The sequence below is a fragment of the Nitrospira sp. CMX1 genome, from assembly GCF_054902215.1.
Genome location: NZ_JBUBKD010000062.1, coordinates 1 through 192331 on the forward strand (window position 1 = coordinate 1; position 192331 = coordinate 192331).

General features: G+C 54.4%; 192 protein-coding genes and 4 tRNA genes. 98 read left to right on the forward strand and 98 right to left on the reverse strand.

From position 1 onward, the window contains the following. Window positions 1–150: 150 nt before the first annotated feature. The 3 genes from ACYX34_RS14625 to ACYX34_RS14635 all read right to left on the reverse strand — a co-directional run bounded on the left by ACYX34_RS14625 (window position 151) and on the right by ACYX34_RS14635 (window position 3408). Window positions 151–921, reverse strand: coding sequence for a peptidase (locus ACYX34_RS14625; protein WP_462077308.1), 771 nt, complete (start codon window positions 919–921; stop codon window positions 151–153). Further along, window positions 918–1904: an alpha-E domain-containing protein gene (locus ACYX34_RS14630; RefSeq protein ID WP_462077309.1), complete on the reverse strand. Its 987-nt coding sequence runs from the start codon at window positions 1902–1904 to the stop codon at window positions 918–920. Before ACYX34_RS14630 ends, ACYX34_RS14625 begins: the two co-directional genes overlap by 4 nt. 73 nt (window positions 1905–1977) lie before the next feature. Continuing rightward, window positions 1978–3408, reverse strand: coding sequence for a circularly permuted type 2 ATP-grasp protein (locus tag ACYX34_RS14635; protein ID WP_462077310.1), 1431 nt, complete (start codon window positions 3406–3408; stop codon window positions 1978–1980). 184 nt (window positions 3409–3592) lie between these two features. Here ACYX34_RS14635 and ACYX34_RS14640 point away from each other — a divergent pair, with 184 nt between their 5' ends. From ACYX34_RS14640 to ACYX34_RS14650, 3 genes are all read left to right on the forward strand, one after another. Then, window positions 3593–4603 carry an RluA family pseudouridine synthase gene (locus tag ACYX34_RS14640; protein WP_462077311.1) on the forward strand — a complete coding sequence of 337 codons (1011 nt, stop codon included), beginning with the start codon at window positions 3593–3595 and terminating at the stop codon, window positions 4601–4603. Beyond that, window positions 4597–5019: a hypothetical protein gene (locus ACYX34_RS14645; protein WP_462077312.1), complete on the forward strand. Its 423-nt coding sequence runs from the start codon at window positions 4597–4599 to the stop codon at window positions 5017–5019. Before ACYX34_RS14640 ends, ACYX34_RS14645 begins: the two co-directional genes overlap by 7 nt. 310 nt (window positions 5020–5329) lie before the next feature. Next, entirely contained in the window at window positions 5330–5761 is a 432-nt protein-coding gene (locus ACYX34_RS14650) for a GNAT family N-acetyltransferase (RefSeq protein WP_462077313.1), read from the forward strand. A gap of 260 nt (window positions 5762–6021) precedes the next feature. Here the strand turns inward: ACYX34_RS14650 and ACYX34_RS14655 are convergent, their stop codons facing one another. The 4 genes from ACYX34_RS14655 to ACYX34_RS14670 form a co-directional block, all read right to left on the reverse strand. Further along, complete coding sequence (locus tag ACYX34_RS14655; protein WP_462077314.1) at window positions 6022–6651, reverse strand: outer membrane beta-barrel protein; 630 nt, start codon at window positions 6649–6651, stop codon at window positions 6022–6024. Between the two features lie 169 nt (window positions 6652–6820). Beyond that, window positions 6821–7651, reverse strand: a complete 831-nt coding sequence (locus ACYX34_RS14660; protein ID WP_462077315.1) for a metal ABC transporter permease — start codon at window positions 7649–7651, stop codon at window positions 6821–6823. A gap of 15 nt (window positions 7652–7666) precedes the next feature. Then, window positions 7667–8485: a metal ABC transporter ATP-binding protein gene (locus ACYX34_RS14665; protein WP_462077316.1), complete on the reverse strand. Its 819-nt coding sequence runs from the start codon at window positions 8483–8485 to the stop codon at window positions 7667–7669. Between the two features lie 22 nt (window positions 8486–8507). Beyond that, window positions 8508–9416, reverse strand: a complete 909-nt coding sequence (locus tag ACYX34_RS14670) for a metal ABC transporter substrate-binding protein (protein ID WP_462077317.1) — start codon at window positions 9414–9416, stop codon at window positions 8508–8510. A gap of 296 nt (window positions 9417–9712) precedes the next feature. On the opposite strand from ACYX34_RS14670, the gene ACYX34_RS14675 reads away from it, so the two are divergent. Continuing rightward, window positions 9713–10903 (forward strand): anhydro-N-acetylmuramic acid kinase, encoded by a 1191-nt coding sequence (locus tag ACYX34_RS14675; protein ID WP_462077318.1) that lies wholly within the window; start codon window positions 9713–9715, stop codon window positions 10901–10903. A gap of 6 nt (window positions 10904–10909) precedes the next feature. Further along, window positions 10910–11419: a DUF2726 domain-containing protein gene (locus tag ACYX34_RS14680; RefSeq protein ID WP_462077319.1), complete on the forward strand. Its 510-nt coding sequence runs from the start codon at window positions 10910–10912 to the stop codon at window positions 11417–11419. A gap of 220 nt (window positions 11420–11639) precedes the next feature. Here ACYX34_RS14680 and ybgF read toward each other — a convergent pair whose 3' ends face one another. Together ybgF and ACYX34_RS14690 are read right to left on the reverse strand one after the other, a co-directional pair. Then, window positions 11640–12134 (reverse strand): tol-pal system protein YbgF, encoded by a 495-nt coding sequence (gene ybgF, locus ACYX34_RS14685; RefSeq protein WP_462077320.1) that lies wholly within the window; start codon window positions 12132–12134, stop codon window positions 11640–11642. Between the two features lie 410 nt (window positions 12135–12544). Then, window positions 12545–13468, reverse strand: a complete 924-nt coding sequence (locus ACYX34_RS14690) for a diguanylate cyclase domain-containing protein (protein ID WP_462077321.1) — start codon at window positions 13466–13468, stop codon at window positions 12545–12547. A 1634-nt stretch (window positions 13469–15102) separates the two neighbouring features. On the opposite strand from ACYX34_RS14690, the gene ACYX34_RS14695 reads away from it, so the two are divergent. Together ACYX34_RS14695 and ACYX34_RS14700 are read left to right on the forward strand one after the other, a co-directional pair. Then, window positions 15103–16320 carry a hypothetical protein gene (locus ACYX34_RS14695; protein ID WP_462077322.1) on the forward strand — a complete coding sequence of 406 codons (1218 nt, stop codon included), beginning with the start codon at window positions 15103–15105 and terminating at the stop codon, window positions 16318–16320. A gap of 15 nt (window positions 16321–16335) precedes the next feature. Further along, window positions 16336–16977 carry an OmpA family protein gene (locus tag ACYX34_RS14700; RefSeq protein WP_462077323.1) on the forward strand — a complete coding sequence of 214 codons (642 nt, stop codon included), beginning with the start codon at window positions 16336–16338 and terminating at the stop codon, window positions 16975–16977. A gap of 158 nt (window positions 16978–17135) precedes the next feature. Here the strand turns inward: ACYX34_RS14700 and rsmA are convergent, their stop codons facing one another. From rsmA to larC, 5 genes are read right to left on the reverse strand one after another with little or no spacing between them, the layout of a single operon-like run. Beyond that, on the reverse strand, window positions 17136–17969 hold the full coding sequence (rsmA, locus tag ACYX34_RS14705) for a 16S rRNA (adenine(1518)-N(6)/adenine(1519)-N(6))-dimethyltransferase RsmA (protein ID WP_462077324.1): 834 nt from the start codon (window positions 17967–17969) through the stop codon (window positions 17136–17138). A gap of 2 nt (window positions 17970–17971) precedes the next feature. Further along, window positions 17972–18289 carry a hypothetical protein gene (locus tag ACYX34_RS14710; protein ID WP_462077325.1) on the reverse strand — a complete coding sequence of 106 codons (318 nt, stop codon included), beginning with the start codon at window positions 18287–18289 and terminating at the stop codon, window positions 17972–17974. Then, window positions 18279–19346, reverse strand: coding sequence for a 4-hydroxythreonine-4-phosphate dehydrogenase PdxA (gene pdxA, locus ACYX34_RS14715; protein WP_462077326.1), 1068 nt, complete (start codon window positions 19344–19346; stop codon window positions 18279–18281). Before pdxA ends, ACYX34_RS14710 begins: the two co-directional genes overlap by 11 nt. Further along, window positions 19336–20337 carry a sodium:calcium antiporter gene (locus tag ACYX34_RS14720; protein ID WP_462077327.1) on the reverse strand — a complete coding sequence of 334 codons (1002 nt, stop codon included), beginning with the start codon at window positions 20335–20337 and terminating at the stop codon, window positions 19336–19338. Before ACYX34_RS14720 ends, pdxA begins: the two co-directional genes overlap by 11 nt. Further along, entirely contained in the window at window positions 20334–21539 is a 1206-nt protein-coding gene (gene larC, locus ACYX34_RS14725; RefSeq protein ID WP_462077328.1) for a nickel pincer cofactor biosynthesis protein LarC, read from the reverse strand. The genes ACYX34_RS14720 and larC overlap by 4 nt, the downstream gene beginning before the upstream one ends. A 203-nt stretch (window positions 21540–21742) precedes the next feature. Here larC and ACYX34_RS14730 point away from each other — a divergent pair, with 203 nt between their 5' ends. Beyond that, window positions 21743–22267 (forward strand): hypothetical protein, encoded by a 525-nt coding sequence (locus tag ACYX34_RS14730; RefSeq protein ID WP_462077329.1) that lies wholly within the window; start codon window positions 21743–21745, stop codon window positions 22265–22267. A gap of 19 nt (window positions 22268–22286) precedes the next feature. Here ACYX34_RS14730 and larB read toward each other — a convergent pair whose 3' ends face one another. Beyond that, window positions 22287–23048: a nickel pincer cofactor biosynthesis protein LarB gene (gene larB / locus ACYX34_RS14735; protein ID WP_462077330.1), complete on the reverse strand. Its 762-nt coding sequence runs from the start codon at window positions 23046–23048 to the stop codon at window positions 22287–22289. A 2-nt stretch (window positions 23049–23050) separates the two neighbouring features. Continuing rightward, on the reverse strand, window positions 23051–24067 hold the full coding sequence (locus ACYX34_RS14740) for an NAD(P)H-dependent glycerol-3-phosphate dehydrogenase (RefSeq protein WP_462077331.1): 1017 nt from the start codon (window positions 24065–24067) through the stop codon (window positions 23051–23053). 22 nt (window positions 24068–24089) lie between these two features. On the opposite strand from ACYX34_RS14740, the gene ACYX34_RS14745 reads away from it, so the two are divergent. After that, complete coding sequence (locus tag ACYX34_RS14745) at window positions 24090–25097, forward strand: outer membrane beta-barrel protein (RefSeq protein WP_462077332.1); 1008 nt, start codon at window positions 24090–24092, stop codon at window positions 25095–25097. Window positions 25098–25165: 68 nt separating this feature from the next. Further along, the gene (locus tag ACYX34_RS14750) at window positions 25166–25522 is read left to right on the forward strand and encodes a hypothetical protein (RefSeq protein ID WP_462077333.1); all 357 of its coding nucleotides are present in this window, start codon (window positions 25166–25168) and stop codon (window positions 25520–25522) included. 91 nt (window positions 25523–25613) lie between these two features. Here the strand turns inward: ACYX34_RS14750 and ACYX34_RS14755 are convergent, their stop codons facing one another. The 3 genes from ACYX34_RS14755 to truD form a co-directional block, all read right to left on the reverse strand. Next, window positions 25614–26414, reverse strand: a complete 801-nt coding sequence (locus ACYX34_RS14755) for a dimethylarginine dimethylaminohydrolase family protein (RefSeq protein WP_462077334.1) — start codon at window positions 26412–26414, stop codon at window positions 25614–25616. Next, window positions 26411–27655 (reverse strand): ornithine cyclodeaminase, nickel-pincer nucleotide-dependent, encoded by a 1245-nt coding sequence (locus ACYX34_RS14760; protein WP_462077335.1) that lies wholly within the window; start codon window positions 27653–27655, stop codon window positions 26411–26413. Before ACYX34_RS14760 ends, ACYX34_RS14755 begins: the two co-directional genes overlap by 4 nt. Before the next feature lie 71 nt (window positions 27656–27726). Next, a complete protein-coding gene (gene truD, locus ACYX34_RS14765) occupies window positions 27727–28773 on the reverse strand; it encodes a tRNA pseudouridine(13) synthase TruD (RefSeq protein ID WP_462077336.1) in 1047 nt (348 codons plus the stop codon). Between the two features lie 80 nt (window positions 28774–28853). Between truD and ACYX34_RS14770 the strand changes: the two genes are divergently transcribed. After that, complete coding sequence (locus ACYX34_RS14770; RefSeq protein ID WP_462077337.1) at window positions 28854–29687, forward strand: metallophosphoesterase; 834 nt, start codon at window positions 28854–28856, stop codon at window positions 29685–29687. A 1084-nt stretch (window positions 29688–30771) separates the two neighbouring features. Here the strand turns inward: ACYX34_RS14770 and ACYX34_RS14775 are convergent. After that, a complete protein-coding gene (locus ACYX34_RS14775) occupies window positions 30772–31413 on the reverse strand; it encodes a HEAT repeat domain-containing protein (protein ID WP_462077338.1) in 642 nt (213 codons plus the stop codon). Between the two features lie 185 nt (window positions 31414–31598). On the opposite strand from ACYX34_RS14775, the gene ACYX34_RS14780 reads away from it, so the two are divergent. Beyond that, entirely contained in the window at window positions 31599–33683 is a 2085-nt protein-coding gene (locus tag ACYX34_RS14780) for an AarF/UbiB family protein (RefSeq protein WP_462077339.1), read from the forward strand. Window positions 33684–33715: 32 nt separating this feature from the next. On the opposite strand, the gene ACYX34_RS14785 is transcribed toward ACYX34_RS14780, so the two are convergent. Beyond that, window positions 33716–33967 carry a hypothetical protein gene (locus ACYX34_RS14785; protein WP_462077340.1) on the reverse strand — a complete coding sequence of 84 codons (252 nt, stop codon included), beginning with the start codon at window positions 33965–33967 and terminating at the stop codon, window positions 33716–33718. Between ACYX34_RS14785 and ACYX34_RS14790 the strand changes: the two genes are divergently transcribed. After that, window positions 33966–37376 carry an ATP-binding protein gene (locus ACYX34_RS14790; RefSeq protein WP_462077341.1) on the forward strand — a complete coding sequence of 1137 codons (3411 nt, stop codon included), beginning with the start codon at window positions 33966–33968 and terminating at the stop codon, window positions 37374–37376. The genes ACYX34_RS14785 and ACYX34_RS14790 overlap by 2 nt on opposite strands. Window positions 37377–37385: 9 nt before the next feature. Then, on the forward strand, window positions 37386–38141 hold the full coding sequence (locus ACYX34_RS14795; RefSeq protein WP_462077342.1) for an MBL fold metallo-hydrolase: 756 nt from the start codon (window positions 37386–37388) through the stop codon (window positions 38139–38141). Window positions 38142–38270: 129 nt separating this feature from the next. On the opposite strand, the gene ACYX34_RS14800 is transcribed toward ACYX34_RS14795, so the two are convergent. The 4 genes from ACYX34_RS14800 to ACYX34_RS14815 all read right to left on the reverse strand — a co-directional run bounded on the left by ACYX34_RS14800 (window position 38271) and on the right by ACYX34_RS14815 (window position 42243). Continuing rightward, the gene (locus ACYX34_RS14800) at window positions 38271–39128 is read right to left on the reverse strand and encodes a SirB1 family protein (protein ID WP_462077343.1); all 858 of its coding nucleotides are present in this window, start codon (window positions 39126–39128) and stop codon (window positions 38271–38273) included. A gap of 104 nt (window positions 39129–39232) precedes the next feature. Continuing rightward, on the reverse strand, window positions 39233–40012 hold the full coding sequence (locus ACYX34_RS14805; RefSeq protein ID WP_462077344.1) for an ABC transporter permease: 780 nt from the start codon (window positions 40010–40012) through the stop codon (window positions 39233–39235). Window positions 40013–40225: 213 nt separating this feature from the next. Further along, window positions 40226–41200 (reverse strand): ATP-binding cassette domain-containing protein, encoded by a 975-nt coding sequence (locus ACYX34_RS14810; RefSeq protein ID WP_462077345.1) that lies wholly within the window; start codon window positions 41198–41200, stop codon window positions 40226–40228. A gap of 353 nt (window positions 41201–41553) precedes the next feature. Then, a complete protein-coding gene (locus ACYX34_RS14815; protein ID WP_462077346.1) occupies window positions 41554–42243 on the reverse strand; it encodes an LON peptidase substrate-binding domain-containing protein in 690 nt (229 codons plus the stop codon). 183 nt (window positions 42244–42426) lie between these two features. On the opposite strand from ACYX34_RS14815, the gene ACYX34_RS14820 reads away from it, so the two are divergent. Together ACYX34_RS14820 and ACYX34_RS14825 are read left to right on the forward strand one after the other, a co-directional pair. After that, window positions 42427–43554, forward strand: a complete 1128-nt coding sequence (locus ACYX34_RS14820) for a lipocalin-like domain-containing protein (RefSeq protein ID WP_462077347.1) — start codon at window positions 42427–42429, stop codon at window positions 43552–43554. Window positions 43555–43861: 307 nt separating this feature from the next. Further along, entirely contained in the window at window positions 43862–43996 is a 135-nt protein-coding gene (locus ACYX34_RS14825; RefSeq protein ID WP_462077348.1) for a hypothetical protein, read from the forward strand. Window positions 43997–44302: 306 nt separating this feature from the next. Here the strand turns inward: ACYX34_RS14825 and ACYX34_RS14830 are convergent, their stop codons facing one another. Together ACYX34_RS14830 and ACYX34_RS14835 are read right to left on the reverse strand one after the other, a co-directional pair. Continuing rightward, window positions 44303–44683 (reverse strand): hypothetical protein, encoded by a 381-nt coding sequence (locus tag ACYX34_RS14830; protein ID WP_462077349.1) that lies wholly within the window; start codon window positions 44681–44683, stop codon window positions 44303–44305. An 80-nt stretch (window positions 44684–44763) separates the two neighbouring features. Continuing rightward, complete coding sequence (locus ACYX34_RS14835; RefSeq protein WP_462077350.1) at window positions 44764–45258, reverse strand: hypothetical protein; 495 nt, start codon at window positions 45256–45258, stop codon at window positions 44764–44766. A gap of 85 nt (window positions 45259–45343) precedes the next feature. On the opposite strand from ACYX34_RS14835, the gene ACYX34_RS14840 reads away from it, so the two are divergent. Further along, window positions 45344–46384, forward strand: coding sequence for a WD40/YVTN/BNR-like repeat-containing protein (locus ACYX34_RS14840; protein WP_462077351.1), 1041 nt, complete (start codon window positions 45344–45346; stop codon window positions 46382–46384). Here the strand turns inward: ACYX34_RS14840 and ACYX34_RS14845 are convergent. Then, window positions 46378–46863, reverse strand: coding sequence for a hypothetical protein (locus tag ACYX34_RS14845; protein ID WP_462077352.1), 486 nt, complete (start codon window positions 46861–46863; stop codon window positions 46378–46380). The two genes, ACYX34_RS14840 and ACYX34_RS14845, sit on opposite strands and share 7 nt — an antisense overlap. Window positions 46864–46925: 62 nt before the next feature. Between ACYX34_RS14845 and ACYX34_RS14850 the strand changes: the two genes are divergently transcribed. Further along, window positions 46926–47270 (forward strand): hypothetical protein, encoded by a 345-nt coding sequence (locus tag ACYX34_RS14850; protein WP_462077353.1) that lies wholly within the window; start codon window positions 46926–46928, stop codon window positions 47268–47270. A gap of 16 nt (window positions 47271–47286) precedes the next feature. Here ACYX34_RS14850 and ACYX34_RS14855 read toward each other — a convergent pair whose 3' ends face one another. Beyond that, the gene (locus ACYX34_RS14855) at window positions 47287–47904 is read right to left on the reverse strand and encodes a hypothetical protein (protein WP_462077354.1); all 618 of its coding nucleotides are present in this window, start codon (window positions 47902–47904) and stop codon (window positions 47287–47289) included. A 283-nt stretch (window positions 47905–48187) separates the two neighbouring features. On the opposite strand from ACYX34_RS14855, the gene ACYX34_RS14860 reads away from it, so the two are divergent. Continuing rightward, on the forward strand, window positions 48188–48919 hold the full coding sequence (locus ACYX34_RS14860) for a class I SAM-dependent methyltransferase (RefSeq protein WP_462077355.1): 732 nt from the start codon (window positions 48188–48190) through the stop codon (window positions 48917–48919). 19 nt (window positions 48920–48938) lie between these two features. Here ACYX34_RS14860 and ACYX34_RS14865 read toward each other — a convergent pair whose 3' ends face one another. The 3 genes from ACYX34_RS14865 to ACYX34_RS14875 all read right to left on the reverse strand — a co-directional run bounded on the left by ACYX34_RS14865 (window position 48939) and on the right by ACYX34_RS14875 (window position 51789). Then, window positions 48939–49757 (reverse strand): hypothetical protein, encoded by an 819-nt coding sequence (locus ACYX34_RS14865; RefSeq protein ID WP_462077356.1) that lies wholly within the window; start codon window positions 49755–49757, stop codon window positions 48939–48941. 32 nt (window positions 49758–49789) lie between these two features. Further along, a complete protein-coding gene (locus tag ACYX34_RS14870; protein ID WP_462077357.1) occupies window positions 49790–50647 on the reverse strand; it encodes a hypothetical protein in 858 nt (285 codons plus the stop codon). A 197-nt stretch (window positions 50648–50844) separates the two neighbouring features. Further along, entirely contained in the window at window positions 50845–51789 is a 945-nt protein-coding gene (locus tag ACYX34_RS14875; protein WP_462077358.1) for a hypothetical protein, read from the reverse strand. 365 nt (window positions 51790–52154) lie between these two features. Here ACYX34_RS14875 and ACYX34_RS14880 point away from each other — a divergent pair, with 365 nt between their 5' ends. The 5 genes from ACYX34_RS14880 to panC all read left to right on the forward strand — a co-directional run bounded on the left by ACYX34_RS14880 (window position 52155) and on the right by panC (window position 57061). Then, window positions 52155–53222 (forward strand): calcium-binding protein, encoded by a 1068-nt coding sequence (locus tag ACYX34_RS14880; protein WP_462077359.1) that lies wholly within the window; start codon window positions 52155–52157, stop codon window positions 53220–53222. Between the two features lie 348 nt (window positions 53223–53570). Next, on the forward strand, window positions 53571–54254 hold the full coding sequence (locus ACYX34_RS14885; protein ID WP_462077360.1) for a type 1 glutamine amidotransferase: 684 nt from the start codon (window positions 53571–53573) through the stop codon (window positions 54252–54254). A 128-nt stretch (window positions 54255–54382) separates the two neighbouring features. Next, on the forward strand, window positions 54383–55558 hold the full coding sequence (locus ACYX34_RS14890; protein ID WP_462077361.1) for an LL-diaminopimelate aminotransferase: 1176 nt from the start codon (window positions 54383–54385) through the stop codon (window positions 55556–55558). A 94-nt stretch (window positions 55559–55652) separates the two neighbouring features. Further along, complete coding sequence (folK, locus tag ACYX34_RS14895; RefSeq protein WP_462077362.1) at window positions 55653–56204, forward strand: 2-amino-4-hydroxy-6-hydroxymethyldihydropteridine diphosphokinase; 552 nt, start codon at window positions 55653–55655, stop codon at window positions 56202–56204. Continuing rightward, window positions 56201–57061, forward strand: coding sequence for a pantoate--beta-alanine ligase (gene panC / locus ACYX34_RS14900; protein WP_462077363.1), 861 nt, complete (start codon window positions 56201–56203; stop codon window positions 57059–57061). Before folK ends, panC begins: the two co-directional genes overlap by 4 nt. 128 nt (window positions 57062–57189) lie before the next feature. Here the strand turns inward: panC and ACYX34_RS14905 are convergent, their stop codons facing one another. The 6 genes from ACYX34_RS14905 to ACYX34_RS14930 all read right to left on the reverse strand — a co-directional run bounded on the left by ACYX34_RS14905 (window position 57190) and on the right by ACYX34_RS14930 (window position 64694). Then, window positions 57190–57702: a PilZ domain-containing protein gene (locus ACYX34_RS14905; RefSeq protein WP_462077364.1), complete on the reverse strand. Its 513-nt coding sequence runs from the start codon at window positions 57700–57702 to the stop codon at window positions 57190–57192. Then, window positions 57699–58133, reverse strand: a complete 435-nt coding sequence (locus ACYX34_RS14910) for a pyrophosphohydrolase domain-containing protein (RefSeq protein ID WP_462077365.1) — start codon at window positions 58131–58133, stop codon at window positions 57699–57701. Before ACYX34_RS14910 ends, ACYX34_RS14905 begins: the two co-directional genes overlap by 4 nt. A gap of 9 nt (window positions 58134–58142) precedes the next feature. After that, complete coding sequence (locus tag ACYX34_RS14915; protein ID WP_462077366.1) at window positions 58143–59516, reverse strand: DNA recombination protein RmuC; 1374 nt, start codon at window positions 59514–59516, stop codon at window positions 58143–58145. 124 nt (window positions 59517–59640) lie between these two features. After that, window positions 59641–62280: a PEP/pyruvate-binding domain-containing protein gene (locus tag ACYX34_RS14920; RefSeq protein ID WP_462077367.1), complete on the reverse strand. Its 2640-nt coding sequence runs from the start codon at window positions 62278–62280 to the stop codon at window positions 59641–59643. A 15-nt stretch (window positions 62281–62295) separates the two neighbouring features. Continuing rightward, window positions 62296–63672: a glycerate kinase type-2 family protein gene (locus ACYX34_RS14925; protein ID WP_462077368.1), complete on the reverse strand. Its 1377-nt coding sequence runs from the start codon at window positions 63670–63672 to the stop codon at window positions 62296–62298. Beyond that, window positions 63645–64694: a lytic transglycosylase domain-containing protein gene (locus ACYX34_RS14930; protein ID WP_462077369.1), complete on the reverse strand. Its 1050-nt coding sequence runs from the start codon at window positions 64692–64694 to the stop codon at window positions 63645–63647. The genes ACYX34_RS14925 and ACYX34_RS14930 overlap by 28 nt, the downstream gene beginning before the upstream one ends. A 122-nt stretch (window positions 64695–64816) precedes the next feature. Between ACYX34_RS14930 and ACYX34_RS14935 the strand changes: the two genes are divergently transcribed. Further along, window positions 64817–65503 (forward strand): uracil-DNA glycosylase, encoded by a 687-nt coding sequence (locus tag ACYX34_RS14935; protein ID WP_462077370.1) that lies wholly within the window; start codon window positions 64817–64819, stop codon window positions 65501–65503. Window positions 65504–65578: 75 nt separating this feature from the next. On the opposite strand, the gene fsa is transcribed toward ACYX34_RS14935, so the two are convergent. Then, window positions 65579–66226: a fructose-6-phosphate aldolase gene (gene fsa / locus ACYX34_RS14940; RefSeq protein WP_462077371.1), complete on the reverse strand. Its 648-nt coding sequence runs from the start codon at window positions 66224–66226 to the stop codon at window positions 65579–65581. Between the two features lie 179 nt (window positions 66227–66405). On the opposite strand from fsa, the gene ACYX34_RS14945 reads away from it, so the two are divergent. Further along, entirely contained in the window at window positions 66406–66723 is a 318-nt protein-coding gene (locus tag ACYX34_RS14945) for a hypothetical protein (protein WP_462077372.1), read from the forward strand. Between the two features lie 553 nt (window positions 66724–67276). After that, window positions 67277–67429 carry a hypothetical protein gene (locus ACYX34_RS14950; RefSeq protein ID WP_462077373.1) on the forward strand — a complete coding sequence of 51 codons (153 nt, stop codon included), beginning with the start codon at window positions 67277–67279 and terminating at the stop codon, window positions 67427–67429. A gap of 339 nt (window positions 67430–67768) precedes the next feature. On the opposite strand, the gene dapB is transcribed toward ACYX34_RS14950, so the two are convergent. From dapB to ACYX34_RS14990, 8 genes are read right to left on the reverse strand one after another with little or no spacing between them, the layout of a single operon-like run. Next, entirely contained in the window at window positions 67769–68572 is an 804-nt protein-coding gene (gene dapB / locus ACYX34_RS14955; protein ID WP_462077374.1) for a 4-hydroxy-tetrahydrodipicolinate reductase, read from the reverse strand. Between the two features lie 19 nt (window positions 68573–68591). Next, window positions 68592–69470 carry a 4-hydroxy-tetrahydrodipicolinate synthase gene (dapA, locus tag ACYX34_RS14960; protein ID WP_462077375.1) on the reverse strand — a complete coding sequence of 293 codons (879 nt, stop codon included), beginning with the start codon at window positions 69468–69470 and terminating at the stop codon, window positions 68592–68594. 2 nt (window positions 69471–69472) lie between these two features. Beyond that, window positions 69473–70744, reverse strand: coding sequence for a diaminopimelate decarboxylase (gene lysA, locus ACYX34_RS14965; protein WP_462077376.1), 1272 nt, complete (start codon window positions 70742–70744; stop codon window positions 69473–69475). Window positions 70745–70784: 40 nt separating this feature from the next. Beyond that, window positions 70785–71012 (reverse strand): hypothetical protein, encoded by a 228-nt coding sequence (locus ACYX34_RS14970; protein WP_462077377.1) that lies wholly within the window; start codon window positions 71010–71012, stop codon window positions 70785–70787. Further along, a complete protein-coding gene (argH, locus tag ACYX34_RS14975; RefSeq protein WP_462077378.1) occupies window positions 71009–72421 on the reverse strand; it encodes an argininosuccinate lyase in 1413 nt (470 codons plus the stop codon). The genes ACYX34_RS14970 and argH overlap by 4 nt, the downstream gene beginning before the upstream one ends. Further along, window positions 72421–73635, reverse strand: coding sequence for an argininosuccinate synthase (locus ACYX34_RS14980; protein WP_462077379.1), 1215 nt, complete (start codon window positions 73633–73635; stop codon window positions 72421–72423). Before ACYX34_RS14980 ends, argH begins: the two co-directional genes overlap by 1 nt. Window positions 73636–73646: 11 nt before the next feature. Then, window positions 73647–74624: an ornithine carbamoyltransferase gene (gene argF / locus ACYX34_RS14985; RefSeq protein WP_462077380.1), complete on the reverse strand. Its 978-nt coding sequence runs from the start codon at window positions 74622–74624 to the stop codon at window positions 73647–73649. Beyond that, window positions 74624–75841: an acetylornithine transaminase gene (locus ACYX34_RS14990; RefSeq protein WP_462077381.1), complete on the reverse strand. Its 1218-nt coding sequence runs from the start codon at window positions 75839–75841 to the stop codon at window positions 74624–74626. Before ACYX34_RS14990 ends, argF begins: the two co-directional genes overlap by 1 nt. Window positions 75842–76015: 174 nt before the next feature. On the opposite strand from ACYX34_RS14990, the gene ACYX34_RS14995 reads away from it, so the two are divergent. Further along, window positions 76016–76669 carry a DUF2628 domain-containing protein gene (locus ACYX34_RS14995; protein ID WP_462077382.1) on the forward strand — a complete coding sequence of 218 codons (654 nt, stop codon included), beginning with the start codon at window positions 76016–76018 and terminating at the stop codon, window positions 76667–76669. Window positions 76670–76723: 54 nt separating this feature from the next. Next, window positions 76724–77329, forward strand: a complete 606-nt coding sequence (locus ACYX34_RS15000) for a 2,3-bisphosphoglycerate-dependent phosphoglycerate mutase (protein WP_462077383.1) — start codon at window positions 76724–76726, stop codon at window positions 77327–77329. A 71-nt stretch (window positions 77330–77400) separates the two neighbouring features. Here ACYX34_RS15000 and ACYX34_RS15005 read toward each other — a convergent pair whose 3' ends face one another. Both ACYX34_RS15005 and ACYX34_RS15010 read right to left on the reverse strand, forming a co-directional pair. Further along, the gene (locus tag ACYX34_RS15005; RefSeq protein WP_462077384.1) at window positions 77401–77883 is read right to left on the reverse strand and encodes a hypothetical protein; all 483 of its coding nucleotides are present in this window, start codon (window positions 77881–77883) and stop codon (window positions 77401–77403) included. Window positions 77884–78126: 243 nt separating this feature from the next. After that, the gene (locus ACYX34_RS15010) at window positions 78127–79527 is read right to left on the reverse strand and encodes an OmpA family protein (protein WP_462077385.1); all 1401 of its coding nucleotides are present in this window, start codon (window positions 79525–79527) and stop codon (window positions 78127–78129) included. A 752-nt stretch (window positions 79528–80279) separates the two neighbouring features. On the opposite strand from ACYX34_RS15010, the gene ACYX34_RS15015 reads away from it, so the two are divergent. Continuing rightward, window positions 80280–80522 (forward strand): hypothetical protein, encoded by a 243-nt coding sequence (locus ACYX34_RS15015; RefSeq protein WP_462077386.1) that lies wholly within the window; start codon window positions 80280–80282, stop codon window positions 80520–80522. A gap of 677 nt (window positions 80523–81199) precedes the next feature. On the opposite strand, the gene ACYX34_RS15020 is transcribed toward ACYX34_RS15015, so the two are convergent. Continuing rightward, on the reverse strand, window positions 81200–81487 hold the full coding sequence (locus tag ACYX34_RS15020; RefSeq protein WP_462077387.1) for a transposase: 288 nt from the start codon (window positions 81485–81487) through the stop codon (window positions 81200–81202). A gap of 199 nt (window positions 81488–81686) precedes the next feature. Between ACYX34_RS15020 and ACYX34_RS15025 the strand changes: the two genes are divergently transcribed. Beyond that, window positions 81687–81947 (forward strand): hypothetical protein, encoded by a 261-nt coding sequence (locus tag ACYX34_RS15025; protein ID WP_462077388.1) that lies wholly within the window; start codon window positions 81687–81689, stop codon window positions 81945–81947. A 16-nt stretch (window positions 81948–81963) separates the two neighbouring features. Here ACYX34_RS15025 and ACYX34_RS15030 read toward each other — a convergent pair whose 3' ends face one another. Continuing rightward, on the reverse strand, window positions 81964–82167 hold the full coding sequence (locus ACYX34_RS15030) for a hypothetical protein (RefSeq protein WP_462077389.1): 204 nt from the start codon (window positions 82165–82167) through the stop codon (window positions 81964–81966). Between the two features lie 421 nt (window positions 82168–82588). Between ACYX34_RS15030 and ACYX34_RS15035 the strand changes: the two genes are divergently transcribed. Both ACYX34_RS15035 and ACYX34_RS15040 read left to right on the forward strand, forming a co-directional pair. Further along, the gene (locus ACYX34_RS15035) at window positions 82589–83446 is read left to right on the forward strand and encodes a DUF2167 domain-containing protein (protein WP_462077390.1); all 858 of its coding nucleotides are present in this window, start codon (window positions 82589–82591) and stop codon (window positions 83444–83446) included. A 10-nt stretch (window positions 83447–83456) separates the two neighbouring features. Next, entirely contained in the window at window positions 83457–84161 is a 705-nt protein-coding gene (locus tag ACYX34_RS15040; RefSeq protein ID WP_462077391.1) for a site-2 protease family protein, read from the forward strand. Window positions 84162–84387: 226 nt separating this feature from the next. On the opposite strand, the gene ACYX34_RS15045 is transcribed toward ACYX34_RS15040, so the two are convergent. The 4 genes from ACYX34_RS15045 to ACYX34_RS15060 form a co-directional block, all read right to left on the reverse strand. Then, window positions 84388–84774: a hypothetical protein gene (locus ACYX34_RS15045; protein WP_462077392.1), complete on the reverse strand. Its 387-nt coding sequence runs from the start codon at window positions 84772–84774 to the stop codon at window positions 84388–84390. 203 nt (window positions 84775–84977) lie between these two features. After that, complete coding sequence (locus ACYX34_RS15050; protein ID WP_462077393.1) at window positions 84978–86000, reverse strand: D-alanine--D-alanine ligase family protein; 1023 nt, start codon at window positions 85998–86000, stop codon at window positions 84978–84980. Continuing rightward, a complete protein-coding gene (locus ACYX34_RS15055) occupies window positions 85997–87058 on the reverse strand; it encodes a putative zinc-binding metallopeptidase (protein ID WP_462077394.1) in 1062 nt (353 codons plus the stop codon). The genes ACYX34_RS15050 and ACYX34_RS15055 overlap by 4 nt, the downstream gene beginning before the upstream one ends. Before the next feature lie 149 nt (window positions 87059–87207). After that, window positions 87208–87705, reverse strand: coding sequence for an arsenate-mycothiol transferase ArsC (locus ACYX34_RS15060; RefSeq protein WP_462077395.1), 498 nt, complete (start codon window positions 87703–87705; stop codon window positions 87208–87210). Between the two features lie 70 nt (window positions 87706–87775). Here ACYX34_RS15060 and ttcA point away from each other — a divergent pair, with 70 nt between their 5' ends. After that, window positions 87776–88681: a tRNA 2-thiocytidine(32) synthetase TtcA gene (ttcA, locus tag ACYX34_RS15065; protein ID WP_462077396.1), complete on the forward strand. Its 906-nt coding sequence runs from the start codon at window positions 87776–87778 to the stop codon at window positions 88679–88681. 209 nt (window positions 88682–88890) lie between these two features. Here ttcA and ACYX34_RS15070 read toward each other — a convergent pair whose 3' ends face one another. Then, the gene (locus ACYX34_RS15070; RefSeq protein ID WP_462077397.1) at window positions 88891–89808 is read right to left on the reverse strand and encodes a MerR family transcriptional regulator; all 918 of its coding nucleotides are present in this window, start codon (window positions 89806–89808) and stop codon (window positions 88891–88893) included. A gap of 407 nt (window positions 89809–90215) precedes the next feature. Here ACYX34_RS15070 and ACYX34_RS15075 point away from each other — a divergent pair, with 407 nt between their 5' ends. From ACYX34_RS15075 to ACYX34_RS15140, 14 genes are all read left to right on the forward strand, one after another. Further along, the gene (locus tag ACYX34_RS15075; RefSeq protein WP_462077398.1) at window positions 90216–91181 is read left to right on the forward strand and encodes a formylglycine-generating enzyme family protein; all 966 of its coding nucleotides are present in this window, start codon (window positions 90216–90218) and stop codon (window positions 91179–91181) included. Between the two features lie 76 nt (window positions 91182–91257). Next, a complete protein-coding gene (locus ACYX34_RS15080) occupies window positions 91258–91626 on the forward strand; it encodes a hypothetical protein (RefSeq protein ID WP_462077399.1) in 369 nt (122 codons plus the stop codon). Beyond that, window positions 91623–92459 (forward strand): formylglycine-generating enzyme family protein, encoded by an 837-nt coding sequence (locus ACYX34_RS15085; protein ID WP_462077400.1) that lies wholly within the window; start codon window positions 91623–91625, stop codon window positions 92457–92459. Before ACYX34_RS15080 ends, ACYX34_RS15085 begins: the two co-directional genes overlap by 4 nt. Before the next feature lie 215 nt (window positions 92460–92674). Continuing rightward, window positions 92675–92803 (forward strand): hypothetical protein, encoded by a 129-nt coding sequence (locus tag ACYX34_RS15090; RefSeq protein WP_462077401.1) that lies wholly within the window; start codon window positions 92675–92677, stop codon window positions 92801–92803. Window positions 92804–93226: 423 nt separating this feature from the next. Beyond that, a complete protein-coding gene (locus ACYX34_RS15095) occupies window positions 93227–94153 on the forward strand; it encodes a TIGR01777 family oxidoreductase (RefSeq protein ID WP_462077402.1) in 927 nt (308 codons plus the stop codon). A gap of 18 nt (window positions 94154–94171) precedes the next feature. After that, window positions 94172–94621: a PDZ domain-containing protein gene (locus ACYX34_RS15100; protein ID WP_462077403.1), complete on the forward strand. Its 450-nt coding sequence runs from the start codon at window positions 94172–94174 to the stop codon at window positions 94619–94621. A 24-nt stretch (window positions 94622–94645) separates the two neighbouring features. Continuing rightward, window positions 94646–96091, forward strand: coding sequence for a cryptochrome/photolyase family protein (locus tag ACYX34_RS15105; protein WP_462077404.1), 1446 nt, complete (start codon window positions 94646–94648; stop codon window positions 96089–96091). Beyond that, complete coding sequence (locus ACYX34_RS15110) at window positions 96088–97041, forward strand: YbgA family protein (protein ID WP_462077405.1); 954 nt, start codon at window positions 96088–96090, stop codon at window positions 97039–97041. Before ACYX34_RS15105 ends, ACYX34_RS15110 begins: the two co-directional genes overlap by 4 nt. 12 nt (window positions 97042–97053) lie before the next feature. Then, window positions 97054–97428 (forward strand): hypothetical protein, encoded by a 375-nt coding sequence (locus ACYX34_RS15115; protein ID WP_462077406.1) that lies wholly within the window; start codon window positions 97054–97056, stop codon window positions 97426–97428. A gap of 52 nt (window positions 97429–97480) precedes the next feature. Beyond that, entirely contained in the window at window positions 97481–98218 is a 738-nt protein-coding gene (locus ACYX34_RS15120) for a hypothetical protein (RefSeq protein ID WP_462077407.1), read from the forward strand. Continuing rightward, a complete protein-coding gene (locus tag ACYX34_RS15125) occupies window positions 98209–98418 on the forward strand; it encodes a hypothetical protein (protein WP_462077408.1) in 210 nt (69 codons plus the stop codon). Before ACYX34_RS15120 ends, ACYX34_RS15125 begins: the two co-directional genes overlap by 10 nt. 84 nt (window positions 98419–98502) lie before the next feature. Next, a complete protein-coding gene (locus ACYX34_RS15130; RefSeq protein WP_462077409.1) occupies window positions 98503–99012 on the forward strand; it encodes a sirohydrochlorin chelatase in 510 nt (169 codons plus the stop codon). Window positions 99013–99098: 86 nt separating this feature from the next. Then, a complete protein-coding gene (locus ACYX34_RS15135) occupies window positions 99099–99539 on the forward strand; it encodes an FAD-dependent oxidoreductase (protein WP_462077410.1) in 441 nt (146 codons plus the stop codon). Further along, window positions 99454–100329, forward strand: a complete 876-nt coding sequence (locus ACYX34_RS15140; protein ID WP_462077411.1) for an FAD-dependent oxidoreductase — start codon at window positions 99454–99456, stop codon at window positions 100327–100329. The genes ACYX34_RS15135 and ACYX34_RS15140 overlap by 86 nt, the downstream gene beginning before the upstream one ends. A 108-nt stretch (window positions 100330–100437) precedes the next feature. On the opposite strand, the gene ACYX34_RS15145 is transcribed toward ACYX34_RS15140, so the two are convergent. Genes ACYX34_RS15145 through ACYX34_RS15155 form a run of 3 tightly spaced genes read right to left on the reverse strand, consistent with a single transcriptional unit; the run spans window position 100438 to window position 101937 of the window. After that, a complete protein-coding gene (locus tag ACYX34_RS15145) occupies window positions 100438–100842 on the reverse strand; it encodes a surface-adhesin E family protein (RefSeq protein WP_462077412.1) in 405 nt (134 codons plus the stop codon). A 1-nt stretch (window position 100843) separates the two neighbouring features. Continuing rightward, a complete protein-coding gene (locus tag ACYX34_RS15150; protein ID WP_462077413.1) occupies window positions 100844–101290 on the reverse strand; it encodes a surface-adhesin E family protein in 447 nt (148 codons plus the stop codon). A 26-nt stretch (window positions 101291–101316) separates the two neighbouring features. Further along, window positions 101317–101937, reverse strand: coding sequence for a glutathione peroxidase (locus ACYX34_RS15155; protein WP_462077414.1), 621 nt, complete (start codon window positions 101935–101937; stop codon window positions 101317–101319). Window positions 101938–102327: 390 nt separating this feature from the next. On the opposite strand from ACYX34_RS15155, the gene ACYX34_RS15160 reads away from it, so the two are divergent. From ACYX34_RS15160 to ACYX34_RS15170, 3 genes are all read left to right on the forward strand, one after another. After that, complete coding sequence (locus tag ACYX34_RS15160; RefSeq protein WP_462077415.1) at window positions 102328–102987, forward strand: hypothetical protein; 660 nt, start codon at window positions 102328–102330, stop codon at window positions 102985–102987. Window positions 102988–103031: 44 nt separating this feature from the next. Continuing rightward, the gene (gene amoC / locus ACYX34_RS15165) at window positions 103032–103847 is read left to right on the forward strand and encodes a bacterial ammonia monooxygenase, subunit AmoC (RefSeq protein WP_462077416.1); all 816 of its coding nucleotides are present in this window, start codon (window positions 103032–103034) and stop codon (window positions 103845–103847) included. A 171-nt stretch (window positions 103848–104018) separates the two neighbouring features. Next, a complete protein-coding gene (locus ACYX34_RS15170; RefSeq protein ID WP_462077417.1) occupies window positions 104019–104402 on the forward strand; it encodes a hypothetical protein in 384 nt (127 codons plus the stop codon). A gap of 82 nt (window positions 104403–104484) precedes the next feature. On the opposite strand, the gene ACYX34_RS15175 is transcribed toward ACYX34_RS15170, so the two are convergent. Together ACYX34_RS15175 and ACYX34_RS15180 are read right to left on the reverse strand one after the other, a co-directional pair. Then, window positions 104485–105885: a calcium-binding protein gene (locus ACYX34_RS15175; protein WP_462077418.1), complete on the reverse strand. Its 1401-nt coding sequence runs from the start codon at window positions 105883–105885 to the stop codon at window positions 104485–104487. 776 nt (window positions 105886–106661) lie between these two features. Then, window positions 106662–106976 carry an RNA recognition motif domain-containing protein gene (locus tag ACYX34_RS15180; RefSeq protein WP_462077419.1) on the reverse strand — a complete coding sequence of 105 codons (315 nt, stop codon included), beginning with the start codon at window positions 106974–106976 and terminating at the stop codon, window positions 106662–106664. 1035 nt (window positions 106977–108011) lie between these two features. On the opposite strand from ACYX34_RS15180, the gene ACYX34_RS15185 reads away from it, so the two are divergent. From ACYX34_RS15185 to ACYX34_RS15200, 4 genes are all read left to right on the forward strand, one after another. Beyond that, a complete protein-coding gene (locus ACYX34_RS15185; protein WP_462077420.1) occupies window positions 108012–108170 on the forward strand; it encodes a hypothetical protein in 159 nt (52 codons plus the stop codon). Window positions 108171–108620: 450 nt separating this feature from the next. Further along, window positions 108621–108866, forward strand: coding sequence for a DUF2188 domain-containing protein (locus ACYX34_RS15190; protein WP_462077421.1), 246 nt, complete (start codon window positions 108621–108623; stop codon window positions 108864–108866). Between the two features lie 34 nt (window positions 108867–108900). Beyond that, on the forward strand, window positions 108901–109524 hold the full coding sequence (locus ACYX34_RS15195) for a hypothetical protein (protein ID WP_462077422.1): 624 nt from the start codon (window positions 108901–108903) through the stop codon (window positions 109522–109524). Next, entirely contained in the window at window positions 109521–110279 is a 759-nt protein-coding gene (locus ACYX34_RS15200) for a hypothetical protein (RefSeq protein WP_462077423.1), read from the forward strand. Before ACYX34_RS15195 ends, ACYX34_RS15200 begins: the two co-directional genes overlap by 4 nt. A gap of 177 nt (window positions 110280–110456) precedes the next feature. Here ACYX34_RS15200 and ACYX34_RS15205 read toward each other — a convergent pair whose 3' ends face one another. After that, window positions 110457–110939, reverse strand: a complete 483-nt coding sequence (locus ACYX34_RS15205; RefSeq protein ID WP_462077424.1) for a hypothetical protein — start codon at window positions 110937–110939, stop codon at window positions 110457–110459. Between the two features lie 507 nt (window positions 110940–111446). On the opposite strand from ACYX34_RS15205, the gene ACYX34_RS15210 reads away from it, so the two are divergent. From ACYX34_RS15210 to ACYX34_RS15290, 17 genes are all read left to right on the forward strand, one after another. Continuing rightward, window positions 111447–111905: a hypothetical protein gene (locus tag ACYX34_RS15210; RefSeq protein WP_462077425.1), complete on the forward strand. Its 459-nt coding sequence runs from the start codon at window positions 111447–111449 to the stop codon at window positions 111903–111905. Next, window positions 111902–113395 carry a hypothetical protein gene (locus ACYX34_RS15215; protein WP_462077426.1) on the forward strand — a complete coding sequence of 498 codons (1494 nt, stop codon included), beginning with the start codon at window positions 111902–111904 and terminating at the stop codon, window positions 113393–113395. The genes ACYX34_RS15210 and ACYX34_RS15215 overlap by 4 nt, the downstream gene beginning before the upstream one ends. Before the next feature lie 67 nt (window positions 113396–113462). Next, complete coding sequence (locus ACYX34_RS15220) at window positions 113463–114203, forward strand: hypothetical protein (protein ID WP_462077427.1); 741 nt, start codon at window positions 113463–113465, stop codon at window positions 114201–114203. Between the two features lie 93 nt (window positions 114204–114296). Then, window positions 114297–114644: a hypothetical protein gene (locus ACYX34_RS15225; RefSeq protein ID WP_462077428.1), complete on the forward strand. Its 348-nt coding sequence runs from the start codon at window positions 114297–114299 to the stop codon at window positions 114642–114644. A gap of 193 nt (window positions 114645–114837) precedes the next feature. Then, window positions 114838–115371 (forward strand): PEGA domain-containing protein, encoded by a 534-nt coding sequence (locus ACYX34_RS15230; RefSeq protein WP_462077429.1) that lies wholly within the window; start codon window positions 114838–114840, stop codon window positions 115369–115371. A 178-nt stretch (window positions 115372–115549) separates the two neighbouring features. Further along, on the forward strand, window positions 115550–115867 hold the full coding sequence (locus ACYX34_RS15235) for a PilZ domain-containing protein (RefSeq protein WP_462077430.1): 318 nt from the start codon (window positions 115550–115552) through the stop codon (window positions 115865–115867). Beyond that, a complete protein-coding gene (locus ACYX34_RS15240) occupies window positions 115864–117333 on the forward strand; it encodes a TonB family protein (protein ID WP_462077431.1) in 1470 nt (489 codons plus the stop codon). The genes ACYX34_RS15235 and ACYX34_RS15240 overlap by 4 nt, the downstream gene beginning before the upstream one ends. Further along, window positions 117330–117746: a thermonuclease family protein gene (locus tag ACYX34_RS15245; RefSeq protein WP_462077432.1), complete on the forward strand. Its 417-nt coding sequence runs from the start codon at window positions 117330–117332 to the stop codon at window positions 117744–117746. Before ACYX34_RS15240 ends, ACYX34_RS15245 begins: the two co-directional genes overlap by 4 nt. Before the next feature lie 105 nt (window positions 117747–117851). After that, the gene (locus ACYX34_RS15250) at window positions 117852–118001 is read left to right on the forward strand and encodes a sunset domain-containing protein (protein ID WP_462077497.1); all 150 of its coding nucleotides are present in this window, start codon (window positions 117852–117854) and stop codon (window positions 117999–118001) included. Window positions 118002–118144: 143 nt separating this feature from the next. Then, complete coding sequence (locus ACYX34_RS15255; RefSeq protein ID WP_462077433.1) at window positions 118145–118903, forward strand: hypothetical protein; 759 nt, start codon at window positions 118145–118147, stop codon at window positions 118901–118903. Between the two features lie 71 nt (window positions 118904–118974). Continuing rightward, window positions 118975–119160, forward strand: coding sequence for a helix-turn-helix domain-containing protein (locus tag ACYX34_RS15260; RefSeq protein ID WP_462077434.1), 186 nt, complete (start codon window positions 118975–118977; stop codon window positions 119158–119160). Between the two features lie 14 nt (window positions 119161–119174). Next, a complete protein-coding gene (locus ACYX34_RS15265; RefSeq protein WP_462077435.1) occupies window positions 119175–120575 on the forward strand; it encodes a DnaB-like helicase N-terminal domain-containing protein in 1401 nt (466 codons plus the stop codon). A gap of 449 nt (window positions 120576–121024) precedes the next feature. Further along, window positions 121025–121663, forward strand: coding sequence for a hypothetical protein (locus ACYX34_RS15270; RefSeq protein ID WP_462077436.1), 639 nt, complete (start codon window positions 121025–121027; stop codon window positions 121661–121663). Window positions 121664–121897: 234 nt separating this feature from the next. Continuing rightward, window positions 121898–122095, forward strand: a complete 198-nt coding sequence (locus ACYX34_RS15275) for a hypothetical protein (protein WP_462077437.1) — start codon at window positions 121898–121900, stop codon at window positions 122093–122095. 33 nt (window positions 122096–122128) lie between these two features. Next, a complete protein-coding gene (locus tag ACYX34_RS15280) occupies window positions 122129–122323 on the forward strand; it encodes a helix-turn-helix transcriptional regulator (RefSeq protein WP_462077438.1) in 195 nt (64 codons plus the stop codon). Next, window positions 122320–122988, forward strand: coding sequence for a hypothetical protein (locus ACYX34_RS15285; protein WP_462077439.1), 669 nt, complete (start codon window positions 122320–122322; stop codon window positions 122986–122988). The genes ACYX34_RS15280 and ACYX34_RS15285 overlap by 4 nt, the downstream gene beginning before the upstream one ends. A gap of 13 nt (window positions 122989–123001) precedes the next feature. Then, window positions 123002–124672 (forward strand): recombinase family protein, encoded by a 1671-nt coding sequence (locus tag ACYX34_RS15290; protein ID WP_462077498.1) that lies wholly within the window; start codon window positions 123002–123004, stop codon window positions 124670–124672. On the opposite strand, the gene ACYX34_RS15295 is transcribed toward ACYX34_RS15290, so the two are convergent. Together ACYX34_RS15295 and rfbC are read right to left on the reverse strand one after the other, a co-directional pair. After that, a tRNA-Glu gene (locus tag ACYX34_RS15295) sits at window positions 124632–124709 on the reverse strand. The genes ACYX34_RS15290 and ACYX34_RS15295 overlap by 41 nt on opposite strands. A 148-nt stretch (window positions 124710–124857) precedes the next feature. Beyond that, window positions 124858–125421: a dTDP-4-dehydrorhamnose 3,5-epimerase gene (gene rfbC, locus ACYX34_RS15300; protein WP_462077440.1), complete on the reverse strand. Its 564-nt coding sequence runs from the start codon at window positions 125419–125421 to the stop codon at window positions 124858–124860. 525 nt (window positions 125422–125946) lie between these two features. Between rfbC and ACYX34_RS15305 the strand changes: the two genes are divergently transcribed. Further along, window positions 125947–126222: a ubiquitin family protein gene (locus tag ACYX34_RS15305; RefSeq protein ID WP_462077441.1), complete on the forward strand. Its 276-nt coding sequence runs from the start codon at window positions 125947–125949 to the stop codon at window positions 126220–126222. A gap of 136 nt (window positions 126223–126358) precedes the next feature. Here ACYX34_RS15305 and ACYX34_RS15310 read toward each other — a convergent pair whose 3' ends face one another. Continuing rightward, complete coding sequence (locus tag ACYX34_RS15310) at window positions 126359–126646, reverse strand: HU family DNA-binding protein (RefSeq protein WP_462077442.1); 288 nt, start codon at window positions 126644–126646, stop codon at window positions 126359–126361. A gap of 294 nt (window positions 126647–126940) precedes the next feature. Between ACYX34_RS15310 and ACYX34_RS15315 the strand changes: the two genes are divergently transcribed. From ACYX34_RS15315 to ACYX34_RS15335, 5 genes are all read left to right on the forward strand, one after another. Next, entirely contained in the window at window positions 126941–127501 is a 561-nt protein-coding gene (locus ACYX34_RS15315) for a hypothetical protein (RefSeq protein WP_462077443.1), read from the forward strand. Between the two features lie 13 nt (window positions 127502–127514). Then, a complete protein-coding gene (locus ACYX34_RS15320; RefSeq protein ID WP_462077444.1) occupies window positions 127515–128138 on the forward strand; it encodes a YkgJ family cysteine cluster protein in 624 nt (207 codons plus the stop codon). 47 nt (window positions 128139–128185) lie between these two features. Continuing rightward, window positions 128186–128262 (forward strand) — tRNA-Arg (locus ACYX34_RS15325). 41 nt (window positions 128263–128303) lie between these two features. After that, a tRNA-Lys gene (locus ACYX34_RS15330) sits at window positions 128304–128379 on the forward strand. A 188-nt stretch (window positions 128380–128567) separates the two neighbouring features. Continuing rightward, the gene (locus ACYX34_RS15335) at window positions 128568–130805 is read left to right on the forward strand and encodes a M1 family metallopeptidase (RefSeq protein WP_462077445.1); all 2238 of its coding nucleotides are present in this window, start codon (window positions 128568–128570) and stop codon (window positions 130803–130805) included. A 242-nt stretch (window positions 130806–131047) separates the two neighbouring features. On the opposite strand, the gene ACYX34_RS15340 is transcribed toward ACYX34_RS15335, so the two are convergent. After that, window positions 131048–132430 (reverse strand): cytochrome P450, encoded by a 1383-nt coding sequence (locus ACYX34_RS15340; RefSeq protein ID WP_462077446.1) that lies wholly within the window; start codon window positions 132428–132430, stop codon window positions 131048–131050. Between the two features lie 545 nt (window positions 132431–132975). Here ACYX34_RS15340 and ACYX34_RS15345 point away from each other — a divergent pair. Together ACYX34_RS15345 and ACYX34_RS15350 are read left to right on the forward strand one after the other, a co-directional pair. After that, window positions 132976–133473, forward strand: a complete 498-nt coding sequence (locus ACYX34_RS15345; protein ID WP_462077447.1) for a hypothetical protein — start codon at window positions 132976–132978, stop codon at window positions 133471–133473. A gap of 436 nt (window positions 133474–133909) precedes the next feature. After that, complete coding sequence (locus ACYX34_RS15350; protein ID WP_462077448.1) at window positions 133910–135250, forward strand: YihY/virulence factor BrkB family protein; 1341 nt, start codon at window positions 133910–133912, stop codon at window positions 135248–135250. A gap of 44 nt (window positions 135251–135294) precedes the next feature. Here the strand turns inward: ACYX34_RS15350 and ACYX34_RS15355 are convergent, their stop codons facing one another. From ACYX34_RS15355 to ACYX34_RS15365, 3 genes are all read right to left on the reverse strand, one after another. After that, window positions 135295–135774 carry a c-type cytochrome gene (locus tag ACYX34_RS15355; protein ID WP_462077449.1) on the reverse strand — a complete coding sequence of 160 codons (480 nt, stop codon included), beginning with the start codon at window positions 135772–135774 and terminating at the stop codon, window positions 135295–135297. A gap of 98 nt (window positions 135775–135872) precedes the next feature. After that, complete coding sequence (locus ACYX34_RS15360; RefSeq protein WP_462077450.1) at window positions 135873–136391, reverse strand: DUF1264 domain-containing protein; 519 nt, start codon at window positions 136389–136391, stop codon at window positions 135873–135875. 158 nt (window positions 136392–136549) lie between these two features. Next, a complete protein-coding gene (locus tag ACYX34_RS15365) occupies window positions 136550–137314 on the reverse strand; it encodes a PSP1 domain-containing protein (protein ID WP_462077451.1) in 765 nt (254 codons plus the stop codon). 185 nt (window positions 137315–137499) lie between these two features. Here ACYX34_RS15365 and ACYX34_RS15370 point away from each other — a divergent pair, with 185 nt between their 5' ends. Continuing rightward, on the forward strand, window positions 137500–137778 hold the full coding sequence (locus ACYX34_RS15370) for an ImmA/IrrE family metallo-endopeptidase (protein ID WP_462077452.1): 279 nt from the start codon (window positions 137500–137502) through the stop codon (window positions 137776–137778). 3 nt (window positions 137779–137781) lie between these two features. Here ACYX34_RS15370 and ACYX34_RS15375 read toward each other — a convergent pair whose 3' ends face one another. Both ACYX34_RS15375 and ACYX34_RS15380 read right to left on the reverse strand, forming a co-directional pair. Beyond that, a complete protein-coding gene (locus tag ACYX34_RS15375) occupies window positions 137782–138252 on the reverse strand; it encodes an EVE domain-containing protein (RefSeq protein ID WP_462077453.1) in 471 nt (156 codons plus the stop codon). Between the two features lie 137 nt (window positions 138253–138389). Continuing rightward, window positions 138390–138776, reverse strand: coding sequence for a hypothetical protein (locus ACYX34_RS15380; protein WP_462077454.1), 387 nt, complete (start codon window positions 138774–138776; stop codon window positions 138390–138392). A gap of 442 nt (window positions 138777–139218) precedes the next feature. On the opposite strand from ACYX34_RS15380, the gene ACYX34_RS15385 reads away from it, so the two are divergent. Beyond that, on the forward strand, window positions 139219–140061 hold the full coding sequence (locus ACYX34_RS15385) for a YkgJ family cysteine cluster protein (RefSeq protein WP_462077455.1): 843 nt from the start codon (window positions 139219–139221) through the stop codon (window positions 140059–140061). 41 nt (window positions 140062–140102) lie between these two features. Continuing rightward, window positions 140103–140723, forward strand: a complete 621-nt coding sequence (gene thrH, locus ACYX34_RS15390; protein ID WP_462077456.1) for a bifunctional phosphoserine phosphatase/homoserine phosphotransferase ThrH — start codon at window positions 140103–140105, stop codon at window positions 140721–140723. Window positions 140724–140860: 137 nt separating this feature from the next. On the opposite strand, the gene ACYX34_RS15395 is transcribed toward thrH, so the two are convergent. From ACYX34_RS15395 to rpmH, 15 genes are all read right to left on the reverse strand, one after another. Continuing rightward, a complete protein-coding gene (locus tag ACYX34_RS15395; protein WP_462077457.1) occupies window positions 140861–142555 on the reverse strand; it encodes an alginate export family protein in 1695 nt (564 codons plus the stop codon). Window positions 142556–142799: 244 nt separating this feature from the next. Next, window positions 142800–143099 carry a twin-arginine translocase TatA/TatE family subunit gene (tatA, locus tag ACYX34_RS15400; protein ID WP_462077458.1) on the reverse strand — a complete coding sequence of 100 codons (300 nt, stop codon included), beginning with the start codon at window positions 143097–143099 and terminating at the stop codon, window positions 142800–142802. A gap of 65 nt (window positions 143100–143164) precedes the next feature. Continuing rightward, a complete protein-coding gene (gene tatA, locus ACYX34_RS15405; protein ID WP_462077459.1) occupies window positions 143165–143479 on the reverse strand; it encodes a twin-arginine translocase TatA/TatE family subunit in 315 nt (104 codons plus the stop codon). Window positions 143480–143575: 96 nt separating this feature from the next. Then, the gene (gene mnmA / locus ACYX34_RS15410; RefSeq protein ID WP_462077460.1) at window positions 143576–144664 is read right to left on the reverse strand and encodes a tRNA 2-thiouridine(34) synthase MnmA; all 1089 of its coding nucleotides are present in this window, start codon (window positions 144662–144664) and stop codon (window positions 143576–143578) included. A 248-nt stretch (window positions 144665–144912) separates the two neighbouring features. Continuing rightward, window positions 144913–145356 (reverse strand): bactofilin family protein, encoded by a 444-nt coding sequence (locus ACYX34_RS15415; RefSeq protein WP_462077461.1) that lies wholly within the window; start codon window positions 145354–145356, stop codon window positions 144913–144915. Window positions 145357–145478: 122 nt separating this feature from the next. Further along, window positions 145479–145970 (reverse strand): bactofilin family protein, encoded by a 492-nt coding sequence (locus ACYX34_RS15420; RefSeq protein WP_462077462.1) that lies wholly within the window; start codon window positions 145968–145970, stop codon window positions 145479–145481. A 160-nt stretch (window positions 145971–146130) separates the two neighbouring features. Then, entirely contained in the window at window positions 146131–146979 is an 849-nt protein-coding gene (locus ACYX34_RS15425) for a ParB/RepB/Spo0J family partition protein (RefSeq protein ID WP_462077463.1), read from the reverse strand. Then, on the reverse strand, window positions 146957–147733 hold the full coding sequence (locus tag ACYX34_RS15430; RefSeq protein WP_462077464.1) for a ParA family protein: 777 nt from the start codon (window positions 147731–147733) through the stop codon (window positions 146957–146959). Before ACYX34_RS15430 ends, ACYX34_RS15425 begins: the two co-directional genes overlap by 23 nt. A gap of 54 nt (window positions 147734–147787) precedes the next feature. Continuing rightward, the gene (rsmG, locus tag ACYX34_RS15435; RefSeq protein ID WP_462077465.1) at window positions 147788–148438 is read right to left on the reverse strand and encodes a 16S rRNA (guanine(527)-N(7))-methyltransferase RsmG; all 651 of its coding nucleotides are present in this window, start codon (window positions 148436–148438) and stop codon (window positions 147788–147790) included. 47 nt (window positions 148439–148485) lie between these two features. Continuing rightward, entirely contained in the window at window positions 148486–150387 is a 1902-nt protein-coding gene (gene mnmG / locus ACYX34_RS15440) for a tRNA uridine-5-carboxymethylaminomethyl(34) synthesis enzyme MnmG (protein ID WP_462077466.1), read from the reverse strand. 9 nt (window positions 150388–150396) lie between these two features. Further along, entirely contained in the window at window positions 150397–151842 is a 1446-nt protein-coding gene (gene mnmE / locus ACYX34_RS15445) for a tRNA uridine-5-carboxymethylaminomethyl(34) synthesis GTPase MnmE (protein ID WP_462077467.1), read from the reverse strand. A gap of 50 nt (window positions 151843–151892) precedes the next feature. Then, complete coding sequence (gene yidC, locus ACYX34_RS15450; protein WP_462077468.1) at window positions 151893–153590, reverse strand: membrane protein insertase YidC; 1698 nt, start codon at window positions 153588–153590, stop codon at window positions 151893–151895. A gap of 40 nt (window positions 153591–153630) precedes the next feature. Next, window positions 153631–153852, reverse strand: a complete 222-nt coding sequence (gene yidD, locus ACYX34_RS15455; protein ID WP_462077469.1) for a membrane protein insertion efficiency factor YidD — start codon at window positions 153850–153852, stop codon at window positions 153631–153633. Continuing rightward, window positions 153842–154240, reverse strand: a complete 399-nt coding sequence (rnpA, locus tag ACYX34_RS15460) for a ribonuclease P protein component (RefSeq protein ID WP_462077470.1) — start codon at window positions 154238–154240, stop codon at window positions 153842–153844. The genes yidD and rnpA overlap by 11 nt, the downstream gene beginning before the upstream one ends. 112 nt (window positions 154241–154352) lie before the next feature. After that, the gene (gene rpmH, locus ACYX34_RS15465) at window positions 154353–154490 is read right to left on the reverse strand and encodes a 50S ribosomal protein L34 (RefSeq protein ID WP_080886085.1); all 138 of its coding nucleotides are present in this window, start codon (window positions 154488–154490) and stop codon (window positions 154353–154355) included. A 397-nt stretch (window positions 154491–154887) separates the two neighbouring features. On the opposite strand from rpmH, the gene ACYX34_RS15470 reads away from it, so the two are divergent. The 9 genes from ACYX34_RS15470 (at window position 154888) to ACYX34_RS15510 (ending at window position 165008) form a co-directional block, all read left to right on the forward strand. Continuing rightward, a complete protein-coding gene (locus ACYX34_RS15470) occupies window positions 154888–155499 on the forward strand; it encodes a hypothetical protein (protein WP_462077471.1) in 612 nt (203 codons plus the stop codon). Window positions 155500–155530: 31 nt separating this feature from the next. After that, on the forward strand, window positions 155531–156640 hold the full coding sequence (locus tag ACYX34_RS15475) for a L,D-transpeptidase family protein (protein ID WP_462077472.1): 1110 nt from the start codon (window positions 155531–155533) through the stop codon (window positions 156638–156640). Then, window positions 156621–157289: a L,D-transpeptidase family protein gene (locus ACYX34_RS15480; RefSeq protein WP_462077473.1), complete on the forward strand. Its 669-nt coding sequence runs from the start codon at window positions 156621–156623 to the stop codon at window positions 157287–157289. Before ACYX34_RS15475 ends, ACYX34_RS15480 begins: the two co-directional genes overlap by 20 nt. 27 nt (window positions 157290–157316) lie before the next feature. After that, on the forward strand, window positions 157317–157955 hold the full coding sequence (locus tag ACYX34_RS15485; RefSeq protein WP_462077474.1) for a hypothetical protein: 639 nt from the start codon (window positions 157317–157319) through the stop codon (window positions 157953–157955). Window positions 157956–158066: 111 nt separating this feature from the next. Continuing rightward, window positions 158067–159758 carry a glucose-6-phosphate isomerase gene (locus tag ACYX34_RS15490; RefSeq protein ID WP_462077475.1) on the forward strand — a complete coding sequence of 564 codons (1692 nt, stop codon included), beginning with the start codon at window positions 158067–158069 and terminating at the stop codon, window positions 159756–159758. A gap of 1 nt (window position 159759) precedes the next feature. Continuing rightward, complete coding sequence (gene pgl, locus ACYX34_RS15495) at window positions 159760–160536, forward strand: 6-phosphogluconolactonase (RefSeq protein ID WP_462077476.1); 777 nt, start codon at window positions 159760–159762, stop codon at window positions 160534–160536. Further along, the gene (gene glk, locus ACYX34_RS15500; protein WP_462077477.1) at window positions 160533–161594 is read left to right on the forward strand and encodes a glucokinase; all 1062 of its coding nucleotides are present in this window, start codon (window positions 160533–160535) and stop codon (window positions 161592–161594) included. Before pgl ends, glk begins: the two co-directional genes overlap by 4 nt. Then, a complete protein-coding gene (rpiA, locus tag ACYX34_RS15505) occupies window positions 161591–162286 on the forward strand; it encodes a ribose-5-phosphate isomerase RpiA (protein WP_462077478.1) in 696 nt (231 codons plus the stop codon). The genes glk and rpiA overlap by 4 nt, the downstream gene beginning before the upstream one ends. Window positions 162287–162425: 139 nt before the next feature. Continuing rightward, a complete protein-coding gene (locus ACYX34_RS15510) occupies window positions 162426–165008 on the forward strand; it encodes a M1 family metallopeptidase (RefSeq protein ID WP_462077479.1) in 2583 nt (860 codons plus the stop codon). Between the two features lie 86 nt (window positions 165009–165094). On the opposite strand, the gene ACYX34_RS15515 is transcribed toward ACYX34_RS15510, so the two are convergent. The 8 genes from ACYX34_RS15515 to ACYX34_RS15550 all read right to left on the reverse strand — a co-directional run bounded on the left by ACYX34_RS15515 (window position 165095) and on the right by ACYX34_RS15550 (window position 178998). Further along, window positions 165095–166447, reverse strand: a complete 1353-nt coding sequence (locus ACYX34_RS15515; RefSeq protein ID WP_462077480.1) for a TolC family protein — start codon at window positions 166445–166447, stop codon at window positions 165095–165097. A gap of 28 nt (window positions 166448–166475) precedes the next feature. Then, the gene (locus ACYX34_RS15520; protein WP_462077481.1) at window positions 166476–167834 is read right to left on the reverse strand and encodes an HlyD family type I secretion periplasmic adaptor subunit; all 1359 of its coding nucleotides are present in this window, start codon (window positions 167832–167834) and stop codon (window positions 166476–166478) included. After that, window positions 167827–169662, reverse strand: coding sequence for a type I secretion system permease/ATPase (locus ACYX34_RS15525; protein WP_462077482.1), 1836 nt, complete (start codon window positions 169660–169662; stop codon window positions 167827–167829). The genes ACYX34_RS15520 and ACYX34_RS15525 overlap by 8 nt, the downstream gene beginning before the upstream one ends. A gap of 865 nt (window positions 169663–170527) precedes the next feature. Next, window positions 170528–171508 (reverse strand): calcium-binding protein, encoded by a 981-nt coding sequence (locus ACYX34_RS15530; protein WP_462077483.1) that lies wholly within the window; start codon window positions 171506–171508, stop codon window positions 170528–170530. A gap of 648 nt (window positions 171509–172156) precedes the next feature. After that, entirely contained in the window at window positions 172157–173488 is a 1332-nt protein-coding gene (locus tag ACYX34_RS15535) for a calcium-binding protein (RefSeq protein ID WP_462077484.1), read from the reverse strand. Between the two features lie 614 nt (window positions 173489–174102). After that, window positions 174103–174630 carry a calcium-binding protein gene (locus ACYX34_RS15540; RefSeq protein ID WP_462077485.1) on the reverse strand — a complete coding sequence of 176 codons (528 nt, stop codon included), beginning with the start codon at window positions 174628–174630 and terminating at the stop codon, window positions 174103–174105. A gap of 925 nt (window positions 174631–175555) precedes the next feature. Continuing rightward, on the reverse strand, window positions 175556–178204 hold the full coding sequence (locus ACYX34_RS15545) for an ABC transporter permease (RefSeq protein WP_462077486.1): 2649 nt from the start codon (window positions 178202–178204) through the stop codon (window positions 175556–175558). Between the two features lie 17 nt (window positions 178205–178221). Then, on the reverse strand, window positions 178222–178998 hold the full coding sequence (locus ACYX34_RS15550; protein WP_462077487.1) for an ABC transporter ATP-binding protein: 777 nt from the start codon (window positions 178996–178998) through the stop codon (window positions 178222–178224). Between the two features lie 203 nt (window positions 178999–179201). On the opposite strand from ACYX34_RS15550, the gene ACYX34_RS15555 reads away from it, so the two are divergent. Next, a complete protein-coding gene (locus ACYX34_RS15555) occupies window positions 179202–179777 on the forward strand; it encodes an arylesterase (RefSeq protein ID WP_462077488.1) in 576 nt (191 codons plus the stop codon). A gap of 72 nt (window positions 179778–179849) precedes the next feature. Here the strand turns inward: ACYX34_RS15555 and ACYX34_RS15560 are convergent, their stop codons facing one another. The 3 genes from ACYX34_RS15560 to ACYX34_RS15570 all read right to left on the reverse strand — a co-directional run bounded on the left by ACYX34_RS15560 (window position 179850) and on the right by ACYX34_RS15570 (window position 182191). Then, a complete protein-coding gene (locus ACYX34_RS15560; protein WP_462077489.1) occupies window positions 179850–180032 on the reverse strand; it encodes a hypothetical protein in 183 nt (60 codons plus the stop codon). 119 nt (window positions 180033–180151) lie between these two features. Next, entirely contained in the window at window positions 180152–181054 is a 903-nt protein-coding gene (locus ACYX34_RS15565; RefSeq protein ID WP_462077490.1) for an SWIM zinc finger family protein, read from the reverse strand. A gap of 132 nt (window positions 181055–181186) precedes the next feature. Beyond that, window positions 181187–182191, reverse strand: a complete 1005-nt coding sequence (locus ACYX34_RS15570) for a ChaN family lipoprotein (RefSeq protein WP_462077491.1) — start codon at window positions 182189–182191, stop codon at window positions 181187–181189. 116 nt (window positions 182192–182307) lie between these two features. Here ACYX34_RS15570 and ACYX34_RS15575 point away from each other — a divergent pair, with 116 nt between their 5' ends. The 4 genes from ACYX34_RS15575 (at window position 182308) to ACYX34_RS15590 (ending at window position 188050) form a co-directional block, all read left to right on the forward strand. Continuing rightward, a complete protein-coding gene (locus ACYX34_RS15575; RefSeq protein WP_462077492.1) occupies window positions 182308–183612 on the forward strand; it encodes a hypothetical protein in 1305 nt (434 codons plus the stop codon). A gap of 140 nt (window positions 183613–183752) precedes the next feature. Then, a complete protein-coding gene (locus tag ACYX34_RS15580; protein ID WP_462077493.1) occupies window positions 183753–184694 on the forward strand; it encodes an AAA family ATPase in 942 nt (313 codons plus the stop codon). 43 nt (window positions 184695–184737) lie between these two features. After that, window positions 184738–185859, forward strand: coding sequence for a DUF58 domain-containing protein (locus ACYX34_RS15585; RefSeq protein ID WP_462077494.1), 1122 nt, complete (start codon window positions 184738–184740; stop codon window positions 185857–185859). Then, the gene (locus ACYX34_RS15590) at window positions 185849–188050 is read left to right on the forward strand and encodes a transglutaminase TgpA family protein (protein ID WP_462077495.1); all 2202 of its coding nucleotides are present in this window, start codon (window positions 185849–185851) and stop codon (window positions 188048–188050) included. Before ACYX34_RS15585 ends, ACYX34_RS15590 begins: the two co-directional genes overlap by 11 nt. 84 nt (window positions 188051–188134) lie before the next feature. On the opposite strand, the gene ACYX34_RS15595 is transcribed toward ACYX34_RS15590, so the two are convergent. After that, a tRNA-Gly gene (locus tag ACYX34_RS15595) sits at window positions 188135–188209 on the reverse strand. Window positions 188210–188761: 552 nt separating this feature from the next. On the opposite strand from ACYX34_RS15595, the gene ACYX34_RS15600 reads away from it, so the two are divergent. Continuing rightward, window positions 188762–192199 carry a molybdopterin-dependent oxidoreductase gene (locus ACYX34_RS15600; protein WP_462077496.1) on the forward strand — a complete coding sequence of 1146 codons (3438 nt, stop codon included), beginning with the start codon at window positions 188762–188764 and terminating at the stop codon, window positions 192197–192199. Window positions 192200–192331: the final 132 nt, after the last annotated feature.

Genomic DNA, 192331 nt, shown 5'->3' on the forward strand with positions numbered 1-192331 from the left:
CATAGTTAGCTGAAAGTGGCCATATGGTTTTCTTGGAACTGAAAAATCATTCTGTTTGCTTCCAAGAAGTACAGGTACGTAGCACGTCGCGTTGTCTCAGAAGCACGGAAAAATCAAGGAGGATCTTTTGGACCGGTCGAGGTCCTTCTCTCAGTCCGATGGAGAGGTCGGGGTTGAGGAGGATGCTCTCGATTCTTGAGGCAGCGAGTCGAGTAGGCGATCAATCCACTTCGATGGTAACTTCTCAACCGAGTCGTAAATGCGGGATTGCCACCAGATGGCAATCTCAGCGAGGTCTTCCTTCTGAAAACGGTGCTCGATGATGTCGAAGGTGTCGTGGCGATAGAGGACTACATCGAGCGGATATTCGACGCTCGTCGAGCTTGTGCGTGTGGCATCGAAGGCCAGGAAGCCCACCTTCATGGCGAGATCCATGCTGGAGTCATACCGTAAGACGCGATCGAGGAGCGGTTTTCCATAGCCTGTCTCCCCGATGATGCAATAGGGAGTTCCTTCACTCACTTCCACCCAATTCCCCTGTGGGTAGATGAGGTAGAGCTTATGCGCCTTGTCGTTTTCCAATTGCCCACCCACAAGGGCGTGAAGATTGAAAATCAGGCCTGCTTGATCCAGCGCGGTACGGTCTTCTTGTGCGACGCGGCGAATCTGTGCGGCAAGCACGTTGACGGCTTTGAATAACTTGTCGAAGGTCTGATCGCCTTCAGTGATCGCCTCGTCAAAATACGTGACGGCCTTGTCTCGAACGGACCGTAGCCCGGATGTCATTAAAAACATCGAGTGACGCCCATGCTGATGAATCGAAACTTTTCCCGCCGTGATGCATTCTGCGCCCGTGGTGACTCGTGTATCGGCGATCCCGACGAGCCCATCTTCCACCTTCATCCCTAAACAAAAGGTCATTGTGCCTCCGCTCCGACGACTGTGCTGTGAATGTGAATTGGACGAGGTGCGAAGAACGTCTCGTAAATGGCATCCCCGACGAAATTAATCTGCGCTTGAAAGCGATCCAAGAATTCGTGCAGTCCTCCGGTGAGGCAATCCTCAAGATCGCCGAAGTCCAACTCGGCGCGCAATCGGCCCAGCCGCTTTTCGGCCTGGTTCTGATAGGCTCCGTGCTCAGTCCCGGAGATCGCGTGAAGGGAGTCCTCACTCTTGATCAAGCAGTAGCGAATGGCTCGGGGGAAGGTGGAATCGAGGATCAGAAACGCCGTGACATCGTCCGGAGAGATACGACCGAACCGTTTATAATACATCTCCAGAGCGCTGGCAGATTTCAACAGCGCGGACCACTGAATAATATCGAATGGGGTGCCGACCTCGTCGACCGTCGGCAGTAGCATGAAATACTTTACGTCAAGAATACGTGAAGTCTTGTCCGCCCGTTCAAGTAAACGACCGAGGCGAGCAAAATGCCACCCCTCTCCATGGGACATGGTGGCATCGGTAATGCCCAAAAACAGGTGACTATTCGCCTTGACCTCGGTCAAAAAGGTGTGGAGACTTTGGCCGGACCAGCCGTTTGAAAGGGCGTCTCTGACCATGAGGTAAAATCGGTTGACTTGTTCCCACATGTCCGTAGAGATGACTTCTCGGACCGATCGGGCGTTTTCCCTGGCGGCCACGAGGCAAGATAGAATCGAATTGGAATTGGTGGTATCGGCTACGAGGAACTGGATCACGGTTTCTTTCGTGGGCTTCCCGTAGCGCTCGGAAAAACTCTCGTGATCTCCGGTCGTGAAGACCAACGGTTCCCACTGCTCCGTCGTGCCTCTAGGAAGATCGAGTGTCATGTTGAGGTTGACCTCGATGAAACGAGCGTAGTTTTCAGCCCGTTCAATGTAGCGATGTAACCAATAGATGGAACTGGCGACCCGGCTCAGCATGATTCGCCAGCTCCTGTGTGTTGAACAGCGCCGTGAGCGATGACAGGAGCTTGTCTGTTTCTTATGGCAGCCCTCATGACAACACCCACGTGTCTTTATTGCCTCCGCCTTGGGACGAATTTACCACGAGAGAGCCTTTCCGCAACGCCACGCGTGTCATGCCTCCCGGTAACACGGACACATCGCGACCATACAACACGTACGGACGGAGATCGACATGACGTCCCTCCAGATGACCATCCACTAAGGTGGGTACGCGTGAGAGGGCCAAGGTTGGTTGGGCGATGTAGTTCCGCGGGTCCGCCTCAATGCGACGAGCGCAGTCCTCCCGTTCCTGTTTGGACGCGTGAGGCCCAATCATCATTCCGTAGCCACCGGCTTCATTGGTCGCTTTCACGACCAGCTGATCCAAATGCTCCAAGACATAGGTTCGATCTCGTCGATCTGAACAGAGATATGTCGGCACATTGGGAAGTATCGGTTCTTCCGCGAGGTAATAATTGATGATCTTCGGGACATAGGCATAAATGGCTTTGTCGTCCGACACACCGGTGCCGGGAGAATTAGCGAGCGCGACCCGACCTCTCTTGTACGATTCCATGAGACCCGGAACCCCGAGCAAGGAATCGCGACGAAACGCCAGCGGATCCAAGTAGTCATCATTAATCCGCCGGTAGATAATGTCGACGCGTTGAGATCCCTTCGTGGTGCGCATGTGGACGAATCCATCCACCACCACGAGATCATTGGCTTCGACCAATTCCACCCCCATTTTTTGGGCAAGCAGCGAATGTTCGTAATAGGCAGAATTGAAGATGCCAGGGGTGAGAATCACGATGGTCGGATCGGGAAGATCAGAGAGGGAGCGAAGGGTTTCCAAGAGTTGGCTCGGATATCCATCAACCGGTCGTACTCGATAGGCTTCGAACAACTCAGGGAACGTCCGTTTCATGACTTGTCTTGCTTCCAACACATAGGCAACTCCGGACGGGCACCGGGTGTTGTCTTCCAGGACGTAGTAGTGGCCATCGTTAATTCGGACGAGATCGATTCCGGCAATGTGGCACCAGATGCCGCGCGGTGGGCGCAGGCCCATGCAAGGTTGCAAAAAGCTCTTGCTGGTATAAATCAGCTCGGTGGGAATGACCCCATCTTTAAGGATCTTCTGATCGTGGTAGACATCGTTGATAAATAAGTTCAACGCACGGAGGCGCTGGCAAAGCCCGGAGTTGATTTGGTTCCAATCCGATGCCGTGACGATCCGAGGTACGATGTCGAAAGGGAATATTTGTTCATGGCCGTTATCGCTTCCATAGATGCTGAACGTCATTCCCATGTTAAGGATGACACGCTCTGCCGCTTCTTGGCGCTTTTGTAGTTCTCCTTCCGGCAGGGACGCAAATTTTTTGAGCAAGAGAGTACTTCCGGGTCGTGGTTGTCCCTTCTCCTCGTACAGCTCGTCATAAAATCCATCAGGATCGTATTGCGAAAAGCGTATGCCCATGGGTCTGGCTCCAGGAGCCGCACCCTAACAAAACGACTCGCTGGCTTCAACTACTGTGTTGAACAGGATCATGAAGACTGAGAGGGAGACAAATTGCTTTTTGAGCCCCGCCTTGCGAGCAATGCCAGTCGCCTGCATCTGCCGATTGCATTTAACCGGAGGTCTTTAGTAGCGTGTTCTGCTCATGATCACGGAATTTGTCATTACCGCTGGTGAACAGCCAAAGCGGCTCGATATCTTTCTCGTCGGCCGAGAGCGAGACGCGTCCAGATCGGCGTTGCAGCGGTTGATTGAATTGGGTCGAATACGGGTCAATGACCAGCTTGTGAAGCCCAGCCACAAGATCAAACCCGGGGACAAGATCACCATGGATGTCCCGAAGCCGGAACCGCTCTCCATCAAGGGAGAAGCCATTCCGCTTGAGGTCCTCTTCGAGGATGACTCCCTGCTAGTCCTGAATAAGCCTCCCGGCATCGTGGTGCATCCAGCACCGGGAAACTGGAGCGGGACACTGGTGAATGCACTCTTGCATCACTTCCAAACTTCCGGTGGGACCATTTCAACAATCGGCGGGAAGGAACGCCCTGGACTGGTGCATCGTTTGGATAAGGAAACCTCCGGTGTCATGGTGATCACGAAGACCGATATTGCGCATCGGGCCCTTGCCGCCCAGTTCAAGCTCCATACCATTACCAGAGTCTATGAAGCGCTGGTCTGGGGAGTTCCCAAAAAAGGACGAGGAGTGATCGATCTTGCCATTGGGCGGGATAGTAAAGACCGAAAGAAGTTCTCATCAAGAACGACGAGTCCCAAGGAGTCTGTGACCGAATATGTGGTGACTCGGCGCTATGATAAAGTGGCCGCACACGTCTTGCTGTACCCCCAAACCGGGAGGACGCACCAACTGCGGGTGCATCTGACCTCATTGGGCCATCCCATTCTGGGCGATCGCACTTATGGTGGTAACAAGGTGATGGTTCTTGCGGACATCGAGGTCCCACGGGTGATGCTTCATGCCAGGACGTTAGGTTTTACCCATCCTTCGACAGGCACGGGAGAGGAATTTACGAGGCCGTTTCCGGCCGATATGGAGCGTGTGATTCACACACTCGAGCAACGGATTATGTCCAAGGATCGGACGTCGACGCCTTCTGGTGCGACAGATGTCAATGTAATCAACGAGGAACTATGCTGACAGCAGAGGTGATAGACGCGGTAGGTGGTCTCATTGCACACGTCAAAACCTATGCCATGACCCTTCCCTCCATCGTACATTTGAAGGCAATGCCGTCCGGCGTGAAACCCTCTGTGGAGGCAATCGACAACTATGAAGTGATTGTCTCTCGGGTACAACGCCAGAGTGCCGGTACTCCGTACAGGGGGCTCAATGAATCGTTGATCTGTTCATTGGAGGCTTTCGAACAGGGGAATTTGATCGGTACCGTCCAAGTGCTCCTGGCAGTGATCGACCAGCTCGAACGCATGCACCGAGATCAAGAGATTGACGTCAGACCAATGGATGAGAAGCGACTCACGGAGTATCGCGTAGCCCTACGAAAAGTTCTTCCTGGCAATCGGCCGGAATTGGCAGAGACAGGTGGAGGCTTGTAAGGCACAGTGTTGAGTCTTTGGTTTATTGAAGGGCCTCAACCGCACAATTCGAAACTTTCGCGTGAAGACTCAGGGATGCGGCTAGTGTCCCATCTTAGGCCCTAAGGCGTTGGGCCCTGTCGTCACAAGCTTGAATCGCGCGAGGTTTTCGCAATGAGGACATTTCGCCCGAACCGTTTCGGCATCGAGGATCTCGTATTCATCTGCTCGTAACCACATGAGTTGGAAACATTTAGGACAGCTACGGACTTGCGTTGACATTGGTTTCCTCGTACACTTCAGATCAATCCGAGGGATACTGTAGTATAAGATGCCTCCAACCCTCAAGCCTGCTGTCAGTTATTCTCATCATGAACTTCCTGAAGCGTCGCAGCTCCTAGGACTCTTTCGGCAGGCTCCATGGGCGAAGGACCGTTCTCTGGACGATGCCAAAGAAATGCTCCAACGAACCGATCTCACCATTTGCGCGTGGGACGGGGAGCGGCTGATTGGATTTGGGCGAGTTCTCACGGATTTTGTCTACCGGGCGACGATTTGGGATGTCATTGTCGACCGGGCCTATCAAGGCCAAGGTGTCGGAACGGAGATCGTCAAGCGAATTCTCCATCACCCACAACTACAACGGGTTGAACTGTTTTGGCTTTGTACCAGGCGTCCTGGTTTCTATGAACGACTCGGCTTCAGTTCCAAGGAACAGACGGGGATGGTCTGGAGTCGGAGCAAGCAAGCCCGCATGGAGTGATGTCGAGTATGCACATCCTCAATTTAGTGCTTTTCCTCTTCTCCGCCACAACCGCCGGGTGTTTTCCTGCCACTCATGACAAAAGGCCCATTGAGGCAAACGTGCCAAACCCTCAAGCGGGGGAATGATTATGAGACACGTTGCGACGATGGTGTTTTACCGCCAAACCCATATTGACAATCCGCCGGTATCCGTCAAATACCGGGTTGATAGCCTCGCCAAGCATGAGAGGTGTCGCCTTTCTAGGAGGCGGCATGCGACTAGAAGAACATCTTCCCGCCGAATAAGAAACCGAACGAAGAGGTGTTCCAGTCGTTGTTCCGGCCACCGGTTCCCGTTGTGTGCCCATCATTCCGCTTATAGGCCCACTCTATGTTGAGAGCAAACCGTTCGTTGAGCTGGTAATCAGTCCCCCATCCCAATCGCCAGGCGAAGGTATTACTCGGGCTGATGCGAACTGCGGTGTCTTCACCGAAGCTATTGACGTTCACGCCGAAACTCATATTGACGTAAGGGCTGAGCGGACCTGATCTGCCTGGGCGTATTTCGATCGTCGGGAGGACTGAGACCGTATCCTGGTGCCCAAGGTCCACGTCCGGCTGTTCCACGCTCACGCTATGGCGTTCCCACTCGAGCATCATGCCCACCAAAAACCAGGTATTGAGACTGTACATCGCTTGGAAGTTTACCAGCGGACCAATTGAGGTGGAGGTGCCTTCCGACAGCTGTTGGGTCAATGGCGTAAACCCGGCCCGAAACCCGAGTACCAACTTGCCAGGTTTAATCCCTCCAAACTCTTGCGCGAATCCTGTTGTTGACAGGGAGACCAGGGAGACAACCATAACGAGGAGTAGTCCCCCCACGGCGTTCTTGAATTGATACCAACACATACAACACCTCCGTTCCTCTAAAGGAAGGCCAAGGATCTGCTAATTCAAGCAGATTCTGCATGCTGCTACCGATCACCCTATGGACCCAGAACCAATATGAGGTTTCCGGGTCGATTCAGCGGGATCAGCACTTGCTTATGGCATTCCCTCGAGGAGATCAATCAGCTGGCTAATGAGAGTGAGCGGCTCCTGTACGCCTTGCCCGTTTTGGTGACAGGACGACGGCACTGAAAAAGATCACGGTTGCTAAGAGGACGATAGCAGGGCCTGAGGGAATGTCCCAGATGGCAGAAATCAAGACTCCTACGACCGAGGTGGTGATTCCAAAGAAGGCTGAATACAGCGTCAAAGTTGTCAGGCTATGTGTGAGTTGATAAGCGGTCGAAGCCGGAATCAGAATCATGGCAAAGACGAGAATGGCCCCAACGGTCTTGAGTGAGACGACGACGGTCAGTGCGACGAGGCTCAGTAATAAAAAAAACATTTGTCGCGCCGGGACTCCTGAAGCTTCGGCCATTTCTTGATCAAACGCAATGAAATAGAGTTCTTTGGCAAACAGGAGCAGGAGGCTCAACACCAGCACGCTCAAGGCACCGATGATACGAAGTTCTTCAGGTGTGACCGAAAGCACACTGCCGAACAGATAGCCGTACACTTCCGCATTGTACGTTTTCATCAGTCCGATAAAGAGGATGCCCAGTGCCATGGTCGTCGTATACAGAATGCCGATGGAGACATCTAGTTTCATTCGGCCGCGTTCTTCAACCCAACCCGTGATCCAGACTGTGGCCAGGCCGAACAGAATAGCCAGCAACAAGGGGGGCCATCCCACCAGGTAACCAAGAGCCACTCCTGCAAATGCTGCGTGGGAGGTTCCCGCACCGACGAAGGCGAGTCCCCGTAGGACAACAAACACGCCGATAACGGAGCAGAGTCCGCCGACCATCGCCGCAGCGAGGAGGGAGCGTTGCATGAAGTCATAGGCGAGGAGGTCAAGCATAGTGTGTCGTTATTATCAGTGGTGATGGTGGTAGTCTTCGACGATGACGAGATCTTTCTCTGTAATCACAAGCTCTTTCCCATAGACTTGGTGAAGGATTTCCGGCTTGAGGACATCGGCTGGAGGACCGGCGGCAAACAATCGAGTCTTGAGCAAGACCAATCGATCCACCCGCGAGCGGATCATATTAATATCATGAGTGATCAGCAGCACTGTCAGTTTGAGCTCGTCATGAAGATGCTGGACGAGTTCAATGACATTGTGTTGCATGGTGATGTCCAATCCGGTTGTGGGCTCATCAAGGATCAGGACTTTGGGTTGCTGTGCCAAGGCCCTCGCAATAAAGACCCGCTGTTGCTGTCCGCCGGAGAGATGTCCGAGCGCGGTATCCTTATGCGACTCCATACTAACCTGGGCGAGGGCTTCCATTGCGATGTGACGATCTTTCTTCCCTGGTCGCTTCAGTAGACCCAGCGCCCCATAGCGCCCCATCATGACCGTCTCAAGGACGGTCACGGGGAAGTTTCGATCAACGACCCCCTTTTGTGGGAGGTACCCGATCTGGGCCCGATGGTGGCAGCGGAGTTCACTGCAGGCACAATCAAAAATATGAAGGTGCCCCTCCACTGGCGGAAGCAATCCCAAGACGGCGCGACAGAGAGTCGTTTTGCCGGATCCGTTCGGACCGATCACGCCGACGAACTCCCCGTCGTAAATGGGCAGAGAGATATCCTTCAGCGCAATGAGTCCAGGAAAGCCAAAGGAGGCATGATCAAAGCGGATGATCGGATTGCGACCATTGGATTCGGAGTCCGTTGTTCCTTCCGGAGGCATGAATGGATATCCTGAACGGGTACTAGTTGGCTTCCAACGCGCCCGCTAATTGGAGCACATTATAACGAAGCATGTCGAGGTAACTCTCAGTTCCGGGCATTCCACCCGGCATCGTAGTCAACACCACCACACGGGCCTTGGTGTCTCGTGACAGCAGTTCCGGGAGGCGTTGGTTCAGCTGGATTTCAGAGGCGATCACTCGGATGTGCTGCTTCTTGATCTTCGCGATCAGATGCTGCAGGTGAAGGGCTGATGGTTCCGTGCCTGACTGGGTATGAATGGTGTCGATGATCTCCAGATTAAAGCGTTTGGCTAAGTAGGGCCAAGCTGGATGATGTGCAATGAAACGCCGATCCGGGAGGCGTTGAGTCCGATTCATCAGTTCCTGCCGGAGTCGCTCGAGGCGGTGTAAATACGCGTCCTGGTTAGCTCGGAAATCAGGTGCATGAACTGGATCCACGTCGATGAGGGCTTGAGTGATGTGGCGCAGCATGATGCCGACATTGACAGGATCCAGCCAAATATGTGGATTCCCACCAGACTCGGTCTCATGTGCGCCTGGATGCATCGCATCGTGAATATCCCCACCATCGTGAAGAAGCTCTACGCCTTGAGACGTCGTGATCACGCGCAACCCGACACTGCCGGCATTCTTCACCAGCGACGTCACCCAGACCTCAAGTCCAAGACCGACTTCGAACAGTAACCGGGCCTTGCGTACTGCGACCAGATCACTGGGTTTCGGGGAGTAGGTATGTTCATTCTCGTAGCCGCTCAACAACGACTTCACCTGTACGAATGGGCCCCCAACCTGCTCGGTCAGGTCTTGTAAGACGGGAATGGTGACGACAATAGGAATTGGGTCACGAGCTTCTGCTGGTGACGTGAAGAAAAGGGACCATACAACAAGAGCCAGGAGAGGAGTCCTCATACCGGTAAGGCGTTCGTAAGTGATGTGAAACATCGGCGGCGACCGTATCATCCAGGTTTTTGCGCTGTCAACGCTGTCCTGCGAGTGGAGTTCGCAGAGCATAGCCGTGTCGTTATGAAACAGCGACCTGATCGTACGGAAGGGAGCCGAGCATGCTGAGAACCAAACTCGCAGACTTTTGCAATCTTTTGATCGGCCCTGTCCATTCGCCTTCTTGACCATAGCCGTGAGTTCGACTAGCGTAGCGGACACACTCAGCTCATGAGACGTGGTATGGTCATAAAAGGATGGCGTCAATGAAGGTCGTTGGGCTTATGTCGGGAACGTCCGCTGATGGAGTCGACGCCGCATTGGTGTCGATTGTTCGGAAATCCACGCGACTTGAGATCGAGATGGAGGCGTTCTATTCCCTTCCCTATCCACGTTCGCTCCAACAGCGCCTGCTTTCGGCGTCAGTCTCCGGGACGGTGGCTGATGTGTGTCATTTGAATGCACTGTTGGGGGAATGGTTCGCTGATGCCGCGCTAGGAGTCATTCGGGCTGCTCAGTTAACGACAGAAGAAGTTGATCTTATTGGATCGCACGGTCAGACTGTGCATCACCTCCCGAATGGGATTAAGGATACGAGAGTCGGCGCGATCCGGTCCACTCTCCAAATTGCCGAACCGGCGGTGATCGCTGAGAGGACCGGTATTACGACGGTGGCCAATTTTCGACCCCGTGACATTGCCGCGGGAGGGCAAGGGGCACCGCTGACGCCGGGGATTCATCTCTTGCTCTTTCAGCATCCTCGCCGAGGGCGACTCATTATCAACCTTGGGGGGATCAGCAATGTGACCTACCTGCCGCGCGGAGCCGAAGGGGACGGGCTGATCGCGTTTGATACGGGTCCAGCCAATATGGTCTTGGATGGCATCATGTTCAGGAGCACGAATGGACGATTGACGATGGATCGCGACGGACGTCTTGCCGCGAAAGGACGGGTCGACTCAAGGTTGTTGGCCAAATTATTGGCGCATCCGTATCTCTCCCAGGCACCTCCCAAATCGACAGGGCGAGAAATGTTTGGAGAAACAATGCTGGCGGAGTTACTCGGCTGGCCACAGGCGCGTAAACTGTCGGTCGAGGATCTGTTGGCGACTTGTACACGATGGACCGCGGAAGCCGTTGGCACGGCACGGCGTTGGATCAAGGGTGGAATCGATGAAGTGATCGTTGGCGGCGGGGGAGTTAAAAACCGGGCGATTATGGAGCATCTGAACGATGTGTTTGCCCCCGCTCAGGTGAGCACCTTTGAGGCACATGGCTGGAATAGCAAGGCACTGGAGTCAGTGGCGTTCGCAATTTTGGCCTACCAAACCGTGATGGAACAGTGCGGAAATGTTCCGGCAGTAACGGGAGCCACGTCTCCCAGGCTGTTGGGGTGCATTGTTCCAAGTGGGCCAGGATGGTATGAGCGATTACACCCAGGTCGACGGAGAAAATAAACGGCGATGAAGCTTCTACTACTCGTGACAATCGTCATCGTGATCATGTTCAGTATTTGGCGGTATCGAACGCGTTCCCGCCGAAAAAAGAAAGACGTATCGCTACGCGCCGTGCCTTCCAACTTCACCTTGAATCCAACACCACTTTTGGCCGAAGACGAGGTTGCCCTCTATAATCTCCTGAGGATGGTTGTCCAGGAACGGTATCTTGTGTTTGCAAAGGTGCCGCTCGGCTCATTTCTCACGGTTGATGCCGGAGAAAAGGAACGAGTCCAAGTTCTCCGTCATCTTGCCCTGAAACGGGTCGACTTTGCATTGGTGCATCCAGGGTCCCGTCAGGTTGAACAGGTCGTGCAGATTGAATCTCAATCCACAGAACTTCATCAGCTGGAGACACAACAAATCATCGAGTCCTTACTCGATACAGCAGGGATCAAGCTGAGGAAACTTCAGGCCAAGAAGACGTATCCCCTGGCTCATTTGGCCACTCGTCTGGAACTTACTGCTGACGATTAGGTTTGGACAAACCCATTCCCATGAGCCGGTGGGACCTATGGCGAAGGTGTGGAGGTCTCATGGCTGGTGGTTAGTGCTTCGATCGCTTTGCGGGCAACCTCGATTTCTGCAGAACCGAACTCCTGATCGATCACTCGATCGAATCTCAGCCGAGCAGTCGCTCCACACCAGGTTCAATGAAGGTGCGGCCAAATGAGCCTGGTGTTCTGCTAGACGCGGGCTACGGTGAGACTGTAGAGGTCTCTTCGCTGGGTGTGATTGCCTCGATCGTTTTGCGCGCAACCTCGGCTTCGGCACTCTCGGGATATTGATCGATGACCCGATCGAACATGAGCCGAGCCTTTTCTTGGTCTCCAAGTTTGATGTACGTCTGGCCGAGTTTCAGAGTCGAGGCGGCCAACTTTGGACTCAACGGATAATTGGACACGACGTCATAGAATGATTGTAAGGCGTCTCGATATCGTCTCGTGCGAAACTGGCATTCTCCAATCCAATATTGTGCGTTGGCCGCCAGTGCAGATTGGCCGTGGATCTCAATGAACAGACGAAAGCCGGCCATCGCCGCTTCATAGTCGCGGTGTTTAAATTCCTCCATGATGCGATCATAGAGATGACGGGTCGTATCTTGACGCTGCGCAGGGGCGGCAAATGACTGGTCTGTGGAGAGGACAATAACGAGCAGCAGGAGGATTCCAATACCGTGTCTTGCAGACATATCAGGTCTCCATCGGTTCAACTGAAACGAGTGGATTGTAAGGCAATCGATGTGCCAAGCGGATGGAGAAATGGGAGAATGAAGTGCTGAAATAACAGGGGCTTACGTACGGGCACGGGACGCCAAAATCCGGATAGTGTCGGCAGCGTGTTATGCAGGACACAGAATTGTACGAGGTGGTACGCGTACGCAACATCTAACAAGTGGTAACGAATGCCAGGTCCAAAGAGGTCAATCTCAGTATGGGAGCACTATGCGGAGTGCTGTTCCATCGGTTCTTTTTCCGGGTCAGTTGGTCTCAATCTACCCACTCAATAAACCGTCGCCTCTCTCATCTCCTCCCGGTGAGCGTTGGCAAGTGGGCCATGGTGAACGTGTATGGTCGGGAGCACGTACGAGACGGTTCCCTCTCAATTCTGACGTGCCGAGGATGGTGAATCATTCGGGATGTGGAATTGAAAGGAGTTACCGCCTTGTTGTTTCGCCCGGTACATTGCGGCATCGGCATGTGTCAATAATTCATCGATGTCATGGTCGTCGGTCGGATAGATGGTGATCCCGATGCTGACACTGATCACGGCCTGGTGCTCTCCCAGCAAGAAGGGCTTCGAGAGAGAGGCGGTGATGCGTTGGGCTACCAACGAGATATCCTCTTCACACATCAATCCCTCGAGGATAATGGTAAACTCGTCTCCTCCCATGCGCGCAACAGTGTCCACTTCGCGCACACATTCATGAAGTCGTTCAGCCACAACTTTCAAAAGCTGGTCGCCGACGCTGTGGCCGAGGGTGTCGTTCACCGGCTTGAATCGATCGAGGTCCAGCAACATGAGCCCGAGCGGCTGCTGGAGGCGCTTACTTCGTGCCATGGCTTGCACGAGCCGGTCACGGAATAAGCTGCGGTTCACCAACCCGGTCAGCTGATCGTACTGGGCGAGGTAGGTGAGTCGTCCTTCTGCACGTTTCCGTTCAATCGCGTAATGGATTGAGCGGGCCAATAGTTCCGACGGACCCTCTCCCTTCACGAGATAGTCCTGCGCACCGTTTTGGACCGTTTGCAAGGCCAGCGTCTGATCATTGAGCCCGCTCAGGACGATGAGCGCAATGGTCGGATTAGCCGCGTGAATCTGTCGTACCGTTGAAAGTCCAAACCCATCCGGGAGCGAAAGGTCCAGGAGCACCGCATCAAATCGAGTCCGAGCGAGATAGCGGAAGGCATCACTCAGGCGTGTCACATGGGTGATCGTGAATTCTGCCAGGCTCCAGTCTGCAAGGATATCCTGCGTGAGGCGTGCATCGACATCATTGTCTTCAACCAAGAGGATCTTGATCATGCCTTGTTCGGTCCACCCCGCTCCTCATCGCCGAGAACCTCTTGAGCCCGCAGTATTCATGAACGCTCCTACCGCAACCGCCGACACGCTGCTGCGACAGGCCTGGTTGCAGGTTCACTGCAGCCAGGCGGGCAGGTTCGCCCCTCGCGACTTCGACATGCTGGTGCAAGTATGCCTTGGTCCCTCAGCGTTCCGTATGCCCGTTTCACGTCGCATCTTGGTGGTTTCATCACGAACCCCCCCCATGAATAATGCAGGTTCGTGGGCCTGTAACAAGTATAGCTTAAGGCGCTGATACAACAAGCAAATGGTGGAAGTGCTAGGCGGTCCTGACCAGCCATGAAGAATCACCGATCGGGTCCAGTCTCTGTGCTAGTGAGCAAAGGACTATTTTTGAGAACGAAAAGAAATCGAAGCTGGCAGGAGCGTGGGAATGAAAGCGGCCACACAACTCGAGTGGTGGTAGAGGCTAGAATTTATGGAGACACAGGATGAACGTGTAGGGTTGCCCAATCACGATCCGCGGAAAACGATGGACGGAGATTCTGGATAGGTCCCGATTGGCGGCTGTTCAGGTCCGACCGCCGCTTCACAGGCATATCCTGGTTGAAAAGGCCAGAGGAGTGACCGACCCACGAGGCTTCCGCGTATATGAACGTAGCGTAAGGTCACACCCATCCGAGTCGCTTCGTCCTTCACCTTTTCCGTACAATCCTGAGCTGAGTACCCACGGCGTGAAATCAGTAATGGAGATCCGGAACTACTCAGCACCGAAAACTCGTTGATGCATCCGCTTAGTCCGATGAGGAGACAGAGAAGACTACAGAAGTGAACAACCCTTGTTCGTGGGATCATCGTGAAACGATACCCCTCGTTTCTGAACGCTCTGCGAGAAATTGACTGACCGCTCATGCCTAACCATACCACGAACAGAGGGCATCAATCGACCAGATGGCCACATCAATCTTGATCCATCGTGACTCTTGTGATCGTACATGAATATCAGACCGGGACTACGTTGGGACGAGAAGTGATTGATCACATGCCGAAATATTAAGAATCCTCTGGTTTATGCGAGTGGTGACATTGATGGGAAAACACCGAGGGATAAATTCGAACGGCCATGGATGGTAGGGGAAGATAAGGTCGTTACGAACCGAACCGTACGACGGGTTAGACCGGCTTCTCTGCGATGTGCTCTCTATACTTCCAGAACAGCTGTGCTTCGTCCTCGTTCAGAACCAACGGCGTATTGTTCGCGGTTCCGGTCATAAACATCTTCACGGAAACTGTATCGTGCCAGGTTTGAACTTCACAATGAGAGACGAGGTCCAGGTTGATGGCTCAGTTCCCGATACGGACAAACTGCATAGTTCATCTCCAATCACCAAGAAAGACGGGATGATCATACATCAAGGGTCATCTGTCTGGAAATGACGGACCATTCTTTCCCTCGCTGTTCAGGTCGAAGTTCTATCCTGGAAGAATGTGCCGATCTCCCAGGCAGGAACTGCCGATCGCTTGGTATGGCCATGAGGAGAATACCCAGGAAACAATGCGTTCTTGCTGGCATGAAAGTTGACCTGGGTAACGGGATATTCCTATGTTCTCGGCTAGGATAGGGGCGTAGCAAGATGAATTCGATAGGAAGATGGACTACGGCGAACGACCTGTGGGAATTCCTCACACAGGATCTTGCAATCGTCGGCGGCCTGCACAGTCCCATGCTGAGTTGGATCGGCATGGCCGTGATTCTTGCCATGTGCGGCTGGCACGGCGCCGTGCTTCTTCTTGGGGCATGGCGGATTCGACAGACACTGTCTCGAGTTCAATCACAGGTATCGAGCCTCCTCCTTGCCCGACGACAAGGGTCGAAGGACTGGATCGTTATACCGACATTCGCGGCAAAAAGGCTGCGGCCAGATGAGGCGCAAGGGTCCCGACGAGATCTAGACGATCTCCAGGTTTTAGATCGGATCATGCGCACCGAATCGGCATTGTCTGCAGACTGGCTTTCCTACCGAAAGACCTTTGCCATTGAGCAGCCGGCCTGGTTTCTTGAGCCGACGGTGTCTGCACAGAAATCAGTTGCGGAATTCTTCTCCTTTGAAGCGTGCATGGCGGAGTACCTCAATGCCGGATTCTACCGGCAACTCCCGTCGCTTCTGACCGGGATGGGACTACTGTTCACCTTTCTCGCCATTCTCATCGGTCTGAGCAAGCTTCATGCAAACGGCTCGCAGATCGAAGGAATCCAAGGTCTCATTAACGGACTTTCCGGAAAGTTCATCACATCCATTGCCGGTTTGGCTGGTGCCAACGCGTTCACTCTTCTGGAAACGTCCCTGTGGCATCGTCTGGGCAGCCTACACCGGCGGTGTCTCTCCTTGATCGATGAGGTGTTTCCTCAAAAGATTGTCGATCAACAGGCGAAGTCTTCAGCGGGGCCGGCCGGGCATGGAGCAACGAGCGTGAGCCCCACTCAACACGAGAGCGATAAACGATTGGTGGAGGTGATGCACCACCGGCTTGGTACGGCAGTGGCCGCCTTAACCAAGGCGTCGGAATCGCTCACCGCACTGAGCACGACTCCGCGTGGTACGGCTATCGATGATCTTCCAGGAGAGATCGGCTATGAAGTTCAGCAAGCATTGAAACGGGTGGTTCAGCCGCTGATCGATGTGATCCAGGATCTGAACCTGACAATCAAAGGCCACGCACTTCCGCTGCAGCTGTCACAATCAGAAATGGAAACCATCTTTCAGGAACTGAAAGCCCAGGGAGCAACCGTGCACGGTACGCTGCCTGTCAAAACCGGCGGCCATGGGAATAGCGCAACGCATCCCGAGTAAAGTGAGAGGGGTCACGTGAGACATCGCAAATTTGCAATCGTACCGGAATCCTCTGCCGAGCCCTCGGCAGTCTCCAGTGGGGTGACCGATCTCATGACCTCGCTCGCCGTGATTTTTATTCTGCTGTTTGCCGCCTATGTGAGCCGTGTGCAGGAAAGTCAAGCGACTCATGATCAGAGTCCAGGATCTCCACAGGAGCAGCACCCAAAACTCGATCCTCCTCTTCTCACGCGTGAAGAACACAAACCAGGCGCTCTCACGGTCAGTGTGCCGGACGCCGCGCTCAACTTCGACTTTGGAGAAAGTCGGTTGCTCCCTTCGAGTGAGGTCTTTTTGTCCGAAATGATGCCGCAGTATGCAGCGATGGTCTGTGCACAAGGTGGCAAAGAGGTGGAAGCGTTTTTGATAGAAGGGTATACGGATGATCTTGGAGACGACCTTCGAAATTTACGATTGAGCCAGGAGCGCGCGTTTGCCGTGTTGGCCAAGAGTGTGGAGGTGGTTCGGAATAAGCTTCCCTGGGCATACGAATGCTTTCTACAGAAGGCTACGGCGAACGGACGCGGGAGGCAAAATCTTCTGAGGGATGGTGCCGGATACCTGGACCGAGAGCGAAGCCGGCGCGTCACTTTTAAGATCCATCTTCACCCTCAGTAAGAGTTGCGAACAATTTCACATAGAGTCAGACTTCAGAAAGGTCGAGATCTCCTACGCATCTGTAGGGTTTGTCGCCGGACTGTCGAGCCTTCGGCTTTTCCTCATTGCGGAGCTGGTGACTGCTCCCTATCGTTGAGAGTGACCTCGTCTCGGTACCGTCATTGCTGCGATGAGCTGTGGGCTCGTGGTGAGGCGTCGTCTTCCATCCAATGGGCTAACTCAAGAAACTGCTCAAGGGTCAGGGTTTCAGCACGAAGCGAGGGAGAGAGACGGAGTTTCGTCAATGCGGCTTCTACATGTCTCGAATCATAGCCTTCGTTCTTGAGCGAGTTGACGAGTGTCTTGCGTCGGTGAGCAAAGGCGCCCCGGACGAGCGCGGTGAACCGTTGCTCTTCCTCAGGTCGTCTGACTCTCGGTTCGCGCGTTTGCAGCAGCACTACGGCCGAGTCCACTTCCGGTCGAGGGCGGAAGCATTGTGGGGAGACTTTGAAGGCCTTTGAAATATGTGCGGAGTATTGAGCCATCACAGATAAGACACCGTATTCCGAGGTTCCGGCCTTTGCGGTCAACCGATCTGCGACTTCATTTTGCAGCATCAACACCATGCGGGAAAAGCGATGGCCGTGCGAAAGAAACCGGAAGAGAAGGGGGGTGGAAATATAATAGGGGAGGTTAGCGACGACGATGGTTCCGATCGGCAAATGCTCGATTGGACAGGTCAGGGCATCGCCGAGCACGAGGGTCACATGAGGAAGGTGGGCGGCTCGTTCGGAAAGGTATGTGTGAAGACGAGAGTCCACTTCAATCGCCGTCACGTGGCCCGCAGCTCGAGACAGGGCTTCCGTGAGGATGCCTCGGCCTGGGCCGATCTCCAGGACGGTGTCAGCGGGGGAGAGCTTCGCGAGTGCGACGATCTTGCGAACGATGTTAGGGTCGACAAGGAAATTCTGTCCCAGTCGTCTGATTGCCGCAGGAGGAGGTGCTGAGTCCACCCTCAACTCCCGGGTGAAAATGAACGAGAGAGTGTGTCGGCGAGGCGGACAAGCGGCGTACGGTAACTCTCGATGAGATCAGTAAACTCCTCGAGCAAATCGTTGGTGAAGGAAGGCCCCGGTTGAATATGGGCGAACGCGAGTCCCTCTTTCTGGCCGACCGTGGCGGTGAGGAGCGCGGCAGTGCGCAATTTCCATTTTTGGACTCGCTCCGTTCCAGCAACGGTATTCAGATCCTGACAGGTCTGTTGTGCAAGCGCGTCCAGTTCGGCAATCTGTTGCCGAATGGTGGCCAGTTGCGTGGAGCCATCAGGCGGCATGATTAGAGCGTCCCTTCTTGACGGGCCTCTGAGCAATTCGTGCAGCCAAGGTGACCGCTTCGATCAGACTCCCCGGATCGGCAATTCCTTTGCCGACAATGTCAAAGGCTGTTCCATGATCGACGGATGTGCGAATGATGGGCAAGCCGACGGTGAGATTCACGCAGGTGCCGAACGCCACCAACTTCAGCGGAATCAAGCCTTGATCATGGTACAACGCCACAATTCCGTCATATTGTCCCTTTGCCGCCTTCCCAAACAGCGTATCGGCGGGCAACGGGTCACTGGCCAGAATGCCCTGTGTTTGGGCAGTGCGAGTTGCCGGAAGAATGATCCGAGCTTCCTCATCTCCGAACAGACCATGCTCCCCGGCATGCGGATTGAGCGCGGCCACCCCAATCTTCGGTCGTTTGATCCCAAAGAGAGTGGTGAGTGCCAGGTGAGCCAAACGGATCGCCTTTTCAATCTTCGCTTGAGTGAGCAGTGACGGCAGGGCCTTGATTGCGACATGGGTCGTGACAAACATGATTCGCAATGGACCGCCCACGATCATCATGCCGGATTCTTTCGCCTGAGTCAGGTCGGCCAACAACTCGGTATGTCCGGGATATCGGCAGCCCGCCATGTTGATCGCTTCCTTATTAATCGGGGCCGTCACGATCCCATCGAGACAGCCCAATTGGGCGAGTTCCACGGCCTTCTCAATGAAACAGACCGACGCAGCGCCGGTTTCTGCCGCCGCGAGGCCTGGGGTATATCGGCCCAGTGGGGTACTCAGCGGGTCGAATACGGCTACAGTACCTAGGCGGGGGGCCGGTGTGTCATGGCCGACAACGGGAAGCACCGTCAGCTTGAGCCGCAGGGCCTTGATGGTACGAGCCATGACGGGAAGCGATCCGATCACCAACGGTCGGCAAATCTTGTGCAGTCGGCGATCCGACAGCGCTTTTGCGATCACTTCAGGGCCGATCCCCGCCGGGTCTCCCATCGTGATTCCGAGCAATGGGAGCGCTGACGAGGCCGAGGCCTTCCGCGTTGGACGGATCTTAGTTGGCATAGAGGTAGACGGTATAGCCGATATAGAACAGAGAGCCCGCCCCCAGCAACCACGGTCGCCAATGACCGCCAAGGAGAATCTGGAGGAGGCAGAGTCCGACGGCCTGGACCGCCAAAATCATGGTCGTCAATGCGGAGGGAGCGATCACCCACTCCGTGCCGATCAACCCAAGCGAGACGGGAAGCGTGCCTTGAAACACCATGGCGCCCGTCACATTGGCCACGGCGAGCTTGTCTTTCTTGCGATACAGCCATAGAAAGCTATTGGACATTTCCGGTAATTCGGTGGCCAACGGCGCGATGAGGAGCGTCAAAATCAGCGGTGACATGGAGAACAATCCCGCCATCGATTCCGCCGCCATCACGAACAAATGTGCGCCCAAAATCAAGCCGACCAACCCCAACAGCGCTTGAAATGCGATCATCGGGTGCGAGGGTGTTGCCGCGGTTTTATCGAAGATGAGCGGTTCCAGCTCGCCACTCTCGCTCTCTCCGGACGGTGCGAACTTCAGTTTCATGTAGTAAATGTAGAGACAGATCAATCCGCCCGCGGCAATCAGGTGGATGAGTCGTGATCGTTCAAAGGCGCAACCAAGCGCCACCAGGTAGCCGATCATAAAAAACGTCAGGTCCGTGAGCACGTCGCGGTAGTTCAGATGAAACTGCGCGGTGCGTTTGCCGGCTCGCGCGTACAGCACCACCAACAGAGCCAAGATCGGCAGCACCAACGTACTGAGCATAAACGGCGCCCCGAGGATGGCGCCCAATCCGACTTCGCTCTCCTCGGCGCTTTCACCGAAGAAAATGGCAATAATCGGAATCGAGGTTTCAGGAAGCGTAGTGCCGATGGCCGCGAAGATACTTCCGACCGCGCCTTCAGAAATCCCGAGCCGTTTGCCCAACCATTCGATCGCGTTGGTGAACAGGGCACACCCACCCAGTGTCACGACCACCGAGACGAGGAACAGGAGAACATAGTACAGGGTGCTCATGCGCGGCCTCGCAGTTTCTTATGGGCTGTCTGTCGATAGATTCGCAAGGCTTCCTCCATGACACTCTTGAGCGGACGACCAGATCGTCTCGCAATAGATTGGCAGTCGATATATTCCGGTGCCGCCTTGTCCCATCCGGCACCCAGATGGGCTACTTTCATGCGAACGGTTCCTCCCTGGATCGTGATAGGGACGATACGGCGTGGGAGGACCTGTCGAGTGACTTCCTGCAGCCGCACACCGAGCGTGGGTGTTTCCTGAAAGAGAATTTCGAGTACCGCGTTCGTCTGTTCTTTTGGGGTCAGACAGGTCAACAACACACCTGGCCGACTTTTTTTCATGACAACGGGAATCAGTGCGACGTCGACGGCGCCGAGGCCAAAGAGTTGCTCCATGACGTGCTCATAGATCTGAGGATTGAGGTCGTCGAGATTCGTCTCAATTTGCATGATGCGTTCGGTTTGATAGGCATCAGGTGTCGAGTCATCCTGTAAAAAGACGCGCAACACATTCGGCCAGTCCTCTGGATTGCGGTCTCCGGCGCCATGTCCGACCGCGAGACTACGCATGACCGGCAGGGGGCCGAATTCCGATGCCAATGTCCGCACCAGTGCCACGCCGGTTGGTGTGGCAAGCTCGTGCCGTGGACCATCGGAATAGACGGGAATACCTTTGGCCAATGCGGCCACGGCCGGTCCTGGCACAGGTAGGCGACCATGGGAAGTCTGAATCGAACCGGCTCCCACATTGATCGGGGAGGAGGTCGCACGGGTCACATTCAGGAGATAGCAGCCTAGGACGCCCCCCACCACATCGATGAATGAATCGACCACGCCCACTTCATGAAAATGCACATCTTTCGCAGGGACCTGATGGGCCAACCCTTCTGCGTCAGCCAATCGATCGAAGACGGAAAGGCTGCGTGTCTTGACCAAATCCGGGAGCGAGCTGGCAATAATAATACGTCGAATACGGGAAAGCGTCAGCGGTCGCTCGAACCCTCGTTGGATCTGGACGTCTACTTTTACCGCATGGAGTGCGCCACGGTGTACCGCTCGCTTCCGTAATGTATAGCCGGACAGCTTCAGGCGATTGAGGCCGTTGACGAGGTCTGCCCAGGGCAGGCCTGCGCTGACCAATGCGCCCAAGATCATGTCCCCGCTCACGCCAGAAAAACAGTCGAAGTGCAGATGTCGGCCCACGGCTCTCCTTGCTCGGAATGGAAAAAGACCGCACATCTTACCGGAGGTGTGGCTGAACGGCAATCATTGGTTCATTGTTGATGCTTCGTTGACAGCTTGGAGAGGCTATGTTATCCCCCATTAAAAGATGAGCCGCGTGCAGTGACCGTCAGTCACTGCGGATGCATCACCCATTTCATATGAAGGTAGGTGTTCTGTTGTTGATGAGATCGTGCCAGCAACGTGGTAAAAGACTGACACTTGGGCTTCTCTGTCTGTACGGCTTCCTGGTCGGTGTTCTGCCGAGCGAGAGTCTCGCCAAAGAAAAGCCGTCTCGTGCGCCCAGGCCTGAACCAGAGCTTAAGATCGTCAATCTGGATATTACCCCAATGCCGTATACGCAGGGCGATGGTCCGCTTCGGTTCTCAGTGACGGTTCAGCTTCCGAGAAATATCGATCGAGCCATGATCTTGGAAGTCACGTCCCTCATCAGTTCACCGTCGAAGACTTCACTTCGGTTTCTCACGCATCGGCAGCCTGTTCAGATCGTGTCGACGAAGAATGGGGAACAGGAGCGCCCCAAGGTGTTGGTTGAACTGGTATGGGATGGGCAGGATCACCGGAAGCAAGTGGCCGGGGCAGGCACCTACGCGTATGAAGTACGGACAAAATTGCTAGTCAACGGTGACAAAGGGCTTCGGACGATGATGGTCGCCTGGCCGAAACGGGGGATGATCGAAGTCAACTGATCTCTCCGAAGCGCTCACATCAAGGCTCAGGCTTCAGGCCCAGCAGGTTGATTCGATGTGCGAGGCAGGCGGCGCCGAACCCGTTGTCGATATTCATGACCCCCACACCGGACGCACAGGAATTCAGCATCGTCAATAAGGCAGCTACTCCGCCGAAACTGGCGCCATACCCTCGGCTCGTCGGGACCGCAATAACCGGACAATGAACGAGTCCCCCCACGACACTTGGCAAGACACCATCCATCCCGGCCGCCACGACGATAACCCGCGCATCAAATAAGCGATCCTTCTTCCCCAGCAGGCGATGAATCCCTGCGACTCCGACGTCGTACAGTCGTTCAACGCGACTCCCCATCACTTCTGCCGTGATACGAGCTTCTTCAGCTACGGGAACATCGGCCGTGCCAGCGGTCACCACCAGAATGTGGCCTTGGGCTTTCCGCCGTGTCGGGCGGATCGCGATGAGACGCGCGTCAGGATAGTATCGCGCCCGCCGATCGAGGCGGCGAATCGCCCGGGCGACCGTCGGTTCTGCACGGGTGGCAAGGAAGGGGCCTCCTTTTTTGATCAAGGCTCGAGCAATTGCCACGACTTGCTCCGTGGTTTTCCCCTCGCAGAGGATGACTTCAGGGAACCCTTGCCGCAACGACCGATGGTGGTCAAGCGACGCAAATCCAAGATCTTCATACGGAAGAGAGCGCAGACGCTGAAGCCCTTGTTCGACGGTCAGCTGGCCTCGGTGGACTTGTTGGAGTAATTGTTCAAGCCCTTCTGGATTCATGGTTATCCCTTTTCCAGTTTTGCATCCCGCTCCATGAGGTCACGCACCGCCTTTCGGCAGGCTTTGTTCTCATGGAGAACGGCGTTGATCTCCTGAATGATGGGCATCTCGACGTGGTGGCGGAGGGCCAAGGTGAACGCGGCACGAGCCGTTCGTATGCCCTCGGCGACGGCCTGCATCCCGTTGACGATGGTCTCAAGCCGCTCGCCTTTTCCGAGTCGGACGCCCACCGAATGATTCCGACTGAGAGCTCCGGTACAGGTCAACACCAAGTCACCGACACCGGAGAGTCCATAAAACGTGCGGGGGTCGGCTCCCATCGCGACACCGAGCCGGATCGTTTCCGCCAACCCACGGGTAATGAGGGCGGCACGGGCGTTGAGCCCAAGTTCCAGGCCATCGATCACGCCGGCGGCCAATGCCATCACATTCTTCAGCGCCCCTCCGAGTTGGACGCCCAGCAGATCGCTGTCGGCATACACGCGAAAGACGGGCGTCATCAGCGCACTCTGAAACCGCTGGACGAGCGGCGCGTTTTGGCCAGCCAGGCAAACGGCTGTGGGCTGACCCGCACTCAGCTCAGCGGCGAAGCTCGGACCAGAAAGCACCATCAGCCTATCGTGCATGGCGGCCGGTAACTCATCCTCCATGACTTGGGTCATCAATTTGGCCGTTTCTTCCTCAATGCCTTTGGTCGCGCAGATCAATGGAATGGGATCGGCTAAGAAAGGCCTCAGGTTTCGAAGCACGGATCGCGTGGCATGGGAAGGTACGGCGAAGACGAGTCCCTCACATGCGCTCGCGGCTTCTTCCAACGATGAAGTGGCGATCAAGCCGTGGGGGAGCAGGACGCCTTTAAGGAAAATCGGGTTTTCGTGAGAGGTATTGATGGCGCGAACGACGTCTTGCTCATAGGCCCAGAGACGAACATTCAACCCCTTCTCGGCCAGATGTTTGGCTAGGGCTGTACCCCAGGCTCCTGCACCGATCACACACATCGTGCTGATAGAAACAGTCATAAGCGATCAATCTGCTGTCCACATGATCACCAACACACTCAAGGGAGCAGATTATAGGAACGGCTTCAAGAACCTGTCAATGAATGGAGCAGGTCCTCCCAATGCTCTCCGGCGTGTAATGGAGTATTGGAATCAATATCTTGTGACATGGCACGGAACCTGCTCAAAAGCCCGTTGTGGATTTGAAAAACATGCTGCTGCGAATGAATCAGGTTATGGAATGGGCAATCGCGACGAGCCCAACGGATGGCAAAAAATGTTGATGAAACAGCTGCTTGAGAGAGGAAGTGGTTCAGGAATCAGGCTGCGAACCGCGTGGCTTGCAGTTTTTCTATTCTCGCTGAACGTCTCCGGCACCTATGCAGAAATGTACATCGGTGGACAAGTTGGAACCACGCTCTTCGGCGACAACAACAAGCTTACGAGAGTTGATCTTACCGATCTTGGTGGCCCTCCTGGATCGATCCTCACTCCTCGAGGGTCGATGTCAGGTCGAGATTTGGCCAGCTCTCCTGTGTGGGGCGGGAAGATCGGCTACTACTTTCCACGCGTGAGCTGGTTCGGGGTGGAACTGGAGGCCTACTACACCACCCCGCATATTGAGCAGGGACCGACAAGGGTCAGTATTCTTCCCGGAACCGCCGTCGTTGGGGGGACTGTTGCAAGTGGGAGCGTCACGAACATATTTCCGGGCGACCACTTTCGGGTGATCACTATTGCGCCGTTCAATCTCATGTTTCGCTACAACAAGGCACGATTTCAACCCTATGTCGGGGTTGGTCCCGGGATATTCTTATCCCGGATCAATACGACAGAGGTCACGTTTGCAGGAACACAGAGTTCAACGACTGTAGGTCTGAATGCAAAGGTCGGCGCCGAATACTTCTTTACGAAACACATCTCGGGATATGGAGAAGTGCGGTACAACTACACGAGGTTCAGTTTTGATGCAAACGACGCCGGAGCGTTTGGCTTTAAGGCGACCTATAATCCGACAATCTTCTCATTTGGGGTGAGCTATCACTTCTAGGTGCTCAGCGGGCTAGTATCTCGGGGGCATTCCCATGTATGTAGGTGGCATACCGGGAATGTCTTTCCATGCAAACCTGTCCCACCTGTCGTCGATCGCAACCAGAAATTAATCGGTTCTGTATCCAGTGCGGGTACCGGTTTGATGGGACTGCGGAACGTACGTCTCAGTTCGAATCTCGCACGCCCCCTCCTGAGCAACTCAACCTCTCCATTCTCTACGCCATGGTAGTGGCGTTAGTTTTGGCGCTGCTGTTCCCGCCATGGGAAACGCCATCCGGTCAAACACCTGAATTTCTCGGCATGCATTTCATCCTCTCTCCTCCCACACCCGAAGCCGTTGTGAGCCGTATGCTCCTGACGATCGAGCTGGTCACGATTGCGATTGCCGGGATGTATGGCGCGTTTCTGTTCCGGAAGAAATAACAACATTAAGCACGCGTTCTGCAATCAGCCAACAGCGTTCGGTATCCAATCGACTCGGTCTGAGCGGACCGCTGAACGCTGTTTAGCTGGATCAGTCCAGCGCCAGCGTGAGGCACTTGGCAGCGCCCCCGGACTTTATGAATTCATCAAGCAGAACCGGATGGGTGACATACCCTCGGCTGTGCAACCAGACCTGGGTGGTCGGACATCCCGCAGGGAGGACGACGTGATTCCCGACACAGACGGCATTGCAGGCAAAGGTGATCGCTTCCTCATCCGGAACCGCGAAACGGAGTTCGTCCGGAATACGTTCAGCGATCACTTGCCGACCATACCTATCGAATGCGGTTGGGTAGTAGAGGAGCTCGCCGCCGCTCAACGGACAGAAGCAGGTATCGAGATGGTAGAAACGACTGTCGACGAGCTCGAGAGGAATGATTTCTCGATGGAACCGCTCGCTGAGGATCGGGTAGACCCCGATATCCGATCGCTGCCGGTAGCCGCCGAACCAGGTGTCGGAAAATCCTAAGAGATCGCCGGCGCCTTCAAAGTGGAGACCTGCCTCAATCCTCACCACTTCGTAGCCCTGTTTGCGAAACCACTGTTCAACATGAGTCTCCTCTCCCTGGCGTTCAGGGTACCGAAAGCGACTCACGACCGCCGTTCGTCCGACCACCAAACCGGCATTCGCCGTAAACACGAGATCCGGTAATCCGGGAACGGGAGACAGTCGTTCGAGCACGACACCCAAATCTTTTTCAAAAATCCCCATCAAGATCTGCCACTGTGCGACGGCTCGTGCATGGTCGACTCGGTTGCTGAGTCGCATCCACGGATTAATCTCATACTCGATACCAAAAAAATCAGGTGGGCAGACCAAGAGTCGGCTCATGGCCGTCTCCCTAACGTGCCGGCGAGTTCCGACAGAAACGAGGCAGCATCCATAACCAGGCCGACCGCCTGAAAGCTTCCTCGGTCGGCGAGCTTCGTCGGGACTGATGGGTTCAGGTCAACGCATAGGGTAGGAACAGTTGCCGGGAGAAGATTGCCGGTTGCGATTGAGTGCAGCGTCGAGGCAACCAGCAGAGCCAGGCTGATGCCAGGAATCAAGGCACGCATTGCGTTCTGAGCTTGAATGGAGTCCGTAATCACTCCGGGCAGGGGACCATCGTCGCGAATCGTGCCGGCCATAACCACCGGCACTGCCTGCCGGATACAAGCTGCCATAATGCCATGTTTCACCACCCCGGAACGTACTGCGGTTTCAATGCTGCCGATGGCCCGAATGCGGTTGATGGTTCTTAAATGGTGCTCATGGCCATGAGGCACGGCGCGCCCTGCCATGAGCCCGTACCCAAGCGAGGTGCCATAGAGATCTGCTTCCATGTCATGCACGGCCAAGGCGTTGCCGCAAAACAATACATGAACATAACCCTGTTCGATCAGCCAAGTCAGGGATTCTCGCCCTCCGGCATGGATGATAGCAGGCCCGCCGGCCAATAGGACCTTGGCATCCGCCTGTCCCTGCCGATGCTGATCCCGCAAGTGGCGCATTCGCGCAGCAATGTCAGAGATGACGTGGCCGTGTGGTCGCTCTGCTGACACCTGCGATTCCATGAAGCCGAACACGTCTCGTTCCTGTGGGCGCTGGAGCGGAATCACGCGGACGCCCTCACGACCTACCACGATCTGATCTCCCCGACGAACGTCTCCCATCGGAATAGCTTGGGCCGCGGAGTCTTCCTTGTTGACCACGATCGCAAGATCCATCTCGATCCGATCAACATCAAGCCAGCGACCAGCCAATCGGATCTGCGTAGGCAAATGGGTGGTGGCATAAAAGGTATCGGGGAGGATCCCATCGGCAGGCGCTGATTCAGTCCAACAGTCTGTCTCACGCTCGATTGAGGCGCCATGGGGTTGAATGGCGTGGAGGATCTCGTCTAAGAGCGTTTTGGAGGCGGTTCTGATCACAATGCGGGTACTGGATGATTGTTCCCGCGTTTTTCCGATACAGACGTCCTCAAGATCGAAGGTCCCACCCATCATCACGATAAGGTCCAGGACCTTCGCCAGCATGAGCGAGTCGATGATGTGTCCCTGTAGGACGACGGTCTCGTAATAATGACTCATAACCTCGCGTGCTGCAGCTGCCCGTATTGTAACACTCGGTAGGGGAAGAGAAAGGAAATGAGAATTGACGGCTATCGGGTGGTCGGAGATGGTTTCATCAATTCTCGTAACACACTTGTCGCATAGGCGCCTGGAGGTAAACTGAAGGTGATGATGAGATTCGCTCCGTCCAGAACCCACTCCAGTTCGGTCAGTGGGATGCGAAGCGAGCGGCGCTCGCCTCGGAATCCACAGGCCTTGGCGGCAGTGATGAGGGCTTCCTTGGTTGTGCCAGCTTCGGTGATGACAGCTTCTTCGATCGCACCAGGCTCACTGCCGGCCCAAGACACGCGCGAGCCAAAGAGAATTCCGGTCGGGCTGATCTCAAATCGATCTGCGCGCGGTTGTTCTTTCTCCGCGTCGTCGACCTGAAAGCAGGCGCCGTTGTCGGATTTCATGGCCCAATCGCCGATGAAGACTCTGTCGATCTGTTCGATCCGGCGGGCGAGGATCCGATTGAACAGAAAAGACTGATAGGTATTGAGATACCAGATACGTTGGTTGCGATTCATTTTTTCACGTCGTCGGGCGTCGTGGAGCAATGCGACCCCGAGTTGGTAATTGTTGCCGTCTTTCCCTTGACGTTGAGGACCGAAATAGTTGGGGACCCCACGTCTGGTCAGCCGCTCGAGAATCACGGGGACGGTTTCCTTGGCGTGGCCGGCAACCTCGCGAATGGTCAGACGGAAACGATTGCCGGCATGATGCCCGGTGCGGAGCCGATTGCGATGGCGCCCGAGGATGGTCACAGTCAGGATGGTGTCATCAATGGAGAGGCGAGCGATCTGTTCCTGGGAAATGCCTTGCAAGGAGATCATCTGCGTCGTGACGGCTCGTGCATCCTTGAGTCCGGCGACACCGATGGCTTGAGCCTTGACTCCCAATGTTGAAGAAAGGCGCCGGACAAGGTCGGGCGTGGACAGTCCTCGTTTCGTGATCGTGACGTAGAGATGTTCGCCTTCTCCGCAGGGCAGATAGAGCGGTCGCTCCTCGACCTGAAAGTCTTCCGGCACGGAACGGATTCGTCCACCGATTCCAGGAAGGTCGCTCGTCAGAAAGGGCTCGTTCAGTCGTTCCATCGGTCCTTCGTTCGATTTAGCGTCAACTGCCCCATGCTATACTTTTCCTATCCGATGGGGAAAGGAGTAAGGGACACAGAATGACTACGCGACGCACGTCGTCATGGCCCGATCTCGTGCGAGCGTCCATCGGCCATGCCCTAGGTCATCCCCTCTACCGGCTGTTTAGCCTTGCGCCGGACTGGGAATTCGGCCTCTCTGACTATGAAGTGACCCGACATACCCAGCTGCATGGGTTGCTCGCCGGTCGCCGTGCCGTCCATCTTACCGATCTGCATCTCGACCGATATTGTTCGCGCCATGATCGTCTCATCCAAATCGTTGGTGATCTCCAGCCGGACTGGATTGTGATCACGGGCGACCTGCTCAATGTACCAGAAGGGCTGCCGCATCTGTTCCGATTTCTTGGCCGCCTTCGCGCCATCGCGCCGATGTATATGACACTGGGCAATCACGATCATTACAGCGGCGTGCCGGTGGCAGAGTATGCCGAACTGGCCGATCGGCACAAGATCGCATTGTTGGTGAACCAACATGCTGTGGTCTCAGTGAAAGGGGGAGAGCTGGTGATCGTCGGTGTCGATGATCCCTCGCTCCACCGGGCTGATCTGCGATGTCTTCCGCCTCGCGCGGACCATCGCGTTACGCTGCTTCTGGCCCATGCGCCCAATATCCTCGATCAGGTGGAACTGCACCACGCCATCGATTTAATCTTGTGCGGGCACAGTCACGGCGGGCAATGGAGAGTGCCAGGGGTTCCGACCTTCTGGCTTCCGCCTGGATGTAATGGCCGGATAGCGGGTTGGCATCGGTCAGGTGTGCACCGACTGTACGTCAACCGTGGAGTGGGATGGTCCTTCCTTCCTTTTCGATGGAACTGCCGGCCTGAGATTGCCGTGATTGACTGGGTGTAGGATAGTGGGTGGGACGTAGCCAGATAGCACGCCGAATGATCCCCTCCCTTCGATTTGACAGACCCCTGGATTAGGCGTGGGTTGATGTAAGCGGAGGAACAGATGACCGTAAAGATGCGATGGTGATCCACAGAAAACGGACCAGCGATAAGCCTGATACTCGGGCCGTTTTGATTGAAGCCCGTGCGTAAAGCCTCATGGCTATTCAGGTCGAAGGATTGGCTTTAGTCAGGGGGCTGGCATAGTCGCGGTGGCATTGGCCAGCGCGACTATGCAGTGATTCGGGCTAGATTTAGGATGACTGCCTCACCACTTATTAATAACCAGGCGACTGTCCTTGCCGCTTGTCTCCAGACGGGTCGTCATTCGTGTGAGCCGCGTCAGATTGCGGCTTGGTGGCGCGCTTGTTTGCAGGGGACTGCCCTTGTCGCTTTCCCACTGATGCTGCGCCATGTGTTTTTGTATTTCCAGACGGGGAGGTTGACATAGACTTATTAGAAGGTGATTGACCTTGCCTTTTACCCGCCGAAGGCGCGACACGTTCCCCCGTACTCTCCTCTAGCGAGGTCTCAGCATTTGCCACTCCGATGATGCCGCACCAGGGGAAAAGGGTCAGCGTGCCAATCAACAGTCCTCGAACGACAGATGTATGTTGGTGGATCATTGTTGACCTCCTGTTTGTTTGAAACGTCGCACGCGAATGTTTTTCGAAGAAATCGTTGAGCCAAAGACCGCGTTTATCTAAGTCAGAGGCTCCAATTGTAATTCGGGGTTTTGAGGAACAACCAGTTGACTCTCCAATGTTTCGACAGCCGGTCGACCAGAGATCAGAATTCCTCACACCCGCACTACACGAGATAATGTTATATGCTTGATAGCACTTACTGAGGTCCTAGGCAGTGTAGCGGGATGCTAGCATGATGATGTGCGGTGTTTCAAGAATTGCTCCGTAGTGAGGAAAATGATGATGAACGTTGCAGGGTTGGCGGTCAATTCAGAACAGGAATGTTCTCACGGGCGCACATGCTGTCACGATCATGTAAATCTAAGTATCTCACAGCTCTGCCGTTGGCCAGTTTTGTTTTCATTTCTGCATTCGTTCCAAGGCTTCCCTGGCTCGGCTTCTGACGGTTTGATCCCAATCATGCTCCATCACGGCCTTTAATCGTTCACGTGCCTCAGTGGCACGAAGTCGCCCGAGTCCCAACGCGGCGCAGGCACGCACGTAGGCATGGTCATCTTCCAGAGCCTTCACCAGCAGGGGCGCCACTGACAGATCTTGCAACGCACCGAGATGGCTGGCTGCCATGCCGCGGATGCGATGTTGTTTGTCGCCCAATGCTCGTTGGAGTGTTGTCGCCAACAGTTCTTTCAGAGCCGGGATCAGGGATTCGAGCCCATCGATTTGGTACTCGTTGTTTTCCAACAGTGCAAAAACCAGATCCAGCCGTTTCTCTTGGGCCGTTTCTCGATAAAACAACGTCAACAGCCTGGTTCGCTCTTGCGATCGCATCCGGCGGCGGAAAAGTATTCTGATCGGAATGAACAAGAGAAGCGCACAGATCAGACCGATGATGGTCATCGGCACCGCCTGATCGACGATATAGTCCTGAGCCTCGATCGAAAGCCGTTTCCAGATCCACACTCCTGCGATAGCAAGACCTAGGAGAACAACCAGCCAGGCGGGGTTCACCTGGCCCTCTTCATGACGCGTCGGCATTGTCATGGGTGAGGGATCATACGGGTGTGATCAACTGATCGTCAACGAATCGACGTTGTGCACTGACTTCCAGTCTTTCACAGTCAAGAAGCGCCAACTCAGAGGTGCAGCATCAGCGCCATAATTGACAGGCTCTTGCGGCCATGGTCATACTCGGCCATTGATCGTCGTCGGTGAGGTTCATAACGATTATGGACAACCATCCGCAGAACAGCACGATACGACGAGTCATGGTCGGGACCGATCGCTCGCAAACGGCAGATCAAGCTGTGCGGTGGGCCGCAGAGTTTGCGAACCGCTACGGCGCTGAGTTATTCGTCGTGCAGATCATCCTGCCGCAACACCCATCCACTACTGAATTCGGTGCAGCGGAGCATACCCGTGTTGCTGCCGCGAACCATGAACTGACAGACATAGTACATCGGCTTGCCGGAGAGCGCGGACATGCCTGTGTGGTCATGGATGATGATCCTGCGCTGGCCATCGTTCGCGCGGCAGAGCGGGAGGCCATCGATGTCTTGGTGGTCGGGAACTCCGGCATGGTCGGCAGGAAGGAGTTCTTGCTCGGTAACGTTCCGAACCGCATCAGCCACAATTCCCGCTGTACTGTGATCATCGTGAATACCCAACCACTAGCCGATGAGCAGACAGCCAGCACTGCGCATGTTGCTCCTTCTCAAGTCGAAACGCCGGTCTCTGAGCCTCATGTGGGAGCTCGAGCCCTAAAAATCGCTACCGTGATGGCGAAGCACGGGGTTCAAGAACTCTTTGGCCAACCCGTTCAATCGGACATCTCGACACGTCGTCGGCAAGCTCAACGTCTGCGCGCTGCACTGGAGGAGCTAGGCCCCACGTTTTCAAAGCTTGGACAAGTGTTATCGACTCGTCCCGATCTCCTTCCACCTGAGTATATTGAAGAGCTAGCCATGTTGCAGAGCCACGTTCCTCCCATGTCCGAGAGAGAAGTGGTTCAGGTGGCCGAGCAAGAACTAAAGGTGCCGTGGGAAGACGTGTTTGAGTCGATCGATCCCAACCCACTCGCGGCTGGGACGATCGCCCAGGTCCATCGGGCCACGTTGGAAACCGGCGACCGGGTAGTCGTGAAGGTTCAGCGGCCCACGGCACGAACGGAGATTGAACAGGATCTGGCTCTCCTCGAGGTTTTTGCTCAAAAGGTCGGCAAGCGGCCTGCGCTCAACCAAGTGGTGGATATGGAGGCCGTATTCAAACACCTGTCTACGTCGCTCCATCGTGAACTCGACTTTCGTCAGGAAATAGAGAACATCGACAGGATGCGGATGGTGCTCGCAGACTATGATCGATTAGGGGTTCCCTCCGTGCATCAAGAGCTGTCGACTACCCGATTATTGGTCATGGAAGAGATTCAGGGTGCCCCGATTGCTCAGGCAACGGACGGTCCAGCGCGTATCGAAGCCGCGCGTCAACTATTGGAAAGTTTCTACAAACAAATCATGGTCGACGGTTTCTTCCATGCCGATCCTCACCCCGGCAACCTCATGTGGTGGAAGGACCGTGTCTACCTTCTGGATTTCGGCATGGTCGGGGCTGTCGATGCCAATGTGCGCGAGCACCTCTTGTTACTGCTGATGGCATTGTGGAAAGAAGACACGGTATTCCTGAGCGATATCACTCTAATGATGACGGGGTCCCTCGATCGGAGCGATCTGAACGTCCAGCAGTTTCAAAGTGAAATAGGCGACATGATCGCGAAATATCGTAAGGCGGCCCTGGCGGACATGCAGATCGGACCGCTTCTCCAGGAAATGAGTGCGATCGGGTTTCGACATGGCGTGCCGCTGCCCGCCTCTCTCACGCTTGCATCCAAGGCGCTTGCGCAGGTTCAACTCGCAACGGCCCGATTAGATCCGACACTCGATCCGTATGATGTGGCGGGTAAGTTCTTGATGCGGTTGATGCTGAAGCGAGTGGGTGCCGCCCTGGATCCAAAAACGCTGGTGTATCAGTCCCAGAAGTTGAAGGTACGAGTCGAGCGGGTCATCGAAGCCATTGAACATCTGATCGGTGCCCGTCCCGGTCAGAAGCTGGTCGTTAATTTTAAGGCCAATTCACTCGAGGACATGATTCGCCTGACGGGACGGCGCCTTGCCTTAGGTCTGACCGCTGCTGCGAGCATCCTCGCCAGCGGGCTTACGGCTACCTCAACAACGGTTGCGGATTGGGTGTCGGTCTCGTTCGGAATCGTGGCGGGTCTGCTGGTTGTCGGATTAATTCTCGATCTGATGCGCGGGCGCTAAACTCGAGTCGTTCGCCAAGCTGTTTGTGCGAATCAAGGTTTCACTCTGCTGTTCTTGAGCGAACGCAGGATCACTTTCTCCAGCGTATAGGCGATGATCGACATTCCTAAGGAGAGGAACCAATACTCCATTTGTCGAGTAAAAGATTGATGACGGGGTTTGGCATGATCGTTTGTCACATAGGCATTATCAATGAGAGCATCGCTGTCTGCAATAGGGATGTCGTTCCTACCATGCGACTCACCGATCCGTGCATACACTCCGATGCAGACCGAGTTGACCATGAATGATTCAGTATCGGCATGGCTTGAAAACCTTGGGCTTGAACGTTACCGAGAGGTGTTTGAGCAGAATGCCATTACGTGGGATGTTCTGCCTGAACTGAATGATGCCGACTTGATATCGTTGGGCGTCTTACTGGGTCATCGGAAAAAGCTCCTGCGCGCCATTGCGCAGTTGTCGCAAAGCAGTGGGCCTGATCGAGCGAATCCCGCGACCATTCCCGCGTCTACGGTACTAACCCCACCCGCCTTCGGTCGAGATCAAGCAGAGCGACGGCAGTTGACCGTCATGTTTTGTGATCTTGTCGGATCGACCAGGCTGGCTCGCCGGTTAGACCCCGAAGATGTTCAAGAGATTATCCGGCGGTTCTTGGAAGCCTGTAGCCGAGCGGTGGGGCGGTTCAACGGGTATGTCGCAAAATATATGGGTGACGGACTGTTGGTGTATTTCGGCTATCCGCATGCGCACGAGCACGATGCGGAACGAGCAGTCCATGCTGGTCTCGCCATATTAGATTTGGTGATGACTCCTTCCCGAGAGGAGCTGTCGTCTCAAGAATCTGAAATAGCAGTACGAATTGGAATAGCAACCGGGAAAGTTATCGTTGGAGAAATTATCGGAGAAGAAACGGCCAAAGAACGGTCTGTGTTCGGTGAAACTCCGAATCTGGCCTCGCGTCTTCAAGGGGTCGCCGCACCCAATCAGTTGGTTGTGGATTCAGCGACGAAGCGGCTTGTCGGCAATGAGTTCCAGTTCGTGGACCATGGAAGCGTGTCCCTCAAGGGGTTCGACGCGCCGATCCAGGTCTGGCGGGTTCTTGGTACGAAGATATCGACCAGTCGATTCGAATCCTACCGATCCGGACGAGTGGCTAATTTTATCGGCAGGGAACACGAATCGGCGCTGCTCGTGGGGCGCTGGCGCGAAGCAGTCGACGGGGAGGGACAGGTCGTGCTTTTGTGTGGAGAGGCCGGTATCGGCAAGTCTCGACTGTGCCGCAGTGTGTGCGACCAGCTTGTGGATGAGCCTCACCAGAAGATTGAATTGCAATGTTCACCGTATCATACGAATACCGCATTATATCCCGTGATCAATTGCCTCCGGCAGGCAGCGGCGCTGGCGAGCGCGGACGATCCTCTTACACAACGAAAGAAACTCAAGGCCTTTGCCGGTAGCGCGGACATCGGGGACCAAACCACGGTGTCCTTGCTGGCGGAGCTCCTTTCGATTCCTGGGGATGCTCAGCATGCACTCCTCACGATGTCGTCGGACAAACGAAAGAACATGACCCTTGAAGCACTCGTGAGGCAACTCCAGAGGTTGGCCGATCATCGTCCGGTACTCTTTATTGTGGAAGATGCTCATTGGCTGGATCCCACCACGATGGACCTTCTGACACGAATCATTGACCACATTCAGCGGATGCGGGTGTTATTGTTGATCACATTTCGACCCGACTTCAAGTCGGTATGGATCGAGTACGACCATGTCACCTGCCTGACTCTAAATAGGCTTCCACGCCGGCAAAGCGCCGAGCTTCTTGCATCGATGACCGGCGGAAGAGCGCTTCCACCGGAGGTCCAGCAGGCGATCCTCGCGAAAACCGATGGGGTGCCCCTTTATCTTGAGGAGCTGACAGAAAATCTTCTGGAATCCGGCGTGTTGACGGAGGGGAACAGTACCTTCAGCCTGAAGGAACCGTTGACGGAGTTGTCTATTCCGGATAGCTTGCAGGCTTTGCTCATGGAGAGGATCGACCGATTGGGAGCAGCCAAAGAGATCATCCAACTTGGGTCTGCAATCGGACGGGAGTTTAGTTATGAACTGCTGCGAGAGATCGTAGATATTACTGATGGTGAGTTGAAAAATATGCTTCACTCACTCGATGCATCAGGGCTCATATTTCAGGAGGGTGAGATCCCGGCTGCTACATTCACGTTCAAACATGCCCTCATTCAAGAGGCTGCCTATAGCACATTGCCGAAAAAATCACGGCTGGTGCTCCATACGCGTATCGCGAAAACACTGGAGAGTCGGTTCGCAGAACGCGTCAAAATGGAACCCGAGTTACTGGGGTATCACTATGAACAGGCTGGATTGGTAGGGCCTGCTGTTCATTATTGGCGACTTGCCGCACAACGAGATGCCGCACGATCGGCAAATATCGAAGGGCTTGGTCATTTCAATCGTGCCATCCATGTGCTCAACGACCTGCCGGAAGGCTCGGAACGTGATCAGTTGGAATTGGACCTTCTTATCGCACGTGGAGCGTCCTTATTACTGGTCAAAGGCTATGCCTCCGATGACATCGAACATAATTATCTCAGAGCAAAAAGCCTCTCGCAGGCGAGTTCAGACTCCGAGCAGTATTTCCTCTCCATGTGGGGTTTGTGGGTCTTCCATCTGGTCAGGGGGCCTCTCGCGAAAGCGAGAGTGTTGGCCGAAGATCTCTTATCCTGGGCAACTCACCGACAGAATCCGGATCTGTTGATTCGAGCGTATGAGAGTGTGGGATCGACCTATTCCTTTCTTGGTCGATTTGACGAAGCCAGGGCGCACTTGCAGGAGGCAAAGTCGCTCTATGATCCACACAGATATGGATCTCAAGTTTTCCCCTATGCACAAGATCCCGGCATTACTGCACGAATCATGTTGGCGAGAGTTTTATGGATTTTAGGAGAGCTTGATCAGGTTGAAACCCTGCTGACGGAGGCCATCGCTATGGCCAGAGAGTTAGAACATCCATTCACAATGGCCTTTACGTTAGCGACTGCTTCATGGGTGTATTCGATGCTCCGTGACACCCATCGAATACTCCGACTCACCGAAGAAGCCATTGAGTTATCCACGAAATATTCATTTGAGGTGCCGTTGGCATGGGCGATGTCCTTTCAAGGCTGGGCTCTGGCCGAACAGGGAAAGGAGGGAGGAATCGAACGACTCGTGGAAGGACTCTCTGCTGCGAAGAGGGCCACAGCGAGCCTCAACCACACCTGCGCCTTGGCGTTGCTTGCTGAGATCCATTTACGAAATCACCATATTGTCGACGGCTTGTTTGTTATCCAGCAAGCACAGGAACTGGCTGCTACTCAGGGAGAGGCGTGCTGGCAGGCTGAACTACTTCGTCTGAAAGGCGAGCTCTTGCTGGCGCAATCCGATCAGTCAACCTTTCTGGCAGAACAGTGTTATGCCGATGCTCTGGCGATCGCTCAAGCTCAGCACGCAATTATGTTTGAACTTCGAGTCGCAACGAGCATGGCGAGGCTCTTGAGAAAACTGAACAAACCGGATATTGCTAAACGCACATTGAGTGCTGCGCGTGCCAAGCTTGGTGGCCACAGTGCCAACCCTGACATGATTGAAGCGCAAGCCGTCCTTGACCAGCTTGCTGAAGACCTTGCAAACAAATAGCTCTGACTCATGCGCCTAACCATCCTCGGTTCTGGAACCAACGTGCATCCCACGCGTGCCGCGGCCGGTTATCTGGTGCGCACGGATCAATATATCCTGCTCGATTTCGGCCCTCGTACCCTGATGAACTTGATCAAAACCGGGGTGAACAGGCACAAGATCACGCACGTGTTGTTCTCTCATTTCCATGCGGATCATTTTTCAGACTTCATCACCTTCTTTTTCGACGCGGTGATCTATGCCAAGTATGGGGGAGGCCATCGTCCAGGGATGACCTTAATTGGTCCGAAGGGCACGATTCGACTGTTACAATCAATCATGAAGAGCTTCCCCAGCTTTTCTCCCGCTCCGTTCAAGGTGGTGTTCAAGGAGGTCTCCAGTAAGCCGTTCAACATTGGTGACGCCCGTGTTGTTCCCAAACCCATGGTTCATGTTCCGGATCTTTCAAGCGTCGGCTACCGGATCGAGTATAAAGGTAAAGCGGTCGTGTATTCGGGCGATACCCTGTATTGCGATGCGATCGTCTCCTTGTGTCGGGATGCCGATGCGGCCGTGCTCGATTGTTCGTTTCCTGCCAACCGTCCAGGTCCGGCCCATCTGCATGCTGGACAATGTGGGCAGATCGCGAAGGAGGCCGGTGTGGGCCAGCTCGTGCTCTCACATTTTTACCCGATTGCGGATCGCTATGATGTCAAAGCTCAGGCCGGTGAGGAGTACCAGGGCAAGATTTGGAAGGGAAAAGATTTGCTCACGATTCGGATTTAAAGTTGGGACTCAGAAATTACGTTCGTGGTGAGCTTGTCGAACCATCGAACGCAACTACTGGAAGTCACACGCCCTTCGACAGGCTCAGGGTGAACGGATTCTGATAAGAACTTTCGAGGTCCAGCACTGTTACAGCCCTTCTTCACGGGGTGCCCCGCCAAGAATTTCAATGAACTTGGTCAAGCGGGTCTCCTTGACGGAATCACCGGTCTTGGAGTAAATCGCCAAAAGGTTCTTGACCATGCGGGATAGGATCGCACGAACCTGACTTTTTTCAAGGTATTTCTCGTCAAACCCATAGCCGGCTTCGGTCAAAAACCGGGCACAGTTTTTTTCGGTCAGTAGGGCGCCTCCGTTGAAGCAGTCGATGAAGATCTTGTACCGGTCGGACTCGTACTTCACCAAAAAATGTCCCGGCATACCGATGCCGAAGAGCGGAAAGGCAAGCCGCTGTCCGATGAGGAGATACACCGCCGACAGACTGATCGGGATCCCGACTCGTCGATCCATGACGCAGTTGAGATAGCTGTTTTCAATCTCGTAATAATTCTTCGTGTTGCCTTTAAACCCTTGCTCGGTGAACAGGTAGCGGTTGAGAGCGTTGACGGCTTCTTCTCCCGAGGCTCGATGGCCGATACGCGCTCGAACCTCCGTAGCCATGGTGTCCAATTGGTCACGATAGCGAGCCACGTCCAAGGCCGGATAGGCGTAGCGCGCGATCAAGAACGCACCGGTTTCAAGGCTGATGGTTTCATCAGGCAGAGAGGCCAACTCCGTCAGTTCTTCTTCCAGCTTGCCGCCTCGGATTTCTTCGAGGACGGACGCAAGGCGGTCAGCCATTTCAGGCTGTTCTATTTCCGCTTCTTGGAGAAGGGGGACGGCTGACGGGCCGATATCGATCAGTCTTCCGCTGATGGTGCGGACGATGCGATCGTCTTCATCGGAGAGGAGGCGGATCAGGGCACGTATCTGACTTTCAGGAATCATCACTTCATACTCGTGGTCGGTTACAGGCCTGACAGGTGATACCACTACCGTCATCATCCAACGGAATTGGGTGTCAGTCAAGGGATCATGGCTTGGCAGGGGGATTATCCCATGGCGCGCCGGAACGCCTTGGCTCCGCCATACAGGCAGAGGGCATCGAACACGAGCATGACCAGGATCACCATGCCGACGTGCGGTAAGGCTTCGGTCCAGCCCGACAAGATCAACGGACGTACGGCATCGATCGCCCAAGTCATCGGGTTGAATTGTGCCAAAAAGCTCATCCACCCCGGCATGGCGTTGAGCGGCACGAGCGCAGAGCTGAGGAAAATCATCGGCAGCGACAGAAATCCCAGAACGGAAAAGAAATCCCCGTGGCTCTTGACGGAGAAAGCCATGGCCATGGAAATGGCGGTCAAGCCGACGCCGAACATCATGCCGATCAACAGAATGGTCGCTACGCCCAGGATTCCGGTGGCCGGATGGACGCCGAAGAGATACGACACGCCGAGAATGACGAGGACTTGCATCGACGTAATCGCCATGACGAAGATGAAGCGGCTCAGAATGACGGAGGTGCGATGGATCGGCGTGGACATCAACCGTTCAAGGAATCCGTTTTCCTTGTCGAATAACAGATCGACCCCGCCCGCTAGACCATTGTTTAGGACCGTCATGATGACGACACCGGCGGCGAGGAAGCTGATGTAGTTGGGCGCCTGCATGACCTGGGTGTCTGCGGCCCGCTGAAAGAGGTTCCCGAAGAAGATAAGCCAAAACAGCATCGGCTGCACCAGGGTGAACAGCATACTGAACTTTTCTCGACTGAGCCGACGGACCCATCGCATGGTCAATGCGCTGATTTCTTGCCAGTAGTGCTCCACGTGACTCCTTGCTAGCAGGATGCTGAAAAAGGCCGCCAGCGGCGTTCTCGCATCGCTCAGAGACTCAACGTACCGAAGCGTACGCCTCGCCCCTTCGCTCGCTGCGGCCTTGCCGGACAGCCTTTTTGAGCATCCTGGCGTTATGTTGGTATTCGCACCGTATTGAACATTTCAGCCATCTTCTTGGCATCAACCAAGTCTTTCTGCAACCTGCTATGACGCCGACTCGGTTTCGGGGATTGATTCGGTGATGGCTCGACCAGTATGAGCGATAAACACATCGTCCAAGCGAGGTCTGTTGTATTGAATGAATTCGATGCTGCAGCCCAATCGATTGGCCGTTTCGAGAATCGCGGGCAGCGCCTTCTCCGGCGACTCCACCCGGATGTCCAGACCCTTGGCCGTCGTCCGGACGGACTTGATCGCTGGACGGTCCTTCAACTCGGTTTCAAGCGATGGGATCCGATCCAGTTCTTTGAGAGTCAAGGAGACGATGTCGCCGCCAAGCGCGATCTTCAGCTCAGCCGGAGCCCCCAGGGTCTTGATCTTGCCCCCGTCGATAATCGCGAGTCGATCGCACAGTTGATCGGCCTCGTCTAAATAGTTCGTCGTCATGACGACCGTCATGCCACGGGCTTTGAGCATCCGGACATAGTCCCAGATGCGGAGACGGCTCTGGACGTCAAGGCCCAAGGTCGGCTCATCAAGGAAGAGAATTTTGGGATCCGGTAATAAGCCGCAGGCAATGTCGAGTTTGCGCTTCATCCCACCGGAATAGGTCTTCGCCGGCCGGTCCGCATGGGTTTCCAATTCGACTAACTTGAGCAGCTCACCGATGCGCTTCGTCGCTTCGTCCTTGGTCAAATGGTACAGGGCCCCGAGCAACTGAAGGTGCTCGCGGCCGGTGAGGAACCGGTCGATCGCCCGTTCTTGCGGCACGTAACCGATAAGCGTCCGGACCTTGTCGGCATCACGCACGGTGTCGTGCCCCATAATGGTAGCTGTCCCCGATGTGGGGTGCAGCAACGTGATCAGGGTGCGCAGAGTCGTGCTCTTGCCCGCGCCGTTCGGTCCCAGCAAGCCGAAAATTTCTCCAGCGTAGATCTGGAACGAGAGGTCATCGACAGCCTTATGGCTGTCATAGGTTTTACAGAGACGGTTCACGTCGATAGCGATCGTACGATCCATTAGTCCCAGCCTTTTATGCCATGATGCTCGTGCAACATAAATTGAACGAGATCGTTCAAGCGACGAGCGCGCTGATGGAGCTCCTCGGCTTCCAGTAGAAATTGTTTTTCCAACGGGGTGGAGGTTAAATAAGTTTTACAGAGACGGTTGACGTTGAGAGTCATCGTGCGATCCAATCAGTCCCAACCCGTTAGGCCTTGATGCTCGTGCAACATGAATTGAACGAGATCGTTCAAGCGACGAGCGCGCTGATGGAGCTCCTCGGCTTCCAGTAGAAATTGTTTTTCCAACGGGGTGGAGGTTAAATAAGTTTTACAGAGACGGTTGACGTTGAGAGTCATCGTGCGATCCAATCAGTCCCAACCCGTTAGGCCTTGATGCTCGTGCAACATGAATTGAACGAGATCGTTCAAGCGACGAGCGCGCTGGTGGAGCCCCTCGGCTTCCAGCAGGAATTGTTTTTCCAACGGGGTACAGTCCAAATAGGTTGATAGGGTGTTCACCAAGACTTCATCACTCACTTCTTCGCGGAAGAAGCCCTGCCACGCCGCACTATCTTCTCGCTGTTGCAGGTATCGTCCGAGCACGTCGATCAGCGCCTTTCGCACATCCTTGGTCAACCCCTCTTCGGTGCGCATGGGCGTCACCCGAATCGTGGCTTCGCGATAGGCTTTGTCGAAGTGTTCCTTGGTAATCTCGCATCGTTCAAGCCCCTGCAGCAAGATGTTGGAGCGACCATCCGGCAAGGGCTGTACGCTGACGACTCTCCCGATACAGAGTGCAGAATAGATGGCCGGGTTCCCATAGTAGTCCGGCTCCCATCCTTCCTTCAGGAGCGCCATGGCAATGCATTGGCCGCCTACCGTGACATCGGCTACCATTTGGCGATACCGTGGTTCAAAGATGTGGAGCGGGAGATAGGTTTTAGGGAAGAAGACCACATTCGGTAATGGAAACACGGGAAGCCGATCGGGAATAGGAAACGGTTCAATAACTTTGGACGAACCTCGCCCTGTCGGCCCCCGTTCATGATCAGTTTGCATGGGCCACGATAGCTGACGCTTGTGAAAATTGTCAACGCTGGTCCCAGGCTCTTGATTTTGAAGGAAATGCGAAACGCCGCTCTCAGACAGCCGATTGGTTCATGGGCGAGGCGCATGGTATAACCGAAGCGGTTGCGGTGTTCTCATCAGGGAAGGAGCTTGAATGTGGATCATGAGGGGAGGATGGGTGTGATCCAGTATTGGCGGATCGGACTGGTCGGTGCCTGGCTGGCCGCGACGGTCTCGCTCGCGCTCGCGGCAAGTACTGGATCTACCCCTTTCCAGCCGGCGATCGCCGGGTACCGGTACGCTTTTCCTAGAGACCACGGCTCACACCCGACTTATCGAACCGAATGGTGGTACTACACGGGCCATATCCACACCAAGGGAGGCCGGGCATTCGGTTTTGAATTAACGTTCTTTCGGCGAGGGATCCCGCCTGAGGATGTGACGACGCTCCCATCCAAATGGTCGGTGAAGGATCTGTATCTGGCCCATTTTGCTGTGACCGACATCACTGGAAAACGTTTTCATTTCTCGGAGAAGCTCAGTCGCGAGGGCCTTGGAAAGGCCGGTGCCGATGAGTCGAAACTCCAGGTCTGGATCGATGATTGGCGAGTCGAGGCCGCAACGGATCAGATCGGCGCGCACAGCTTGATAGCCCGTGACGACACCCATGCTCTTTCGCTCAGGCTGCAACCGGCCAAACCGTTGGTCACACATGGTGCGGCCGGCGTCAGTCGGAAGGGGAAAGACGTGGGGCAAGCCTCTCACTATTATTCGTTTACCAGACTTGAGACCAGCGGAACGCTGACGATCGACGGAGAATCCTTCGACGTCACCGGTCTCAGCTGGATGGACCATGAATTCGGGTCAGGCGACCTCGGGGCCGATCAAGTCGGCTGGGACTGGTTCAGTATTCAATTGGAAGACAATAGTGAGCTGATGTTGTATCGCATACGGTTGAAGGATGGATCGTCCGATCTGGCATCGAGCGGCACGATCGTCTTCTCTGATGGACGGAGTCGCCATTTGGACGTGAAGGACTTTGCGATCGAATCGATCGGAGCCTGGACCAGTACCGAGAGCAAAGCGATCTATCCCAACCGATGGAAGCTTACACTTCCGTCGCTCGACCTGATGCTGGATGTGGTCCCGTTACTCGCCGATCAGGAATTGCGCACCTCGCGCAGCAGTCGTGTGTCCTATTGGGAAGGGGCTGTGGCAGTGACTGGTAGCAAACAAGGCCGGCCCATAAATGGGCAAGGCTATGTCGAGCTGACCGGCTACGCCGAACGACTGAAGATGTAATGGTTGAGGCGTTCGGGCTTGGGTTCCAGCAGCGCTCAACGCGCTGAAGTATCGATTGGAACCATCTGTGGATTTGTGCCACCGGTAAAATCTCTTCGGGTCTTGCCCCAATTTTCTCCCACACACTCCTGCAATACAATTTTGTCCAATCAGGCAGGCAACTTACTCAACGGGTGAGCGCCAGCCTGGCGTACTCAATATATCCGCCAGTGCCGGTTCCTCCCGCTTGAGAAGTTTGCACAAATTTCCTCAACCATATAGATGAGGGCCAATGCCCTGGACAACCTTTTAACCACAGGAGGATGTCATGGATAAGGTCTGGTTATATGTCGGCGGGATTCTTGTCGGAACGGCGGTGTTGATCTATGCCGTGCTTACAACGGTGAGTAGTACGCATCCACCGGCCAGTGATCTCAGAGCAGCGTACGAGCAGTCGAAGTAGTGAGCCATCACCGGGCTTTCTGAACGCATGATGCCAGCGGGGTGCCTGCTCTCCGTGTTGTGCAGGACGTGTGAGTGGACCTCGAAGGGGTTGTGTGTGTAATTTCCACCCGAGAACCTGCCACGTGAGGAAGATTTCGCGTAACGCGTGGCAGGTTTCGATTATATAAAGTGGGAATCACTGTAGAATTCAAGTCGTGAAGGGCCGTTCCTCTGACGGATGTCGAAGTCTACCGGGCCGGCCTTTTAGAACCAATCCTCAAGCCTACTGGGTATTGAGTTCCCTAAATGTGGACTATTGGATCATCTAGTTGCCAACTATTTCTCCCGTTCCGTCCTGTTTTAGCCTGACGACAACTACGCCACCGCCATGCTTGCATTTATAGGTAGCAGTCAAGGTGTCCTCGCTTTGCTGTCTTGCGCAGGTTTCTTGAATGTTTGCGGTGTCGCCAGGTTGAAAACGAAACCAGACATGTACCGGGTCCTGGTCTACGCGATGCTCTTCGTAGATATTGTATGCAGTTCTCGGAACAATGTCTGGAACCCAGCCTTTCTCAATTAGCTCAGAGGACCGCAGTCCTTGGTATGTTTCAAAATGCGACTCTTGCTGTTCGGTCTTATCCAGGTACCAGACTGCTCCAGCGAGCAAAACAAGCGATATACTCAGAATGGCGAGAATACTTTGCATGTATCTACTGTCCATCTATCGTCTGAAAGAACCACAGCTCACTGGCTGCAGTCCATCGCCAGGACCACTAGAACGTCGAGTTAGTGAGTCTGGCGCTTCATTCGATAGAGAATGAGGACAGCTCCTAGGAAAATCATAGCTGCTACTGCCCAGCTAATGGTTTGGTACAGTGCGAAGGTTTCATGCAGCTTGGTATGGAAGAGCCATGCTTCATGAAGGCGGTGCATTTCTTCCGTTCGGTGTGAAAACATCTTCTTGGCGGCAGTGCCGTCTTCGGTATTTGGGAGGAGTTCTGCAATGAAGATATCGGTCTTTTCTCCCGAGGCTGGGCTTAGAGCAACCATGCCTGGAAGGAGAATTTTATGGAGTAGAAGATAGTTTTTTGCCGAGTATGTGAAGGACGCAAGGCAGAGCGCGAAGCAGCAGTGAGAAAGGATAATGGCGATCTTAATTCTTGGGAAGAGCATGAATGGCAATTCAAATCGGGTGGTGACAAGACTTGATTCATATCTTGCCAGGAATGCAGCTCTAGACAAGGACATTCTGAATTTCAATTTAACAACGTGACAACCCATCGAGACCAACGTAAGGGAGGTAGAGGGGAGATAACTTCATTGCCTTGACTCCCGTTCAACCCCTATGGTTAGGTCTTCGGCCACTATGTTGATTCTCCATCACATTCGGCTGTTTTTCTTCGGTCTTCTGCTCCTCGGGCTAGGTGCAACTGGCTGCCAGAAAGAGAGCGAATCAGTGGTGTCGATCGCGCTGCATCCGACGAATGCGAATATTCTCTACATCGCCACGAATGATGCGGTTTACAAATCGCGTGATGGGGGAGGGACCTGGGAAAAGTTCCCGAGTTTCAGCGCGCGGCGGGTGACGACGCTGGCCATCGATCCACTCCTGCCGGCGGCGATTTATGCCGGCACGATGGGGGATGCGGTCTACAAGAGTCCGGATGGAGGCCAACATTGGCTGCCGCATAATGTCGGACTGAAAGAACATGTCTCATTCATCAATCAGTTCGTGTTTCACCCAGCGATCAGTGAACAGATCTATGCGGCCACGACGGTCGGCGCTTTTTATTCAAAAGACGCGGGCCGTGAATGGGTCGAGCGGATGAACGGGATGAAGGAAGTCCATATTGTGACGTCGATCGCCATTAACCCTAAAGAGCCGGCGGTGCTCTATGGCGGGACGACCGGCGGGGTCTATCGGTCGGATGATGGGGCGATGACCTGGAAGAAAATCAATAACGGGTTGATCCCCGAGAGGGAGCTCATGGCGGCCATGGCCCTCGGGGTCAATGCCATCGAGATCGACCGGACAAATCCCGATGTCGTCTATGCCGGGACAACGAAGGGGCTCTTTCGTACAGCGACAAAGGGCGAGCAGTGGGAGCGTATCGGCCAATCCATCTCCGATCCCTTTATCAGCAGTCTAGTTATTCATCCGAAGGAAACAGCCCAGCTGTTGATCGGTGGCCCAGCGGGGGTTTGGAAAAGTTCGGATGGCGGCAAGACCTGGAAGGCCATGAACCAAGGGCTCGCGACGTTGAACATTCGTGCCCTGGCCATGGATCCCAAAAACACCCAAACCCTCTATGCCGGCACCAACGGCAGCGGCCTCTATCGTTCGACGGATGCCGGCGCGACGTGGACAGCGGTGCCGCTCACGGCCGCGCCGGGTACGGCTCAATAACCTGTCTTGGCCCCTGCGCTTCCATGCTGATAACGGCCGCTATAGGAGACCATGCGATCCGAGAGCGTCTTCCACTCGTCGGGTGTCATCAAATCTTTCATCTTGAACCGAAGGCTCAGCACCCGGGCTGAGCTCTGCGCCCGCTGAATGTTCGCCTCGTTCACGATTTTTGAAAATTCGTCCGGTGTCGCCGTATAGCTGGTATTCAAGGTGTAAAGCTGTCGGTGATAGGCCCGTTCCTGCTCACGGCTCTCTTTGAGCTCCTTGATGATCTCACCGACGTATGCATTCACACCCTTCGCCTTTTCGGGGTCCTGGACGGTCCGATTGATCAATCCCTCCATATCTTGTTGGCCCTTTTGCCAGTAGGCGTCGCTATTGCCCCCACCCATCATGCCATGGTGCTGGTGATGCGATGAGCACCCGACCAGGGCCATCATGACGAGTGCACCGAAGAAGCTGGATAGTATCCGGTTCATGCGATCCTCCCTTGCAGAGTTGTTCCGTACCCTTGTCCTACCGTATCATCTCTGAACCCAGTATGGCAGAAGCGCGACCCCCTGTGTCAGATCCGACTCAGGTGCTGAAGGAGGAATTCCGTCGGCACCTGGAGACGTTCTATGCCCGACTCAATCTGGCGCCGCCTTACGAGAGTGTGGAAAAAGCCGTTCGCACCTTAACGACCATCGTGCATGCGCTTCCCCAAGACGAACAGGTTAAGATTGTAGCCGATCCGGCGTTGCAATGGCAGCGCTTTCGAGAGGCGTTTGAGACGTCGGGGCTGGTGAAGAAACATCGGGGGATTATTGCCGGCCTAGTTCGTCATCGCACCGCCGTGAATCTGCCGGTGGAGTACGATCACCTCTTGGACTTGTTTCGCGGGTGATGGGGGAGAGCACTGCTCAGGACACGCCGGGCGGCGTCATGGCTGCGCGGAGTTCATCGTACACTTGCATGAGGCGGCTGTCCTCCAGGCGATAGGACAAGGTCACCGTCACGATTCCGAACAGCGCGACCATGCCGGCAAGTCCGACAATGCCAATGCCCAAAAACGCTCCCCCTAGCGTCGTGAACCCGCCTTCCAGGGCATATTGCGCCACAAAGGTCAGCGATCCCAACAAGACAACGGCAAACCAGATCACGGTGATGACTGCGGATGACCAGGGGATTCGCCTCACGCAGTGCGTTCTCAGCGATTGGTCATGAGGGGACAGGTGGATGAGGCCTTTCACAGGCCAAGCGGTCCGAAATTTTCGAGAGAAGAGGCGGTATTGCGGACGAATGGCGATCTGAGAGAGGTCCGGGTACCACCATGCCACTCCATGCGGCAGCATTAGGACTCCGTCAGGGCCGAAACGATCGCGGACGCCATCCAGGGTTGTGTCTGCCCACTCATCTGGGCGCGTCGCCACGCGGCAGCCGTACCGTACGGCATCCGGCGTGAGCCGGATAAAATAGACCCAATCTCCGACGAGTAGTCCGAGGAAGAGGGCACCGGCAAAAAGACCTGCAAGCAGCATGGCTGTAGCTATCACATAGGGAGGAGCGATGAATCAAGGCAGGTAAGACGGTCCTGGGTAAATGGTAAGCCAGCCAGTTTGTGCAAAAAACCTGCATCAGTTCGTGAAGAAGCATGTTGACTCACACGGAGGAGTTTGGCTACAGTACGCCGGGCAATGTTTCCGGCGGGCCTTGGACCACATGAGTTTCCCGCCTCAATGTTGATTTCCCCCGCGTCGCCATAACGGTTTCTTTCTCTGCAGGGGTGCAGAGACCGGATCGTGTGAATTTTGGGAGGCAAACATGGACCCCGAGAAGATTGAACGTGTGTACACCTCCTATGCGGGGTTTTACGATCGAGTGTTTGGAAAAGTATTTCACGAAGGCCGTGAATCGGCCATTCGAAATTTGAATGTTCAGCCGAATGAACGAATTCTCGAAGTCGGTGTCGGGACGGGATTAGCCCTTCCCATGTATCCTCGTCATTGCCGCATCGTTGGTATCGATGTGTCCGAAGGGATGTTAGCCAGGGCGAAGGAAAAGGCGGCGGCTCACAGTCTTGATCATGTCGAGCTGCACCGCATGGATGCCGGTGCCATGCAATTCAACGATGACAGCTTCGATACGGTCGTGGCGGCCTATGTCGTGACGGCAGTGCCGGACTATCGAACAGTGGTCAACGAGATGATTCGGGTCTGCCGTCCAGGTGGTCGCATTATCATGCTGAATCATTTCAGCAACGGCAACAAGGTCATTGCCGCCGTGGAAAAAGCGCTTTCTCCCATAACGAAGCACCTGGGCTGGCGTACGGACCTGTCGCTCAATACCGTCTTGGAAGGAACCTCGCTCCACATTGCTCGGAATCAACGGGTGAATCCTTTACGACTCTGGGCCTTGGTGGAATGCATCAACGGCAAGGGGCAGCAGGTGAACGGGAACGGCACCGCACACGCTCCCTCAGGCTATGCCAGAGAAAACGGAACCGCTGCCTATTCCAACGGGAACGGGCATTATTCTCCTGAACACGCGCACTGAACAGCGGGTGGTTGCTTTGTCACCGTTCACGCCGTGACCGGTGTTCCTGAACCAACCAACGCTCCCATTCTCTACCTGGGATAATCGTCGTGCCGACGAGGCAGTTGCCTGGAAAGCGTTGAGTGATCCGATCTGCCAGGACTTCAAGAATTCGGCTAAGCCTTTTGTCCTGAATGCCGAATACTCGCAGCAGCAGCCCAAACCCTTGTCCCTCCGGCGGACTATAGGCCATCGCATGGACCAGGTTGTTCTCATCCCCTGAGGAGTTGTCTGCCGGTCTCAGACTCCCTTCCCATTGCACGGCTGGATGAACCGCGATAGATCGTCCTGCATCGCACCACGTGCAGGGGAGGCCGGCCTGATTCAGCTCATCCAACAACCATTGAATCGTGGGACCGTCGGTGCTGAGACCTTGGAAGGTCCAACGGGCCAATTCTGCGGCTTGTTGTACTGTGATAACGGGCAAGGTCAGTTCTTCCAGGTGCGCCTCGTCGCAGACCACATACAGCTCGCCCTGCGGGTCAAACCAGAAGCGTAGCGTTCTCGCATTGAGTTCAGCCTGAATCACGCTGAGCGAGGAACAGTCGATCCCGTCCTGCTCAAAAACCGAGAAGTCCGTGACGCCGGTCATAGTCAGCTTGGCGACTCGAGTAAGACCACGAATCTCGTAGTGAATAGTCACGGCAATCGTGGTGCCGGCCGGGACTTCACGCACCGATTCTTCGTCGAAAAGGCGACGTTTCAAGATTTGGATCTCAGTCACATAGCCGGCGCGAAACCCGCCCGTATGGTCGATCAGCCATCGAAGGTCTTCTGCATGTTTGATGTTCCGGTTCACTGGGCAATTGTAGCCCAGGCCGGGACGTAGGGCTAGGTTGTCGGGCGTATCCAACAGGAGAGTATGGGGAAAGGAAGTCGTGGGCGTACGTTTGACCGTAACTGGCAGGATCCGTACTGGACCAGCCCGGCGTGACTACACCATGAAGCGGCAACGATGGCCTCGTCCCTTCCTTGGTTCACCATGAGGAACAACCCGTGTGGTTGGAGGTTGACCGCAACTTGCGAGAAGAGAACATCTGGTGCAAAGAGAGAAAGCGGCAGTCGCCAAGCCAAGACAGGATCCGGTGTCACGAAGGGGTACCAGGCCGTGATGATGCTTGCAGGGGAACGATAGCGGCGATAGTCTTGGATATGAAACTCCGTATTGGGAAGGCCCTTGATGTAGCCCTGTGCGTAGTCGTGACGACTATAGCCGTTGACATACATACGATGGCCTTCGACCTCGACGCCGATGAGCTTCGTTGGGCGAAAGAAGGTGTGGAAGACGGGGGCGTACCAAAAGTTACTCGACCCGATATCCTGTACGGTCCCACCGGTTGAATGGGGTAGCTTCAGCGCCGACCACCCTTGGTCGAGCAGATCAAGGTACTCATACTGTCGTAGGGCCGTCCCCTGGGTTGCGTATTGTTCAAATCGTACGCGGAATCGGCGTTGGAGCGAGGCAATCCGCTCATGCTGGACGCCGCTCAAATCTTGTAGTTCCTGCGCAGGCCGTTCCTCATAGAGTCCGCGTGACCAGGCTAATCGTTCACCAAGGTGATACCAGAAGGCGTGATAGCGAGAGCGGACTCTCTGCTGAAACGAGCAGCGCGGAAGGGTATTCGTTCCCTGGTGAGCCAGGGAATCATCAAGCATGGGGCGGTCGATGTCTGTTGCAGGCAATGCCATGACATATACTTGTCGGTCAATCGAGTTCAGGGCTAAAGGTGGAAATAGAGCGTGTCGGTTGCTCAATCAACAGCCCTGCAAGGTGCTGCTCGTAAGGTCTGAGTCATTTGCAGAGAACTAACAAATGGAATGGTCGGGTACTCGATCACCAAGGCAGGAACTGAGTCGATGAGCGTGGTGTAGATTAGTGGGTCTATTTAAGATTTCTCCGATATTGCCGCCGGAGACTGGCTCAACCCAATTACCAACCCATCCATTTGATCCGGAGAGAGGGTGACTCTCTTTTCCTCTATGAACGCCGCTGATTGTTTTTCACGAAGCTGCTGGGCGATCGATGGGAGGTCGGCACAGGCAAACTCGATCCCGAGGAGTCGGTTTCCCGCACCAGGATGAAATCGAAGCAGTGGGCCCGTACTAAATGAATGGACCGAGTCTGCGTTCAAGTCCGGCCGATCCAGCAGTCGTTTCCAGCCGGCGATATTGGTCGACACTTCAAGATCGATCCCTGCCACCCCGGTGATTCCATAGGGTCCATTCTGCTTGGCCTTCCGCCAGGTGGCCTTGACCTCTGCGAGCCGTTCCTGATGAGGATTGCTGTGGTTATCGCACATGAAAACCAGGGAACTCCCCAAGAGCAATGAAAATGTCTTGGAGCCGGCATCAGTCCCAGCCATCCAGGTTCGGAGGTTCGATAGTGCTCGGCCAATTCGAGTATTTCCTCCACCCGGCTGACCGAGCCAAAACGCGGCGTTCGGCTGCCCATCCAAAAGGTTGCGCAGGAAGGTGAGGGTGGGCTGCATCACTAGCGGTGATTCGTAGGTGAGTGTCAAGGACGGTGCGTGCAGCACCTTTCGAGACCTTAACCCTTCAACCATTTCCCAGGTTGGCTGCCATGGTGCGAAGCCGAGTCCATAGAGCCATGTTCCGGGAAGTCCAAACCCGGCGAACCGACCGATTTCGATTGTCATGTTGCCTGCGTAGAGTCCCCCAGAAACAAGCAAACCGCAGTCGGTGAGCGGCCAGGCGATCGGCAAGCCGAACTCATGACGAAAGCGAGCAAAAACCCGTTCCACATCCTGTGTCTGGATGAGGATGCGATCGATCCCACGAATCAGCGAGTCCGTTGGATTCTGTGTAGCCATATGGGCGGGCTACTCTACGGGAGAAGGAGTAGAAAAGGGAAGCCATACTGAGGGGGTGGGGCGTTCTGACAGGCAACGAATATGGGGATCTTCTCGTCACTTCAAGAAAGGTGGACTCGATATGAATCTTCTCTATCCCCAAGAAGGTCGTGCTGACGAAGCCCGTATGCAAACTCCTCACCATCTTGCATGCACTGCTCCAAGCGGAGCTCTGTGTCGGGTCGTGACAGCTAAACCTGCTTGATTTCTGAGATAGTTACTGCCCCTCCACTGTTTTCGTGCGGACATTTGCCTTGACGCTGAGATCCGCATCAGACTACACCAGTCGAAATAGGTTCTCGGGCAACCTCAAGGAGGAGGCGATTGTGGCGATCATTAACGGAACAGGTGGAAATGATGTGCTCAGGGGTACAAGTCTTGGTGACACCATTTATGGGTTAACGGGGGCCGACACCTTATACGGTGAAGCAGGGTCCGACTGGCTGGACGGCGGCGCTGGCAACGATACTTTGTATGGTGGGACCGAGAGTGATTGGTTGCTCGGTAGGGACGGAAATGACCGTCTGGACGGTGGCTCCGGGAACAACTATCTGTATGGTGGGGCTGGGGACGATACCCTGCTCAGTGGGGCCGGGGACGACTGGCTGCAAGGTGATGATGGGAATGACCACCTGACCGCTGGGAGCGGGAATGATTACATGAATAGTGGTGTTGGGAACGATCGCATGGACGGCGGATCTGGGGTTGACCTTCTGTATGGTGGAATTGGAGATGATACTCTCTATGGTGGGGCAGGGAACGATACCTTGCACGGTGAGGCCGGGAACAATACGCTCTACGGCGGCGACGGCGATGACTCAGTTGTTGGGGCTGATGGCCTTGAGCGGCTTATCGGAGGTAACGGCAACGATTACATGGTCGCTTGGGGAGGGAACGATATTCTGGACGGTGGGAGCGGGAACGACGGGCTGCTTGGCGGCTACGGCAACGACCGCATGTACGGTGGGGCGGGGAACGATACCTTTTTCGGTGATCCCGGGGACGATATCATGGACGGTGGGACTGGGAGCGACTGGTTCTCCGCGAGCGACGGCAACGATACCATCGTTTACAATTCAGTCAACGATAGCTCAGCTGGTTTGGGTGTAGACTTCATCGCTGTTTTTAATGGAGCAGGTGCCGGTATTGGAGACCGGATCGATCTGACCATGATTGATGCTAATGGCCTTGTTGCCGGCAACCAAGCCTTCATCTGGGGCGGCCCTTTTACGGCAGGACATCTTCGGTACCAGTATGTCGCTGGAGAACATGCCGGACACCTGAGGGGCAACATCGATGGGGATGCGGATGCGGAGATCGACATTCAGGTTGAACTAGCTGGCGTCCCATCGTCACTTTTTGTCGGCGGGGCGGGTAGCGATATCCTGTTGTAAGACCTACGACTCCGCGCCGGGCGTCCCAGTCCGGGGTCGTCTGGCTTCAGGTGATTGTGAATAGAAATAGGGCCAGAGTGAGATGTCCCGAAAAACAGACATGTGAATGATGCACTATTCTGCTGCCGCTCGAACTCTTCGGGACTTCGATAGCCCAGCGCTTGGCGTAACAGCCGACGTATTACCTGATAGAGTTGACCCTATTCCGAAGCAAGCTGGTGGACTACTGTCTCTCTCCTGTTGACCGTCTTCGCAACTGGTTGATGCTGAGTCTTCCGTGATCCTTCTTCCGCTGAGCCCCGTGCCGGATCTTGACGTGAGTCAGGTGGCTGTGCCACTAAAGGGCTTATGCGCGCGGTGTGTCTCCAACATGTTCCCTTCGAGGGACCAGGCGCTTTTGCAAAGGCTCTCGCTACTCGGGGGGTGAGTCTCGAATCCTACCTTGTTCCGAAAGAGGGTTTGCCGAGGGACGTGGGGGATTTGCTGATCGTCATGGGTGGGCCGATGTCGGTCAATGATCCTGATCCATGGATTGTGGAAGAGACCATCTTCATCAGATCTGCGCTCCAAGCGAATAAGCCGGTGATTGGTGTGTGTCTCGGGAGTCAATTCATGGCCAAAGCACTTGGCGCCACGGTGCGATCTGGCAAAGCGCTCGAAATCGGCATGACTCCAGTTCGGCTCACTGATACGGGAAACGCAGATCCTGTGTTTGGGGCATGCCCTGATACATTCGATGTCTTCGAATGGCATGGAGAGATCTTTGATTTGCCGAACGATTGCGTGCCATTGGTCGGTTCAGACATCGCTCCCTTGCAGGCGTTTCGCTATGGCAATTGGGCCTATGGTCTCCTCTTTCATTTGGAGATGGAGTCGAGCGGGATCGATTCTCTGTGCCGTGAGTGTGCGGCGGATGTGACGAAAGCGGGTCTCACCGCACAACAGGTCAAGACCACTGCCTTGCCACAGCTTCCGCAACTCCATCACCTGGCTGATCGGTTGATCGGCCATCTGCTGACTCGTACACGTTGATTGCGGCTGCGGCTCTGAAGTACTCTACACACCCCTACAGTGCGTTGTCAGTAATCAGGCTTTCAGCCTTCAGATCTGAGACAGTTGCTGTGGGCTGATCGCTATTCATGAAAGGAGCTTGATTGACCATGGGTGGTTTTCCGATCGAAGTCGCAACACGGATCAAGACATTACCGCCGTATTTATTCGCGGCCATCGATAAGATGAAGCAAGAGGCGATTGCCCGCGGGGTGAATATCATCAATCTCGGGATCGGTGATCCCGATTTGCCGACACCGATGCCGATCATCGAGAGTTTGGCGAAGGCCGCCAAGGATCCCAAGCACCATCAATATCCTTCGTATGAAGGCATGCTCTCGTTCAGAAAAGCGGTGGCCGATTGGTATAAGCGCCGCTTCAACGTCACGTTGGATCCCACCAATGAAGTCCTGACCCTGATCGGTTCGAAGGAAGGCATCGGTCACATTCATCTGGCCTTTGTCGATCCGGGCGATATCGTGCTGGTACCCAGCCCAGGGTATCCGGTCTATCCGGTCGGGACGAGCTTTTGCGGCGGCCAGTCGCACATCATGCCGCTGACCAAGGCCAACGGCTTCCTCCCTGATCTCACGGCAATCCCAAAAGACGTGGCGAAGAAGGCCAAGCTGATGTGGCTGAACTCGCCGAATAATCCAACCTCCGTCATCATGACAAAGGACTATTTCAAACGGGTGGTGGACTTTGCGCAGGAGCATCAGGTGATTGTGTGTCACGATGCGGCCTACTCGGAAATCTACTACGACGGCAAGCGCCCGGCGAGTTTTATGGAAGTGGAGGGCGCCAAGGACGTCGGCGTCGAGTTCCACTCTCTCTCGAAGACGTATAACATGACCGGCTGGCGCATCGGGTTTGTCGTTGGCAACAAGGATGTCCTGGCAGGCCTCGGCAAGGTGAAGAGCAACCTCGACTCAGGCTGTTTTGAGGCGGTTCAAGAGGCCGGTATTACAGCTCTGGGCTTGGATGATTCTGTCACCGACAGCATCCGAAGAATCTACCAGGAGCGCCGCGATACGCTCATTCCGGGGCTGAAGCAGCTGGGATTGGAGGTGGATGCGCCACCAGCCGCCTTCTACATCTGGGTGACGGTGCCGAAGGGGTACACCTCCACGTCCTTTACCGCTCATCTGCTCGAAAAGGCCGGAATCGTGACGACGCCGGGCAACGGCTTCGGTGCACCGGGTGAAGGCTATATCCGCATGACGGTCTGCACGACCAAAGAGCGGTTAACGGAAGCGGTCGAGCGGATCAAGAAGGTGGGATTCTGAACGGTAAACAGTGAAAGGTAAGGAGTGAACTGTGAGAGGGCAGAAATCTCGTGATCACTTTTCATCTTTCACTTCTCACTTGTAACGGGCTGTCATGGAGACTGTCTTCATCGGATTCGGGTCGAACGTCGGCGATCGGGTGGATTATTGCGATCGGGCCGTGACACTGCTCAGTCTTCTTCCACATTCACGACTTGCCGGTGTCTCTCTGCTGTATGAAACAGAGCCGGTTCGGGACCGGACGGATCCGGGGGAGGGCTGGTTTCTGAATGGGGTGGTGCAGCTGGAAACGGACATGAAGCCGCGCAGTCTTCTCACGACTCTTCAGGAGATCGAACGCGCTCTCGGAAGGGATGATGACGACCGGTCTGGTCCACGCACGATCGACCTCGACATCCTCTTCTACGGGGATCATGTGATGAAAGAGCCGGGGCTGACCATTCCCCATCCCCGCCTTCATCAACGCCGATTTGTCCTCATGCCGATGAATGAACTGGATCCGCTGTGGATTCATCCGATGCTCAAGCAATCAGTGGCACAGCTATTGACGGAAGTCTCGGATGAGTCACAGGTGCGTCTCCTGTTTCCTCAGCCGTCCACGAGATACGGCTCACGCCCGACCTGTCACGTCCCACCAGGCTCATGAAGATCATTCGCTCACCCGCAGCCATGACAGCCTGGAGCGAGGGACTGAGGCGTGAAGGCGTCACGATCGGGTTTGTCCCGACGATGGGTGCGCTGCATGAGGGGCATCGATCGCTGATTCGTGAAGCACGATTACTGTGCGATGCGCTGGTGGTGAGCATCTTCGTGAACCCGACCCAATTTGGCCCGCAGGAGGATTTGGCCAAGTATCCCCGTCCCATTTCACACGACCGAGTGATCTGTCGACAGGAAGGCGTCGATGTCTGCTTTGAGCCGACCGCGGAGGCCATGTACCCGGCGGGATTTCAAACAACGGTGACTGTTCCTGCGGTTGCGCGTCGATGGGAAGGTGAAGCCCGCCCACATCATTTTGCCGGGGTTGCGACCGTGGTGACCAAACTGTTTGGAATGGTCCGTCCACATCGCGCACTGTTTGGGCAGAAGGACTTTCAGCAATCCGTATTGGTTCAGCAGCTGGTGAAGGATCTGAATCTCGGTGTTGATATTGTGGTCCGTCCGACTGTTCGTGAGCGGGACGGGCTGGCCATGAGTTCGCGCAACATCTATCTCTCACCGGATGAACGAGCTCGCGCGGTGACGCTGTACAAGAGCCTGCAAGCCGGTGCTGAGGTGATCAAGGTAGGGGATACGGATGCAAAGGCCGTCCGCTCGGTGATGGATCAGGTTGTCACCCGAGAGTCGACCATCACGACCGACTATCTCGCCGTGTGTGACCCGCGCACGCTCGAGCCTGTATCTTTTGTGACCTCACGAGTGGTGCTGCTTGGTGCAATACGACTTGGTTCCGTTCGTTTGATCGATAACCTCCTGGTCAATGCTCCTCGCCGAGCTTCTTAGGCGATACATCACGTAGAAATTGATCGGTCTCCATCTGTGCTGAAAAGATCAGGGCGATGAGGGTTCCTGATGGACTCTTATTGGTTGATCGGACCGCCTGAAAAGTCTCTTCCTACTGGGAATCGCTGTTATGTGAAGAGATTTTGATGAAGGCTTTGTCCTACAAACAGGCTGAGGATCACCTGGCTGAGGCGGTTCTTGTCGTCCGTGACCATTTCCAGGAATCGAATGCCCATTGATTCCGGCCGGGATGAGCAGACCATGGCTGTTCCGATCTTGATCGGCTCTTCGTCGGAGGCAGGCTTGATGACGAGCTCAATAAACGTCCCTTGCGGGAGGTTCGTCGTGGTTTCAAGGGTGCAGCCACCCATGGATATATCCGTCACGCGATTGTCCATCCGGACCGCATTGTCCGCAAGGAGATTGGCACGAAGGGACACCGGTAGACGTTCATATTCACGACGATCGGTGGGGGGGGCAGCAACGGGAACCTGACTGCTGAAGACGCGAAAGCGTGTCGTGCATAGTTGGCACCGGAAGGGAAAGAATTTAAAGCGAGTGAGGACCTGCCCTATGGCGCCTTCGTCGTGGATGACTCGCACGAAGGGTGTTCCGCAACTCGGACAGTGTAGATCGTTCATGAACTCCGAGGAGCACCGGCGGCAGCTTCATGATCACATGGCTGCGTTGCCAAGGCGTGCCCCTGCTGTGCCTCCAGAATTGACACGATATCAGCGGGTGAGTAGGTGGGGGGCTTTACCCATTTCCCATCCGCCCGTTTGTACCCGCCGACTTTACTCATATTCGACCGATGGACTTCCTGGAAAATCGGCTCCATATCAATTCCGTACGAAACCGCGGTGCCGTAGGTCACGTAGAGCAGGTCCGCCATTTCCTTCGCAATAGCCGTCAGGTCTCCCGTCGCCAGGGCTTCTTTCAATTCGTCGAACTCTTCCTGAATCAGTCGGACTCGAAGGCGTTTCGTGTCCTCATTCACGTCCGTTGGAGCGGTCTGTACCAAAATCTCAAACTTGCTGTGAAATGCTTCCACCATGGTCTGTTCGCTGGTCATGCTGCTCCTTCATTCAAGCTCGAACGGTAAGGTTTTCCGCGGTACCACCTCCGTCGGTTCAAGGACCGGGATCTCGCGGTCGGAGGAGACACCCAATTCTTTGAATCGGCGTGCCGCCGGGAGAATACGCGTTTCCAAGGAACCGATGGCGCGATTGTATGCTGAGACGCTTTTCCCGAGTGATTGGCCGACATCGTTCATATGTCCGGCTAACACCGCCATTCGTTCGTACAACTCTTTCCCGAGGCGACCTGCTTCTTCAGCATGGGCGGTCATTCGTTCCTGGCGCCAACCGTACGCCACCGCACGGAGTAAGGCTATGAGCGTTGAGGGGGTGGCTAAGACGATCCCATTGGCAAAGCCTTCTTCAATAAGTCTAGGGTTCTGATCCAGCGCGGCACCGAGAAATTGCTCGCCGGGCAGGAAGAGCACGACGAATTCTGGCGCCCGGTCGAATTGTGTCCAATAGGCTTTCAGCGACAATTCATCCATGCGACTCTTGACCTGCGCGGCATGGCGACGTAAAGCGTCGGCCTGTTGTGCCTCATTCTGCGCCTCATGGGCATCAAGATAGGCGGAAAGAACGGTTTTTGCGTCGACGACGATTTGCCGTCCTCCGGGAAGCTGGACCACCATATCCGGACGGAGGCGTCCTTCGTCCCCGATAACGGAGAGTTGCTCCACAAAATCGCAGTGATCGACCATGCCGGCCAGTTCGGCCACGCGTTTCAAGGTGAGCTCGCCCCATTGGCCTCGTACTGCCGGAGCCCGCAAGGCCTTGACCAAGTTGCCTGTCTCTTGTTGCAACCGTTGCTGGGAATCGGCCAATGATTTCAGGTGTTGATCCAATCCGCCGTAGGCGGACTGACGAGACTGTTCCAGCAGTCGCAATTCTTCATTATAGCGGTGAAGAGAATCGTGAAGGGGCCGAACCAATGCATCGATGGCCTGCTGTCGTTGAGCGAGGTCGCCATCTGCTTTGATATGCAGGCTTTCGAACGACACGGTAGCGAGTTTCAAGAACGCTTCGTTGTTTTGCTTCAATGCTTCGCCGGACAGGGCTTGGAACGATCCGATGAGTTCATGGCGTGTATGATCGAGCAAGGCTTTCTGCTCCACGAGCTGCCGTGCTGCGTCTTCCATTCTGGTTTCGGCCGCGACCCTGGCTTGTTGAACTTCTGCCAATTCTTGACGGAGAGAGGCCATCACGGTTCGTTCTTGTTCCACTTGTTTTCGTAGCTCGTCCGCGGTTGCTTCGGCTCGTTGCGCGTGAGGTCGTAAACGACTCGTGACCCACAACCCTACCAACACACCGCCCAGGAACAGTCCGGTTACGAACCCCACCAGACTACTAGGAGCCATGCCCATGAGAAATTGATCCATGTCGGATGCACCACTATCAATAATACGTATCCGCTACATATAGCGTGACGAATTAATAATTCTGGGAAGGTTACGCAAGGTATTGAAAAAGGTCAAGGAGCAGACGGATCGGGATCAATTAGCCCTAGCCGTTCTTCAACGATGGAGATGGCTCGATACGAATGGTCCCGGATCCGGCATCGATGGTGACCGGCAGCCCATCAGATAGTCGTGTCATAGCCGCTTCCACATTCGCGATAGTCGGTAGTCCGTATTCTCGCGCAATGATGGCTCCATGAGAAAGGGTGCCGCCCATTTCTGCAATCAACCCTCCTGCAAGACCGAAGAGAGGAGCCAAGCCTGGGTCGATGACTGGTACCACCAAAATTTCTCCGGACCTCACCTTGCTCCAGTCTGCTGCCGATCTGATGCGACGAACCGGACCAGTCACGGTTCCAATGCTGATTGGCATGCCGGATAACACGCAGTTCCCGTCGAAGTGTTCTCGTGGCATGGCCTGCTGGTTGACAGCCGGCCAGTCGTAGATGGTGTCGGGTACTTGGATCATGGCCTGATGTTCTCGGTCAGTTCTCCGGGCAGCGATGACAGCTGTCCAGTCTTGTGTGGAACCTGTTACCAGGTCGGTCTGATCGGCGGTGGTTAAGAAAAAAATGTCGTCGGCTTGCTGAAGCAATCCTCGCTCGACAAGACGTTCTCCGAGCCGGATCAGGAGGGTTCGAACGGCTGCCGAGTAGTACATCAGATAGTGCCGGTTTGCTTCTCGCAGCGAAAAAAATCGGCACAACCGGCGATAACACCAGAGAAAGATGGCCCATCGGTCCAACCGCCAGCCCAACCGTCGCTTGATCTCGGCCAGCGCCGAAGATTGTCTGTTGGCCTGACGCAATCGAACAGTATCCTGCGGCTGGGTATTGGAGATCACTTGGGCGCGTAGAATCGAAAGAATTGCCGTGGGGTTATCGGCGAGACGTGGCGACATCACATCTGATTCGCCGACTGCGCGATGGCCATAATCTTCGAGATACTTGTCGAAGATGCGCAGAAACTCTGTGCCGGCGAGAGTGGTTCGGAATGTCGTCGGATTCCACGACACCGATGTGAGAACGGTACGGGCAGGCACCTCCCCTTTAGCGATGTCGGTGAGCTCAGCCAGCCGCAGAATTTGTTGTGCACTAATGACGGTCCCTTGTCCTTGAAGCGCGGCATTGAGTAGCACTCGCCAGTCAGGACCTAACCAGCCAGGCAGCAGCTTGCTGAAAATCTGAAGACACTGTCCGACTCCCCCGGCAATACCGAACGTGATTTCACGGCTCTCCAGCCATGGGCCGAGCTTATCGAGTTCCGACAGGAGTTTCTCGGGTGATAAGTTCAGCACAGACTCGCGTCGATAGGTAACAGCCAGCTCCTTCATGTCGGCAAAGGCACGTGGCCCCATTCGTTCGACCCGACGCATTTCCTTCAGCATCGACCAGGCGGCACGAAGAGACGTCAGCCCACCAAGTCGTTGGACCTGTGGCGGCGCTTGCAGCGGTTCCCCGCCCATCTGTTCTGCATTGAGCGAGGGGTCGCCACCGAGCTGGGCGACCAACACATGAAAGAGGGTGACGTTCAAGTAAGGACGTCCCTGCAGGATACGGACCGACGTGAGTCCATCGGGGATTCGGCAGCCGAGTCGGCGATAATGGGCCAGAATGTAGCGGTCCATAAAAAGCTCAAGGAATGAAAGACTCAATAGGCTGGGAAGCTCGGGGAGCGTTTCCTTAAAGTTTGTTCGTGACCACTCGCAGTCGTCGTTTGTGAGATCAGCAGATGGTTGGATGCTGGTGATGGGGCGAGCCTGTAGGATCCACAGCTGATTTGTGTCAAAGGCCCATTCGATATCGACGGGCTGTTCGAAGGCACGTTCGATATCCTTTGCTGTGTGAGCGAGCGACAAGAGCTGTCGATCGGTGAGTGAGGATCGGCTTTGCGCATCTCCTTCGATCGAAGCTCGGTGCAGGCCGGCATCTGAGACAAGCAAGCAGCTAGCCTTCTGCGCTAGGAGGCAGGTGCGGATCCGGACGGGTTTTTCCTCTTCTGCTGGTATCTCAACCACATATTGGTCTGGAGTAACAGTCCCGTCGACTAACGGAACGGCGAGTCCGGGGACGGCATTAATCATGACCTGCGAGCATTGCCTTGTGACAGGGTGAATGGAGTACGCCACGCCTGCCGCCTGCGCATCGATCAGGGGTTGAATGACAACAGCCATTCTTGGGGTTCCCCCTGGGCTTTGTCGGGTGAGGTAGCTGACAACCCGTACTTCCCAGGGTGACGCCCAGAGATCTTTGATTGCGCCCTCAACTTCGGTAAGCGTGAGGCCGAGGTGCGTGCGATAGAGGCCGGCAGAAGTCGCATGAGCGGTGTCCTCATCGGTGGCCGAAGAGCGGACAGCCCAGCGTGTTTCAGGAGGTAGCCCCAGCGTCTGTAGTGCGATCAGGCAGTCTGCAGTGAGTCGAGAAATCTCGAGTTGGTTAATTCGAGCACGACAGTCGGCCAATGCCGAAACTTGATCGGATTCCGACAATCCACTGATCCGGTTCCACTCCTCTTGGTCTCGGAAGCCTGACCCATGCAAGTGTTGAGTATAGGCCTCGGTTGTGACGCAGAGCCCCTGTGGTACAGGGAATTCAGCTTCAATCAACCGATGGAGGCCGAGAGCCTTTCCGCCCACGAGACTCAGATCAGTACATTGCGAGAGTGGGAGGATGAAGGGAGGCACCATACCTCCGCATCATATCTAGAGCTGGAGGAAGAGGTAAAGGTCGTTAACGTTGGTGCCTGTCGGGCCGGTGTGAATATGGCATCCGAGCTTCTTTAATGCTGGGTAGGTATTGTGCCGGTTTAATGCAGTGCGGAGGTCAACCTTAAGCCGTTTCGCCCGGGAGACGGTTTTTCCACTCACAAAAGCTCCGGCTGCATCGGTTGGTCCGTCGGTACCGTCGCTGCCTAGCGCGACAACCCATGCATTGGAGAGACAGGAGATTTCCAATGCGGCTGCCGTCGCAAATTCCTGGGCACGTCCCCCCTTCCCACGGCCTGTGACCGTCACCGTGGGTTCCCCCCCTGCCACCACGCAGTAGGGGCGTCTTACGCGACCACGCCCGGTTCTGACCGTGTTACTCAGTTTAACGAACTGCTTGGCTGCGACCAGCGCTTCTCCTGTAATGGGGGAAGCTACAAGTTCGGTGAAGAGGCCTGCTTGCTGTGCTGTACGTGCCACGGCTTCGAGCATGATGGTATTACTGCCGATTATATGGTGGTGCACTGATCGTCTACGAGACGAACCAGGCTTCAAGGTTTCAGGCACCTCTCTTTTCTGGCCCCTCTCCAAGTAACGACGGACCGCCGGCGGAACGGCAGCCCAGATTCTGTAATGTTGCAGTACAGCGATAGCGTCAGCAAATGTGGAAGGATCAGCAGCTGTGGGTCCAGAACCGATTGAGCCAAGATCATCGCCGATGACATCAGAAAGGACGAGGGTGATGATCTTCGCACGAGTGGAAGCGGCAAGTCTGCCGCCCTTAATCAACGAGAGATGTTTTCGGACAATATTGATTTCATTGATCGTGGCGCCACACCGAAGCAGAAGTTGCGTCGTGCGTTGTTTATCGGCCAGGGTTACTCCTAAGACGGGAGCTGGTAGCAGACTTGAGGCACCTCCGGACAAGAGAACGATCAGAAGATCGCTGGGTGACAGACTCTGTGTTAGGCGTAATAGACGTTGCGTTGCTCTAAGTCCCGCACGATTCGGAATTGGATGGCCGGCCTCAAGAACGGTCGTCCGTTTTGTGGCAAGTGAATGCCCGGTTTTGACAATCACAAGTCCATCGTCCAGTCTTTCTCCGAGCACAACCTCTACTGCCTGTGCCATCCTCGCTGATGCTTTACCTGCCCCCGCGACCACCACTCTTTCGGTGTGCGACAGGTCAAACGTTCGCCGCCCTACGCGTAGGGAAGCTCCTTTGAGGGAGACGGTCTTGAGCAGGGCCTGATAGGGATCAGCGGCCTCTAGTCCTGCCGTAAGAAGTCTGTGGAGGAGTGGTCGTACTGGCGAGGAAGGAAGGCGAAGCAACATGGAGATAAACGCTAGGGGGTAGCGTCCTGCTTGAAACATCGATTGGGACAGGTCTGGCGAGGAACTCGTATCTGATAGGATCCTCGAGGGAGCACATCCTTCTTAAATTCTGGGTTCAGCATTTTTAGCTCGAGTAGGTATGTACCGAACTCTTCCGCGACGGACGTCAGTGCTCGTTGAGACTCCTTCACATTTACGATGATGGTCTCTGTCTCCAATGGCATATAGAGATCTTTCTTGGTCAGTCCAAGATACTTTTCGGGTTGGGAGTAGATTTCCTTTGCGGCGATAATACGAGGGACGTATCGCATCGTCTCACGAGGGCCGTGCATCTTCCAATAGTCGGTGATCTTTTGGTCTTTGAGCAGCTTACGAATGCGTTCTTCACCCGCATTGTAAGAGGCCATTGCCAGGAACCAATCGTTGTCCTGAAAGTCTTTGAGATACTTGAGGTACTTCACTGCCGCCTCGGTCGACATTTCAAGATTGCGGCGTTCATCTCGAACGGCGTCACTCTTGAGTCGGTACCGGCGCCCAGTAGACGGAATGAATTGCCAGGGGCCTGAAGCCTTTGCTTTGGAGTATGCAGCAGAAATGCACTTGCTCTCAACCAGCAGCATATACTTGAGATCATCCGGCAATCCGGCATCTGCCAACTGCTTTTCGGCCGGCGGGAAGCATCGGCCGGTACGTTTGGCGAGAATGATACTCTCACCTTGATCCTCTAAAAACTGATAGAACTCATATTCGATCCGTTCTCTTACTTGCCAGTTATCTAGAGGGACCGAAACTCCGGCAAAGGTAATCTTGTCCGGTAGCTTGAAGGAGCTCAGAAAGAATCGTTCTCCCTCCCGCTTAATTTCCGGCAGAATGACGAGACGGTCTTCCGGTTCAGCTTGACTATCCAATAAATCGGTGGCAGGTAGGTCCTTCTCGCTTTCTATTTTTTGTCCGTTCATTCCCCCAGGATCTGTCGTGGCGAACGATAGGACAGATAGGGAAGTGAGGGGGAATATCACTCCGATCGTCAAAAACAAGGGCCGTACCCAATAGGTCATCATTCACAGACTCCTCTAATTCATAACGAGGTCAAATTGCAAATTAATAAGCAGTGAAGCTATCAGTATCCCGAATTGCCAGCAAGCAGAATGGACTTCTCATTCATGTTACACTGCAAGCCTTTATGCGAACTCTGACAGTTCTGAATAAGACTATCACCGATTGCACTGCCTGTCCTCGCTTAGTCGTGTATCGACAGGCGATTGCACGGGAGAAACGGAAACAATACCGGGATTGGGTCTACTGGGGCCGTCCAGTGCCGGGATTTGGAGACGACCACGCGCGCCTCTATGTTCTGGGCCTGGCGCCTGCGGCACATGGCGGAAATAGGACGGGACGTGTTTTTACCGGTGATCGGAGCGGAGATTGGTTGTATGAGGCGTTGTATCGCTATGGGTTCGCTAATCAAGCCGAATCGCAGTCCAGAGGAGATGGGCTCACTCTGCGCGACTGCTATATCGGGGCAACTGTACGGTGTGCGCCACCTGGAAATAAGCCCACACCAGATGAGTTCGAGTGCTGTCGTCAGTACTTGCATGCCGAAGTTCGTTTACTGAAGAAACATCGCGTCGTAATTGCGTTGGGAAAAATTGCATTCGATCACTATCTCAAGACCTGTCGCTCTCAGGGCCGCATGATTCCAGCCCCCGCTCCCAAGTTTGGACATGGAAGCACCTACCGGTTTCCCTGGGGGGTGACCCTGCTAGGTTCCTATCACCCCAGCCAGCAAAATACGTTTACGGGAAAATTGACCAGGCCGATGTTCCACGCAGTCTTTCAGAGGGCCAGGAAAGAAATCGACGGGCTCTGAAGTTGGTGTAACCCGTCAGGCTTGGCACCGCCCCTTACATCCATTTGGTTTTGTGTATCGCCCGTGCACTCTCCACTATTGTTGTCCCTTGGTTTTCCAATCGTCGAGGAATTTCTTGAGGCCGGCATCCGTGAGCGGGTGTTTAAAGAGGGCTTGGAATACACTGTAGGGCATCGTGCAGATGTGTCCTCCTGCCAAGGCTGCCTCCACGACGTGCTGTGGATGGCGGACGCTAGCCACGAGTACCAGCGTCTTGTAATCATAGTTCTTATAAATCGTCAGGATTTGCCGGATAAGCTCCATGCCGTTTGAGCTGATGTCGTCGAGTCGTCCGATGAAGGGTGACACGCACCAAGCGCCGGCTTTGGCCGCCAACATGGCCTGGGTTGGAGAAAAGCAGAGCGTGACGTTCACTTTGATGCCTTCGGCGGCTAACCGTTTTGTGGCTTTCAAACCCTCAGGAATTAAAGGGCACTTCACCACAATATTTTGATGAATTTTGGCCAACTCTTTGCCTTCCTTGACCATGGCGTCTGCTTCTACGCTCACGACTTCGGCGCTGATCGGTCCATCAACGATCTTACAAACCTCTTGCAGCATTTCACGAAAACTTCGGCCTTCCTTCACGACCAAGGACGGATTGGTTGTTACTCCGTCGAGCAGTCCAAAGCTGGCGGCTTCTTGAATTTCTTTCACGTTGGCAGTATCGAGGTAGATTTTCATGATTGTCCCTTTCGTCACGAGAAAACCGTGGACGGATATCAATTCTACTTACTTATCGGTCATTTTATGAGGAACTCAATCGCAGTGCAACTTAATCAGTTCAAAAGTTTGACAGAAGTTCTGCTGAACGTTAGAATTTTTTTCAATTCTTTTTCACCCCATCACGTACCGGAGAAACTGTGATACGACGATTAGCCTATCTGTTGTGTGCTTGTAGCTTCGTCACTGCCTGTGGGGGGAGCAATCCTTACCTGGAGGCGTCGCTTAAGCCGGCTGAGCTTCAAGGAAAGGATAAGGCCTGGTTCGAGAAAAACTGGGGGGCTCCGGCCGGGAAAGCGACTCGGTTTTTTGGGGGGGAAAATTGGACCTACTACAGTATTGCTGGAGGAAAATCAGGCCCGCTGTTTTTCAACTTTAAACCCAATGAATGTCAAATTACACTCAAGTTTGACAAAGATGAAAAGCTCTCTGACTACAGCTATTCGTCAGGTTGCTAAGCTGAACTCAACTGTAGATACCCTCACCGAATCTACGTATCGAGTTGCTTTGTCCCGCATTCAACTTGATGCCTAGGTAGGGTGCTCATTCCGAAACTTCCCCGCGCACTCTTTGCTGCAGAAACAATATTCACGCCCTCCGATCAATTCAATTAGGGCTATTCGTCTCGGGACGAATATGTGGCAGACCGGGTCCTGGATCATCTGGTCTTGTTCATCATCTGGTCTAGGCGAGGACGAATTCTGGCGACCAGTCTGAAGTGGAGTTTTGGAGCCACGGAACATTTGCCTGAGCAGATAGTAGAGAATGGTGAGGAGCAAACTGAGAAGGATTAGCCTATACATAGTGGTCAGCTAGTCACTGATCCACAATCTTATGAGGCCAATCGTTACCTGTCAAGATGATCACTGTCCAACGATTGTGTACTACAATTCGTGTTCTCAGTTCATACGGCCTATTTCTGAATAGGTCTTATCGGGGCCATTGCTTGTCGGCATCCAGTACTTCAGGAGGACTAGTTTTCCCTATCTCATGATGCTAAAGTGCGCACCCATGAAGACTTGTGATAAATGTCATGGGGCGATGCTTCCAGAACGGGCAGTGGATTTGGATGCCGGACTGGCGATCACCGTGTTTGCCTGCTTGAATTGTGGTCGTCGGAAGGCAGCGGATCAGGAACCTCGGCCGATCACGGCGCGACACTAATCCTTCCTGTCTGCTTCCAAACTACCACTCGCAATGGGCGAGCAGAGTGGGAGGGTATGGGTCCATCACCGTTCCTTCCAAGCTCCTGTCCATTGAGTCCACCCTTCTTGGGGTAAGCTCGCCGATATGTCATATGTCGGCGATAAGAAAACAACCCCAACCCCAAGAAACCATGGGGAACGTGTATCTTCTGAACTGACCAGGCACAGACTTCACTCTGTGTCCCTGATTCTGAGAAAACCTCTTCGCTCTTCAGCCTGATCTGGATTGTTCAATACGGCGAGGTGAGAAAAAATATTACGAAGCCTGCCGGCAGAAAGATGCCTCGGTCCTGAAGTGCTAGCGAAGACTCAAGACATCCATCATATCGTACAGGCCTGGCGGTTGGCGGACAACCCATCTTGCAGCACGGAGAGCTCCGCGAGCGAAGGTATCCCGACTACTCGCTCGGTGTGTCACCTCTATGCGTTCGCCCATGCCACCGAACAGGACAGTGTGGTCACCGACAATATCACCGGCGCGAATAGTTTGGATCCCGATTTCTCCTTTGGTTCGTTCGCCGATCAACCCTTTACGAGTATAGACACCCACTTGATTCAAGTCGCGACTGACGGAACGTGCGAGGACCTCGGCAATTTTGAGCGCTGTGCCGCTTGGGGCGTCTTTCTTCAGCCTGTGGTGAGCTTCGATCACTTCGATATCGTAGTCGTCTCCAAGGGTCTTCGCCATCTCACTGATGACTTTGTAAAGGAGGTTGATGCCAACGCTCATGTTCGGAGAAAACACACAGGGAATGTGCTGGGTAAGCGTTTTGAGTTCATCGAGCTGGCCGGTTGAGAATCCAGTTGTTCCAATGACCGCTGCGCGTCGAGAGTAAACGACCGTTCGTAGATGATCTAGAGTCGCCTCTGGAGAGGAAAAATCGACTACGACCTCCCCACGCTCCATCAAGGCTGAAAGATCGGCCGTAATTGGAATGCCAGCTCGTCCTGATCCAGCGAATTCACCCGCGTCCTCCCCCAATGCCGGGTGGCCATTCCCTTCTAGCGCTCCTACCAGCATCAACGCGGTAGAATCTCTGACCAGTGATACCAGTCTGCATCCCATGCGTCCGGCAGCCCCGGCTACGACGACTTTAATCATTTTCTCACCATCAGTATCCTTAGCGTGCGATTAACGAAGCCTCCTTGAGGACCTCGATCAGCTTCTCACGTGGGTCTTGTGCCATTGGGCAGAGCGGCAAGCGTAGTTCTGGGTCGATCTTACCCATCAAGCCCAATGCTTCCTTCACGGGAATTGGGTTCGTTTCAAAGAAGAGCGCGGCAAAGAGAGGAGAGAGCTTGAAATGAAGACGTCGAGCTTCTTCAATCTTCCCATCGGTAAACGCTTTGACAAGCCCAGCCATTTCAGCCGGCATGATGTTGGCGGTGACGGTAATGACACCTTTCCCGCCAACTGCCATCATTGGGAGAGTAAGAGCATCATCACCGGCCAGCACAGTCAGGCGGTCACCACACATCTGTACGAGATCTGAAGCTTGTTGGACGGAACCACTCCCTTCTTTGACTCCAACGATTGTCGGAAGGGTTGAGAGGCGGGCAATCGTAGCCGGGAGCATGTTCACTCCGGTACGACCAGGAATGTTGTATAGGACCAAGGGGAGATCAACTGCTTCGGCAACAGCCCGATAATGACGGTATAGACCCTCCTGTGTGGGCTTGTTGTAGTAAGGAGTGATCAGCAACGCTGCATCGGCCCCGGCCTGTTTCGCATGTTTGGTAAGGGCAATTGCTTCGTCAGTGCTGTTTGAGCCGGTGCCAGCCACCACTGGGACACGGCGACGGACGACTTCTACCGTCAGTTCAATCACTCGATTGTGTTCATCGTGAGAGAGCGTCGCTGATTCTCCGGTTGTTCCACATGGGACAATGCCGCTTGTCCCATGTGCAATTTGCCATTCAATCAGTTCGGACAGGGCTCGTTCATCCACCTTCCCTTTCCGAAATGGCGTCACAATCGCGACAAGAGATCCAGTAAACATGCTCACTCCGTTTCGTTCAAAAACGACGGGATTCTTTCCCCTTTGATAAGGTCGTCGTACGTTTCACGTTCACGAATGATGTAGAAATTGCCACCCTTCACGAGTACTTCAGGAACACGCGGTCGAGAGTTGTAGTTCGACGCCATCACAAAACCATAAGCCCCGGCACTCATGACCGCTAGCAGATCATCAGGTTGTATGTTCGGTAGCGAACGCTCCTTCGCCAGGAAATCCCCTGATTCACAGACAGGGCCGACGATATCCACCATCTGTTTCGGGCGATGGATTGCCGCTTCGGTCACAGGTCGAATCTCGTGGTATGCACCATACAGACTGGGGCGAATCAAATCATTCATGGCAGCGTCAACAATGACGAAGTGCTTTGTCTCACCGGCTTTCTCGTACAAGGCTTTGGTGATCAGGATGCCGGCATTGCCAACAATGACACGGCCTGGTTCCATGACTAGAGTCAGCCCTAAACCCTTGACGAGGGGCGAAATCGCATGAGCTAGGTCCTGAGGCAACGGCGGCTTCTCATCGGAATAGGTGATGCCGAGTCCACCGCCGATATTCAGATAACGGATATTGATGCCATGATTCTTCAGGGTGTCGATCAGTGCCACGACTTTCTTTAGGGAGTCGACGAACGGCGTCACATCCGTCAACTGTGAGCCGATGTGGGCATGAACTCCCACGACGTCGATGTGGCTTAGCGAGGAGGCCATTTTGTATTCTTCCAGCGCGCGATCAGCTGCGATGCCGAACTTGCTCTTTTTCATCCCCGTGGAAATATACGGATGTGTTTTGGGGTCCACATCCGGATTGATTCGCAACGCAATTCGAGCCTTCATGCCGACCGAAGCCGCAACATTGTTGATCGCGTGGATTTCGGCCGCAGACTCGACGTTGAACATGAGGATACCCGCCTTGAGCGCGTCCCGAATTTCATCCGGTGACTTACCGACACCGGCAAAGACGATCTTGGATGCCGGCACACCAGCCTTCAGGGCTCTAAACAGCTCACCGCCTGATACAATATCCACTCCGCTCCCTTCTCGCGTCATCAACCGAAGAATGGCGAGGTTGGAGTTGGCCTTCATGGCAAAGGCGATGACGTGCGGAATATCCTTGAACGCACTGTCATAAGCATGAAAATGGCGAATGAGGGTCTCATGGCTGTAGATATAACAAGGAGTGCCCAGTTCTTTCGCAATTCGGCTGACTGGTACTTGCTCGCAATACAGTTCGCCCTGTTGGTACTCAAAGCTATGCATCGTCTCGATCCTTGTTCAAAGTAGGTTTATCCAGCAAGCGTCATCGGGTCCCCACCGGCTGTGAAGGTGGAAGACCGATGTCGTGCCCCTCCAGGGACAAGTCAGGAACTGCCACATCTGCTGCATCACGTTCTGCCTGGAGTGCATGTTGGCTCTTTTGTTTTTCAATAGTAGGGGCGACTCCCACATATTCAGGTGGAACAGGAGAACCTACGACGCCACACGCAAGTAACAGACCGGCTGCGATCAGAATCACCAGGGCTCTCATGCGAGGTATTTCTCCAGCTCCTTGATCCGCCGATCCACTCGAGCGTGAGCGGTTCCACCGATTTGTCTTTTGTGATCGATGGCAGCCACGGCAGTCAACCGTGAAAACACATCTTGTGCGATGTGCTCGGAAAATTCTTGTAACGATTCGAGTGAAAGCTCGGTGACGTCACATCCTTGATCGAGGGCAGTTCGAACGATTCGCCCCGTAATGCCGTGCGCCTCACGAAACGGCACACCTTTCATGACCAAATAATCGGCCAGTTCGGTGGCCAGCAGTCCGCCTCCTTGTAATGCGTGCGAGAGCGTCTCGCGGTTGACCCGCACATGGCGCATCAGTTCGGTCATGACTTCAAGCGAGGAGTTCACCGTATCCAGAGCGTCAAACAGTGCCGGCTTGTCTTCCTGTAAGTCCCGATTGTAAGTAAGAGGGAGAGCTTTCATCAGGGTCAGCAGATTGAGCAAGTGTCCGTACACACGACCTGTTTTCCCTCGAACCAACTCAGGGATGTCCGGGTTCTTCTTCTGCGGCATCATGCTGCTTCCCGTGCAGAAGGCATCGGGTAAGTCGACGAATTGGAACTCTTGGGAGGCCCACAGAATCAGTTCTTCACTCAGTCGCGACAAGTGCATCATCACGATGGACAGGGTCGAGGCCACTTCAATCATGAAATCGCGATCGGACACTGCATCCATGCTGTTGTCGGTGACGGCAGGAAAATACAATAGGCCCGCTGTGTACTCGCGGTTGATGGGATAATTGGTACCGGCTAAAGCCCCCGATCCTAGCGGCATGACGTTGAGTCGACCCCTCGCGTCACACAGTCGACCCTTGTCCCGTTCGAGCATCTCGACATAGGCTAAGAGGTGATGAGCGAACAAGACGGGCTGTGCCCGTTGGAGGTGGGTATAGCCGGGCATCATCGCCGTACGGTTTTCAGCCGCCTTTGCAACCAGCACACGTTGTAATTCGATCACTCGTGCACGGAGCTTGTCTAACTGGGTGCGCAAATACAGCCGAATATCCAACGCGACCTGATCATTCCGGCTTCGGCCCGTGTGTAACTTCCCTCCCAAGGGGCCGATGATTTCCGTCAAGCGCCGCTCGATCGCCATATGAATATCTTCGTCTTGAGCGGTAAAGGCGAACTGCCCGCGATCCAACTCTCGTTTCACAGCGTCCAACCCGCGGATGATTTTTCGTGTTTCTGTTTCCGTCAGGATCTTTGCCTTCGCAAGGGTCTTACAGTGGGCGATGCTCCCGGCAATATCCTCGGCATAGAGCCGGCAGTCGACCATCACCGAACGCGTAAACGCTTCAACCAATCGATGGGTTTTCTCACGAAACCGGCCATCCCAGGCTTTCCCTGCGTGGTCAGCTGCCTTTGGATGGTGTTTGCGTTTGGCCATCAGGATGAGGCTTTCTTTCTTTGGGCGCGAATCTTGAGGCGCAATGCGTTCAATCGGATGAACCCTTCCGCGTCTTTCTGGTTATAGACCGCATCCTCCTCGAATGTGGCGATATCCAGTCGATAGAGTGATCGCTTCGACTTGCGCCCCGCCAAGGTGCAACTCCCCTTATAGAGCTTGACTCGCGCGATGCCGCTGACGTCTTTCTGAGCCTCATCGATCGCGGCTTGCAGCATTTCCCGCTCCGGGCTGAACCAATAGCCGTTGTAGATCAAGCCGGCAAACCGTGGGATCAAGCCGTCACGGAAGTGCAGGACCTCACGGTCCATCGTCAAAGACTCGATCCCTCGATGCGCGACATGGAGGATCGTGCCTCCAGGTGTTTCATAGACTCCCCGTGATTTCATCCCGACATACCGGTTTTCAACCAGATCAACCCGTCCGATCCCATGTGCGCCGCCCAATGTATTGAGATGGGCGAGGAGTGCCGAGGGTCGCATCTTCTTGCCATCGACGGCGACGGGGTTGCCTGCATGATATTCGATCTCGACCTCCTGCGGCTTATTCGGTGCTTTCTCCGGAGAGACGGTCAATTGGAATATTTCGTCCGGTGGCGATTCCCAGGGATCTTCGAGGATACCGCCCTCGTAGCTGATGTGGAACAGGTTGGGATCCGTGCTGTACGGTTTGGCCTTGGTCGCGGTCACGGGGATACCGTGCCGTTCGGCATACTCAATGAGTTCACGACGAGACCGCATGCCCCATTCCCGCCAGGGTGCGATGATCTTGAGTTGCGGGGCGAGGGCCATGTAGGTGAGCTCAAAACGCACCTGATCATTCCCTTTTCCTGTGGCTCCGTGTGACACCGCTTCGGCGCCTTCTTTCAACGCAATTTCGGCCTGCCGGCGGGCAATCAGAGGACGGGCAATCGAAGTGCCGAGTAAATAGCAGCCTTCGTACATCGCGTTCCCGCGTAACATTGGAAACACGTAGTCTTTGACGAACGTCTCCCGCAGGTCTTCGACATAGACCTTCTTTACACCCAGTGCCTGGGCCTTCTTCTTCACGGCGTTGAGGTCTTCGCCCTGCCCCAGATCGGCACAAAAGGCGATGATCTCGGCCTGGTAGGTTTCCTGGAGCCATTTGAGAATCACGGAGGTGTCCAGTCCGCCGGAATAGGCCAGGACAATTTTTTTGATGGGCTTTGGTTTCATACGGTGCAATCCTATCCTCTGCGTGTCTTGCGGCTGAGTAGTTGAGTCAAAATCGCTTTCTGCATGTGCAATCGATTTTCTGCTTGGTCGAGCACCACCGATTGTGGACCGTCCAGGACCTCGGTGGAGATTTCTTCCCCACGGTGCGCAGGAAGGCAATGCATGACGATGGCATCCGGCTTCGCCCGCTGCAGCAGTCGTTGGTTGAGCTGATACGGTGCCAGGACCCGTAACCGTCGGGTCTGCTCCCGTTCACGGCCCATACTGATCCACACATCGGTATAGACGACGTCGGCTTCCTTGACGGCCACCTGGGGATTCTCGACCACCTCGATGCTGGCGCCGGTACGGTGTCCTTCGATTCTGGCCTGATCGATCACACGCTGGTCCGGCTGGTAGCCGGATGGACATCCGATGACCACACGCATTCCCATCTTGGCTCCCGCTTCAACAAGTGAGTTAGCCACGTTGTTCCCGTCTCCAATGTAGGCCAAGCTGAGGCCCTTGAGTCGTCCTTTCAGTTCCTGAATGGTCAGCAGATCGGACAAGGCCTGACAGGGGTGACTGTGGTCGGTGAGCCCGTTAATAACCGGCATGGTGGCTTCAGTAGCCCACTCCTCGACGATCACATGGTCATAGGTACGGATGACGATGCCGTCGAGGTACCGGGATAGGACACGTGCGGTGTCCACAACCGTTTCGCCACGGGAGAGTTGGATATCACTCATCGGTAGCACCAGGGCGTGGCCGCCGAGCTGGTTCATCCCGGCCTCAAAAGACACTCGAGTCCTAGTCGATGGTTTTTGAAAGAGAAGCCCTAGCGTCTTGCCGCGAAGCAACCGATGAGGGACCCCTTGCTGCTGCTTCTTCTTGAGGGTACTTGCCAGTCGTAGGAGCGCAAGGACTTGCGTCCGTGGCATGGTGGCCACGTCAAGCAGATCCTTGGCGTAGCGCTCGGTACCGCGTGGATATCGGGTTCGTACGGCCATCAGTGGTGAGCGTCTTTTTCCGCCGCCTGGCGTCGAGTAAAGAGTGCCCCGAGGAGATCCATAAGTCGGTCGATCTCCGGCTGTGTAATGATCAAGGGCGGAACCATACGCAGCACCCGCTCGTTCGCGGCATTCAAGAGCACGCCGCGTGCGAGCGCATCGGTGACTACCGTCCTCGCATCGATTGTCAATTCCATTCCTTGCAACAGGCCAAGGCCTCGAACCTCTTGGACGATTCGATAGCGGCCCTTACAGTCGGCTAACCCTTTGGCTAGATACTCTCCCATACGTTTCGCGTTTTCCAGCACAGGTCCCTCGAGCAGTACGTGGCAGACCGCGAGGGCGGCGGCACAGGCCAGTGGATTCCCGCCGAATGTCGAGGCATGAGAGCCAGGGGTGAAGGCTGCCGCTACGGATTCTTTTGCGAGGCACGCGCCGATCGGGACGCCTCCGGCGAGGCCTTTGGCCAAGGTCATGATGTCGGGCTGGACTCCCAGTTGCTCATAGGCGAAGAGCGTCCCGGTTCGTCCCATGCCGGTTTGGATCTCATCAAAAATAAGAAGGATGTCGTTCTGGGTGCAGAGCTGTCGGAGGTTTTTCAAATACTCCCGATCGGCGACATGCACCCCACCTTCCGCCTGGATTGGTTCCAGCATGATGGCCGCAGTTTGCTCGGTGACAAGAGACTCAATCGTCGTGAAGTCATTGAATGGGGCATAGGCGAATCCGGGCATCAGCGGTTCAAAGCCTTTCTGAACCTTTTCTTGGCCGGTCGCCGTGACCATGGCGAGGGTCCGGCCATGGAACGAATTTTTCATCGTGATGATTTCGAAACGAGCCGCTCCATAGCGTTCATGTCCGTAGCGGCGTGCCAGCTTGATCGCCGCTTCATTCGCTTCGGCGCCGCTGTTACAAAAGAACACACGGTCTGCGAAGGAATGGTCCACCAGCAAGCGGGCCAGCTTCACCTGGGGCTCGGTGTAATAGAGATTCGAGGTATGGATGAGTTGGGCTGCCTGGCGTTGGATCGCCTGGACAAGATCCGGATGCCCATACCCTAAAATGTTCACGGCAATCCCAGCGACAAAATCCAGGTACTCACGCCCCTCCAGATCGTAGACCTTCGCCCCACGCCCCCGCACGATCGAGAGCGGTTGGCGGCTGTAGGTCTGCATCAGATACTTGGCTGCGTCGTCCTTCAATTCTTCAGTCGGCATATGACGTATCCCTTGATAAAGAAAAGAAAAGTAGCACAGGGTCAGTAGCAAGAGCAATAAGTGCGGAGGGAAGCAGAGGACCTCAAGAGAAGCAGGATCGGGGCGCATGCAGGAGGCTCATACTGGTTCAAATCATCCGCTCTTCCATTTCGGAGTATGGTAAGCTGCTTCGCCATGACGATGTGTGGTCAGTGTCAGCAGCAGAACCCCGACGATGCCAACTTCTGCCATCAATGTGGAGTGAAGTTGATGGAAGAAAAGGTGTCCGAGGAGACGGCCAGTGGGAGTACCACGGCCCGACCTATTCAGGACGAAGAGACAGTCTGGCGCCAGTTTATCGGACCCAATGCGGACTATTATTTGAGGGTCTTCAAGAAATTTTCAGCGAATGGGCAACCGCGGTTTGCCCTGTCATGGAACTGGCCGGCGTTTCTCTATATTTCATTTCTCTGGTTTCTGTACCGGAAGATGTACCTTCACGCGTTTGTCTATGCCGTTGGGCCGATGGTCTCAACCTATTTCACGGGCGATGTGTCCGCCGGTATAGTTTGGAGCGTTATGGCGGGGGCCACGGCCAACTATCTCTACTATTGGCATTGTTGGGAGCATATCGGGGAAATGAAGCGAACGAGTCGGATGGACCATGGCGCGCAAGACACCGCGTTGAAAGAGTCCGGCGGTGTGCAGCCCTATGTCATCTGGGTCGGTGTCGTCTTCTATCTCATTTTCCTGGCGACATTGGTCAAAATGGTCCAGGAAGGTCCGCCTGCTTTGGAGCAGCCGTCTGGTCATCCAGCGAAGGAAGCAGCTCCACAGCCGCAGGTGTAACCTTCCAGGATAGTGGGTACCCAGTGACTACCTTGATGTAAGAGAGGAATTACGATGGCTCGATTGGTTTTGCTTCGTCATGGAGAATCACAGTGGAACTTAGAAAATCGCTTTACCGGATGGGTGGATGTGCCGCTGTCCGCAAGGGGGATGGAGGAAGCGAAGCAGGCCGGTGAAAAGCTTCGGGGATTTACCTTTCACCGCGCCTTTACCTCGGTCCTCATGAGGGCGAACGAGACCTTGCGTATCGTGCTGGAAACGATCGGGCAGACAACAATCCCGATCGAGAAGGATAAAGCATTGAACGAACGGATGTACGGGGAGCTCCAGGGACTGAACAAAGCAGAAACGGCACAAAAGTACGGCGATGCACAGGTGAAGATCTGGCGGCGCAGTTATGATGTGAAGCCGCCTGGTGGAGAGAGTTTAAAAGACACGGCCGAGCGGGCGTTGCCCTATTACGAGCAGCGGATTAAGCCTCATCTCCTGAAAGGTGAAACCATCATTATTGCCGCGCACGGCAACAGTCTGCGTGCATTGGTTATGCAGTTGGAGCAGTTGTCGAAAGAAGCGGTGTTGGAACTCAATATTCCAACTGGAGTGCCGTTGCTCTATGAATTTGATGATCGCGGCAAGGTGCTGTCGCATCGGTATCTATGATTGAGTCATGGAAGTGCTGAGTGTTGCTCGGAACGTAACGCTCTCGAAGGGCTGCTCGAGGTGACAGGTTCTTATCCTATCTGATCCAGGAGCCGGCCGTATTCGGAAGCCGGTGCATAGTCGATCAGCAGTACCAGGAGTTTTTCGCGCTCGCCTGCTTCGATGAAGCCCAGGTCTTCCATGAGGCCTGCTGTCTCTGCGCAGATCCCCATGGGGTTGATCCCTTCCTGATCCACCAGTCGGGCATAGTGCTCACGCCGCTCACTCAACTCTGGTTGATACTCCCTCCAGGTGCCTGCGCCCAACTGTCCAGAAGGCCACCACTGGGTCTGGATGGAATCGAACAGGTCTTCTTTGATGAGGGCTCTGTACTTGGAGGGGATATGCGCGTCGATGGCAGCCAGCGCCCAATAGAGATTCAGGGAGAGAATCTCTCTGGCAATGTGAGGTACCTGGGACTCAGCGGCCCCGACCCCATATTCCTCAAGCTGTGAGAGGGTAATAGGGGGCGGCATTGTCTTGAATAGGGCTGTGGCGGCTTCCGCTGGTGTCATGGCTATCCTCGTGGTGCTGGGCAGCATACTGCACCACGTGTTTTCCCCTCAAGCGGGGGTCTGCCGAGCCAGTAAGGGCAATATGCCTGTCAGGGAAGCAGGAGACCTATGTTTGCGACAACTCCGTCGTATGAATCGGACACAGGCAGAATTTGAAGGACAAAGCAAGGAAGAATGTGTGAGCGAGGGAGAGCATTGCGCCTCCCGGCCCATAACGGGCCTGGAGGCGCGACAGTTAACAGCTCAGCGTGTGGCGATTTTTTGAATCATGGTTCCGTATGGAGCTGCCGTTTTGTTGCCATCTGGAGTCTGCCCATCCTTCTCACCGGCGGAAGCGATCGGCTGGCCCGATTGGGTCACAATAATCTCGACCCGCCGGTTCTTGGTCCGGCCTTCTTCTGTGTCGTTGGTCGCAACGGGACGGGAGTCAGCATAGCCGACGGCCTTGACTCGATCAGCCCCTAGCCCACCTTTGATCAACGCGCGACTCGCGTTTTCGGCGCGGGCCTGGGACAGCTCGGCGTTATCCTTAAACGGGCGCTTAGGATTGTATTTGACTGGGATGCTGTCGGTATGCCCGGCCACTTCGATGCTCTCAGGACGGAATTTCCGTAAGGCGACGCCGATTCGCTTGACCAGGGAGGCTCCTGCCGGTGTCATGGTCACTCGTCCTGCGCCGAACAGTTCTCCTGATGCCAATGCAAGTGTGAGCTTGTCACCGCGTTGCTCCATCACCACGGTGCCTCGTTTCAGCTCGTCCTTGAGTGCAGCCATCAACTTCTCATTGACCTTGGTGAGGTCAGGCGAGATACGTGCCACAGCCTGTTGAGGAAAGGCATTCTTCATGGAGGGAGTCAGCTTAACTGGCTTCGGCAAGCTCTTCCCCACACTCGCCAGCAGGCGCTTGGCCTGTACGAGCTGCGAGTCGCGGCTGGCGAGTTCCATTTTTAACTCTTGATCTTTGGCCACCAGCTGCAGGTCAAGGTCCGCGATACGTTGCATGGCAACATCAAGCTGATCATTGCTGATCGTAAATTGCCGCTCGATGTCGGCGACTTGCTGCTTGGACAACTCCAGACTGCTCTTGGTCCGGTTCAGCTCCTGCGACATCTGTTGGTGGTTGTCCCGCGCCGTGCAGATCCCCGAGAGTTCTTGCTCCTTCTGATTGAGCTGCGCTTCCAACGCTTCCGCACGGGTTTTTTCCGCGTTCAACTGATTGGCCGCCGCGGTGGTCTTCTCTCGCAAGAGGGTCAGTTCCCTTTCCTTGGCTGTGAGCTGTTGCAGCAGCAACTCAAGCCGTGCCTTTTCCTGCTCGATGTCCGCATCGGCCTTTTCCTTTTCTTTCTCTTGCGCGGCTTCGGCTTCCCCCGTTTGGCTCTGGGGTACGTCGATGGTGATCGACGTCATGGGGGTAATGGCCGAAACAAGCGGAGAGTCATCGGAGACAACCTGCTGAGCAGAGGCTTTCTGGTTGTCCTGCTGGCCGGAATGTGCATCCTCCGGCATCAGAAAGCTGACGAGCAAGGTCAGCCGAGAGGTCCGCTCCCCCTCCGATCGAACGTCACTTGCTTGGGCGGCAGCCAGGCTCGATTCATGTCCATTCGCCACGACGGCGAAGAGCAAGGCACAAGAGAGAAATTTCATCGTCCTTATCATGACCCACCTCACAAAATGATGAAAGTCGGCAATCCGACGAGACCTAGTTTCAAAATATGAACACCCGATGCATAGGGCATCCCTTTATCCTGTTCACACGGCCTCATGTCGACCACGAAACAGAAGCAAGCGATCCGGCCATAGCACGGGATCTGTGACTGAACACGCTCGTGAAATTTGGGTGGTACGAGAAAGTCCTACTATGTCCTATACGCCCTCTCGCGCCGGTTTGCAACTGGGGATGTTCAAGGCACCCTTCTTTTCTCTTCCTTACGGGAAATCGATAAGAAGGAAGGCGTGAGAGGAATGAAAAAGAGATGAAGTATCGAAAATTAATGGTACGTACGACAGGATGGCATACAATATCTAGGGGGAGAGTTGTTGGAGGTCGTCCGTTACCCAACCTCAGAACAGTCCTCTTCACTGAATCCGATCAGATTCACTGTATCCAAAAAGATTCGCCTTCATGGCTGGGGCTTCGGGTCAGCTGTCCAATCCTTAGGAATTTGCGCCATCCTTCTCGGATGTTTCTCGGCCCATTCTTTGCTAAGTAAATTTTCCCACACAAGGAAGCAGCTAAAGGCAAAACAAGCTGGTAGAGATGAATGGCTCTGGTCTATTACGCATGAGACGATTAGGATGGCAGAATGTATCGAACACCCGATGCTCAATTAAAGTGACACCAGTCTTCGCATTCTAATCAGGTATGTTAGTGGAGCACTCTAACGAGGGAGGGACTTATGATCATGACCAAAAGCCTACTCGGTCAGCAGATATTAGCGGCATTCATGCTTGTCCTCGTGCTCGGTGCTCTGTCGATGATCTGGCCCGCCATTATCGCCGTCTTTCTCGGTGTCATCCTGCTGCTCCAATCATTCACCGCTGAGCCGGAGGTGGTGCTGCTGTCCTGGGCCGAGGTCGATAATATGTCGGTCGTCGTCGCCTCACTTCGGCGTCCGGGTCTCCCGACGATTGTCGCGTGACGAGTTCGAGCGGCGTGTTTGTCGGTCGTGGGTATTCTACAGGGGAGGATGGGTTTCGAGGTGCGCATCAGCGCCGACGTGGAGTTTCGGCTCGTATGAGACGGTGGAGACTGGTGTGACGGATGCGCTTGTCCCGTGAGTCTCGCTCTTTCCGGGTGTCGCACGGTGTGAATGAATTAGTCATTCCAGGCACAATAACTCACCTTAAGGATCAATTGAAAGGCTGGCACAGGTTGAGCGTCGAATGATGTGCCATTACAAGACCTCACATCTCCTGGATAATATTATCGGCTTCTAGGAGCCTATCCGACATTGATGAAATTGGTTGATTTAAGAGGATCGATCATATTGGTCGGATCGAGATCGTAGCTCCTAAACCAAATACGTGAGCCAAGATTCACACACTTCCTAATCTTGGACAGGCTCCTAGACATCAACGTGAGAACCACCCTTTGATTACCGTAGCCCCATCGCGGAAATAAATAGGCTCATGGTTTATGGTCGTGCGGCTATAGAGCTTGGAGAGGCACAAAAGGCCTACGACCTTCTTTCCAGAGAATGCGAGCTGGTGGAGCATACGTTTAGATCGGAGTCGACCTATGCTGGGACTAGCATGATCGAGGAAAAGAAAAGGGGGTTGGGAATCTTTTTGTGCTGAGCCGTCAAGCGTGTTCAGCTCAGCCCGCGACTTGATGACTTTCTGCCTGACCTGAGTGCGTGCTAGAGCATTTTCTATGTAGCCATACATAATACCCTGCGGCGCCGACGTAATAGCGACATTCGTCTGGCGAGAAGGCATCGAGGAGTTTGCTGATTTCGTTCCGAAGGGCCTCGATGGTGCGGTGGGCGGATTTTTTGAGGAGGGCTTTCAGTTTGGAGAAGACCAACTCGATGGGGTTGAAGTCCGGCGAATACGGCGGAAGATAGGTAATCGTTACGCCCACGGCTTCGATGGCCGTTCGCACGTCGTCGTTTTGTGGCTACTGAGATTATCGGCGATGACAATGTCGCCCGGCTTCATGGTGGGACAAAGGAGCTGGCGAACATACACCAGGAATGCTTCCTTCTCCATGGGACCGTCGAGCCCCATGGGGGCGGTGAGCGCCTTCACGCGGAGTCCTGCGATTAGGTGGTGGGTTTCCAGTGACCGTTCGGGACGGCGGCATGGCAACGCTCGCCTTGGGAAGAACGTTCGCACGCACGAGTCATGGACGTATGCGTGCCCGTTTCGTCGATGAACATCAGCTTGTTCACATCAAGCGCGGGTTGGGTTTCCTGCCACTCGGTCCATTCCTGTTTCACGTCTTCTCGTTCTTGCTCGCTGGTGCGCAGCGCTTTTTTAAGCGTCAGGTTTCATTTATCAAACTGATGTCACAGCGCGGTCGTTTTGATCGTCACGCCGTGCTCGGCCAGCCGCTCGCATAACTCAGCGAGCGTCCTATCAACCTGCGCGCCGATCCGCGCGCGAACGGCGATACCCACCCACCTTGTGCGCCGCCCGCTCCTTCTCCTTCTCGTAACGATCCTTGGCGTGGTGCACCCAGCGCAGGTTCACTTCCAGCCGGTTGGCAATCGATGTCGTCCCCTCGCCCCGCTCGAGCCCGCGCAGCACCCGATCCCGTAAATCCTGTGAATAGGCCGCCATCCTCGTCCCTCCCAAAAGGCAGCCTCAGTAGAACGCGTATTCTGCATGATTAAATAGAAACTGCTCTAGCGGCCGTTTCTCTTAAGACTCCGGATCAGTAGGATGCGGCTCTACTAGACTTCCCTCACCACGCTCATTCCAGCGACCTGTTTGGCGGAATATATGAACGCAAGAACGGATCGATCACGCCTGTGCACTGAATCAATTTGGATACTTCCAGAATACAATTGGATACACTGGCACGACGCGTTGTCTCCTTAGTTAAGGCACGATTCTCGATGCGGTGAGTCAGTCGTGTGTGTTCCTCATGGCCCGCTCTTTGCTGGTAAATATCGCGTCGAATCGCCCATCCTGCCTCATACATCATTTCAGGATGGGTTTTTCATCACCTCGTGCTACAACCTCGTATCTGGGAGGGTTTATGACATCCATGATTCTTCGCATCTGTCTGGTCGGCTTGGTCGCCGTATTGAGTATAGGAGGTGTGGCCCGGGCGCAGTCTTCCGAACGTTCATATGCCTGGCAACAGGGACCACTCGAAGCGTCGCTCGGAGAACAAGCCACGCTCAAGTTATCAGCAGACTATCGCTTTCTCGGATCGAAAGACACTGAGAGGCTCTTGAGAGAGATGGGTAATTTCCCTTCAGGTGCGGAGCTTGGATTGGTCACAGGTGGCTCGGGGGATAGTGATTGGTTTGTGGTGATTCGATTTATTGATGCAGGGTATGTGGAGGATGATGATGCGTCAGCCTGGGACGCTGATGAAATGCTGGACTCTATTAAGGAGGGAACGGAAGAGGCCAATGCCAAGCGACGTGAGATGGGGATGGAGGGGCTGACTGTCAGAGGGTGGGAAGAAAAGCCACATTACGATAAGGTCACAAACAAGGTGGTGTGGGCGATTGCCGCTGAGACCAGCCACGGAACGACGGTCAACTACAACACCCTCGCACTGGGTCGTCACGGATACATGAGTATGAATCTCGTGGCTGATCTGGCTCAGTTGCCTAGGCTCAAACCTCATGCGGCGAGTTTGTTATCGAATCTCAACTTTGTGCAGGGCAAGCGATACACAGACTTCGACAGCACGACTGACAAGGTCGCGGCGGTTGGGCTGGCTGCACTGGTTGCGGGCGCGGCCTTTAAATCAGGGCTGTTGGCCAAGTTACTCGTCTTGATCATTGCCTTCAAGAAGGTCATTCTCCTCGCTGGAGCGGCTGTGGTGGCCTGGGTGTGGAAGATCGTCAAGGGGCGTTCTACGACGACGCCATCGACCTGATGGAAACGAGATGAAAACGCTGATTGCCCTGCTGGCAGGAGCGAAGTTCGGCAAGGTGTTGCTGACCTCCGGCACGATGCTTCTGTCGGTCATCACCTATAGTTTTGTCTTTGGGTGGTGGTATGCGGTGGGATTCGTCGGCCTGATTTTTTGCCATGAAATGGGGCACTTTGTCGCTGCCCGACAACGCGGATTGGAAGTAGGGGCTCCGACGTTCATTCCATTCGTCGGTGCATGGATTCAGCTGAAAGCTCAACCGATGGATGTGGAAACGGAAGCCTATGTGGCCATGGCTGGACCGGTCGTCGGAACCATCGCCGCCATGGGGTGCTTCTATGCCGCCGACTCCCTCCAGAGTCCACTTCTCCGGGCCTTGGCCTATGCGGGGTTCATGCTGAATTTGTTCAACCTGATCCCGCTGGCTCCTCTTGATGGGGGACGTATCACGTCGATTATTTCACCGAAAACATGGTGGATCGGAGCTCCGTTGATCGTGGTTCTTTTCATCTGGAACCACAGCCCCATGCTATTGCTTCTCGCACTCCTGTCGATTCCCCACCTGCTCTCGACGTTCCGGCGGAATAGTTCTGCGATGCCTGAACGGTATTACGACGTATCACAGTCCACTCGTTGGAGCTATGCCACCTACTATCTCCTGCTCGCGGCTTTTCTGGGCGTGATGACCTATGAGACGCATCGGGCGGTGGGACTGTAGCCCTGCATGCTTGGAAGGCAGGATGGCGTACGGACTTCCACCTATGCTGGTAGTATCGGCTGTCAAGTTTTGGAGCTCCACGCTTAGACACGTGAATGTATGGGGCGTCGCTGTGCAAGAACGCCTTGATAAGCCAGGAACCGCATAGACTCATCCTTTCGTGGTGAGACGGTAGCAGGAGTCAGACCAGCCAAGGAGGCTGAAGGGTGGGCAGTCAAGGCCACTGTTATCGTCCGTTTCCATCGAGGTTGCGGATCAACACGGCGCGGCCGTGACGATCGAGCCAGGATTGGATCAGATCACCCACATGGGCCGGGCGGTCAATCCTCGTATTCTCATCATGCGGAACACGGAGTTCTCTCCCCTGGCTATCTTGAATCAGGTAGGCGCCACCTTCTAAGGCCTGTACTTGACCGACCACCGATGTGGAGCGCAGTTCCTCGGTCGATAGCCCCAAACGTTTTTGTTCACCCAGCGTTCCAGACACGATCCCTAGTCCGAGATATTCCTGCGACAGCTGTTCCTGCATGATAGTTTGAGCGCACCCGGTTGCCAAGACCAGCAGGGTAGGGAGCCACAAGGCATGTCGGTAAGTGGTGAATGGTGGCATCATGGATGCGCCTCCACGAATGAGAGTGATGAGGGTCGTTTCAAGAAAAGACCAACAGGCACCGTGTCGTCACTATTTCATAGAGAGATGGAATGCTCAAGGAAGCGATGGAAATAGAACGGCAGTGTTGGACGAGCAGCGGTGCAGCTACCGTCCTGTGTGAATGTCACGACGACAGGAATTCCGACATTCTGGCTGGGAGGAGCTTACGCTGCTTTGGCAGGGCGCCAGCGGAGACCGACGCTCAGGAGCTCTTGCAGCAGTTCCGTGTAGGCGTAGCCTGTTTCCTTGGCCGAATCGGCGAAGTCTTCATCTTCCGCAATTTGCGGATTCGGATTGGCCTCCAGCACGTAGAGTTGCCCCTCGGCGTCCATTCTCATATCAATTCGTGCATAGCCGCTGAGTCTGAGCGCACGATAGACCCGCTTAGCCAGGTCTTGGATTTCTTGAGCCTTCCCTTCCGGCAGGTTGTCCGCTTCTCGCGATGTGATGCCGTACTTCTGTTGATATTTCCTGCTCCATTTCACCCGCTCGGTCGCGATGCGTTTGGCGTCATCCGGCAACTTATCCATGATGAGCTCCCACACCGGCAGCACTTGGAGATGTCCGTTGCCGATGATGCCGACATAGAGTTCTCGACCCTCGATATACCGTTCAACCAATGCCCCACTTCCGACGCTATTGTGAACAAAAGCCACCCGTTCACTCAGCTTGTCGTCGTCTTCCACGATTGAGGCTTGTGAAATCCCCAGGGAAGCCTCTTCAGTCACTGACTTGACGATCAACGGAAAGGCAAGCTGCTTTGGCCGTTTGGCCACCCGTCCTTGTGGAACCTCCATGAAGTCGGGATAGGGGATTCGATGGAAGGACAGGACCTTTTTGGTGAGGACCTTATCCCGCGCCAACATGAGGCCGCGGGGGTTACAGCCGGTGTAGGGCATGTGCAGCAGTTCGAGATACGACACCACGTGCTGATCATAGACCGCCACGCCATCAAACTCCTCCAGTAAGTTGAAGGCGATATCCGGTTTCCACTGATCAATGGCAGTCTGGATCGCACTGAGATCGCTTTTCACGCCGAGTGGATGGACATCATGGCCCAGCTTCTTCAGGGTCGCGACGACATCGTATTCCGTCCGCCAGGCCACCGACTTGAGATCGTGGCCGTTCACTTGCTCGGGTGGGACGAGATCCTCGTGCATGAGGACGAGCACACGCAGTCGCTTCACAAGGCCACCCGATGTCGTCCGCTACGCAGAAAGTTCATAGTATGGACGGTCAGCAGAATGGTGAAGTCGAGTTTGGCTTGCTCTTCCGTCATCGGTACTCGAAGGTTCAATTCACGACAGCGCTGGATCATGTCTTCCAGCACCTGATCAATGGTGTATTGATATTCGCCGGTCCAACTCGCCACCTTTTTGCGCACTTCTCGCCGAAACCGATTCAGAAAGGACGCTGCGCTGATTTTATTCGCGTGGTTTGGCAAGGTGGAGAAGAGTCGTTTCAAGTCCGGGTCATATTGAAGATGGCGCTCGACTCCATAATGTCGCCGCTTGCGTTCATAATGCTCTCTTAGCGTCTTCTTTAATGTCGGCAGCGCATCGACTTCTTCCTGTGTGGTCACACAGGGTGGGGTGTCGGCGAGCTCGTTCATCAGTCCATCAACATACCGAAGCTTCTTCAGTACCGGCCATCCTTGATACCGCTCTTCCCAGAGTGAGTCCGGCGTCAACCACACGGCAAAGGTTTCGGCAAAATCTTCATCGGGGTGGCTTTGCGCGTACCACAAATCCAAGTGACGAACGAAGCTGCGGCTGTAGGGCCGTGGTGAGTAATAGTGCGGATACCGTTGCGACGACTTACCAAACATGTCCTGCCTGGTCTTACGGCGGCGAATTTTGTAAGCGTTCTCGATGGCGTGACCGGCTTCATGGCGGAGAATCCGCAAACACCATTCGGTCGTTCCGCCTTCCACCTCCAACATCTGAGTCTGTTCGAGTTTCGCCAATCGCGGATGAGCGAGATAAAAGGGAATGGCGATACCGGGCACTCCATCCGGGGTAAACCACTCGTTGGAGAGCCAGAAATGCGGACGAAACTGCAGGCGACGGTCTTCCAGTTCCCGGGTTAACTCTGCGATCGGTTGCTCGACAAAGCTGCCGGTAAGTCCGACGTGTAAATCGCACATTGGCAGATCCAACAGTGCCTCGTCGGACCATGTGGCCCACGGGACGTTGTCTTGGCCGACGACCGGAGTCTTGAGTATGTCAGAAACGGTGCGGTCCATAGGAAAGATCTTCCACTATGGCCTGTCGGCAGAGTGCACGAAAAACTATAGCATTTGGATGGTATGCGGTCGGTGATCGTCTTGCAGGTGTCCGAAGAAGCGTAAAACGAGGAAGAAATTGTTCGAAAGCGTACCAGTTTGAACTGGAGTTATGGTTTGCGGGGATCGTGTTGTCTGGAAAACTGTGAGAGCCGAGCCTTCAGGGCTGGTATGGAGTCCCAGATGTGATCGATGACTGACTCGACATATTCTCGTGCCTCGACGATATCCCGTTCCCAATTCGGGAGGGCTTCGTGGAGGTCGAGGATCGGTTCGTCTTTGCCGAAGGCGACCTCATTAAAAAGGGGGACATGCAGTCCGAACTTGGTCTGAAGAAACTCGCGATGACCCAGGCCCATGGCGATGACGAGATCACTTCGCTGAATCACTTCCTTTGTCAGTGTTCGAGGAACATGGGCAGATGGGTCGGTGCCTTTGAGGCGTAGCCGGTTGAGAATTACGGCATGAACCTTTTGGGGCTTGGCTTCGATGCCCGCTGATTCGACCTGATAGGCGGACGGCTGGCCAAGTTGAGCTCGCAACGCATATTCAGCCGCCATGCTTCGGAAGACATTGCCGGTGCAGACGAAGAGAATCGATTGGACCATAGATGATATATCTCCTTTTTCCAGAGTTGAACAGTCGACATCGCCGCAAAGGGACCGCTACAATTGCGATATGAGTAAACCACCAGTTTCAACAGCTGTCCCTAAACTAGACGAAGCGACTGAGAGGATGCAAACACGTCTGTGCCGACTGGTCGGGCAGGCCATCGCGGAGTATCGCCTCATCGAGGAAGGCGACAAGGTGATGGTGTGTCTGTCTGGCGGGAAGGATAGTTATGGGCTATTGGACATCTTGCTCGTCTTGCAACAACGGGCACCGATCCAGTTTGACCTGGTCGCGGTCAATCTGGATCAACGACAACCAGGTTTCCCCGAACAGGTGCTCCCGCAGTATCTCGCCAGCCGCGGCATCCCATTCCATATCGAGGCACGCGATACCTACTCGATCGTCAAGCGACTCATTCCTGAAGGGCAGACGACCTGTTCACTCTGTTCCCGTCTCCGACGAGGCCATTTGTATCGGATCGCGACGGAACTGGGCGCCACGAAGCTTGCGTTAGGCCATCACCGTGACGACATCATTGAAACCTTGTTTTTGAATCTCTTTTATACCGGCAAGCTCAAGGCCATTCCCCCGAAGCTGCGTTCGAAAGACGGCCGTCATTTGGTCATTCGCCCATTGGCCTTGGTCAAAGAGGCAGACCTCGCGCGGTACGCGGAGCTACGGAGCTTTCCCATTATCCCCTGCGATCTTTGTGGCTCCCAAGAGGATTTGAAGCGTAAAAAGGTCAAAGCCTTTCTTCAGGAGTGGGAGCGAGGATCTCCCGGTTGTTCCGACAGCATCGCCGCGGCGTTGACCAATGTAGCCCCATCGCTCTTGATGGATTCTCGTCTCTTTGATTTTAAATCTCTGGCGTCCATGCCCAGCATTCAATCCGATGCAGCCGAGGGCGACGTGTGGTTGGATCACGAGCCGCCGCCACATGAGAATGTCGAGGGGGCGCTTCTATTGCCGTGAACCCTTGGGGCACGTTCCCGTCTCGGTTGCCAGTTCACCGTTTCTACAGCGTGAGCAAATCGGTAGTGCTGGCACGCTTCTTCGCTTGAAGCCAACATTGAAACGGCAAAATCTGTCGAGGGACTGAACGCCAATACCGGCTGGTCCGGCCGAGGAAGCCAATTGAAGACCTGCTTGGTAGGTTGGCATGACGCACGTCTGAGTAAGGGTCAATGAAACGCGCGCTGGTTGGCCGAAAGAAGATTCGCAAGACGATTGTGGAGTGCGCCGAGATCATCAAGGAGTTCAATCTTCGTGTTCGCTAGGAGGTGCTCCATCGCACATGCGCCTTTCCCGCCCACTGCGACATGCCAGCGTTGCGAGAGCGCTCGTAAGCCCTGAAGCAGGTGACCTGTCTCGTTGTCCGATTTCGTTTCAGTCAAGGACAGGAGAATCAGGTCCGGATGCACGCGTTCGCACAACGCCTCCAAATCTGTCAGGGGAAGATTAGGTCCCAGGTAATAGACATGACAACCGCGTGAGGCGGCAAGGTATGTGACGGCTTGAGCGCCGATTTCATGGTGCTCGCCTTCGGGACAGGCAATGAGCACGCGCGGGCCGAACTCGTTTGCCGGCAGTTGGTTGATTACGGAGAATAACTTCTGTTGAATGATCTTCGTGACGTAATGTTCCACTGCGATATTCACTCGTCCTTCATGCCACAGTTCTCCTATCCGTCGCTGTAAGGGGAGAAGAATGCGCTGCACCGCTTCTTCGAACGGGATCACAGCGATTGCCGCGTTCAGTTGCAGTTCAAACCGACCCTTATCGAGTGGATCGAGTCTGGAGACCAGTTCGTCGAGCAGTGAACTGTGGGGAGCAAGCTCCTGCTGTTTCGGGATTGAGCTTGCCCGCATACGTTGAAGCAGCGAATCTCGCCCTTCCATCGCAAGCCCGCCGATAGTCTGACCGTGATCTAGTTCCTCCTTCAGAAAGCGGAAGAGGGAGACGTCCTCATCGCTGTATTCCCGATAGTGATTGGCGCTTCTGGAAGGTTTGACAAGGCTATACCTACGCTCCCACACCCTAATTACATCCTTGGAAAGCCCTGTCAGCTTCGCAACTCTATGAATTCTATGTTTATTCATATCGTTATCTGAATTATTAGATGACTGTCCAATGTTTGTCAAATATTTTGAATTATAACGCTTGAAACATAGGACATTATAAGCTATACATTGGACATACATGTGACACTTATTGGACATGAGAACTATGGAGATCATCATGAACGATGTCATCACAGGCAAGAATACAAGCATCGATGAACTCCACAGACAACCAGCTGCATCTCGCGTCAGCCCTAACAGGTGCGTCCGTCTCACGCACGGTCTAATGAAATCATCGAAGCAGGCATTGTGAGAAATCATCCGGCGAAGCAGCCCGTACAGGCGTTTCGTTCGACGGAGATTTCTTTAAATGTGAAATCACGGCCCAGCTTAGAAAGGACCACCTTTCGTTTACGGGATCATTGCACTAACCAAGGAGGGTTCCAATGCGGAGTCAAACAATCCCCCAATTCGTAGTCGGCATAGCGATTCTGGGAGGAGCCATCTCGCTTGCGACAGCCGCCGACCAACCGGGCGGGGAAAAAGACATGGTGCTCATTCTCAAGGGCGAATTCACGATGGGCAGCAACGAGCATGCTGATGAACCCAGGCATCAGGTCGTACTCGATTCATATTGGATCGATAAATACGAAGCGTCTAACGTTCGATACAAAGAGTTCATGAAAGCGATGAGTCATCCCGCACCAGCCTATTGGGATGACCCGCGACTCAGCAAGCCCAATCAGCCGGTGGTTGGAGTCAGCTGGACTGACGCAAATGCCTTCTGCAAGTGGGAGGGGAAACGCCTGCCGACTGAGGCGGAGTGGGAGCGAGCTGCTAAGGGGCCGACGGGAGATAATCATTATCCGTGGGGTCACGCGATTGATCCTAAAAAGGCCAACTATGGGCAAAATATAGGGCGAACGACACCCGTCGATTCCTATCCGGAGGGTGTGAGTGGTTATGGCGTGTATAACATGGCCGGTAACGTGTTCGAATGGGTGGACGATTGGTATGGACCTTCCTACTACAAGAACAGCCTTGCGCTAAACCCCAAGGGTGCCGATCAGGGCTATAACTTCGCCAATCAAGGACCGGTCAAAGTGCTCCGTGGAGGATCCTGGCTCGCACCGGAATCGTCCCTCCATACGAGTCATCGCTTCTGGAACCAGCCCGACAATAACTCCTATGGTGTGGGGCTAGGATTCCGCTGTGCCAAGTCCGCCCCTGCTCCCACGGATGAGGCCATGCAGGAAAGCCGCGCTGCTTTTATGCAGGCACTGGTCGCGATGGGGGCCGAAAAGCATGCTGATGCGCTGGCCTCAATCGAGAAAGCCTTGTCCGGCGACCCAGCCAACCAGGAATATCTGACGACCCAAGAGCTGATTAAAAAAAGCATGAAGAAGAAATAGGCAAGGAGGCCTTCCACCGTTTCAAAGAGCTTCTCCTGGTGCTCAATAATTGACCTGAATGGATGGAGACGCACCCATGACGTACAGCCAACTCCTGATTCCAGGGATTTTCCCCATCATGTTCTTGGTGCCCACGCCGTTGTTCGCTGGACCCATAGATTTTAGTGATCACCCTCATCGGGAAAGTGTAGGCGCGGTGCATGAAGCCGAACACGAGGTGGACCATGCGTGGGAGGTGTATCACAGAGCGGCCTTGGGGGGGACGGTGGCAACGCCGAAACTACAGGCCGAGATCGAAGAACACTTGCACCAGGCACGAACCTTGATCACTGAGGCCCAAGAGGCTGCCGACCAGGACAACCCCGTCCAGGTGGAGCGTCTCATCAGGCAAGTGCGCATCCATACGACTCATGCGATTGAAGGGAGCAAGGAGTCGAAGCAATGACGACCGTGTTGTGGACCTGCCGAACGCAACGATCACATATGGCTATGGCCGTGGTCGCTGTTGTTGTCTTCACACCATGGTTCTCTCTGGTCGCGCCAGCCGCCTCAAAAGAGCTTGATCCTGTGCCGATGATGACTGTCCCAGCTGGGAAGTTCTTGATGGGTTCTCAAGAAGGACAAGGTCGGGCCGATGAGCGTCCACAGCGAGCCGTGTATCTTGATGCATTTGGCATCGACCAAGTCGAAGTGACGAATGAGCGGTATATGGCTTTTGTGAAAGCCACCGGTCATCGTACCCCTCCGAATCCTTACGGTACCGGCCCCCTCGCCTCTCTCACGGGCATTGAACATCTGCCGGTGGCCCAAACAACCTGGTATGACGCTAAATCCTATTGCGCATGGGCCAAAAAGCGACTTCCGACAGAAGCGGAATGGGAAAAAGCCGCGCGTGGGACTGACGGACGAATGTATCCGTGGGGGGATGATCCTCCCACGGCGAGGCACGCAAACTTTGATCGGGAATGGGACGATGAACGCACGCTCCATGTCGTTGGGTCACTGCCGGACGGTGATTCCCCTTATGGAGTGAAGGACATGGCCGGCAATGTGAGAGAGTGGGTCTCGGACTGGTACGACCCGAACTACTACAAAGACGCCTCCAACCGAAATCCTCATGGACCGGACAAGAACGGAGTTGTTCGTTCGATCCGCGGGGGGTCCTGGCATAGTCCGGCGTCGGATATTGCGACATCCGCACGGGGGCGCGGAGGATTTGCACTGCAGACGCATGGCACAGGGTTCCGTTGCGCTCGCAGTCTTGAGCACGCACCGTAGCTGTTGCGTGAGTTTATGGATCATGTGCGATGAAACATGCCGATAACGACTTGGTTCAGGAGGCCGGTCCCTGTTGATCCAGGCGACGCTGAACTCCGCACGGCGTCGCCCGTTGAGGCAGACAGGCTCCCTCGTGATGGAGGGACCTGTCGCCTCGGCGAACAGGAACCTTTAAATCGGCGTTCGTCATTCGTAATGGATGAAAGGGGACAATCATGGACATGAGCATTATTTTCTTGTTTGCGATGGGATTCATGACCTGTGGCTTGGTAGCCGGACTGTATCAGACCGTGAGCCTGGCTGTGATGCGGCGGGCGAAAGACAAACGGTTTGCTCAGAAATAGGAAATGACCGATTGTTTCTTCATCGGTGATGAGGATTCTCATGGAAACTACTGGGGAATCAGGCACGCCATCGGCTCTGCCTCATCCAACGAGACAGGATGCCTGCACACGGTGTGGAGGGTTGATGGTCGTCGCGCACCATGTGAATTTGCAGGGCTATGCAGGTGGGGTTATCTTCAAGGGGTTACGGTGCACCAATTGCGGGGAGTTTATCGATGAGATGGTATTGTCGAATCGACTGATGCCACTGCCTCGGGCACTCGAAGGGCCTAAACAACGGAAGTTTCCACGACAGGTGAGCCATGAGAGATCTAGTGCAAAGAGACGTGGTGCAGGTAAATAAGGAGACGAGGGATCGATTGATCACACTCATGCCTATGATGCCGGGAATGTCGGGTGAGAGTATTGCTGAAGGATAAACCTATGAAAATCGTCATCACTGGAGGCACAGGATTCATCGGGCAAGCACTATGCGCCACTCTCATCCGGGGAGGCCATAGGGTTATCGTTTTAACCAGACGAATGGAGCAAGTTCATCATCGACCTGAATTGCCGGTTCAAGCAGTCGAATGGAACGCGCGGGACTCAGGGCCCTGGGAGCAGGTCCTTGAAGGAGCGGATGCGGTCATTAACCTTTCAGGTGCGTCAATCGCCGACGCCCGCTGGACGGATGCGCGCAAGCAAATCATCACCGAGAGTCGAGTCCTTACCACGCGCTTACTTGTCAGGGCTCTTTTACGCTGGTCCTCTAAACCCACCACATTCATCAGCGCCTCTGGAATCGGGTACTACGGCGCCACCAACGACCAATGGTTGGATGAGAGTGCGCCGCGCGGCGAAGGCTTCTTGGCCGATCTGTGTCTCGCATGGGAGTCAGAGGCGCTGCGGGCTGCGGAGTGTGGGGCGCGAGTCGTCACCCTACGCACCGGAATGGTCTTGGAACAAGACGGCGGGGCTTTACCCAAGATGCTAGTGCCTTTCCGATTCTTTGCCGGCGGTCCCATCATGCCGGGAAGTCAGTGGGTCTCCTGGATTCACCGTCGTGATCACATCGGGCTGATCGAGTGGGCTCTCGCCAACAACAGGATATCTGGCCCCCTTAATGCCGTGGCGCCAGAGCCGATCACGATGAACATGTTCTGTGAAGTTCTTGGGCGGGTGCTTCACAGGCCGTCGTGGCTTCCCGTTCCACGGTTTGCCTTGAACGTGCTCCTTGGTGAGTTGGGGACATTGATGACAACCGGCCAACGGGTGATTCCAGCGAAAGCCATGGCGGGAGGTTATTGTTTTCAGTATACAACGTTGGAACAGGCCCTGTGGGATGTGCTGATTAAGAGATCAGCAGCATAATAAATAGGAGGAACGCATATGCGAATCAGAAGCTTCCATATTGCAGCAGGGTTGCTGATGGGCCTTCTCCTAACCGGCTCAGCTCTGGCCGACGAATCTTCGAGCCAGGTTCCCTACGGTCATGGAACCGATACCAAAATGCATCAGGGGGTTATCGGGATCGTCCTCCAGATCGGAGCTGAGCGGATCGGTGATCCAGCCATCCTCTATGTGGGCATGGTCCATCCACAGGGCCCTGCGCAACAGGCGGGACTGCAACATGGAGATGAAATCGTCAGCGTTGACGGCACTACCGTGACCGGAAAGAGCTATGAGCAGGTGGTCCACATGATTCGAGGTGAAGTGGGAACCGTCGTGAAGTTGGGAGTGAGGGGAGAGAACGGGCTTCGGGAGCTATCCATCACGCGTGTGGCCGATGATAAGCTCCCGAAAGGAACGACGGGGCCGCATGGAAGTCCGGCTCGATAACCATTGATGAAAGAGGGACGGCACATGCGCGGAATCGTCTGGTTCAGAAGAGATCTTCGCCTCGCTGACCAACCGGCGTTGACCGTAGCCTGTGAAGAATGCGACGAGGTCATTCCGCTGTTTGTGTTCGATGAGCCGTTGCTGCAGTCACAGGAATTCGGATCAGCCTGTGTGAACTTTATGTTGGGATGCTTGGATGAGCTCCAAGCTTCTCTCGCGGCGCTCGGACTGCCTCTGCAGTGGCGGCGTGGGTCCCAAGTGGACGAAGTCTTTCGCGCGGCTCTTGAGTGGGAAGCCGACGCAGTATATTGGAACCGAGATTGTGAACCTCGTGCACTCGTGCGAGATCGGGCTATTCAGGAGCGGTTGGCTCAGGAAGGCATTGCCGCCAAGACCTTCAAGGACCATGTGGTGTTTGAGGCAGAGGAAGTGTGCGGGGCTACCGGGGAACCGATGCAGCGCTACAGCGCGTATCGGGCTCGCTGGTGGGCCAAATGGCATGCGGTCAAGCCGACAGTCCATGCTGTCCCACACCTCTCAGTGACTGCAAGGAAGGCTGTTCGATTGTCCTCATTGCCGCTCCCGACAGCCAAGGAGCTGGGCTATGAGAACCTTGTGCCATGGATCGCACCGGGGGAGCGTCGTGCCCGGGAACAGTTGCGTTGGTTCGTCGACGGCCCCATCCACCGGTATGCCAATGGTCGGAATCGTCCGGCAATCGATGGGAGCGCGAAGTTGTCCCCTCACTTGCGGTTCGGGACACTCTCACCTAAGGAGGTCGTCCATACCGCAATACATAGCCTATCCCACAAGGGGCCTGTCTCCCGCACAGATGTCCTGACCTGGATCGATGAACTGATCTGGCGGGAGTTCTTTCACCAAGTCCTAGCCGCGTTTCCGCATGTGATTAACGGCCCATTCCGTCGCGTAGCCGTGCCGCCGTCACGAGACCATGGCCAGGAGCGGGATGCCCTATTCCTGGCCTGGTGCAGTGGGCGGACGGGGTATCCGATCGTCGATGCCGGTATGCGGCAGCTCAACCAGACAGGGTGGATGCACAACCGCGTCCGCATGATCGTGGCTTCCTTTTTAATCAAAGATCTTCGGATCGACTGGCAGAGCGGTGAACAGTACTTCATGCGCCACCTGCTTGACGCCGATGTGGCGGCCAACAATGGGAATTGGCAATGGTGTGCGTCGACCGGGACGGATAGCATGCCGGGCTATCGGATCTTTAATCCGGCGCTTCAGAGTAGAAAGTTCGACCCTGAGGGGGCTTACATCCGCTGTTACGTTCCTGAATTGACTCATGTATCAGCGAAGAAAATTCATGAGCCGCATCTCATGACCGCTGAGGAGCAGACGCTCGCTGGATGCCGAATCGGGACCGACTATCCTGCTCCGGTGGTGGATCACCAGCTTGCGCGTCAGGAATATCTTCATCTCGGGAAGCAGGAGGCAGTAAGATGACGGCTTCCCCGATTCGCCTTGGCATCAGCCGGTGTCTGCTCGGAGATGAAGTTCGCTTCGACGGAGGACATAAACAGGACCATTTCCTGACGGATGTATTGGGTCGTTACGTCGAGTGGGTATCAGTCTGTCCCGAGGTGGAGGCGGGATTGGGTATCCCTCGCGAAGCCATGCGGTTGGTTGGGAATCCACGGCAACCCCGACTCATCACGATTACGAGCCAGCAGGATCACACTGCCGCGATGGAGACGATGATTGAGGAGCGTCTCGACGCTCTCAACAAATTGAACCTCTCAGGTTTTGTCTTCAAGCGAGGTTCACCCAGTTGCGGGGTCGAACGGGTGCGTGTGTATACGCCGCAGGGGATGCCGAGTCACAGTGGCGCGGGAGTCTTCGCAAAGGCCTTTCGAGATGCATTTCCTCTTATTCCTGTCGAAGAGGAAGGCAGGCTCTGCGACTCGGCACTCAGAGAGAACTTTATCGAGCGTGTGTTTTGCTATCGTCGACTGCAGGACCTGCTACAAAATGGGCTCAACAGGCAAGATCTCATTCGCTTTCACACGATCCATAAGTATTTGTTGCTGTCCCACAGCCCACAGCACTACAAGACGATGGGGCAGCTCGTCGCTCAGGCAGAACGGTATCGCCCTAAGGACCTGACGGTGAAGTATGCCGATCTCTTTATGAAGACGTTGGCCGTGAGAGCGACGGTACGGAAACATGTGAATGTCTTGCAACATATCGTCGGCCACTTCAAGAAACGAATGAGTCCACGTGAAAAGGCCGAGCTGTTGGGTGTGATCAATGACTATCATCAGGGACTCACTCCCCTGATCGTTCCGTTGACGCTGCTGAAGCACTACGTTCAGGTCTTCGACGTGAGCTACATCCGTGACCAGGTGTATCTTCATCCGCATCCCAAGGAACTGATGTTGCGGAATCATGTGTAGAAAGGAACGGACATGCCGCACGCTGTCATAGAAGCAGTCGGAGATCTTCAGGCGTTGTATCAGCATTTCACGCCAATTCTTCAACGGACTGGAGCCGAGATACTCAAGGTTCAAGAATTCTACCTCTCTAGAAGCGGCAAGGATGCTTTGCTCGAGTCTGTGGCGATCGAACAGGGCACCTCAACCAACTTCTTTATCCAGCTCAAGCTACACGAGAAAGCCATCACCGTGCGGTTGCTGCCTGCCACAGATCCTGAAAAAACTCCTGCGGTCAAGAAACTGATGGCCCTCGTGGTGAAGTTTATTCGAACCGTGTACCCGGGGAGTCGCTATGGGAAAACCAATCTCCAAGAATACTTAGCCCCGACGGACTCTGTGAGCCTGTGAAGATGGTGTCTCTACAGATCGAACTCGGATACACACGAGGCAAAGGAGGACTATGATCTCGCTGAGAATGCAGTGGCTCTGTGCGGTGAGTTTCGCGATCAGTAGTGCGGTCCTACCCATCGCCTTCGCAGAGGAAGGTGTATTTGGCACGCCGAAAGAAACAGAGGGCACCAGGATTTTTAAAGCTGCCGAACACCCGTTCTACAGTGGAAAGTTCAGATTCACAGGTGCGGCCCCGCTGTTGATCGGCAGCATGAAGGATCAATCACCTTGGGACCATCTTGATTATGCCGGCAAGCATCTCACTCCGGTACAGGGCAGCATTGATATCGAGGTGAACGAGGTGCTGAATAGTGGCCGTGTGATTGCGCAATTTACGGAAGAAACGGATCACTATCGGATCGTCTTTGACCGCTTCGCCGCGAAACAGCCGTTCCACGATGGTGGAATTGCCACGAGGGTCTATGAGCACGGCGATTCGAATAACGGCGATCCCCTCTATCCCAAGACCTGGTTGTACTTGGCAGGCTGGGGAACCGCCACCGTCTACAGAAATGATGAGGTGCTTTATAAAGACTATGACGCGCATTTTATGGTGATGGAACGCTCCCGGGATCCTGATACCCATCAGGTTCAGTATCCGGTGAAACGCATGCTACCGGGAGGTGAGACCGATCCAGCTGGAATGGAGATCGATCTGTGGGTTCGATCAAAAGAACAGAACACAAGGAATTTTCCACCGTACGAGACCTTCATCCATCTCTGTTGGGAAGAAGTTACATGGCGATGAGCGTCCATAAACACGAGGCATCTCTACTCGACCTCTCAATGCGGGTAGGGTATGTCTATGTGCTCGTTCTCCTGTTCGGCCGTCTATCGCCCGCTTTTGCACTCTGTGATCGAACGTTTGCCAAGGGGCGTGTTGGGCTGTGGACCAAGTCCGATGCCGTCACATACTTTGATGATTTGCGTCTCGAAACGGCTCCGTGAAGTATTTGGCAAAGGATCGGTCGGTTCTCACACAATTGCGCGGCCACGAAACGCCGTGCGCATTAGCCATAGGAGACGAAACTTATGAGCGATTCGATGAAGGGGGTTATTCTTGTAGGTCATGGTGGCATCCCCAAAGACTGCCCGCAGGATCTGGTCACGAAATTGAAACGATTGGAAGCCCAACGGCGTGCGGCGAAACAGCCTCCGTCCCCTGAGGAACTGGAATTGGATCAGAAAATCCGTTGTTGGCCACGAACTAAAGCGACCGATCCTTACCAATCGGGATTAGAGGCCGTGGGGGCCGTACTGCGCCCACATCTGGGTGGTGTCTTGTTTGCCATGGCCTACAACGAGTTCTGCGCTCCGACATTGGAAGAAGCCGTGGAGGATTTGGTGAAACAAGGCGCGACATCTATTACCGTGTTGACCACGATGTTCACGCCGGGCGGTTCCCATTCGGAAGTCGAGATACCGGAGATTCTTGAGCAGCTTAGGCCGAAGTATCCCGATGTCGAATTACGCTATGCCTGGCCATTCGATTTGCAACTGATCGCGAAGACTTTGACGGAGCAGCTACGGAGATGGTCGTGACAGGTTCTTCGACGACAAAGCCGGGAAAATGTGACGGCCGAAGAGGCTGCATGTCTCCAGTGGCTCAAGAGGTGAAATAACTCACCATGTCCGCAACTCCAAACGTGCTCATCATCGGGGCCGGCGTTGCCGGATTAGCCTGCACGCGTCGTCTGACAAACGCAGGCCTCGCTTGCACGGTCCTTGAAGCGTCCGATGGCATCGGAGGACGTGCCCGTACGGATCGTGTCGAGGGCTTTCAACTCGATCGTGGATTTCAGGTCCTTCTTGCCGGCTATCCGGAAGCGCGCGAGGCGTTGAACTATTCTGCATTGAAGCTCATGCCGTTCCACCCCGGAGCCCTCATTCGCCACGCCGGCCGCTTTCACGTAATGAGCGATCCCTTTCGCCGGCCGCAAGATCTTCCAGAGATGTTGCTCAGTCCCATTCAGGATGCTGCGTATGCGACGAGACATCTTGCAGCAGCACCCCGTCTCTCAGATGAAAGACCCTACCCAGCCGACTCGCGATGTATTGCGGGCTTATGACTTTTCGGACGCTATGGTGATGCATTTTTTTCGACCGTTTCTCAGCAGCGTATTCTTGGAAACGGAATTGAGCACGCCTTACTGGATTTTTGAGCTGGTCTGGGGGGCTTTCTGCCGAGGAGTTACTGCCTTACCGCGAGACGGTATGGGCGCCGTTGCACAACAACTCGCAGCCAACCTGAACCCGGGGACAATCCGCTTGAACCAAACCGTCCAACGGATTCAGGGATCCAGCGCGATGTTGGAGTCCGGGGAACAGCTTGCAGCCGATGTCCTCGTGGTGGCGACGGATGACGCGACTGCGGCCCGTTTGCGTGGAGATGACAGACCAAGCGCCTCAGCTCGTGGCTCAGTTACGCTCTATTTCGATGCCCCCGCTGCTCCGCAACGAGGACCCTGGTTGATGTTAAATGGGGACGGTGATGGGGTGGTCCGGACGGTCTGTGTCTTGAGTGAAGCAGCGCCCTCATACGCGCCGTCTGGGCGCGCCTTGATCTCAGTAACCGTGGCTGAACAGATTGATACGCACATTGATATGTCACAAACGGTACAGGGACATCTTCGCTCTTGGTTCGGCTCGCAGGTCAACGAATGGCGTCATCTGCGGACTGATCGCATTCAGCGTGCGCTATCCCCACTCAATGCGTGTTCACCTGGGAACCGCACCATCTCACCGCGTCAGGCTGAGGGACTGTATCTTTGCGGAGATTACCGGGAAAGCGGGACGCTGGATGGGGCGCTGTTGTCGGGACGGAAAGCAGCTGAGGCCATCCTGTCCGATTACGCTTAATCTTGACTTGAGCGATCAGTGTTTCCTGGACGTATTGGATCACCAGCCCGATACCGAGCAGACTTTGACTAACGTCTTGAACAACTTCTCAACGTCCACAAGCGATCGTCATGAGTGCGCAGTAGCCGTGCCACTGGCCGAGGTCGTTAATTGGCCTGTGGCTCCAGTGGTGCGTCCTGCAGCTCCTGAACCCATATGGTCGGGAAACCATGTCGTTTTCACTGGTTGGCTTTTGCGGTTCTGACAGTCATATTCCCGCAGAGTGATTTTTGAAAGCGCGGGGATGCTACCTTCCGTCTGGTTAGTCCTATAGTCGAAGAGGTCTGTCATCGTGACGGTCTCGTCCGTCTTCCGAATACTGCCGTGATCAGCATAATAGACATAGGTCTCGGTCTCTCCGATCTTGGTCCACTCCGCTGCGACGCTTGGTGGTGAACCGGACGGTGTCTCACCCCCTGTACAGGCCGCCATCATTCCATAACTCAGTACCATCAACATCAATAGTGGTTGCATATTAGCCTCTGTTATCCGGACGTAACGCCGGCAGGACTGTACGGCAGGCGACTTTCATTTCCGTATCGTCGTCGCTGCCCGGAACCACGCGTGACCACTCACGCGTGGCTGGCGCCGCGTAGAGGACAGGGCCTTGCGCCAAGGCTAGCGGGTAGTACCGGACGTAGAGGGGCCGGCTCTTTCGTTGGTCACAGTGATATTGCCGTTTGATCTTCAATGACCGGTAGGGACCACGTGGGATAGCCCGCTCTACTCGAAAGTCCCGAAGCGTCCAAAGAGTGACTGTTGGTCCCCATGCCCCAATACTGGTCATATTCACGTAGCGGTCGTATTTATGTGTTCCCCCAACTCGCACCCACTCATCCGCTGCAAGGCCGGTGACCGGTGCGTGATATAGAAACAGGCCGAGACCAAGACCAATCTTGAGATGAAGCCGATTCCTCAGCATGCGTCATTCCTTGTCGGCGCAGACCGTCAGCTTGCCGTCAAGGCTTTCTCCACATCGGCCAGAATGGTGGGTGACAAAGGATTCATTCCGGGGTCATATTTTCCGATGACGTTCCCGGAGCGATCCACTAAGTATTTCTGGAAGTTCCACGTCACACGGCCAGGGAACGCACTCTGCTCGGTCAAGTATCGGTAGAGTGGATGCTTGTCTTTCCCCACCACGCTGATTTTAGAAAACAGGGGGAAACTGATGCTGTATCTGGTGTAGCAGAATCCTTTAATTTCTTGGTTTGTGCCCGGCTCTTGCTGCCCGAAGTCGTTGGCCGGAAATGCCAGGACCTCAAATCCCCGTTCCTGATACCGCTCGTACATTTCCTGGAGGTCGGCATACTGGGGCGTATTGCCGCACATGCTTGCGGTATTCACAATGAGCAGCACCTTACCCTTGAATGTCTTGAGATCGACAGGATGGCCGTCGATATCTGGGAGACGAAATCCATAGAGAGGTGCCGTCGTGACCCCAGCATGTAAGGGCGCATTGGATTGTTTCTCGTGCGCATAGGTTTTCGAGGTCGAGAACGCACTAAACCCTAGTCCCAGCAGGATAAGGCCAGGGAGGGCAAAGAGAATTTTTAAGTAGATCAACATGATGAGCGTCTCCTTTCCATGGCAGTAACTGGCAGGCTTTTCGTAAACGTATCTGGAGTGTCCATAGTTTGTCAATTATATATTTTGACAAACTATGGACATAGTGGTAGAAATATATCTAGCAGCCTTTGAACAAAAGAAGCTGTACGCGTTAGCTGATGAGTTGCAGACTGGTGCCTCCAACTAAAGCTGTCATGCAATGGAGTTGGATCTATTCCGATGCCGGCTACGACAAGGACATGATCGTTGGATTAATAAGACACTTGAGAAGAAGTAGAAATAGGTTCAACCGAAGTCATGATCATGAAGATTTCTTCATGAAATTCTAAGGAGGCCTTCATCTTTCACAGAGTATGCTTTCTAAATAGGGGTGAAAGGAGGTGAAAGTCGATGATGATTTTCATTGTAAGTCTCGCGCTGATTGTCCTCGCTGGGACACTACAGCGAGGGATGTGGAGTCCTAACCCGATCAGATTGAAGCGACCAGTCCCATCTCGCAAAATTCTCGGTGTGCTCGTGGTTTTCCCAATGATTCTGCCGGGTCTAGCAGGCGCGCATGGCAATGTGACCATAGAAGAGGATAGTTGTGTTCAACGAGTCGGCGGGAATCTCGTTCATTTCAACGCCTACCAGCCGCAACATGCAGCGAAGGCGCAGTACTGTACTGAGATCCCCGGTGAAGGCGATACGTTTCTCGTGGTGGATCTCGTCGATCCGATCCTGCGCAATCTTCCGATAGGCGTGCGGGTTATCAAGGGAGTGAGCGAGACATCGGAGGAAGAGACGGTTGCCTACTGGCCGCCCACGATTCATCCGGACGGAGTGCTCCGAGGAGAAGCCAAGTTAGCCAAAGGGCTCTATAAGTTAATCATTGCGCCGGAAGGTTTCAGCTCATCCTCTTATTTGTTACGGGTGCAGCAAATCGATTACGCGACAATTGCCCGCAAGACCATTGGACCGATAACCATCATTCTCCTTTTCGTCGTGATTGGTTATGAGTTCTCCAAATCAAGACTATCGAGGAATGGGCGGATCTTGGGCAATTCTTGAGGATTAAATCGATGCGGAGGTGGGTCTAACAAGGAGGTTCGATCATGGCAGCATCAAGCGAGCGGGGATATGATGTGTCGCAGTGGTACGATTCGAAGCCGGTGAAGATCGGCTGGTTTGCGATGTTGGCGATCGGGGTGTTTTGGGTGGTGTATCAGCGGACCTTCGGGTATTCGCACGGGTTGGATTCGATGACCCCGGAGTTTGAGTCGGTGTGGATGGGGCTGTGGCGGTTTAACATTGTGGCCAATGCCCTGTTCTTTGCCACCTCGATCGGGTGGATCTGGGTGACGCGGGATCGGAACCTGGCGAACCTGGACCCGAAGTTGGAGCTGAAGCGGTACTTTTACTGGATGGGGTGGTTGGTGTGCTACATCTGGGGCGTGTACTACGCGGGGAGCTACACGTTGGAGCAGGATGCGGCGTGGCACCAAGTGATCATCCGGGACACGAGCTTTACGGCGAGCCACATTGTGGCGTTCTACGGGACGTTCCCGTTGTACATTACGTGCGGCGTGTCGAGCTACCTGTATGCGCAGACGCGGTTACCGCTGTACAGCCAGGCGACGTCGTTTCCGTTGGTGGCGGCGGTGGTGGGGCCGATGTTCATTCTGCCGAACGTGGGACTCAACGAGTGGGGCCATGCGTTCTGGTTTGTGGATGAGCTGTTTGCGGCACCGTTGCACTGGGGCTTCGTGACGTTAGGGTGGTGCGGGTTGTTCGGGGCGGCGGGCGGCGTCGCGGCGCAGATCGTGAGCCGGATGTCGAATCTGGCGGACGTGATCTGGAACAACGCGCCGAAGAGCATCCTGGATCCGTTCCCGGCCCAGGTGCAGCAGGGGGCCAAGAGTGTGTACTAAGTAAGTAGGGTGAGGAGTCGTATGGATGCGGCCCGGTACTCCGGATGGGGTGCCGGGCCGTGTCGTTTCTTCGTGCAAGGAGTTGATGAGTCTAGGTTATTGGGTCGTCGATCAGAGCTAGACTGTTACATGTGGGTTGAGGTTTAGAATTGTGGAGAGAGGAGAGGGTTGATGTCTACCGAGCGAATCTGTCCAAGCTGTAGTGCAGAGAATGTTCAGCGAGTGGGGGATATCTTCCGAATGGCTACCTCGAACAAGGCTCTCAATGATCTTCCTAAGGCTTATCACCCACCGAGGGCGCCGTGGGCCTACCTCCAAGGGTTTCTGCTGGGTATTCCCGCAAATGCGGCAGTCATGCTCAGCATGGGCCCCCCCCAAGGATCGGAATCCCAGATGGCCGTTGGCGAACTTGCTTCGTCGCTGGCTTTTCTAGGGGTGTGGGTGGGGTATGGGCGGTTGAAGACAAAGAACTATAGTAAGAAGCTCGATGAATGGAAGGAGACAATTGCCTCGAAATTTCTTTGCCGGAAGTGCAGCCACGCGTTTGAGGCGTAGGGAGTCGTCTTTAGGAGCGCTTGTGTTGTTGGTGTAAAACGGCAGGGCGCTTTAGAGGGCGCCCTGCGTGAAGTTGTTCTACTTACAGGAGGATATCGGTGCCGGTAGCTGCCGGATTGACGAAGAGCACTGGGCCGCCCAATAGTTGAATCTCAAATTCAGCAGTTGAATCCGTGTCGGTGTTACCCTGTACAATCCCGCTGGCATATCGGAGTTGGCCTGCTCCCGTAAAAACACCCCCTCCAATCCATGTGAAGGTTTGATTCCCAACCAGTAAAACATTGGCATCGATATCGGCGAGGTCAATCTGGTCGCCGATCCCACTGCCTGCTTGAAAATTAATGATGGCATCTTTCCCACCACCAGCTAGGCTGTCGGTGACTAATTTGTACTTGAAGTGATCGGCACCCAAGCCACCGATGAGAGCATCTGCCCCAGCTCCACCGATCAACAGGTCATCTCCGTTGCCGCCCTCGAGCTGATCAGTACCATCTCCGCCGTTTAAGGTATCGTTGCCATCTAGACCAGAGAGTACGTTGCTAGAACCATTCCCAGTGATGACATTATTTTTTTCATTGCCTGTGCCATTAGCTGCGGCGGTGCCGGTCAGAGTGAGGAGTTCGATGCTGCTACCCAGGGTATAGGTCACGGATGCTCGGATGAGATCCTGTCCGCCAAGTGCATCATCAAATGAGAACTCCTGCACCACATCGTTCGTGTTGTCCACAATATAGATATCGTTCCCATCCTCACCGTTCATGGTATCGGCCCCAGCCCCACCGTTCAAAACATCGTTTCCGCTTCCACCATTGAGGAAGTCGGCCCCAGCCCATCCGTTCAACCGATCTGTGCCGCCGCCGCCGGCGATGGTATCGTTGCCATCCAGCCCTGCGAGTATGTTGTTGTTGTCATTGCCACTGATGATATTGTTCCGTGCGTTGCCGGTACCATTAATAGCGGCAGAGCCGGTCAGGGAGAGGTTTTCGATCCCAAAGCCAAGCGTATGGGTGACGGAGGCCTGCACGCTGTCAAATATCCCACCCAGCTCATCGTCAAAGGACTCCTTCGCCACGTCGCCTACGTTGTCTACAATGTACGTGTCGTTCCCGTCTCCACCGTTCATGACATCGGCATCGAGCCCCCCATCCAGTGTATCGCTCCCATCGCCGCCGTTCAGGGTGTCAGCTCCAGTTCCCCCGTTTAATTGATCGAAGCCGTCGCCACCGTTCAATGTGTCAACCCCCGTGTCACCGTTCAGTTGATCGTCCCCGTTTCCGCCTTCCATGAGATCGTCCCCGGCGCCTCCGTTCAGGATATCGTTGCCACTTCCGCCATCAAGCTTGTCGTTGCCATCGCCACCATTGAGGGCGTCATCGTGCCTTCCGCCAAAGAGCTGGTCATCCCCACCAAATCCGTTCAACTCGTCAGCATTGGGTGTACCAATGAGGACGTTATTACCGGATGTTCCGTTGATGATTGCCATCTTAACCTCCTAATCAGTGGTTTGCTTTCTTGCCTCGAGCCTTTTCACGGGTTTGATGAGAGGGATGGTGCCTGTGGAGACACGTCACCCTTCGTCATGGCTCATCACCGGTGCCCAGCGTACCTCGATGCGCCCTCTGCATCTCGGGATTCACCTTGTGTTGTTCCGTGCGGCGGATCCCCATCGAGGGAAGGCGTGAAGTCCCGAGAGCGTGCAGGACGGAGTAATGCGTTGACATTCTACTCACCTGCCGCGGTGCTTGCCCTGAACGTCATCTGCCTCTCTGTCGTCTCTGTGAAATGGAATGGGTGATATTATCTACGTGAATATCAGCTCGTCAGGTAGATGCATTCCACCCTAGATGGACTAGGGTATTTGCCATCGCCATCTTTGACGAGTCACCTGAGAGGAATGGATTTGTAGTCCTGGCTTCTTCAGCTGTGATCGGGTTGAAGACGAACCCTTATTTACAGTACCGGCGTGCGCACCCCTGAGGAAGTCATTCGAGTATCCTGGAGGAGAAGTCAGCGGCCATGTCTCTCAAGAATAGTCAAGTATTCGATTGAGAATGGTGCAGGCAAGATGGATTTCTCACAACGACCTATTGTTCGGAAGCAGATGGTGTGCCCAATGGGAATTTCAATATCGTCTCTGGCTCATCTGATCATTCCGTTTTTTGGAGAAATTCCGGCCCGCGCCGCGTAATGCCATCGAGGAGGAGATTCGGAGCGGTCTGGGCCGGAGATTCTTCTGGCGTTTCGATCAGCGCAAGCCGGTTACCAGCGATCGCGCTTTCCACCACGGCCACCGCCGCCACCGAATCCACCACCGCCGCCAGAACGCTCCATTGGTTTCGCTTCATTGACCGTTAACGTGCGGCCACCCATCTCCGTGCCGTGAAGCGCCGTGATCGCGGCTTGTGCCTCAGCATCCGAAGACATCTCCACGAAACCAAATCCACGCGACTGCCCCGTGAACTTGTCTGCGATGATCTTCACCGAGGCCACCGTGCCATGCGCCCCGAAAGTTTCATTCAACTGCTGCTCGGTCGCCGCATAGGGCAACCCACCGACGTAAAGCTTCGAACCCATAATTGGGGTCCTCCTGTAATGATGATATTGTCCATGACGCGAGAGGACTTCGCAAAAGGAAGGAGAGACCCAAGAAAGTAATGAGTAAAGGGGCTCAGGTTAGACTTCCGATCACAGTCTCGGTAGGAACAACATCGGTAATAGGCCGTCTTTCGCTCGTTTCATGCGAGGCCTGACGCGATGAAACAGCTCTAGTGTATCAAGCTGCAACAGCAATAGCTAGCGTTCCTTATCCCTTGGTCCTTCAGTCTCTGTTAGCTATGGGGAATCACTGGCGCTTCGGCTGAAAGGATGAACAAGCGGTCAAGAATCTCTAACTAAGGTCTCCGGTCAGGCCTTACAGAATTAGTCCCATGAACGAACGGTTTGAGATGCGAGTTGATGAGAAAATACTATCGCGGGTTGAATAAGTGGCATGGCAAACAAAACGATGCGTCGACTCTCGGGCAGAGGCTGTGAGGCGGTTGCTCAAGTTGGGGTTGGGGAAATCGAGTGATGAAACTGTCCACTTCACTGACGGAGAAAAGCTCTTATTCTTCATGATGAAAGATCTTTACAGGCATCTCAAGGTACAAGGCGAGATTGATGCTGATTTCATTAGTATCCATGATACTAGAAGGACATTATTCGGCGGCTAAGTGGGACCTTCAACACACTTTCAATAATCATCATGATGACCCTTAGGACGTCCGATTCGTTGTCGATGTTCTTGATATGTGGTGCTTCATAGAAAGCGGCTATGAAAAGCTTTGATAATTAGACACATTGACGTGAGAAGCAGGTGTGTCATGTGAATGCTCCATAAGATCCAGTCACGCAGCGGGCGACATTCTAAGAGTTACTCCAGTTAGGACGAACATTTGGTCAAGACCCGTATGTATATCGCAACTGGCTCCAGAGTACGATGGCTCCCACATCGCGCATCTGACATGGAGACCCGAGCGCGAGGCTGATCCTCTCGCGTGACGCCGCTGGTTCCTCTCCGGCGGCGGGTCTTCCTTTTTTCCCAGAGGACCTGTGGAGGACAGCGGAGAAATGAGAAATCTTATAGAAGCTGTTGCTGAATTAAATTCGGATGTGGATGGAGTGGGAGGAGACGAGAAGGTCTACCGCTTCGAAGGGGAAGCGGCCGTGAATCGATTTTTCAACGGCTTAGCGTGCATTAAAAGGTTTGGTGTCCTCAATCGGATGTGAACCTTTCAATGTCGTCGTTGGCCCGCCTCGTGGTCCCGTTTGCGGGGGAGAGCAGGGCTGCTTAGTAGTGTTGGTTGACTTCCTGTAGAAGAGGATGGGAACGTTCCCATCTCTCGTCGTGCTACGGATTAGCCGCGTCTATTCTGCAAGTCCGGGACTTGAAGTTCTAATACCCCACTGATTCCCATAAATAAACCGCGATCTTACACGGTCCAATATTTATTTTTCCTGGGCCACTTGACCTAGTGGAAACTAGGCCTATCAGTACCCCTAGTTCTTTGGAAAGGAGCGCCAGGCGTCGTAACCTGGAGACAATTGGCATGACTCATCCAACTTGAAAAACAAGCCACCATTCCGTGTGTTGGTGGAAGCTGAGCTCACAATAGGCCTCTTCGGGATTGGTACGCCTGAAGGGGCTTTTTTATTTCCCTATAACCAGTGGAGGAAGATATGAGCAAAGGACGTGATCGGACCGTTTTTCAACGTGATGGTAAATGGGTCAACAAGAGGAACGATTCAGACAGAATTTCGAGCAGCCACGACACACAAAGAGATGCTGCGGCATCAGCTAAGCAAATGCTTCATAACCAAGGGGGAGGCGAACTTACCATCAAGGGAACTGATGGAAAGATTCGAAGTAAGGATACCATCTCGCCGGGAAACGATCCGTATCCACCAAGAGATCGTGAACATTAAATGGAAGACTGGCTTAAACAAGGAGGAGCTTTCCATGGCAAAGGAAGACAAGGGGAAAGTAAGGATGACCGTCATCCATTTTGAAACTGAATCGGATAACGCCACACTGGTAGAAAACATTCGGTCGATCGCAGGAACTTTGAGTAAAGCTTTGGCGACGCCTCAGCGATTGGTTTCAGCTCCTGCTCAAATCGCGACCACGAACGGTAAAGAAACGCTTTCCATTGTGGAAGACGTAACCGATGACGATTCGATGAAGGATGAGTTGTCCATGAGTGCTGTTTCGTCAGCAAAGAAGCCGACTAAGACACAGCCAAAGCTACGTGTTCCTCAGCCTGTCGATATTAACCTAACGGAAGGATCCATGCCTCTTAAGAAATTTCTTGATGATACAAACCCTGATTCTGACCTTAAAAAGTATTTGGCCATTACATGGTGGTTGAAGAAGTTCCGGAGTGTTGAAAGCGTGACGATGGACCATGCATACACGGGCTATAGGCATATGGGATGGCAGGTTCCTAAAGATGCATCGGCACCATTTCGACAACTGAAATCTGCAAAGTACGGATGGGTTGGTCCCGGCAGCACGGCAGGCTCGTTCGCAATTAATCATCTTGGAGAGAATAAAGTTGAGGAAATGGGGAAAACGTCAAAGTGACTCTTGAGGAGTTAGTAGGAGGAATAGAAGGTTTTGCTGGGTGGAGCCACCCGGACAAGATTCGTTTCTTTGCGTGGTTCCTGCATTCTCAAAAGGGGCAAGACCGATTTGTCCCGGCGGACATCCGTCAATGTTATGAAACTCTGTTCTTGGAGAAACCACTCGACGTTAATCCATATCTCTCGAAAATGCTCGACAGAAGTCCCCGAGAGGTTCTACGTGACTCCAAGGGATATATGCTTGAAAAGCGTGTAAGGGACAAACTGGAGCAGACGTATGGTCAGCGTCCTGTCACTATTCACGTAGGGCAACTATTAGCGGATCTCCCCGCAAAAATTCCAGATCTAGTCGAGCGTATTTACCTAGATGAGACTATTCGATGTTACCGTTGCCAAGCCTTTCGAGCAACGATTGTAATGGCATGGAACCTGGCCTATAACCACCTTCTGGAGTTTGTTGTAAAAGATTCATCGCGTCTCAACGCGTTCAACGCCCAACTGCCAAAAACATGCCCTAAGGCTCGAATTAGTGCTGTGTCAGTCAAGGACGATTTTGCTGAATTAAAGGAGAGTGATGTATTGCAGGTCATCCGATCTGCAAACATAATTGGGAACGGTCTTCACAATCTGCTAAAGGAAAAGTTGAACAAGCGCAACACAGCAGCCCATCCTTCAAGTGTGGATATATCGCCACATACTGCTGAAGAATACGTTATCGATCTTGTTACGAACGCCATACTAAAATTGGTAGTGTAGCAATTATCCTCATGCTTATCTGTGGTTAGATCACGTTGATGAAAAGTCTGTAGACAACCCGCCGCAGGACACTCAACAAGAGGAATCACTAACACAAACGTTAGAATTTGTGATAGCAAACCCTACCATGGATCCATGGTGTGTCAGTGTGTTTTGGCGCTGACTCGGCCCCCAACACTAGGTCTTCAACCGTTTCTTCACAGTCATGCGAAAACTCTTGTAGGTTTCCCATGACTTTTCAAGCTTGCTACACAGTTCAGCCCACTGCTTGTCATAATAATCCTTATCTATCGGGTCGGGATAGAACTTATGCCAACCACCGGACACTGAAAAGAACGTTCGGCTCACGAATCCCAAAAGCTCCGTCATTTCATCTCTGAGTTCCTCTGCCGCCTTTTGTAGAGTGCTATCGAGGAACCTGTTCTCAATGCGGGACAATGCTTCAATAAGGTCACCAAGGGTATGGTGATCCTCACGGTTAAGTCTACTATTATAGATACGGCTGTTTAGGATTTGGTCGATACGGCTCTCAGTTCCGATTGCATCGATTTTCCTGAAAATTGCTACGTCATGATCTCTATCGACACCAAGACGGCCTTGGACAAAGTTAAGAACCCATGAGAGGAACGGCTTGAAAAACGATATCGATAACCATTCCATACAGCCGCCTGGAGAGTAAGACGGAAATTGAAGTTGATTGAAAATATACCATGTACATCCCTCCTAGCCCCACCGTACGATGCCTCCCACGTCGCGCATCTGACGTGGAGACCCGAGCGCGGAGCTGATGCCTTCACGTGATGCTGCCGGTTCCTCTCCGGCGGCGGGTCTTCCTTTTTTCCCAGAGGACCTGTGGAGGACGGCGGAGAAATGAGAAATCTTATAGAAGTTGTTGCCGAATTAAATTCGGGTGTGGAGTGAAGTAGGAGGAGGCGAGAAGTCTAACGCTTCGAAGGGGAAGTGGTGGTGAATAGATTTTTCAACGGCTTAGTCTGCATTGAAAGGTTTGGTGTCCCCAACAGGGAAAACCGCGTCAGGGCGTGTGGTTTTGCCGTTTAGGTTTCGCGTTGTTGTAGACGCAGCCTAGCGGAAAACCGAGGCTCTGTGGACGCATCAGAATCAAGCCAGAAGCCCAATCCCCGCAATCTCCGGCACGGCCTTAGCCTGATGAAACGTGCCATCAAGGAGCACGGTGCACGGGCACTAGACCGCCGAACCCGCGTGAGCAAGGCGCTCGACCAATGGCGGGATCAACTGATCTCGGACCTTGGTGGACCGGAGCAGATCTCGACCCAGCAACGGGCCATTATCAACGTGGCCGTCAAGACTAAGTTACTCCTCGACAGCGTTGACGCCTGGCTCCTCCAGCAACCCAGCCTCATCAATCTTCGCAAGCGAGCCGTTCATCCGGTAGTCCTTCAGCGACAGCAACTTGCCGACAGCCTCATTCGTGCAATGGTCCAGCTTGGGCTTGAGCGGAAGGCCAAGGTACTCAGTCTCAACGACTATCTGACTAACGGGAAGCCCAAGACCCCGGCTCCTGCTTCCCCCTCCGCTGTCGTTACACAGGCGCACACCCCTGGCGGGCCTGATACGAGCCAGGAGGTGAAAGAGGTCACACCGTGAATATCATCGAGGCGGTAGCCGATCCAGCGCTCTTCGGGGCCATGCCTGCGTTCAAAACGTTGGACTCCTGGCAACCCTGGTTGACGTTTCTCCGAGCCGTGTACGGCCTCCCGATGTCTGACCAAGACCTGAAGCGGTTTCACCAACACACAGGCCGTGAGGAACCTCATCCTGGTGGCTATCCCGAAGCCGTGTGTGTGGTCGGTTGTCAAAGCGGAAAGTCTCAAGTTGCGTCCATTGTTGGAACCTTTGAAGCGATGAACGCCGTCTTAACCGGTCAACGGAATGTCTATGTGCCATTGATTGCCCAAGACCTGCGCGGCGCTCAGCGGGCCTTATTCGGCTACGTCAAGGAAGCTGTGACTAGCTCTCCATTACTCAAGAACGAAATCACCCGTGAAACCGCCGAAGGGTTGGAACTGACTGGCGGGGTGACGATGAGCGTTTATCCCTGTCGTCCGGCATCGATTCGCGGCATCCGTGCAGCCTGCGTCATTATCGACGAACTGGCCTTCTTCATCAGCACAGATGGACGGCCCACCGATATGGAAATGTTGCGAGCGGCCCGTACCCGAACAGCCACCACCGGCGGCAAGGTATTGATCCTCTCCTCCCCTTACGGTCAGAGCGGGGCCCTGTGGGAGCTGCACCGTCGCCACTTCGGTCAAGACGAGTCGTCGGTCCTGGTCTGGCAAGCCTCCGCACCGGAGATGAATCCGACGCTTCCGACCGACTACTTGATCCGGATGGAATTGGATGACCCCGACGCCTTTCGGAGTGAGGTGCTGGGAGAATTTCGTGCGGGCTTGTCGGCGCTCTTCGATCCGGACGCGCTGGACGCCTGCGTGGAATCAGGCATCTATGAGCGAGCACCGGAGGAGAGGGGCTCCTATGTGTCCTTTGTGGATGCGGCCAGCGGAAGTGGGAAAGATGCCTTTACTGTGGCCGTTGCTCACGCGGATGGTGAACGGGCGGTGCTCGACTGTGTACGGGCGTGGCGTCCGCCCTTCAATCCGAGCGGCGTGATTGCAGAGGTCGCGGATCTCCTCCGGCGCTATCAGCTTAGCAGCACGTGCGGCGACAAATATGCACCGGGCTTTGTCAGTGAAGGGTTTCGCGGCTGTGGCATCAGGTATCAACCCGCTGAGCGAGACCGGTCGGCGCTCTATTTGGAATGTTTGCCCGTCGTGAACGCACGCCGGGCGGTGCTCTTGGATCGACCCGACTTGCTGCGGGAACTCCGCGGCCTCCAACGGCGTCGAGGGGCCACCGGTCGTGATACGGTAGATCATCGATCGGGATCGCACGACGATCTCGCGAATGCTGCCGCTGGTGCGCTGACCCTCCTCACGGCGAAGCCACGTCTAGGGGTGTATATGGTGAATTTTTTGACCGGCAAGCCAATTGTTAGCGAGGAGGAAAAGCTGCTTCGGCGCGAGGCGGTGCGAATCGGGATGTCGGTGGAGGATCTCCGGCGTCTTCGTGCCTGACAAACTGGGGAGCGCGAGCACTCCAGAGGAGTATCGACACTTAACCTATATCTGAAAGGAGCACAACATGGGAACCGACACGATCAGCAATGCACTCAATCAAGAGCTGGGGCGAGTCGTCAAGAGCACGAGAACCGACACGCTCAACCTCAAAAACAAATGGACCGCCAAACTCCTAGAGGTCTTAGAGCAGCATGCGGTGGAGGAGAAGAAGGTCCTGCTGAATGAATCACTGAGCCAGCAGGGAAAGCAACAGGCGCTCGCGACGTTTGCGACCAATGAAACGGCCCCTCAGTTGAAATGGGTACGGAATCTCGTGAAAGACCGAGAACAGGCGGATCAAGGATACCGGACGCAATTCTACACCATCGATTCGGGCATCAAGGACGCGGCGGTACGGATGCCGACCTTCACGTATCTCTGGAGCAAGCTGGATACACTCGATTTGACCGGACGAATCACACGCTTTACGCAGGCGGCAGAAAAGAATGAAGTCGTCGTGATGACGGGAATGCTCGAAAATCCGCTGGGACAGATGGTGAACGAGGACGTGAAAGAGCGGGCCTTGACCGAGCGCGCCAAACGGTTGTTCCCACAGCACTACGAAAATTTTGAGCAGAACGCCTATCTACTGGAGTTCCTCCGAACCTACCGCAATTGGATCGGACGATGGCTCGCGGATGAAGTCGGGGTGGAGGTCAAGGTCATTCGTGAAAACTTGGGCGACGAGATCGCAGATGTATTGACCGTGCAACGGACCGGTGTCCGACCGGAAACAGACACCCAACTTGTGGGAGCGTCAAAGTAGTCAGGTGGCGTGGCGCGCCATCCCGCCGAGGTGGGGTTCTCCCGGTGGGAGGCCCCACCGCTACAATTCGCCAAACGAAAGGAGCACGAGATCATGTCTGGTACAGTGACAAGAAACGGGAATGTCTTCGCGATCCACACACGCTTAGGACCGGCCAGCATGAGCAGTGTCATTCCCTATGAAGATCGAAGCAGCAATGTTGTGGTTCGCTGGGAGGTTCGGTTGACGCTGAGTCGGGACAACACCTCACTCTCTGAGGATTTCGCGGTCGTACCAGATGGACCGTTCAAGCCGCTTGTCAACTATACAAAATTGGAGCTGCAACGCGTGCTCGAAAAGCTGGCGCAAAGTCCAGAAATGGAGCCGTATCTCAGGCGATTTGAAACTGTCTATGGGCAGGTGCCACACACCAGTTTTCTCGTGAGTCAATTGGTCGATTAACCTTCGTGGCGATGCGCGCCCCCACTAGGCGGGGCTCTCCGGTGGAGGGTGCCGTCGTCTTCAGCCTCTCGTTTCCTAGATCACAACGGTCGCTGCAAGCCTTGTCCAGTAAGGGCTCCCCCTCCATTTGAGGAATATCAGGTTGGTCCGTCTCAGCGCACCATGCTATCAGCAGGAACACAAGAGGACCAGCATGACAACACAGTGGTATTCACGGGTCGGAATCGGAATTGTGGGCCTTATGCTCACCGGATGTGCCACGATCGTAAACGGGGCCCATCAGGATTTGACGATCACCAGTCAGCCGAGTGCCTTGTGTGTGACAGTGGATGGGCAGGCCTTTGGCCCGTCTCCGGTGGTGGCGTCTCTTCGTCGTGCACATCCGCACACGGTCAAAGTGGAATGGCAAGGATATACGCCATTTGAAATGACAGTTACACCGGTCGTGAGTTCGATGATATGGGGAAATGCGATCTTGGGTGGTCCGATTGGCTTGCTGGTCGATGGGGTGACGGAGTCAGGCTATGAATTAGCTCCCCTATCTGTGCATGCCTTCTTCCCAACGGCAATCGGGCAGGGCCTTCAGCAGCGTTCGATGGAATGTCCGCTCTCGGAACTGGCGCTTGAACAACAGCGAAGCCGATTATCGAAGACACAACTCGCAAAGACAATGGTGGACGTCCGATCTGGCTACATCCCATACACGCCGAACAACGGAAGCCACTAACCGTCAAGAGAGAGGCTTGGAGCTTCGTGCGCAGTATCATCAACTCCTCAAAGAGTGATGTTACTACGTGGCTGAGAGACTGATGTTCGACGAAGAGACAGATGTGTAGGAGTGTGAGTGCGTCTGAGTCCGGCGTCTCCCTACATTACAGTCCGTTCCTATTGCGTGGATTTCAACCATGCCCTTTGTTCTCCGTCCATACCGTCGGTTTCATGTTGATCTTCCTGTGACCTACGAGGCTGGTTTTCAAGGTGGCCGGGGCACGGTCTGGAATATGTCTTGGAAAGGGTGGCGCTTGTCTGGCGATCTTCCGCTACAGCGTGGGGATGTGTGCTCACTACGCGTCAAGCTACCCACGAACAAGCAACTCTCGATATCGGCGGGGATTGTGCGATGGGTCAGGGGACAGGACTTCGGTCTTGAAACGTTGGTGCTGGACGGAAATGCACAGGCGCAGCTTGGGAAATACCTTCACGAGCGTATGGAGGAGTTGTGAGCAGCGACCATCCTTTCCCCAACTCAAGGCTTCTCATAACGAACCTCCCACTACGCCATTTTAAATTGCCATTTCTACTCTTCGCCGCTCTCCTCTTCGGCCAGAGTAGCTCTGTCTTCGCCAAGAGCGATGATAGCCCGCGATCTAGCGGGACGGGCTTTGTGGTGAGCCGTGAAGGACATGTGCTAACGAACCATCATGTTGTTGCTAACTGCCAAGCTATTCGCACCTCTACCAACGGAGCACAGAGAGACCTGTCTGTAATAGCAACCGACACGAATAACGATTTGGCCATCGTGAAACTACCGCAACCGCATTCAAGAGTGGCTCAATTCCGCGATGGCCGAACTATTCGCTCAGGCGACGGCGTGGTGGTTGTCGGCTTCCCCCTGCGTGGGGTACTGGCGTCCGAGGCCAACGTGACAACGGGAACAGTCAGCGCTATGGCCGGTATCGGGAACGATACTCGGTTTCTTCAGATAACCGCACCTGTTCAACCTGGCAATAGTGGTGGTCCCGCATTGGACATGAATGGTCATGTAGTAGGAATCGTGGTGGGCAAATTGAATGCATTGGCTATGGCTCTTGCCACAAGAGACATCCCTCAAAATATCAATTTTGCAATCAAGGATGCTGTCATTAAAGCCTTCCTAGAATCGCATAGCATCCGTTATGAAATGGCTTTGTCGAAGAAGCAGTTGGAGGCTGCTGACATTGGAGAAACAGCCAAGCAATTCACAGTTGTCCTTGAGTGCTATTCTGAAACAGTTGAAGCCAAACAGAGAGCACTGGAGGTAGAACAGCGGGCTCTAGAAAGAGAACGGCGAGCACTCGAAAAAGATCGTCGCAGCCTGGCAAAGGAACGTCAGAGAGAGCAGCAAGCGAAGGCTCTACGCGCACAAGAAGAAAACTCCAGGATTGCTAGGGATAAAGCCCAGGAAGGGCAGGTTGCCTCCGCTCCATCTTCATCCTTGTCGGAAGATCTCGCGAAAGACTTAGATGAGGAATTCAAAAAGATCAACAAGCTGGAGGTGCCCAAAGCTGTGGCGTCGGTCGATATTCCCTCAAAACCCGCGCCCCAGCCGGCTCCACAAGTTGAGGCAAAAGTGCCAAGCGTCAAGGCCGTCGATACGACGCTGAAGGTTTCAGGGATGGCTCCCGGGTCGAATGCCTATCTTGCGCTGGTGCGACAGCGCATCAGCAATTGTTGGAGCGCTCCGCCTCTGGATCTGACCAATCAGGCTTATGTGGTGATCGTCCAGTTCAGACTTCATCGAGACGGGAAAGTCACGGGTGTGTCCATCGAACAATCGTCCGGGAATGAGTATTATGACTTGGCAGGGAAACGGGCGGTGCTGAGTGCCAACCCTCTGCCTGTCTTCCCTGCGGATATTTCCGATTCGTATTTTGATGCCCGCTTCACCTTTACCGTCTCATCAACTGAAGAGAGCGTCGCTTTCCCATGAAACGGCAAGTTATCTTCCTGACTCTACTCCTCTTCGTTAGCGAGACCGAAGTATTTCCCTTCACCGGTAAAGTGGTATCGGTCCTCGACGGCGACACCATCGATGTTCTCCATAACGGCCAAGCGGAACGTATCCGTTTGAACGGGATCGATTGCCCGGAGAAGAAGCAGCCGTTCGGTCAGAAGGCCAAGCAGTTCACGTCGGCGCTGGTTTTTGGGAAAGAAGTCACCGTCCAGCCGAAGACCATAGATCGGCATAAGCGGACGGTGGGCGACGTGCTCTTAGCTGATGGGACCAACGTCAATCAAGAACTCGTCAAATCGGGCATGGCCTGGTGGTATCGCAGATACTCCAATGATGACACTCTCGGAGCCTTGGAATTGGAAGCTCAGCAAGCCAAGCGAGGACTGTAGCGTGATTCTCACCCCGTGCCGCCGTGGGAGTTTCGACACCCAAAGAAGAATGGAGCGGAACCAGCGGGGGTTCTTTCGGATGTCTCGAACGATGAGACGACGGGCATGCAGATCATCGGGAACCAACAATCCCGCGTCTACCATCGGCCAGACTGTCCCGGCTACACAGCGACCAAACCTAAGAATCGAAGGATGTTCAACAGTGAGACCGAAGCACAAGCCGCCGGATATCAACTCGCGGGGAATTGTCCGTAGCGCCGCTTGATCTATTCTATTCCCTTCCCTCATGCTACCATTCACCCCTCATTAGGCAACGATCGGGGTAGCTCTTCGATCGGCCCGCGTTCCTGGCGTGGGTGCCCCCGCTCCTTCTTCCCAGGATCCGACAGGAACGGGGCATGTCGCACCAACTGCCTTCTTTCCCAGAATTCGACGCCTTCCAGCCCAAGCATACAGGGGAAGCGAAGGCCTATCGAATGATCATTGAAGCGATCTGCAAGCATCTTTCAGCGGAACCCGCTGTTCATAAGCTTTTGGCCCATTGGGACAAGAAGATCGGGTTGAGCGCCCTCGCAAAGAAAACCGGCGGCGACGCATCGACCAAGCAACGAGAGCTTGCACAGACACGCTTCAAGAAGGCGGTATGGGGCATACCAACCATGATCAATGCCGAAGCCCTGGAAGCGGCCATGAAGTGGGAGTTGCCGTACCCTTGGCTCGTGTCCTGGCTCATCCAGTCGTTCATTCTGAAACATGGCGCTGAACCGGCAGGGCTTGCGTTCTCTCGTTCCTTTGAGGTCCCACCACTACGCTACTGGCTCGAAGTCACACTAGACTACGGAGACGCCAAGTCTCTCAAGCAGCACCTGGCTCGCCTGAAGAGAGAAGGACTTGCCCTGCTCAAAGATCCCAAAAGCCGGTCCCCCAAACAAGACGGCCATCTCTCCCGATATGCCTTCTGGTTGGTTCGCCATCATGTCGGCGGTCTCTCTATTAGCGCACTCGCAACCGAATGGCACAACAGCGAGCACATCACAGGACGAGGCCCACTCGACTGTCAAAACGACCAACGGACCGTCCGTATTGGGATTGATCGAGCCAAAGCGCTGCTTGACCTTACCGCCTATCGGATACAGGATTCTCCTGAGAGAAATTAGTCCCCTCGTTTTTACCTCGCCCAACTTCTCATTTTTTTCTATCTCAATCTGGGCCATGCTCCCTAAGACGCATGGACACCAACAAACCCAACGAAACACTTCCCGACCTGCTGACGCCGCGTGAGGCCTGGCCGATCCTGCGCTCTAGCCGCTCGACCTTCTACACCAAATTGAGGAAAGGCGAGATTCCTTCAATCCGGTTTGGACGCCGCCGGTTGATTCGGAAAGAGGATTTGCTCCGGCTGATGACGCCGTGAAGGAGGCTGTGCCGATGCCGACCACGCTCGTGAACAACTCCATGCTCCATTCCGCCCCTCATTCACTTGAGGCCGAACAGGCTGTGTTAGGGGCAATCCTTCTTATTGGCTCAGTTCCCTCACTTGTGCGGGATACGATCACACCGGGAGATTTTTATCGAACTGCGCACCAGGTCATTTTCCAAACCATGCTGAGCATGGCCGACGGCGGCCAATCCATCGATAACATCACGTTGACCGAGGCACTGAACGGAAAAGAGAAGCTGACCAGTATCGGCGGGGCCGCCTATCTCGGCGAGTTGATTACGACCGTACCGAGTGCCGTGAATATCGCCACGCATGCCCGCCTCGTCCTCGAGAAAGCCCGAATCCGAACGCTCAGAAATCATCTTGTTGTCACAATGGACAAGATCGGGCACGGGGCCGAGTGGGACGCCCTGGCCCCGATGGTGGCGCAGCTCAAGGACCTGACGCAGTCAATTACCCCACTGAATGGGAAGCCCCCGTCCAACGACTTAACCTCCGCCCTCTTGGAATATGCCGCCCTTGTGACTCTGGAGCTCCCAACGCGAAAGCACTATCTGTCTTGGCTTCCTGAGGGCGGCAACGTGATGGTCTATGGACCTCGCGGGATCGGAAAGACCTTCTTTGAACTGAGCCTCACGGCCTCGCTGGTGACGGGGACCCAATTTTTGAAGTGGCCAATCAGTGAATCCGTTGGAGTCCTCTACCTCGACGGAGAAATGCAGTTGGATGAACTGCGGGGACGGATTACCAATCTGCTTCCTGAGCCACCAAAAGCGCCTCTGCGCTTCCTCAGCTCGGAAATGGTCTACCATAGACTCCATCGGGATCTCGTTCTCTCGTCTGAGGCCGTCAGAGACGAAGTGATGACCATTCTCGATGCCCACCCAGAAATCCGAGTCCTGATCTTTGACAACATCTCCTGTCTCTTTGCGGGCCTTGATGAAGACAAGAAACGCGACTGGGAGCCGATTGCCGGGTGGCTCATTCGTCTCCGGCATCGGGGCCTGGCTACTGTTCTCGTCCATCATGCGGGCAAGGGTGGTCAACAACGCGGCACATCAGGAAGAGAAGATGCTTTGGACACGGTCATTGCCTTGAGCCGACCCGCCACCCATGAAGCGAAAGACGGCTGCCACTTTGAGGTGAAGTTTGAGAAGTGTCGTTCCGTCAAAGGTGACGCCGTGGGCCCGCTCGATGTGAAACTCACGGAAAAGGATGGACTGCTGACCTGGGAGCATAAAGATCTCGAACAGACCAAAGAAGGTCAAGTAAAGGCCCTTCTCGATGAGGGACTCACCAGCAATGCCGAGATTGCCGAGGCTCTGGGCATCACACGCGCCTATGTCTGGAAGTTACGCAAGAAGATTGAACAGGGGGGCGGACAATGACCAGGCGTTTCCTACCTGTTTCCTATTTGTGTTTCCTGGGCGACGCTCATGTTTCCTATTTTCATGGGCGATTGTTTCCACAGCGAAAACAGGAAACAAAACAAGGAAACCCCGCTGTGAGAGTGGCGCTGACGTGTTTCCTCATGAGTATACAGATGGGAAACATGTTTCCTATCAGAGCCCGTGTTGTTTCCTGGATGTTTCCTCCACGTGTTTCCTGGAAGCCGTCCAAGGGGTCTGAAGGTGTGACTGACAGAACTCCCGCGTATTGGGGAGAGCAACACAGGAAACACGGTTCCATTTTGTTTCCTGCCCAGGAAACACACGAACCTCGCTCTGGGAGCGGTGTTCGATTGATTTGGTTCCTATTTTTTGGGTGGAAACAAACAGGCCTCAAAATAGGAAACAACTCACTATCGTGTTTCCTAGACGCGGCCTGAAGGAGCCCTATGGGATCGACACAGACAACCCGGTGTCAGACCTGTCAGGCGGTCGTGAATCCCGCATGGGAGAGCTGTGCCGCCTGTCGGAAGCCTCTGATTCCTGACTGGGACACCGAGTATCGGCGGTTGGCTGATCTAACCGCCACGCTCGAACCGGGTGATCCTCACTTTCCGGCGCTCATGCAGACTTTTGATCGGTGTGATGAGGCCTTCGCTCGTGGTGATGTAGCCGGGTTTAAGGTTGCCGCTCGACAGGTGGAAACGATCCTCTCAGAACCCACACCCCAGGGCCGCCAGGCTTCGCCGGAACCACCCCTTCAAGCAGGCTGGATGATTGCCTATCGGGATCGGCGCAACCGACTCCAGGACGGCACGGTGAGCCGGTGCGAGTTGGGCGAGAAGGGCTGGACGGTCTACCTCGTAAATGGAACCACGATTCCGTTGAGATCGGTGACGAGTATCGGGGTGCACGGCGGAGCGGCCTGGGAAGTGAAGCGCCATGGTTCAACGGAAACGGGAAGGAGACTCGATGAAAATCAAAGTATCCAAACCGACAGCATTTCAGCTCGGCGAGAAGAAAACCGTGGTGCGCCCGCATCAGTCGATCTCGATACCGGACGGGCTCGGCAAGGTGCTGATCCGTAAGAACCCCGGCACAATTAGGCGGGTCCGGTGATGGGGGAACAGATGAAAGGCTGGAGACAAACGAGACACTACACATGCCCACGGCCACGGTGTCTGACAATCTACCTGCACGATGAATCTTACGCGCACGATTGTTTTTTATGTTCTGATCGACCCCTCACGAACGCACAACGGCTCCAGCAATTCCTGAGGAGCGGGAAGGTCTATGCACCAATGACGGAGCGGACGCGATAGATGAACGGCAAACGCAGAAAGACCCTTCGCGTTCTCCGGCCACGGCATAACCGAAACGTGGCTGAGAAGGTTGAAGTCTATCTGCCGCCGGTGCAATGGACCCCTGCGTTGATCGAGGATGTAGCCCGATTATTGGCCGATGCCCTGGTGCGTGACTTGAGGGAACATCCACCATGCTACCCGAAGAGCCGCGCTTGACTAGTTTATGCTCTATGGAGCATATTATATGCCATGACTCCACTTGCCAAAAGACTGAAGGAGCTTCGCGCCCAAAAGGGGTTGACGCAACTTCAGGTTGCCAAAAAGGCTGGTCTCACTCTCGCCTATATCGGGCGTTTGGAGACTGGGCATTACGATCCGCAACTAAGCACACTGCGAAAACTGGCAAGGGCGCTAGGGGTCACGGCATCGGACCTAGTCAAATGAACGAGTTTATCAGTGAGGATGACCTCAAGACGTTTGAAGGATGGCTAAGGTATCAGGCTGTCGATGCGTCTACGATGACGAAAGAAGAGTTATACCAGTGGCAATGTTCCTTCGAGGAAGCACAGAAACAACGTGCTATACGCCCCACGGTTGGACTGATGAATCTCAAAAGTGTTGAGGGCGAGTATAAATACGCTGTGGCGGTTCGTGAGGGTAACGATCTGTGGCTCGTGCTATGGGTAAAGCGCAATCAAAAGGGAGAGTATTTTGTTTTCAAACCGATGAATGACAAGGACTGGGACCTACACAGCAGCTATCATCTCGATGGAACTCGGCACCATAAGAGTTTTAGGCGTAAGTTTCATCCCCAGAGGCTTCAGCCATTAAGTAGTAAATTTGTAGGAACTATGGAATTCCCAATAATGGGAGGGTTCACTCCAAAGGGAACCGGAGCTATCTGTGATCCAGGAGCATTCTCCGGTATTGTCGAGGTTGAATCTGGAATCCTTGGGCCACGGAATGGCTATGTTGGAGTGTTTCTTGTTGAACCAGGTATTAACCCCCCCGACTATACATGGTCGTATGAAATTGTCACTCAGACAGTCTTTCGTGACGTGTCGCCACACGTCGTTGTTGCGGTTATGCGTGAGAAACCTATCAAGTGAGGAAGCTAGAACCATGATCGCCGCTATCTATGCCAGAAAATCGACTGAACAGACGGGTGTCAGCGAAGAAGAAAAGTCGGTTACCCGCCAGATTGAACACGCCAAAGCCTACGCGGCCAAGAAGGGATGGACCGTTCCTGAGGAACTCATCTTTGTGGATGACGGCATCAGCGGCTCAGAGTTCATCATGCGGCCTGGTTTCTCGCGGCTTATGAATAGCCTGAAACCCAAGCCGCCTTTCGAGTTTCTAGTGATGTCCGAAGAGTCCCGATTAGGCCGTGATCGTATTCGCACTGAGTACAGCATGTTGGAGATTGTCGAAGCCGGTGTCCGAATGTTTTGTTATTTGACAGATCAGGAAGTATGCATGGACGATGAAACTTCCCGCTTCATGGGGGCCGTCCGCCATTATGCCTCAGGAAACGAACGCGAACGTGCTAGACAGCGAACGCTTGACGCGCTTCAGCGAAAGGCCAAAGCCGGTCATGTGACCGGCGGTAAGGTATTCGGATATGACAACAAAGAGGTTCTATCTCCTACGGGTCAACGGCAGCACGTCGTCCATGTGGTGAACAAGAGAGAGGCTGCCATTGTCAGGATGATCTTCGAGAGGTACGCCAGTGGTCTTGGTATCACTCGCATTGCCAAACGCTTGAATGCTGAAGGCGTCACGGCTCCACGTCAGAGTTCACGCGGGTGGGCACCATGCGCGGTTCGGGTAATGCTTCGTCGCCCACTCTATTTCGGGGTTATCGTCTACGGTCAGCTTCAAAAGGTTGACCGAGGTGGAACCAAGAAGAGACGACGGCGCGAGGAGAAGGACCTGATTCGAGTCGATGCGCCCCATTTGCGCATCATTGACCCCGCGCTCTGGGAAGCCGTCCAAGCCAGAATCGCCACGAATCACACGAACACGGGTCCGCGTCTTCGTGATGTGGAGACCCCATACCTCCTCACCGGGCTATGTCGGTGTGCCACTTGTCAGGGGCCCATCACGATGAGCGGCCCCGGTTCGTCGAAATCACATCGACGGAAAGGGAAGTTCTATACGTGTAGCGATCACCTCAAGCGAGGCTCCTCGATTTGCCGCAATGCGACCATGGCCCCGCAAGAAGCGTTGGAGAAAGCAGTTCTCAAAGCGTTGTCCGATATGTTGCATCCGCGTGTACTCGACCGTGCGCTTCAGGAGACGATGGAGCGACTTCAACCAGATCAAGCCGGTCTACGAACGGAACGGGCGAAGATTGAGGAGCAGTTGGTCAAAGTGAAGGCCGCACAGCTCCGCCTGACTGATGCCATTGCTCAAGGGGGAAACCTGGAGGTGTTGCTTGAGGCGCTGAAACGCGAGGAAGGGAAGCAGCGGGACTACACTGCGGAACTCGACCGTCTCAGCGCGATAGGGCCAAATGAGTGGGACGTGGCCTGTATTCGACGTGAAGCGAAATCTCGCCTGAGCGATATCCAGAGACTACTTTCCCGTCAGCCACCAGAAGCCAAAGCCATCTTGAAACGGCTGTTTGACGCGCCCCTATCGTTTGGATCGGTGGAGGAGGCTGGGAAGGTCAAATTCGTGGTAGAAGGAAACGGCAACTTTTCGAATTTACTGAGGGTTTCAGACTCTCAGCAAACCCCGCCCTCAAATGTGGTGTCCCCAACGGGATTTGAACCCGTGTTACTGCCTTGAAAGGGCAATGTCCTAGGCCAGGCTAGACGATGGGGACGTGACCGCAAAAGCCAAGGAGCAATGGATACCACACTGAGAGCGGTGCTGTCACTAGGAGACATGGCCACCTTGCTGTGGTGATTGGACTGGCGAGAGTTGATCTAGTTCGTCGGTGTTCTGAAGCTGGATATGTGCGTATGGGATTCTCAGTCTTCCGAATGATTATAGGATGGCAGTTCTCCCCCCATAGCAGCAAGAGGACGGTGGTTTTGGTCCTTTGGGGAGAGGATCGGTTGAGTGACCGGCCAGGAAATTCCTAAGGCTGGATCATTCCAGAGGATGCCGCGATCATCTTTGGGGGAATAATAGGCCGTACATTTGTAGAGAAAGCAGGCGGTGTCGCTGGTGACGCAAAAGCCATGGGCACATCCAGGGGGGATGTACAATTGCTGAAGGGTTGACCCGGATAAAGCCATTCCATACCATCTGCCGAACGTCGGTGAGTCTTTCCGGATATCGAGAACAACGTCGTACACCGTGCCTGCCAGGGCCATCACGAGTTTTCCTTGAGCGTTGGGGTGCTGGAAATGAAGGCCTCGTAGGGTGTTCCGAACAGACAGGGAATAGTTATCCTGCACGAAGTGTTCTGTAATGCCTATCTCGCGGTATCGCTCCTCGTGATAGGTTTCTGCAAAAATACCACGGTGATCCGCCAGGACGGCAGGCTCAAGTATAAGGACGCCGGGGATGTCGATAGGAGTCACACGCATGAGCTCGCCTATTCCGGCTCAGGGTTTTGCTTCGGGTCAAGGCGCACGGCAGGATCGACGCTTTGTGGCGGATCAGGATACAATCGTTCAAATCGGTCTATTAAGGGTAGTGCCTCGGGTGTGCTATTCATCCGAGGAGCACTGACAGGATGATCCCAGACCAAGGTGGAGATATTAGCTTCCTGGAGCAGGGAACGGATTGTGGATGCACAGGCTTCAAGCGTGAGTTCAGTACCTTCGCGGAGATCAAGTACACGTTCTTGAGGGTTGGTTGGGGGTGGCTCCGTATGAATTAACCTCCAACAGCGATCGAAAATTGTTTGCCGAAGCTCTTTAGAGACGTTGATGGTTGTCAGATCCGCTGTGCAAAGAGCCGATACGAATAAGACAAACTGCAGTTCAGGCATCCCAGGATGTTCGACATCGAGAGAAGGCATTCTTCATTATCCGTATCGATGCCAAGGGAGTCAACTGTTGGGTCCTAGAGGATGCGCTGTTGAGTTACAGAGGAGGGAGTACCGGGCAATGGTGACGATTGTTCTGACTGGACAGCTCCAAACCACGGACGGGGAATGCGATCTCGCCTGTGAAATTGATCAGGCGTTATCGGTTCGACAAGTGATCCAGCGACAGGGTATTCGATTGCGTCATCTCCTGCAGCTATTACGTGAGAAAAAAGTGCTCGTGACTATCAACAAGAGAATCGCCAGTGAAGATTCGCTTGTTCATGATGGAGATGCCATCCGGCTCATCGGGCATGACGGGATGGGTGGGAGCGGCCTTGGCCCCACGCATCTGTAGGGGCAGGTGGCTTCAAAAGGCGAGGGGACCGAAACCCTCAGGGCTTCGGTCCCCTCATGAAACTTGGCGAGTTGCAGCGGATGACCAGATTGGGTGTAGATCAAGCGCTGTAGCAAAGCCAGGACAGGAGTTCGTGTTATTTCTTGCCGAGAATCGCGTCCTTGGCTGCCTTGGCTACCCGGAATTTCACCACGCGCTTTGCGGGGATCTTGATCTCTTCGCCCGTTTGAGGATTACGCCCGATCCGCGCTTTGCGGTTAGCCAGCTTGAGTTTGCCGATCCCTGGGACGGTGAAGACATTCTTGGCCTCACGATACGCCAAGGCTGCTAGATCATCGAGAATCTGTACGGCCCCCTTTTTCGTGATGCCAGCTTTCCCGGCGAGGTAATCCGCGATCTGAGACTTGGTCATTGATTTTGCCATTCGTAAACCTCCTTGAGGGTAAGGAATGAAAGAAATTTATGTTCGTGTGACGCGCCTTGCACAGTAACATTCCGCCAGAGAAATTGGGAGTGCCCGAATGTTCGCTCGTGCCCGCCTCGTGAAAGTCCGCGAGAGTGTAGCCAAGAGTCGAAGGACTGTCAACGAGAAAAACGCGCGACTGGCGCGAAGAAATGCGTACACGTCCCCTTGCGGATTCTGCAAATGGAAGGGTACAGTAGGGCTGGATGGACTTCATGGTCAGCGTAAACGGCTCTTGACCGGTGATGAGGTAAGATGGGTAAAGACCTTCCTATAATATCCGTAGGTACATCGGGCTCGCCCTCTGAGCAGCCTGGCAACTTTCTGTATTCCCGGGTCTTCTGTCAAAAAGAAAACTCACCCCCGCTCGGTCTGTTGATAGAGTTTCTCAAGTCTCGTGGACAAGATCCGATTCTCCCGAGCAATCTCGAAGAGGGAATGCTTCAGGAGTGGGCCTGGGTTCAAGTCGCGTTGGGCTATCACCGGGATCGGAAACCTATCCAGGTCTTCTGCGTGCGCGATCGGGGGAGCTATCGAGATGTCTATGACCAGGAGAAGCAACAATTCCTGGATATCCTCACGGCGTACGCTGACGTGGAGGCCCAATTAGCGTCGGAGTATGTGACCCGGTCCCGGTTTATTTTGACGACGCGCATGGCCGAAGAGGATGTGACGGATGAAGGCTATGATTTTAATGGCTGGATTCTTGAGTTTTACCAAGAACAGTGCAACGGGATCGTGCAGATCGATCGGCAGGGGTTCTATTCTCCGAAAGGAGAACTAATCGTCGATCTATCGAGTCCGACCGAGAGTTGATGTGGCGCAGTCCATGAATGATCGATCCCTTTCGCTGTTTGAACAAACAGCACGATGGTTTGACCGTGCAAATGCGGCCCTGCTCGGTGAGCTACCATGTCGCCAAGGCTGCGACCATTGCTGTGTGGGGACCTTTCCGGTTACGCTGCTTGATGAGCAGATCATCCAACTCGGCCTTCAATCGCTTTCCGACTCTCATCGGAAGCAAATCGTGGAGGCTGCAACCGTTCAGGTCAGACAACTTACGGCGGCGGTACCGCGACTGATCACGAATCGGTTCATCGATCATTGGCCTGAGCAGGAACATGACCAGGTAATCGAACAGTCTTCTGCCTGGCCCTGCCCCGCATTAGAGCAGGACGGAGGGTGTGCGCTGTATCAATTTCGGCCGCTCGTCTGTCGATCTATGGGGGTTCCCTCAGATGAGGGGACCCGTGTCTATGGTGCCTGTTCGGTGCAAACCGCAGTTCCATTGGTCCGACTCTCAAAATCCATTCGAGGGGAGGAAAATCGTCTAGCTGGGTTGGAAGCGGAACAACTTGAGGCGTTACGTCTCCAGCAAGGAGCCGAAGGAGAAGAGATCCTCCTCCCGTTTGCATTTGTATCGGCGGTGTCGGCGCAGGTGGTCTCGGCCTAGACAGCATATTTCTCGCTATGCTAAGGTGATGACCCTTGGTTACGGGAGCGCCTGTAGCTCAGCTGGATAGAGCATCAGCCTCCGGAGCTGAGGGCCACAGGTTCAAATCCTGTCAGGCGCACCAAACCGCCGCTTGTGGTTGCAGCGACAATTCAATACCCGGTGGGGCCGTTAGCTCAGTTGGTAGAGCAGCTGACTCTTAATCAGCGGGCCGTAGGTTCGACCCCTACACGGCCCACCAAATCAAACTCAACCGCTTTCAAATAATCTCCTTATCTTTCACCGACTGATGTGGATGGGGACAAAATAGTTTCTTCCTCTCCTCCGATTTCTTCCGCTTGGCTATTCCCGAAGCTACATAAGAGGAGCTATCTTAGGGACTCTGAATCACGTTGAGCCACCATGCCTCACGAGCTGGTGGTCAGAAGGATGACGCTGGTGCTACGACTGAATGCCGGAATCGCTGGTTTCTCTTCTGTGCTCCTCTCCTGTGCCGTTATCTTGGCTCCTGCGCAGGTGTCCTTCGGCAGTGAGGGATCAAGTTCCATCGACCATTGGATGGCGATCACAATGGTTCCGGATGCCCATGCCCTCCACGTCCGGGATACCGTCACGTTCCCAACGGCTCGGGGCATGACCGTGTCGTTTCTTCTGCACAGTCAGCTTCATATCAGTATCGAAACCCCGGATGTGGTTCTCACCATTGCGGAAACGAATGCCCGGCCGTCTTCTATCGATCCCACAGGCCGCTACATGCCGGAAGACAGCCGAGTACCGGTGACGCGCTATCGCGTTTTGCTTCCTCCTGGGACTCGGATCCTCACGCTCAACTATGCGGGGCAAATCAATCATCCTCCCGTCGCGGCGGGGGACGACTACGGGCGAATCGATGAAGATAGTGGGGGGGTGATTTCTTCGGACGGTGTATTTCTTTCCGGCTCCAGCTATTGGTATCCCACGTTTGACGATCAGGACCTCCTCAGCTTTACGCTCGATATCGAAGGCCCGGATGGTTTTCGCTTTGCCAGTCAAGGAGGTCGACGAGAATATTCGCGGGACGATCATCGACACGTCGTCTGGCACACAGACACTCCACAAGATGAAATCTACTTGGTGGGAGGCAAGTGGGCGGAGTACGTTCTTGATGAGGGAAGCTTTGCGGCCTATGCCTTTCTCAGAAGTCCAGACCCGGTCCTGGCTGAGAAGTATTTGGGCCGAACGGGCCCTTATGTACGGATGTATGAGGCGTTGCTCGGCCGCTATCCCTATCCGAAATTTGCCGTGATCGAAAATTTTTGGGAGACCGGCTATGGCATGCCGTCGTTTACTCTATTGGGCTCAACCGTTTTGCGTCTACCTTTTATTCTGACTTCCTCCTATCCACATGAAATCCTTCATAACTGGTGGGGGAACGGCGTCTATGTCGATTACCGGGAAGGCAATTGGTGTGAAGGCTTGACCGCGTACTTAGCCGATCATCTGATGGCCGAGAACCGGGGCGAGGGACCGATTTATCGCCGGACGACGCTCAAGCACTATGCTGACTATGTGACCGGTAACCAAGACTTCCCGATCAGCACGTTTCGGGAGCGGCATAATTCGGTGACGAGGGCAGTGGGCTATGGGAAGACCCTGATGTTCTTTCATATGTTGCGTCTAGAGCTCGGAGATAAGCTATTCATCGATGCCCTGCGAAGGTTTTATCAAGAACACCTCTTTAAACGTGTTTCTTTCTCAGTTCTGGCGGATACGTTCTCCCGGGTCGTGGGTTCGGATCTTCGGCCACTCTTTGTTCAGTGGGTGCAGCAAACTGGCGCCCCCGTCTTACGAGTGAAAGATGTCCGTGTCGAGCAGCAAAGGAAGACCTACCAGGTTCGTGCTCGCCTCGAACAGCTCCAGGGTGGTACACCCTATCACCTCCGCGTCCCCGTGTTTGTGACTGCCGAGGGAGAGGAACACGCGCAGATGCGGACGATCGTGATGAATGATCGGGAAACTGACTTTGCTTTCAGCATGCCCTCACGTCCGATCCGGCTAGACATTGACCCAGAATTTGATGTGTTTCGACGCCTGGACCGTGCTGAACTTCCCCCCACGCTCTCAGAAGCCTTCGGTGATACGCACGCACTGTTTGTTCTCCCGACCCAGGAATCGCCGGAGTTGCTGGAAGGCTACCGTCGCTTGGCGAGCGCCTGGAAGGTGAGGATGCCGGATGCCGAGATTCGACGAGATCAGGACTTGGAGGCATTGCCTCAGGGTCGTGCGGTCTGGGTATTGGGTTGGAATAATCGCTTTCGGTATGAAGTGGAACGCTCACTCACATCGTTGCCAGTGCAATGGACCGGGAAGAATCTGATTCTCGATTCCAGTCGCTTCGGGCGTCAAACAGAGAGTGTGGTGATCACATCTCGAGCCGCGACGCCTCCGTTTCATGCAATCGGCTTTGTCGCGACAGAAACCGCAACGGCCCTGCCCGGCCTGAGTCGCAAGGTCCCCCACTACGATCGCTATAGCTATTTAGCGTTTACAGGGGAGGAAGCGAAAAACATTCTTAAGGGAGAATGGCCGGTCATCTCATCTCCGCTCTCGATCCGATTCGACGAAACTCGTGCTGCAAGTCAACCCGTTCATCCTCCTCGAAAACCACTGATCTCAGTTGAGCCCTAAACGGATCGTACCGACACGAATGCCGGCAAGCGAAGGTGATCAGCATTACCATCCCACTAAACCTCGTGTGCGCGTACCGCTGTTTATGTCTTGCTTCATCGTCATTCTTGGTGGCGGAGAAATTTCTCCCATAGATGTCTTTCCCCACAAGCGTATTCGTACCACCGGTTATCCGGGCGGAGCTTCTTTCTAGAGTCGCCCGATGAATACGTCCGTGCGAGAAAAAACAGAGGTGCTCGGATCTAGACAGCCGAGGCGACCGGCACCTGCCTGGGCTGAATGGTCATGCGGATGCCGCCTTTCGGCCGCAAGGTGACCATGAGGTAGGGCTCAACGTGGTCCTGTGCGAGGTGGAGGTCGTAGCGGCGACCGATCAGGGCGAGTAAGAGGGGCCCTTCAACGGACGCAAAATGGAGCCCCACACAGGTGCGCGGTCCTGCACCAAACGGCATATAGGCGTAACGAGAACTTGGCCGCCCACCGTCAAGCCAGCGATCTGGTTGAAATTGTTCCGGGTTTCTCCAAAAATCTGGATGTCTGTGCAGGTTGTAGGTGCCCACCAAGACGAACGCTCCTTCCGGCAGTGACAGGCCGCCGACTGTTGTGTTCGTCGCCGCTTTGCGGTGGACAGCCGGAGCTGGTGGATAGAGACGGAGTGATTCCTCGAAGATGGCACGCGTATAGGGGAGATGCTCAAGGTCCTCGGCGTTCGGGATTCGTCCTTGGAGCACGCGGTCCACTTCCTCATGAAATCGTGCCTTCGCCTCGGGGTGAGTGGCGAGGAGATACCAGGTCCAGGCGAGCGCATTTGCGGTAGTCTCGTGGCCCGCAGCAAAGATGGTTAAGGCTTCATCGCGCAACTCCTGGTTGCTCAGTCCCTCTCCAGTCTCTTCATCGCGTGCCTGAAGCAGCAGATCCAACAAATCATCATGATTCTCCCCGCTTTGGCGCCGTTCAGCGAGCAAGCCATACATCAGTCCGTCCATGAACTGCATCACCGAACGAAATTCACGGTTGCGTGCGGTCGGCACCCACAGTGGGAGAGACAGGGGATTACTGAACGAATCGAAAGCATACTTGATACTGACTTGTAGCGCGTGGCTGATCCGATCGGTGTGTTGGGTCATGCTGGTGGTGAACATGGTTTGCGAGATCACTTCGAGCGCCAGCTGCATCATTTCCGCAGCGATATCGATCGTGTCCAGCTTCCGGTCTTGCCATGTGGCCACACGCTGCTCACCCACCTGAGCCATACGATCGGCCATCGCAGCGATGTGAGAGCGGTGAAAGATGGGCTGAATGATGCGGCGGTGCCTCTTCCAGACTTCACCCGAACTGGTCACCAAGCCATTACCCAGCACTAAGGCAAGACCATGTGGCTTCTGAGGGTTATAGACCTTTACAAAGCGGTCTGATTGTTTGACGAGAATCTCTTCGGCAAGATCAGGATGACTGAACAAATAGAATGTTTTCGGACCTAGCCGAAAACGGAGCGTATCCCCATGCTGCCGCCACCAGGCCAAGAGGGACTCCAACGGACGTTGCCTGAATGCACCGAGGTGGCCCAGCAGCGGTACTGCGCCAGGCACATCAACCAGAGTGAAGGAGGGAGATGAATCCGACATGTGATGAGGGACCCTATCATACTAGATCAGATGCATCAATAAACCGTGTCACGACGCTTGTGACGAATCTTGCGATCTCGATTCGCTCAAGGGGGTAGACGACAGCTATTGATTGAATTACTGAGCCGACGCACTAAGTGCTGCGTACGCATTTCGAACAAAGACTTGCAAATGTCCCACTTCACGATGCATTAGCGAATAGATGTACTAGTTGATGCGCGGTGCAGTACTTTAAAATGATTGGGTTTTGGTTGGCCCTTGGGATACGTCAAAACCACAGAAAACGCGGGGAATGCACCTATGAAACGATTGGCCGTTGTTGCTCTGCTAGGCGGGTAGTGCTTATAAGTTTCGGCGACAACAATCTAATATCTTTGTGTTGAGGATAGGTGTGCTACGTACCAGTAGGCTGGTATTGCCTGTTTTGCGAAGGGCCAACCTTACGTCAACAATGGATTCGCTTGTAGTCGTGCTCTATCGTGCGTTACGATATCAAAATAGGCACAGGCACTTGGAATTGATGATACGTGGATAGGAGGATGGTCATGAGGCACACGCATATATTGACGACCTTGGTGATCTTTGCCGTAACCGGAATAGTCAGCCACTCCTCGAGCCCTGCCCATGCATGGCAGGGGAATGATATCACGCATCTCAATGAGATAATGGCGAACGCCGCTTCGGTAAGCGATGAGATGCAGCAAGACCGGAAATCCTTGGCGCAGGTCGATTGGTTTGAACGGAAGTCGTTAATCCACAAAGTGGGAACCGATGTCTATTCCGGGATGTCGACTCCCAGCGGGACGCCTCAAGGGGCCGTGTCAGGTAATCAACCCAACTCGACGGGGGACTATAAGTTTAGTTCACCTAGCAACGACAGCCGATATGGCTCTACCTCCTCCAATCCCTCCGACAACTATCTTAAGAAAGAATCGTCTGGACCTTCGACCGGGCCCTATGGTGGACCCTACGGTGGATCCGTCTACGGTGGGCTCCCGTCGACGCCGAGTGCGGATCCAATGATCAAGGATTTGAGCCGGTGAACCAGCAAGAAAGGTAGGGTGGATTTGGATGGAGGAAAAAGGGAATTTCCTCAGACCTGACGGCAATATAGTTTTGCGGTTTCTTCACTTAGCCAGATAGTGCTGGAAGCCTTCATTCCTCATGAACCGCATGTGATGATGGACCTCTTCTCCTCATGATGGGTTCGTTTTTTTGTCCAGAGCACGTGTAGCGTGATGAACTAGATCTTGCCCTGTGTCTTCATCGTAGCCTGGCAGCTTGTCCGGCCAGGAGCTTGTGTGTCTTTTCTTCTGGTAGTTCTTCAGTTGCACTCAGGACCATGATTCGCAGTTTCCTGTATCCGCCGCCCCCTTGGGAAACGCATCCTGGAATGGTATTCTGAACCCTCGGTGCCAATTCGTCTCCACCCCTTGTACCAGCATCATGTGAGCACCCTGCCCAGGAGTGGCAGGACTTATGGCCGACTCGACACGCACTTCCTCAGTTACGAAGCAAGATCTCTGGACCAGAGATCTGACGACTATGTCGTGGGCTCAGCGGGTGGGTGCTCAAGTCATTCGGCTCGCCACTGCGGTCGGTATGGAGTTCCGTCACCGTCTGCTTGATGCGCGAGCAGCCGGTCTGGTCTACACGACGTTGCTGTCGTTAGTTCCGTTTCTTGCCGTAACCTTCTCGGTGTTGAAGGCCTTCGATGTCCACCACGTGATCGAACCGATGCTGGCTCGGGTGTTGGAACCGGTGGGCCCGAAAAGTCACGAGATCACAGCCACGATTGTGAGATTCGTGGACAACATCAAGATCAGCGTATTGGGGGCTGTCGGCGTGGCCGGCCTCTTCTATACGACGTACTCATTGATCGACAAGATCGAACAGGCCTTAAACGCGATTTGGCAGGTGAAGCAGGGTCGTACCTGGGAACGAAAATTTGCCGACTATCTGAGTGCGATCCTCGTTGGACCGGTGCTCGTCATGAGTGCCTTTGGCTTGCTAGCGTCATTGCAGAGCCACACCCTGGTCCAGCATCTCGTGCAGATGGAGCCGTTTGGTACGTTACTTGTGTGGAGCGGGGAGATCATTCCATTTTTTCTGCTCTGTGCCCTGTTCAGCTTCTTCTATAAAGTCATTCCCAATACCCAGGTCCATATGCGGTCGGCTGCAGTTGGTGGTGTCTCCGCCGCGATCCTCTGGCTCATTGCGGGTGAGGCCTTTACGAAATTCGTGGCGGCCTCTGCCAACTATAGTGTGATCTATTCGAGTTTTGCTGTGCTCATTCTGTTCCTACTGTGGCTCTATACTGGGTGGATGATCGTGTTGATCGGTGCACAGCTCTCATTTTTCTATCAATACCCGACCGCCTATTTGTCCCGCCTGCTCTGGGATCAAGGCACGTACCTCTTCCGCGAACAATTAGCCTTGAAAGTACTGCGCGTTCTGGGACATCACTATCTCAAGGGGGATCGCCCACTGAAACTACCTGAGCTTTCCAGCGAATTGAATATGCCCATGTCGCTGGTAGACGAGGAAGTCGAGCGTCTCGTTGCAAATGGCTTTGTGGGTCGCCTCCAGGAACCAGAAGGGTTTAGTCTCATTCGGTCGCCGGATCGGATCTTCGTGAAGGAGGTGCTGAATTCGGTGCGCAACGGAACTCCCCCGTGGATCGTCCCCCACCTTGAGGCCAGCGATCCGGTGTCCGCGCTTTTACGCCGACGCGACCAGGCCGTCGAGCGAGCGCTGGCTGGGGAGACGATACACTCGCTCCTACAAGATCGCTCACCGGATCAGCCCAGGGAGTCTTAACATGCTCTGGTTTTCTGTTGGGGGCTGAAACTAGAGCAAGTTACCTACCGCTGATTTTCGGATGGCGGTGTCGTGTGGTTCTGGCTGAATGATCGCACATAGAGCAGGACTTGCCAGGCTTCTTCTTCAGTAAGGATCAGCGGGATAAATGGCGCCATTGCTGTGCCTTTGCTCCCATTTTTCAAGACCCAGAAAAGTTCCCCATCCGTTCTGACTGCTTGCCAATCCGTATCAGTGAAATTGCGAGGTAAGGGCCCCTTGAGTGTTCCCGGCTCAATGTCCCCGCCTAGTCCCTTGCCGTCTCTTCCATGGCAGGTGATGCAGAAGGCTTTCCCTTGAAAGAGCTGCTTGCCTTTCTCAATGGTTTCTGGGGTCGACGGCAGGGGATTCTTCCAGGTTCTGGCCTGGTCGATCTGGTCGACAGGCACTCGTGGTCTGAGTACCGCCTCGTCAGCCCCCAAGACCATCGAGTGAAGGGAGTTCGTAGTCACCAGGATCAGGGCGAACAAGAGACCTTTATGCATGGGACTCCTTGCGGCTGCTATTGTCGAGTCGTCTTGAGCCAAGGGGCGAGGACCAGCCCAGGCTTGTGAGTCTCGGGCTGGCCTTTCGTCAGTCCGTTCTACTTGTCCGAGTATCCCGGGAATTTATGCCCGAGGGACTGGGGGTAGCTCACTGTGCCATCGGGGAATTCCTGCCCGTGTTGCCAGAGATGGTAGATTACGCCATCTGTTCCGGCCGCCGCTTCCGCGACTTTGGCGGCTTGGTCAGGTGGCATATCCAGGACTTGGACTCGCCCTGTTGCGATTTCTACCTTGTGATCGTGGAAATGGCGGTGCCACTGAATGGCCGGGAGTTTTCTGGTCAGATCCTTGGCTACGAAATATTCCACCCCGACCAAGGGGGCCTTGGGATCAGTGGATTCGAATAGAAGACATTGAAGGATTTTGTCCGAGATCCCTTTGCAGTAGTGATGAAATGGGCCGCCTGGAGTCCCATCCGCCATCATATGGGGAGCCTGGACATGGATATCGTATCCGATGGCCGGACTTGTCGGTTCTCCACTCACGGCCTGTTGCGTGGCGACCCCGCTGCACCCTACGGCAGCGATGGCGACTAAGACTAAGAGTCCTTTTCTCATGGTAACACGCCTCCTCACTGTGAGGAGTTCCCTGCTAGCCCATCTAGACAGAGAACGGCCTCAGTATTCAGTAGCTCGTTAGAGAGTGTCTGGTTGGAAAGGATTCGAATAGCTTCCCGAAAAAAAGCTGCTGAATTTGAGGGGAGGTAGGGTGCTGATTATGACGATAGGATCGTCGAGGCAGGCAACTCGGCTTTGCTCGGAGTAATAAGTTGTTGTGACTGTGGAGGAATCTTTCCCTGGGCGTCCATCATTTCAAACATTAAGCAGCATTTCAATCGCCCGCAGACGCCGAGCAGGCGCGGATCATCGACCGGCAGGTCCATTTTCTTCGCCTGCTTGGCTGTGACCGGTTTCACATCGGTTAGAAACGACGCACAACACAGAATCAGGCCACAGGTATCGATTCCTCCCAGACGCCGGGCCTCTTCACGGACACCGACCTGACGCATTTCGATCCGACCGCCGAACCGTCGTGCAAGATCACGCACGAGCTCTCGAAAATCGATGCGTTCGTCCGCCGTATAGACAAAGGTGAGCTGTCGGCGGTCCATGGCCCCATAGACCTCGACCAGTTTAAGGCGGATATTGAGATGGGTGGCTTTCATCTTGCAGTAAGTAGCAGCCTCATCAGAGAGACGTTCCAGTCGAGCAATCAGCTCAGCTTCCTCCGAATCAGGCTTACGCAGGATGGATTTCATAGCCCGCATGGGTGGAATAAACGGGGCTGAGTACGGCTCGGTGTAGACGATACCATAGGTCACTTCGCCGTCGGACTCGAGTAGGACAGGGTCGCCATGCGAAAACGCCAGCCCATTCGATCCTAACTTCTTCACTTCTCCGCGGTTTCTAATCTTGACGCCGACAAGTGGGACCCATGAGGGCCATGGGGTCGATAGGTCCTGGTTCAAGGCAGATTCCATTTGTTGATCATACACAATTCCCTGGCTTGGTGAAAAGGGTTGAGGCTGCGGAAGGGGCAAAAGTTTTGCGAGCAGCTTTCGACTCAGCCATTGTGTAATATGTTGATATTATAGGTGAAAAATACCAACACTCCAGCTGCCTGCTTATGGTAGGCTAATCCCCCAGGAGGAAGAGGGAGTGGATCATGGGGACTATGGTGAAAGAGCGAAAGAAGATGCTCCGAATTCCCAATCAGGTTATCTTGCCGTTCGGCTACCGAATCTCGGTTCGACAGCTATCGGATGCAGAGATGGACAGACGCGATTCCAATGCCGATGGGATCTGGGATGATGACACGAAGACCATTTATGTGCGAAAACGGCTTCCCGTGACCCGCCGTCGCTATATTCTGGCCCATGAGCTGGGCCATGCGTGGTTAGATTGGCAACATCGATATATGGATGATGGAAAAGCCAGTATCTAACAGTCAGTCCTCTGCTAGATGTAGGATGTGTTTCCATTCACTCGAGGTTACCGGCTGAACCGAGAGCCGAGAGCCTTTCTTCAACAAGATCATCTCCTTGAGTACCGGGTCCCTTCGCAACTCGTTCAGTGTCAGCGGCTTGGGAAAGGTTCTGACATATTTGATGTCGACCATGTCCCATCTCGGCTCGGAGGGTTTGCTTGCTGGATCGTAATGCTTGTCCTTCTTATCAAATTGTGTTGAATCAGGATAGGCCGTCCTGACCACCTTTGCGATACCGACAATCGCCGGGGGCTCAGCATTACTATGGTAAAACAGGACCTGATCACCCACTGCCATATCGCGCATAAAGTTGCGGGCTTGATAATTACGAACTCCATCCCAATAGGTCGTCTGGCCAGGGGATCGCGCGAGGTCATCAATGGAGAATGTCGAGGGTTCGGATTTCATCAGCCAGTAATTTTTTGAAACCATTCCTATCGCTCCCTTTTCATGCTCTTACACCCCGAGACTTCCATCACAGCAGCGTGTCATGTCTGAATACCGGGTGGATTCCGTGCCTTGCAGGCTTAAGTCTGTCTTGTGCGGAGACGGACATCCGTGGGTCTGGCTTAACGCTTGTCTCCTGAGCGCGCCTCGATCAAATCGATCAGCGCGTGATAGGTCAGTTCCCGGACTCTCGCTTTTCCAGGACTTAAGGCCCCAAGATTACCCTCAAGCCAAACGCGGTCTGAGATTGGCGACAGGGCCTCGTTACAGAGGGTCCACATGTCATGGAGGAAATTGTCCGGCAAGCCCACCTGTATCCCTTCCGATTCAATCCGGTCATCAAGCAAGGCCAACAGGTCAGACAGCGCCTGATCGGGTCGGTAGGGATGTGACGTAAAACCAAATTGTTCGAGAGAATGCCGCTCCTGCTCAGCCTGATCGACCAAGTCGTACATGTAGCCTTTGAGCAACCCAATGACATGACCTGAAAAGGCTTGTGGGGGTTCCATACGCCATTATCGAGTTTCCGTGAGGAAGGAGCAAGCTGATCGATTATGACCGTGGGCCAATCGCGGATGATAGTCTGGCGTGTGCTTGGTAGAAAGAAGTAGGAATTGGGCGGGGGTACACCTCGCTGGTACGGTATGAGTGACGATCTCTCATTGGCTATCTCATGGACGCCAGGGTCGGTGTACCCGCGCAGCACAGACTGTACGCCTTTTCCCATGACACGCAAGACCCAAAGATGGCCTTATAATGGAAGTCCATTTGGGGGTAGGGCGATTGAGCCGGTAGGATCTGGCGTGTTGAAACGGGCAAGGCCGAAGGATTTTGCGATGGTGCGGGTAAACGCGGCTTTCATGAGGCCCGAAGGTCTTGTGTGCAGCGGCACGGTTGCCGGACCCTAGCTCTTGATTCGGCGCCCAAACGCATATTACTTTCTACACGCGGGTGTATGAACGAGATGGATCACATTTCCAGTCGGTCTATGTGATGATTCCCCAGACCAGTGAACGATTCGAGATTTCGCTGAATACATCAGCAGGCTGCATTACCACGGCCGTTGATGTGCCGACCGGGTTTGTTCCCGTAACGTCTATCTTGCCTCTCATGAGGCGGTTAGGGGAAGAAGCCCAAGCTCTCGAAGTCACACGGTTGGCGGAGGAGGGGAGCGTGCCTTCCTGCCGAAAAGGCTGTGCTGCCTGTTGCCGGATGTTGGTTCCCTTGTCCGCACCAGAGGCTTTTGCAGTCTATAACTGGGTCCGCTCTCATCCTGCCGAGCACCAAGCTCGGATCATTGCACGGTTTGGTGAGACAAAAGTTCGATTACTCTCCCAGGGGATTTGGCAACGACTGTCAGAGTTGTGTGACGCTTCTGATGCCCCGAGTGACGACGCTCTTGATGAGATAAATCGTAGGTACTACGGCCTGCGGCTAGCGTGTCCTTTCCTGGAGGAAGAAGTCTGCACAATCTATGATGAACGCCCTGCAGCCTGCCGCGAACTGTTGGTCACCTCGCCCGCCGATCGGTGCGAGGACGTCATCGCGAATCCCGTGGACACCATTGCCACACCACTACGGATGAGCACGGTTCTGGGGTTGTTGTGGCAGGACTTGACCCGCACATCGACACGGTTGATCCCACTGCCGGTGGCCTTGGATTGGGCGGAGAACCATGTAGGAATGTCTGAACGAGTATGGAAGGGTGCTCAGCTTTTCGACCGGGCTTTGGAGAAGGTGTGGCGATTTTTGAGCCAGTCATTTTCAGGTAATCGCGGGGCATCTAGCAGCTGATCGTGTCAGACGCTGGAGCCCGCTTAATGAGGGGAGAAGGCATGCAGAAGCCCGTTGTCGTATGTTTAGATTTGGAAGGTGTCCTCGTTCCTGAAATCTGGATCAATGTTGCGCTGAAGACAGGGATCGATGAATTGAAGATGACGACCCGGGAGATGCCGGATTATGACCAACTCATGAAGCAACGGTTAGGAATTCTTGATAAGCACGGCCTGAAAATCAGCGAGATTCAAGCGGTCATCGCTGAGATGGGGCCATTGGATGGGGCTGTTGCCTTTTTGAATTGGCTCAGAGACCGTAGCCAGGTCATCATTCTATCTGACACCTTTTATCAGTTTGCTCAGCCGCTTATGCGACAGCTGGGGTACCCTACGATTTTTTGTAATCAACTCGACATTGATCTGCATGGCCGGATTGTGAATTACCACATGCGAATGCAGAACCCCAAGAAGCACGCAGTGGCCTCACTGAAGGCGCTGAATTTCTTTACCGTGGCCGCGGGGGATTCGTACAATGACATCGGGATGTTAGGTGAAGCTGATAAAGGATTGTTCTTCCGACCACCTGACCACCTGCCGAAAGAGTTCCCCGCATTTTCAGTAACCCAGACGTACGGAGAACTTCAGGAGCATCTTCTCAACATTGGATGTTTCTCAGTCTGAGGAGTGCCGGCGAATAGAGCCTGGACGAAGTGACTGCATGTCCCCCTTCCTATCACAGCTCGCATAGACGAGTCCGCAGGCCCCTATAACAAGTATTTGGGGAGCCCGATTGTGCGAAGAAGATTCTCAACGTTCCGTCAGAAGTTAATCCAGAGCTGGGCATAGGCCCAGTCTTGACCGACTGCTCGACGCCCGAGATTGTGCGCAATATACGATCCAGGAAAGAGGTGGCCGTATCCGGTTTGAAAGGCAACCATTCCGTGCATGAAGAAATGTGTCCACGCAAAATCTATCTCGTCACCGATGTGAGTCTTGGTATTGCCTGGTTGCGAAAAGACATAGACGCCCTGACTTGCTCGATACCAATTGTCTTTCGCATTGGCAAGATGGAGGTTGGTGTACCACACTTCGATGTGATCATCCGGGGACAAACGAGCCTGGAAGTTTCCGGAAAAGCTCATCATATTTTTCCATCCCATGACATCCATATATCCCATATGGATGTGGTTTGTCGGGAAAAAGTTCTCAAAGGTGTTGGCCGTCTTACACGCTCCGTATGCGCCGTTTGATAACGTACAATTCGCGCGACCATCGCCTGAGGCGTAGTCAAAATTGAAGGCGATGCGAGGCTTACCCGGCAAGTTAAATGCCGTATAACCAATCCAGTTTCTGGTGGCCCACGCATTGATGTGCAGACATTTTCCTTCCCCACCGGGGTCGCCACAAAGGCCGCTGGCTTCGGCAGCCGTGTCACCCATCTGGCCGAATTGGTAGACTACCTCGCTCGAGAAATCGAAGTAACTTTTTTTCATGGCAATACGATTTCCGATGACATGGCGGGTCTGATTGCCGTGCTTGGGAGTTCCCAGTCCTTGGAAGGAGACATCGCCCCCTCCGAGGTTGCTTTTATAATAAATGTAGAAGGGCTCGATGAGAAAGCCGGGTACTGCCTTGATTTGATTGTATAAAATTATAAAATCGGCATCGCCAGCCGCATTTTTTGCCTGGCCGGTTCCGCCTATATTGGGTCCGCCGCTTCCAAGAGTGGCCCCTTGCAATAGATCTGTTTCTGCTGTACGAAACCAACCTAGGTGCGTGTCCATGAAGCTGGTTGTGTACTGCAGCATTACCCCATCAAATGACCAGCCGGTATTGGCCCAATCGAAGTGGCCGAAGAGGCTTTGGTCTCCGAAAACAAGGTATTGCCGACCAGCCTTGAGTCCCAATCCTTGAACACCCGCAAAGTTACGGATCAACATGTAACCGGCTCGGATTCCGAGAGTACAGGTAGGTCTCCCGTTCGCGGGAGTAGATCCACAGGTATGAATTGCCGGGTCTCCATTATTTCCTGCACCATTCGCACCGATGGGTGTGCCATTTCCGCCCCAGGTTCTTGAATCGATGAACTCCAGGTAAAAATTGACGTCCGGTGAAAGATCGTACCCAATACCCAGCCGGATCATCTGTTGTACGAACTGGTCGTTTGCCTTGCCTGGAAGGTTATTGGCGATGAGACCGGGCGCGTTACATTGTCCAGCGGCTCCAATACCACCCCCGAAGCAGACATTGGTCCGGTACTCTGGCCTGACGCGCATGTCGGCCCGCATCCAGAGATTTTTTAGGTCGAAATTTCGACCGATCTTTGGATCAAAGGCTTCATAGTTCTCTTTTTGTGGAATGCCCCGCCCGATGACGATAGGGTTTGTGATTTTCTCTCCCTCTGGGAGTTGGAATGCAGCCTGCGCTGTCGCATAACTTCCGATAAGCCACAGCAGTGTCAGAAACTGTACGAAGGCTCGTTTTCCATCTCCAGACTTCTTCTGCGTTTCCATGCTCTGCGGTTTCTCCTTGCTAGAGTGAGACAGGCAGATACCACCAAAGTATTCCCGTTGTGCGGTCAATTGGGTGCTGCCTCGGATCCCAAAGGTTAGAGTGCGAACCAGACGGGGAGAACAGCTAGGTCAGGCTACACGACTATTATCACGAAGATCATGATGAGCGCGAACCTGCGAGATGGCGGCGTTGGGCTGTCTTTCTCCTTATTAGTGGGTGATGAGAAGGCCTGATCCTATCTGGTCAAATAGGGCCAGTCTTAGGCGATGTTGCTGGACTTGTCTCTGCTGCTTTTGGCTCGGCCGTGATTTCTTCTTCGGCTTCTTTGAGAGAAGCGTGAAGGTCTTGCTCGACCATTTTGACTTCCTGCTGAATCAGGTTGAGCTCCGGCTCGACGGACTTGCGGAGATCCTCAGCCGTATCTTTAAAGCCTTTGATCGCTTTGCCGACTTGGCGACCAACTTCTGGGAGCTCTTTGGGTCCAAACAGGAGAAAGGCGATAATCAAAATTATGAGGATCTCGCTTGCACCCAGTCCAAACATGGTTGGTTATTGCGGTAGTCGTCCGACGGCGCCCCGTCATTTGTTCATCCACCAGGGGTGGGCTTTCAGCCTTGTTTCACCTGACTAGGTTGGGTCGTTGCAGGTCTGGGCGATGGATTTGTTTCAGCTTGCACACTGGCGTGGGCCGAAGAGGCAACCTGAGGCTCGCCCTGTGAAGGCTGTTCCCCTGGTGTGACATCGATGGCATCAGCCTCATGAACGGATTTCTTAAACCCCTTGATCGCTTTACCGAGTCCCTCTCCCAATTGGGGCAGTTTCCCTGCACCGAAAATGATCAGCACAATAATCAGGATCAGGAGGAGTTCCATCCAACCAAATGAGCCAAACATGATTCCCTCAGATGAAAGACGTCGATCCATCTGCCGATGCCATGATGACATTGCAGTGGAATCGTACAGTGGGCTTTTCAAAGGCTATATGAAGATTCGGGCACAAGTCAAGAAGAACGGCTTCGCTTACGAGTGCGGGAACAGCTGGATGATCCCGCCACCCAGGACATCGTCCCCATCATAGAAGACGGCTGATTGCCCCGGGCTTAAGGTTCGTTGTGGTTGGTGGAACTGGATGTGTAGTGCTGATGAGTCTAATGCGGTGAGGGTTGCCTGTGTGGGGGGAGTTGCATAGCGAACTTTCACGCTGACCTTTGCACTGACGGATGGGAAACCGGGAGCAAATAGATTCAGGTCGGTGACGACACATTCTGAGTGCATCAATTCCTCGGGTCCGAGCACGACCGTATTGGTTGTTGGGTGGACGTGATGAACATAGAGGCGGTGTCCTGCGGCGATACCAAGACCTCGGCGCTGGCCAGGTGTATAGAAGGCGATCCCGTCATGCTGACCCAGTGGACGACCCTCCTGGTCAATGAACAATCCCGGTTTCCTTGCAGTCGGTGTTTCGTGCTCGATGAAGGTTCGATAATCCCCCTGACTCACAAAACAGATTTCCTGGCTTTCCTTGAGCTCGTCCACTGGAAGACCCAGGGCCTCTGCTTCTTTCCAGACAATGGTTTTCTCGAGCTCTCCCAATGGAAAGAGGAGGCGGGGCAACCATTCCGACCGTACACGATACAGAAAATACGTTTGGTCCTTTCGTAGATCAGCTGAGCGTGAGAGGACAGCGAAGCCGCGGTGGTCATGTACGCGTGCATAGTGGCCAGTTGCCACATAGTCGAAGGTACGTTGTCGTGCGAGGTCTATGAGGGTATGAATCTTGACCCGTTCATTGCAACGGACACAAGGGTTGGGTGTTGTGCCAGTGGTATAGGATTGGACGAAGTCGTCAATGACGGCATGACGAAATGATTGTCGGGCATCAATGACCTCGTGGGAAATACCAAGAAGTTTCGCAACATGGCGCGCGAGGCCAACCTTGCAACAGCCGCGTTCTTGCCACTTTTTTGACGTGGCGACTGATTCATCCTCATGCTCCCACACCTGAAGAGTCACGCCATGGACGTCATAGCCTTGGCGGACGAGTAACGATGCGGCGACGGAGCTATCCACTCCGCCACTCATGCCTAACAGAACAGACTTTCGAGTCATAGGAGGGCATTGTACCGATGGTCCAGGGGAAAGGGCTACCACATTATTATCGACATGTTTTTATGACAATTGGCGATACACTCCTGCGAGTATAAGCCTCGCGCGGCGGTCGTGCCCCTGCTGATCGATGAAGCGTGAAGCGAAAACAGGAAGAGCGTAGACGGTTCCTTCTCGCGAGATAGACGCGATATGTCCCGGGGTGTTATGGGCCATACGGGTTCATGGCGAACGGCGATGACCAATGCTGACTAGAGACTGGGTGAACGAGCCTTCCCGCGATAAGGTGCGGTGTCATGACCGCTTTTAGGCGCGGTCTGCTCTTCCACCCATTTATGCGCCCCCATATCGCACATCCCATGGAAATGAGCCCCATCTTCGATGGAGATACCGGGTGTACGGATATCGCCGATGAGGATGCCAGGTTTTTGAATTTGAATTTTTTCGGTCGCTGTGATGGTGGCGTTGACCTTGCCGCTAGTGATCAAAATTCCTGCAGAGATCACCCCCTTAATGATTGCTTGTTCCCCGATAATGAGGGTTCCGCTGGTGTTGATTTCTCCTTCCACTCGACCGTCTATGCGGATGGTGCCATCAAAATTCAGGATGCCCCTAAAGTCGACACCCTTGCTGAGGAAAGTAAAGTTTTCATTAGGAATGGCGTCGGTCCCCTGTTTTTCTCCGATGGACCACATGAGCGCTCTCTGCTCCTTGTGACAAGACCGATGACGGGGCGGTGACGAACCTGGCACATGAGCGAGGCGGCTCCCTCGATTGCAACGAGTGTCCCTCGCTCATCACTCCCTGTCGTATTCAGCTAGACGGTGAGCCTCCGAACTGGTGGTTCGGTACCGGTGCCAACGGCATGAAGCGGAGGTTCTTTGTGCACGGGACGGGCTTGTTGTTCCATCTCCAATGTTCCGTTGAATAAGACACCTTCTTCCATCGAGAGCATCGGAGTCACGACCCCTCCGTTGATCACGGCTGGGGCTCGTAGTTTCATCTTTTCACGTGCAGTGATATCTCCAGTGATTTTACCCTTACACACGATGGTACCGGCTGTGACTTTGGCATTGAGAACGGCATCCTCGCCTACTAGTAAGATGCCGTCCGTATGGATTTCTCCCTCAAGGGTTCCATCGATCCTGACGGTTCCGTTATAAGTAATGGTGCCCTTGAATACGACCCCTTTGCCAACGAAGGCACTGACGTCTTGGCCGGTCTCCGGTCGTGGGGAATCAAGAGCCGAGCTTATGGCATCGAGGTCGTTGTCATCAGTGCGCCTACCGTCTTGCTTATCCTTCCACATACGATCGCCTCCTCTCACAATGTGGCGGCCCCTGCCAGAACAACCCGTGCGGTGCCGTTATGTCTCATATCGGTTGGTCTGTGTGAGATATTTAGCGGTTGAGGAGAGATGTGGAAAATATTGCTGTTAAGGCGGGGAGGGGGCAGGTTTGTACCTGGTATTATCCCAACAGAGCTTCGACGACACCATCGAGTTCATCTGCGGAGAAATAGTGGATCATGAGCTTACCTCCCTGACCCTGGGGGTGGATGGTCACCTTGGTTCCAAGACGTTTTTGTAATCTGTCCTCCAGGTCGCTCCATTGAGGGGTGCGAGTGGTCCGAGCGATGGATTTGTTCCCAATGATGGCTTGTTCCACGAGTTTCTCAGTCTCACGAACCGATAGGCGTGACGATGCTACCAGTTTTGCAATCCGGAGTTGGGCTTCCGGCGTGGAGAGACTAAGAAGCACCTTGGCATGACCCGTGGAAAGGGTTCCGTCTTCGACAAGGAGCTGTAGATCAGGATGGAGATGGGTTAGACGGATAAAGTTAGCCACGGAAGAGCGATCACGGCCTACCTTGCTGGCAATGGCTTCTTGTGTAAGACCAAACTCTTTCATCATTCTGGAATAGGCCCGGGCTGTTTCCATCGGGTTGAGATCTTCACGCTGGAGATTTTCTACTAAGGCAAGGAGTAAGGCCTCCTGATCCGTACAATTCTTAATCACCGCCGGAATAACGGCCAACCCAGCGTCTTTGGAAGCACGCCAGCGCCGTTCTCCAGCGATTAATTCATACACGCCATCTCCCTTCCGTCGCACCATAATGGGCTGAATGACCCCGCTTTCCTTAATGGAGGCGGTCAGCTCTGCGAGCTCTTGCTGGAGGAATGTGTGGCGTGGCTGGTAACGATTTGGCACGATTTGGGCAACAGGAATTCGTTGCACATCGGCCATCTCTTCGGTCCTGTTCAACTTGGCGGAAGGCAAGAGCGCGTCGAGTCCTTTACCGAGGGCCTTTTTCTCCATGGACTATAAACTCCTTAGCTAATGATACGTATGATTGAGACCCAGAGGATGCCATGTTGTACAGGATCCCTGGACGGCCATAACTGGGCGCTTCTGCAAGTGCGACATTGCGGGGGATTACGGCCTGGTACACCTTGTGTGTGAAATGAGAACGTACTTGGTCTGCCACTTGCCTAGATAGACTGATTCGCGAGTCAAACATCGTCAATGCAATACCCTCAATCTCCAAGCCTGGATTATAGGATTGACGGACAAGGTCGATGCTTCCGATGAGTCGGGTCAAGCCTTCCATTGCATAGTATTCACATTGAACTGGTATGAGCACGGAATTGGCTGCCGTGAGCGCATTGATGGTAAGGATGCCAAGTGCAGGTGGACAGTCAAGAAAGACAAAGTCGTATTTGTCTCGAATTCCAGTAAGTAATGATCGTAGATGGCTCTCACGACCTTCTAGATTAGCTAATTCAACCTCAGCGCCAGCAAGGTCGGCATTGGCCGGCAACAGGGTGAGCCCAGAAATTGATGTTTCGATGATGGATTCCTGAATCGTGCTGTTTTTGACCAGGCAACTATAGGTGCTCCATTTCAGCGTTCTCTGATCAATTCCTAGCCCGCTTGTCGCATTTCCTTGTGGATCAATATCAATCAGCAGCACAGCCTTTCCTTCAAGGGCAACCGCTGTTGAGAGATTGATAGCAGTGGTTGTCTTTCCAACCCCGCCTTTCTGATTGGCAACTGCTATGATTCTTCCCACTAGAAAACTCCTAGCTCAAATTATGTTCCACGTGGAACGACAAGAGAGGATGCATCACGAACAATGTGAGAATACTGAAATAGTTCTAGATCCATGGGCATGTGGTAGTTGAAATGTGTAGTCACTCACAAAATTCCAACCTTCTGGAAACGAGTTTTTATCAAATGGCTTTGCTGAGTAAATGATCGCTTTGCCACATTCGCATAGAAGATCATGTGTCTTCTGAAAGATGAAAGATGGGTTTAGTGCGCGGGTTGTGAGGTAATCATAGAGGATTGCAGAACGTTGTGTACTGCGGAATAACTCTACTGTTCCCTGAAAGACATCAACATTTTTTAATCGTAAGAGCCCCACAATGAAATGCAGAAAGGCTGATTTTTTGTGAGCTGGCTCAATCAACGTCATGCAAAGGTCTGGTCGTACGATCTTTAAAGGAATCCCTGGAAAACCTGCCCCTGTTCCAATATCAAGAACACGAGATCCCGGCTCCATATTGACAGCTTGTAGCGCAGCTAATGAATCTATGAAATGTTTGACAATGATTTCTTCATCTTTGGTGATTGCAGTGAGATTGAAGGATTGATTCCAAGTCTTAAGTTGTTCCAGGTATACCAGAAAGAGTCGAGTTTGGTCTGGCTCAATTGTGACGCCAATTATTTTGGAGCTTTCCTGGAGGAGATGCCCGAGTACCCCACGTTGTTCCACGTGGAACACTTACGCCTATACAGAAAGGAGGTCAATAGGAAATATGACTACAGATAATTTTCAGGGAGTTTAGAGTGGGGATAATGAGATTGTCGCCTAACTTTTTCGATAGCAACAAGCAACAGCGAAATTGCTGCTGGAGTGACTCCAGAAATGCGGGAGGCTTGTCCAACGGTCTCTGGCCGTACGCGATTGAGCTTCTCACGAACTTCACGTGAAAATCCTGAGACTAGATTGTAATCAAATAAACTAGGTATCGACTTTTTCTCAAGCTTTTTGAACTTTTCAACCTGGCGCATCTGCCGATCTATATAGCCCTCATACTTGATTTGTAGTTCAACTTCTTCGGCAATGTCTTCATCCACTGCTGGGATATCAAAGATGTTCATCAGCTCGTGGTAGCGCGCTTCTTGTCTGCGAAGGAGTTGGGCCATGGATTGGGCGGAAAACGCATTTTCTAGGTACGTCCCTCTCGTACGCAAACTAATTTTCTCACTAAATTTCGGCCTCAAATCATGAAGATTTGATATTTCTGATTCAATTAATCGCCTCTTACGCAATAAATTCTCATACGCTGTGATCGAAATAAGCCCAAATTTGTGCCCCAGCTCCATCAGGCGAAGGTCGGCATTTCCATGGCGGAGCAGTAAACGGTATTCAGCCCTCGACGTGAACATTCGATACGGTTCATAGGCATCCTTTGTAATAAGGTCATCGACCAGCACGCCTATGTAGGCCTGAGAGCGATCGAGGATAAACGGTGGAAGCTCCCGAATTTTGAGAACAGCGTTAATCCCAGCTACCAAGCCTTGTGCAGCAGCTTCTTCATATCCAGAAGTCCCATTTATTTGGCCAGCGTGATAGAGCCCGGCCACCAATTTCGTTTCGAGCGTTCGGCACAGTTGTCGCGGGGGGAAATAGTCGTATTCAATGGCATAGCCTGGCTTAAGTATTTCGGCGCGCTCTAATCCGGTGATGGTTTTGAGCATTGCGGCTTGGACATCAACGGGCAGACTTGTCGAGATACCGTTTGGGTAAAATTCATTCGAATCCAAGCCCTCTGGTTCAACAAAGATCTGGTGCCGTTCCTTATCAGCAAACCGTATTACCTTGTCTTCGATAGAGGGGCAATACCGAGGTCCCGTTGATTCAATGACACCATTATACAAAGGAGACCGATCCAAATTCTTTCGAATCAACTCGTGCGTCGCCTGCCCGGTATAGGTTAAGTGGCACAGCACCTGCTCAGTGGTGATGGTCTTGGTACGATAGGAAAATGGAGGCGGAGGTCTGTCACCTGGCTGTGGAATCATGGCTGAGAAGTCAATAGTGCTCTGATCCAACCGGGGTGGTGTTCCAGTCTTCAGTCGTCCGATCTCAAAACCCAAGTCTCGCATACAGTCGGAAAGGTGTTCAGCTGACGCTTCGCCAGCCCGTCCAGCCGGAAAATGGTGGAGGCCAATATGGATAAGTCCCTTAAGGAAAGTACCCGAAGTAAGAATGACGGATTTTGCACCGATGGTCTCGCCGGACCCGGTGACAAGTCCGGTCACGGTTCCACCGTGTACCAGCAATCGATCAACGACCCCCTCGGCCATTGTCAGGAAGGGTTCCCTCTTGAGAGTCGCTTGCATTGCGAGACGATATAACGATTTGTCACACTGGGCACGTAAAGCCCGGACTGCCGGACCTTTGCTCGTGTTGATGAATCGAAACTGGATACCGGCTTGATCGGTATTGCGGCCCATCTCCCCGCCAAGTGCGTCAATTTCTTTGACTAGATGTCCTTTGGCAATCCCACCAATGGCCGGATTACATGACATCTGGGCGATACGGGAGAGATCCATCGTCAAGAGCAAGGTTGTCGCTCCCATCCGTGCCGAAGCGAGAGCTGCCTCGCATCCTGCGTGCCCTCCACCTACCACGATCACGTCAAAAGCCAGTGCCACACCATCTCCTTACTTACCGATACAAAATTTTGAAAAGATTCGTTCTAATACATCATCGGAGGTAATGCTACCGATGATGTCCCCCAATGCATCAGTTGCATCATGAAGATCAACCGCCAGAAGTTCAGCCTGTCCCCCTTGCTCGATCGATGACAAAGCCTGTCTAATTGCAGTCAATGCCCGATCCAATGCCACACGATGGCGGACATTGTTGATCACCACCCCATCATTGGATTCAAACGATGTAGAGAGGAAGCGCGAGGTGAGGGCCGTTTTCAATTCTTCAAGACCCTCGCCAGTTTTGGTAGAAATGGCGTGTATCCTGTGGCCTATCTGTTTCTCCAAAGCGGTGGAGAGGTTCTGTCTAGTGCAGGAAGCCAGTACATCGATCTTATTGAGAACAACAAAAGTTTTTTGTACAGGAACTGGAGAAGGAAGCTCAGCAACCTTGGACTCCTGAAAGTCCACGGCATCCACCAGATAAAGAATCAAGTCTCCCTGCGCCTGAGCATCTTTGGATCGTCTAATCCCTTCTTGTTCCACTACATCGGTCGTTTCGCGTAGTCCAGCCGTATCGACCAGTGTAATTGGAAGTCCGTTCCAGATGACTGATTCTTCAATAATATCGCGCGTTGTTCCCGGGACATCGGTGACAATCGCACGATTGTCACGAATGAGACTATTGAGCAAGCTTGACTTGCCCACGTTGGGAGAGCCCGCGAGTATCACTCGTATTCCATCGCGTAAAACTCGACCAGCTTCCGCAGTGTCCAGCATCGTCTGGATCTGACGACCGACGTCACGGAGATCGGTCAAGAGTTCGCGGTGAGTGACGAAAGAGATGTCTTCATCTGAGAAATCAATTCCGGCCTCAACGCGTGCCTGCAGCGACAGCAGGGTGGTACGTAGTTCCTCCACATAATGGCTCAATTCTCCACGGAGCTGGCGTTGGGCTATAGTAAGAGCAAAATCTGATTTAGCTTTGATCGTATCCAAGACCGCCTCAGCCTGAGACAGGTCCAAACGCCCGTTCAAGAACGCGCGTTTGGTAAATTCGCCAGGCTGTGCCAATCGAGCTCCAGCGGCGATACAGGACTCGCATACACGGCGAAGTATCGTCGTACCTCCATGGCAATGCAATTCCACCACATCCTCTGCTGTAAACGAGTGAGGCCCCTTCATGTAGACCACCAGGCCCTCATCGATGATGCGCTCCTGCGCGATCGACGGCCCGGGATTATCAGCTGATTCAGGATGCGGAGCCGAGATGATATCCGCGAGATGGAGGGTATGAGTGGGGAGGGTGCTGAGGGTTCCGCTTGAGCGTAGCCGCACTATTCTAGAGGCGATGTCTGCCGCATTCTGACCGCTAATGCGGATGATCCCAATGCCTCCTTCAGCCATTGGGGTCGCAATGGCACAAATTGTATCCTCAGGGGCTCCATCGATAGGCACGATCCACCATAGCCGTGATGCCTAGTCGCATGAGGCAGGAGCAGAGGGCCTCATTTTTGATTACTCGGTTCATCTGTACTCAGAGCCACCGATCGATTCTTAAGGAAGAACCGATCGGTGACAAATTGTTGTGCGATGGACAGGACATTGTTTGTGAGCCAGTACAGCACTAGGCCAGCAGGAAAGTTGATGAAGAGGAACGTCATGACGACGGGCAGCATCAACATGACTTTCGCTTGGGCGGGATCCATGGTGGTCGGCTGAATCTTCTGCATCACCATCATACTGACGCCCATAATAATTGGGAGAATGTAATAGGGATCCTGAACGGATAGATCCGTGATCCAGAGCCCTAAAGGCGCTTGGCGTAGATCAATCGTCATGTACAGAATATTGAACAGAGACACGAATACTGGCATTTGAAGGACCATCGGTAGACAGCCCCCCACGGGATTGACCTTATGGTCGCGATACAGTTTGATCAATTCCCTATTCAGCCGGTCACGGTCATCCTTGAACTTCTCTTGGAGCGCAGCCACCTTTGGCTGGATGGTCTGCATCTGCTTCATCGACGAGTAGCTCTTATACTGCAAGGGGACAAATAACAGCTTGATCCCAACGGTCAGTAGAATGATGGTGACACCATAATTATGGGTGTACTCGTTGATGGAGCGAAGGACTGAGAAGATCGGCTTGGCGACAGCCCTCACTATGTCCCAACTGCCGAACAGAAACCATCCAAAATCAATCGTATCTTCCAGCCGAATATGTAAGTTCTGCAGCGTATCGAACTCCTTAGGTCCTGCAAATAGCTGCAATGTAATCGGCGAAGTTGATTGATCTGCGGCTATGCGTACGCCGGTTGAAACAAGTTTTTCCCCCTGCTTCTTCGGCCAAGCGGAGGCACTTCCTTTGGGAATGAGAGCAGAGATGAAATACTTATCTTGTAAGGCGGTCCACGCCAGCGCGCCTTTCCGTTCCGTGTCGGCCTCCGGGGCGTCAGTTTGAATCTTGTCGTCGATTAGCGACACGGTTCCAACGGAACCGATGAACCCTTCGCCCCACTCCACTACGCCGAAATTAGTGCCCAATTCCACTTTTACAGGGCCCGGCAGTCCCTGGGGCGTCAGGCTGATATCCACAATGTAACTGTCGGCGTGAAAGGTAAATTGTTTTTCGAGGTGTATGCCGGAACCTGGGCTGCTATAGGAAAAGGTGATGTGGCCTGTCGGGTGCGCCTGGTCCAAGGTGGTAAAATCTTTCTCGACCTTGTAGAGGCCTTCCTTCAACTCCTTTGCAAGTGCTGCATCCTCGGTTGTAATGGCGAGTGGGTCTGCAAATTTACCTCCTTGCCGAACCAGCTGAACAAGGGCTTTTGCGTCAGAACTGCTGCGATATCGCTTGAGCTCCCAGCTCGTCAGCACGGCTCCCCGTGGGGTAAACTTGGCACGATAGAGCTGGGTCTCTACTTCAATCGTCTCTGCAGCAATGGACTCCATGCGAGGGGATGCCACCTTCAGGCTATCGCTGTGAGTGGTCCCAGGCGACCCCGGGGTTTTTGGCGTTGCGGGGATTGACGTCTGGTTTCCGGCACCGGTGCCGGGCGCAGAGGCCGCTTCATCAGAGACCGATCCCGCAGGATCTGAAACGGTCGGTGGTGGTAGCAGGCCGAATCCTTTGAGCGCATACTCATATCCAAAGACGATCGCGGCTGACAGTACTAGAAAGACAACGAGGCGCTTTTCCATGTGGAGATTATACTTTCGTTAATGAATGAGGCTTGTATCGCTACCTGACCGGATCTTCTCCCCCCGGATGGAAAGGGTGACATTTCAACAATCGGACAAAAGCCAGCCAGAATCCATGCCATGCCCCGTACTTAGCGATCGCATCGGAAGCATAACGTGAACACGACGGATAAAATCGACAAGTCGGACCATACATCGGTGAGATGGCCAGGCGGTAGCCCTGTAGAACCCATAGGAAAACTCGCTTCATGTCATGCTCCATCGGGACGAAGAAGGCGCATATGCTGTAATGAAGTTTTCCAAGCTTGGACTAAATCCTTCCGCGACGACAGGAGAACATCCTTTTTGGGGAAGATGAGGACCCCGCGGCCTAGAACCAATTCCGAATACGAATCCCTCACCAGCTCGCGGAACACGCGCTTCGCACGATTGCGTCTGACTGCATTCCCAAATCGTTTCCCAACCACAATTCCAACCCGACTTGGTGCATCGTCCATTTTGTAGGCCAGGAGGTTGAAGAGCGTTGTCGACATTCGTCGGCCATGTTGCTTAACAGCTTGGATCTCTCGGTGACTCCTCAAAAAAATACCATTTCGCCTGTGTGTCTTGGGTGTTACCGAAGAAGGGGGTGTGCCTTTATCGTGTCCCATCCGCTCATAACCCCGGAGAAGACTGCAACTGGAAGGTGGGCGTACGCTCAATAAGAACGCAAGAGATTGGGGAGCGACACGAAGAACACCTGCATAACCCGTGACAATGGGCCTAGACAGTCAACCGCGCTCGTCCTTTCGCGCGCCGGCGGGCCAAGACCTTACGACCGTTTTTTGTGCTCATGCGCTTTCGAAACCCATGTTCACGCTTTTTCTTTAAGTTGGACGGCTGTTGGAATGTAAACGACATAGTTCCCCTTTCTTTCCCCAAGACCTCAATAAATCAAGATCAAATGAACGTTGGATTATAGGGGAGGCTAGAGGGTCTGTCAATTTCATGAGATTACGGTTCGTGATAGCTGGTAAGGACTCCATAGCGATTCCCTCCGATCTATCAATGCTGAGGCAGTTTTGCGTTCAGCCACCAGAACGCCACAAAGTCCAGCCTGTCGTGACGGGCACATCCCTATAAGTATATGAAATAGAATTGGATCATGGCACCATGTCAATCTCGGCCAGTGGCATCGGGCTTGCTCGTCATTTTCAGTGTGTTAGTATGCCCGAAGTCCTAAGTCTGATACGCTAGCGCATGACCTAGCTAGGTGGCTCACCTTTTCAGAAGCTAGTCCATAAGGAGGATCTACAGCATGGCGAGACGAGTAGCCCTTGTATCAATCGCACTCACCCTGTCACTGACGGCGGGGTGTGCGGACCCCCCGACACAGCAGATCCAAGAGGCGGAAAAAGCGTTGAAGGAGGCACAGGAAAGCGGAGCAGCCACGTACTCTGCGGAGGAATACGCCAAGCTCGAGGGAACTCTGGCGGCCATGAGGAAGGAAGTCTCGGACCAAGACGGAAAATTTGGACTGTTCCGGGACTATGGGAAGGCGCAACAGCTCTCTGCTTCGGCCAAGGCTGAAAGTGACCGAATAAAGACTGCCTCAGTTCAAAAGAAGGAAGAGGCCAAAGCCGCTGCGTTGCAAGCCCAGCAGGTTGCAGAGGAGGCGGTGCGAGCGACGCAGGATCTTGTTGCCAAGGCGCCGGTTGGGAAAGATCGCGCAGCAGTGGAAGCGATCAAGAACGATGTGGAAGGTTTGAAGTCGCTGCTCAAACAGGTTCAGGCTTCGATCGACAAAGAAGATTTCCCAGCTGCACAAACCCAGGCTAAGGCCATCCATGACATGAGCCAAGCTGTTTCAACTGAAATACAAAGCGCCCTCGCGAAAGTAGGGAAAGGCAAACCTGGACGGAAAAAATAGTCACGGTATGGGAGGGAGCCATATACATAGAATGCTTGCCGTACTACTCTGCACGACCTGCTTGGTTGGCTGTGTGCAAGCTGTCCCTCCGGATTTGGTTGCCGCGGTTGAAGCCATTGATCAAGATCTCATTGCACTACGTGCTCCAGAAACTGCCCCTGAAGAATACGGACAATTCATTCGACAATGGGCCTTACTCAAGGCACGGACTCAACTGGACGACGACGTGATTCGCTGGCCCTGGGAGTCGAGCGATCTTGAAAAGGACCTCCGCTGGCTCTACGTCATGGGGGAACGTACCGTTTCACAACTCCACGATCGGCAGGTCTCACAACAGCGAGCAACGCAAGCGAAGGTCACTCGTCTGGAAGATCAGTTTCACAACGTTGCCACCAGGGTTGAGGCGATTGACGGGCGTATTCTCCTTGGAGAAAAAGGCGTTCAGACGGATCTTTTTGTGAAACAGGCACGAGCGTTCCTCGAGCAAAAAGACTATGCACGTGCCATGCAGGCCGCGGAGAGAGCCGATCACGCTCTCAAAGCGCAAGCATCCTTACTTGGTCAAGAATTGGGGCGTTACGCCGACGAAAGTCGCATCAGCTACTGGCAGACCTTGGCCAGACAGACAATTGATTGGTCGCGCACGCACCAAGCGGCCGCCATTGTGGTGAGTAAGGCTGAGCGGGAACTGAGTCTCTACAAGGGTGGGCGGAAGGTGTTATCATATCCCGTTCGGTTAGGTTTCAACGGTATGCTTGAGAAACGGTTCCAGGGGGACGGAGCGACACCAGAAGGGCGCTATCGTGTGACGGACAGACGAGGACAAGGCCAGACGCAATTCTATCGAGCGTTGGTTCTGGACTATCCCAATGGTGAAGATCGACGGCGCTTCCAGCTTGCAAAGAGGTCGGGGAAAATTGCATCGTCCAAGAGCATTGGCGGCCAAATTGAAATTCATGGCGCAGACAATGAACGGCTGGCGCAAACTCTCGGGTGCATCATGCTTGATAACCCGAATATGACTGTTCTCTACGAGAGCGTCCCTGTTGGGACACCGGTTACCATCGTCGGTGCGTTAACGAAGCAAAATGCGGTGGCATCCGTATTGACGCAACTCGATCGTGGCAAAGAAGAAATCTGAGCGGACACGAATGTGGCGAATCCTTCTTGCATCATTCGCAGTTCTTCTCATCATCGTCCTGGCGATGAATGCTCCGACGAAGACTGTCCCCACATCCAGTACAAGTCATGCGGTTCAGCATGCGGTTGTTGAGGATAAGACCTCCCTCCGGACGCTGCAGGCCAGATATAAGGCGCTTTCCAAACAACTGGCACAGCTCATGCCCAACCAGCCGTATATTTTAGTGGATACGGCACGAAACCGCCTCTACGTGAAGCGTCAGGATGAAATTGTTCTGGATGCCATTGCCTCGACAGGGAGTGGAACCATTCTCGATAAACCTGGTGAGGGCAACAATCAATGGGTGTTTGATACGCCACGAGGAGAATTCCTCGTCAAATCCAAATTGACCAATCCTACGTGGATCAAGCCCGATTGGGCTTTTGTAGAAGAGGGGCTCGCTGTGCCACAAAATGCCGAGGACCGTGCTGAACAGGGAGTTCTCGGGGACTATGCATTAGGGTTCGGCAAGGGATATTTCATCCATGGGACGCTCTATACGCGGTTATTGGGAAAGAATGTGACGCATGGATGTATTCGGCTCAACGACAACGATCTGAAAGGTGTCTACAAGCTCGCTCGAGTGGGGACACCGATCATGATCTTTTAATCCACCAAGAACGCGCAGATATTGCCCATGATCCTCTGCGCCATTCTTCTCCTACTCACATTCGTCACACCGGGTTGGGGAAAGGAGCCTGAGGCCTTTCCCGACCTGAATCCCAACAACCCGCAGGAACTTAAAGAAGCGACCCGTGTTCTGGAAGAAGAACTCAAGCTGGCGGCCCGACCGCAGACATACCTTCTGATCGATCTGGGCGCGAGCACGATTCATATTAAAGGTCGTGGAATCGGTCTCCATCAAATCCCCATTGAGACATGGTCGGCAGAGCCGCGAGAGGCGCTGGAAGGGATCCATCGCTTGGTGGCACGACCACCCGTCGTCAGGAGAAAAATCGAACCGGGGGCGGCCACCGAACAAGAACCAATTTCCGTTGCGGACATGCCCACCGACTATTTGCTGTTCTTTACCCCATCTCTAAGCGTGACCGTGGTTCCCTCTATCGCAAGTGACAGTCTCTTCCAGAGTGCCGTCCTGCTCGGAAAAGTCGGATGGCACAATGTGAAGAATCGGGTGGCTCGATTCTTCGGTGGCCAACCAGCCGAGTCGTCGTCCTATCTTCGATTGACCCTTACTGCCGACCATGCCCAATCGTTGGCATGGTCGCTCGTCGATGGTATGGCAATCGTCATTCGGCGTTCGTCAGATAAATAGGAACACTAATAATAGTGCCCAGGTTGCCTTTTATCTGATAGTTCAATAAGATACAAAATGTGAACCATCATGGTCTCAGCAACACCTTGTTGAACCAGGAGGGCGAAGTTTATGCGCACCAGTGACAAGCTGCCACCTCTGTTTCGTGCGACCATCCAGCCGACCCTTGAAACCCTGAATCGTGATCAGGTGATTGAGCGGATCTGGTCCAAAGACTATCGACTCTGGAAACCAGACCCCAAAGAAATTCTCGATCGGTTGGGCTGGTTGACAGTACAAGATCAGATGCGCCAACAGCTCGACTCCTTACAGCGTTGTGTGGTGGGTGCGAAGCAATCGGGCATCAAAGATGTTGTGCTGCTGGGGATGGGGGGGAGTAGTCTTGGGCCCGAGGTCTTTCGCAAGACGTTTGGATCTCAGAAAGGAGCACCGCGACTGTGGGTTCTTGATTCTACGATTCCAGGGTGGGTGCGGCAGGTCACCAAGGCCATTTCACCATCACGCACTCTTTTTCTGGTGGCGAGTAAGTCCGGTGGGACCATCGAAGTCATGTCGCTCTTCGCACATTTTTGGAAACTTGTCACGAAGGCGAAGGGAAACCACGGAGGAAAGCAGTTCGTTGCGATCACCGATCCAGGAACTGGTTTGGAAGCACTGGCGAAGGAATATGGATTTGGCGAGATTTTCTCCAACCCGGCGGATATCGGTGGACGCTATTCCGTCCTGTCACTCTTCGGGTTGGTTCCAGCGGCCCTCCTTGGGTTAAATATTTCACGGCTCCTGGACCGGGCTGCTGGCATGGCGGAACGATGCCGGTTGCAGAGAGACGCACAGGCCAATCTTGGTGCGTATCTGGGGGCTGCGATGGGCAGTCTTGCCAAAGCTGGCCGTGATAAGGTGACGGTGATTGCGTCACCCTCGCTTACAACATTTGGACTGTGGGTCGAGCAGCTGCTCGCGGAAAGTACGGGCAAGGAAGGAACCGGCCTCATTCCCATCGCGCAGGAACCGGTACTGAAACCGCGTGCCTATGGAGCCGATCGATTCTTCGTCTATCTGAAACTGAAAGGAGAGAAGAACGCAGCGCTCGATCAAGCCGTACAGGCGCTCGTGAAGGCTGATCAGCCTGTTCTTCAGTTCAATCTCCGCGATGTCTATGATCTGGGCGCTGAATTTTTCCGATGGGAGTTTGCCACTGCGGTTGCCGGCCATGTCCTTGGCATTCATCCGTTCAATCAGCCAAATGTCCAGGAGAGTAAGGACAACACGAATCGAGTGCTCGACGCCTTTCAATCGACTGGTCGGTTATCAGATCAACCAAATCACCAGCCCAAAGACGTTGCGGAAGCGTTGTCTGGTCTCCTTCAGCCGGGGTCCTATCTGTCGGTGCTTGGGTACACGACTCCCTCACGGCCTCTAGAGGCAGCTATCGGCCGGCTTCGCCGCGCCGTCATGTCCAAATACTGCGTCGCCACGACATTTGGCTATGGGCCGCGCTATCTCCATTCAACAGGACAACTCCATAAAGGAGGACCGAATACCGGCGTGTTCTTGGAGTTAGTGGACCGCATGGCCCCTGACATCCCGATTCCCGGGAGGCCATTCTCGTTTGGAACATTGGCGAACGCACAGGCGAGCGGTGATCTCGAATCACTCCGCACACACCATCGCGAGGCCATTCGTATCCAATTGGGACGAAATCCTGCAGACGTCGTGGACGCCATCACTGCCGCGGTTACAGGGACCGCGTTGTCTGGTCAGCATGCCGGAATGAAGAAACGTCGCCGGAAGACGCGCCGTTGATATGCCTGCCATTCCCAACATCTGTATTGCGGGCTCCGCTCAGGATTGGGCACACCAAGCCGCAGCGTTCATTGCATCCGTCAGTGAACGGGCTGTCCGGTCTCATGGCCGATTCATCATGGCCCTCTCTGGCGGATCGACACCCAAGATGCTTTATCAGGTCCTTGCCTCGTCTGAGTGGAGTACGCGGCTCGATTGGACGAAGGTCTATTTCCTATTTGGCGATGAACGCTGCGTCCCTCCAGATCATCCGGATAGCAATTTCAACATGGCTCATACCGCGCTGTTTCATCCGCTCACCCTTCCGCAAGATCATATTTTCAGGATGAGGGGCGAGGGTGAAGACCCGTCAGCGGTTGCACAAGAATACGAGGAGACCATACGCCAGCTTACCAAGACGCCGTCGCCCGTGGTGCCGCGGATAGACCTTGTTCTACTTGGGCTCGGAGATGATGGGCATACGGCCTCACTGTTTCCTGGGACTTCGGCCTTGCAGGAAACAACGAAGATTGTCACAGTCGGCCATGCCCCCACAGGCGTTCGGTCTCGCCTGACGCTCACCTTAGGTGTGTTGAATCGGGCGGCTATGGTACTGTTCCTCGTGACGGGCAAGAGTAAAGTCGACATGGTGCACCGAGTTCTTGAACCGGACTCAGAAGAAGATCGTTCCCTACCAGCGGCCCGTGTCAGCCCAGAATCAGGTCAACTCGTTTGGATGCTCGACCAAGCGGCGGCACAAGGACTGACGAAGCGACTGCCACATGAAGGAGACACATGATTCTCGCGGGGGACATTGGAGGAACAAAAACAAACCTGGCGCTCTATGACTGGGCGAACGAACGCGTGGACCCGCTCCGCTCAGAGAGTTTTCACAGTGCCGATTACAGCTCGCTGGAAGACATCTTGTCGGAATTTCTCACACTGCCGACTCCACCCGTTGGAATGAAAACACGCGAGTCCGATACCAGTGACGAGCAAGGTGTCGGGCCTACTTCAGCAGCGAAGTTAACGGCGGCCTGCTTCGGAATTGCGGGACCGGTCATCGACAACCATTGCGAGACGACGAATCTCCCCTGGGTCGTGGATGGGCCGACGATCGGGACTCGATTTTCAATTCCACGCGTGCAGCTGCTCAACGATCTAGAAGCCACAGCGTATGGGATTCTGTCGCTGCGACAAGACGAATTGGAAGTATTGAATGTGGGGAATCCCCCCAAAAAACGACAAGCACTTGCCCTGATTGCGGCCGGGACGGGGTTGGGCGAGGGCATTCTGTTTTGGGATGGCAAATCATATCGCCCCATGCCGTCGGAAGGCGGGCATGCGGATTTTGCGCCGAACAATGATCAAGAAATCGACCTCCTTCGTTACCTGCGGAGCCAATATCTCCATGTGAGTTATGAGCGAATTCTGTCTGGTCCAGGGCTGCAAGCGATCTATGAATTCTTACGCGATACGAAGAAGAATGAGCCTACATGGCTTGCTGAAAAAATTAAGGCCGGGAATCCAGCAGCAGAGATCGCTCAAGCCGGCCTCCAGGGCCAGGCAGAAATTGCCAGGCAGGCTCTGGACCTCTTTGCGTCGATTTATGGTGCAGAAACCGGGAACCTTGCCTTGAAGGCACTTTCACTCGACGGCGTGTATGTGGGAGGGGGGATTGCGCCCAAACTCATCACCAAACTCAAAGACGGGACATTCATGAAAGGATTTTTGAACAAGGGGCGGTATAAAAAATTGCTGAGTAACATGCCGGTCAAAGTCATTATGAATCAACAGACCGCCCTGCTCGGTGCCGCATCTGTTGCAGGAGCCCTGTCTCTCGCGCCAACGCCATGACCTCATTCGATCTCGAGAACCTCAAAAAAGCTGCCGCTTTGAAGGCAGTTGAGTTTGTCCGAGACGGGATGGTTGTTGGGCTCGGCACAGGGTCCACGGCAAAGCATCTGATACTTGCATTAGGCGAACAAATCCGTACCGGGCTGAAACTGCAAGCTGTGCCCACGTCACAGGAGACCGCCAGGCTCGCCAGGGAAGTCAGTATTCCGCTGATCGACGCCGAAAATCGATGGGAGATTGATGTGGCTATCGATGGGGCCGATCAAGTCGATCCCGATTTCAATCTGATCAAAGGTGGTGGTGGCGCGCTCTTGAAGGAAAAAATCGTGGCAGGGTCGGCGAAACAGTTCATCGTGATGGTCGATCACACTAAACAGGTACCGGTGCTTGGGGGATCATTCCCCTTACCGATTGAGATCATCCCGTTTGGTTGGGGCAGTACCGCCCGCGAGATTGAAGCACTCACGAAAAGCCGCGTGGTGCTCAGAGAGCGCAACGGAGCGCCGTTCAAAACTGAAGCTGGCCATCTTATCGTTGATGTCCATCTCGACCGCATCGATCAGCCCGCAGAGCTGGAAACTGCACTCAATCTGATTCCCGGTGTTGTGGAGACAGGGCTCTTTGTCAGGAGGACAAACATCTTGATCGTCGGCACGCCACAGGGTGTCCAAACCTTTCATGTCTCCAGATGAGGGCCGATCTATCAATCGCCGAGAGATTCTCCTCACGTTTCTTTGCCGTATGCGCTTTCTTCTGACCATCCCGATAGCGTATACACTCTTACCATCCAATTGCGCAGGCGCGACAACGACCAGGCCACAAGGTGAAGGTATGAATCTTGACGACATTCCAAGCAGCAATGATCCCTATCGTCTTCCACGACATGTCATTCCCACCCGCTATGATCTACGGCTTGAACCTGATCTTGCGGCAGCCGTGTTCACAGGGCAGGTGACGATTGCGCTCACAGTCAAGCAGACCACGCAGACGATCTTGTTGAATGCGGTTGATCTTGCGATTGAGTCTGTCACCATCGAAGGGCGGCAGGGGCAGACGCTCGCGTCATCTGTCGAGCTGGAACCGCAGACACAACGAGCTATGCTCACGTTTGGAGAACCGATCCAACCTGGTGAATGCCGACTGCACCTTTCCTTTCATGGCAAGTTAAACGATCAGCTGCGTGGGTTTTATCGCAGCACCTACAAGAATGAGACAGGTACGGTACGGACGCTGGCTGCAACTCAATTCGAAGCCACCGATGCGCGCAGAGCCTTCCCCTGTTGGGACGAACCGGATTTCAAAGCCGTCTTCGCAACCACATTGGTCGTGGATCCTGCACTCACAGCCATTTCCAATACGTCGGTCCTCTCTGAATCCATAGAAGGCAATAAGAAGGTGGTCCGGTTCGCGGACACCATCACCATGTCAACCTATCTCGTGGCGTTCATCGTGGGACGGATGGAAGCCACGAAGCCTGTCTTTGTCGGAAAAGCGCCGCTTCGGCTCTGGACCATTCCTGGAAAGCAAGCGCTCACTCCCTTCGGACAGGATATTGCGGCAGCCTCTCTTCGGTTTTTTGAGGACTACTACGGGATTGCCTACCCGGGAGACAAACTTGATCTGCTCGCCATCCCGGACTTTGCCTCCGGAGCCATGGAAAACTTCGGTGCCATTACGTTTCGGGAGACAGCGTTGCTCGTCGACCAACGGACGGGAACCCATGCGGAACTTGAACGGGTCGCCGACGTGGTGGCGCACGAGAACGCGCACATGTGGTTCGGCGACCTCGTGACCATGTCCTGGTGGAACGGGCTCTGGTTGAACGAAGCTTTTGCGACATTTATGGAGATGCTGGCCGTCGATGCCTGGAAACCGGAATGGAAACGATGGGAGAGTTTCAGCGTCGCACGAGCAGCTGCCTTCTCCGTCGATGGACTGCTGAGCACAAGACCGATCGAATATCCGGTTCGCGCCCCGAAAGATGCCGATGCGATGTTCGACATTTTGACCTATGAAAAAGGCGCGTCGGTTCTGCGCATGCTGGAGCAATATATCGGTCCGATCGTCTTCCGTGACGGGGTACGGGACTACCTCCGCACCCATGTGTATGGCAATGCGGATACGAAGGACCTCTGGATTGCCCTGGGAAGGGTTGCCCACCAGCGGGTTCCTGAGCTGATGGACGGGTGGATCTTTCAGCCTGGTTTTCCCTTGATCACGGCGGACGTTCATGGCCAAGAACTGCGGCTGTCACAGCAGCGATTTACCTATCTCGAGCAGAAGCCTCCACTAGATCAGCGTTGGCAGGTGCCTATCCAGATTCGCTTGATTATCGGTGACCGTACTGAACATCGACAGCTCTTGCTGACCGAGCAAGATATCACCGTTGCGCTTCCGGCAGGAGTCACTGCCATCCTCGTGAATGAGGGCGGTCACGGGTTTTATCGAGTCCACCATCGTGGGCCTCTCTTCCAGAACCTTCTCGATCAGGGGCTCGACCGCTTGTCCACGATCGAGCGATTTTGCCTAGTCAGCGACGCGTGGGCTACGACAGTGGCCGGACTCATGCCGCTTTCAGAGTATCTTCAGCTCACTGCACGTTTCCAGGGCGAACGAGACAAGAATGTGTGGGCGGTCCTGCTGGAGTCCTTCTCATTTCTGAACAGGATCATGACAGCGGAAGATCGACCGGCGCTCGAGGCCTTCGTCTGTGCCCGTGTGACACCGGCCGTCACGGAGTTAGGATGGGATCCGAAGCCGGGAGAGTCCGATCTCATGAAACAATTGCGAGGAGAGCTGCTCGGTGCTCTTGGCAAGCTTGGGAACGATCGAAACACGCAGCAACAGGCAGCAGAACGGTATCGACGATACAGGACCGATCCGATGACCATCGATGCGAACGTCGTTCCTGCTCTGGTCAGCATTCTGGCCTATACCGGCGACGAGGTACGGTATGAGGAGTTTTCCGAGCGCTATAGGACCGCCACCACCCCACAAGAAGAACGACGCTACCTCTTTTCGCTTGCTGCATTTTCCCATGCACCCTTACTCGACCGCACGTTGGCACGGACGATCAACGGAGAAATTCGTACACAGGACGCTCCCTTCATTGTTGGGGGTCTCCTGACGAATGTGTATGGCCGTGAACAAGCCTGGGGCTTTGTAAAGACCAATTGGGATCAGATGGACCGACTCTTTCCGAAACAAGGCCTCAGACGTATGTGCGGAGGCGTCGTCGGCCTGGCCACGCCGGAACTCGAACAAGACGTGCAGCACTTCTTTCACACTCGCAAAATCGATCTTGGTGGAAAAACCTTGGATCAGTACTTGGAGCAACTCCGTGTGGCCGTCTCATTCCGTGAACGGGAAGGAGCGACACTGCACCGCACGTTCCGCAGCTTGCTCAATCTCTGAATGGAAGACGCAAACATGCCCGTGCGCATCTCGGTGACCAAAGATGCGTTCAGCGGGGACGCATAGTCATAGTCTGAGCATCGCCATCAGTGCTGCGCCAGCCAGCTGTTGATCTCTTCCAGATCTGTCCGGGTGAGGGTTCCTCCCCAGACGCGGAGCGCCACGAGTGATCGGATATAGTCGTAGCGGGCCTTGGCGTAAGCAAAGCGAGACTTGAGGTGGTTCTTCTTGGATTCCAGCACCGCAATAATCGTCGAGGCGCCCAACTCATAGCCCCGTTGCTGGCCGTCCCGCGCCTTGACTCGAGCCTCCACCTCGCGCGCCGTCGAGGCGATGCGTGAATATCCCGTTTGGGCACTCAGGTACGCCGTCCGGGTTTCTCGTTCAATCTCTCGTTGCTTTTCCAGCCGTTTATACTTGGTGATTTCAAACTTGGCAATGGCTTCGCGTTCTCCGGCCTTCGTGCTGCCTCCCGAATAGAGCGGCACATTAAATTGAAGCCCTAAGGTGCCGACGGTATAGGGATCCAACTGGCGGTTGTCGAACCCGCCATTATTGGAATAGATGCCGGACATCTGCAGGGACACTTGCGGGAGATGGTTGGCCCACTGACTGGCAATCGCCTTGGCGGCTGCTTCCAGCGCATATTGCAACGCCCGCATTGCCGGATGACGCTGGATCGCCTCCGTCACCCACTGGTCAGGCTGGCCAGGCACCGGCGGTAACTCGTCTTGCTTGAGCCGTGCCAGATCGGTAACCGGCACTCCGACCACCTCGCGTACCTTTTCCAATGCGACGGCCATTGCATTGGAGATTTCGAGCTCTCGCGTCTTGAGTGTCTGGTAGTAGGCTTCGATCTCATACAGATCCGTCACCTTGGCCATAGCCCGCTCATACATGCGACGGATCCGCTGCATATCCCCCTCGGTCAAATCCAGCTCGCTCCGCAGATAGCCAGCTTCATCGGTGGCCTCCAAGAACTCGAAATAGCGATCGACCAGATCGGTGGCGAGACCCATCCGGGCATCGTCCAAATCCTGCTCTGCCTGCTTGACGGTCAGCCCAGTACCTTCGTAGGCCCGATAGGAAGCCAGATCGAACAACGCTTGCCGAGCCTGGACCACGCCGCGCAACCCCTTATACTGCGTCGTGATATCGGTTGTCTGTCCCGTGAAGCGATTGGGAACTTCTTGGGTGAATTCGTTCCACGAGATATTGCCGATGGCCGATACCTGTGGCAAGAGCTTACTGCGCGCCTGATCCTTTTGCGCTTCCGCCTGCGCGACAGAATACTTCCGTCCCTCCACTGCTGGATTGGTGGCTAGGGCCACATCATAGAGGTGCAGTAAAGTCGACGAGGCCCCGTCGGCCGCTGTGGCACCTACTGGATTGAGGATCACAAAGAGGAGCATGAGCAGGAATAGGTGGTGCATCATCATCGCATTCGCGGGAAAATCTACTGTTCGCTTAATCCTCGATGAAGGAACGCTTGAAGGTGTCCGTCAGCGGTTTTGCCAAATACTGCACCAAAGTCCGTTCCCCCGTATTAATGAGCACTTCAGCAGGCATGCCTGGTACCAGTTCGAGGCTCGCCGCACTCAATGCCGCAAGCCCCTCGGGTGAGACGGAGACGCGCGCCAGATAGTAGGCGGTATCACCGCTACTGGGCGCTTTCGTGTCTTTACTGTCCTTACTCTCCTGCACCATCCGATCCGCCGAGAGGCTGATCAGGGTTCCCATAATCATGGGCACATCACGGGTTTTGAACGCGCTGAACCGCACCTCCGCAAGCTGTCCCACCTTCACCCGATCGATATCGATGGGTGAGACCTGGGCTTCGATGATCAGCTTCTGATCCTGAGGCACGATGTCGAGCAGCCGTCCCCCAGGCGGAATGACGGCTCCGATGGTATGCACGGCCAACCCCAGCACCATTCCGGCAACCGGGGCTTTGATGACCGTACGATGGACTGTACTCTCGAGCGACTGCACTTTCTCTCGGAGTTCGAATAATGCGGTCTGGACTTCGCTCAGTTCTTTCGCCACTTCCCGCTGCAGGTCTTTTTGTAGTTGGAGAATTTTCAATTCGATTTCAGCGATTTGTAACTCGCTTGCGGCGATGTCGGATAGCAGCTCCCCACGTTGCCCTTCGCTCTGCGCGAGGGCGCGATCCATTTCCTCAACCTTTTGCTTTTCAGTATACCCCTCCTTCAAGAGGACTTTGAAATCAGCCACATCACCACGGTAGGAGTCCACCAGGCGGTCTTTGCTGTGTTTCTGTGCCTGGAGCCCCTTCACCTTGGCCCGCAGTTGCTCGATCTGTCGGCGATACACCGCACGCTCCCCGTCGTTCGCTGCCCGGCGCACCGCAAAGGTTTGATCCTGCAACCGCATCGCATCCTGCACGCGCGGATCCTGTCGGTGTGCGAGCAATTCCTGAGGATAATGAACAACCGGGATTCCATCGCGTTGAGCCCCCAGACGGGCTTCCTGTGCGACACGGATATAGAGCTGGCCTCGTAAGACCTCCAATTGCGCACGAGATTGGGTGTCATCTAGTGTGGCAATCACCTGGCTTTCGTGAACGGAGTCTCCATCATGCACGTCCAGGGTACGAATGATCCCACCTTCAAGGTGCTGCACAGTCTTTCGATAGTGCTCGACAGTAATGATTCCAGGCGCTAAGGCGGCACTATTGAGCGGGGCCAGAGAAGCCCAGGCTCCGAATCCGCCGAAGACCACTAGTATGAGTACCAGCCCTTGTCGACGGATCGCGCGGTCGTCGCTCAAGAGGGGGCGTGGAGCTAGGAGGACCTGGTCAGCCATGGGGTACCTCTTCGCTAGACAGTGGCATACTCTTGACCGCTTCTTGTTCTGAGACGGACGGCATTGCACGTGGCAAGGATGGCGGCCCTGCCTGGCGTGGTGGGACCGCCGGCTGAGAGGGTTGGGCGATGGCTGCCAGTACCTCTTCACGCGAACCATACAGCGCCAGTTTTCCACCGACGACCATGGCGATCTTCTGAACGGCTTGGAGCACATTCGTGCGGTGCGTGACCAGGACGACCGTGCACCCGTCCCGGTGCAATTGGACTAGCGTCTTCATAAGGGCCTCTTCCCCGGCCACGTCGAGATTGGCATTGGGTTCATCGAGGACCACCACGCGGGGGCGTCCGTAGATCGCCCGAGCAATTCCGATCCGTTGCTGTTGTCCAGCCGACAGCGTGACGCCACCCCCGATCAGTGGCGTGTCGTAGGCCTGCGGTAACGTCAGCACCATCTCATGGATGCCTGCCCACCGCGCGGCTTCCACGACTCGATCTGCGTCGATGTCTCCGAACCGGGCAATGTTCTCTGCTACCGTGCCGTCGAGCAATTCGACGTCTTGAGGCAGGTATCCCACGGACTGGCCGAGCTGCGTCCGATCCCAGTTATAAACATCTGCGCCATCGAGGCAGACCCGTCCTCGCGCCGGAGGATACAGGCCGAGAATCGCCCTCGCTAATGTGGATTTCCCGGCCGCGCTTGGTCCGATCAGTGCCACCGTGGTTCCCGGCTCAATGGTGAGCGTCACTCCCTTGAGAATGGGCTCACTTCGACCAGGGACCGCGATGACGAGATCCTCCAGTTTGACCTGTCCGCGTAACGGTGGCAGCGCCATTCGAGTCTCCCCTTTCGGGATCGTATGGAGCAGGGTATTGAGACGGTGATAGGATTCCCGCGCGCCGAGAAACCCGCGCCACCCCCCAATCATTTGATCCAACGGGGCCAGTGCCCGCCCCAAGAGAATGGACCCTGAGATAACCAGCCCCGGCGAGATCTGCTTCTGGATGGCCAAATACGCGCCAAGTCCCAAGACCAGTGATTGAATCGTTAGCCGGTAGGTCCGCGAGAACGCATTGATCAGGCCAGCTTTGGAACTGGCCTGACTTTGCAGCGCCAAAACGCGGAACTGTTTCGCGTGCCAACGGGCTCGCAGGCAAGGCAGCATGCCCATGGCCTCGATGACTTCGGCATTCCGGAGATTGCGTTGAGTCAGTTGCATGGCCTCGAGCGATTCTCGGTTTGCCTCTGCCAGGGTCGTGCGGGTCGCCAGTTCGTTCCAGATTGCAAGCCCCGTTAATAGGAGCATCGAGAAAACGGCCACGGCTCCGAAGTAGACATGAAAGAGGAACATGAGTCCCACATAGATGGGCAGCCAAGGCACATCGAAAAAGGCCAGCAAGCCATGGCCAGTCAAGAATTGTCTGATCTGAAGGAGATCGTTCAGGGGTTGTGTCGTAGAAACCGCCCCGCTGCTTGTGAGGGATTGAGCAAAGACGGCATCAAAGACCCGTTCACCCAGCTGTTCGTCGAGCCGGGCACTTGTCGCAACCAGGATCCGGGTGCGAATCCATTCGAGTCCACCGAGTACGAGAAAGAGAAAGACGGTGATGAGGGAGAGCATCATCAGGGTTGACTCACTCCCGCTCTGCAAGACCCGGTCATAGACGGCCAGCATATAGATGGCCGGCACGAGCATCAGTAGATTCACAAAGAGACTGAAGAAGGCTGTGGCCAGAAAGGACCGACGACAGGTTGCCAGGGCCCGTTGCAGATCGGACGGTTCGTTTGTGCGACGTGTGGTCGAAGTGGACGGGCTTGGTCTTGTCATAGTTATAATCTGTTCACGGAGCTGCGGGGGTGAGCGTACGTCATCTTACAGATGACCCATCCCTTTACCCTCTCGAGGCACCATCTCGTTATGTGGGCACGTATGTAGCGCATTAAACTAAATGCTTGCAAGCCGTATGGTCAGGTTCCTTGTCCCTAGTATGATATCCAGTCGTTTCGGTACATGGAGATTAGGTTGTCCATTTTGTGACGTCCAATAGTTGATCAATCTGTCAGTGAATGCTGCGGTGTGTAGGGAACCAGTTCGTACATAAATTTGGAGAGCAGTTGCCGTCGTATTGTCAAATTAGCGAGCGATCCCACAAGCGTCTATTTTGGTGTGGCACCGTGGACTAAAACGATCTCTGTGTCAAGCAAACTCGATGCCGGCTTGTGGCAAAGAGGAGAGGACAGTCGGCATGGCTCATGTAGTACGTAATATCAACAGGATAGGCTCGGCATACAAACCTGCACGTAATCCATCATTCCTGATGATTACCATGGGTGTATCCAAATGGATCCTATGAGAGTATCCAATGCGATTCAGTAGAATGAGGCCGGTGATGACAGGTCTTCACGCGCGAGATCATCGGCCCACAGTATCCATCAACGTGTGTCATGAAATCGCGCTGCGAGATGCGCTCGTGGAGGCTTGAAAGATCATGGTATACGTGAAACAAGATATAGAAGTCACGAGGGGGAAGCTCGTCTACCGATGGCCTGTCGATATCACAAATACATGGTTCCCGGAACAGCGTTCATGAATCAGGGGGGTGATGAGTTGTTCGGCGATATCATGAAAGGAAAGCGAGAAGGTGTAAAGGAAGGGCACCCCTGGTGGGGCGCCCTTGTGTGAGGCATGGGGCTTACAGAAGGAGATCATTGATGGTGAGGGTGCTCCCACCATTGGCGAACGCAATCTCGAATTCTGCTGCTCCGTCGAAATCGGTATTGCCCTGCAGGACTCCATTCGCAAACCGGAGCTCTCCAGGATTGTAGATCCCGAAGAAATTGCTAAATGGATTGCTGCCAATGAACGTAAACGCTTGGTTGCCGGCCTGCGTGGCATCGGCATCAACCCCCCTCAAATCAATATCGTCAAAGGATGCGACAAAGTCTTGAATGGTATCTCTACCACCACCGGCTGGGCTGTCACTGACGGCAGTATACACAAAGACATTGCTACCCACCCCACTGGTCAGCGAATCTGCGCCGGCCCCACCGGTCAGTCGGTCGTTACCACTGTTGCCAAAGATTGTGTCGTTGCCATTGCCACCGTTGAGGGTGTCATTGCCATCGCCACCGGTAAGTATATCGTTGCCATCGCCGCCCTCCAGCCGGTCGTTGCCGGCCCTGCCATCCAGGGTGTCATGCCCACCCAATCCCGCGAGCACGTTACTGGCGCCATTGCCGATAAGGGTATCGTTGAAGTTTGTTCCGCTGACATTCTCAATGCTCGACAGAGTGTCGAAGCCACTTCCGCCCGTGTTCTGCGATCCCGTGATATTGAGGTTGACCGTCACGGCGGCCGTCGCCCCAACATAGCCAATCCCGTGAATGCTTCGGCTGCTATAGTCGGCGGTGTCGATTCCCGTTCCTCCGTTCAGGATGTCATTGCCCGTACCACCAATGAGCCAATCGTTTCCGCCCCGGCCGTTGAGCGTATCATTGCCAGCCCCGCCGATGAGGTTGTCATTCCCATACGGCCCCAGCACCGCATCGCCATTGAGAACGTCATTTCCTGCCAACCCAACAAGGGTATCGTTTCCTCCAAGCCCATTCATTGTGTCCGCACCGAGAGTGCCGACACGGATATCATTCCCTGATGTCCCATTAATGATCGCCATACGTATCTCCTTTGGTTGGTGAGTCCCACCAGCCTGGCTCGTCCTGGTCAGGTGAGAGCGAGGGGGATACCCATCCCTGGGCCTCTTCCGCCCTCGTAATGAGAACCCGTTTACAGTTTGCTTCTACTCTCGCTGCGCACATCGGATGTCTTCCTCCCTTCCCGATGTCCCTGCCGATGTGGAAATCATTTTGTGTACAACGCCGATGCTGTCACCCGCGGCTGCCTTTCTCTGCAAGCTCCCGGTCGGTGGAACAGTGCCATGATAGGATTACCGAGCTATTGCTTGTCGTCATGCGTTCGGCGGGAGCACGCAACAGATGGATGCTCATAGCAAGTACGGTACCGTCTTGAAACGCGCATCATGATAACAGAATAGGTGGTGAATATATGTGTAAATTCAACAATATGCATAAATAGTACATATAGATACTTAACTCACCATCTCCGATGGTAGCTAAAGGGATGTATCTAAATCAATCCTATAGATGTATCAAATTCGATTCAGTGGAACGAATTCGTGGATGACACGCCGTCACGAGACCGGCTGCCGGTCGTGTAGTCTGGGTTACGACGAAAGCGAGGTAGAACACCTTTGGCCCGTGGAAGGGCGCCCCGGGTAGGGCAGCCCTTCCTGAGGCGGGGAGGATTACAGGAGGATGTCGGTCGTCAAGGGAGTAGCAGAATTGACGTATAGCGACGCTGGAGCAGGGACTAGCGCAATCTCGATCTCCGCCGCCCCATCGAAATCGGTATTGCCTTGCAGGACTCCGCCAGAATACCGAAGTTGTCCTGGGGTGTAGATGCCCAAGACATTACTAAATGCGGCGCCACCAATATAACTGAAGGCTTGATTGCCGAAGGACAAGAAAGTCGTATTGGCATCGATATCCCGCAGATCAATCTGATCACCTACGAACGCGCCATTTCCAGTAAAACCCGAAATGACATCCCTATTCAAAGCACCGGTAGGGCTTTCACTTGTGGAATTGTAATCGAATCGGTCGTTCCCAAGTCCGCCGGATAAGAAGTCTCTGCCGAGGCCACCGGTGAGGATGTCATTACCACTGTCGCCGAAGAGCGAGTCGTTACCTGCGAACCCGTTGATCGTGTCGTTGCCCGACAGGCCCGAGAGGGTATTGTTGCCGCTGTTCCCGTTGATGATATTGGCATTCGCATTGCCCGTGCCGCTGATATTGCCCACACCGGTCAGCGTCAAGTTCTCGATGCCGAAGCCGATGGTATGGAACGCAGCGGAGGATTGCACCGTGTCCACTCCCCCAAGTGCATCGTTAAAGGACTCCGCCGTAACATCGCCCACGTTGTCCACGATGTAGGTATCGTTCTGATCACCCCCGTTCATGTTGTCGGCTCCAGCTCCCCCATTGAGGAAGTCGGTGCCAGTGCCGCCTCGTAGGGTGTCGTTCCCATCGCCACCGAAGAGCGAGTCGTTACCTGCGAACCCGTTGATCGTGTCGTTGCCCGACAGGCCCGAGAGGGTATTGTTGCCGCTGTTCCCGTTGATGATATTGGCATTCGCATTGCCCGTGCCGCTGATATTGCCCACACCGGTCAGCGTCAAGTTCTCGATGCCGAAGCCGATGGTATGGAACGCAGCGGAGGATTGCACCGTGTCCACTCCCCCAAGTGCATCGTTAAAGGACTCCGCCGTAACATCGCCCACGTTGTCCACGATGTAGGTATCGTTCTGATCACCGCCATTCATGTTATCAGCCCCAGTGCCTCCGTCCAGGAAATCGGCGCCATTGTTGCCCCTGAGGATGTCGTTGCCGCTACCACCAAAGAGCTGGTCGTTGCCGTTTCCACCGTTGAGGGTGTCATTCTGAGAAAGCCCACGTAATATATCGTTTCCATCAAATCCATTAATGGTATCTGCGTTATTAAAAAGAGGGGGAAGATGGAAAGGAAACTTATCGCCGACCAGAGTGTCATTACCAGCTGTTCCATTAATAGTTGACATGCTACCCTCCGTTGTTGGTTAGCCTTTTTGATCGAATGGTTCGAGTCAAGTTCAGTAAGAGAACCAGACTCCCTATGGGGCCTCGTCCTTGCTCATGCGTGATCACTGGTTCATTGCACACGCTCGCGCTATTCTCACATCAGATACCCCCCTCCCTTCTTTTGTACCGTCCGATGTGGATATCCAGTTTTGCACACGACCTATGGTGGATGGCTCTTGCATTGTGGGGTCAGAGTGCAATAGGACAGGACCTGTCCTGGTCTGACACTACGCACCAGAATGAGCCCCTGAGTGTTAAGCAAGCACCATACCGTTTCTGAGTAGCTACGGCGAGCGTAGATAGCGGTGATGCAAGTATACGTATTCACGGCGCTATATACTTACTATGCCGAACTATACTCATTCAATAATATTAGATTGTGACTAATCGATGTATCTAAATAGGTACTATACGTGTATCTAATTTGATCCAATTGATCGAGTCCCGAAAGGACACGCCGTTACGAGGTAGGCTATCGGTCCTGTAGCCCAGCCTCGGACGAGAGCGAGGTGGGATACATCGGCTTGTGGAAGGGCGCCCCTGAGCGGGGCCGCCCTTCTTGAGATTGTGAGTATTATAGAACAATATCGCTGAGGACGAGCGGGGCACCGAGTAGATCAATTTGAAGATCCGGCGCCGGAGCTGTACCAATGATGTTGGCGCTGAGGATCCCGCCGACGTATGAAACTTGCCCAGGAAGGAAGGCCTGGTTACCAGCCACTAAGACATTGGCATCGATAGTGGACAGGTCGATCCGGTCGCCAGCAAGCGCTCCATTTCCCTGAAAGTCGATGATGACATCCCTGTTCGCAGCGCCCGGTAGGCTATCGGCGGCTGCATTGTAATCAAAGGTATCATTACCCAGGCCACCGATTAGTACGTCCCGCCCCAGCCCACCGGTCAGGAAGTCGTTGCCAGTGTCGCCATTCAGGTAGTCGCTGCCGCTGCCGCCGAATAGCTGGTCAATACCGCTACCGCCATTGAGGCTATCATTTCCCGCGTTACCAAATAAGATATCGTTACCACCACGTCCTATAACAACGTCAGCAAAGGCTCCGCCATTGAGAACATTATTTGCGTTATTTCCGATAATAATCGCCATTAGAACCTCCTCTGTTGGTTTGTACTAAGTGACCTGATTTTCTGGTCACGTAGAATGAGGCGGGAAGAAAACCCTTGCATAGGTTTCACCCCGCCAAGATTGAATAATCGCATTGCATGATGGGCGCGTTTCTCACATCGGCGCCTGTCCTCCTTTCGCATTCTGCCGATGGGTTCTCTAGACTGCAGATGCAACTGACGTGATGCAACACTCTCTTACAGAGCATGTAAACGGCGCCGGAATGTCGCCCCTGGTCTGGGTCCTACTTGCCGGGGAGTCAGTTGGACTGCTTCGGCTGCCTGAATTGCGGCTATCCCGAATCCTTGCAACAACACTCGGGCGAGCGAGTCCGCACATGCTCAAAAATCTACGCAACACTCATACCATCACGAAGCGAGAATGCCGAAGGGACAAAAGTGTCTTGTTGATGTATGCATTAACAACAAGATAAGAACGACGTATCCCATTACATCCAAGCACAGCTCTCTACTCAGTACGGATAAATGAATCCAAAGCGATTCGTATGCATGTATCAAATTGGATTCAGCGGTGTATCTAATTCAATTCAGTAAAGAGGGGCGGCGGGGTCATTTAGCCGGCATGATTCATGCGCCGTTCCCCTTCAACTGCTGAGGCGTTATTGCGAAATATCAGGCCATTCAATTGTAGGATCAAGAGTGAGCCGACGAGACGGGATAGGGTCGTATGAGCAAGTAATGCAACCTCACAGTTTGGATTGTCGAAGGTGCTCGGGGTTCAGAATGAGTCAAGAGGGACGAACCGTCGTGAGTCATGCGGTTTGATGTTGGGTGCCTTGCATGTTCGTCAAAATCCGTTTGCCCTACGGCGTGAGATCACAGAAGATGATGAAGCGGACGACAGGTATGCCTGAAAGGAAGGAAGCGGCAGTGGGCCGATACCCTGCTTATTCCTGTCTCAGGACGGCCAGCGGTGGGTGACCGAGGATCCGATAGGTTCCGAGAAACCCAACCAGCATCGTGAGCAAGATCGTGGCAACGAACCCCATGGTTAATATGATTGGTTGCAGGTTCCAGGAGAGATCGAACATCGTTTCCAGTACTCCCCATGAGAGGGCACTGGCCAATGCACATCCAAGAAGTCCCCCCAAAGCTCCCAGGAGCGCGTATTCGGCTGCAAACGAACGCACGATCACGCTCCGTGAGGCTCCCAGGGCTTTCAGAATGACCGATTCGTACAAGCGACGGTAGCGTGTCGCCGCGAGGGCCGCCGCCATCACCAACCCTCCAGACAGGACACAGAACAACGCGACGGCACGGATGGCGAGGGACAGACGATCAAGGACCTGCGAAAAATTATCGAGGACGTCGCCCATATTGATGGCCGTTACATTCGGGTAGGACGAGACGACTGCTTGTTGTAACGCAATTTCCTCGGACGACATGACGCGAACGGTGGCCACGAAGGTATGAGGGGCGCCATCCAGGGAACCAGGCGAAAAGATCATATAAAAGTTGGTGGAAAAGTTTCCCCATTCTACTTGGCGAATGCTGCTGATCTCTCCTGTGACGAGTGCTCCTTGTATGTCGAGCTCAATGGTATCTCCCACGGTGAGACCGAGTTGTTTCGCGGCATCCTCTTCGATCGAAATCAGCGGCTGTGGAAAAACTTGTTCGGGTTTCCACCACGCTCCCTGAACGAGCTTATTATCTTTGGGAAGGTCCTGGAGGAAGGTCAGCACATATTCCCGTGTCAGGTACCATTTCTTCCGGCGTTCTTCCTTCTGTGCAGACTTCTCTTTCTGTTCTTCCTCCTCCGACATCGCATCGAACGTCACGGGCTCGCCTTTAATTGCCGATAAGCGAGACCGCACGAGTGGGGTCAGTCGAGGGCTTGGATCGCTAGAGTGTCGGCGCAGGAGCGCTAGGACTCCATCCACCTGATCCGGTTGGATATCGATAAAGAAGAACGAGGGGGCATCGATCGGCCGGTTCTCGCCCACTTGCTCAAGGAGTGCATGCTCCACAAGAGATACCGTCGTGACGACCATGACGGCGATTCCGATGGCGATTGTGATGCTCACGGCCTGGCTTCCTGGTCGTATCACATTGCCCAGCGCCTGGCGAAGGATAAACGGGCCTGGTCGAGGAGACTTCTTGAGAAGCACCAGTATCCCACGGGCTGTCGCACCTAATAGCAACACCGCGACCGCGAACGCAAGGATGAACAGCAAACCCACTCTCCATGACCCAGCTTGCCACACTGAAAGCAGAGCCAATCCGGAGCCGATTACGAGAGAGGAGCAGATCTTAACTCGATCGATCCTCGGCCTCCACTTCCACCATCGGTTTTTCTCTAGGCTATCTGAGGGTACAAGGGGAGCTACCTCCCGGCGGAATATTCGAGCTGGTTTTACATCACGGATCGTCAGCAATGGCCACAGTGTAAACAGCAGGGTGGAGAGAACGCCCAACGTCAAGCCTTTCACCAGGGGGCCAAGCGAGATCGCAAGTCCATCGCTTGCAAATCCTAGCTGGTCGAGAAGATCCGAGGCCATCCAAGCGGCGATCATTCTCGGGAGTCCCTGGTGCAATGCCACACCAAGCACCAGGCCGGCGAGGCTCCCGAGCAGTCCGAGCAGCATCGCTTGGAATCCATAGGCTCTAATAATGGTGAGCGAATCCGCCCCGATCGTTTTTAAGATCGCAACAGTCTGAAGCTTTTCCCGCACAAATGCATGGACTGAGGTGGCAACCCCTAAACCGCCTATGAACAGCGCCGTCAATCCGATCAGGCCTATGTAGCGGGTCAACTGTTCTAACGACTGCTTCAGTTGCGGTTGGGCGTCTCGATAACTCGACACGCGGGCTGCGTCAGCAACAAGGAGACCTCTCAATTCGTAGAGCAGTGGTTCCGGGGGGACCGTACTCGGCAGCTTGAGGAGATACCGCTCCCGGATCCTGCTTCCGACCTTGACGAGTTTCGTCGCCTGCAGCCCTTCGCGGGACATCAGGACTCGAGGTCCGAGACTGAACGCATTGGCCATGCGGTCTGGTTCCGTCCTGAGTCTGCCGGTGATAATGAATTGGGCGCGACCGATCGCGAGGTGACTACCGACGGTCAGTCCCATTCTGATGAGGAGGGACTCCTGGACGAGTACTCCAAAACAGGGTTGGGTAGGGCATTGGAGATTGTGCGTGCCCAGCAGGTGAGATAAGGCGAGTTGGGGTTCAAGTCTGAGTGTGCCGTACAGAGGATACTGAGGCTCGACAGCTTTGAGCTCGATGATTTGCGTCGGCTGTCCACTGCTGTATGCATCAACTCTTGTGGCCATCGCGACAAGTTCGCTGACATGAGTCAGCATGATTCCACGTTCGTGTAGCTTGTCCAGCACCGATTGGCCGGTTGGACTGATGAGTCGGGACATCCGAATCTCGAGATCCCCTCCCAAGAGACCACGCGCTTCTTTGGTCACCGCTCGCTCTACCTGGGTAGCGAACAGGGAGACACCGGTCAACGCGCCCACGCCAATCGCGATACACACCAAGAAATAGGCAAAGTGCCGCCAGGCTCCGCGCGTTTCTCGCCAGGCCATGTTGAATAGGAAGGAGGTCATGAGCGAGGAGCCGGGGCGTTCTCGATTGACATACTTGGAGCAGGGAAGATCCGGTTGGCAGAGAGTGGGTTGTCCGCTACGTGGTCGAGACACTCCGAGCCTGTCGCCAGAATGTCAGAGATGAGGCGTCCATCTCTCAGTGACAGCACCCGTTGCATCGAGGCTGCCAGGCTGGTGTCATGTGTCACGAGCACGAGGGTGGTTCCATGGTTACGGTGGAGTGTGAGCAGGAGCTCGACGACCTGGGCGCCGGTCACACTGTCCAAATTCCCCGTGGGTTCATCGGCGAACAAAATCGGGGGACGGCAGGCAAAAGCGCGGGCCACCGCGACTCGTTGCTGTTCTCCTCCGGAGAGTTGGACGGGATAGTGCTCCATGCGGCCGGATAGACCGACCGCCGTCAACAGCTCCGCTGCACGATCTGTGGCACCTCGCTCGCCACTCAGCTCGAGCGGGATCGCCACATTCTCGAGAGCGGTGAGTGTCGGAATGAGATGAAACGATTGGAAGATATAGCCCACTTTTTCACGTCGAAACCGTGCGATCTGGTTTTCGGACATTTGGGTAATATCCGTTCCATCCAGCTCGATGCGACCAGAGGTAGGCCGGTCGAGCCCGGCCATTAACCCAAGCAACGTCGACTTTCCACTCCCTGATGGTCCTACGATCGCCACCGTCTGTTGAGCCGGAATATCAAAGGTCAGGTGGTCCAGAATTGTGATGGAGCGACCACCCGCTGCCAGCTCCATCGAAACATCGTTCACAGTGATCATTGAATGCCTAGCCAATCGTCCAAAATGTCAGCACAAAGGATGATATTATAGTAAACGAGGATATGGATCGAGTGTTGCGGCAGATTATAATAGTGGTAGCCAACCGAATCTTTCCTCTCGTTGCGTCGTTGCTTGTGACGCTTCTAGGAGTTTGTTCAGCAGAAATGACCTCTGCTTTCATATCAGATAGCAGACCCCGCATCGTGGCGTTTGGTGACAGTCTTACGGCTGGATTGGGTGTACAGATCAACGAATCCTATCCCGCTCAGCTACAACGTCGGCTTGATGGTCTGGGCTACCACTATCGGGTGATCAATGCTGGAGTCAGTGGCGACACGACCGCAGGTGGGCTTCGCCGTGTTTCATGGGTTCTGAACAGTAAGCCCGAGCTGGTGATTCTTGAATTGGGTGCGAACGACGGGCTTCGAGGAATTTCGGTCGATGAAACGCAACTGAATCTTCGTCAGATTGTCCGCCGGTTGCAAGAAGCGCGGGTTACAGTAATCTTGGCCGGGATGAAATTGCCGCCCAATTATGGTCAGGACTACACGACTCGATTCGAAGCCATGTATCGAAGCCTGGCACGAGAGCACCAGGTTCCCTTCATCCCTTTTTTCCTTGAAGGGGTTGGGGGGACCTCCTCATTGAATCAGGCAGATGGTCTTCATCCAACCAGGGAAGGGTACAAAGTCGTCGTCGAGCACTTGCTCAAAGTACTCAGACCGATGCTCAACGAAAAAGAGCAGAAGCGCAACCCCTCACGTCAAATGGATGAGTGAGAGGTTGCTCAGCCGGCTCTTGAGCAACGCGAGAACAGCACCCCTTACGGTAGAGCTGCAAACTGGGTTGCCTTAGGACTTCTTAAAAAATGTGTCGTAGACGCCGTAGATGAGAACGATCGCGATCAGTACATAATACAGGCCGGTGATCCCGCTATAGTCCGGAGGCCCTTCCGACACGTTCGCCAGTGCTGGTAACGCCTGGACCAGTAAGGCCCCGGTGAAGAGTCCCGTTCGTGAAAATAACTGCTTCATCTCTTCCCCCTTCTAAATCCACAAACAAAAAGAGGGCCCATTCTACTGGACATCGGCTGGATGGTGCAAGAGGGAGTATTGGAGGGGCGGCGTGGTTAGGAGAGGAAGCCAAAAACCGATCATGGCTGAGGGGTGATCTTCGCTGCGGCTTGTAGTGCTTCCGCGACTTCCTTAAAGGACGTGGCTACCTTGTCAAAGTGGGACCCTTTCTCTAGGATTTCACGGGCTGCCATGCGGATCTGTTCATCGTATTGGGCCACATCGTTGGTCAATTCGCCGAGCTTCGTGAGGGTAGCTCGATAGGTATTGACTTCGCGTTCAAGGCCTTGTGTGCTCGTCTGAGCGGTCTTGAGCTCTTCCATGGCAACCTGGAGCTGTTGTGTGAGGCGTCCAGCATAGGCTTTACGATCTCGTAACTCTGCCTCGAGGGTGGCTAACACATCCTCTGTTTCCCGACGTCGATCCTCTAAGCTCTTGATCGCGAGAATCCATGCGGAAACTTCTCCTGCTTCGATGGCAGGCGAAGGAGGAAGCGGCTGTTCATTTTCAAGAGCGTTCATCGCCGGCTGTAACCATTCAACAAATTTCAAGATGTCACTGAGTTTAATGTCGGCGAGCGACGACTGCAAGGTCAAAGACGACGGTGCTTTGGAATGATTGGTCGGTGGTTGTGATGAGGATCCTTTCCGAGCACTCGTTTTTGAAGCCGCTTGATGCGTGGTACAGCGATGATACTCCAGTAAGACGGCGATACAGTGGCGGCACATGGGTTCTTCAGGCGTAGAGCAGGAACATGCTGACACGAGATGGCCGTCTTTCAGATTGATCTGTTGTTCGTAAAGACCGGCATTCCCAATCACAGTTGAGGAGATCTGGGAATCGGTTGCTTCAAGAATGCGGACCCGCTTTTCCGTCATGTATTGCCGGGCATGGTGAAAAGCAGAAGCTTCCGAGATCGCTTGGATCATGTGTGGAACCAACAGATCGAGTCGCTCAGCACTGCAGGGAATTCTGTTCGGCATGGATGGGATCCGTGGTGCTCCTCTGAAGGCCATGATGGCGTCAGTTTGACGACAGAACCGGAGGCTGTCAAGAAACCTTCAATAGCGTGCGCTTCTTTATGGGAGAGGGGTTCGAGGTATGGCGAGATTCTCCTACCGACAGGGTTTGGCAGGGTTTGGCTTTCCCATCGGGGTGAGCCAGATATAATCGGCAATGGCCTCCTGCATCAGCGCTCGAACGTCTTCGGCTCGGCTTGGTTCATATGACATCATGTAGACGGTGGTCTGCGTAATCTCACCGGACAGCCGTCTCGCCACGCGTTTCGGGACTGGGAGGCCATATTGGATGTGTCCGCCTCCCGTATAGCTCAGGATGAGACGGCGAACACCGTCTTCAGCACGGCGGATTTCGTCCTGTCGTTGGACCAGTGTCTTGGCCATGCCTTCGTCACGGACCATCGAGGCCTCGTACATTGTCCGATAGTGCTCCTCTGTCCCGCCATGGCACCGACGAAGTTGATCGATGATTTTAGTGTGGTACGCGGGATCATCGACGATCTCTTCTTGGTACATGCCGGATGATGTCCACTCGGGCTCTTGTTTCACTGGTTCCAACCCCAATTTCAGGACTCGGCGGATCAGTGGTTTCGGAGGATTCATGGCACGGACCGGCAGCCTTCCCTCGCGAGCAAACGTGACGAGAGGCCCATAATCGCTAAACTCCCCACCCCAATTCTGCTTCCATCGTACGTCTTCCAGAAACTCGCTGGACATCGGCTGAGCGCCGGAGACATAGGAGTCTAAGGCCTCTTGCCCGTCCCATCCGAACATTTCCATACCGATGGTGGGTTCAATCCGATCCACGAGTAGCTGGTTCAGGACTTTCAAGGCTGCTTCGATATGGTAGGGGTTGTGGTGCTCCTCGCCTAAATAGATGATCTCCGACTGTTCCAGAGATTTGATCCATTCGGGAAACGCAACGACACGGCTCGTTCTGGTGTCCAGGATCTGCCAAGGTTGCCATTCAAATTCCGATTCGCCCGTCGGCGAGTCAAGCGGTGGTGTCGCCCCGCTGATAGAAGTGGTGAGAAAGCAGAGTACGAGACCCAGAGCCAGGAGAATTTGTGCACACTGACGCAGGGAAAACAACTTATTCATAACGCACTCCTATCATACTGCGGATCAAGCGAACAAGCCGCCTTGACGGCAAAGTTGGCGGCCCACTATGCTGGCTCATCCGAATTGACGTGTGCGTCCTCACGGCAAACCACGTGATGCCTTTCCCGATAAACTCAGGTGACCCATTCGAGGTATTTCGCCGCCACATCAACAAGCAGGCCCACCGCGCTCCCAAGCAGTGGGATGCGTCTCGAGCATTGCTCGAAAAAAGCCGGTTCCCCGCCACCGTCGATCGACTTGTCTGTGCGATCAAAGAACGGCCTCTCCCGGACGGCGTGAAAGCGCTCTTGTTACAGTTGTTCGAGGGGAGGCGGCCACAGCGTGTGCAGGACCTCGACGGAGAGCATCTCAAACGGGCGACCGGCCTTCCGCCGGCCAAAGCCATGCGGGCGCTCGCTATTGTGTTTGGATTGGTTCCTGCCCCGACATCGAAATGGCCGGTGACGTGCTTCTCCAGCGAGACGATGGAACAACTGGTGCGTGGCCTGGCCAATCCGTTCGACCTCCTCACGCATGCCGACGTCGCCTCTGTGCTGGATATCGGAGCGGGGGACCTGTCGTTTGCCGAAGAGCTCGCCGATCAGTATGGGCCGCAGCTCTCTCAGCGCAATCGGCAGCTCATTCTCCATGGTGTGGATCGGCTTGATCCGCACTCACGATTAGGCGGTCCCCTTCATGCAGATCCCGGTAGATTGCGCAGGTTGCAACAGAGACAGGGGCTTTCCTTTGCCTTCTTTGGTCGTCAGGACATGTTCGACCTGAGTGATCTCAATGGGCAGGCCCTCCTCGCGCCGCGCTATACTGTGGCTACCTGTTGGGCTCCGGCCACACCGACCTTTGCGTACGAACCGAGTCGGCTCTCGCCAGCGGTGATTCAGAAGGAGCTGGAACGGACGAAGGGCGCCTTTCACCTGACGCGGTTTGGGAAAGAACCGGCACTGGAAGTGCAGCACGGGACTCGTGCCCTGCTCTTTCCCCCATGGAAGTTTGACATCATTGGCCCGCTGGCGCTGTTACATCTGTTGGCTCAGCGGAGCTCCCTGTGCCTGCTGGGCTCAGTAGATGATCAGGTGTTCTGGGAAATCCTGGCCCAGTTGTTTGACGATCCACACTATCGTCCTCAGGACGAACTGTTTCACGCTGCAAACCTTCCCGCCATTTTCGGTGGAATCTATGATCAGCTCACTGATCTACCGATTGGTGCGTCAGTGGACCTTGCTGACCTAGGAATCCTTCGGCGTCAGTTGTCATCAGCGGATCACTCGACCGGACTCTTTCGATATGTCCGCGTCAGCAGAGGCGCCACGTTTCCCGGCATGCCCGCCAGCAGCACCGCGCGCAAGTTTTCAGCCATGACCGAAGAGGTTCCTCCCTGGATGGTCACGCTTGTTCCGGCGTAGGAACGCCGAATGCGGCTTGAGACGTGACAGCGCCGGCGTGTAAAACACGTGATTTATTGACCGTCTCCAGACCCTTTGCTAGACTTCACTCGTGTCCGATCACCACGCACGTCTCCAGTATCTCAGAGCCTAATCCCATCATGACTTCTACTGAGACTATCCGAGCCGTCCAGGAGAACATTGCTCGGGTGATCAAAGGGAAACCCCATGTCATCGAGATGAGCCTTGTGGCGCTGCTCGCGCGTGGGCATCTCCTGCTCGAAGATGTTCCGGGGGTTGGCAAAACCACGCTGGCCCACAGCCTCGCACGGTCACTGGACTGTTCCTTCAAACGGATTCAGTTTACGAGTGATCTGCTGCCGTCCGACATTGTCGGGGTCTCGATTTTCAATCGCCAGAAGCAAGCGTTTGAGTTCATTCCTGGACCCATTTTCGCGAACATCGTACTGGCAGATGAAATCAATCGCACGACGCCGAAAACCCAGAGCAGTCTCTTGGAAGCGATGAGCGAGGCGCAGATTTCATTTGATAATAAGACCTACCCGCTCAATCCGCCCTTTATGGTCATTGCGACACAGAACCCCGCTGAGTATCACGGGACCTTTCCCCTTCCTGAGTCACAACTCGATCGTTTCCTGATGCGGTTGCGTATCGGTTATCCAGCGCCCGAAGAAGAGAAGAAGGTTCTTGAACGAGCCTCGTGCCTACACCCGGCGGAAGAGTTGCTCCCGCTGTTGACCGCACAAGAAGTCGTTCAGTTGCAAGATCAGGTAGACAAGGTCTTTATGGAGGAGAGCCTGACAGAGTATCTCCTTGCCGTTGTCCGGAGTACCAGGGAATCAGACCTCTTGTCCCTTGGGGTGAGCACAAGGGGTGCGCTTGCGTTGAGCCGCGCAGCAAAAGCCCTGGCCCTTGTGCGGGGACGGACCTATTGCCTGCCGGACGATATTAAAGAGCTTGCCCCGATCGTGCTGTCTCACCGCATCATGGTGGCCCGTCAGGCTGGTCTTCACCAACGAAGCTTTGAGCAGGCCGAACGCATCATCCGCGATTTGATCGACACGATTCCTGTCCCTGTCTAGTTGCGTTCTGGCGTCGGGCAGCCCTCACACATTTTGGTGAGATATGCCGTTTCAGTTGCCGTCGTTCGCTCATCGGGTCTTTCGTTACCGCTCCACACGGATCACATCGGAGGGGCTTCAATTCCTGATCTTCGCATTGGCGATCGGTATCGCGGCCATTAATACAGGGAACAATCTGTTTTATCTCCTTCTGGCCATGATGTTGAGCCTCATCCTGGTCTCAGGCGTTGCGGCGGAATACTGTCTGCGGCGACTTGAACTTCGCCGTCATGTGCCGGACCTCCTCTTCTTGAACACCTCAGTCACCACGGTTCTAGCGGTCAAGAACCGAAAGTCGCGACTGACCAGTTTTTCGTTGACCCTGTGTGATGTCGGCGAGGGTCAAGCTGTTTTCCCTCAGGTGGAGATTCACGCCCTCCCTCCGGGTGCCAGTCGACTACTCTCCTACCAATTGACCCCTACACGCCGTGGCAAACTGCACTTGAGCGGTGTTCGAATCAGCACGGAGTTTCCATTCGGATTTTTCACGAAACGGGCCTTCTACCCGATGGAGGATGTGACCGTAGTATGCCCGGAGCTCCGGCCGATGAGCGAGCGTCTCCTTCAGGGTTTGTTCGCGGCGGGGTATGAGCAGGCCGTCCATCGACGAGGGCACGGCAGTGAGCTGTACAATCTTCGTCTGTACCAAGCAGGCGATGACTCACGGAGCATTCATTGGCTCACGACAGCTCGGACGTCTCAACTGACGATTCGGGAAACCGAAACAGAAGAACAACGCCGAGCGATCATCCATCTCACAACGAGCGTCCCGGCAAGCCATGACGCCCTGTTTGAGCGTGCAGTCTCGTTGGCTGCCTCGCTGGTTCAGCATCTGATGCAGCACGGCTACTCCATCCAATTGCGTGTAGGATCAGAGCGCTCTTCCTTTGGGCAGGGGGCAGCGCATCGCCTTGAGCTCTTCCGAATGCTGGCCCTCTGTCAGCGAAGCACCCCCACGGCAAAGTCTATGGAGCAAGACGAATGGTCGGACGGTCCTTCCGATCTCGATGGCGGGGGAACGGTGGTGGTCGTACAGGCTTGGTGCGATTCCGAAAGCGGAGAAACTGAATTCCCTCGTGTCTTCATCGATGGAGAAGTCATCCCTGGAGCGGCCTATGCCACTTAGTCAGGCCCTTCACCTGACCTCCCTGTTGCTGGCATCAGCGTCCTTCATTGGACTCACGTTGGGAGCTGGTCTGCCGGAATGGCTGGCCGCACTGACCGGTGCGATGCTGATCGCGGTGCTCCTGCGAAACATGGGAATCAAGCCCGTCGAACAATTCACGACGCAGATGCCCGTGTCAGCCATTGGATGGAATCTGATCGTCCTTGGCGGCTTTGTAGGGTTTTGGATCGATCTCTTGTGGGTCTCCGGTGAGTTGCTTCCAGCTGGACTCCACTTCCTGATGATTCTGATGGTCATCAAGCTCTTCAATCTCCGACTCCGCCGCGACTATTTGCACCTCTACGCGATCAGTCTCGTCGCCATTCTCGCTTCGGGATCGCTCACGACGGAGCTCTGGTTCGTCCCGATCTTCTCGGTCTACCTGCTCGCGGGCGTGTGGACCCTGCTGCTGTTTCAGTTGACCAGGACGTCGGAGGTCAGCGACGATGCCGGAATGGCTCAACCCATCCGACAGGAGGGTTACAACGTGAGCGACCGGGTCTCGTCTCGTTTTTTTTGGATGGCGAATGGACTGGCCTTTGGGGCGTTCCTCATCACCGTGGTCATTTTCTTCACCATCCCGCGGGTCAGTGCGGGGATATATCAAAAGGGATTTGGGGAGAATATACGTACATCAGGATTTTCCGATACGGTGAACTTAGGTTCCATCGGATCGATCAAGCGTGACCCCAGCATCGTAATGCGCGTTGAGCTGCCCAGGAGCACGCAACGCGATGTCAGGCCGTTGTATATCCGAGGGGTGTCCTTCGATCGTTATGATGGCAAAGTCTGGACGAATCAACTGAGCTATCGACGGAGTCTTCTCGAAGAGAGTCCTGGCACGTTTGCGTTTCGAAGGAAGCGAGTTGCCCCGCAGTCCGAGCCCGGTGAAGCAATGCAACAGAAAATCTTGCTTGAGCCACTGGATACTCCGGTATTGTTTGCCGCGCCGTTCATCGAACGAGTCAGCGGAGCATTCCCCAGTCTCTTCTTCGACGCCACCGGTGCCGTGTATTTGCCCTTCCCGAGTTCGTCCCGAATTGAATATACGGTCGTCTCCCGTTCCAATAGGCTGGTGCCTGCGGATCTTGGGCCCGAGCCAGGGCTCTATCCTGAATGGGTGGTCAGACAATATCTGCAGCTCCCTCGTCAGACAGACCGGATCAGCGCATTGGCAGGAGATGTGACGCGGGAGCAACACAATCCATATGAAAAGGCTGGCGCGATTCAAGCGTATTTAACCCAGAACTATCGGTACAGTCTGGATGCCCCGCTTGCCGAGCAGGATCAACCGCTCGAAGAATTCCTCTTCTCAAGAAAAACCGGCTACTGCGAACACTATGCCACCGCGATGGTCATGATGCTCCGGACCGTTGGGATTCCCGCTCGCCTGGTGACAGGGTTTTTGGCCACGGAATGGAACAGCTACGGAAGTTACTACGTTGTGAGGCAGCAGGATGCCCATGCGTGGGTCGAAGTGTATCTGCCTCATTCCGGCTGGATCAGGATGGATCCCACTCCCACCGCCGAGGACAGTCCGGGCATTGGAGGTACGGTATGGCAGGTGTTCGGGCCTATCATGGACAACCTCAGGCTCCAATGGAACCGATTGTTTGTCCAGTATAGCGCGGCGGACCAATTGGCCGTTGTTCAAGAATTGAAGGCTGAAGGGATGTCGGTTCGCAATAAGGCCTTGGATTCGATGAGCGCGCTGTTCGGCACTTTTATGGCGGTCCTGAGTGGGATCGTGACTCATGATGTGTCACAGATTCGGATTGGGCTCTTTGGAGAGATCATCGGCTTCGCCCTGATGAGTCTGGCTGTCCTCTTCTGGCTGGGGCGGAAGAGGCCATGGGCGGCCTGGAGTTTCTCGAGAAAGGCCTACAGTAACGAGCTGGTTATCACACAACTCTATCGTCGTATGCACACCTACCTGTCTGGGCAAGGACTTTCAAGATCGATAGCGCTCACACCACTCGAGTTGGTCGAGATCACTCAGGTGCGGTGGAAGGAAGCCCATTCAGCGGTGGCCTCTATCACGGAACTCTATTGTCGGAGCCGATTTGGCCATCTTCCGCTCAGCCAAGAGGATTTGAAACAGGCGGAAGCCCACCTCCGTCGTCTCCTCGAATTAAGGAAGCCACCGGCCTGATGTCGTGAGCCTGACCAGGTCTAGACCCAATCAAATAGTTACCGCGCACAAAGCCGAGAAAATGAAGAGTTGTGAGGCAGATGTTGGAGCGGGAAAAGGGATTTGAACCCTCGACCCTCGCCTTGGCAAGGCGATGCTCTACCACTGAGCTATTCCCGCTCCCCAAAGATCAGGGGCGGAGTGTACTGACCTCTCAACTTACTGTCAAGCTACGATTCTTTCCACATCTGCAGTCGAGCAACGTTCCTTCCATCATCACCTCAACGACATATGATACCAATTGGTAACATGATAAGTTCTGATTCCATTAATTAATAAAAACATCAATCTTAATATCAATTTACATCAAGTGATCGAATGTAAATTTCTAGACCATCTGCTTGATGACAACTGCTGTGATACGTAGACTACTCAAACGGTTGGCGAGGAATAGCTCGAGCATGGTCACTTGGTAAAACCAATAAATATCCATACTATTAATGAGTTATAAGTCAAAATTCTCAGTTGAGGCAGGTCTGAGTGTAGATGGTTTGAATCTTGCGAATAACCTTCTGCTGAGACGGTTGTGTCACGGGGGTATATGTATTGCCTGTCTTGTCAGTTCCCTGTTCGTGACGAACGCTCTGAAAAGGGCTCTTGAATTAGGTAAGAAGGAAATCAACAAGAAGAAAAGCTTCGTTCAAGTTCACGTCATGTGAGGAGGTATTCACAATGTTTTTGTCACGTCGACAATTTTTAAAGGTCTCTGTCGGTACGGTTGCTGCTGCAGCCGTGGCGGACAAGGTCCTGGCCTTGACGGCGCTCCAACCGGTGATCGAGGTCGGGAATCCATTGGGTGATTATCCGGATCGGTCATGGGAGCGTGTCTACCACGATCAGTATCGTTACGACTCATCCTTTACCTGGGTCTGTTCTCCTAATGACACCCATGCCTGCCGCGTTCGGGCCTTCGTCAGAAACGGGGTGGTCATGCGTGTGGAGCAGAACTATGACCATCAAACCTACGAAGACCTCTATGGGAATCGTGGGACCTTTGCGCACAACCCCCGGATGTGCCTGAAGGGTTTTACCTTCCATCGGCGGGTGTACGGTCCCTATCGCCTCAAGGGGCCCCTCATGCGAAAGGGTTGGAAGCAGTGGATGGACGATGGATCACCGGAGCTCACGCCGGAAACCAAGCGCAAGTACAAATTCGACAGTCGGTTTTTGGACGACATGCTCCGTGTGTCTTGGGACACCGCGTTTACCTATGCCGCAAAAGCCATGATCATTATCGCGACGCGCTACTCCGGCGAGGCTGGCGCGAGAAGGTTGCGCGAGCAGGGCTATGCGCCAGAGATGATCGAAATGATGAAGGGTGCCGGCACGCGATGTTTTAAGCATCGTGCGGGTATGCCGGTTCTTGGCATCATCGGTAAGATGGGCAACACCCGGATGAACGGTGGCATTAATGCCCTCTTGGATACCTGGATTCGGAAAGTCAGTCCGGAGCAGGCCCAAGGTGGTCGCTACTGGTCAAATTACACCTGGCACGGAGATCAGAACCCATCGCAACCATTCTGGTCGGGTGTGCAGGGGTCGGATATCGACCTCTCTGATATGCGCTTTTCCAAGCTCAACACCAGCTGGGGAAAGAACTTCGTTGAAAACAAGATGCCGGAGGCGCACTGGAAGTTAGAGTGTATTGAGCGTGGTGCGCGCGTCGTGGTCATCACCCCAGAATACAATCCAACCGCCTATCGCGCTGACTACTGGATGCCGCTCCGCCCACAATCCGATGGGGCCCTGTTCTTGGGTGCCATGAAGATCATCATCGACGAAAATATGCACGACGTGGATTTCCTCAAGCAGTTTACTGATGCGCCGATCCTGGTGCGGACCGATACGTTGCAGTATCTCGATCCACGTGACGTGGTTGCAGACTATAAGTTTCCCGACTTCTCCAAGAGCTACTCCGGCCGGATTCAAGCGCTGAAGCCGCAAGATGTCGAGCGGCTGGGCGGCATGATGGTGTGGGATTTGAACAAGAAGCAGGCCGTCCCGCTCCATCGCGAACAGGTGGGCTGGCACTACAGTAACAGCGGGATCGACGCGGCCCTCAACGGGACCTATCGGGTGAAGCTGCTCAACGGCCGTGAAATCGACGCGATGCCGGTGTGGCAGATGTATCTGGTCCACTTCCAAGACTACGATTTGGACACGACCCATCAGATCTGCCGCACACCGAAGGACCTCATTGTCCGATGGGCACGCGATTCAGGGACGATCAAGCCGGCGGCGATTCATAACGGAGAGGGCGTGACCCACTATTTCCATATGACGCCCAACGGTCGTGCCGCCGCCATGGTGCTGATCATCACGGGCAATGTCGGTAAGTTCGGTACCGGACAACACACCTGGGCTGGGAACTACAAGGCAGGCTGCTGGACGGCCACACCTTGGTCCGGAGCCGGCTTGTCGGTCCATACCGGGGAAGACCCCTTCAACATCACGTTGGATCCGAATGCTCACGGAAAAGAGATCAAGACCAAGTCCTATTACTACGGCGAAGAGGTGGGGTACTGGAACCACGGGGATACGGCCTTGATCGTCAATACCCCGAAGTATGGCCGCAAGGTGTTTACTGGGAAGACCCACATGCCGACCCCGAGCAAATTCCGATGGGTCGTCAACGTCAACGTCCTCAACAACGCCAAGCACCACTACGACATGGTGCGGAACGTAGATCCGAACATCGAGACACTGATCACGCAGGATATCGAAATGACGTCCGACGTGAATCACAATGACATCGCCTTTGCCTGTAACTCCTGGATGGAGTTCACCTATCCGGAGATGACGATCACGGTCTCCAACCCATGGGTTCAGATCTGGAAGGGTGGAATCAGACCCTTATATGATACCCGGAACGATCTCGATACCTTTGCCGGAGTGGCAGCCAAGCTGTCTGAGATGACCGGCGACAAGCGGATGAAGGACTACTTCGCCATGGTCTACGAAAACCGCGTAGACGTTTATGCGCAGCGCATGCTTGATGCGTCCAGCACCTTCTACGGGTATTCAGCGGACGTGATGTTGAAGTCGGAAAAGGGCTGGATGGTCATGGTTCGAACCTACCCACGGCATCCGTTCTGGGAGGAAACCAACGAGTCGAAGCCCATGTGGACTCGTAGTGGTCGGTATGAGAATTACCGTATCGAACCGGAATCCATCGAGTACGGCGAGAACTTTATCTCCCATCGTGAAGGGCCGGAGGCGACTCCGTATCTGCCGAACGCCATCTTCACAACGAATCCCTATTGTCGTCCGGACGACTATGGTATTCCCATCACGGCCCAGCACCATGATGACAAGACGGTTCGCAATATCAAGTTGTCATGGCATGAAATCGTGCGGCATTCAAACCCCTTGTGGGAAAAGGGGTATCAGTTCTACTGTGTGACGCCCAAGACGCGTCACCGCGTCCATAGCCAGTGGTCGGTCAACGACTGGGTGCAGATTTACGAGTCCAACTTCGGTGACCCCTATCGCATGGATAAACGGACGCCGGGAGTGGGTGAGCACCAGATCCATATCAACCCACAGGCGGCCAAAGATCGTGGGATCAACGACGGAGACTATGTGTACGTCGATGGAAATCCGGTGGATCGCCCCTACCGTGGCTGGAAACCGAGTGATCCCTACTACAAAGTCGCTCGGCTTATGATCCGGGCGAAGTACAACCCGGCCTATCCGTACCACGTGACCATGGCCAAGCACGCGCCGTATGTGTCGACGCCGAAATCCGTGAAAGGCCACGAGACCCGACCAGATGGACGAGCTATCGCCATCGACACTGGGTATCAGTCGAACTTCCGGTACGGCGCTCAACAGTCATTTACTAGGAACTGGCTCATGCCGTTGCACCAAACGGACTCACTCCCTGGCAAACACGCGATTGCCTGGAAGTTCAAATGGGGCTATCAGGTGGATCACCACGCGATCAACACGGTGCCGAAGGAGTGTCTCATCCGCATCACGAAGGCGGAGGACGGCGGGATCGGGGCACGTGGCCCATGGGAACCGGTTCGGACCGGGTTTACACCGGGTCAAGAGAACGAGTTTATGATTAAGTGGCTGAAAGGTGAGCACATTAAGATTAAGGTCTAATGCTATTGGCCTGAAGGTCAGCCCTTGCCGAATGGTGCAAGGGCTGACGAAGTTCGACAATAGCCTACTGATGAATTACGGAGGAAACCATGCCTGAAGTCTATAACTGGCAGCTGGGCCGCAAGATGCTGT

What these genes read in the sequence shown, in the direction of transcription:
- ACYX34_RS15185 (WP_462077420.1), top strand. Translation starts at nt 108,012, where the DNA reads ATGAGAAATCTTATAGAAGCTGTTGCTGAATTAAATTCGGATGTGGAT.
- folK (WP_462077362.1), top strand. Translation starts at nt 55,653, where the DNA reads ATGGAGACTGTCTTCATCGGATTCGGGTCGAACGTCGGCGATCGGGTG.
- ACYX34_RS15180 (WP_462077419.1), bottom strand. Translation starts at nt 106,976, where the DNA reads ATGGGTTCGAAGCTTTACGTCGGTGGGTTGCCCTATGCGGCGACCGAG.
- ACYX34_RS14855 (WP_462077354.1), bottom strand. Translation starts at nt 47,904, where the DNA reads ATGCTGCTTGCAGGTCTTTTTGCCGGTGCCCTCTTCCTCGGACTACTC.
- ACYX34_RS14695 (WP_462077322.1), top strand. Translation starts at nt 15,103, where the DNA reads ATGAATTCGATAGGAAGATGGACTACGGCGAACGACCTGTGGGAATTC.
- ACYX34_RS14875 (WP_462077358.1), bottom strand. Translation starts at nt 51,789, where the DNA reads ATGGCTACACAGAATCCAACGGACTCGCTGATTCGTGGGATCGATCGC.
- ACYX34_RS15470 (WP_462077471.1), top strand. Translation starts at nt 154,888, where the DNA reads ATGGCGAGACGAGTAGCCCTTGTATCAATCGCACTCACCCTGTCACTG.
- ACYX34_RS14910 (WP_462077365.1), bottom strand. Translation starts at nt 58,133, where the DNA reads ATGACCAGCGAACAGACCATGGTGGAAGCATTTCACAGCAAGTTTGAG.
- ACYX34_RS15540 (WP_462077485.1), bottom strand. Translation starts at nt 174,630, where the DNA reads ATGGCGATTATTATCGGAAATAACGCAAATAATGTTCTCAATGGCGGA.
- ACYX34_RS14745 (WP_462077332.1), top strand. Translation starts at nt 24,090, where the DNA reads ATGATCACCAACACACTCAAGGGAGCAGATTATAGGAACGGCTTCAAG.
- ACYX34_RS15075 (WP_462077398.1), top strand. Translation starts at nt 90,216, where the DNA reads ATGCGGAGTCAAACAATCCCCCAATTCGTAGTCGGCATAGCGATTCTG.
- ACYX34_RS15005 (WP_462077384.1), bottom strand. Translation starts at nt 77,883, where the DNA reads ATGACACCAGCGGAAGCCGCCACAGCCCTATTCAAGACAATGCCGCCC.
- ACYX34_RS15150 (WP_462077413.1), bottom strand. Translation starts at nt 101,290, where the DNA reads ATGCTGAGGAATCGGCTTCATCTCAAGATTGGTCTTGGTCTCGGCCTG.
- ACYX34_RS15570 (WP_462077491.1), bottom strand. Translation starts at nt 182,191, where the DNA reads ATGAATAAGTTGTTTTCCCTGCGTCAGTGTGCACAAATTCTCCTGGCT.
- ACYX34_RS15490 (WP_462077475.1), top strand. Translation starts at nt 158,067, where the DNA reads ATGCGCACCAGTGACAAGCTGCCACCTCTGTTTCGTGCGACCATCCAG.
- larB (WP_462077330.1), bottom strand. Translation starts at nt 23,048, where the DNA reads ATGAATCCAGAAGGGCTTGAACAATTACTCCAACAAGTCCACCGAGGC.
- ACYX34_RS15420 (WP_462077462.1), bottom strand. Translation starts at nt 145,970, where the DNA reads ATGTGGAAGGATAAGCAAGACGGTAGGCGCACTGATGACAACGACCTC.
- ACYX34_RS14750 (WP_462077333.1), top strand. Translation starts at nt 25,166, where the DNA reads ATGCAAACCTGTCCCACCTGTCGTCGATCGCAACCAGAAATTAATCGG.
- ACYX34_RS15520 (WP_462077481.1), bottom strand. Translation starts at nt 167,834, where the DNA reads ATGGCTGACCAGGTCCTCCTAGCTCCACGCCCCCTCTTGAGCGACGAC.
- fsa (WP_462077371.1), bottom strand. Translation starts at nt 66,226, where the DNA reads ATGAAAATCTACCTCGATACTGCCAACGTGAAAGAAATTCAAGAAGCC.
- ACYX34_RS15010 (WP_462077385.1), bottom strand. Translation starts at nt 79,527, where the DNA reads ATGAAATTTCTCTCTTGTGCCTTGCTCTTCGCCGTCGTGGCGAATGGA.
- ACYX34_RS15030 (WP_462077389.1), bottom strand. Translation starts at nt 82,167, where the DNA reads ATGGCGGCCTATTCACAGGATTTACGGGATCGGGTGCTGCGCGGGCTC.
- ACYX34_RS15055 (WP_462077394.1), bottom strand. Translation starts at nt 87,058, where the DNA reads ATGGACCGCACCGTTTCTGACATACTCAAGACTCCGGTCGTCGGCCAA.
- ACYX34_RS15425 (WP_462077463.1), bottom strand. Translation starts at nt 146,979, where the DNA reads ATGGAGAAAAAGGCCCTCGGTAAAGGACTCGACGCGCTCTTGCCTTCC.
- ACYX34_RS15095 (WP_462077402.1), top strand. Translation starts at nt 93,227, where the DNA reads ATGAAAATCGTCATCACTGGAGGCACAGGATTCATCGGGCAAGCACTA.
- ACYX34_RS15025 (WP_462077388.1), top strand. Translation starts at nt 81,687, where the DNA reads ATGGCAACGCTCGCCTTGGGAAGAACGTTCGCACGCACGAGTCATGGA.
- ACYX34_RS15550 (WP_462077487.1), bottom strand. Translation starts at nt 178,998, where the DNA reads ATGATCACTGTGAACGATGTTTCGATGGAGCTGGCAGCGGGTGGTCGC.
- ACYX34_RS15245 (WP_462077432.1), top strand. Translation starts at nt 117,330, where the DNA reads ATGAAACGGCAAGTTATCTTCCTGACTCTACTCCTCTTCGTTAGCGAG.
- ACYX34_RS14625 (WP_462077308.1), bottom strand. Translation starts at nt 921, where the DNA reads ATGACCTTTTGTTTAGGGATGAAGGTGGAAGATGGGCTCGTCGGGATC.
- ACYX34_RS14640 (WP_462077311.1), top strand. Translation starts at nt 3,593, where the DNA reads ATGATCACGGAATTTGTCATTACCGCTGGTGAACAGCCAAAGCGGCTC.
- ACYX34_RS15580 (WP_462077493.1), top strand. Translation starts at nt 183,753, where the DNA reads ATGACTTCTACTGAGACTATCCGAGCCGTCCAGGAGAACATTGCTCGG.
- ACYX34_RS15335 (WP_462077445.1), top strand. Translation starts at nt 128,568, where the DNA reads ATGACGCTGGTGCTACGACTGAATGCCGGAATCGCTGGTTTCTCTTCT.
- ACYX34_RS15600 (WP_462077496.1), top strand. Translation starts at nt 188,762, where the DNA reads ATGTTTTTGTCACGTCGACAATTTTTAAAGGTCTCTGTCGGTACGGTT.
- pdxA (WP_462077326.1), bottom strand. Translation starts at nt 19,346, where the DNA reads ATGCCAACTAAGATCCGTCCAACGCGGAAGGCCTCGGCCTCGTCAGCG.
- dapA (WP_462077375.1), bottom strand. Translation starts at nt 69,470, where the DNA reads ATGTTTACTGGATCTCTTGTCGCGATTGTGACGCCATTTCGGAAAGGG.
- ACYX34_RS15190 (WP_462077421.1), top strand. Translation starts at nt 108,621, where the DNA reads ATGAGCAAAGGACGTGATCGGACCGTTTTTCAACGTGATGGTAAATGG.
- ACYX34_RS15255 (WP_462077433.1), top strand. Translation starts at nt 118,145, where the DNA reads ATGTCGCACCAACTGCCTTCTTTCCCAGAATTCGACGCCTTCCAGCCC.
- ACYX34_RS14710 (WP_462077325.1), bottom strand. Translation starts at nt 18,289, where the DNA reads ATGCCGCCTGATGGCTCCACGCAACTGGCCACCATTCGGCAACAGATT.
- ACYX34_RS15510 (WP_462077479.1), top strand. Translation starts at nt 162,426, where the DNA reads ATGAATCTTGACGACATTCCAAGCAGCAATGATCCCTATCGTCTTCCA.
- ACYX34_RS14795 (WP_462077342.1), top strand. Translation starts at nt 37,386, where the DNA reads ATGCGCCTAACCATCCTCGGTTCTGGAACCAACGTGCATCCCACGCGT.
- ACYX34_RS15575 (WP_462077492.1), top strand. Translation starts at nt 182,308, where the DNA reads ATGCCTTTCCCGATAAACTCAGGTGACCCATTCGAGGTATTTCGCCGC.
- ACYX34_RS14785 (WP_462077340.1), bottom strand. Translation starts at nt 33,967, where the DNA reads ATGGTCAACTCGGTCTGCATCGGAGTGTATGCACGGATCGGTGAGTCG.
- ACYX34_RS14820 (WP_462077347.1), top strand. Translation starts at nt 42,427, where the DNA reads ATGGGTGTGATCCAGTATTGGCGGATCGGACTGGTCGGTGCCTGGCTG.
- ttcA (WP_462077396.1), top strand. Translation starts at nt 87,776, where the DNA reads ATGAGTAAACCACCAGTTTCAACAGCTGTCCCTAAACTAGACGAAGCG.
- ACYX34_RS15090 (WP_462077401.1), top strand. Translation starts at nt 92,675, where the DNA reads ATGGACATGAGCATTATTTTCTTGTTTGCGATGGGATTCATGACCTGT.
- ACYX34_RS14840 (WP_462077351.1), top strand. Translation starts at nt 45,344, where the DNA reads ATGTTGATTCTCCATCACATTCGGCTGTTTTTCTTCGGTCTTCTGCTC.
- ACYX34_RS14775 (WP_462077338.1), bottom strand. Translation starts at nt 31,413, where the DNA reads ATGACAATGCCGACGCGTCATGAAGAGGGCCAGGTGAACCCCGCCTGG.
- dapB (WP_462077374.1), bottom strand. Translation starts at nt 68,572, where the DNA reads ATGATTAAAGTCGTCGTAGCCGGGGCTGCCGGACGCATGGGATGCAGA.
- ACYX34_RS14755 (WP_462077334.1), bottom strand. Translation starts at nt 26,414, where the DNA reads ATGAGCCGACTCTTGGTCTGCCCACCTGATTTTTTTGGTATCGAGTAT.
- ACYX34_RS15290 (WP_462077498.1), top strand. Translation starts at nt 123,002, where the DNA reads ATGATCGCCGCTATCTATGCCAGAAAATCGACTGAACAGACGGGTGTC.
- ACYX34_RS15315 (WP_462077443.1), top strand. Translation starts at nt 126,941, where the DNA reads ATGGGTAAAGACCTTCCTATAATATCCGTAGGTACATCGGGCTCGCCC.
- ACYX34_RS14645 (WP_462077312.1), top strand. Translation starts at nt 4,597, where the DNA reads ATGCTGACAGCAGAGGTGATAGACGCGGTAGGTGGTCTCATTGCACAC.
- ACYX34_RS15130 (WP_462077409.1), top strand. Translation starts at nt 98,503, where the DNA reads ATGAGCGATTCGATGAAGGGGGTTATTCTTGTAGGTCATGGTGGCATC.
- ACYX34_RS15085 (WP_462077400.1), top strand. Translation starts at nt 91,623, where the DNA reads ATGACGACCGTGTTGTGGACCTGCCGAACGCAACGATCACATATGGCT.
- ACYX34_RS14635 (WP_462077310.1), bottom strand. Translation starts at nt 3,408, where the DNA reads ATGGGCATACGCTTTTCGCAATACGATCCTGATGGATTTTATGACGAG.
- ACYX34_RS15380 (WP_462077454.1), bottom strand. Translation starts at nt 138,776, where the DNA reads ATGGAACCCCCACAAGCCTTTTCAGGTCATGTCATTGGGTTGCTCAAA.
- thrH (WP_462077456.1), top strand. Translation starts at nt 140,103, where the DNA reads ATGCAGAAGCCCGTTGTCGTATGTTTAGATTTGGAAGGTGTCCTCGTT.
- ACYX34_RS14760 (WP_462077335.1), bottom strand. Translation starts at nt 27,655, where the DNA reads ATGAGTCATTATTACGAGACCGTCGTCCTACAGGGACACATCATCGAC.
- ACYX34_RS15305 (WP_462077441.1), top strand. Translation starts at nt 125,947, where the DNA reads ATGGTGACGATTGTTCTGACTGGACAGCTCCAAACCACGGACGGGGAA.
- ACYX34_RS15285 (WP_462077439.1), top strand. Translation starts at nt 122,320, where the DNA reads ATGAACGAGTTTATCAGTGAGGATGACCTCAAGACGTTTGAAGGATGG.
- ACYX34_RS15355 (WP_462077449.1), bottom strand. Translation starts at nt 135,774, where the DNA reads ATGCATAAAGGTCTCTTGTTCGCCCTGATCCTGGTGACTACGAACTCC.
- truD (WP_462077336.1), bottom strand. Translation starts at nt 28,773, where the DNA reads ATGGAACGACTGAACGAGCCCTTTCTGACGAGCGACCTTCCTGGAATC.
- ACYX34_RS15070 (WP_462077397.1), bottom strand. Translation starts at nt 89,808, where the DNA reads ATGAATAAACATAGAATTCATAGAGTTGCGAAGCTGACAGGGCTTTCC.
- rfbC (WP_462077440.1), bottom strand. Translation starts at nt 125,421, where the DNA reads ATGCGTGTGACTCCTATCGACATCCCCGGCGTCCTTATACTTGAGCCT.
- yidD (WP_462077469.1), bottom strand. Translation starts at nt 153,852, where the DNA reads ATGGAGCATGACATGAAGCGAGTTTTCCTATGGGTTCTACAGGGCTAC.
- ACYX34_RS14720 (WP_462077327.1), bottom strand. Translation starts at nt 20,337, where the DNA reads ATGAGCACCCTGTACTATGTTCTCCTGTTCCTCGTCTCGGTGGTCGTG.
- ACYX34_RS15015 (WP_462077386.1), top strand. Translation starts at nt 80,280, where the DNA reads ATGATCATGACCAAAAGCCTACTCGGTCAGCAGATATTAGCGGCATTC.
- ACYX34_RS15100 (WP_462077403.1), top strand. Translation starts at nt 94,172, where the DNA reads ATGCGAATCAGAAGCTTCCATATTGCAGCAGGGTTGCTGATGGGCCTT.
- ACYX34_RS14915 (WP_462077366.1), bottom strand. Translation starts at nt 59,516, where the DNA reads ATGGATCAATTTCTCATGGGCATGGCTCCTAGTAGTCTGGTGGGGTTC.
- ACYX34_RS14950 (WP_462077373.1), top strand. Translation starts at nt 67,277, where the DNA reads ATGAAGACTTGTGATAAATGTCATGGGGCGATGCTTCCAGAACGGGCA.
- ACYX34_RS15120 (WP_462077407.1), top strand. Translation starts at nt 97,481, where the DNA reads ATGATCTCGCTGAGAATGCAGTGGCTCTGTGCGGTGAGTTTCGCGATC.
- ACYX34_RS15045 (WP_462077392.1), bottom strand. Translation starts at nt 84,774, where the DNA reads ATGATGCCACCATTCACCACTTACCGACATGCCTTGTGGCTCCCTACC.
- ACYX34_RS14930 (WP_462077369.1), bottom strand. Translation starts at nt 64,694, where the DNA reads ATGATGACCTATTGGGTACGGCCCTTGTTTTTGACGATCGGAGTGATA.
- ACYX34_RS14670 (WP_462077317.1), bottom strand. Translation starts at nt 9,416, where the DNA reads ATGAGGACTCCTCTCCTGGCTCTTGTTGTATGGTCCCTTTTCTTCACG.
- ACYX34_RS14980 (WP_462077379.1), bottom strand. Translation starts at nt 73,635, where the DNA reads ATGAAACCAAAGCCCATCAAAAAAATTGTCCTGGCCTATTCCGGCGGA.
- ACYX34_RS14970 (WP_462077377.1), bottom strand. Translation starts at nt 71,012, where the DNA reads ATGAGAGCCCTGGTGATTCTGATCGCAGCCGGTCTGTTACTTGCGTGT.
- ACYX34_RS14835 (WP_462077350.1), bottom strand. Translation starts at nt 45,258, where the DNA reads ATGGGTTGTCACGTTGTTAAATTGAAATTCAGAATGTCCTTGTCTAGA.
- ACYX34_RS15590 (WP_462077495.1), top strand. Translation starts at nt 185,849, where the DNA reads ATGCCACTTAGTCAGGCCCTTCACCTGACCTCCCTGTTGCTGGCATCA.
- ACYX34_RS15320 (WP_462077444.1), top strand. Translation starts at nt 127,515, where the DNA reads ATGAATGATCGATCCCTTTCGCTGTTTGAACAAACAGCACGATGGTTT.
- argF (WP_462077380.1), bottom strand. Translation starts at nt 74,624, where the DNA reads ATGGCCGTACGAACCCGATATCCACGCGGTACCGAGCGCTACGCCAAG.
- ACYX34_RS14815 (WP_462077346.1), bottom strand. Translation starts at nt 42,243, where the DNA reads ATGCAAACTGATCATGAACGGGGGCCGACAGGGCGAGGTTCGTCCAAA.
- ACYX34_RS15535 (WP_462077484.1), bottom strand. Translation starts at nt 173,488, where the DNA reads ATGTCAACTATTAATGGAACAGCTGGTAATGACACTCTGGTCGGCGAT.
- ACYX34_RS15375 (WP_462077453.1), bottom strand. Translation starts at nt 138,252, where the DNA reads ATGGTTTCAAAAAATTACTGGCTGATGAAATCCGAACCCTCGACATTC.
- ACYX34_RS15225 (WP_462077428.1), top strand. Translation starts at nt 114,297, where the DNA reads ATGTCTGGTACAGTGACAAGAAACGGGAATGTCTTCGCGATCCACACA.
- ACYX34_RS15350 (WP_462077448.1), top strand. Translation starts at nt 133,910, where the DNA reads ATGGCCGACTCGACACGCACTTCCTCAGTTACGAAGCAAGATCTCTGG.
- ACYX34_RS14860 (WP_462077355.1), top strand. Translation starts at nt 48,188, where the DNA reads ATGGACCCCGAGAAGATTGAACGTGTGTACACCTCCTATGCGGGGTTT.
- argH (WP_462077378.1), bottom strand. Translation starts at nt 72,421, where the DNA reads ATGGCCAAACGCAAACACCATCCAAAGGCAGCTGACCACGCAGGGAAA.
- ACYX34_RS15210 (WP_462077425.1), top strand. Translation starts at nt 111,447, where the DNA reads ATGAAACGTGCCATCAAGGAGCACGGTGCACGGGCACTAGACCGCCGA.
- ACYX34_RS14680 (WP_462077319.1), top strand. Translation starts at nt 10,910, where the DNA reads ATGAAGCTTCTACTACTCGTGACAATCGTCATCGTGATCATGTTCAGT.
- ACYX34_RS15170 (WP_462077417.1), top strand. Translation starts at nt 104,019, where the DNA reads ATGTCTACCGAGCGAATCTGTCCAAGCTGTAGTGCAGAGAATGTTCAG.
- ACYX34_RS15395 (WP_462077457.1), bottom strand. Translation starts at nt 142,555, where the DNA reads ATGGAAACGCAGAAGAAGTCTGGAGATGGAAAACGAGCCTTCGTACAG.
- ACYX34_RS14690 (WP_462077321.1), bottom strand. Translation starts at nt 13,468, where the DNA reads ATGATCAAGATCCTCTTGGTTGAAGACAATGATGTCGATGCACGCCTC.
- rpmH (WP_080886085.1), bottom strand. Translation starts at nt 154,490, where the DNA reads ATGTCGTTTACATTCCAACAGCCGTCCAACTTAAAGAAAAAGCGTGAA.
- ACYX34_RS15105 (WP_462077404.1), top strand. Translation starts at nt 94,646, where the DNA reads ATGCGCGGAATCGTCTGGTTCAGAAGAGATCTTCGCCTCGCTGACCAA.
- ACYX34_RS14675 (WP_462077318.1), top strand. Translation starts at nt 9,713, where the DNA reads ATGAAGGTCGTTGGGCTTATGTCGGGAACGTCCGCTGATGGAGTCGAC.
- ACYX34_RS15230 (WP_462077429.1), top strand. Translation starts at nt 114,838, where the DNA reads ATGACAACACAGTGGTATTCACGGGTCGGAATCGGAATTGTGGGCCTT.
- panC (WP_462077363.1), top strand. Translation starts at nt 56,201, where the DNA reads ATGAAGATCATTCGCTCACCCGCAGCCATGACAGCCTGGAGCGAGGGA.
- ACYX34_RS15270 (WP_462077436.1), top strand. Translation starts at nt 121,025, where the DNA reads ATGGGATCGACACAGACAACCCGGTGTCAGACCTGTCAGGCGGTCGTG.
- ACYX34_RS15275 (WP_462077437.1), top strand. Translation starts at nt 121,898, where the DNA reads ATGAACGGCAAACGCAGAAAGACCCTTCGCGTTCTCCGGCCACGGCAT.
- rpiA (WP_462077478.1), top strand. Translation starts at nt 161,591, where the DNA reads ATGACCTCATTCGATCTCGAGAACCTCAAAAAAGCTGCCGCTTTGAAG.
- ACYX34_RS15175 (WP_462077418.1), bottom strand. Translation starts at nt 105,885, where the DNA reads ATGGCAATCATCAACGGAACATCCGGTAATAACGTCCTCATTGGTACA.
- tatA (WP_462077458.1), bottom strand. Translation starts at nt 143,099, where the DNA reads ATGTTTGGACTGGGTGCAAGCGAGATCCTCATAATTTTGATTATCGCC.
- ACYX34_RS14810 (WP_462077345.1), bottom strand. Translation starts at nt 41,200, where the DNA reads ATGGATCGTACGATCGCTATCGACGTGAACCGTCTCTGTAAAACCTAT.
- ACYX34_RS14925 (WP_462077368.1), bottom strand. Translation starts at nt 63,672, where the DNA reads ATGTTTCAAGCAGGACGCTACCCCCTAGCGTTTATCTCCATGTTGCTT.
- ACYX34_RS14920 (WP_462077367.1), bottom strand. Translation starts at nt 62,280, where the DNA reads ATGGTGCCTCCCTTCATCCTCCCACTCTCGCAATGTACTGATCTGAGT.
- ACYX34_RS14665 (WP_462077316.1), bottom strand. Translation starts at nt 8,485, where the DNA reads ATGCCTCCGGAAGGAACAACGGACTCCGAATCCAATGGTCGCAATCCG.
- ACYX34_RS14935 (WP_462077370.1), top strand. Translation starts at nt 64,817, where the DNA reads ATGCGAACTCTGACAGTTCTGAATAAGACTATCACCGATTGCACTGCC.
- ACYX34_RS15160 (WP_462077415.1), top strand. Translation starts at nt 102,328, where the DNA reads ATGATGATTTTCATTGTAAGTCTCGCGCTGATTGTCCTCGCTGGGACA.
- ACYX34_RS14845 (WP_462077352.1), bottom strand. Translation starts at nt 46,863, where the DNA reads ATGAACCGGATACTATCCAGCTTCTTCGGTGCACTCGTCATGATGGCC.
- ACYX34_RS15485 (WP_462077474.1), top strand. Translation starts at nt 157,317, where the DNA reads ATGATCCTCTGCGCCATTCTTCTCCTACTCACATTCGTCACACCGGGT.
- ACYX34_RS14800 (WP_462077343.1), bottom strand. Translation starts at nt 39,128, where the DNA reads ATGATTCCTGAAAGTCAGATACGTGCCCTGATCCGCCTCCTCTCCGAT.
- ACYX34_RS15110 (WP_462077405.1), top strand. Translation starts at nt 96,088, where the DNA reads ATGACGGCTTCCCCGATTCGCCTTGGCATCAGCCGGTGTCTGCTCGGA.
- ACYX34_RS15155 (WP_462077414.1), bottom strand. Translation starts at nt 101,937, where the DNA reads ATGTTGATCTACTTAAAAATTCTCTTTGCCCTCCCTGGCCTTATCCTG.
- tatA (WP_462077459.1), bottom strand. Translation starts at nt 143,479, where the DNA reads ATGGATCGACGTCTTTCATCTGAGGGAATCATGTTTGGCTCATTTGGT.
- ACYX34_RS15525 (WP_462077482.1), bottom strand. Translation starts at nt 169,662, where the DNA reads ATGACAAGACCAAGCCCGTCCACTTCGACCACACGTCGCACAAACGAA.
- ACYX34_RS14890 (WP_462077361.1), top strand. Translation starts at nt 54,383, where the DNA reads ATGGGTGGTTTTCCGATCGAAGTCGCAACACGGATCAAGACATTACCG.
- ACYX34_RS15265 (WP_462077435.1), top strand. Translation starts at nt 119,175, where the DNA reads ATGCCGACCACGCTCGTGAACAACTCCATGCTCCATTCCGCCCCTCAT.
- ACYX34_RS14870 (WP_462077357.1), bottom strand. Translation starts at nt 50,647, where the DNA reads ATGGCATTGCCTGCAACAGACATCGACCGCCCCATGCTTGATGATTCC.
- ACYX34_RS14990 (WP_462077381.1), bottom strand. Translation starts at nt 75,841, where the DNA reads ATGCCGACTGAAGAATTGAAGGACGACGCAGCCAAGTATCTGATGCAG.
- ACYX34_RS14830 (WP_462077349.1), bottom strand. Translation starts at nt 44,683, where the DNA reads ATGCAAAGTATTCTCGCCATTCTGAGTATATCGCTTGTTTTGCTCGCT.
- ACYX34_RS15545 (WP_462077486.1), bottom strand. Translation starts at nt 178,204, where the DNA reads ATGGCCTGGCGAGAAACGCGCGGAGCCTGGCGGCACTTTGCCTATTTC.
- ACYX34_RS14885 (WP_462077360.1), top strand. Translation starts at nt 53,571, where the DNA reads ATGCGCGCGGTGTGTCTCCAACATGTTCCCTTCGAGGGACCAGGCGCT.
- ACYX34_RS14740 (WP_462077331.1), bottom strand. Translation starts at nt 24,067, where the DNA reads ATGACTGTTTCTATCAGCACGATGTGTGTGATCGGTGCAGGAGCCTGG.
- mnmA (WP_462077460.1), bottom strand. Translation starts at nt 144,664, where the DNA reads ATGACTCGAAAGTCTGTTCTGTTAGGCATGAGTGGCGGAGTGGATAGC.
- ACYX34_RS15310 (WP_462077442.1), bottom strand. Translation starts at nt 126,646, where the DNA reads ATGGCAAAATCAATGACCAAGTCTCAGATCGCGGATTACCTCGCCGGG.
- lysA (WP_462077376.1), bottom strand. Translation starts at nt 70,744, where the DNA reads ATGCATAGCTTTGAGTACCAACAGGGCGAACTGTATTGCGAGCAAGTA.
- ACYX34_RS15235 (WP_462077430.1), top strand. Translation starts at nt 115,550, where the DNA reads ATGCCCTTTGTTCTCCGTCCATACCGTCGGTTTCATGTTGATCTTCCT.
- ACYX34_RS15365 (WP_462077451.1), bottom strand. Translation starts at nt 137,314, where the DNA reads ATGGAATCTGCCTTGAACCAGGACCTATCGACCCCATGGCCCTCATGG.
- ACYX34_RS14650 (WP_462077313.1), top strand. Translation starts at nt 5,330, where the DNA reads ATGCCTCCAACCCTCAAGCCTGCTGTCAGTTATTCTCATCATGAACTT.
- ACYX34_RS15585 (WP_462077494.1), top strand. Translation starts at nt 184,738, where the DNA reads ATGCCGTTTCAGTTGCCGTCGTTCGCTCATCGGGTCTTTCGTTACCGC.
- ACYX34_RS14730 (WP_462077329.1), top strand. Translation starts at nt 21,743, where the DNA reads ATGAGATCGTGCCAGCAACGTGGTAAAAGACTGACACTTGGGCTTCTC.
- ACYX34_RS15530 (WP_462077483.1), bottom strand. Translation starts at nt 171,508, where the DNA reads ATGGCGATCATTAATGGGACATCAGGGAATGATATCCGTGTCGGCACT.
- pgl (WP_462077476.1), top strand. Translation starts at nt 159,760, where the DNA reads ATGCCTGCCATTCCCAACATCTGTATTGCGGGCTCCGCTCAGGATTGG.
- ACYX34_RS14995 (WP_462077382.1), top strand. Translation starts at nt 76,016, where the DNA reads ATGACGATGTGTGGTCAGTGTCAGCAGCAGAACCCCGACGATGCCAAC.
- amoC (WP_462077416.1), top strand. Translation starts at nt 103,032, where the DNA reads ATGGCAGCATCAAGCGAGCGGGGATATGATGTGTCGCAGTGGTACGAT.
- ACYX34_RS14790 (WP_462077341.1), top strand. Translation starts at nt 33,966, where the DNA reads ATGAATGATTCAGTATCGGCATGGCTTGAAAACCTTGGGCTTGAACGT.
- ACYX34_RS15345 (WP_462077447.1), top strand. Translation starts at nt 132,976, where the DNA reads ATGAGGCACACGCATATATTGACGACCTTGGTGATCTTTGCCGTAACC.
- ybgF (WP_462077320.1), bottom strand. Translation starts at nt 12,134, where the DNA reads ATGTCTGCAAGACACGGTATTGGAATCCTCCTGCTGCTCGTTATTGTC.
- ACYX34_RS15370 (WP_462077452.1), top strand. Translation starts at nt 137,500, where the DNA reads ATGGGGACTATGGTGAAAGAGCGAAAGAAGATGCTCCGAATTCCCAAT.
- ACYX34_RS15475 (WP_462077472.1), top strand. Translation starts at nt 155,531, where the DNA reads ATGCTTGCCGTACTACTCTGCACGACCTGCTTGGTTGGCTGTGTGCAA.
- ACYX34_RS15060 (WP_462077395.1), bottom strand. Translation starts at nt 87,705, where the DNA reads ATGGTCCAATCGATTCTCTTCGTCTGCACCGGCAATGTCTTCCGAAGC.
- ACYX34_RS15280 (WP_462077438.1), top strand. Translation starts at nt 122,129, where the DNA reads ATGACTCCACTTGCCAAAAGACTGAAGGAGCTTCGCGCCCAAAAGGGG.
- ACYX34_RS15515 (WP_462077480.1), bottom strand. Translation starts at nt 166,447, where the DNA reads ATGATGATGCACCACCTATTCCTGCTCATGCTCCTCTTTGTGATCCTC.
- ACYX34_RS15250 (WP_462077497.1), top strand. Translation starts at nt 117,852, where the DNA reads ATGCAGATCATCGGGAACCAACAATCCCGCGTCTACCATCGGCCAGAC.
- ACYX34_RS15560 (WP_462077489.1), bottom strand. Translation starts at nt 180,032, where the DNA reads ATGAAGCAGTTATTTTCACGAACGGGACTCTTCACCGGGGCCTTACTG.
- ACYX34_RS15125 (WP_462077408.1), top strand. Translation starts at nt 98,209, where the DNA reads ATGGCGATGAGCGTCCATAAACACGAGGCATCTCTACTCGACCTCTCA.
- ACYX34_RS15415 (WP_462077461.1), bottom strand. Translation starts at nt 145,356, where the DNA reads ATGTGGTCCATCGGAGAAAAACAGGGGACCGACGCCATTCCTAATGAA.
- ACYX34_RS14905 (WP_462077364.1), bottom strand. Translation starts at nt 57,702, where the DNA reads ATGAACGATCTACACTGTCCGAGTTGCGGAACACCCTTCGTGCGAGTC.
- ACYX34_RS14850 (WP_462077353.1), top strand. Translation starts at nt 46,926, where the DNA reads ATGGCAGAAGCGCGACCCCCTGTGTCAGATCCGACTCAGGTGCTGAAG.
- rnpA (WP_462077470.1), bottom strand. Translation starts at nt 154,240, where the DNA reads ATGGGACACGATAAAGGCACACCCCCTTCTTCGGTAACACCCAAGACA.
- ACYX34_RS14655 (WP_462077314.1), bottom strand. Translation starts at nt 6,651, where the DNA reads ATGTGTTGGTATCAATTCAAGAACGCCGTGGGGGGACTACTCCTCGTT.
- ACYX34_RS15260 (WP_462077434.1), top strand. Translation starts at nt 118,975, where the DNA reads ATGGACACCAACAAACCCAACGAAACACTTCCCGACCTGCTGACGCCG.
- ACYX34_RS15145 (WP_462077412.1), bottom strand. Translation starts at nt 100,842, where the DNA reads ATGCAACCACTATTGATGTTGATGGTACTGAGTTATGGAATGATGGCG.
- ACYX34_RS15035 (WP_462077390.1), top strand. Translation starts at nt 82,589, where the DNA reads ATGACATCCATGATTCTTCGCATCTGTCTGGTCGGCTTGGTCGCCGTA.
- ACYX34_RS15000 (WP_462077383.1), top strand. Translation starts at nt 76,724, where the DNA reads ATGGCTCGATTGGTTTTGCTTCGTCATGGAGAATCACAGTGGAACTTA.
- ACYX34_RS15565 (WP_462077490.1), bottom strand. Translation starts at nt 181,054, where the DNA reads ATGCCGAACAGAATTCCCTGCAGTGCTGAGCGACTCGATCTGTTGGTT.
- ACYX34_RS15220 (WP_462077427.1), top strand. Translation starts at nt 113,463, where the DNA reads ATGGGAACCGACACGATCAGCAATGCACTCAATCAAGAGCTGGGGCGA.
- glk (WP_462077477.1), top strand. Translation starts at nt 160,533, where the DNA reads ATGATTCTCGCGGGGGACATTGGAGGAACAAAAACAAACCTGGCGCTC.
- ACYX34_RS15135 (WP_462077410.1), top strand. Translation starts at nt 99,099, where the DNA reads ATGTCCGCAACTCCAAACGTGCTCATCATCGGGGCCGGCGTTGCCGGA.
- ACYX34_RS14660 (WP_462077315.1), bottom strand. Translation starts at nt 7,651, where the DNA reads ATGCTTGACCTCCTCGCCTATGACTTCATGCAACGCTCCCTCCTCGCT.
- ACYX34_RS14770 (WP_462077337.1), top strand. Translation starts at nt 28,854, where the DNA reads ATGACTACGCGACGCACGTCGTCATGGCCCGATCTCGTGCGAGCGTCC.
- yidC (WP_462077468.1), bottom strand. Translation starts at nt 153,590, where the DNA reads ATGGAAAAGCGCCTCGTTGTCTTTCTAGTACTGTCAGCCGCGATCGTC.
- ACYX34_RS15195 (WP_462077422.1), top strand. Translation starts at nt 108,901, where the DNA reads ATGGCAAAGGAAGACAAGGGGAAAGTAAGGATGACCGTCATCCATTTT.
- ACYX34_RS14825 (WP_462077348.1), top strand. Translation starts at nt 43,862, where the DNA reads ATGGATAAGGTCTGGTTATATGTCGGCGGGATTCTTGTCGGAACGGCG.
- ACYX34_RS14780 (WP_462077339.1), top strand. Translation starts at nt 31,599, where the DNA reads ATGGACAACCATCCGCAGAACAGCACGATACGACGAGTCATGGTCGGG.
- ACYX34_RS14630 (WP_462077309.1), bottom strand. Translation starts at nt 1,904, where the DNA reads ATGCTGAGCCGGGTCGCCAGTTCCATCTATTGGTTACATCGCTACATT.
- ACYX34_RS15080 (WP_462077399.1), top strand. Translation starts at nt 91,258, where the DNA reads ATGACGTACAGCCAACTCCTGATTCCAGGGATTTTCCCCATCATGTTC.
- ACYX34_RS15140 (WP_462077411.1), top strand. Translation starts at nt 99,454, where the DNA reads ATGCGACGAGACATCTTGCAGCAGCACCCCGTCTCTCAGATGAAAGAC.
- ACYX34_RS15040 (WP_462077391.1), top strand. Translation starts at nt 83,457, where the DNA reads ATGAAAACGCTGATTGCCCTGCTGGCAGGAGCGAAGTTCGGCAAGGTG.
- ACYX34_RS15360 (WP_462077450.1), bottom strand. Translation starts at nt 136,391, where the DNA reads ATGAGAAAAGGACTCTTAGTCTTAGTCGCCATCGCTGCCGTAGGGTGC.
- ACYX34_RS15205 (WP_462077424.1), bottom strand. Translation starts at nt 110,939, where the DNA reads ATGGAATGGTTATCGATATCGTTTTTCAAGCCGTTCCTCTCATGGGTT.
- ACYX34_RS15115 (WP_462077406.1), top strand. Translation starts at nt 97,054, where the DNA reads ATGCCGCACGCTGTCATAGAAGCAGTCGGAGATCTTCAGGCGTTGTAT.
- ACYX34_RS15340 (WP_462077446.1), bottom strand. Translation starts at nt 132,430, where the DNA reads ATGTCGGATTCATCTCCCTCCTTCACTCTGGTTGATGTGCCTGGCGCA.